General features: G+C 43.2%; 136 protein-coding genes, 4 tRNA genes and 1 riboswitch (1 of these 141 cut by a window edge). Of the genes, 55 read left to right on the top strand and 85 right to left on the bottom strand.

Annotated elements, in window-relative coordinates; genetic code table 11:
* The 12 genes from MLE17_RS04570 to MLE17_RS04625 form a co-directional block, all read right to left on the bottom strand.
* A protein-coding gene (locus MLE17_RS04570) for an alpha-1,2-fucosyltransferase (RefSeq protein WP_243347477.1) crosses the window boundary here: on the bottom strand, nucleotides 1–308 show its 5' portion. It extends 559 nt beyond the left edge of the window; the window shows 308 of its 867 coding nt (coding positions 1–308); it begins with the start codon at nucleotides 306–308; the stop codon falls past the left edge of the window.
* Nucleotides 309–1,376 (bottom strand): LamG domain-containing protein, encoded by a 1,068-nt coding sequence (locus MLE17_RS04575; RefSeq protein WP_243347479.1) that lies wholly within the window; start codon nucleotides 1,374–1,376, stop codon nucleotides 309–311.
* Nucleotides 1,377–1,387: 11 nt separating this feature from the next.
* Complete coding sequence (locus MLE17_RS04580; RefSeq protein ID WP_243347481.1) at nucleotides 1,388–1,906, bottom strand: T9SS type A sorting domain-containing protein; 519 nt, start codon at nucleotides 1,904–1,906, stop codon at nucleotides 1,388–1,390.
* 94 nt (nucleotides 1,907–2,000) lie between these two features.
* Complete coding sequence (locus tag MLE17_RS04585) at nucleotides 2,001–2,681, bottom strand: cytidylyltransferase domain-containing protein (protein ID WP_243347483.1); 681 nt, start codon at nucleotides 2,679–2,681, stop codon at nucleotides 2,001–2,003.
* A gap of 31 nt (nucleotides 2,682–2,712) precedes the next feature.
* Complete coding sequence (locus MLE17_RS04590) at nucleotides 2,713–3,783, bottom strand: nucleotidyltransferase family protein (RefSeq protein ID WP_243347484.1); 1,071 nt, start codon at nucleotides 3,781–3,783, stop codon at nucleotides 2,713–2,715.
* The gene (gene neuC / locus MLE17_RS04595; protein ID WP_243347485.1) at nucleotides 3,773–4,930 is read right to left on the bottom strand and encodes a UDP-N-acetylglucosamine 2-epimerase; all 1,158 of its coding nucleotides are present in this window, start codon (nucleotides 4,928–4,930) and stop codon (nucleotides 3,773–3,775) included. Before neuC ends, MLE17_RS04590 begins: the two co-directional genes overlap by 11 nt.
* Nucleotides 4,927–5,931 (bottom strand): N-acetylneuraminate synthase, encoded by a 1,005-nt coding sequence (gene neuB, locus MLE17_RS04600; protein WP_243347488.1) that lies wholly within the window; start codon nucleotides 5,929–5,931, stop codon nucleotides 4,927–4,929. Before neuB ends, neuC begins: the two co-directional genes overlap by 4 nt.
* Nucleotides 5,928–6,248 (bottom strand): HAD family hydrolase, encoded by a 321-nt coding sequence (locus tag MLE17_RS04605; RefSeq protein ID WP_243347489.1) that lies wholly within the window; start codon nucleotides 6,246–6,248, stop codon nucleotides 5,928–5,930. Before MLE17_RS04605 ends, neuB begins: the two co-directional genes overlap by 4 nt.
* Complete coding sequence (locus MLE17_RS04610) at nucleotides 6,232–7,194, bottom strand: ATP-grasp domain-containing protein (protein ID WP_243347491.1); 963 nt, start codon at nucleotides 7,192–7,194, stop codon at nucleotides 6,232–6,234. The genes MLE17_RS04605 and MLE17_RS04610 overlap by 17 nt, the downstream gene beginning before the upstream one ends.
* On the bottom strand, nucleotides 7,191–8,330 hold the full coding sequence (locus MLE17_RS04615; RefSeq protein ID WP_243347497.1) for a LegC family aminotransferase: 1,140 nt from the start codon (nucleotides 8,328–8,330) through the stop codon (nucleotides 7,191–7,193). The genes MLE17_RS04610 and MLE17_RS04615 overlap by 4 nt, the downstream gene beginning before the upstream one ends.
* A complete protein-coding gene (locus tag MLE17_RS04620; RefSeq protein ID WP_243347499.1) occupies nucleotides 8,323–9,306 on the bottom strand; it encodes an NAD-dependent 4,6-dehydratase LegB in 984 nt (327 codons plus the stop codon). The genes MLE17_RS04615 and MLE17_RS04620 overlap by 8 nt, the downstream gene beginning before the upstream one ends.
* 6 nt (nucleotides 9,307–9,312) lie before the next feature.
* Nucleotides 9,313–10,158 carry a hypothetical protein gene (locus MLE17_RS04625; RefSeq protein ID WP_243347501.1) on the bottom strand — a complete coding sequence of 282 codons (846 nt, stop codon included), beginning with the start codon at nucleotides 10,156–10,158 and terminating at the stop codon, nucleotides 9,313–9,315.
* A 164-nt stretch (nucleotides 10,159–10,322) separates the two neighbouring features.
* Here MLE17_RS04625 and MLE17_RS04630 point away from each other — a divergent pair, with 164 nt between their 5' ends.
* A complete protein-coding gene (locus tag MLE17_RS04630; protein ID WP_243347502.1) occupies nucleotides 10,323–11,597 on the top strand; it encodes a glycosyltransferase family 4 protein in 1,275 nt (424 codons plus the stop codon).
* Nucleotides 11,594–12,352 (top strand): glycosyltransferase family 2 protein, encoded by a 759-nt coding sequence (locus MLE17_RS04635; protein WP_243347504.1) that lies wholly within the window; start codon nucleotides 11,594–11,596, stop codon nucleotides 12,350–12,352. The genes MLE17_RS04630 and MLE17_RS04635 overlap by 4 nt, the downstream gene beginning before the upstream one ends.
* A gap of 97 nt (nucleotides 12,353–12,449) precedes the next feature.
* On the opposite strand, the gene MLE17_RS04640 is transcribed toward MLE17_RS04635, so the two are convergent.
* The 6 genes from MLE17_RS04640 to MLE17_RS04665 all read right to left on the bottom strand — a co-directional run bounded on the left by MLE17_RS04640 (nucleotide 12,450) and on the right by MLE17_RS04665 (nucleotide 18,558).
* Entirely contained in the window at nucleotides 12,450–13,223 is a 774-nt protein-coding gene (locus tag MLE17_RS04640) for a radical SAM protein (RefSeq protein ID WP_243347513.1), read from the bottom strand.
* An 81-nt stretch (nucleotides 13,224–13,304) separates the two neighbouring features.
* Nucleotides 13,305–15,065, bottom strand: coding sequence for a DEAD/DEAH box helicase (locus tag MLE17_RS04645; protein WP_243347514.1), 1,761 nt, complete (start codon nucleotides 15,063–15,065; stop codon nucleotides 13,305–13,307).
* A gap of 29 nt (nucleotides 15,066–15,094) precedes the next feature.
* Nucleotides 15,095–16,162: a tyrosine-protein phosphatase gene (locus tag MLE17_RS04650; RefSeq protein ID WP_243347515.1), complete on the bottom strand. Its 1,068-nt coding sequence runs from the start codon at nucleotides 16,160–16,162 to the stop codon at nucleotides 15,095–15,097.
* A 117-nt stretch (nucleotides 16,163–16,279) separates the two neighbouring features.
* Nucleotides 16,280–17,206 carry a carbohydrate kinase family protein gene (locus tag MLE17_RS04655; protein WP_243347518.1) on the bottom strand — a complete coding sequence of 309 codons (927 nt, stop codon included), beginning with the start codon at nucleotides 17,204–17,206 and terminating at the stop codon, nucleotides 16,280–16,282.
* Nucleotides 17,207–17,325: 119 nt separating this feature from the next.
* A complete protein-coding gene (locus tag MLE17_RS04660) occupies nucleotides 17,326–17,919 on the bottom strand; it encodes an SIS domain-containing protein (RefSeq protein WP_243347519.1) in 594 nt (197 codons plus the stop codon).
* 84 nt (nucleotides 17,920–18,003) lie between these two features.
* A complete protein-coding gene (locus MLE17_RS04665; protein ID WP_243347520.1) occupies nucleotides 18,004–18,558 on the bottom strand; it encodes a hypothetical protein in 555 nt (184 codons plus the stop codon).
* 220 nt (nucleotides 18,559–18,778) lie between these two features.
* Here MLE17_RS04665 and MLE17_RS04670 point away from each other — a divergent pair, with 220 nt between their 5' ends.
* The 9 genes from MLE17_RS04670 to MLE17_RS04710 all read left to right on the top strand — a co-directional run bounded on the left by MLE17_RS04670 (nucleotide 18,779) and on the right by MLE17_RS04710 (nucleotide 26,349).
* Nucleotides 18,779–20,194: a DUF4419 domain-containing protein gene (locus tag MLE17_RS04670; protein WP_243347710.1), complete on the top strand. Its 1,416-nt coding sequence runs from the start codon at nucleotides 18,779–18,781 to the stop codon at nucleotides 20,192–20,194.
* Nucleotides 20,195–20,239: 45 nt separating this feature from the next.
* Complete coding sequence (locus tag MLE17_RS04675) at nucleotides 20,240–20,506, top strand: hypothetical protein (protein ID WP_243347521.1); 267 nt, start codon at nucleotides 20,240–20,242, stop codon at nucleotides 20,504–20,506.
* A gap of 90 nt (nucleotides 20,507–20,596) precedes the next feature.
* Entirely contained in the window at nucleotides 20,597–21,298 is a 702-nt protein-coding gene (locus MLE17_RS04680; protein ID WP_243347523.1) for a hypothetical protein, read from the top strand.
* A gap of 729 nt (nucleotides 21,299–22,027) precedes the next feature.
* The gene (locus tag MLE17_RS04685) at nucleotides 22,028–22,474 is read left to right on the top strand and encodes a putative signal transducing protein (RefSeq protein WP_243347525.1); all 447 of its coding nucleotides are present in this window, start codon (nucleotides 22,028–22,030) and stop codon (nucleotides 22,472–22,474) included.
* Nucleotides 22,475–22,549: 75 nt separating this feature from the next.
* Nucleotides 22,550–23,368: an energy transducer TonB gene (locus MLE17_RS04690; protein ID WP_243347526.1), complete on the top strand. Its 819-nt coding sequence runs from the start codon at nucleotides 22,550–22,552 to the stop codon at nucleotides 23,366–23,368.
* A 147-nt stretch (nucleotides 23,369–23,515) separates the two neighbouring features.
* Nucleotides 23,516–24,334 carry an energy transducer TonB gene (locus tag MLE17_RS04695; RefSeq protein ID WP_243347529.1) on the top strand — a complete coding sequence of 273 codons (819 nt, stop codon included), beginning with the start codon at nucleotides 23,516–23,518 and terminating at the stop codon, nucleotides 24,332–24,334.
* A gap of 137 nt (nucleotides 24,335–24,471) precedes the next feature.
* Nucleotides 24,472–24,756, top strand: a complete 285-nt coding sequence (locus MLE17_RS04700) for a hypothetical protein (RefSeq protein WP_243347530.1) — start codon at nucleotides 24,472–24,474, stop codon at nucleotides 24,754–24,756.
* 9 nt (nucleotides 24,757–24,765) lie between these two features.
* Complete coding sequence (locus MLE17_RS04705) at nucleotides 24,766–25,293, top strand: hypothetical protein (RefSeq protein ID WP_243347532.1); 528 nt, start codon at nucleotides 24,766–24,768, stop codon at nucleotides 25,291–25,293.
* A 48-nt stretch (nucleotides 25,294–25,341) separates the two neighbouring features.
* The gene (locus MLE17_RS04710) at nucleotides 25,342–26,349 is read left to right on the top strand and encodes a YjgN family protein (RefSeq protein ID WP_262920289.1); all 1,008 of its coding nucleotides are present in this window, start codon (nucleotides 25,342–25,344) and stop codon (nucleotides 26,347–26,349) included.
* Nucleotides 26,350–26,589: 240 nt separating this feature from the next.
* On the opposite strand, the gene infB is transcribed toward MLE17_RS04710, so the two are convergent.
* The 5 genes from infB to MLE17_RS04735 all read right to left on the bottom strand — a co-directional run bounded on the left by infB (nucleotide 26,590) and on the right by MLE17_RS04735 (nucleotide 34,364).
* Complete coding sequence (infB, locus tag MLE17_RS04715; RefSeq protein ID WP_243347536.1) at nucleotides 26,590–29,586, bottom strand: translation initiation factor IF-2; 2,997 nt, start codon at nucleotides 29,584–29,586, stop codon at nucleotides 26,590–26,592.
* A 58-nt stretch (nucleotides 29,587–29,644) separates the two neighbouring features.
* Complete coding sequence (nusA, locus tag MLE17_RS04720) at nucleotides 29,645–30,898, bottom strand: transcription termination factor NusA (protein WP_243347537.1); 1,254 nt, start codon at nucleotides 30,896–30,898, stop codon at nucleotides 29,645–29,647.
* Between the two features lies 1 nt (nucleotide 30,899).
* Nucleotides 30,900–31,367 (bottom strand): ribosome assembly cofactor RimP, encoded by a 468-nt coding sequence (gene rimP / locus MLE17_RS04725; RefSeq protein WP_243347538.1) that lies wholly within the window; start codon nucleotides 31,365–31,367, stop codon nucleotides 30,900–30,902.
* 160 nt (nucleotides 31,368–31,527) lie between these two features.
* A complete protein-coding gene (locus tag MLE17_RS04730) occupies nucleotides 31,528–33,549 on the bottom strand; it encodes a helix-hairpin-helix domain-containing protein (RefSeq protein ID WP_243347539.1) in 2,022 nt (673 codons plus the stop codon).
* Nucleotides 33,550–33,557: 8 nt separating this feature from the next.
* Nucleotides 33,558–34,364 carry a hypothetical protein gene (locus tag MLE17_RS04735; protein WP_243347540.1) on the bottom strand — a complete coding sequence of 269 codons (807 nt, stop codon included), beginning with the start codon at nucleotides 34,362–34,364 and terminating at the stop codon, nucleotides 33,558–33,560.
* A 232-nt stretch (nucleotides 34,365–34,596) separates the two neighbouring features.
* On the opposite strand from MLE17_RS04735, the gene MLE17_RS04740 reads away from it, so the two are divergent.
* Entirely contained in the window at nucleotides 34,597–34,872 is a 276-nt protein-coding gene (locus MLE17_RS04740) for a hypothetical protein (protein WP_243347541.1), read from the top strand.
* A 71-nt stretch (nucleotides 34,873–34,943) separates the two neighbouring features.
* On the opposite strand, the gene MLE17_RS04745 is transcribed toward MLE17_RS04740, so the two are convergent.
* Together MLE17_RS04745 and MLE17_RS04750 are read right to left on the bottom strand one after the other, a co-directional pair.
* Nucleotides 34,944–35,540, bottom strand: a complete 597-nt coding sequence (locus MLE17_RS04745; RefSeq protein ID WP_243347542.1) for an aminotransferase class IV — start codon at nucleotides 35,538–35,540, stop codon at nucleotides 34,944–34,946.
* The gene (locus tag MLE17_RS04750; RefSeq protein WP_243347543.1) at nucleotides 35,524–36,501 is read right to left on the bottom strand and encodes an aminodeoxychorismate synthase component I; all 978 of its coding nucleotides are present in this window, start codon (nucleotides 36,499–36,501) and stop codon (nucleotides 35,524–35,526) included. The genes MLE17_RS04745 and MLE17_RS04750 overlap by 17 nt, the downstream gene beginning before the upstream one ends.
* Before the next feature lie 171 nt (nucleotides 36,502–36,672).
* On the opposite strand from MLE17_RS04750, the gene MLE17_RS04755 reads away from it, so the two are divergent.
* Nucleotides 36,673–36,745: transfer RNA gene (locus tag MLE17_RS04755), tRNA-Phe, on the top strand.
* Between the two features lie 120 nt (nucleotides 36,746–36,865).
* Nucleotides 36,866–36,938: transfer RNA gene (locus tag MLE17_RS04760), tRNA-Phe, on the top strand.
* 136 nt (nucleotides 36,939–37,074) lie between these two features.
* Here MLE17_RS04760 and MLE17_RS04765 read toward each other — a convergent pair.
* The 5 genes from MLE17_RS04765 to MLE17_RS04785 all read right to left on the bottom strand — a co-directional run bounded on the left by MLE17_RS04765 (nucleotide 37,075) and on the right by MLE17_RS04785 (nucleotide 43,360).
* A complete protein-coding gene (locus tag MLE17_RS04765) occupies nucleotides 37,075–38,967 on the bottom strand; it encodes a M6 family metalloprotease domain-containing protein (protein ID WP_243347546.1) in 1,893 nt (630 codons plus the stop codon).
* A 232-nt stretch (nucleotides 38,968–39,199) separates the two neighbouring features.
* A complete protein-coding gene (locus MLE17_RS04770) occupies nucleotides 39,200–40,780 on the bottom strand; it encodes a peptide chain release factor 3 (RefSeq protein WP_243347548.1) in 1,581 nt (526 codons plus the stop codon).
* 137 nt (nucleotides 40,781–40,917) lie between these two features.
* On the bottom strand, nucleotides 40,918–41,781 hold the full coding sequence (rfbD, locus tag MLE17_RS04775; protein ID WP_243347549.1) for a dTDP-4-dehydrorhamnose reductase: 864 nt from the start codon (nucleotides 41,779–41,781) through the stop codon (nucleotides 40,918–40,920).
* Nucleotides 41,782–41,855: 74 nt separating this feature from the next.
* On the bottom strand, nucleotides 41,856–42,401 hold the full coding sequence (locus MLE17_RS04780) for a DUF4924 family protein (protein ID WP_243347551.1): 546 nt from the start codon (nucleotides 42,399–42,401) through the stop codon (nucleotides 41,856–41,858).
* Entirely contained in the window at nucleotides 42,398–43,360 is a 963-nt protein-coding gene (locus MLE17_RS04785; protein ID WP_243347553.1) for a Mur ligase domain-containing protein, read from the bottom strand. The genes MLE17_RS04780 and MLE17_RS04785 overlap by 4 nt, the downstream gene beginning before the upstream one ends.
* 162 nt (nucleotides 43,361–43,522) lie before the next feature.
* Here MLE17_RS04785 and MLE17_RS04790 point away from each other — a divergent pair, with 162 nt between their 5' ends.
* Both MLE17_RS04790 and MLE17_RS04795 read left to right on the top strand, forming a co-directional pair.
* Nucleotides 43,523–44,359 carry an MBL fold metallo-hydrolase gene (locus MLE17_RS04790; protein ID WP_243347559.1) on the top strand — a complete coding sequence of 279 codons (837 nt, stop codon included), beginning with the start codon at nucleotides 43,523–43,525 and terminating at the stop codon, nucleotides 44,357–44,359.
* Nucleotides 44,360–44,428: 69 nt separating this feature from the next.
* Nucleotides 44,429–44,740: a T9SS type A sorting domain-containing protein gene (locus tag MLE17_RS04795; protein ID WP_243347560.1), complete on the top strand. Its 312-nt coding sequence runs from the start codon at nucleotides 44,429–44,431 to the stop codon at nucleotides 44,738–44,740.
* 91 nt (nucleotides 44,741–44,831) lie between these two features.
* Here the strand turns inward: MLE17_RS04795 and MLE17_RS04800 are convergent, their stop codons facing one another.
* Together MLE17_RS04800 and yaaA are read right to left on the bottom strand one after the other, a co-directional pair.
* The gene (locus tag MLE17_RS04800; protein ID WP_243347561.1) at nucleotides 44,832–45,278 is read right to left on the bottom strand and encodes an Hsp20/alpha crystallin family protein; all 447 of its coding nucleotides are present in this window, start codon (nucleotides 45,276–45,278) and stop codon (nucleotides 44,832–44,834) included.
* 219 nt (nucleotides 45,279–45,497) lie between these two features.
* On the bottom strand, nucleotides 45,498–46,268 hold the full coding sequence (gene yaaA, locus MLE17_RS04805) for a peroxide stress protein YaaA (RefSeq protein ID WP_243347565.1): 771 nt from the start codon (nucleotides 46,266–46,268) through the stop codon (nucleotides 45,498–45,500).
* Between the two features lie 1,071 nt (nucleotides 46,269–47,339).
* Here yaaA and MLE17_RS04810 point away from each other — a divergent pair.
* A complete protein-coding gene (locus MLE17_RS04810) occupies nucleotides 47,340–48,569 on the top strand; it encodes a M16 family metallopeptidase (protein WP_243347566.1) in 1,230 nt (409 codons plus the stop codon).
* Nucleotides 48,570–48,977: 408 nt separating this feature from the next.
* Here the strand turns inward: MLE17_RS04810 and MLE17_RS04815 are convergent, their stop codons facing one another.
* Nucleotides 48,978–50,066 carry a hypothetical protein gene (locus MLE17_RS04815; protein ID WP_243347567.1) on the bottom strand — a complete coding sequence of 363 codons (1,089 nt, stop codon included), beginning with the start codon at nucleotides 50,064–50,066 and terminating at the stop codon, nucleotides 48,978–48,980.
* Between the two features lie 530 nt (nucleotides 50,067–50,596).
* Here MLE17_RS04815 and MLE17_RS04820 point away from each other — a divergent pair.
* The 7 genes from MLE17_RS04820 to thiL all read left to right on the top strand — a co-directional run bounded on the left by MLE17_RS04820 (nucleotide 50,597) and on the right by thiL (nucleotide 59,084).
* The gene (locus MLE17_RS04820; RefSeq protein ID WP_243347570.1) at nucleotides 50,597–50,959 is read left to right on the top strand and encodes an RNA recognition motif domain-containing protein; all 363 of its coding nucleotides are present in this window, start codon (nucleotides 50,597–50,599) and stop codon (nucleotides 50,957–50,959) included.
* A gap of 161 nt (nucleotides 50,960–51,120) precedes the next feature.
* Complete coding sequence (gene hflX, locus MLE17_RS04825) at nucleotides 51,121–52,344, top strand: GTPase HflX (RefSeq protein ID WP_243347579.1); 1,224 nt, start codon at nucleotides 51,121–51,123, stop codon at nucleotides 52,342–52,344.
* Between the two features lie 74 nt (nucleotides 52,345–52,418).
* Nucleotides 52,419–54,398, top strand: a complete 1,980-nt coding sequence (locus MLE17_RS04830) for a DUF4954 family protein (RefSeq protein WP_243347581.1) — start codon at nucleotides 52,419–52,421, stop codon at nucleotides 54,396–54,398.
* A gap of 11 nt (nucleotides 54,399–54,409) precedes the next feature.
* Nucleotides 54,410–56,161 (top strand): signal peptide peptidase SppA, encoded by a 1,752-nt coding sequence (gene sppA, locus MLE17_RS04835; protein WP_243347583.1) that lies wholly within the window; start codon nucleotides 54,410–54,412, stop codon nucleotides 56,159–56,161.
* 5 nt (nucleotides 56,162–56,166) lie between these two features.
* The gene (lpxK, locus tag MLE17_RS04840) at nucleotides 56,167–57,261 is read left to right on the top strand and encodes a tetraacyldisaccharide 4'-kinase (RefSeq protein ID WP_243347586.1); all 1,095 of its coding nucleotides are present in this window, start codon (nucleotides 56,167–56,169) and stop codon (nucleotides 57,259–57,261) included.
* A complete protein-coding gene (locus tag MLE17_RS04845; RefSeq protein WP_243347587.1) occupies nucleotides 57,233–58,048 on the top strand; it encodes a purine-nucleoside phosphorylase in 816 nt (271 codons plus the stop codon). The genes lpxK and MLE17_RS04845 overlap by 29 nt, the downstream gene beginning before the upstream one ends.
* Nucleotide 58,049: 1 nt before the next feature.
* Entirely contained in the window at nucleotides 58,050–59,084 is a 1,035-nt protein-coding gene (gene thiL / locus MLE17_RS04850; RefSeq protein ID WP_243347589.1) for a thiamine-phosphate kinase, read from the top strand.
* A 122-nt stretch (nucleotides 59,085–59,206) separates the two neighbouring features.
* Here thiL and MLE17_RS04855 read toward each other — a convergent pair whose 3' ends face one another.
* Nucleotides 59,207–59,905: a response regulator transcription factor gene (locus tag MLE17_RS04855; protein WP_243347591.1), complete on the bottom strand. Its 699-nt coding sequence runs from the start codon at nucleotides 59,903–59,905 to the stop codon at nucleotides 59,207–59,209.
* Between the two features lie 82 nt (nucleotides 59,906–59,987).
* Nucleotides 59,988–61,373, bottom strand: coding sequence for a sensor histidine kinase (locus MLE17_RS04860; RefSeq protein ID WP_243347594.1), 1,386 nt, complete (start codon nucleotides 61,371–61,373; stop codon nucleotides 59,988–59,990).
* 634 nt (nucleotides 61,374–62,007) lie between these two features.
* Here MLE17_RS04860 and MLE17_RS18855 point away from each other — a divergent pair.
* The 5 genes from MLE17_RS18855 to MLE17_RS04880 all read left to right on the top strand — a co-directional run bounded on the left by MLE17_RS18855 (nucleotide 62,008) and on the right by MLE17_RS04880 (nucleotide 68,257).
* Nucleotides 62,008–62,136 (top strand): hypothetical protein, encoded by a 129-nt coding sequence (locus MLE17_RS18855; RefSeq protein ID WP_262920287.1) that lies wholly within the window; start codon nucleotides 62,008–62,010, stop codon nucleotides 62,134–62,136.
* 77 nt (nucleotides 62,137–62,213) lie between these two features.
* Nucleotides 62,214–62,948, top strand: a complete 735-nt coding sequence (locus MLE17_RS04865) for a DUF4469 domain-containing protein (RefSeq protein ID WP_243347595.1) — start codon at nucleotides 62,214–62,216, stop codon at nucleotides 62,946–62,948.
* Nucleotides 62,949–63,461: 513 nt separating this feature from the next.
* Entirely contained in the window at nucleotides 63,462–64,400 is a 939-nt protein-coding gene (locus MLE17_RS04870; RefSeq protein ID WP_243347598.1) for a T9SS type A sorting domain-containing protein, read from the top strand.
* A 537-nt stretch (nucleotides 64,401–64,937) separates the two neighbouring features.
* Nucleotides 64,938–66,077: an HlyD family secretion protein gene (locus MLE17_RS04875; RefSeq protein ID WP_243347602.1), complete on the top strand. Its 1,140-nt coding sequence runs from the start codon at nucleotides 64,938–64,940 to the stop codon at nucleotides 66,075–66,077.
* The gene (locus MLE17_RS04880) at nucleotides 66,074–68,257 is read left to right on the top strand and encodes a peptidase domain-containing ABC transporter (RefSeq protein ID WP_243347603.1); all 2,184 of its coding nucleotides are present in this window, start codon (nucleotides 66,074–66,076) and stop codon (nucleotides 68,255–68,257) included. Before MLE17_RS04875 ends, MLE17_RS04880 begins: the two co-directional genes overlap by 4 nt.
* A 172-nt stretch (nucleotides 68,258–68,429) precedes the next feature.
* Here the strand turns inward: MLE17_RS04880 and MLE17_RS04885 are convergent, their stop codons facing one another.
* Nucleotides 68,430–69,506: a mannose-1-phosphate guanylyltransferase gene (locus MLE17_RS04885; protein WP_243347605.1), complete on the bottom strand. Its 1,077-nt coding sequence runs from the start codon at nucleotides 69,504–69,506 to the stop codon at nucleotides 68,430–68,432.
* Between the two features lie 154 nt (nucleotides 69,507–69,660).
* Between MLE17_RS04885 and MLE17_RS04890 the strand changes: the two genes are divergently transcribed.
* Nucleotides 69,661–69,744 (top strand) — tRNA-Leu (locus tag MLE17_RS04890).
* Nucleotides 69,745–69,924: 180 nt separating this feature from the next.
* Here the strand turns inward: MLE17_RS04890 and MLE17_RS04895 are convergent.
* On the bottom strand, nucleotides 69,925–70,404 hold the full coding sequence (locus tag MLE17_RS04895; protein WP_243347606.1) for a nuclear transport factor 2 family protein: 480 nt from the start codon (nucleotides 70,402–70,404) through the stop codon (nucleotides 69,925–69,927).
* 954 nt (nucleotides 70,405–71,358) lie between these two features.
* On the opposite strand from MLE17_RS04895, the gene MLE17_RS04900 reads away from it, so the two are divergent.
* Nucleotides 71,359–74,133 carry an RICIN domain-containing protein gene (locus tag MLE17_RS04900; protein WP_243347608.1) on the top strand — a complete coding sequence of 925 codons (2,775 nt, stop codon included), beginning with the start codon at nucleotides 71,359–71,361 and terminating at the stop codon, nucleotides 74,131–74,133.
* Nucleotides 74,134–74,310: 177 nt separating this feature from the next.
* On the opposite strand, the gene MLE17_RS04905 is transcribed toward MLE17_RS04900, so the two are convergent.
* From MLE17_RS04905 to MLE17_RS04995, 19 genes are all read right to left on the bottom strand, one after another.
* Complete coding sequence (locus MLE17_RS04905) at nucleotides 74,311–74,676, bottom strand: hypothetical protein (protein WP_243347610.1); 366 nt, start codon at nucleotides 74,674–74,676, stop codon at nucleotides 74,311–74,313.
* Between the two features lie 27 nt (nucleotides 74,677–74,703).
* Entirely contained in the window at nucleotides 74,704–75,492 is a 789-nt protein-coding gene (locus tag MLE17_RS04910; RefSeq protein WP_243347612.1) for a hypothetical protein, read from the bottom strand.
* 186 nt (nucleotides 75,493–75,678) lie between these two features.
* The gene (locus MLE17_RS04915; RefSeq protein WP_243347613.1) at nucleotides 75,679–76,014 is read right to left on the bottom strand and encodes a hypothetical protein; all 336 of its coding nucleotides are present in this window, start codon (nucleotides 76,012–76,014) and stop codon (nucleotides 75,679–75,681) included.
* Nucleotides 76,011–76,514 (bottom strand): hypothetical protein, encoded by a 504-nt coding sequence (locus tag MLE17_RS04920; RefSeq protein ID WP_243347616.1) that lies wholly within the window; start codon nucleotides 76,512–76,514, stop codon nucleotides 76,011–76,013. Before MLE17_RS04920 ends, MLE17_RS04915 begins: the two co-directional genes overlap by 4 nt.
* A gap of 837 nt (nucleotides 76,515–77,351) precedes the next feature.
* Nucleotides 77,352–77,651 (bottom strand): hypothetical protein, encoded by a 300-nt coding sequence (locus tag MLE17_RS04925; protein ID WP_243347617.1) that lies wholly within the window; start codon nucleotides 77,649–77,651, stop codon nucleotides 77,352–77,354.
* A 177-nt stretch (nucleotides 77,652–77,828) separates the two neighbouring features.
* The gene (locus MLE17_RS04930; protein ID WP_243347618.1) at nucleotides 77,829–78,293 is read right to left on the bottom strand and encodes a hypothetical protein; all 465 of its coding nucleotides are present in this window, start codon (nucleotides 78,291–78,293) and stop codon (nucleotides 77,829–77,831) included.
* Nucleotides 78,294–78,470: 177 nt separating this feature from the next.
* Nucleotides 78,471–80,411: a sialate O-acetylesterase gene (locus MLE17_RS04935; protein ID WP_243347620.1), complete on the bottom strand. Its 1,941-nt coding sequence runs from the start codon at nucleotides 80,409–80,411 to the stop codon at nucleotides 78,471–78,473.
* Between the two features lie 412 nt (nucleotides 80,412–80,823).
* Nucleotides 80,824–81,639, bottom strand: coding sequence for an SDR family oxidoreductase (locus tag MLE17_RS04940; protein ID WP_243347621.1), 816 nt, complete (start codon nucleotides 81,637–81,639; stop codon nucleotides 80,824–80,826).
* 21 nt (nucleotides 81,640–81,660) lie between these two features.
* Entirely contained in the window at nucleotides 81,661–82,833 is a 1,173-nt protein-coding gene (gene uxuA / locus MLE17_RS04945; protein ID WP_243347622.1) for a mannonate dehydratase, read from the bottom strand.
* Between the two features lie 179 nt (nucleotides 82,834–83,012).
* Nucleotides 83,013–85,130, bottom strand: a complete 2,118-nt coding sequence (locus MLE17_RS04950; RefSeq protein WP_243347623.1) for an alpha-glucuronidase family glycosyl hydrolase — start codon at nucleotides 85,128–85,130, stop codon at nucleotides 83,013–83,015.
* Between the two features lie 17 nt (nucleotides 85,131–85,147).
* On the bottom strand, nucleotides 85,148–86,125 hold the full coding sequence (locus MLE17_RS04955; protein ID WP_243347624.1) for a glycoside hydrolase family 43 protein: 978 nt from the start codon (nucleotides 86,123–86,125) through the stop codon (nucleotides 85,148–85,150).
* 30 nt (nucleotides 86,126–86,155) lie between these two features.
* On the bottom strand, nucleotides 86,156–87,271 hold the full coding sequence (locus tag MLE17_RS04960) for an endo-1,4-beta-xylanase (RefSeq protein ID WP_243347625.1): 1,116 nt from the start codon (nucleotides 87,269–87,271) through the stop codon (nucleotides 86,156–86,158).
* Between the two features lie 28 nt (nucleotides 87,272–87,299).
* On the bottom strand, nucleotides 87,300–88,808 hold the full coding sequence (locus MLE17_RS04965; protein ID WP_243347626.1) for an MFS transporter: 1,509 nt from the start codon (nucleotides 88,806–88,808) through the stop codon (nucleotides 87,300–87,302).
* Between the two features lie 261 nt (nucleotides 88,809–89,069).
* A complete protein-coding gene (locus MLE17_RS04970; RefSeq protein ID WP_243347632.1) occupies nucleotides 89,070–91,031 on the bottom strand; it encodes a RagB/SusD family nutrient uptake outer membrane protein in 1,962 nt (653 codons plus the stop codon).
* 10 nt (nucleotides 91,032–91,041) lie between these two features.
* A complete protein-coding gene (locus MLE17_RS04975; protein ID WP_243347634.1) occupies nucleotides 91,042–94,143 on the bottom strand; it encodes a SusC/RagA family TonB-linked outer membrane protein in 3,102 nt (1,033 codons plus the stop codon).
* A 609-nt stretch (nucleotides 94,144–94,752) separates the two neighbouring features.
* Nucleotides 94,753–98,853, bottom strand: coding sequence for a two-component regulator propeller domain-containing protein (locus MLE17_RS04980; RefSeq protein WP_243347635.1), 4,101 nt, complete (start codon nucleotides 98,851–98,853; stop codon nucleotides 94,753–94,755).
* A gap of 190 nt (nucleotides 98,854–99,043) precedes the next feature.
* Entirely contained in the window at nucleotides 99,044–100,309 is a 1,266-nt protein-coding gene (locus MLE17_RS04985; RefSeq protein ID WP_243347638.1) for an outer membrane beta-barrel protein, read from the bottom strand.
* 82 nt (nucleotides 100,310–100,391) lie between these two features.
* The gene (locus MLE17_RS04990; protein ID WP_243347640.1) at nucleotides 100,392–100,913 is read right to left on the bottom strand and encodes a hypothetical protein; all 522 of its coding nucleotides are present in this window, start codon (nucleotides 100,911–100,913) and stop codon (nucleotides 100,392–100,394) included.
* Between the two features lie 130 nt (nucleotides 100,914–101,043).
* Nucleotides 101,044–101,820 (bottom strand): hypothetical protein, encoded by a 777-nt coding sequence (locus MLE17_RS04995; protein WP_243347641.1) that lies wholly within the window; start codon nucleotides 101,818–101,820, stop codon nucleotides 101,044–101,046.
* A gap of 281 nt (nucleotides 101,821–102,101) precedes the next feature.
* On the opposite strand from MLE17_RS04995, the gene MLE17_RS05000 reads away from it, so the two are divergent.
* A complete protein-coding gene (locus MLE17_RS05000; RefSeq protein WP_243347642.1) occupies nucleotides 102,102–102,461 on the top strand; it encodes a hypothetical protein in 360 nt (119 codons plus the stop codon).
* A 628-nt stretch (nucleotides 102,462–103,089) separates the two neighbouring features.
* Here MLE17_RS05000 and MLE17_RS05005 read toward each other — a convergent pair.
* The 3 genes from MLE17_RS05005 to MLE17_RS05015 all read right to left on the bottom strand — a co-directional run bounded on the left by MLE17_RS05005 (nucleotide 103,090) and on the right by MLE17_RS05015 (nucleotide 109,621).
* Nucleotides 103,090–103,353 carry a hypothetical protein gene (locus tag MLE17_RS05005; RefSeq protein ID WP_243347645.1) on the bottom strand — a complete coding sequence of 88 codons (264 nt, stop codon included), beginning with the start codon at nucleotides 103,351–103,353 and terminating at the stop codon, nucleotides 103,090–103,092.
* Nucleotides 103,354–103,864: 511 nt separating this feature from the next.
* Nucleotides 103,865–107,506, bottom strand: coding sequence for an alpha-L-fucosidase (locus MLE17_RS05010; protein ID WP_243347646.1), 3,642 nt, complete (start codon nucleotides 107,504–107,506; stop codon nucleotides 103,865–103,867).
* A 111-nt stretch (nucleotides 107,507–107,617) separates the two neighbouring features.
* Nucleotides 107,618–109,621 (bottom strand): T9SS type A sorting domain-containing protein, encoded by a 2,004-nt coding sequence (locus tag MLE17_RS05015; protein ID WP_243347647.1) that lies wholly within the window; start codon nucleotides 109,619–109,621, stop codon nucleotides 107,618–107,620.
* A gap of 339 nt (nucleotides 109,622–109,960) precedes the next feature.
* On the opposite strand from MLE17_RS05015, the gene MLE17_RS05020 reads away from it, so the two are divergent.
* Both MLE17_RS05020 and MLE17_RS05025 read left to right on the top strand, forming a co-directional pair.
* Nucleotides 109,961–113,965, top strand: a complete 4,005-nt coding sequence (locus tag MLE17_RS05020) for a two-component regulator propeller domain-containing protein (protein WP_243347648.1) — start codon at nucleotides 109,961–109,963, stop codon at nucleotides 113,963–113,965.
* A gap of 41 nt (nucleotides 113,966–114,006) precedes the next feature.
* Nucleotides 114,007–114,174 carry a hypothetical protein gene (locus MLE17_RS05025; protein WP_243347650.1) on the top strand — a complete coding sequence of 56 codons (168 nt, stop codon included), beginning with the start codon at nucleotides 114,007–114,009 and terminating at the stop codon, nucleotides 114,172–114,174.
* A 126-nt stretch (nucleotides 114,175–114,300) separates the two neighbouring features.
* Here the strand turns inward: MLE17_RS05025 and MLE17_RS05030 are convergent, their stop codons facing one another.
* The 4 genes from MLE17_RS05030 to MLE17_RS05045 form a co-directional block, all read right to left on the bottom strand.
* Entirely contained in the window at nucleotides 114,301–114,879 is a 579-nt protein-coding gene (locus MLE17_RS05030; RefSeq protein ID WP_243347652.1) for a hypothetical protein, read from the bottom strand.
* Nucleotides 114,880–115,451: 572 nt separating this feature from the next.
* Nucleotides 115,452–115,525, bottom strand: a tRNA-Ile gene (locus tag MLE17_RS05035).
* Between the two features lie 94 nt (nucleotides 115,526–115,619).
* Nucleotides 115,620–117,158, bottom strand: a complete 1,539-nt coding sequence (locus MLE17_RS05040; protein WP_243347657.1) for a YifB family Mg chelatase-like AAA ATPase — start codon at nucleotides 117,156–117,158, stop codon at nucleotides 115,620–115,622.
* Between the two features lie 133 nt (nucleotides 117,159–117,291).
* Nucleotides 117,292–118,980, bottom strand: coding sequence for a SulP family inorganic anion transporter (locus MLE17_RS05045; protein WP_243347658.1), 1,689 nt, complete (start codon nucleotides 118,978–118,980; stop codon nucleotides 117,292–117,294).
* Between the two features lie 365 nt (nucleotides 118,981–119,345).
* Here MLE17_RS05045 and MLE17_RS05050 point away from each other — a divergent pair, with 365 nt between their 5' ends.
* The 10 genes from MLE17_RS05050 (at nucleotide 119,346) to rbr (ending at nucleotide 132,828) form a co-directional block, all read left to right on the top strand.
* Complete coding sequence (locus MLE17_RS05050) at nucleotides 119,346–120,167, top strand: T9SS type A sorting domain-containing protein (RefSeq protein ID WP_243347659.1); 822 nt, start codon at nucleotides 119,346–119,348, stop codon at nucleotides 120,165–120,167.
* Nucleotides 120,168–120,405: 238 nt separating this feature from the next.
* Entirely contained in the window at nucleotides 120,406–123,789 is a 3,384-nt protein-coding gene (gene ccsA / locus MLE17_RS05055) for a cytochrome c biogenesis protein (protein WP_243347662.1), read from the top strand.
* 138 nt (nucleotides 123,790–123,927) lie between these two features.
* On the top strand, nucleotides 123,928–124,728 hold the full coding sequence (locus MLE17_RS05060; protein ID WP_243347666.1) for a hypothetical protein: 801 nt from the start codon (nucleotides 123,928–123,930) through the stop codon (nucleotides 124,726–124,728).
* 3 nt (nucleotides 124,729–124,731) lie between these two features.
* Nucleotides 124,732–126,063, top strand: a complete 1,332-nt coding sequence (locus tag MLE17_RS05065) for an NAD(P)-binding domain-containing protein (RefSeq protein ID WP_243347668.1) — start codon at nucleotides 124,732–124,734, stop codon at nucleotides 126,061–126,063.
* Between the two features lie 12 nt (nucleotides 126,064–126,075).
* Nucleotides 126,076–127,680, top strand: a complete 1,605-nt coding sequence (locus MLE17_RS05070) for a cytochrome C (RefSeq protein WP_243347669.1) — start codon at nucleotides 126,076–126,078, stop codon at nucleotides 127,678–127,680.
* Between the two features lie 31 nt (nucleotides 127,681–127,711).
* Nucleotides 127,712–128,713 carry a cytochrome c3 family protein gene (locus MLE17_RS05075; protein ID WP_243347670.1) on the top strand — a complete coding sequence of 334 codons (1,002 nt, stop codon included), beginning with the start codon at nucleotides 127,712–127,714 and terminating at the stop codon, nucleotides 128,711–128,713.
* A 5-nt stretch (nucleotides 128,714–128,718) separates the two neighbouring features.
* The gene (locus MLE17_RS05080) at nucleotides 128,719–130,299 is read left to right on the top strand and encodes a hypothetical protein (RefSeq protein ID WP_243347672.1); all 1,581 of its coding nucleotides are present in this window, start codon (nucleotides 128,719–128,721) and stop codon (nucleotides 130,297–130,299) included.
* A gap of 263 nt (nucleotides 130,300–130,562) precedes the next feature.
* Nucleotides 130,563–131,336 (top strand): T9SS type A sorting domain-containing protein, encoded by a 774-nt coding sequence (locus MLE17_RS05085; protein WP_243347673.1) that lies wholly within the window; start codon nucleotides 130,563–130,565, stop codon nucleotides 131,334–131,336.
* A gap of 20 nt (nucleotides 131,337–131,356) precedes the next feature.
* Nucleotides 131,357–132,124: a DUF2271 domain-containing protein gene (locus MLE17_RS05090; protein ID WP_243347674.1), complete on the top strand. Its 768-nt coding sequence runs from the start codon at nucleotides 131,357–131,359 to the stop codon at nucleotides 132,122–132,124.
* Between the two features lie 125 nt (nucleotides 132,125–132,249).
* The gene (gene rbr / locus MLE17_RS05095) at nucleotides 132,250–132,828 is read left to right on the top strand and encodes a rubrerythrin (RefSeq protein ID WP_243347675.1); all 579 of its coding nucleotides are present in this window, start codon (nucleotides 132,250–132,252) and stop codon (nucleotides 132,826–132,828) included.
* Nucleotides 132,829–133,044: 216 nt separating this feature from the next.
* Here rbr and MLE17_RS05100 read toward each other — a convergent pair whose 3' ends face one another.
* The 3 genes from MLE17_RS05100 to MLE17_RS05110 form a co-directional block, all read right to left on the bottom strand.
* On the bottom strand, nucleotides 133,045–134,295 hold the full coding sequence (locus MLE17_RS05100; protein WP_243347676.1) for a peptidase U32 family protein: 1,251 nt from the start codon (nucleotides 134,293–134,295) through the stop codon (nucleotides 133,045–133,047).
* Nucleotides 134,296–134,584: 289 nt separating this feature from the next.
* Nucleotides 134,585–136,075, bottom strand: coding sequence for a catalase (locus MLE17_RS05105; RefSeq protein WP_243347677.1), 1,491 nt, complete (start codon nucleotides 136,073–136,075; stop codon nucleotides 134,585–134,587).
* Nucleotides 136,076–136,595: 520 nt separating this feature from the next.
* Nucleotides 136,596–136,798: riboswitch (cobalamin riboswitch) on the top strand.
* Between the two features lie 227 nt (nucleotides 136,799–137,025).
* Entirely contained in the window at nucleotides 137,026–137,412 is a 387-nt protein-coding gene (locus MLE17_RS05110; protein WP_243347678.1) for a (deoxy)nucleoside triphosphate pyrophosphohydrolase, read from the bottom strand.
* Between the two features lie 269 nt (nucleotides 137,413–137,681).
* Here MLE17_RS05110 and gnd point away from each other — a divergent pair, with 269 nt between their 5' ends.
* The 3 genes from gnd (at nucleotide 137,682) to pgl (ending at nucleotide 141,575) form a co-directional block, all read left to right on the top strand.
* Nucleotides 137,682–139,148 carry a decarboxylating NADP(+)-dependent phosphogluconate dehydrogenase gene (gene gnd, locus MLE17_RS05115; RefSeq protein ID WP_243347679.1) on the top strand — a complete coding sequence of 489 codons (1,467 nt, stop codon included), beginning with the start codon at nucleotides 137,682–137,684 and terminating at the stop codon, nucleotides 139,146–139,148.
* Between the two features lie 47 nt (nucleotides 139,149–139,195).
* Nucleotides 139,196–140,716 (top strand): glucose-6-phosphate dehydrogenase, encoded by a 1,521-nt coding sequence (zwf, locus tag MLE17_RS05120; protein WP_243347711.1) that lies wholly within the window; start codon nucleotides 139,196–139,198, stop codon nucleotides 140,714–140,716.
* A gap of 142 nt (nucleotides 140,717–140,858) precedes the next feature.
* Nucleotides 140,859–141,575, top strand: a complete 717-nt coding sequence (pgl, locus tag MLE17_RS05125; RefSeq protein WP_243347680.1) for a 6-phosphogluconolactonase — start codon at nucleotides 140,859–140,861, stop codon at nucleotides 141,573–141,575.
* A gap of 74 nt (nucleotides 141,576–141,649) precedes the next feature.
* Here the strand turns inward: pgl and mutS are convergent, their stop codons facing one another.
* Complete coding sequence (gene mutS, locus MLE17_RS05130) at nucleotides 141,650–144,262, bottom strand: DNA mismatch repair protein MutS (RefSeq protein ID WP_243347681.1); 2,613 nt, start codon at nucleotides 144,260–144,262, stop codon at nucleotides 141,650–141,652.
* 314 nt (nucleotides 144,263–144,576) lie between these two features.
* Between mutS and MLE17_RS05135 the strand changes: the two genes are divergently transcribed.
* The 4 genes from MLE17_RS05135 (at nucleotide 144,577) to MLE17_RS05150 (ending at nucleotide 149,510) form a co-directional block, all read left to right on the top strand.
* On the top strand, nucleotides 144,577–145,185 hold the full coding sequence (locus MLE17_RS05135) for a hypothetical protein (protein WP_243347682.1): 609 nt from the start codon (nucleotides 144,577–144,579) through the stop codon (nucleotides 145,183–145,185).
* A 141-nt stretch (nucleotides 145,186–145,326) separates the two neighbouring features.
* Nucleotides 145,327–146,841: a glutamate--tRNA ligase gene (gene gltX / locus MLE17_RS05140; protein ID WP_243347683.1), complete on the top strand. Its 1,515-nt coding sequence runs from the start codon at nucleotides 145,327–145,329 to the stop codon at nucleotides 146,839–146,841.
* A gap of 66 nt (nucleotides 146,842–146,907) precedes the next feature.
* Nucleotides 146,908–148,122, top strand: coding sequence for a 3-deoxy-D-manno-octulosonic acid transferase (locus MLE17_RS05145; protein ID WP_243347684.1), 1,215 nt, complete (start codon nucleotides 146,908–146,910; stop codon nucleotides 148,120–148,122).
* Nucleotides 148,123–148,823: 701 nt separating this feature from the next.
* Entirely contained in the window at nucleotides 148,824–149,510 is a 687-nt protein-coding gene (locus MLE17_RS05150; protein WP_243347685.1) for a hypothetical protein, read from the top strand.
* Nucleotides 149,511–149,612: 102 nt separating this feature from the next.
* Here the strand turns inward: MLE17_RS05150 and MLE17_RS05155 are convergent, their stop codons facing one another.
* The 3 genes from MLE17_RS05155 to MLE17_RS05165 all read right to left on the bottom strand — a co-directional run bounded on the left by MLE17_RS05155 (nucleotide 149,613) and on the right by MLE17_RS05165 (nucleotide 152,408).
* Nucleotides 149,613–150,062, bottom strand: coding sequence for a hypothetical protein (locus MLE17_RS05155; RefSeq protein ID WP_243347686.1), 450 nt, complete (start codon nucleotides 150,060–150,062; stop codon nucleotides 149,613–149,615).
* Nucleotides 150,063–150,069: 7 nt separating this feature from the next.
* Nucleotides 150,070–151,491 (bottom strand): S41 family peptidase, encoded by a 1,422-nt coding sequence (locus MLE17_RS05160; RefSeq protein WP_243347687.1) that lies wholly within the window; start codon nucleotides 151,489–151,491, stop codon nucleotides 150,070–150,072.
* Nucleotides 151,492–151,718: 227 nt separating this feature from the next.
* Nucleotides 151,719–152,408, bottom strand: coding sequence for a hypothetical protein (locus MLE17_RS05165; RefSeq protein ID WP_243347688.1), 690 nt, complete (start codon nucleotides 152,406–152,408; stop codon nucleotides 151,719–151,721).
* 346 nt (nucleotides 152,409–152,754) lie between these two features.
* Between MLE17_RS05165 and MLE17_RS05170 the strand changes: the two genes are divergently transcribed.
* Nucleotides 152,755–153,480 (top strand): MBL fold metallo-hydrolase, encoded by a 726-nt coding sequence (locus MLE17_RS05170; RefSeq protein WP_243347689.1) that lies wholly within the window; start codon nucleotides 152,755–152,757, stop codon nucleotides 153,478–153,480.
* 11 nt (nucleotides 153,481–153,491) lie between these two features.
* Complete coding sequence (locus MLE17_RS05175) at nucleotides 153,492–154,214, top strand: MBL fold metallo-hydrolase (protein ID WP_243347690.1); 723 nt, start codon at nucleotides 153,492–153,494, stop codon at nucleotides 154,212–154,214.
* Nucleotides 154,215–154,305: 91 nt separating this feature from the next.
* On the opposite strand, the gene MLE17_RS05180 is transcribed toward MLE17_RS05175, so the two are convergent.
* Nucleotides 154,306–155,106, bottom strand: coding sequence for a PepSY-like domain-containing protein (locus MLE17_RS05180; RefSeq protein WP_243347691.1), 801 nt, complete (start codon nucleotides 155,104–155,106; stop codon nucleotides 154,306–154,308).
* Nucleotides 155,107–155,475: 369 nt separating this feature from the next.
* On the opposite strand from MLE17_RS05180, the gene MLE17_RS05185 reads away from it, so the two are divergent.
* Together MLE17_RS05185 and MLE17_RS05190 are read left to right on the top strand one after the other, a co-directional pair.
* Nucleotides 155,476–156,816, top strand: a complete 1,341-nt coding sequence (locus MLE17_RS05185; RefSeq protein ID WP_243347692.1) for a DEAD/DEAH box helicase — start codon at nucleotides 155,476–155,478, stop codon at nucleotides 156,814–156,816.
* A 188-nt stretch (nucleotides 156,817–157,004) separates the two neighbouring features.
* Entirely contained in the window at nucleotides 157,005–161,084 is a 4,080-nt protein-coding gene (locus tag MLE17_RS05190; protein WP_243347693.1) for a two-component regulator propeller domain-containing protein, read from the top strand.
* A gap of 542 nt (nucleotides 161,085–161,626) precedes the next feature.
* Here the strand turns inward: MLE17_RS05190 and MLE17_RS05195 are convergent.
* From MLE17_RS05195 to MLE17_RS05260, 14 genes are all read right to left on the bottom strand, one after another.
* Nucleotides 161,627–162,976, bottom strand: a complete 1,350-nt coding sequence (locus MLE17_RS05195; protein WP_243347694.1) for an alpha-L-fucosidase — start codon at nucleotides 162,974–162,976, stop codon at nucleotides 161,627–161,629.
* 585 nt (nucleotides 162,977–163,561) lie between these two features.
* Nucleotides 163,562–165,742, bottom strand: coding sequence for a glycoside hydrolase family 3 C-terminal domain-containing protein (locus MLE17_RS05200; RefSeq protein ID WP_243347695.1), 2,181 nt, complete (start codon nucleotides 165,740–165,742; stop codon nucleotides 163,562–163,564).
* Between the two features lie 174 nt (nucleotides 165,743–165,916).
* Nucleotides 165,917–168,043: a glycoside hydrolase family 3 C-terminal domain-containing protein gene (locus MLE17_RS05205; protein WP_243347696.1), complete on the bottom strand. Its 2,127-nt coding sequence runs from the start codon at nucleotides 168,041–168,043 to the stop codon at nucleotides 165,917–165,919.
* Nucleotides 168,044–168,083: 40 nt separating this feature from the next.
* Nucleotides 168,084–170,435: an alpha-xylosidase gene (locus MLE17_RS05210; RefSeq protein ID WP_243347697.1), complete on the bottom strand. Its 2,352-nt coding sequence runs from the start codon at nucleotides 170,433–170,435 to the stop codon at nucleotides 168,084–168,086.
* Between the two features lie 100 nt (nucleotides 170,436–170,535).
* Nucleotides 170,536–172,953, bottom strand: a complete 2,418-nt coding sequence (galB, locus tag MLE17_RS05215; RefSeq protein WP_243347698.1) for a beta-galactosidase GalB — start codon at nucleotides 172,951–172,953, stop codon at nucleotides 170,536–170,538.
* Nucleotides 172,954–173,120: 167 nt separating this feature from the next.
* The gene (locus MLE17_RS05220; RefSeq protein ID WP_243347699.1) at nucleotides 173,121–174,713 is read right to left on the bottom strand and encodes a GH39 family glycosyl hydrolase; all 1,593 of its coding nucleotides are present in this window, start codon (nucleotides 174,711–174,713) and stop codon (nucleotides 173,121–173,123) included.
* Nucleotides 174,714–174,902: 189 nt separating this feature from the next.
* Nucleotides 174,903–175,727, bottom strand: a complete 825-nt coding sequence (locus tag MLE17_RS05225) for a hypothetical protein (protein WP_243347700.1) — start codon at nucleotides 175,725–175,727, stop codon at nucleotides 174,903–174,905.
* Nucleotides 175,728–175,755: 28 nt separating this feature from the next.
* On the bottom strand, nucleotides 175,756–177,342 hold the full coding sequence (locus MLE17_RS05230; RefSeq protein ID WP_243347701.1) for a RagB/SusD family nutrient uptake outer membrane protein: 1,587 nt from the start codon (nucleotides 177,340–177,342) through the stop codon (nucleotides 175,756–175,758).
* Nucleotides 177,343–177,353: 11 nt separating this feature from the next.
* A complete protein-coding gene (locus MLE17_RS05235) occupies nucleotides 177,354–180,608 on the bottom strand; it encodes a SusC/RagA family TonB-linked outer membrane protein (protein WP_243347702.1) in 3,255 nt (1,084 codons plus the stop codon).
* A gap of 376 nt (nucleotides 180,609–180,984) precedes the next feature.
* The gene (locus MLE17_RS05240) at nucleotides 180,985–183,831 is read right to left on the bottom strand and encodes a TIM-barrel domain-containing protein (protein ID WP_243347703.1); all 2,847 of its coding nucleotides are present in this window, start codon (nucleotides 183,829–183,831) and stop codon (nucleotides 180,985–180,987) included.
* Between the two features lie 567 nt (nucleotides 183,832–184,398).
* A complete protein-coding gene (locus MLE17_RS05245; protein ID WP_243347704.1) occupies nucleotides 184,399–184,728 on the bottom strand; it encodes a hypothetical protein in 330 nt (109 codons plus the stop codon).
* Nucleotides 184,729–185,902: 1,174 nt separating this feature from the next.
* Nucleotides 185,903–187,897 carry an OmpA family protein gene (locus MLE17_RS05250; protein ID WP_243347705.1) on the bottom strand — a complete coding sequence of 665 codons (1,995 nt, stop codon included), beginning with the start codon at nucleotides 187,895–187,897 and terminating at the stop codon, nucleotides 185,903–185,905.
* 26 nt (nucleotides 187,898–187,923) lie between these two features.
* Nucleotides 187,924–188,853 (bottom strand): type IX secretion system membrane protein PorP/SprF, encoded by a 930-nt coding sequence (locus MLE17_RS05255; RefSeq protein WP_243347706.1) that lies wholly within the window; start codon nucleotides 188,851–188,853, stop codon nucleotides 187,924–187,926.
* Between the two features lie 63 nt (nucleotides 188,854–188,916).
* A partial coding sequence (locus MLE17_RS05260) for an Ig-like domain-containing protein (protein WP_243347707.1) occupies nucleotides 188,917–192,096 on the bottom strand: 3,180 nt, incomplete at its 5' end.

A 192,096-nucleotide genomic window follows, 5' to 3' on the forward strand; every position in this document is an offset into this window, starting at 1 on the left:
AAATACTTTTCAGACTGGAAATAACCCGAAATACTCATCTCCGGTTGGTAGGGAATAGGCTCGTAATTGAACTGCTTTTCAGAATAAGTAACTTCCTGCGTAATCCGTTCTTCCCGAACTTCTACTTTTCGAAGTATCGTTTTTTGCAGATTTCTCAATTCTGATAGCGAGGTGCTTAATCCCGGATCGTTTGCTTTGTCGGGCACAGAAACGCAAAAGGCGTCACCTTTGGCTTTTGCCAATGATGCGCCTGCTGCGATTTGAAAAAGATTATTGCCGAGTCGGCCTTTGAGGTGGATGTGGAGCATTTATTTTGTGTACAAATATTTGAGTTCAAATGAAGATAATGCTTTGTTGTAAATCCGAACATCATCTATTGCTCCACTATAAAATCCTCGTTCATTAGAATAACAACCAATGTTTAACGGTACTGAACATTGCTCTACGTCAACCTTGCCGATGTATGTTTCATTGATAAGAACCTTATCTACGTAGATTTTTACTGTTCCAGTACTTTTATTATAAACAGACACCAGATTATGCCACTTATTATCGTAGTATTTAGCCGCAGTGGGGTATTCTGCCAAGACATAACCATCATTTGTATTGAAAACGTATGATCTAATGCCGGCTCCCATTCCGTAACTATTGGCGAGGGCTACCTGAAAAGATCTTTGATATACTGTGCCATTTCTGGACACAAGCATTCCAAGACTTGTTCCATCTTTTACAACATCGGGATCAGATGTTTTGAACCATAATGCAATTGAAAATGAGTTTTGTATATTCAAATTAGGAGCACTTTCTGTAGTGATATAATTGCTAGATCCATTAAATAAATAGGCGCTATTGCTATTGCCGAGTCTGTCGAAGCATAAGGTTGCTCCTTTAACTACACCTGTGTTTAGATTTCCACTTTCATCATTTGCATTTCCATTAAATGGGTAATAGGCTACTAACCCTGTAATATCGGGAGTTAATTCAATATGAAGAGTGTCTTTCCTGTATTTCAGTAGATCTGAGAGGGAATATTGTTTAGTATAACCTACAAATCCCTCTTTTGTGATAGAAAGTGTATAAGTTGTATCCAAAGAAGTGATTGTAATAAGGTTGTCTTGAGAGGTCAGGTTGTTGATGATTCCATTAATACTGACAGATGCAGATGTATGAGCATTTGTTTCAAGATTTTCATCAAATGCAGTAACAGCAATATTTATATTAAATGGAACCGGGCTTGAAAACTTCACACTATCGATGTTGCTTATTGCTATTTTGGAAATGATCCCCGATTTTTGATAAACATACATTGTGTCCTGTGCTTTTCCAAGGCATAATGAAAGTAATATAGCATTAACTATAAGGAATAATTTTCTCATGACTTCAGATTTTATAGTTTTTGGAATTTAGATGTGAGTGAAAGAGTGCCGGAAGATAATATGCAAATATAGGTGCCCAGTGGAAGGGAGGAAAGATTTACCTTAAATTCTGATGTTTGAGAATTGTTCAAACTCTTTGATAGTTTGAGCTTTCCATCGATGGTGTAGATCTCAATCGTAAACGTTTCTGATTGAATGCTGTTTAATTGCACAGTTAATTCATCAATAACGGGATTTGGGTATAAGGAGAGACGAGGATTCTCGCTTTTGATAGAGAGGTAACCAGATGTTTTCTGAATATCTGCAAAATTGATGTATTGGATACTGTTCAGATTATACTTCTCGTTTGCACCTGAGTTTTTACCAATAATTAATTGTCCCTGATCAAATGTGAGTTTGGATATACTAGGCAATGAAGTAGAGGTAAGCGTTCCGTTTTTCTCTTTGACATTCAAAGACTGAGCCTGTAAGCCCTGAATAGAAAGAGAAAGGACAAACAATGAGAATGTACTTGCCAGATTAAGTTTCATAGTATGTTATGTTTAAATCTATGTAAAGATAAAAACAATACACACACTCTAATTAACTACGATTGATTTAATATATGTGTTTAACTTTAATAAACTATTGATTGTTGATAAGGAATTCCGCAAACTTCCAATCCAAAGGGGTGTCAAGGTCAATACCCAATGAACGATCCATAACGTATTTTTTGATTTTAGTGAAGGACGAAAGTGGTTTGCCATGAAGCGAATTTACATTCATCACGTAAATAGCCCCGTTATATTCATACACTGTCGGGCAATCTTGGCGGCAAACATAGTTGCTTTCTTTTGAGCGTCTTAAAAAGCCATTCTCATTTTCTTCAAATAAAGTATAATAAGGATTGGCCGGAGATTCCGACACCGAAACAACCATGTCCAATGAGGATTCGTAAAGCTCAATCGCCTCTCTAACGTGCTGTGCCGTACGGAACGGAGAAGTGGGTTGCAACAGCACAACCGCATCATAATTTATCCCCTGCTGTTTGTAAAAATCAATCGCATGAAGAATCACCTCATAACTTCCACTGGTGTCTGTAGCTAGTTCATCAGGACGTTTAAATGGCACTTTTAAGCCAACGCTTTCCACAACCTTAATGATATCATCATCATCCGTCGTGACACAAATATCTGCATCATCAGCCAATTCCCGAGCCACTTCTACAGAATAGAGAATCAGTGGTTTTCCATTGAGCGGTTTGATATTTTTATGGGGAATCCCTTTAGAGCCTCCACGGGCAGGAATAAGGTAAAGAATCTTCATTGGTGATATTAGGTAATTGAACTGATTGAAATTACTGTTTCAGGTACTTGATAAACTCCCTGGCTTTCGCGTAATCTTCATGTTTACCAATGTCAATCCAATATCCGACTATAGGGAAGGTTGTTACCTTTTTGCCCTGATTAGCCAGCAACTCTATTAAATCGGGTGCGTCAAATGGTCTGTCAACCGGAATAAGGTTGATAACAGAGCGTTTCATCAGGTAGATGCCCGCATTCGAATAGTAGGTATAGGTTGGTTTTTCTTTCAACGAAACTACCCGTTCCCCTTCTACTTCCATCACGGCATAAGGAACGCTTACATTGTAGGGAATGGCGGCTACAGCCATTTCGGCATCTGACTCGATGAAGTGAAGGTAAAATTCCTCAAAGTCAATATTGGTAAATAAATCGGAGTTCATGACCAATACTGTCTCATTTGAATAGTGGTCCAGATGACGAACAGCACCCATTGTTCCCAGTGGTTGGTTTTCCTCAAAATAGGAAATAGAAAGTCCTTTGCTGGCTCCATCTCCGAAATGGTCAACAATTTGTTGCCCTAAATAGCGAATGGTAATACTGATATTTTCGATGCCGAACTGAGCCAACCGGTCTATATTGTGTTCGATAATCGGTTTACAGCCAAGGGGCAATAATGGTTTGGGGACTGTGTCGGTCAGAGGGCTCAGGCGTTGACCGCGTCCGCCCGCCATGATGACGGCATCCACAGGCAAAGCGGAGTGATTATCTTTCAGATTAAATATCTTTTCAATACGCCCTGCATTGTCCAGATAAGGCACCAGTGAGAGTCTTTTATTGCGGGCTCTCTTTATCGCAGAGATGGAGTAATTATCAGCATTGAAAGAAAAAAAGTTACGATGACAAATCCGGGTGACCGGTTCTTCCAAAGAAGCTCCCGCAATCAATCCGCGACGAATATCACCATCGGTTACCGTTCCCAGCAACACCCGGTTTTCATCAATCACCAGAAGCGTGAGAATATCGGAAGAAAGCTCATTGAGTCGCACTAATGCGTCTTTGATCGAAGCCGATTTATCAATCAGGTATTTAGCGTATTTCTCCATCGAATGCGATTTACAGGTCATAAAAATGTTTGATTACAATATCATTCAAATCGGCATTTTTCAATACCTGAAGAATATGTGTTACCGTATCAGGGGTATGATAAGGATTGGTGGTATTAGCAGCCTTTTGTTTAAAATCCTCAGAGAGGGACTGCTGGATTGCAGCTTCAATATCAGTAGTAAGTGGCGCACAATTTATGGTGCTTTCTGCCTGGATGCGTCCTTTCTGACGAATGCCGATATTAACCGTCGGGATTTTAAAACTTGGCACCTCTACTATCCCACTTGATGAATTGCCTATGACCACATCTACCACCTTAAGTGCAGAGAAATATCGCTTCTGTCCTAACGAAGGAATAGAGGTTGACCGGTGTTTGTTCTTCTCTACAAAATCATGAATCATCTGAATCAGAACACGACCGTCAGTATCAGAATTGGGATAGGTAAAGAGACAATTCAGTTCAGGCAGATTATTCAATGCCTGAAGCAGATTGGCAAACTGTTTGGCAGAGTTTGTATTGCAATCCAGAGTTACCGGATGAAAGGTGATTAATGCCGATGGTTGATTCAGTTTTAATCCGACAGAATCTTCCAGCTCTTCCTTTGACATCAACTCCACGTAACGAATGCTATCCACCCCCATTGCGCCCACATTAAATACGGTCGATGGTTGTTCCCCCATCTGGATGACACGTTTGCGGTACTCTTCCGTGGCGGTAAAATGCAGGTGGCTCATCTTGGTAATAGCATTGCGAATGGCATCGTCATATGCACCTTCAGTAATTTCTCCACCTGATATATGTGCTACCGGAATACGATATAATAACGCTGTTGTCACTGCTGCCAGAATTTCGTAGCGGTCACCGAGTACGACAAGCAAATCAGGCTTTAGTTCCTCATAAGCATCGGCGAAACCAATTGTTCCCAGCCCCACCGATTTACAGGTTGCATTTGCTGTATCAGACGAAAGCAGCATTTCCACCTTGCGGTTGATTGTAAATCCGTCAGCCAGAATCTCCTTGTAGGTAGAGCCAAACTCCGGAGAGAGGTGCATGTTGGTAGCTATTACTTGCAATTCCAGGGTTGCATCTTCCTGAATGGCATACATCAGGCGCTTCAGGATTCCGTATTCAGCACGGGTTCCGGTGACAACACAGATTTTTCTCATAGTTCTATCAATTCGTCTTCGGAAAAGTCTCGTTTTGCTTTTTGTCCGATTACTTCGTTCCAACGCATAGGAGAGACACCGTTGCCGGGACGTTTTACAATCAGATTTTCTTCAGTGAAAGTTTCACCGGCTTTAATTTCGCGTGCTGCCAAAATACTTTTCCGGGCCACAATCATATTTTTTCGTTCTGAATCAGTCACATGTTTATTTGCACTTCCAAGGGCAGCTTCAATGTGGCGGATTGAATCTATCATTGCTTTTAGCTCATCCGGTTCAAGAGACGCTTTGTGGTCAGGACCTTCCATCGTATTGTCGAGAGTGAAATGTTTCTCGATTACGATAGCACCTAATGCGACAGCCGCGACAGGAACTTCAATCCCATTAGTATGGTCAGAGTATCCAACTTTGACGTTCAGCTCTTTGCCAATGGTCTGCATGGCACGAAGGTTCACATCGCCATAAGGAGTCGGGTATTCGGTATTGCAATGAAGAATTATGATTTCATCTCGTTTGGCTCCGGCTTCTACCAACACATCGATTGCAGCTGAAATCTCGTCTAGTTCTGACATTCCACAAGACATAATAACGGGTTTGCCAAACTGACCAATCTTTTTCAGATAGGGATAATTGGTAATTTCGCCTGAAGGAATCTTGAAGTAGTCCATATCCAGCTCAGCCAAAACATCAATAGAAACCATGTCAAACGGAGTGGAAAGGAATTTGATTCCAACCTCCTCGCAATAAGCTTTTAATGGTTTGTATTTATCTACGGTCAGGTGAATGGCTCGCGCCATCTCCAGTTGAGACTCGGCTTCATCAGTGGTGTTGAGTTGGTATTCTGCCTTTGGAGCAAATTTCGACATAACCAGTTCAGGAATGGCCGTCTGAAACTTAACGTAATCAGCGCCCGCTTCTTTAGCGGCAACGACCATTTTTTTTGCCAATTCATAATCGCCATTGTGATTGACTCCGGCTTCTGCTATGATAATAACGCGATTCATGATTTCTTTTTTTCAATAAAGTTAGATACAATCTCGTCCCAGTTGTTGTTGAAACGTACAGCACGATCGTCAATCCAAAGGTCTCCCACCGGTTTACCCATCATCAGCTGGTGGTATTTTACCCCGTGTTGCTGCAGCCAGGCTGTAGTCATCTCAAACTCCATCCAGGTACGGGCGGTATATATGATAATGGTGTGTCCCTGATCGTACAGGCGGTTTACATTTTCCACCGACCCGTCTTTGGGTTTGGCGAGACAACGGCTATATGTCCGTTCTTCGGTACAGATTGTTCCGTCTAAATCAATGATTATCTGCATAAAAAATTACTTCTTTGAAATATCTTGTCATCAGGACATTTGATTTCCAATCTGTAATCGGAGTGGCTTTTTGTCCTGAAATCTCTTCTAATAATGTTTTTGTTGTATCGGCTCCAGCTGCAAAACTGGTAATCACAGCACCACCATAGCGGGGATTGATCTCCATGAAATAGGTTTCTCCGGTCTGTCTGTTACGGATAAACTGAATGGTGACAGGGCCTTCCAATGCTCCGGTTTGAAGGAGCTGATGAGCCAGAGATTCTATTTTCTCATCGTGGATGGTTTTGGAACGGACAGCCTCGCCGCCGCTTTGTTCCAGTCTTATCCGTGGAACGATGCTGATAATCTCCTTTTCCTTTGAGACGTAGCAATCAACCGTAAACTCTTCTCCCTTTTCCACATATTGTTGAAGCAGGTAATTATTCAGGTCATATTTGCCGGTAAAGCTCTCAAAGGCTTCTTTGTCCTGAATCACAACAATACCTTTGGAAGCAGAGCCGGTTTTTGGTTTTGCAATCAGAGGAAAAAATAACTCTTTTTCCGGATGACAAGTGCGGGGAATAGGCAGATTGAGTGATTCAAACCATTCCGCAGCCAGACTTTTATCAAACATAATCCGGCAAATATCCAGATTACTTACTGGGATAAATACATCGGGTAGAAGCTCTTTCAGCTCCCTGGCCACAGCGATAGCCGGGTCAACAAATGGAAGTACCAGGTTAATCTGCTTTTCGCGAATGGTTTCCGTTAAATGGGGTATTAACTGGCTATCCTTCCAGCGCAATCCGATGATAATCTCGGCCATAACAGCCAGAGGTACCTCTTTTTCCAGTTCATAAGAGTAAAGGTTGAATTCGTATCCCCGGGCTTCAGCCGAACGCTTCAGGTATTCTGCAAAAGAGACACGTTTTGCTCCTCCGATAAAAAGTACGTTCAATGCTTTCATAAACGGACAGAGCTTGGTATGTTTACGACCCTTTCTTCCAACCAGATGGCATTCTCCAGATTGTCAGTCTGGCAATGGCTAAACATAGGCAGGCGGTTCATTAGTCGCCAGATGGGGCGTGTCATTACTCCGTTGTTATTGGTTTGAGTCAGGAATTTATCACGTTCCTCAGCATTGCCAAGGATAACAGCGTTCAGCCAGTAATTTGAATCAGAGTGTTCCGGTTGTTGCAGGAACTGAATTCCGGCAGCTCCAAAAAAGTAGCTGTATTTTTCCGCCAAATCTTTTTTCTTTTCCAGAAACATTGGCAGGTTTTCCATCTGGGCGCAACCTAATGCTGCATTGAGATTGGGCATGCGGTAGTTGTAACCGATTTCATCGTGTACAAATTCCCAACGGTGAGGTACTTTCGCCTGAGTGGTAAGGTGTTTGGCGTGAAGTCCCGTTTCTATGTCCCTGAAAAGCAACATGCCGCCACCACCAGTCGTAATAGTTTTATTTCCATTAAAACTCAATACACCAATCTCTCCGATAGTTCCGGTGTGTTGGCCTTTATAGAATGATCCCAGACTTTCGGCAGCATCTTCGATCAAAGCCAATCCGTATTCATCACAAATGGCCTTCAGCTCATCCATACGGACTGCATGACCAAAGGTGTGCATCGGTACAACGGCTTTTATTTTCCGCCCGGATATTTTATTGTAGACATGACCCTCTTTCTTTTCGGTTTTAGTAGAGAGAAATTCCTTCAAGGCCTTGGGTGATAGTCCCAGTGTATCGCGGTCAACGTCCAGAAAAACAGGCTCAGCACCACAATAGCTGATCGCATTTGCAGTGGCAATGAAAGTCAAAGGCTGCGTAATCACTTCGTCTCCTGCTTTCACATCTGACAGCACTAATGCCAGATGTAGAGCATTAGTTCCGTTTACGCAGGCTACAGCTTTGGCGCATCCGGTATATTCTTCCACCATTTGTTCGAAACGGTCCACAAATTTGCCGACACTTGACACGAAAGTGGAATCCACACACTCGTTGAGGTATTTCTTTTCGTTGCCAACAAAGCGCGGTTCGTGCAATCCCACAAAATCAGGATTACCGTAAAGCTCTTTGATATATTCGATTACGCGATTATACATTGTAAATATCTGCTTTATATTTTGCCAGATTTTCAGGATTAAGGAACCATTCGAGAGTCTCCTTCAGTCCACTTTCTATATCGTATTTTGGTTCAAATCCGGTTAAGGCTTTGATCTTGGTATTGTCTCCCCATAGGCGGAAAACCTCCGAGTTTTTCGGGCGAAGTCGTTGTGTATCTTCTACGAAAGTAACGTCAGCATTCATCAGTTTTGCTATCAGATGAAGTGTGTCCCGCATTGAAATCTCAAAGTTGCTCGCAATGTTTATCTCTTTGCCTATCGTCTCGTCACATTTAGCCAGTGCAATAAATCCCTGACAGGTGTCTTTGACAAAATTGAAATCGCGGGTCGGACTCAGATCGCCTAATTTGATTTCGCGTTTACCATTGGCAATTTGGGAAATGATTGTCGGGATAATGGCGCGGGCAGACTGGCGCGGACCATACGTGTTAAATGGGCGCACAATCGTAACCGGAAGCTGGAAAGCATTGAAGAAACTCATTGCAATCGCATCTGCCCCGATTTTTGATGCTGAGTAAGGAGATTGCGGCTGTTTGGGGTGTTCTTCGTTTATGGGTACGTATTGAGCCGTACCGTAGACTTCAGATGTCGATGTAACCAGTACCCGACGTACTCCGTTTTCTTTTGCAGCCTGGCAAATATTCAGAGTCCCTTTAATATTGGTGTCAACATAACAGTCGGGAGCCACATATGAGTACGGAATGGCAATTAAGGCTGCCAAATGGAAGATGGTATCCACATCTTTGGCTATCATTTTGCAAAAATGAGGATCACGTACATCTCCAGTTACTACCTCCAGATTGGGATGTTTCAGGCCATTCAGCCAACCCCAGTCGTTAAACGAATTGTAGTAAGCCAAAGCTCTTACACGGCAACCCTCTGCCAGTAATGCTTCCGTCAGATGCGAACCGATAAAGCCATCGGCACCGGTCACCAAAACCAATTTTTCCTGCATATTGAGTTAAATCTTTTTTCTTTCAAAGGCATCGATGAATGAGCCTTCTGTGATATTGTATATTTTCTTGTTTATTGAACGGCTAAAAGCTTCCACAACATGATAGGAACGAAAGGCAACCACCATACTTTCCAGAATTTCATCCAGACGTTTGGTAAAATAGTGACGTTGAGGTTCTTTTTCGTTGGAGTAGAAATGCTTTAAATCTTCATATACACGATTTTCGTCGTCCACAGCCACTTGTCTGGGCCATGAATGGTCGGCGCCTGCGACATATATCGTATTGTATTTCATCCGTAATGCCTGCATGATTGCCGGAATCAGCACATTACGCGGACGGGGCATCCCTAATCCGCTTTTGTAAATGGGATATGCTAACCAGCTGAATCCTTCTACCGGGGTAATGTTTACATAAGCAATCCGGATAAGATTGTTGTTGTCCAGATGTTTTCGCCAATTATTATGCTTCTTCGCTTTTACCGGAAGAAATAGCAATAATGGCCATTTAACCTTAGTGGCCAAATTGGCAAACAGGCGCACACAGTACTCTTCATTGGTAAAAAAAGCGGGGTCGACTGCTACGTAAATATTCGGTTGGATTTGTTCAAAGTAACCGGAGGTAACGGCGAAGTTGACCGCCAGCAGGTCTTTGTTTTGAAGAAAACCGGACTTTTTATTGATCGTGTTCAACAACGAAGGGCCATTTCCCAGAATGACAATTTCAGTGTTTGAAGAAAAATCAGATGGTGGATTTTGCACAGGACGGGAGAACAAAACAACTTTCACCAAACTGAGTGAAGATTGAACGCTTTTATTTGCAAATCCCTGTAATTTATCCCAAAATGAATTCATCTGATTATTAGCCTATATTTCTGCAAAAATAGCCAAAGTTATTCAGGGGAAATACACCCTTTCTCAATTATTTGCGCTTTTGGCCTGACAATTTGCATCAGGAGATACCTGGTTTGTATTATTGTTTTCATTTTCATATTATCTTTGCTTTTAAAAGATTTTAAATGAAACTCCTCCTGATCAATACCTCAGAGCAAAAAGGCGGTGCAGCAGTAGCCTGCAAACGGTTAATGAAAGCGCTTTCCGGAGCTGGCGTGGAAGTAAAAATGCTGGTGCGGGATAAAACAACCGACAATGAGCAGGTGATTTCTGTCAACCGCGGCGGTGCAACTCAAAAGCTTAACTTTCTGCGGTTTGCATGGGAGCGGTTTGTTATCTTCTATTCCAATCATTTCAATAAAGAAAATCTTTTCGCTGTTTCTATAGCCAATACCGGAATTCCAATCACAGACCACCCAGCTGTTAAAGATGCGGATATTCTTCATTTACATTGGATCAATCAGGGGTTTCTCTCCACTTCCGAAATAGAAAAACTGGCTAAACTAGGAAAGCCCATCGTCTGGACTATGCATGATATGTGGCCGGCAACAGCCATTTGCCATCATTCAAGAGAATGCAATAATTACCAGACCGAATGTAAGAATTGCTTTTTCCTGAAAGCGCCCGGCGATAAGGATTTGGCAAATAGTATCTTCAAAAAGAAAAAGAGCGTTTGGGAAAAAGCCGGGATTCATTTCGTAACCTGTAGTCGTTGGCTGGAAAAGCGCACCATTGTAAGCGCCCTGGTGGATAAAACGAAAGTCAGGGCAATCCCCAATCCTCTGGATATCGATTTTTACAAAAATAATGACTGTCGTGCAGCCAGAGAGCGGTTTGGCTTGCCGTTAAATAAAAAGCTTATACTTTACGGTGCGGCCAATGTAACCGATAAACGTAAAGGAATTGACTATTACCTCGATGCGTGCCGGTTGTTATCGCAAAAGTATGCCGAAACATCCGGCGAACTGGAACTTGTTTTTCTGGGTCAGGTGAAAGAGAATATTGACGGGTTATTCCCGTTTCCTATCCATCAGGTCGGCTATCTGAGCGATGATACAGCCATCCGGGATTTGTACAATGCCGTTGACCTTTTTGTGATACCGTCGTTGGAAGAGAATTTGCCGAATACGATCATGGAATCTCTTTCATGCAGCACTCCATGCGTGGGTTTTGAGATCGGCGGCATCCCGGAGATGATTGATCATCAGAAAAATGGTTATCTGGCTAAATATAAATCTGCTGATGATTTAGCCGCAGGAATTCACTGGTGCCTTTGGGAGGCAGATTATGGAAAACTGGCCGATAATGCGCGTCAGAAAGTGATTGATTGTTATTCTGAAGACGCTGTGGCAAAATCATATATTGGACTTTACAACCAAATTTTAACCGATAATAAATGAGACCTCTGTTTTCGATTATAACGGTGACATTCAACGCGGAAGCGTTTGTCGAGAAGACTATCCTGAGTGTATTGGGGCAAACCTATCCCGATATAGAATATATCCTGATTGACGGGGCTTCGACTGATGGAACGATGGAGATCGTGAAGAAATACAAGGATCATCCGCATTTTGTATGGAAAAGTGAACCTGATAATGGCCTGTACGATGCAATGAATAAGGCCATGAAGCTGGCAACCGGTGATTACATTTGGTTTATTAATGCAGGAGACACCTTGCACTCATTAACGACAGTTGAGCAGTTGGCAGAATCGATTCCAGGGAAATTACTCCCGGATGTCATTTATGGAGAAACTGCGATTATAGATGAAACCGGAAAGAAACTCGGAATGCGCAGGTTGAAGACGCCTGAGCGTCTGACCTGGAAAAGTTTCCGGATGGGAATGTTAGTCTGTCATCAATCCTTTATGGTACGACCTAATCTGGCGCCTGAGTTTGACCTGACTTATTCCCGGTCGTCTGATTTTGACTGGTGCGTAAACTGCCTAAAGGGCGCAGATGATATTTACAATTCACACATGATTCTTTCCAACTTCCTGCAAGGAGGGATGTCAACGACACAGCGAAAAGAGTCGTTGAAAGAGCGTTTTCAGATTATGAAAAAGCACTACGGTATTGTTCCCGTTACTTTACTCCATCTCTGGTTTGCTATCCGTTTCTATTTTGCGAAAATGGCCAGGGGGCAGGTGGACTAATTGAGCATTACATAGCTATATAAAAAGAGAAAAGAACAAGGACGCTGAATGAGCAAGTCTTTGTTCTTTTCTCTTTTATTTTTCCTCCACACAAGCATTATCCGGAAACCACCACTGAAAAACCTTCAGCCCGAAGCTTGTCAGCAATATGCTCCATCTCCTTGACTGATACTTTGTGCAATGATTTCTCCGGAGTATCACGATCCAGCGAATAGACCATAATCTGTTTAGGATTGATTTCTTTGATGACTTTGATATAGGCCTTCACCTCTTCTTCGGTAGTGTTATCAACTTCTTGCCCTTTGTGCATTCCGCGCAGGAACATCGTTTGGATAATCAGTTTCCCTTCAAACTTTTTCAACTCTTCCACCAGACTCTTAACCGTAAAGTTTTGTTGTACCGGACGATCAACCAATTTTACAGTCGCGTCAATAGCCGAATCAAGTTTAAGGATGTTGTTGTCGATCTTTTTAAGAGCTTCGAAGACTTCCGGCTTGCGGACTGTAGTCGAATTGGACAAAACGCTGATCTTGGCATTGGGGAAATAGAGGTCGCGAAGTTCAATAGTGTCATCGACCACACCGGCAAATTCTGGATGAAGCGTAGGCTCCCCATTGCCGGCAAAGGTGATAACATCCGGCGCTTCACCGGCTTCCAGCATGGCGCGGAGCTTGATGTTGAGCTCGCGTCTGACCTGCTCCCTTCTGGGTAGGGCACTGCCGCTGCCTTGATCGTTGTAGCCACATTCGCAGTAGATGCAATCGAAGGTGCAGACTTTGCCATCGGTTGGCAAAAGGTTGATTCCTAATGAGACTCCCAGCCTGCGGCTTTTTACCGGGCCGAATATGATTTGGTGAAACAGAAAAGTCATACGCGTATTATTTAAACGGAAAAACGCAAAGATAGAAGTTTTGTTCTTCAGCTCTTTGCGTCTTTACCGTTATTTCGGGAATTAGTATTGTTTTTTCTTGCGGAAACCACCCCCGGGTTTGTCCCCTCCTTTTTTACCTCCTCCAAATGAAGAAGAACGTCCGAAGGAAGATGAGCGGCCACCTTTCTCAAAACCGCCACCGCCTTTACCTTGTGCGATTTCTACGTTGAGTCTGCGACCGTACCAGTCTGCTTTTGAAAGCCCTTTGATGACGTCTCTTGCCTCATCGCTATCTACCTCAAAGAACGAGAAGGCTTTCATCAGGTCAATTTTACCAATCTGTACCCGTCCGCCCACATTGGTATTGATCAGGTCAATCAATTGGTTTGGATAGAGTCCGTCGTTTTTACCAACGTTGATAAACAAACGGGTAAATCCGGCTTCAGCCTGGCGATCACCTTTCAGGCGGTCACCTCTGTCGCCTTTGCGGCGATCTTCACGGACTGATCTTTCTTCCGGAATATCTATTTCACCGGCGTTGCGGTAGTAGTTGATCAGTCGGTTGAATTCGAGAGAAACCACACGTTTCACCAAATCCTCCTTGCTCAGCCAGTCGAGTTTCTTGTTAACAGCAGACATGTAGCCTTCGATTTCCGATTCGTCCACTTCTACTTTTTCCAGCTTGTCAACAAGGTTCATCAGCTGCTTTTCGCAAATCTGATAACCGGTCGGCATGTGAGCCAGTTCGAATTTCTTCTGGATGATGCGTTCAATGTCGCGAAGTTTATGTTTTTCCTTCACGTGGATGATAGCAATCGAGGTACCTGACTTTCCGGCACGACCGGTACGGCCGCTTCGGTGAGTGTAAGTCTCGATGTCATCGGGGAAACCGTAGTTGATTACGTGGGTCAGGTTGTCAACGTCCAGTCCGCGTGCAGCAACGTCGGTCGCAACAAGCAGTTGAAGGTTTTTCACACGGAATTTTTGCATCACATAGTCACGTTGTGCCTGTGAAAGCTCTCCGTGCAATGAGTCGGCATTATATCCGTCCTGGATCAGCATATCTGCAATCTCCTGCGTCTCCTTGCGGGTGCGGCAGAAGATGATTCCATATATATTGGGATAAAAGTCAGCAATACGTTTCAGTGCGAGGTATTTGTCTTTCGCGTGAACGGTAAAGTAAACGTGTTTTACGTTTTTGGAGCCTTCGTTTTTAGAACCCACAGTAATCTCTTTCGGGTTCTTCATGTAGTTTCTCGATATTTTTGCGATTTCAGCAGGCATGGTAGCCGAGAAAAGCAAAGTCTGACGAGTCTCAGGCACATCGGCGAGGATAGCGTTGATGCTGTCGGTAAAGCCCATGTTCAGCATTTCGTCTGCTTCGTCGAGTGTAACGAATTTCACGTTATCGAGTTGAACAGTACCACGGTTCATCAGGTCGAGCAGACGGCCCGGAGTAGCCACAACGATGTGTACGCCTTTCTTGAGGGCACGGATTTGACTGTCGATGCTTGAGCCGCCATAAACGGGAAGCACTTTCAGGTCGTCAATATATTTGGAGAAGTCAGCAAGGTCTCCGGCAATCTGGAGACAAAGCTCACGGGTAGGACATAAAATAAGAGCTTGCGGGCGAACCAGTTTCAGGTCAACCTTTTGAATGATAGGTAAGCCAAATGCCGCTGTTTTACCGGTTCCTGTCTGAGCCAGTGCAACAACGTCTGTATCTTCGTTTAATAAATAGGGGATTACTTCTTCTTGGACAGGCATGGGGTTTTCAAATCCCATATCCTCGATAGCGGAAAGAATTTGCGGGCAAATTCCTAATTCCTGAAATGTCTTCATCTAATTTTTTCCCGCAAAGGTACAAAAAACTAACGGGTTAAGAGAATACGTTGTATTTTTTCCTTTTTTCGTGGAGATAACTTCAGTTTTTTTTGCAAATACTTATCCATGCTTCCGTTTTCCTGTCTGATCTTCTCGAAAGCATATTGTAGGAAATCCTTTTGCGCTGATAATAAAATGGTTAAGGCTTCCTGTCCTTCGGATGGCAGTTGGTCGCCAAACTGCACCTCATTCCGGATATTGATACAGTCATTCGAAAACAGATAGTCCTCGTATATCTCGTCTTCTGGCACTCCCAACGCCTGCATAATCATTGCGGTGACGAAGCCGGTACGGTCGTTTCCGTTGGAGCAATGGATCAACACCGGATAATTTTCCTTCCTGGAAAGATAGTTGAAAAGACGGGTGAACTCTTTATTGTACTGGCTGGCATAGCCTGAAAAGAGATCCTGCATATAGATGACCGCATCGTTGCGCATACACTTGCCTTCGAGCAAACGCTGCTCCATGGTCGGGCAAATGGGGTTCTTCATCGGGAAGCCGATTACGCGGGCGCCTTTAATCTTGTCTGGATTTTTCTGGCGCTCTTCGTCGGTGCGCAGGTCGATGATCGTTTTGATATGAAGATCTTTGAGACGCTCTTCCCCGTTGTCGGAGATGGAGGTAAGACTGCCCGAACGGTACACCTTTCCCCATTTCAGGATACGGTCATCATCGTTGGTATAGCCACCGATGTCACGGAAGTTATAAACGCCGGATACATTGATTTTGCGGTTGGTGACATAGACCTGCTGTTTGTTATCAAACAGCAGCATGAAGTATTTCCGGTTCCCATCGAGTCTGGGAACGAGACTCATACGGTCACTCACGCGGGCGGAAGTGAGGGGCATCGTAAGGTCAAATTCATCAGGGGAATCGGAGGAAAAAATTTGCACTAAGCCCTCTGTCTCCGGAAAAACTTCCCATTTAATAGTATCCTGATGTTTCAGTCCCTCTTCGCATACACACTTAATCTCCAGATTTTGTTTTGTAGCGCAGGAACAGAACAACGTCAGTATGGTATAAAATGATACAGTCTTAAAACCGATGTTAAACATATTCTTCCTAAACTTTGCTGGCCGCTAATTTATTGGGAATAATCGAATTTGATGGGGCTTTTGTTTATGTTAAAACGCCAAATTAAACAGATTTAACCGAGGCAAAGCCCCGATTCGTTATTTAGAAAGGTATTTTTCGGCAAATGTTTTGGAAACATAATTGTCATAGCTGGTGCAGACTTCTGAAGAAAAGTCAATGCCGCATTGCACGATTTTGCTCCACATTTCTTCGGAAAGAGTCGGCAAATCATCGCGTAAGATATTGTATTTGAGCAGGCCGAAAAGAATCCCCGCATTGAAGTTGTCTCCCGCACCGATTGTACTGACCGGAGTGATGGTGGGGACATCAAATTCCTTCACGAAACGTTTCGTTTGCAGGTAGATGCCTTGTGCTCCACGGGTGCAGAGGAAGTTGGGGCAGTAGAATTCAATCTTGCTCTTGTAAATCCGGGCAGCATCGTTCAACTTATAGATGTTTTCGAAGTCTTCATCAGAGCCACGGACGATGTCGGCGTATTCGAGGTTTTCGATTAAAGAAGGTGTGAGCCGGATAGCATCGTGAGCGTGCGTTTTGCGGAAGTTGGGATCATAGTAGATGATCGCTTTACGTTCGCGGGCATAATCGAGGATCTCCGTCATCTTCTCACGGAGGGCCGGATTAAGCGCATAGTATGAGCCGAAAATCAGAATATCATCGGGATTGATGCGGGGCAATACGACATCAAGGCGTTGGCTGGGGTAATCCTTGTAAAACATGTATTCGGCATCGTTGCTATCGGTGAGGAAAGCCAGCGAGATGGGCGACTTGCCATCAGGGAAACAGTCAACGTGCTCGGTGGACATGTTATTCTCCTTCATGAAGCTGAGGATCATACGTCCCACTTTGTCATTGCCCACTTCGCTCACGAAAGCGGTTAGTACGTTTAAGCGGCCAAGTGTGACCAACCCGTTAAAGACAGACCCGCCCGGAACGGCTTTGGTTGGCACTTCGTTTTTAAAGATTAAGTCGAGGATAGTCTCCCCTACGCCGATGATTTTTCTCATAATGAAAGCCCCACCCTACCCCTCCCCAAAAGGGAGGGGATGTGAGTGCAGATTATTAATGTTTGTACTAATTTTTTGATGCCTTGCCGTCCCCCCTCCTTCGGAGAGGCCGGAGGAGGTCACTCTTCCCTCGATACAGCCCCCAGGTAGCCGCCGTGATGACGCTTTGCGTACTCCTGCTTTGAGAAGTTCGTCCTTTGCATCACGTTTACCACGAGTGCATCGCCAATCACCGTCATGACAGTGGTGGATGTGGTAGGCGTTAAGCCCAACGGACAAACCTCGGCGGGCGCTCCGGTAAAGAGACGCACGTCAGCCTCCTCCGCCAGGGGGCTATCAGGATTAGAGGTGATGACAATGAATTGCAGATCAGGATATAACCGTCGCGCCAATATAATCAGCTCCAGTATCTCACGGGTTTTGCCCGAGTTGGAGATAAGCAGCATCAGGTCATTGGGCTGAATAATCCCCAGATCGCCGTGTTGCGCCTCGCTGGGATGTAAAAACACAGCGGGGACGCCCGTAGAGCAAAAGGTGGTCGCAATGTTCATCGCGATTTGGCCTGCTTTACCCATGCCACTGATAACCAGTTTGCCGTGACGATCTTTGGCTTCGATGATAAGCTGAACGGCCTTTTCGTATTCTTCGTTGACGGGGATGTTGCGAATCGCTTCCGCCTCGTGTTGAAGAATCTCCTGAATGGTGTTAATCATAAAATGTAGTGTAGTAGTGGTGTTTGAAAAGGCAAATATAGCGGTTATTTGGGAACGAGAAAAAATGCCGGTTGGGGATTTTTATTATGACCTGGCTTTGAACAGTTTCTTTAAATCGCGACGAACCAGATGATGAGTAATTAAGACCGGCAGATTCACATTGCACAGGTCACGGATTATGGTAAAATAGACAGCGTTATCATCAACAATCAGAACCAATGATTTCATGTGTGACGTGTTAAGTGACTCAAACGCATCAGCTGGCTGATTTAAGATAAGGCAGTCATTTGACTTTCGATAGACCTGATAAGCCCTTTCCTCTGCATAATCAAGCAACATCTGCCGCTTTATTTGTCTTTTGTAAGGAGATTCTATTTTTACCAATGACATTTCAGTTGCTTTTCGATAAATAATATACGCTCCTATTATAGCTAAAAATGGAAATAGAGTCAGATAAAGAAAGAGATCATTGGGATTATCGAAGTCAGCATCGCGCAATGCCAATAATGGTGTTGAGATCAGGACAGCACAGAGATAATAGATAATGACCTGATCAAATCTGTCTGATAGACGCTTTTCAAAAATCAGCTTACCTCTCAGGATACTCTCTTCAATATTGATTTTTGCTATATTTCTCATCGTGATTCGCTTTATATGTTAATGGATAAATTCCGGCATTCTGGTTTTTCCTTCCAAAATTAGGAAATATTCATCCAATATACGCAGAGTCATTTTAATTAATTCGTCAGAAATAAAATTTTCTTTGCAAATATTTGCAGCAATCAAATGAAACACTACATTTGCAATCTGTTAACTACTGTTTATTCAAAGAGATTGTAAATACATTAAATGCACAATGATGAGAACGGTTGTTTTATCCCTCTTGCTCTTTTCTTCAGCAATGCTCTATTCGCAAAAGGGTGTAACCTTCTTCGTGGAAACACTGCAAGCGCCCGGTCATGCATTGATAGGGACAGATTATAACGATGCCTTCAAACGGATGATTCGAAAGGATCTGAATATAAGTGATTATGAACTCCGGACAGGCAATAAAGAGATTGCATATAATATCATCGCACAAAGCAAAAGCAAGGGCGAACTGGTAAACTACGATTACCATTCGTTCTTTCAGGGAATGTATCAGGCATATTCCGATCACCGGCCGTTTGTGCTGTCGCCCGATATGATATGGCTGCTGATCAGTCAGGGATTTGCACAGCATGTAAATATTAATTCAGAAAAACTCCGGCATTATTTCGTATCCTATAACGGGAAGACAACGCTGATTGTGAGAAATGACAGCATTAACCTCAATGACCCGAATAGTCCCTGGGAAAAAGTATTTCCCGAATTTACCAACCAGATAGATGCCGCAATCGGCTCCGACCTCTCCAAAACATTGACTGCGGACTTTTCAACAACCAATATCACTTCGCGGATGGCTTCTCAGATCACCATGATGGAGGCTATGAAATCCTATTTTGAATATGTCGAATTAAGCTTTCGCTGCGGGATTCCCCGGATCACCCTTGAAGGCAAGTCGGAAGACTGGAGGAGGCTTTATACCAAAGCCAATCAATTGCGTAAATATGAGCTCGGCTGGTGGATTGATGAATTGGAGCCTCTATTGCAGGAATTCATCAAAGCATCGGAGGGTAACGTGCCCCAAGCGTTTTGGCAATCCATGTTTAAGTACCATACACCAAAGAGATGTGGGGATCCCACAATCATAGATGGATGGATCGTCAAATTTTTTCCTTATGATAAGGAAGGAAAACGTAATAATCTGAAGGAACTAAAGGGTACGGATAACTTACCCAAGGAGATCGTCAAAGTAGATCTCAAGTATCAGGGTGTAGATGGCGGTAAAGTGGTTGAAGAGGTTCCCCTCGAACTTTGGGCCGGCTTCATAGGATTGCGTCAGGACAAGGATGATTTTACTTTGAAACCCGAGATTGGCTGGATGATCCGCAAGAAAGAAGCCAACGATAATTATCTGAAAGATAAGCTGAGTCAGGATGCTAAAAAGGATTGGGGCGGAATAAATATCCGGGGCAAAAAAGTACCGGAAGAGATTCTCGGTTTGGATTCAATTAAGAGCCTGACTATTTCATTCGTTGATAAGATCGAGATACCGGATGCGATGGGTAAGATAAAGATTACTGAACTCAGACTGTATGGTAATGCTTCAGAACAGGAGATTGAACGAATCTGCAAGCTTTTCCCTGATACACGGTTGTATATCAATGACAAAGGATTTAATAATACAAAATAAGAGATGTAATATTACTTCCGGGAGATAAGCATTTCACTTTAAGAGATGGCCATTTACACTACCGGAATAAACATTTACAAGCTCGGAATGAGCATTTACAAACAAGAGATAAACATTTACAAATCCGGGGAGAGCATTTACAGAACAGAAATGACCATTTACAAAACAGAAATGGACATTGTAAAGTCGGAAATGCAGGATTACAGGAAAGAAATGGACATTTACAACATTGGAATGAACATTGTCGATAAAGAATTAAGCATTTACAACTTCGGAATGGACATTGTCAGGTTGGGAATGACCGTTGTTTGATAAGAAACAGGCATTTCAGGAAGAGAAATGACGATCAAATAATCAGAAACTAATTCATTCACTATTATTTACTCATTAAAAAAGAAAGTTATGGATAGAAGAAGTATTAACCAGCAAGGTATGCAAAAAAAGACCTTCAAATTGCTTGATGAAAACAGGTCTATTTTTAATGACAATCCCATTATTACTGGCGTAGTTGATCGATTGGGAGTGTATAATGATGAAATTGATGCCCTGAATGATGTGCAGACAGGTGGAACAAAAGGTAACACTACCCAGAAGATCATCAACAAGGAAAAGCTCATCACTGCCATCTGTATTGTGAAATCAGGATTACTTGCTTATGCAGCTTCGATAAAAGATCAGAAGATCATTGCAACACTATCTGTTCCTGATGCCAGTCTGGGAAAGATCCGCGAAAGTGATTTCTTGAGTTTTGCCCGAGTAGTTTTGGATCTTGCAAAGAAGAATGCCACTGAATTATTGAAATGGAATACTCAACAGGTGAAGATAGATAATCTGGAATCAGCTATTGATGCCTTTAGTAGAATTATTCCGACCAATCACAATGCTAAGGCTGAAATTACACAGACTTCAGTTGAAATCAAACAAAAATTGAAAGATGCAAAAGCATTATTGGACGATGAACTTGATCTGATGATCGCTCCTTTTGGCGTAGATAATCCTGGTTTTTACGCTCTTTACCTTAAAGCCCGTGAGATTATTGATATTGCAGCGACTCACTCCACCGAAGAGACTCCTGCTACCAATAACAATTCACAGAATAATTAATGAAAGCATCGAGAGTGTCTCATAAGCTCAAACCTAACAGGTTTTGAAAACCTGTTAGGTTTTTCTCTGCTTCAATTTGATTGCAGATAAGACGATTCAAAAGATATTAAGAGAGGCTTTGGTGGTTATTAGGGTTATATTATGTATCCTGGATTTTGGATTCCATTACATCTCCATGAAATAATTCATAGTTAAAATGAAGAACGATAAATATTTCTATGCAGGCTTTGTTCTGCTTATGCTTTTCGATATCATCTTTGAGAAAATACATAGGGACTATTCCATAAAAGTGTTTTTATTGCTTCTAATTCCGGCTTTACTTAATGGATATATTGAAGATAAAACGATCAAACAGATTTTACGATATACAATAACCGTACTGTTAATCATACAGTTCATATTGAATGTGCAATTTGATTATTACAAAATCTAAAGCTGTCTAATTGGAATGAAAAACTATAATTATATCTATCTGGGGTTTTATTTGATCATGGTTTGCCTTACAGTACTTGTGAAATGGCACAATAATTATTTTGGAAATGTAGTAACAGCATTATTATCAATACTATTTCTAGCACAACTCATTGACGACAAAGCGCTCAAAAGGATATTGAATCTTGCTTTGATAATGCTGAATCTTGCAGTCCTGGTATTGCATTTCGGATTCCACTATTTCACCATAGGATAACCTCCTTTTAAAACCAACCAATTACCTCCAAAAACGCAATCATGGAAAACCTCGTCGTACTAACTACTTTCACCCTACCCCATGAAGCCCACATGGCCTGTTCCTATCTCGAATCGGAAGGAATAGAGACTACGCTGCAAGATGAGCTGACTGCACAAATCAATAATTTCTACTCGAATGCCATTGGTGGCGTCAAAGTCCTGGTAAAAGAGAGAGATGCAGAACGGGGAGTTACTTTGCTCATCGAAGGCGGCTTTGTAAAGCCGGATACAGACACAGCTCTAAATGAAATAGAGACTGTAATCCTGACTAAAGACACGAACCAACAAGTTTGTCCTTTCTGCCATTCCGCTAACATCGGCAAAAAGAAAGGAATAAATCTCAAGACAATTTTGGGCTATTTCTTGATCGGAGTGTTTTTCCCTTTCTATAAGAAGACGTATGTTTGTTTCGATTGTGATAAGAAGTGGGTATTTAAGACGGAGTAATAATCAAAAGAATAAAGCATTCGACCTCCCGGTAAGACCTGAGAGAAAAAAGAAAAAATAATAAATCAATTTACAATGACAAAACGAACCTATCTGATTCAGCTCATGCTATTTGTAGCAGCTATTGTGTATGGGCAAGATACCTTATTTTTTGAAGCAAATGGCCTGGAAGTTAAGTCGATGGAACTTGCTTCATATTATAGTGTATTTATGCCGGATACTACATACAGTGGCAACATAGCCAATGTCTCATATTGGAAATCTGGAAAATTAAAATCTTATCAGCCAATGATTCTTCAATTCAAAAATAATCCCAATAAAGACATAATCAATTTATACACCTCTGGTCAGGTTGCATGGAATGATCCATTTATGAAAAACTATATTGAAAAATTAAGAACTGGAATCTATAAAGAGTGGTATGATAACGGACAATTGAAGGTCGAAGCTGTATATGCAATTGACAAATACAATGGGTACTACAACTCTTATTGGCCAAATGGTCAACCCAAAAGGAGAGACACTTATAAAAAGAATAAACTCATTAACGGAACATGCTATAGCAAAGAAGGGGAAAAGATTAAATACTTCCCGCTTGAAGTAATGCCTGAATTTCCGGGAGGGATAGATGCTCTGATGTATTTTCTTAGGCAGAATATCCGATACCCTGTAACAATGCAAGAAAAGAAAATTCAAGGAATGGTTTTGGTTCAGTTTGTTGTTTCAAAAAGCGGAAAACCCGCCAATATAAAAATCGTAAAAGGATTACATCCAGATGGAGATAGGGAAGCAATAAGGGTCGTTTCATTAATGCCGGACTGGACGAGCGGTGTGCAAGATGGCGATCCAGTACCTGTCCTGTTTACTCTGCCGATAAGATTTAATTTAGAATGAACGAGTACCCTACCCCTCGTTTCCCAACGAGGGATCAATGGTAAAACGTTTGCAACGTTGAGAATAAAGTCGCGATGAAATCGCTAAACCAACAACTCCTCGGTAAGACCCGAGAGAAAGAAAGAAATAACGATAAATCAATTTACAATGACAAAACGAATCTATCTGATCCAGCTCATGCTATTCGTAGCGGCTATTGTGTATGGGCAGGACACCCTTTTCTTTGACGGAATGGGAAAGAAAGTGAAATCACTTGACCTGGCTACAATGTATAAAACCTTACAGCCGAACCCGTATGATGTCTATCATCCGGTAGAGATCACCCATTTAAAATCGGGAAGTATCAAAAAGGTAGAACCGCAACTTGTCGAATTCAAAAAGAACACCGACAATCTTGTGATAAAGGCTTTCGAAAACCGAAAGGTGAACATCTTTGATGATTATGTTGCTAAATCTATCAATAAAAAGCTCGATGGAATCTATAAAGAGTGGTATGACAACGGACAACTGAAGAAAGAAGTTGCATATACAGCCGATAAACTCAATGGGTACTACTATTCTTATTGGATAAATGGTCAAATCAAAAGAAGAGATACCTATAAAGAGGATAAACTCGTTGAAGGAAAATGCTTTAATAATGCAGGCGAGGAAATCACGTATTTCCCCACTATAACGATGCCCGATTTTCCGGGTGGAGTAAATGCGATGATGGCTTTTTTGTCGCAAAACATCCGTTATCCGATTGCGATGCAGGAATACGGTGTGAAGGGAGTTGTTATTCTTCAATTTTATGTTGAGAAGGACGGAACTCTGACTAATATTAAAGTATTGCGGAGTCTTCATCCAGATGGAGATGCAGAGTCTAAAAGGGTTGTTTCCTTGATGCCTAAATGGAAGCCAGGGACGCAAGATGGAGAGCCGGTTGCAGTGCAATTTACTTTGCCAATCAAGTATAGCATGAAATAGATAAGGCGTCTTTCCTCTCAGTTTTAGACGAGGATAAGTGGAAAAACAGTTGTAACGTTGAGAATAAAGTCGCGATGAAATCGCTAAACCAATACCTCTCGGTTGGAGCCGTGGGGGAAAAACAAATAACTTTAATCATGAAAAATCCAACTCTCTTCTTCGTAGGGTATGTGATTGCCCTCTTGGTTTCCATCAGCGGAGCAATTATAAAAATCCTGCATTTGTTTGACGGAAGTACCGTGACTGCGCTGGGAATGTTCTTCACCCTTTCATTTATCTTTATCGGAATATTCGAAGTAATCAATAACCGAAGAATTCAACGCGCAGAGAAAACGATGTGGGTGCTTGGCTTTCTGTTTCTCTTCTGGCTGGCGGGGATCCTCTACTACAATCGTTGCAAGGCTATTAAAATCAATCGATAAGCGAATATTATGTTCTACATACTTTGGGTAATCCTCAATATCGGCCTTCTCTTGGATTTTTTGTACCTGCTTTATAAAGCAATCGTGGTTGTCAAACGTGAGATGGGACTTTTGCCGGTCATCTTTTTGATTGTCATTATTGCCGGGCAATGCTCGCACTCTCGTGAGCATGATAAAAACAACAGCCAAACAAATAGTGGAAATAATCAATGTATTTATTCTCACAAAATAAAGCTGAGCCCAATTAATGGTCTTATCGTGGATTGCGCAACAGACTCGACAGGGCAAGTTGACTATAAGAGATCGGCCCTGACTGGCACTTTGGTCGGTGTTGAATGGGAATCAGTGGCTGAGCATTTCAATAACCGGCACTATACGGTAGTCGGCGTTTTGAAATGGAATCTTTGGGGAATTAATATCTGGAGCCAGTTCAAAACATTTGAAGGTGATTTCACCCGAAAAGATCTTATCTGGGATCATACGACGCACTCTGCCTCCTCTTCTTCCAAAGAGGTATCTGTAATAAAACGGCTGTAACGTTGAGATAATATCGCGATACAATTGATTAGCCATCTATCCTTTGGAATGAGCCATGGGGGAAAAGAAGCAAATACAAACAACACATATTTAATCACTAAACAAACCAAACTTATGAAAAACTATTTCAGATTTAATCTCGAAGGTAAAACGCTTTTGCCTGCATGGATCGGAATGATCCTTTTAGTCGTTGTTCCCTACATCGCAATGATTTACCTGACAGGACAAGCAACAGCAAACTATGAAAAACCAACAGCAATGTGGTTGATCGTACCCATATTATTTGTTTCATTTCCGGTATGTAACTTCTACATCATCCGGATCATGATCGAAAGCCTTGAGTATAACGGCGAATCGCTCCGTTCTGATATCACACTAGGCCGGTTCTATGGTATCTATATCAGCGGAATGTTGCTCTCGATTATTACGTTGGGTATCTATTCCCCCTGGTTTATTACCAAAATGCAGAGTTACATTTCTGAAAAGACTTCTTACAAATCACGTGAGTTTATCTTCATGGGTGAGGCGGGTAATCTTTTCGGGATTCTTACATTGACTCTGATCCTTCCGATGATTGCCCTGATCGTATTTGTGATCTTTGCCTTTCCGGAGCATAAAGCCGTTACAACTACCGAAACCATCATTCAGCAGGTTCTGACGTGGGTAATAATGATCCCGTATATCTATTATTTATATAAATGGACCTTCAACTTTAAGCACAATGGCTATCACATTAAGTGGAATACAGAGAACATCCCGGCAATGGGCAAGGTAGCAAAAGAAATACTCCTTTCAATAATTACATTGGGGATCTATTATCCAATGGCGTGGATTCGACTATATGAATACTTTATCCACAAGACAGAATCGAATGTCGTGGACAATCAGCAAATCCGTTTCGGATATGATATTGAGGCCAAAGATGATTATTTGTATTTGTGGAAACAGATATTATTGAGCATCGTCACTTTGGGAATCTATTATCCCTGGGCAATATCTAATGTCGGCAAACGAATATTGGACAAAACCTATATGGAGAAGATTGTAGTCGGATAAGGCGAAAAAACAGCTATCTGAATCATGTACTCTATCCCTCGTTTCCCAACAAGGGGTAAATGGCATAACGCTTTCAACGTTGAGAATAAAGCCACGATAAAATCGCTTTATCAATCACCCATCGGTAGGAACCGAGGGTGATAACAAAACACAAAATCGGCTGCCGGAATAACCGACAGCCGATTTGTTTTTATGGGCAATTCACTTGGGGCGCTGAAGGCCTCCGGTGAATGAGATTTATTACAATGTACGGCTTACTTCTACCTCTTCGTAAGCTTCGATGATGTCGCCCACTTTCAGGTCGTTGTAGTTGTGAATATTCAAACCACACTCATAGCCGAATGCCACCTCTTTCACATCGTCCTTGAAGCGTTTCAATGAACCGAGGTCTCCCGAGTAGATTACGATACCATCGCGGATCAGGCGGATTTTCGAGTTACGTTTGATCTTACCTTCTTTAACCATACATCCGGCAACTGTACCGACTTTGGTGATTTTGAAGGTTTCACGCACTTCGAGCGTAGCAACAGTCTCTTCCACAATATCCGGAGAAAGCATACCTTCCATCGCGGCTTTCACCTCTTCGATGGCTTTGTAGATCACAGAGTACTGACGGATGTCCACACCCTCTTTCTCAGCCAGTCTGCGCGCACTTGCCGACGGACGTACCTGGAAGGCAATGATGATCGCATTTGAAGCGGCTGCCAGAGTGATATCCGATTCGGAAATCTGACCTACTGCTTTGTGGATTACATTTACTTCGATCTCTTCGGTTGAAAGCTTGATCAACGAATCCGACAATGCCTCTACAGAACCATCCACGTCACCTTTCACGATCACGTTAAGCTGCTGGAAGTTTCCGATCGCGATACGGCGGCCGATATCGTCCAGAGTAAGCAGTTTCTGAGTACGGAGTCCTTGCTCGCGCTGCAACTGCTCACGTTTAGTGGCAATTTCGCGGGCTTCCTGCTCTGATTCCAGTACGTGGAAGGTATCACCTGCCTGAGGAGCACCGTTCAGACCAAGGATCAATACCGGTTCAGCAGGTCCTGCCTCTTTCACGCGTTGGTTACGCTCGTTGAACATCGCTTTTACGCGGCCATAATGAGTACCGGCCAACACCACATCACCCATTTTGAGGGTTCCGTTTGAAACCAATACAGTAGCCAGGTAACCACGACCTTTATCCAGTGACGATTCGATGATCGAACCGGTTGCACGTTTATTAGGATTAGCTTTAAGATCCAACATCTCCGCTTCAAGCAACACTTTCTCGAGCAGTTGGTCAATGTTGAGACCTTTTTTCGCGGAAATTTCCTGTGACTGGTATTTACCACCCCAGTCTTCCACGAGGTAGTTCATGTTAGCCAGAGCCTCTTTGATCTTCTCTGGATTTGCACCCTGTTTGTCTATTTTATTGATGGCGAAAATCATCGGTACATTCGCTGCAGAAGCGTGGTTGATCGCCTCAATGGTCTGAGGCATCAGGCCGTCGTCAGCAGCAACGATGATAATCGCAACGTCAGTAACGTTTGCTCCACGGGCACGCATCGCTGTAAAGGCTTCGTGACCAGGAGTATCGAGGAAGGTTATCTTACGACCATCCGGCAGATCCACGTGGTATGCACCGATGTGCTGCGTAATACCTCCGGCCTCACCGGCGATAACGTTTGCCTGGCGGATGTAGTCGAGCAATGAAGTCTTACCGTGGTCAACGTGACCCATCACCGTTACGATTGGTGAACGCGGTTCGAGATCCTCTTCGCGGTCTTCCTCTTCGGCAATAGCCTCTACTACGTCGGCACTTACATATTCTGTTTTGAATCCAAACTCCTCGGCAATAAGGTTGATCAGTTCCGCGTCGAGACGCATGTTGATCGACACCATTTTACCCACGCTCATACAAACGCTGATGACATCCATTACCGAAACATCCATCATGTTTGCCAGGTCATTAACCGTTACGAATTCGGTCAACTTGATTACCTGTTTTTCGAGCATTTCCTGTTCTTCCATCTCACTACGACGGGTAGATACAGCATCCCGTTTTTCACGACGGTATTTTGCTCCTTTTGATTTGGTTTTGGTAGTCAGGCGGGCAAGCGTCTCTTTGATCTGCTTTTGTACATCCTCTTCGCTCACCTCAGCCTTGATTGGTCTTTTGAATTTCGGCTGATGCGGTTGTTTTGCACCCTGCTGCTGTTGTCTGTTATCAGGACGGCTACCACCGGCGTTCGTTTGAGCACCGGTCTTCTCGATGTCCACTTTTTCACGCTTGATGCGGTCGCGTTTTTTCTTCGCGTCTGCTGATGCATTCGCACCCTGACCTTGCTGGGCTCCCTGCTGACTAGGTCTGTTCTGACCTTGTTGCTGGCCCTGTCCCTGAGCACCTGGCGCAGGTTTTTTCAGGTCAACGCGTTGTTTATCTTTGGCTTCACGCTCTTTGCGTTTTTCCTCTTTTGATTTTTTCTTCGGACGGGTAGTCTGGTTCAAAGCACCCAGGTCGATTTTTGTCACCACCTTGATGTTTGATTCAAACTTCGGTTTGTTGAGACGGAAAGGCTCGTCACTGTCATCCGAAGATGCTTCTTCGCTTACAGTCTGGCTATCAGAGTCATCATTATTGTCTGAATCTTCGTCCGGTCCTTCGAAGCTTTCTTCTTCATCGTAGTCTTCTTCGAATACCTCCTCTTCGACTTTCTTTGGTTCTGATTTAGGAGCCTCTTCCACTTTCACCGGTTCAGGTTTTACTTCGATTGCCTGGGGAGCCGGGGCAACCTCTTCTTTCTTCTCCGGTTCAGCTTTTACTACCGGTTGTTCGGCACGAGCAGGCTGAGCAGCAGGCGCTGCCGGTTTCTTGTTCAGGTCATCCAGATTGATTTTACCTACTTCTTTAAATTTAGGCTTAAACTCGTCCGGAACCGAAGTCTTGATTTCAGTCGGTGCTGCCGGTTTCGCCGGAGCAGGTGCCGGAGCGGGTGCTGGTGCCGGAGTCGGCTCTATAGAAACGGTTTCCTTATGTTTCTCCTTGTGGAAACGCTCCTGGATAATTTTTTCAGATTCCTGTTTCAGGCTCTTATCTTTACTAAACTCTTTGACGAGCAGCGCAAACTCATCATCACTGATTTTCGCGTTGGGGTTAGCCTCAACGGTAAATCCTTTTTTATGCAGAAACTCGACAACGGTCTGGATTCCTACGTTTAAGTCTTTGGTTACTTTGTTTAATCTTATCGACATATCTTTGCTCCCTTGGTCGCTTTGTTATGGTTAAAAAATGGTGATTTACATGGCTTCATTAGTCTTCAAATTCAGCCTTAAGGATATTCATCACCTCATCTACGGTATCCTCTTCAAGGTCGGCTTTCTCAATAAGCACTTCTCTCGGAGTTGAAAGTACAGCTTTCGCGGTAGCGCAACCGATGCTTTTCAGGGCATCAATTACCCATACATCGATTTCGTCAGAGAATTCATCCAAATAGATATCTTCTTCTTCGCTCTCTTCGATGTCGCGGTAAACGTCGATGGTGTATTCGGTCAACATCGATGCCAGCTTGATGTTCATACCGCCTTTACCAATCGCCAATGAAACCTCTTCCGGTTTCAGGAACACTTCCGCCTTTTTCTCCTCTTCATTTACACGGATAGAAGAGATTTTAGCAGGACTCAATGCACGCTGGATAAACAGCGAGATGTTGGCAGTGTAGTTAATCACGTCGATATTTTCGTTACGCAACTCGCGCACAATACCGTGAATACGTGAACCTTTCACCCCCACACATGCACCAACCGGGTCGATACGGTCGTCAAACGACTCTACCGCCACTTTGGCTCTTTCGCCCGGGATACGGGCAATTTTCTTAATCAATATCAGTCCGTCGTTGATCTCTGGCACTTCCAGTTCAAACAGACGCTGAAGGAAGAGCGGAGAAGTACGTGACAGAATGATTTTCGGGTTATTGTTTTTGTTTTCAACGCGGGCAATCACAGCACGCACGATTTCGCCTTTGCGGTAGAAGTCTGCCGGAATTTGCTCGGTTTTCGGCAGCAACAGCTCGTTGCCTTCGTCGTCGAGAATGAGCATCTCCTTTTTCCAGGTCTGATAAACTTCGCCACTAGCGATTTGGCCAATCATGTCTTTGTACTTGTTGTACAAAGTGTCTTTTTGCAGCTCCATAATCTTCGAAGCCAGTGTCTGGCGAAGGTTCAGGATAGCACGACGGCCGAAATTCTGGAAAAATACCTCATCAGAAACCTCTTCGCCCACTTCATAGTCAGCGTCGATTTTTTTAGCTTCAGAGAGGGAAATTTGCAGGTTCGAATCTTCGAAATCCTCATCAGATACCACCTCGCGGTTTCTCCAGATTTCAAAGTCTCCTTTGTCGGGGTTGATGATGATATTGTAATTCTCATCGGTGCCAAACATCTTAGCAATCACATTGCGGAATGACTCCTCCAGAACGCTGACCATGGTTGTTCTGTCGATGTTCTTCAAATCTTTGAATTCAGCAAATGTATCAACCATGCTGATAATTTCCTCTTTCTTGGCCATCTTACTTAAATCTGATTAGATATTTACAATGTTTAATTTCTTCGTATTTAAAGCTGAGGTTTGATTCTACCTCTTTTTTGCGCTTCTCGCCTTCGATTTTCACTTTTACCAGAGTAGTTACGGTGAAATTCTCCTCGTTAGCATCTTTCAAAACGCCAGTAAGTTTGCGTCCGTCTTTGGTGAGGACTTCTACTTCGTTACCAATATTCATTTGATACTGGCGTAATACCTTGAACGGCTGCGTAACACCTGCAGAACCCACTTCCAGTTCGTAATCCTCCACCTCGCGGTCGATTCTCGATTCGATGAGACGGGTCAGTTTTACACATTCTTCGATATCGATACCCTCCTCGCTGTCAATCTCAACAACGATGGCGTTGCCCGGACGAACCATCACGTCCACCAAAAAGCTTTCGGACTCCGCCAGCCCCTCTTCTACAATTGCTTTGACTAATTGTTTGTCAATCATTTTACAATCTATACGTTTAAGAATGAAAGAAGGGGGCTACTCGCCCCCTTTCCCTGTCTTCAATTCGACTGCAAAGATAGTAATAATTGGTTTATTTCCAAAACATTCTGTGTTTTTTAGGCGAATTGAGCGTTTTGCACAGCTTCTATTTCTTTGACATTTAAAACTTCCAGCGCAACAAAAGATAAATATCACTTTTCTTATTCCCCTGAATAGCTTCGAGCCCGCTACCAATCACCTCCCGGTCCCGGTAAACCGTTTGTGCAAATTTCAACCAGCAGGAGAGTTTATCATTAAACTCATACCTGAAATTAGCCATCCAGCGATATCCCTTTCCATAAAACGAAGGGAAAGAAAATGCATAAAGCACACTTTTCTCATAGGCGTAAACAGCATTGTTATAGCCACCTGTATCGAAAATCATCAATTGAAAATCACTAGACAAGGGAAGCCCTCCCCACTTCTTGCTTATGCTTTGCGATATAGCAAACCCTTCCCCAGGAGAACTCATCTCCTCTTTGTAACGATTGTAGTCGATGGAGGTTTGCAGCTTCACTGTTTTACCCATTGAGTATTCACACTGCCAACGCAAACGCTGCGTATCGTATTTCTCCGTTTGGTAAAGAATTGTTTCCCCGGGAACATCTTTCTCTTTTTCCTTGTAACGGTATCGCAAACTCATTTGCAGATTATCACTCATCGTGTATTCCACCTGTAACATACCATCAAAACCGGAAGAGGGTTGGCTTACGCCATATTTCAACCAGGGAAAACGAAACAGGTCTGCATAACCTCTCACCAGCCATTTGCTTTTGGGGCGCCATTCCGCACCCCAGTACACACCCTGTTCATTTTGCGTCCGGCTTGACTCGGCAAATGATGCACTGTAATAAGCGTGATACGACTGGGAATAACTTCGTTGAAGAATACTGGCACTAAATCTGGATGAAGCCCTGATTTGCATGCCGTTCAGGGTCGCCAGCGAACCATTGCCACAAATGGCCGTTTCGCCAAGAAAAGACAACCGCCCGATGCGGTATTGATAATCAATACTAAAGTCTGAGTTTTCCTTCCCCCTGAAATCAAAAAAGTTATCTCTTCGGGCTTCCGGAATGACGGGCTTATCGAAAAAGTAGTGCAACGCCGTAACCCCAACCTTAAGTCGCCCGAATCGTCTTTGCCAGTTGGCTCCCAGCAGCGACATGGTAAAAGCATTCCGTTGCTTCAAATCATTTTCGGTATTGAAATAGGAGTCGGATTTCAGGCTGGTCAGCACAGAGTCGTTTAATGTCGCTGCCGCTTTCCTGACGGAGGCAAATGCCGTGATTTGATTTTTCCCCCATTCATAGGTCATGGCAGCGCCTTGTAGGTAGTTGATTTCATCGGTTGAGTAATGACGAGAAATACCCTCAGCCCGGGCGCCAATATTGGTAGCTATAATGCTTTTACTCAGGGCAAAATTAGTATTCATCACCAATCCCTGCCCGAAGTTAAGCTTGTAATGCCCCAATGCCAGACGTTTTAGACTTCCAATATCTTTGAGGAGTAAGTGAAACGAATAAAAACCATCGCGAACCCTCTCTCCGGCGTCTTTTTCGACAAGAAAACCCATTTGCAGTTTATTTCCCGCATTGAAGTCATATTTGACAAACGAATAAGGCGGTAAACCCAGGTATCGATTGATATCTGTAGAGTCTTGCGCTGACCGATAACCCTCTTTTCGGTTGAGATTCGAATCAAAACGAAGATATAGACGACTATTTCCTCTTTGAAAAAGCCTTTTCCAGTCAATCTCTTCTCTCTTCTTTTCCGGTGGCCCCAGATACACGAAAGGCAACAGCCGTTTTATTGTTTCCTGGTCGAGATCTTTCACCAGTTTAAGCTCGTAGATTGATTTCATAGGCCCTGAGATATAGAGGTAGGCCAGGATATTTTCAACTTGCTCATCGCTCAGAAACGGAAGCTGTTCAAGCTGTTCTTTGCGGATTTGATTGATATTAAACGGGTGTTCATGAATATCGGACAACTGTTCATAAAGAGTGTTGATATTTTGTTCATTTTCTGTTGATTCAGCAATCTCCTGAACAAAACCAGCCCAGCCACTATCATCTTTCTCAAGCTCTTGCGAGAATAGAGTAGTTATCAACAGACAGTTGATAAAAGCTATAATCCATCTGTTCATAAACATGTTCAAAACTTATATTGCATGGAAAATAAAGTGTGAAATCCCAATACAGTGTGATACACAGAGGCTAAATCGAACACAAAACGAGAGACCCGGTATCCAATACCGAAAGTCGGGCGATAAGGTCGGCCAATCAACCCAATCCGTAAAGGAATTTCTTTAAGGGGCAAATATTCGCATCCAAGCTTGAATACTACCGGCTCCTCCGTATTCTTCTCGACTTCCGAAACCAGCTTCAGCTCTTTAGCTGCCTGATATTTCACACCAAATCGCAAAGTAAGTGGAGGCGAATAGTCATCACGCTGTGTTTTATACGAGGTTCCGACAAGATTTTCAGCAACAATACCCAGTTGAATCTTCTCTACAGGACTAACCAGCAATCCGACATCAGCAGACAACGCCGATTTAGTTCCTTCATCAGCGGACATATTGTAAGAGAAATAATTAAACCGGACTCCAAACGAAGAACCGGCAAACAAACGCTTTGACAACTGCCCGGCAAACCGCGTCTCCCCGTATTTATCATATCCAAAATTAGAAACAGCAACGCCGGCATCAAGTATGCCATTTCTCCAGACTGCCGTTACGGTTACCTGTGACAACTCTTTTATCCCGTAATCATTTTCATAGTGAATCGCAACATTGCTTTCATCTTGCAGAGAAACACCTCCGGGATTGACTATGGATGCAACCGGAGAGACAACAAACCCCATCGCCACAGTACCAGCATCAACGAGGGATGTATTATTGGACGCAAAGCAGATTTGACCAACCAATAGACCTACTACAATTATTTTTACCCTACCCTTCATTCGTTTCCAAAATTTATTTCTCCAAATATATAAATATTGTACTTATCTAAAAATATATACTGCAATAAATTCACTTTCCGGAAATCAGACAGGAAACATACAAATAAACCTTTGAACAACAGCCCCGCTGTGAATTTACTAAAAATCAAAGATTTAATTCAGGCAAATCGCTATATTTGCAGGCTTAACCCCAGAACCTGGAGAGACAGAAAACCTAAAACCTTATATTCAGATGATGAGAAAAAGAATTTCAACCGCCCTGGCCGCATTCGCCATAGTATCGGTGACTGCATTTGCCCAACAAGACATCCACCCGTTACCCCATAAATTGCAGCGTTACCGGGTTGAGCATGGCGAAACAGTTGTCCTGGTCAGATTAAAAGATGCGAATTGCACTGCTTCCAGAAGTGCATACAAAAAAACACTGGCCCACAAAAAGCAACAGGGCATTATCACAAGCAAACCATTAGCCAAAAACGAAACAAAGGCCTCTTACCAGAGCCTGTAATTGAGATATAAAAACATGAACAGCCGCAGGAGATATCCCCCTGCGGCTGTTCATGTTTATATAAGCGACTATCAGCGAAAGATCCGGCTGATGGGAATTTCAATCGCCTCCTCCAATCCCAGCATAGCATTGATAATGATAACCGACTCTGCCTGGAAAAGTTTATCAACTGTAATATCTTCTTCGACAACAACAAGCTGATCAAGCAGTTGCCTGCGGCGTGTACCTTTCAGCAGGCAATGCGCCGGAGTCGCTAACCTATCCTTATACCGGACCACAACATTAGCATAACTGATATCAGTTACAAAACCATTTTTGATGATAAGAATTTCATCTGCGGTGCCTTTTTGTTTAACCAATTCATTCAAAGCCGTTCGATCTGCCCATTTCAGGTGGTAATCAATATTATCCTCATAGACAAGTTGCAGTGAACCGATTTTTCTGGAAGAATAATGATCAAACCCAACTTCACGAACCTGCGTATCATATATAATCCGCCCTTTCACAATACCCTTCCGGTATTCAGCCGGAATTTCAATTGTTTCAAAATCCACACTGAAGGCTTTCCCAAACAGCTCCATGGTACTATCATCCATGCGCTGCCGGTGATAAGCCGCATTCATCCATTGACCATTAACAATACGAACCGATTCAAGTAAAAGGGACATAGACTTTATCAATTAATTCACGATATTCACTTTCGGCATCACTCTGCGCGGTAATACCACCGCCACTCCTGAAGAGCAAACCGTCGCTAGTTTGCTCAATAAAACGAATCATGACAGCGCTTTCCAGATTTTCGCCATCAAAAACACCGAAGATCCCTGTATAGTAGCCACGCTCATCCAGTTCTGCCTGCCGAATCAGATTCAAAGTGGCATCTTTTGGCGCACCGGAAATAGAACCGGCCGGCAGCATCGAAAAGATAATCTCCCCCAAATGGGAATGATTATCCGCCGGCAAACACCCTGATATTTCAGAACTCACCTGCAATAACGTTTTACCATTCGTTTCTACCCGGTCAATGTACCTGAACTTTGTCACTTCAACCTGATTAGCGACACGACTTAAGTCATTACGAATAAGGTCCACAATCGTATAATGCTCCGCTTTTTCTTTAGCATCATTCAATATCCGGTTTTCAGCATCCGGCAGGGTTGCATCAATCGTCCCTTTCATCGGATAGGAGAAAATTCGCCCGTTTTTTATTTTCACAAAGCACTCAGGAGAAAAACAGACGAATTTACCCGGCATATACAAGCGATACGGCGCATTACTCCGATCGAAAATCTCAGCCAGGGTAAGATTTGTATCAACATACGTCGGGTAGGTTAGGTTTACCAAAAAAGAGTAGCCTCTCAGAATGCCTGTTTTTACAATATCAAATCCCTTTTTGTATCGTTCAAAAGAGATTGGCTGTTTGAGAAAATGAAATGGCTGTTCTGTACATTTATCAGAAGGAAGATTTTCGAAGCCAGGAATACTGTAATAAAATTCTCCCGAAAGATTATTCAGCGGCAGGAAATGACAGTTCTCACCGGAAAAGTCTACGACGAACAAAAAAGGCGTCCTTTCTTGCCCGGCCTCATCCATCTTTTTAATCATTTCTACGCTGTTCATCCGCTTCATTTTCCGACAAAAGTAAGCAAATTCAAAATAACCGGAAATATTTTCATTTCTAAAAAGCCTAATAGCTACACGCTTAGCAACAAAACAGACCTTTTTCACAAAATATTCCAGCCAAACTATTGTGCATTCCGAAGAAAACATCTATCTTTGCAACCGCAAACGAGAAACAACGGTGCCATAGCTCAGTTGGTAGAGCAAAGGACTGAAAATCCTTGTGTCCCCGGTTCGATTCCTGGTGGCACCACTCGTCAAGAGGGAAGATTGAAAGATCTTCCCTCTTTTGTTTTTAAATACTGCGAAGCTGAGCAAAACATTTGGATATATTTGAAAAATGCCTATCTTTGCACTCGCAAACGAGAAACGAGGTACCATAGCTCAGTTGGTAGAGCAAAGGACTGAAAATCCTTGTGTCCCCGGTTCGATTCCTGGTGGTACCACTCGTTAAGAGGGAAGATTGAAAAATCTTCCCTCTTTTTGTTTTCCTATATATTCCTGAAAACCGGAATCAACGCCTTACAAAACAACAAAAAGGCCCTCCGGAGAGAGCCTTTTACACAAACATTAAATTCTAAATCAGAATCCTGCGACGACCTTGTAGGATCTTACTGAGCCATTTTTGATCAGGCGAATGATATAGACTCCATTTGCCCGCACCGGAAAGGTAAGTTGACCGGAAGTGGACGTTTTATCACTAAGCAGCTCTCCAGCAACATTGTAGAGCGAGGCGGAAGCTCCAGTTACAAGACCGTTGAGCCGGATTTCTCCATTTTGACTTATTATTGCGAGATTATCTCCTACTGTCTCTGTAACAGCTGTTGAAATACTTTTAACCCCCTTTCCTACAATAAAACTAATCAGATTGGATGATTCTGTGATTTGGGTAACCGGGGTTGCTGTTGCCACACCTTCCCTGGAAAGCGAATTCGGGATTCCGGAGTCAGTAAAATCGGTTCGTCCGGAAGTCCCCGGAAACGGATCTCCACTTCGTGAAGCATAATTGGCGATACCGTCGGCTTCCAAAAGATCGTAACAGGGGTGACTGGCATACGCATTTCCCAGACCATTATTCCAGTATTTTACAAATGCACTATCACTCAAGTCCACATGTGTAATCACTAATCCATGCCCCGGAATATAACTATCCCAACCTGTCTGTTGGCGATTTTCGAGATAAAACCATTCCGTATCATTTTCACCCGGAGCCGGCTGGGGATTTGTATGGATGTAAAAGGCTTTATTTGAATTCCCTATATGAGACAGTCCTGTTATTGTCGTATCTCCACTTAACCTGATTGATGTGGACCACCCGATGATTTTCCTTTCGAAAATGGAAAGATAAGGAGGCGTATTGGCATTGTTGTTATAGTTTCCTGACGCCATCAGGTTGAATGAGTTTGAATCGAAGAATTGTCCGTTGTCAGCGCCATCAGTATCATAAAGATCCGGCAATCCCAGCACGTGCCCAAATTCATGACAGAAGGTACCGATTCCCTCCATCGTTGTACCGCTGACACCTTTCAACTCAGAAGAACAACTGTAAGAACTCACATATACACCATCGAATAATTTATTCCCGGAAACACCTGACACACTCCATTGGTGAGGCCATATCGTATTGGCAGACGCTCCGTTTGACTCGGCATATCCGGCATAGAAAATGGCGATGTTATCCACCACCTTGTCACCATCATTATCGTAGTTCTTGAAATTAAGCGAGGAATAAGCATTATTAGCGAGTGTACAAGCCTCTAAAACCATCTCCCTCGGATGAAGATCATTTCCTGAGGCATCGTTTCCTCCGTAATAAGCCATATTCTGGGATAAAGTCACCGGACCAACAACATCAAATTGGGGCACCAGATTCCCCATCGAATTTTCAGTATAATAATCTTTTACGCTTCCGGTATAACCGGTAGCACCAGTAGCGGTGTATCCTGTCTGGTTAAGCATGTTGGTAAAATCAGCATTGGTTCTGGAGAACTTAACATCCGCAAAATTGACCAGTATAACCAGGTATCTTTGTGTTGGGACGGTAGCTGAACGCAATCCTGATTCGGGCTGGATCAGATACTGAGTGATTGATGCTCTTTTCAACGTATTGTGAGTGCCAAATACAGAAGTGGAATCTTTTTGTCGCAACCCGGTGGAAATACTCTGCAGGAAATGGCTCTCTGTCGCTTTTCGGTTTTCAGGATTATGAGCACGGATGTATCCTGGTTTCAGCTTCCCCAAAGAATCAATCGCATATTTATAGTAACCATCGCTATCCTGTAAGACGGTATAATTGTCGGTCGTCCGTGAATAGTGCTTCCGCTCATCACCATTCAGCTTTAAAGTGAGTTTTGAGCCATCGGGCTGGGCAATTGTCACCGGCTCCGGGTTTGCAGTAACGGCTAATGCACCAATCGGGTAAAGGAAAATCACAGACAACACAATCGTTATCGTTATGTAGAACGGTTTTATCATAAGGGCAAAGGGTCAAGTGTCCAAATATAGCGATAAATCAATGACTTAACCCGTGATATTACCGTATTTAACTACCCATTACCCTAATGTAAAATTTACTTTTTCAGCTTCTTTAAAACAGGTTTATTGCAAATGCAAAAACGGGCTGTCTCCTCTTGATTGGAAACAGCCCGTTTTTTTGAACTATATATCTTCGTAAAGCTAAATGCTCTTAGTGTCTTAATAGCAAAGCTTAAAATTCTGAAGTAAAGTGGAAGCGAATGTTTTTAAAATCATTCTGCGCCATCATCAGCACGTAGCCTGAATCGGCAAGGAAAACATCGCGCCCCTCTTTATCCACAGCCATAAACTGATACTTGCGTTTCTTGAAGTTTTCCAGTTCAGCCGGATCATCACTTTCGATCCAGCAGGCTTTGTAAAGGTTCAACGGCTCCCAGCGGCATTGCGCTCCATATTCGTTAAGCAGTCGGTACTGGATAACCTCAAACTGAAGCTGACCCACTGTACCGATGATCTTACGACCATTGAATTGGTTGGTAAAGATCTGAGCAACCCCCTCGTCCATCAACTGGTCAATACCTTTGTTGAGCTGTTTAGCCTTCATCGGATCGGCATTGTCGATGTATTTAAACATCTCAGGAGAGAAGCTCGGTAAGCCCTTGAAGTGCAGTTCTTCGCCGCCGGTCAGAGTATCGCCTATCTTAAAGTTACCGGTATCGGGAAGACCGACAATATCACCGGGATAAGCATCGTCCACGATGGATTTCTTTTGCGCCATAAAAGCAGTCGGGCTCGAGAAGCGCATGAGCTTACCGTTGCGTACATGCTTATAGTTTTCGTTACGGCTGAATTTACCGGAACAGATTTTCACGAATGCGATACAGCTGCGGTGGTTCGGGTCCATATTGGCATGGATCTTGAAAATAAAGCCGGTGAATTGCTCTTCTTCTGGTTTTACCTCACGCTCAACGGCATGAATTGGGCGAGGTGATGGTGCAATTTGCACAAAACAGTCTAGCAACTCTTTTACCCCGAAGTTATTCAACGCCGAGCCGAAGAATACCGGCGCCAGTTTACCTTTCAGGTATTCTTCTTTATCAAATTCAGGATAAACGCCTTCGATCAGCTCAATGTCGGAACGCAATTTCTCAGCATCGCTGTCGCCAATATAGTTTTCCAGTTCCGGGCTGTTGATATCTTTGAAATTAACCGATTCGCTTACGATTTGCTTACTTGGAGTATAAAGGTCTAGCTTTTCTTCGTAGATATTGTAAACCCCTTTGAAGCGTTGGCCGATATTGATTGGCCAGCTCAACGGGCGGACAGAGATATTCAGCTCTGCTTCCAGTTCATCCAGCAAGTCAAACGGATCTTTACCCTCGCGGTCGAGCTTATTGACAAAGATCATTACAGGCGTATTGCGCATACGGCAAACTTCCATCAGCTTGCGGGTCTGCGCCTCCACCCCTTTCGCTACGTCCACTGCGATGATTACGCTGTCCACTGCGGTCAAGGTACGGTAAGTATCTTCCGCAAAGTCCTGGTGACCGGGAGTATCGAGGATGTTGATCTTGTAATCGCCGTAGTTGAATCCCATTACCGAAGTGGCTACCGAGATACCGCGCTGTTTCTCAATCTCCATCCAGTCGGAAGTAGCGGTTTTCTTGATTTTATTCGATTTCACCGCGCCGGCCACATGGATTGCGCCCCCGAAAAGCAGTAACTTCTCAGTCAGTGTAGTTTTACCCGCATCAGGGTGGCTGATAATCGCAAAGGTGCGTCTTTTTAGAATCTCTTCCTGTAATTCTGTCATAACTTAGAAGCCCCCGAAATCCCCAGATAGGGGACTTTATAGAGCGAGTTTGTGATTTTCTTTATTGTTTTTGTGAAGCATTCTTACACCCTCCCTTTTGGGGAGGTCCCGATAGCTATCGGGAGGGTGGGGCTTCTTTAAAATAACTTCGCAATACAATCGGTCAGGCTCTCTTCCCAATAAGGAACAGTGATGCCGAAAGTTGTTTTTATTTTTTTCTTGTTTAATACGCTGTAGTGCGGGCGTTTCGCTTTCGTAGGATAGTCTGCTGTTTCTAAAGGAGAAACTTTACACTGGATGCCGACCAGCTTGTGGATTTTTCTGGCAAAATCATACCAGCTACACACTCCTTCATTTGAATAGTGGAATACACCCGGTACAAAACCCTTTTCTTCTGCAAAGACCACCATCTTCATCAATGCTTCTGCCAAATCAGCGGCATAAGTAGGTGTTCCCACCTGATCAAAGATCACGCCCAAAGTGTCGCGCTCTTTGCCTAGTCGCATCATCGTTTTTACGAAGTTATTTCCATAGCTGGAATACAACCAGGCAGTACGCACCACTGCTGAATCAGGACAAGCCGCCATTAATTCCTGTTCACCGGCGAGTTTGGTTTCACCGTAAACAGACTGCGGGCAAACCGGATCGCTCTCCACGTAAGGACGATAGTTCTGCCCGTCAAATACGTAGTCAGTAGAAACGTGAAGCACTTTAGCACCATGAGCAGCGGCTGCTTCTCCCAGATTGCGAACAGCATCCCGGTTGATTTTGGCACAAAATTCTGGCTCATCTTCCGCTTTATCTACGGCTGTATATGCCGCACAATTGATGAGGTAATTGATTCCGTTCGCTGCGATAAAATCAGAAACGGCTTCTTTGTCGCAAATGTCCAATGCATCGACATCTGTAAAAAGAAAAGTGAACTGTGGATATTTGGCCGACAATTCCTGAAGCTCGCTGCCTAACTGACCGTTAGCTCCGGTAACCAATATTTTACTCATTGTATTTTGTTTGTCTTGATATATATTCTTGAATCGAGTTGAGTATAAGTTCATTCCCTCAGTCCTTCACTCCCTCAATCCTTATCTAATTCCCCCGCTCGGTCTTCCTTGTATTTATCCGATAAAAGTCCCAGGAAAGTAGAAATTTGTTTGATAGCCTTCATTGTCTCTTCCGATACTGCCTGTCCTCTCAGACGCAACATCAGCACACCGTACAAAGCTGAAAAACAGGTTTCAATCTCACCGGTCTGGAGCTCTCCTGCACGGGCACGCAGCTCCACGATAAACGGCAATGTCTTATAGTAGGCAGCTACATAAAAAGGCTCTTTATTGGAATGTATAAGTTGAAGGTGCAGGTCGGTCAGGTCAATGATTACGTTCTGGTTAATCTGCAAATGACCGCTTTGCTGTTTATCCTCGCGGCGCATCATGTCGATCAGACTTTCATACCAGTCACGGATCTCTTTTTTAGCCTCTTCCGACTGATCGAATTTATCGATGATTCCGGACTGTATTTTATCTAAATCCAGGCCGTTGGCTCTTATTAGATCTTCAATCTGCCACATGAAAAGCAGATATTCTGCGATATTCTCTTTTTTCTTCTGACGGGCTATGATCATGCCGGGTCTTTTCTTATTTCAACGGAAACAGGTTCCTTGGTAAAATGGGTGCAATACTCAGAAATAGCTGCATAAAAATCTTTATCCTGCATACCCAATTGACGGCATGCCAGGCGAGCGCCATTAAGGTTTTGCAGGAAATATTCATCACAAACCTCGATCGGATAGTGTCCGAAACGGGTTTTAAGCATCAGTTGGCCATCGACATATTCGGTGTCGTGAGCCTTATAGGGCATGCCGGTTATATCGTCGCGCAGCAGGGCGGTAAGATTCTCCAGCGGCATATCTTCTTCGAAGTAGATACATTTCCCATCACGGTCAATGCGCTCAATCAAAGTCTTGAAGCTCTCCAGATAGCTTTCAAAGGCAGGGAAAGATTCGCATTCGTCCCAAATCAGGTTGGTCAGCAATGCAATCTGCGGTTTGTAGAACAGGTGCAGCGGCCGGGGTTCTATGGGTGAAGTACTGAACTCATCACCTTCCAGCAAAGCAATCCGGTTGTCGTAACTCAAATGGATGGAGGAAGAGGTTCCTTTCATTTCATTAAGAGCCACATAATCGAATGCAATCTTGTGCTTTTTCAGGGCAAACATCATCATCGACATGATGCTGCTTTTTCCTTTGCTACCGCTTACCACAAAACGAACCTTATTTTTATTCTGATGATAGATGAATTCCGGAAACGACATCACCAACAGCCCTTTTTCATAAGCACGGGCCAGTTCCGGATTCGATTTATCCAGGTGCATAGCCGGTACAACTACGTCAATACCTTTTACGAGCGTCTCCGTATCCCAATCCATTCGTTCTGGGAGGAGGTCATGCTGAGCCAACAACTTGCGTTGCTCTTCCGGAATGACAATGTCAGAACCGGTTACGTGATACCCCTTTTTCTGGAGGGCCACGGCAAGCTGGCACATCGTGTAATCTCCGATGGAAATAATATGGATACGTTTCATCAAAATCGAATTAATCATCACAACGAATAAGTCCGGACATAGAAACATCCGAAAAAACCCGTCCCAATCAGTTTTACAGCAAAAAACAACACCTTTTTTAACGATCAATAATCTGTGTCACAACAGTTATTGCTAAATTTGGGTGCAAAAATAATACTTATAATGCAGTTAACCCTTATACAGTCCGGTTTTTTTTATTGTACGGGAGGTGCCATGTTCGGAGTTATTCCCCAAAAAATCTGGAGAAAACGTTATCCGGCCTATGGCGAAATGTGTCGACTGAGCACAAATATGCTATACGTAGAGATGGGTAGCAGGAAGATTGTGGTCGATGCAGGTACAGGTGTAAAATATCCGGAGCGTTGTAAAAGTTATGGCTTTGAAAATGTGATAAATCCCGCAGTGGCATTATCCTCACTGGGTGTCCCGTCCGATGAGGTAACTGATGTTATACTTACCCATCTGCATTTTGACCATTGCGGCGGTTGCACCGGCACAGACAAAAACGGAGTCCTGAATGTTACTTTTCCCAAAGCTATCCATTGGGTCAGCCGGAAACAATGGGAACACGCACAAAACCCGACTTTACTGGATGAGGACGCCTACTGGCCGGAGAATGTAAGCCCGTTGGAGGATGCCGGACTGATATGCCTGGTCGAACAAGACAGCGAAATCTACCCCGGTGTAAAACTCGAACTCTACAATGGCCATACCCCCGGACAAATTGTCCCCGTCTTTGAACTCAATGGATTACGATATTGTTTTACTGGTGATGTGATACCTACATCGGCACACCTCTCTACTTTGTGGATCTCGGCATACGATATCTACCCGGTAGATTCGGTTAATGAGAAACTGAGATTATTGAACAATGCCGTGGTTGATAACCGGATACTCATCACATCACATGATACTGAAGCCCTGGCTTTTACCATCCGGAAAATGTCTGATTATTATAAGTTGAAAAACGAAATCGCCATTCGTTTATGTAAAATATAATAAAACGGAACCATAACGGAATCGTTTGAGAAAAATTGCACTACCTTTGCATTATATCGTTTTTTAAGGATGAAAAAGTTATTGATGATAGGAATATTCTGTTGCTCCATTCTGCTGGCAAGCGGAGTGCCGACACAGACGCAACCGGCGAAACCCTCTCCGGATCGCGACAATGTAACTATGGTCATACAGGTAGTGGGGAACAGAATCAGCATTCAAAACGCAGTACCAAACTCTATTGTAGAGATTTACAGTGTATTGGGCGTCAAACTGAAACAATACCGCTTACCTCAGGCCGACGAAGAGTATATAATCGAATTACCGAAAGGCTGTTATATCCTCAAGTCGGACAATATCGTTCGCAAGATTGCCATAAAATAAATATGATCAGACCCTGTTGCTTCGGCAATGGGGTTTTTCTTTGTAAAAAAAGAGCCTGAAGAATTCACTTTCAGGCTCTTTTTGCAAGGGTTTATTTAATCTCAATCACCCGGATGGGGTTCGTTTTGGCTTCTTCACGCTTTGGTATATGAATCGTAAGGATTCCTTTTTCGTATTTCGCTTCGATGTTTTCACTATCAGCTACATTCGGCAGGGTGAATGAGCGACTGAAAGACTGGTAGCTGAATTCACGACGTGTGTATTTGCCCTCTTCTTTAGTCTCTTTCTCATTCTTCTTTTCTGAAGAAATAGTCAATACATTGTGATTCAACTCAATCTTAAAATCTTCCTTGACCATGCCCGGTGCGGCCAGCTCAACATCAAAAGCTGCTTCCGATTCGCGAATATTGACTGATGGCAGCGTAGTATTGGTCAATGAGTAATTCTGGTTAGACCAATCCATCCAATCACGATTGAAGAAGTCGTTAAAGAAACTTGGTAAGTTTGGGAAGAAATCATCCCTCTTAATCAGTGACATAATAACCTCCTATTTTAATGGTTTGACTTAGATTTTGGTGAACCGAAGTTCACTTAACCAATTTCAAATTACGTGCCAAATCCACTTGCTACATAGTTATAACAACAAGGCTCACGGAAAAGCATTCCCAGACATCTGTTTTAAACCTAATTATCCAATATTAAACGGTTTAACTGACAAAACTACAAGGTGCATCTGTAAAAATGACAGCTTTGTTTTTTATCTGACAAACACCCAACGATCCTTTTCCGAGAAGTCTTCAACAAAGGCATACCCCTCCGTATCAAATGCCTTGAGCTGTTCGGGGTCGATCAGGCGGTTTTCGATAATGAAACGAGTCATCATACCCCGTGCTTTTTTCATATAAACGGTGATAGGTTTGGGCTTTCCGTCACGCATCTCTACAAACTCGAAGTCGATAATGCGTGCTTTGACGCTTTTACGATGAATAGCTTTGAAGTATTCATGCGAAGCCAGATTAATCAGTACCGACTCTTCACCGATTTGGGATTTCAGCACTTCATTGAGATTTTTCGTAATCTTATTATCCCAAAACTCATAGAGATTTTCCGCTTTGGCTGTATCGAGTTTAATGCCCATTTCGAGACGGTAAGGTTGAATCAGGTCAAGCGGGCGAAGAACTCCGTAAAGTCCGGACAACATACGCAAATGCCCCTGAGCAAATTGAATATCATCGGGAGCCAGCGTCTTTGCTTTCAATCCGTTATAGACTTCTCCGTTGAAGGCAAACACAGCCTGCTTGGCATTCTCCGGGGTAAAGGGCAAATGCCACTGTTTGTAACGCTCATAATTGAGCGAAGCAATCTCCCGACTGACGGAATAGAGCTTCATCAGGTCAGGAACTTCGATATCGCGTAATCGCTTGATCAATTTCGAAGATTGCTTGAGGTAATCGGGCTGTGTAAAATCAGTAACCGGAGCAGTCGTTTTATAATCGAGATTCTTGGCGGGGGATATGACGATTAGCATAGTTTATAGTTTGGGGAAATAACGGTTAGAGGATTGACTTGGTTCAAAATATCCGAATCTGAATTTTATGAACATAAGAATGTTCAAAATCACTCTTTTTGAGCCGAGCACAAACTTATATTGCAATGGCATGGTCTCAATGAAATCAATGAACCATTATTGAAATAAATGAGAGAGGCACTTTATCACCTATTCATCCATAGTAAATCAAAATTGAATTGCAGTTCTATCTCCAGACTTGAAGTACGTTTCACCTATAGTATCTGAGGATCTTCTCATAACATACTTTATTCTTAAAATCAACCACTTGAAACATCTGATACTGGTATGCTATCCCTGTACAACCTGGCAAACTGGACATAATCTTTAAGAGCCCTTTATTTTGATCAAAAATATAAACTGAAAATTCGTATTCAGGAAAAGTATACTTGTTCGTTTCATATTCTTCATTCTTACACGATATAATCTTGAACTCTTGATGATTTACAAACAATCGTCTATATGAAATAGAATCCCCATCACTCTTCTTAAAAATCAATTTATAGCCCAAATAACGCACAGTACAATAGTCAACATAATAGCATGACACTTTAGGCTTTATCTTTTTAACGTTTGGAGATCTCATCTCTTTAATAGCCAATAAAAACAATCCATTTTTGTTCTTCTGCGCAAACAAAGACGTATTTGTATATACCACAATCAGTACAACATAGATATGCTTCATATATTTAACTTTTAATTACCCAAAGATATGGCTTTCTTTATTCTTCTACTCCCCGTTATGCTGGATACAGAATAGAAAACTTTGAAACCGTAGGACTGGATATATCATTCGGAAACAACCTATCCCGCTTTAAAAATAAGCATTTTATCTGTTTGTCACATTTCTATTGAAAATCAGCGGTTAAAAACCGCTGCACCCACAATATTCAACCCAATCGGAGCCCTGTCCAAGAATCTTGCTTTCGTTACATTATTATCCAACAGTTTTCCTCACGCATGACGGGGGATTGCTTTTCTTGACTGATAGATTTCCCCAAATTACTTACCTTTGCCCTATACATGAATATTATGACAGATCATTATCAGACATATACTTTGGCCAATGGACTGCGGGTGGTACACATGCCGTCCGATTCCCCAGTCGCCTATTGCGGCTATGCCGTGAATGTAGGGACGCGGGATGAAGAACCGCACCAGTTTGGCATGGCGCATTTTGTGGAACATCTGCTTTTTAAGGGGACAGAGAAGCGCCGTTCGGTGCATATACTGAACCGTATGGAGGCGGTCGGCGGAGAACTTAATGCTTACACCTCCAAGGAGGAGACCTTCGTCTATTCGATATTCCTGGAGGAGCATATCGAACGGGCTGTGGAGTTGCTTTCCGACCTGGTGTTTCATTCCACATTTCCCCAAAACGAAATAGAAAAAGAACGGGATGTGATACTCGATGAGATTGGCTCGTATAAGGATAATCCCTCCGAGTTGATTTATGACGAGTTTGAAAACCTACTGTTTGAAGGCCATGAGCTCGGCCATAATATTCTCGGCGACACCGAATCGCTCGAATCATTCACCACTGCCGATGCGTTGGCTTTCGTAGCCAAACATTATGTTCCGTCAAATATGGTTTTCTTCTCGATGGGCAGGACTGATTTTAAGAAGATTATCCGGCTGATAGAGAAGTATGCCTCCTCAGTCCCCTCGTGTGAAATCATTAAGCATCGCAAGACGCCCCTACCGGTCACCAACTGCAAAGCAGTCACCGAAAACCACGATACTCATCAGGCGCATGTGCTGATGGGAAGCAGGGGATACAGCCTGCACGACAAGAATCGTCTGGCCTTGTATATGGTTAATAACATACTGGGTGGCCCGGGTATGAACAGTCGCCTGAACCTTGCCCTGCGCGAACGTCACGGGTATGTCTATTCCGTAGAATCGACCCTAACTTCCTACACCGATACGGGAGTGTTCGCCATCTATTTCGGCTCCGATCCAAAAAACCGGGACAAGTGCATCCGGTTGATTGATAAAGAGCTGGCTTTGTTACGTAATAAAAAGATGACATCTCTTCAATTGAATGCCGCCAAGAAACAGTTGATGGGACAATTGGGCGTATCGGTTGACAACCGTGAGAATCTGGCCCTGGCGGTAGGGAAATCCTTCCTCCATTTTAATAAGTTTGAAAGCCTTGAAGAGGTAAATAAACGTATTGAAGCCTTGACCGCAAAGCAATTGCTGGAAATATCAAATGAAGTATTCGACCCCAAACATTTATATACGCTGATGTTTGAGTAAATCACGGCAGAAACAAAGAAAACCAGAATCCGCAAAGAATAGTGTAGATGCTCATTCTTTGCGGATTCTCTGTTTTAGGATGGCACTTTCATTCCTTAATGCATTCCAAAGGTATTCTAAATGAATATCTAGCCCTCTTATAAGTTGGCTAAAAGAAGAGATTAAACAGACTACTTACAGGGATATTACACCAAAAATAAGTGTAATATCCCTGTTATATCTCTGGTTTATCCCTGTATAATCCCTGTTATATATAGCAATAAGAAAGGGCTGACACTTGACTAACCTATCTATTTCAGAGAAAGAGAAGTTGCATTAGAAATATGCAAAAAAGAATGATTTCTATCGATGGTTAAAGATGCATACTCAATTCTAACCATCGATAAATCTGTGAAAAAACAATCTATTCTACTTTTTACTGCGATAAATATCCCACGCAATCCAGTCCACCACATCGGTTGCAAAATTTACCTGACGCATGGAAGTAAAGAGTGAACTGATATTGTCTATTGCTGCACCTTCAAGATCGGTCAGTGTACTGCTGGTGCCATCATCGAAGGTAATCTTCAGGTCTCGTGTTTTGTGAGTGAATGATGGGTTTGAAGTATCTGTCGTTTTATTGATTACTTCAACTTTTGAATTGGTTTGAAGGACACCTTTGACATAAACTTTGGCACTGTCAAGCGTCTGTCCTTTTCCCAAAGCTCTTACAATCTGCACATCGCCTATGGTCAAAGAGTATGACCGTTCCCGATACCAGGAGGTTGTACTGGTTCTGGTAGCAGTGTATTTTTCTTCATAGAGCATAGTGCCGCCCTTGGAGATAGAGTAGCTTGACACAGCCGTATCTCCGGAAGAAGCGTAACATTTGGTTACATATCCGCTGGGGAAATCAAACTCTGAAAGATAATCGTAGCCGTTTACGTAATTGAGGGTTGACCAGATTTTCAAATTACCGACATCCACATCCTTAATTTTGATACCTGAAGCTAATCGGTAATCATATCCCACGAAGGGCCTGAATTTATACAGGTAGTCCGAGACACTGATTACATAGTTGTTGGTCAATAATGTATCGCTGGGCGAATAGGTAAATAACGTTCTCGGAGATTCTACTTTTTCCTGTGGCAACCTGACAATCATTAATGAGTTTGATGCGGTTTTGGAGAAATAACGCTGACTGGAAATCGGCCCCCATTTTGTAGAAGGGACTTTATAGTCATACACACCGGATATATCTGAAAGTAATATCTGGTTGGTCAGCAAAGAATCCACGGGGGAAGTTGTTGCACTTTTCAATGAGCTATTGTTAGTCAGGACCTGAAAACCGGATGAAGATGTAATTTCACTTAATGCGGAGTTCAGATTTTGAACACCGGCCGTAAGTGATGATTTCAGATTACCTGAATCGGATGAATTCAATACATCTGATTGGGAGCAACTCCACAAAAATGTGCTAAACAATAGCAATACCGGATAAAAGACTTTTGACTTCATAAAAAACATTTTTAAAAGGGTTGTTACATTAATCGTCTGTATAAATACGACCGCAACCTGTCATCAGGATTTCGGTAGGTAAAGATACAAATAGATAAACGGGATTATTTTCATTTTCAGATGTTTAAACGGCTAAATAATCCTAATTTAATTGATCTGCAATCCAATGTTGTGTACTTATAAAAATGGTCACTGTGTAAGATTCCTCCTTCATCAAACCACTCCTGTACCGGAGAGCTTTAATATGACTTCTATCGCCTGCATTTTTAATCCTCCCGGATAATTTCCATTGGTTTGCCCTCAAAAGATGAAGAAGATGCTCAATATATGTTATAAATTCATCTATTACAGATAATTATTCCGTTAAATCAGTCTGTATATGACAAATATGTTTACCTTTACGGCTGTTATTGAAAATAAGCGCGGGCCATTCACTATTCAATCCGTTTCGTTCTGATAGGATTTTTACAATAGGCGTACGTTCTCAGCCTTTCCTTCAATCAAATCAATTAATTTAATCCTATTTTCAAATGAACATTTTTGTTGCAAAACTAAGCTTTGGCGTAAACGACGAAGACTTGAACGAACTTTTTGCAGAGTATGGTGAAGTATCCTCTGCGCGTGTAATCATGGACAAAATGACCGGAAAATCAAAAGGTTTCGGTTTCGTAGAAATGTCTGACGACGAAGCTGCGAAAAAAGCAATCAGCGAACTTGACGGTTGCGAATACGACGGTCGCGTGATCGCTGTATCAGAAGCTCGTCCACGTGAAGAAAGACCAGCCGGCGAACGTCGTGGTGGTGGCTACGGCGGCGGAAACCGTGGTGGCGGTTTTGGCGGTGGCAACCGTGGCGGTGGTTACGGTGGTGGAAGCCGTGGCGGAAGATATTAATCTGACCCTCTTTTAATTCCAAATATAAAGCGTCTTCAGCAATGAGGGCGCTTTTTTTGTGACAGTAAACCTCCAAGGTTTTAAAAACCTTGGAGGTTTGGCATCACAGGCTGACGGCTTTTTGACTATATTTGTATCCTATTTAAGGCATTAGACATTACATGAAGGATTTTATAATCACGAAATCGGAAACCGAGACAGCTGTGCTGGTCGGTCTGATTACCCCTCAACAAAACGAGCAAAAGTCGAACGAGTACCTCGATGAGCTGGCGTTTCTGGCCGAGACGGCAGGGGCGGTTCCGGTGAAGAGCTTTACACAACGTCTCGACTATCCCCACCCTGTGACTTTCGTAGGACAGGGAAAACTACAGGAAATCAAAGATTATGTAGAAGAGAATGAGATCGGTATGGTGCTTTTTGACGACGATCTTTCGCCCAAGCAACTCAAAAACATCGAGAAGATGCTGGAGGTGAAAATTCTCGACCGCACAAGCCTGATCCTGGATATTTTTGCCAAACGTGCACAGACCGCCCATGCCAAAACACAGGTGGAGCTGGCACAATACCAATACCTCCTACCCCGTCTGACCCGACTATGGACTCACCTTGAGCGCCAGCGAGGCGGTATCGGGATGCGTGGTCCGGGCGAGACACAGATCGAGACCGACCGTCGTATTATCCTCGATAAAATTTCAAAGCTGAAAGAGGATCTGAAAGCCATTGACAAACAGAAGGCGACACAGCGTAAAAACCGCGGCAAAATGGTGCGCGTGGCTCTTGTCGGCTACACCAACGTGGGCAAATCCACGATGATGAACATGCTAAGTAAATCGGAGGTGTTTGCCGAAAACAAATTGTTTGCAACACTCGACACAACCGTACGCAAGGTGATCGTGGACAACCTGCCTTTCCTGTTGTCGGATACGGTAGGATTTATCCGCAAGCTGCCGACTCACCTGGTGGAGTCGTTTAAATCGACCCTCGATGAGGTGCGCGAGGCAGACCTGCTACTGCACGTGGTGGACATCTCCCACACAGCCTTCGAGGAACAAATCGAGGTAGTAACGCAAACGCTAAATGAGGTATGCGATGCGCAGGATAAACCGACCATCATCATTTTCAACAAAATAGATGCATACAACCATGTGCAGAAGGATGAGGACGACCTCACTCCCCGCACCCGTGAAAACATCACGCTGGAGGAGCTGCAACAGACCTGGATGGCGAAACTGCATGAAAATTGCATGTTTATCTCTGCCAAAGAGAAACTCAACGTGGATGCCCTGCGCGAGATGCTGTATGCCCGTGTGAAGGAGATTCACGTACAGCGTTATCCGTACAACGATTTTTTGTTCCAGAAATACGATGAAGATTTCGACATATAAGGGATTTTAGGCCAAAAACTTATAGACAAAGAGCAAAGGCTTACGACTTATTACTCACGACTCACGACTTAGCGATGACATTACTCCGCCCCCTATCCTCTTCAGAGATTTCGCAACTCAAAAAACAGGGTTGCTCGGCCACCGACTGGACCAGCATAAAGGTCAGGGAAAGTTTTTCGGCAGAACGTATCGTCAATGTTCAGTTCTCCGGGAAGATAGAACTGGGTAATCCGGAAGGTGAATTTACCCTTGCCGGAGGTATTCCCGCACCGGGCGGAATCTATAATGCCACCCTGCACAACTGCCGCATCGGTAACCAGACACGCATTGCCAACACAACCATCGCCAATTATAACATCGGCAATCACTGCCTGATCGAGCAGGTCGGCGAACTGGTTACAGACGGAGTGAGCTCGTTTGGAAACTGCACTGAGGTGAATGTACTCAACGAAACAGGTGGTCGTGAAGTGGTCATCTACGACGGGCTTTCGGTACAGACAGCTTACCTGCAAGCCTTTTACCGCCATCGTCCAGCTCTTATCAAACAACTCAAATTAATCATTGCCAAATACACCGCACAGGTAACATCGACCACGGGAACTATCGGCGACAACTGCCGCATCGTGCGCTGTGGCTCGTTGAAGAACCTCTGCATCGGTGATTCGGCCTCCATCGAAGGAGCTACGAAGTTGGTCAATGGAACCGTACAAAGTTCTGCCGAACTTCCAGCACACATTGGTGACGGTGTAATGGCTGATCATTTTATCATGGCTAAAGGTGCTTGTATGGAATCGGGAGCCATGGTCAGCCACGCTTTCGTGGGACAGGCGGTACATCTGGCGCGCCAGTTTTCTGCCGTACACTCCCTGTTCTTCAGCTATTCGCAAGGAGAACACGGAGAAGCCTGTGCGGCATTCGCCGGTCCATTCACCGTCACCCATCACAAATCGACGCTGCTTATCGGCAGTTATTACTCGTTTATGAACGCAGGAAGCGGCACTAACCAGAGCAACCACCTATACCGCCTCGGCCCTATCCACCAGGGCATTCTGGAGCGTGGATGCAAAACGGGAAGCGACTCTTACATTATGTGGCCTTCCCGCGTCGGTGCATTTTCTATGATTGTAGGAAAACATACCCGCCACGCTGATACAGCTGATTTGCCTTTCTCCTATTTGGTTGAAAACAAAAAAGAGACTTACCTGATGCCGGGGGCAACATTGGGTAATGTTGGGACTATCCGTGACGCCCAAAAGTGGAAGAAACGGAATACGCTCAGCGACGAAGTCCGCACAGATATTATCAACAGTAATCTTTTCAGCCCGTACACATTAGGCAAAATTCTCCGCGGCTTAGAAATTCTGAAAGAGCTACAAAGCAAACCGTCAGACCTTTATCTCTACAATGGAGTCAGGATAAAAGGATATTCATTGGGCAAAGGAATTGCCTTTTATGAAAATGCCATTCTAAAGCATCTGGGCGACCGGTTGATGAAACGGTTGAGCGATGCACCCTTTTCTTCCATGCAGGAGGTCAAACAAATACTGAAGCCCAACAGCGAAGAAGGATTGGGTGAATGGATCGATATTGCCGGAGCCATCGTGCCTAAAGCAAAAGCAGAAGCCCTGGTCGCAGACATTGAATCAGGAAAGATCAATACTACAGAAAAACTGGATTCTTACTGGAAAGAGCTTGATGCGGCATACGATGTGATGAGCTGGAACTGGCTGATTAACCTGACAGAGCAACATTTGGGTAAAAATGTCGCTGTCTGGACCCGTTCCGATCTGACACAGCTTGTCAACGATAGCCTCGATGCCATTGTAAAATTTGATCAACAGTTACTTGAGGATACCCGCAAAGAGTTCTCTCCGGAGATTCAGACCGGATTCGGTATCGACGGAAACAACAAGGTGAAGGATGCTGACTTTGAAGCTGTTCGTGGCATGTTTGAAAATCACCCGATGGTAAATTGTATCCGCGAACATATTGACATTAAAAGACAAATGGCAGAAACCCTGCGCATTAAACTGGAAGAGATAGGACAATCATAAAAGCATAGACTATGAAACAATTTTTCAAGATGGCGTTTGCCAGCGCTTTGGGCTTCTTTATCACGGCGATTGTGATTATATCGCTGTTCATTTTTGTATTTGCCGTTGCCATTAGCCAAATGGAGAGTACCACCTTCAAAACGAAGCCCAACTCAGTGCTTCACCTCAAGCTGGAGGGGGAAATTGTGGAGCGTTCGAAGGAAAATCCGTTTCAGCAAATCTTCTCCGACTACAAAGTGGGACGACTGGGATTGGATGATATCCTCTCCGCCATCGACAAAGCGGAAAAAGACGATAATATCCGCGGTATTTATCTCGATTTCAAGATTCCCATTGCCGGTATGGCCACAGTGGAAGAGATCCGTAACCGCCTGAAAGAATTTAAGAAAAGCGGGAAGTTCGTTGTCGCTTATGCCGACCAATATGCACAGAAGGACTTTTACCTGGCGACCGTTGCCGATACCATCCTGCTTAATCCGGTGGGTATGATTGACTTCCGCGGAATTGGCGGACAGCCTGTCTTTTTCAAAAAGGCTTTGGATAAACTGGGCATTGAGATGCAGATATTCAAAGTCGGCACATACAAATCGGCAGTTGAGCCATTTATCCAGGAAAAAATGAGCGATGCCAATAAAGCACAAGTAACAGAATACATCTCCGAAATCTGGAATCATTTGCTTAAAGAAATCTCTGTCAGTCGCAAAATACCGGTTGAAAAACTGAATGCTTACGCCAACGAAGGCATGCTGATGCAACCGGCGGAAAAAGATATAAAATACCGTCTGGCTGACAAGTTGATTTACCGGACAGATGTATGGACCTACCTGAAGAAACTCGCTCACTCCGACGCTAAAGAAGAGAAAGGTCTGGTCGAAATCAGCGATATGGTGAAAGCCGAAAGCCAGGAATCCCAATATGAAGACAAGGTTGCCATCGTGTATGCTGCCGGTGGAATTGATGACGGAGACAGCGAAGGCATCAACAGCGAAAAACTTTCCAGGGATCTGATGGATGTCAAAGGTGACTCATCGGTAAAAGCTGTCGTGTTTCGGGTAAATTCACCCGGAGGTAGCGCCTACGGTTCGGAACAAATCTGGCACGTCATCAAAGAGATTCAAAAAGTGAAGCCGGTCGTAGTTTCAATGGGAGACTATGCCGCTTCAGGCGGTTATTATATCTCCTGCCCGGCATCGGCCATAGTCGCTCAACCGACTACACTCACAGGCTCTATCGGCATATTCGGCATGTTCCCCAACGTGGAAAAGCTAACGGAAAAACTGGGACTGACCTTTGACGAAGTCTCCACCAACCGCTTTGCCACCACCCCAAGCATAAACCGTCCGATGCGTGCTGATGAAAAGGCTCTGTTCCAGGGATACATCAATGAGGGATACAAACTGTTTGTAGGCCGTTGTGCAGCCGGACGCAAAGTGAAAACCGAAAAAATAGAAGCTGTGGCCCAGGGACACGTCTGGACCGGAGAAAAAGCGATACAAATCGGGCTGGTTGACAAACTCGGCGGCATTCAGACAGCACTGGAACTGGCCGCTCAAAAAGCGAAACTGAAAAATTACAACGTGGAAAGTTTCCCCAAAAAGAAATCTTTTATGGAAGAGATTTTCAGCGATATGCAAGACGATGCCTCAGATGTGCTGGCTAAATTCTATTTTGGCGAGAACCTGAAATATTATAAAGTGCTGCAGAACCTGCAAAAGCAACAACCTATGCAGGCCCGCCTGCCTTTTTACCTGGATATTGAATAATTGAGATGAAAGAAGAATCACCTAAAATTACCAAATCACTGCTCCCCCTCTCTTTTCTGTTTGGAATAGCGGTGAGTACAAGAAATAAACTGTTTGACTGGGGCATTCTCCCTTCCGAATCATTTGAGGTTCCCGTTATTTGCGTTGGCAACCTGACTGTCGGAGGAACAGGAAAAACACCTCACACCGAATACCTGGTTTCTATTTTAAGCAAAAAGTTTAAGGTTGCGGTGTTGAGTCGCGGCTACAAACGTAAAACCAGCGGTTTCGTACTGGCGGATGACAAAGCCGGTGTACGCGAAATTGGCGACGAACCCTACCAAATCAAAAAGAAGTTTCCTCAGGCCATCGTGGCCGTTTGTGAAAGCCGCCGAGTCGGGATTCATAAGTTATTGGAAATCCATCCCGAGATTGATGTGGTATTGCTTGACGATGCTTTCCAGCACCGTTATGTCAAACCGGGACTGTCCATCCTTCTGATGGACTACAACCGCAAAATCTACGAAGACAAGCTGCTGCCTGCCGGCCGTTTGCGCGAGCCTCTCTGGTCAAAAGAGCGCGCCAATATTATGATTGTGACTAAAAGCCCGTCCACAACAAAGCCGATGGATATTCGTATCATTTCGAAATATCTGACTTTGCGTCCGCACCAACAGCTCTTTTTCTCTTCAATCGATTATGGCAAACTTCACCCGGTATTCCCTGAACGGGGCAACCAGATTCGTGAACTGACTAATATAGACAAGAAAAAAGAGGCCATCTTGCTTGTTACCGGTATTGCCTCAACCAAAAAGCTGATTGCAGATCTGGAGCAATATGCCGAGAATATCGTGGAGCTGAATTTCCCTGACCACCATAACTTTGACAAGAAGGACATTGCGATTATTGAGCAAAAGTTCCATCAGATTCACGGTGACAAGAAAATCATTCTGGTTACAGAAAAAGATGCAGTCCGCCTGCAACAGACACCGATGCTGAGCGAATCATTGAAACAGAATATGTATTACCTCCCGATCGAGGTAACTTTCCTGGATAACAAGACAGAGGAATTCAACACCAAAATCTACGACTATGTTAGAAATAATCGAAGAAAGCGCTAGTTACCTACGGAGCATCATCCGTTCAAAACCGGAAACCGCTATTATTCTCGGCTCTGGTCTGGGCGAACTGGTTGATCATATCGAAGATAAACAAGAAATCTCGTACGAAGAGATTCCCAATTTCCCCGTTTCAACCGTAGAAGGACACAGCGGCAAACTGATACTGGGGAAACTCGGAGGGAAGGAAATCCTGGCCATGCAGGGACGCTTCCACTACTACGAAGGTTACAACATGAAGAAGGTGACTTTCCCGGTGCGGGTGATGAAAGCGTTAGGCATTAAGAATCTCTTTGTGTCCAATGCTGCCGGAGGAATGAATCCAGATTTTGTAGTGGGCGATGTAATGATAATCACCGACCACATCAACCTCTTCCCGGAACATCCGCTGAGAGGTAAAAACTTCAGCGAACTTGGCCCGCGTTTCCCGGATATGAGCGATGCCTATTCGAAGGAATTTATCCGGATGGCGGAAAAGACAGCAGCCGAGAACCACATCCTGATTCAAAAAGGGGTTTACGTGGGCACACAAGGCCCTACCTACGAGACACCCGCCGAATATAAATATTTCCGCGTTACAGGAGGCGATGCCGTGGGAATGTCCACCGTACCGGAAGTGATTGTAGCCCGTCACTGCGGTATGAATGTATTTGCCGTGTCCGTGATTACCGATATGTGGTACGAAGGAAATCCGGTGAAGGTTTCGCACGAAGAGGTCATCGAAGCGGCCAACAGCGCCCAACCGAAGATGACCCTTATCATGACTGAATTATTAAAACAACTGCAATAGAATGGAGAAACAACGAACTGAAATATCCACTTTAGGAGAATTCGGTCTGATCAAGCACCTGACCGAAACCTTTGAACTAAAAAATTCATCCAGCAAAAAAGGCGTTGGTGACGATGCCGCTGTGCTGGAATATACAGATAAACAAATACTCATCACGACCGACCTGCTGCTCGAAGGCATTCACTTCGACCTGACCTATGTGCCGTTGAAGCATTTGGGCTATAAATCGGCGGTGGTAAACTTTTCGGACGTTTACGCCATGAATGGTCGTCCGAAACAATTAACGATCTCTCTCGGTCTCTCAAAGCGCTTTTCGATCGAAGATCTGGAGGAGTTTTATACCGGTCTGAAGCTGGCTTGTGAAGTCTATGGCGTGGATTTGATTGGGGGTGACACATCAGCCTCTATGACCGGACTGACTATCTCCATCACCTGTCTGGGAGAAGGAGAAAAAGAAACAATTGCATACCGCAACGGCGCGAAAGAAAATGACCTCATCTGTGTTTCGGGAGATTTAGGTGCTGCCTACATGGGATTGCAACTTCTGGAACGTGAGAAACACGTACTGAAGGGAACCACCACCGTACAACCTGACTTCTCCGGAAAAGAGTATATCCTCGAACGCCAGCTCAAACCCGAGGCACGTAAAGACATCGTGGATGCTTTGGCCGGTAAGGGTATTGTTCCAACTTCAATGATTGATATATCAGACGGTCTTTCCTCTGAATTGCTGCATATCTGCACCCAGAGCAATGTGGGTTGCCGCATCTACGAAGAGCGAATCCCTATCGATTACCAAACTGCCACCATGGCTGAGGAGTTCAACATGAACCTTGTAACCGCGGCGATGAATGGTGGTGAAGATTACGAACTGCTTTTCACCGTTCCTCTGGAGAAACATGATGATGTTTCGGCCATCGAGGGCATCAGAGTGATCGGCCACGTTACCAATGCCTCGTTAGGTAAATGTATGATTACCCGTGACGGAGGCGAAATAGAACTTAAAGCTCAGGGTTGGAATTCTTTGAGTCACTGATAAGAACCTCTGAATATCTCCGGTTCTGTGATCCGGATCCCTTTCAATATAAAAGCCTGCAGTTCAGTACTATCTGAAATGCAGGCTTTTTATATCAATAAACCTACTTTGATCAACTAATTTTATTGCTCCAGAATGATCAACTTACAACCCACTTTGGGGATAGACTGAATCACAACCTGCGAATCGGAACTGAGTTTCGACCGGAGAGATGATAAAATATTATTTAGTGATGATTCCCTCATAAATCCCTCTTTTTCGCCCCATACAGCGTTTAATATATCATTCCGTTGAACAACCTTCCCCTGCTTATCGACCAATAAGTTCAACACAAGACATTCATTCTTAGGCAAATGAATCGTTTCATGATCAATCGTCAAACAATGCTCGACCGGATTAAACAGGTACTTTCCTATTTTCTTATCCGTTTGCAGACTGTTCGGCTCAATAGCAGGTTGGTTACCCGGTCTTGATAGAAGTGCATTGATCCGAAGGCTTAACTCTCTGATACTGTATGGTTTTTTCAGATAGTCAACATTTCCTATGCCAAATCCCTGCTGCAGGTCTTCATATTGAGTACGGGCTGTCGTAAAGATTATAGGGATGTTGCCGGACTGTCGAACGGTCCTTCCGACTTCGAATCCGTTTAATACGCCCTTTAGATTTACATCTAACAGGATAATATCAGGGGAGAAACGTTCAAAGGCCTTCAATGCCTCTTCTCCTTTATTTAAATGAAGAACTTCAAAACCTTCACTCTCCAGGCCATCAATAAGCATAAATGCCAGATTGGCGTCATCTTCAATTAATAAGACTTTCATCAAATATGGTGTACTTGGTTCGTTAATAAGGGAATACAACAGACAAAGTAAAGACAGACTTCAATATCAATAAACTTTACGATTAGCTTAAAACCGGCATCTGAATCTTGAACTCACTTCCTTTGGCCAGTTCGCTAATTACTTCGATTCGTCCTGCATGTTTTTCTATCACGGTTTTTACGTAGCTCAATCCTATCCCAAATCCGGCAGGAGAACCTTCTACAGTATTAAGCCGGGTATATTTCTGGAAAACACTGCTTATTTTATCCTGGGCAATACCGATACCATTATCTTTGACACACAGGATCAGATCCTTGCCCTTACTCTGCACTGAGATTGTAATATGGACGGAGTCATTCGAATATTTTATGGCATTATCAATCAGGTTGGCAATGCTTTGAGTCAAATGTTCTTTATCGGCGCTGATCATTGTCTTCTCTTCAATATTCTGCACATATATGCTTACACACTTCTCAGCTACAGCCGTAAATTTCTCTTTTAATACCTCTATGACTTCATTCAGGTCAAACTCACTATAGTTTAGCCGAAACATCCCTTCTTCAGCCATCGACAACGTCATAATCATGGCTATTTTCTCTGACATATCCCTCGTAGCCTCTTTGGAGATTGCCAGATAACGTTCCTTCTTCAACTTATTTTCATCAATAGAGGGTCTTGACAGAGCTTCCAAAGCCATCATCAAATGGGCTACCGGTCGTTTCAATTCATGAGCAGTGTGACCGAAAAAGTCATTCTTCATGGCATTCAACTGTTTCTGATAGGCCAGGGTGCGAAATAAGAACCATATACCATAAAGACACAGCAAGGCAAGCAATATTGATCCTGCAAGCAATAATCCCATTCGCTTAATAATGTTGGATAATGGATTGAGGAGTATCAGCTGTAAGGATTGCTGCTGGTCATAGGCCAACGGATGAAGCTTGGATGTGATAACAAACCGGGAATTAATATCTGCATTGAATGTCTTTGTAGAAAATATTCTTTTTCCGGATTGTTTATTATCCAGACATATCGAGAACTCCGGATTGATGTTATGCTTTTCCAGTGTAATGCGTGTGATACTATCGAGAAGTTGCAGATTCAGTGGGATTCTTTTATTCGTGAAATCACTTACCATCGAATTAAACAATCCCATTACATTCTTCTTATCCACATTCATTTTGTCGAAATCATAAACAACGACATCCTTGTCTTTAGACGATGTTGAGACTTTCATCTTCGGTGAACTTCCTTTAAAAGAAAACAAAGACTTAAATCTTAGGCTAACCTCCTTTTCACAAGCTTCATCAAACGCCCTGTTTATCTCTTTTGAAAGCGCATAACGAGTCAGCCGAAAATAATCATACACAACATAAACCTGCAAACCCAACACCAATATCAGACTTAATATTGACAGATAGGTAATGATGCGGGCTTTAGCTGATAGTATGTTTTTGAAAAATATCATGTTTGTGATTTTGATCAAACAATTGATGTTATTCGCGAAATCATCAATTATTTGGTAACGGATTATGGCAAAAGTACAAAAAAAAGTAGGATTTGATGAGTTCAACATTATTTCGACTGAAATTTATTTTGTCAACTCAAACGTTTTTACAATTCTGGACTTCAAGCCTTTATGGTTTGTTGGCTAATAAATAACTTATCAATAACAATGTATATCAAAAAGAGCACACTCTCACTTTAAAAAATTCCATTAGCTATAAGTGACAGTCTTATTAGGCTTTCATAATAATTACCGATAGATACTGGACTTGCTTTGATCTAATGAGTTTTGCTAAAGGAATAGTAAACATAGCTCGGATCTCCTTATCTCAATATCAACTTCTATCTGCAAATCATAACATTACCTCTCATCCAACCCTTTACATTAGTTATTTATTACCTCGAAAATGTCATCCGGAATATTGCTTGTTACCCTCCGGTTTAGCTGGAATCAGAAACCTCAATATCCGGATATCATGAACTATAAATGAGGTATATATGAGATTTATATTAGCAACCCTCACTTCCGAACCCCGTAATATTGCATCATCATCATTTTAAACGAAACCAATTGTCTAATCCTAAATCTTACAACAATGAAAAAAGCTGATAAAAAAAACGCTGCGCAACTTCGTGAATTATCAACTGCAGAACTGAAAAAAGTCAATGGAGGTACTACTTTCTGTATGATAGTAGATGGCAAAAAAATCTACATAACGATATAATTCGCACCTTTTTCAATTCCTTTCTTGGGATAAACAATCTATTAGGAAGGTGTATAGAAACCTAAAACAACCGAATCATGGCTACAACAGATAACAATAGTGTAATCGTAGAGCTTTACGATCTGTCGATTACCGAACGGAAAGATGACCGCTTTGGCCGTGTCGTGACCACAAAATCATTGACCGAGAATGACCTGATTAATATCGCAGTTGCCCGTCGTACCGACCTCAATCCCGTAACACTCAAGGCATCTATGGAGATCCTGAAAGAAATTGCGAAAGAGCAAATTGCAAACGGAGCCTCTGTATCCTTTGGCCTTGGTTATTTTAGCCTTTTGGTAAATGGCGTTTTCATTGGGGATAATGCCAAATGGGACGATACAAAACATAGTTTGTCAGTCCGGGTATCACCCACAGCTGATCTTCGCAGTGCAACAAACTCGGCGACAGTCGATGTGCGGGGAATGGCCGAAACAGGCACTGTGATCAATTCCCTTTTTGATGTTACCTCCAAAGAGGTAAACAGCAGATTAACTCCAAGTAGTGGGGTTCAGTTGGCAGGTAGTAAAATTAAGATCGCAGGAGATAATCCGGCCAATGGCATTAGCCTGATCAATCAGGTCACCCATGAGGTCATCGCGATTCCATCTAGCGCTCTTCTGCTAAATGATCCGTCAAAAATCATTTTCATAGTTCCTCAAACATTGCCCCAGGGAGATTACAAACTGAGTCTCACCACTCAATTCTCTAACTCTGTGCAAACTTTGAAAGAACCCCGAACTTATCTGTTTGACTATCTATTGAACGTCTGAAGACAATATTTGTCAATCGTATAGCCTAATATACGGGCGTCGTATATTAGGCTAAGCAGAAGACGTATATCTGGCTATGCGAATGCAGTATATCCGGCTATGCGTTGATCGCATACGAGGCTATACGATCGATGAATATCCTGATAATACACTTTCGAATAAAATGAATCTATTGAAATAACTATATAAAGAAAGGAAGAAAATGACATAACACAGATCCGAGCTGAAGTAAACTCCAGCGAACAAATACAGTTACAACGTTTTAGCCTAAAGAAATTTTTATATTGAGCCTAAAAACAGTCTGGCTCCAAGAACCACAAATAAACTATAAAAAGAGTCTGCTTTATTCTTTATCCAAAAGCTGATGAAATAAAAACGACCTGATAAAATGGTTATCTGACATAGCCATTTTGTCTTCTCGAAATTCGTTACATGGTGCATTTAAGTTTATGTGCCTTTTTCAATACTCAAATTAGGTCCTTACTATTGTGTAATAACTAAAATTAATTGATTATGAAAGCGACTTTTGAATTGTTTTTAGTGAGAGGATTATTGCGCTTAATAAGTGCAATTGGAAAATGTGCATCGAAGTCTTTTTCTTCGAAATCGGCATCAATGCTAATCTTTTTAGTTGGCACTATGGCTGTCCAGACAGCCGTTGCTGAGGAGCTCGTGAAATCTGTCCGGTTACAGGTTGCAGCAGGAAGTTATACTGATGAACTTTATGTTGGTTTCTTCTCAAGTGCCAGTGACGGGTATGATGCCTATGATTCAGAGAAAATGGATAATGGACCCACTTATCCTGCGATATGGACTTACGCCGATGGTGTCAGACTTGTCATTAATGGGTTATCGCCCTACACCGGGAATAAACAAATCACCGTTGGATTTCAGGCTGGACAAACAGGATCATTTAGTATTAAAGCTACGGAGATTCTGAACTTCGCCCAGGGGACAACGGTTCTTCTGACAGATAACAAAACTGGAATTTCACAGGATTTAGCCCTTAATCCGGTTTATTATTTTATGTCAAATGCCGAAACATCCAATCGCTTTACGTTGACAATATCTACAAAAACAGCTACAGATACTTCTACAACAACGACGACTATAACAACGCCATCTATCCCAGTAGATACAACAACGTCAAATACACCTATCGGGCCGTCAGAAAACAGTTCGGTTCCTACAAATATTGACTCTGTCAATATAGCTTCAAACATACCATTCACAGCAGTGCCCTCAAATGGCGGTTCAATTCTTGTTACACTTAAGGATTTGACTTTAAAAGGAGCATCTATTTCATTATACACTATGTACGGCAAACATATCACTAAGACTGCAGCAAAAGACGTGGAAACGATTGTAGGATCTAACCTCAAGGAAGGAATTTATATTGTGGAGGTCAAATCAAAAAATAATCGTTGGTCCCAGAAAGTTTCCATCAAATAGTGTTTTGTCAGGTATGATATAAAACTGGTTAAGCCGTAAAAATTGAAAGATCTGCTGTCTGTAAATTAGGTTATATGATAAAAATCTTCTCTTAGTTCACTTTAATATACTCCGAAACCATGTTCAACAAGCTCAGAGTTTAATGTGGTAGTAGGAGTATATTTTCAAAGCATTTTGAAGGAACAAAAAGCTTATGTTGAAGTCTGGCTACACCACGGGGTAGATTATCGACTTTTTGAAACAGCTTAAAACATAAGATCCTCATCATTAAAAGCTTTCCGATTAAGATTGAACAAACAAAAGAGTAAAATGAGAAAGCAATAGGATAAGGCTGTGAGATTGGTTACTCGGATGATCAATCGTTTGTAGCCTTATTCCCTTTGCCTGAATAACGAATCATTTAGCAAATACAATTAATATGGCAAGCTTTCTTTCACATACTCAAATCCTGCATAGCCCTAAAAAGTGCGCCCCATTGAATCTCCAGAAGTGGTAATTGAAGATTAGTTTCCGGTTATTGATTTAGACTCTTATCGCATGGAAAATAAAATATTCCCACCTGAGATTATCCAATTCACTGCGGAACATCATTTCGCCAAGAATCATTCCCAAAGCAAAGTTATCTACCTCACATTGGTTATTTCTCTTTTCGCTTTTATCTTTGCCTCCCCATTCATTGCTGTTGATCTTTCTTCCCAAAGTCAGGGCATTATCCGTACGCCTAATGAAAATAACAAGATTCAGGCTGCCGTTTACGGAGAAGTCAGTCAGGTAAACTTCTATGAAAATAAAAACGTCAGAAAGGGAGATACACTGCTAACGATGCGTACTGATAAATTAGATGAACAGATTGTGGCCAATCAGGCAAAGAAAACAGACAACGAACACAACATTTCAGATATAAATCTGCTGTTAACCGGAAAAACACCTTCAGGATACCGTTATCTGGGTGAAGGCAATGAATACATGTCAAAAGCAAAAGAGCTGGAGACTCAAATCCTTTATGCAGAAAAAGAGCTAAAACGGACAGAAAGCCTGTATCGGAAAAATATTGTATCCGAAGAAGAATATCTACAGGTAAAAAATAAATACGAAACAGCTCTGAAGCAAAAGGAATTCTCTCAAAATGAATACCGGATTCGCTGGCAAACGGACAAAAAACGTTTAGAGCTGGAGAATATTGATCTTGCATCAGGAATAAATCAACTTTTTAAAGAGAAAAGAAACTATACAATCATTGCTCCGGCTGAAGGTGCCATTATACAATGCGACGGGGTACAACCCGGTAGTTTTATTACTCCGGGGCAAACTATCGGATATTTATCACAAAGCAACCTACTCATTGCCGAATGCTACATTACCCCTTCAGACATCGGATTCATCCATGTCGGGCAAGAGGTCTCCATCCGTTTCGATGCTTTTAATTACCGGGAATGGGGAATGATCAGAGGGAAAGTGACCGGAATATCCAACGATATTGTAACGATGAATAATCAGCCTGTTTTTAAGGTTAGATGTGAGCTTCAGAAATACCAGCTTACACTGAAAAACGGATATCAGGGAAGAATCAAAAAAGGGATGACTATCACCGGGCAATTCTACCTAACCCAAAGAACACTGGCTCAGCTACTTTTTGACAAAGTGGACAACTGGATGAATCCCAAACTCTCCCAATGATAACACAAATGAATATCAAAATAAAACAACATGATATCACGGATTGCGGAGCAGCCTGTCTGGCTTCAGTCGCCGCTTATTATAAGCTAAAACTACCACTAGCCCGCATCCGTCAGATCGCCGGTACTGATAAGAAGGGAACGAACTTATTCGGATTACTCAAGGCTGCCGAACAAATTGGGTTTCAGGCAAAAGGGGTACAAGGAAATCCGGAATCGTTGTCAACCATCCCTACTCCTGCCATTGCACATGTCATCATTAATCAGAAACTGGAGCATTATATAGTTATTTACTCCGTCGGTAAGAATGTATTAAAATATATGGATCCGGCTGACGGACTGATGCACAAGTCCTCATTCTCAGAATTCGAGAAGATCTGGTCAGGAATTCTATTACTCTTAATACCTGATGAAGACTTTGAGACCGGGAATCAGCGTATATCAAACCTTACTCGTTTTATTCACTTATTAAAACCACACAAGAGTATATTATACCAGGCTATCATTGGAGCTATGGCCTATACTATCATCGGATTGTCTTCAGCAATTTACATTCAAAAGATAACCGATAATGTCATGATCAATGGAAATATTAACCTGCTCAACCTGTTGAGTTGTGCTATGCTGGTTATCCTGGTCGTTCAGCTATTTGTTGGAGCTACAAAAAGCATTTTTATGCTACAAATGGGTCAGAAAATCGACGCACAACTTATTTTGGGCTACTATAAGCATTTGCTTAAGCTCCCCCAGCATTTTTTCGATACAATGAGGGTGGGCGAAATCATTTCCCGGGTAAATGACGCCGTTAAGATCAGGGCTTTTATCAACGAGACAGTTGTGGGGATGGTCGTAAATCTGTTTATAGTCGCCTTTTCATTCCTCCTGATGTTTATTTATTCAGGAAAACTGGCATTAATTATGTCGGCTATTATCCCTTTTTACCTGTTTCTATACTGGCTGACTAATCGCCTTAACAAAAAACAGGAACGCAAACTTATGGAGAACTCTGCGGAGCTTGAGAGCCAGCTGGTGGAATCCATCACTTCAGTAAAGACCATCAAGCAGTTCGGGATTGAGAATTTTGCAAATATCAAAACCGAGATGCGCTTCGTAACATTATTGGATACGGTTTATAAGTCAGGGATGAATTCTGTCTTTTCAACCTTTTCATCTGAATTTCTAACGAGGACTTTTACCATTATTATCCTTTGGGCAGGAACCTATCTGGTATTGGATAAAACTATCACTCCGGGAGAACTGCTCTCTTTCTATGCATTGATCGGATATTTTACCAATCCGATGAGATCTTTGATCGATATGAATAAAAACACGCAGAATGCTATGATTGCTGCTGACCGCCTGTTTGACATTATGGATCTTGAGCGGGAAGAAGAGACCGACAAATCGAATCTTAAACGGGAATATGTGGGAGATATCCGGTTCGAGGATGTATCCTTCAGTTATGGAACCAGAACAGATGTGTTTGATCAGTTTTCATTTACTATTCCAAAAGGGAAGTTAACTGCAATCATCGGAGAAAGCGGCTCGGGTAAAACAACTCTCGCTGCATTACTTCAGAAACTTTATCCGATTAAAAGCGGCAAAATATATATCGGTGATCACAACATTGACTTTTACACTAATAGTAGCCTACGTCAATTAATCAGTAGTGTTCCTCAACAACTGGATCTTTTCTCCGGGAGCATTATCGAGAACATTGCGGTAGGAGAATTTAATCCGGATATCGAGCGAGTCATTAACCTATGCAAGGAACTTGGCATGATCAACTTTATAGAGAAATTGCCAAATGGATTAGCATCGCAGATCGGAGAAAACGGGGCGACGCTATCAGGTGGACAAAGGCAGCGACTGGCTATTGCCAGGGCACTGTACAAAGACCCTGAGATCTTAATATTAGATGAAGCTACTTCAGCTCTCGATTCGGAATCTGAGTTTTACGTCCAAAAGATGGTACAACAAATGGTTCGTGAAGGAAAAACCGTTATTGTAATTGCTCACCGGCTAAGTACAGTCGTGAAAGCCGATAAGATTGCTGTCATGTATGAAGGGTCTATTATAGAAGAAGGTACCCACCGGGAATTATTCAATCTGCAAGGTTCATATTACAAGATGTGGCAAAAGCAAATCCCCAGTGAACTTTTTGATCAAATCTTTGCTTAGTCATCAAGATTAACTATCGACTCAGGATTTTGAATTCCGGTAGATGCTCTTTGAAAGATTAAGAGCCCAACCCAATAAATAAATCTCAGTTTTTAGGACCAGGCTAAAGCCAATATAGAAACGGGGCACCTTTTTCAAGAAGTGCCCCGTTTCTATATTGGTACAAAGTTCCTTATACGTACTCTTCACCCAATTTCATCTGGGTATCTACCACAAACTGACGGATTCTCTGCTCATCATCTTTTTTGCAAATCAGAAGCACATTGTCCGACTCTACGATAATATATCCTTCCAAACCCTGTACTACAGCCAGTTTTCCTTTAGGCAATACAATCATATTCGATTTGGAATCGTAAGTCAGTGATTCGCATTTCAGTGTCACGTTTGCGTCTCCATCTTTGGGTGAGATATCATAAAGTGATCCCCAGGTTCCTAGATCAGACCAACCGAACTCAGCACAAAGCACTGCCACCTCTTCCGCTTTTTCCATAATACCATAGTCAATCGAGATATTGGGACAAGCAGGAAAGTTCAAATCAATAAACTCTTGCTCTTCTGGAGTATTATAGGCGTTATTTCCGGCGGCAAAGATTTCAGCGACATCTGGTAATTGTCTCTCAAATTCGGAAATGATGCTGTTTACATTCCACAAGAAAATACCTGAGTTCCAGAAGAATTCACCGGTTTGCAGGAACACCTTAGCCAGTTCCAGATTTGGTTTCTCGGTAAATGTCTTTACTTTTTTGATATTCCCCTTTACCTCTTCTCCGATCTGAATATATCCATATCCGGTTTCGGGACGGTTAGGAGTCATCCCTAACGTAAGCAGCGTTTTTTTATCCTTTACGAAATTCAATCCGTTTTGAATCGTATTTACAAACTCCTCTTCATTCAGAATCAAATGGTCAGAAGGGGCAACTACAATATTGGCATTCGGATTTTTACTGCGGATATGATATGAAGCCCATGCAATACAGGGAGCTGTATTACGGCGTTGCGGTTCAAACAAAATCTGAGCATCACTCAGTTCCGGCAATTGCTCTTTGATTAATCCCGCATAGCCTTCATTTGTTACGATTATGATGTTCTCTTTGGGCAGAATTTTGGCAAATCGATCATAAGTCATTTGCAGCAGAGAGCGGCCTGTACCAAAGAAGTCCAGAAATTGTTTAGGTAAGTGTGTGCGGCTAAATGGCCAGAAACGGCTTCCTATACCACCGCCCATAATCACACAATAATTGTTTCCCATAGCTTTACGGTAAATTGTTATCAGTAATTAATTTGTCGTCGTAAAGATAGCAGCAAATTTCATCCGAATCATGCTAAAAGGGTCTTTTTTTCAAAAAAAACAGCGTCACCACTTGCAGGTTTAGAAATTAGTCTTACCTTTGCACCGTCTTTAAGCCCAGATGGCGGAATTGGTAGACGCGCTGGTCTCAAACACCAGTGGATTCACTTCCATGCCGGTTCGATCCCGGCTCTGGGTACGGCTTAAAAACACAAAAGAGCTGATAATCAAATTGATTGTCGGCTCTTTTTATTTTCAAGGTGTACTAAATCTTTTGACACTCCCCATACCTGCTTTGCCAAATGCTTCCAAAAGCAGTTTGACATCCTGCCCAAGGAGTTTATCAAGAAACAGCTGAACGGGAAAGGATTCCTACCCGTTAACGCACTCCCGATTGATGGGATTGGATTACTTTCCACCCGTTGTCAGTCTTCTCATAGACAAAAGACCAGAAGAAACTGACATGAAAGGATTGCCCGCCGGTTGGCTCAACATCTGCATCTCCCGATGTAGTCAAAAGCGAAATCCGTTCAGACAGGGCAGTAATCTTCTTATTCTTAATTTCAATACCTTGTTTTGTCCCGACACGCAAGTTGCCTTTTAATACCGAAACCAACGAATCATACTTTGCATAATATATCCCGTTCACAATAGACCCGGCATTGTACCTGTCGTCAACGCCCGTACTTATTTTACCGTAATCCAGATCTTCAGCAGCCTTTACCATCGTAAGGAAAACAGAATCAACCTGCTGCTCTATCGTTGATTTTTGCTGACGAGTCAGCTCCTGAGCTTTTACCTGATTATGGAGTCCTAATAGCAGGACGCCGGCTAAAATAATAGCCAGTGTTGTTTTCATAGGCATTGAGTTATTGATCAAACAAACTTATTTTATCAACGTACAATCCGACTTACCTGTTCGAGACTCCCTCTTGCACGGGTTCTGTTCACCCCTCTTGCGCGAAATTAGCGAAGCGTGCTGGAAATCCAAACAGCTTGTAAATGTATTAAACCCGCTCCCCACAAAAGTACGCACATTTCCAAATCTTTTACCAAATCACACCAATTAAACACAAAAACAGCAAACAATTTTACTACGGCAACAAATCACATTATCATTGGGCGTTAATGGCTTGCAATAATTCCATAGTGCATTATAATGATCATGTAGTGTTATGCTCCCCTATCCGGTTACAACGTAGTGGCTAAAGGGACAGCATAATATTGTGTTTACATTGTCCATTTCCAGTCAAACACTGAACATTATCGGAGCTTCAATGGACATTACAGTCGGAATAATGTACATTGAAGGTCCAATAATGCCTGTGTTTTACCCATATATCCTCTAAAGGGGACTTAAAGAGTGTGCAGGATATTATCAGCAACAGACTCCCGTCACACTCGAAAACAATCGACCCTATATCAAGACGCGATAAATCGCGATCTCTACGAAGCTACACTGAATGTCAGCAAAACAGAGGAAGAGACGCGATTCATCGCGTCTGGGGATATAAGTAAAGACCGATATCCATGTCGTATTCATTTGTAATTCTATTTTTACCTCTATATGATTTGGAATAAGTTGAGAGAAATGTTTGAGCTTTCAAAACAGGCCCAGGATTTCTACCCCTAAATCCCCTCTAAACAATTATTGCACATTTTCTTATCTATATTTGACTAATTTGAGACTTCAAAGTCCTAAAACCCGGCTTATCTTTGTTATACTGATGAATATGAATCAGAAAGGGAGATTTTGCCTGTTTCGGTGACACTACTTCCCATGCCTAAACTATTATTAATCCAAAACTAATCTATGAAGAAAAGGAAACTCTCAGTAATAACGCTTTTGTTGTTGGGGTTAGAATTTGCCACTTTGAACGCACAATCGACCAGCGCAAGTAGCTTCCTGGTTGCCCAGCCGATTCCTGACCGGACAGTTTCATTCAGCGTTGCTGACAGCGGCGTTGCCAAACCACTCACCTGGGGATTGGACCTTGCCTGGCTCAGCGAGACAAACATTCGCCGCGGGATTGCCTTTATGGGAGCAGACCGGGTGGATGTCGTGAGATCGTCCTTCACACCAACAGATTCATTAATCAACGGTGACCTTAAGCCGGCTGAACTCGCCACGCTCAACCAACGATTGACTATCATGGATTTGCTGTCTCCCAAAACGGTCGTGATGCTCAATGACGATAATCCGACTGTATCCTCTTGGTACAATGGCAGACCAGATCACTGGGCACAGCTGATGGATGTGACCACTAAACGCGTTCAGGCACATGGCCGCAGAGTGGTTTCAATCGCGCCGTTTAACGAGCCGGATAATTCTGCGACAGGACAGGGTACCGTAACCGACTTTTACAATATCATTGGTGAGCTGAAAAAGAATCCCCGCTTCGACACTATCCGCATTTGTGGGGGTAATACACTGAATGATGACCAGGCTTTGAACTGGTACAACACATTAAAGTCCAGACTGGACGAAGGAAATACCCACCAGCTTGCAGGGAGTTTTGATAACTATGCCACCTTCTATCAGACGGTGAGAGCAAATGGAGACCAGGCAACCAATGATGAGCTGCACAATGTCATGGAGGCTATGGTGGGCGCTGAATATGGTATGCAAAACGGGATATGGTGGGGTACTGCCGAGTATGCCCGCGGTGAGTTTGTCAAAGCGAGTGACGGCAAACGCCTCGGCTATGCCGAACACCGTCCCAACTGGACAGCAGCATCAGTCTATCGCAACCTGGATGGAAAGATTCAGGCCTTTGGCGGTACATCGGAACGTCAGGCTGCAACGACTACCTATCGCTTTTTATCCAAAGACAGGGATGTGTACTATGATGGCTACGGCCCACAGCGTGAATATACCATGGTGATGCCTGGCGGTACGGCTTACCAAACCGGACAGACCAATGCCGAGAGAGTGGTCAATGTTACCTGGGGCGAAGACATCCAGCCTGTTATTAACGGATCCTATGTCGTAGTAAACCGCAACAGTGGCAAGGTGTTGACTGTACCACTCGGCTACACGACCAATGGCCTTAATCTCAATCAATCGACATTCAATGCAACCTACAAATATCAGCAATGGAATGTAAATCCGGTAGATTCGCGCATTGGTGGTGACTTCAGCTATTTTACCTTTAAGAATGTCAGCACCGCCAAAGTACCTGATGTAATCAACTTTTCGCTGGATAATAATGCTAATGTACAGCAGTGGGATGATACCAAAGGGACTAACCAGCAGTGGTACCTGGAATATGCGGAGGATGGATGGTTTTATATCCGCAACCGCCAGAGTGCAAAATGCCTGATGGTTTCAAATTCCAGCACTTCATCAGGAGCAAGCATCGTACAATGGGATAAGACCGGCGTAACCAGCCAGCAGTGGCGTTTTGTTCCGGTAGGTGCGCCTATCGAATTTGTAGCGCCAGGTGCTCCGGGCAATTTAGTGGCGACTCCGAACGCAGAATCTATCCGTCTGGACTGGACGGCCAGCGGTGATGCGGATGTTGCCGGCTACAACGTTTACCGTGCTGATTCAGCCGGTGGCGCATATAATACCATTGCCCGTAACGTGAAAACAGCCTCTTTCGTTGATAATACCGCCACCACAGGAGGCCCCTATTACTATAAAGTAAAAGCGGTGGATAACTCGCTCAACCGTTCGACTTACTCGAATGAAGTTTCGGCAACTGCCACCGGAAGCAATACCCTGGTAATGCAACTGCCTTTCAACGGGAATACGCAGGACACGACCATCAACCTCAACCACAGCGCGACCTACGGCACGATCTCTTACGTTCAGGGCAAAATGGGTAAAGCTATTTTCCTGAATGGATCCACTGGCTTTGTTCAGCTTCCGGCTACCATGGCCAACCAGAAAGAGCTGACCATTGCTACCTGGGTTTACTGGAGAAGTGGTGCAGGCTGGCAGCGTATCTTTGACTTCGGCAACGACCAGACTCAATACATGTACCTCACCCCGAATAACGGTTCAGGTCAAATGCGATTCGGCATCAAAAACGGAGGAACCGAGCAACAACTGAACACAACCTCAATGTCAGTAGGGAAATGGACTCATGTGGCGATAACATTAAGCACAACCGGCGCCCGCATTTATGTAAATGGCGTACAGGCAGCAGAATCCAGCGCTATCACCATCAGCCCGTTGGACTTCAAACCGGTGCTGAACTACATCGGCCGCAGCCAGTTCTCCGATCCTTTGCTCAATGCTTACATCGACGATTTCAGGGTGTATAACTACGCTTTGTCTGCCAGCGAAGTATCTCAGGTGGTATCGGAAGTTACAAGCGGGGTGAATGATGTCCGCAATAACCGGGAACTCTCTGTATGGCCGGTTCCCGCGAGTGATGTGATCCATGTAAATTATCCTTCGGCAAACGACAATTCAACGCTTTCGGTTTTTGATATAAACGGAAGATTGGTCATAACCAAAGTGATGAATAATACCACCGATACCGAACTGAATGTTTCCAACCTGCCTTCCGGTATCTACACGCTTAAGCTGACCAACAGCGAAGAGACTCAGATGAAGAAACTGATCGTCAGACATTGATAAGTTATTCTTTATAAATGAAAAGCTCCTGCTTTTGCCGTAATGGTAAAGCAGGAGCTTTTTTGTTGGGGGTGGTGGTGTTGCCAGTTGGGAAATTGAACCAATGCTCAATGACCTATAACCAGACAATAATCAACAAGGGGGCGGAATAGTTTCCTACTGCAAACGTTGTCAACTTTATTTCATCATTGATAGACTTCTGTTTATTTGGGGGTCTGACTCTAAGTACATTATATCAAACGAATCTCCGATTTGGATCTTATCATCGTCATCAGAGATCCCTTCATAACTTACGCCTTTTACAGAGAACCGGTAATAAGTATTGACAATACCTCTATATCCGGGAATCCTTTTGTCAAATACAATACCTTTGGTTCCAGTTCCGCTATCTTTCAATCTATTGTAGTCTAATTGATTTACAAATACTACATATACGATTATAGCAAAGACAGTAAAAATCACAGCCATCTTTAATTTATTTGCACCATCAAACAGGTATCTGAGATCTTTTAATCTTATTTTTTGCTGAGTTTTCTTATTCATCTAGTCACTTTAAAACTATTGCATTCTTTATCGTTTAAAATGCGGAATAACCGGGATAACCTCAATACTTTTAAACGGATCTATCAACCTTTGATTGTTGACATAGCAATGTTGAACAATATCGGTGATAATATATCTTTTCAGGTCAGGGTCCTGATCTGAAGATGAATAACTGAAATCATATATTTGACCTGCAATACAAAAAATATAGTTCAACAATAACACCGGCTCACCATGTTTTATCACTGAATACGATGAGAAATAGATCTTTTGTTCTTTGTTTTTGAGTAGAAAATATTTCTGAGACGTCACCTTGAAATTTCTTATTAATTCTGACACACTCATTCTATAATACTGATCCAGACTTAAATGAATGTTACTGGTATCCTGCCTTAAAATGGCGAAGAATTTTGTTTGGGAGATCTTGCTTTTGGGTTTAAAGGTTGCCGTAAGTAATATCTTATTATAGTTTACAATATCCCAATCATCCGGAAGATTTACTACCAGTTTATTCTTCTTATCTTCATAGATCTTCCAGTTTACAATCTTCTTTTCGTTAGAAATAACGTAAGTCCATTTCCCTGTCTTCAATCCTTCGGAGTAATGCCCCTGTGTCAAAAGAGCAGTATCTTTTCCATCAAAGATTTGCCACATGCCATTTTCTTTTCCGTTCTTTACATCACCTGCTACTATGCCTTTATTGGGAACTTTATCCGAGGAGTTGAAGAAGTAATATTTCCGTTTATTCTCTTTGCAAGCTATTCCGGAAAGAATAATTAAAGTCAAACCCAATAATCTTATAACACCTGTCTTCATTGTGTATTCTTTTATTTTATTTTCCCCTAGATATAGAGCTTAACGGAAATCCGGACTCAAAACAGTTTCTGTCTTCAAATTGATATTTCTTCAAGCAGTTATAAACTGCTCTTATTTTAGGTCCAAGTTTTGAAAACTTGAACCAGAAGTTACCTCAATGCTTTCGACATTTTGTAGGGTCTTACATTAATCCGTAGGATTAAGTGGTTTATTGAAATATGGACATGGTTTAAAAAATCTCACGTTAATAGTATCTCCTATTGCTAAAGATTTATCATGAGAATTGCCTGTATATTTCTTCCCATTTATTTCAAATTGGTATGAATATGTATATTCCGGATGTACTCCATGTGAATTCGGTATTATATTTTCTTCGTCAATAATTACCGCCTTAATCAAATCTGCACTATTATCGACAAAGTAATCATTTAGTATTCTATACCCGTATACATAAATTACATTCATCAATATCATAACAGCGAGAATTCTCCAGAATATCTTAGTTATCTTATTTCTATTCATTGTTTATCAGTGTATTGAAAGATATTAAATTTCTCAATAGGGACAGGTTTGTTTAGCTTTTGAACTTTATTTATTGTTTTCTGTGGGTCATAGATTTTGTCCCTGACTTTAATTTCGCTCAAATAGAATTTCTTATTGATAAAGCAAAAATAAAACTCTCTATTGTAATAGTAGTACATATCCCCCCAGGAAACATTTAGCTTAAATCCGGTATTCGTCTCTTCTATTTTATCAACTGAGAAATTTTTCACCTCATCATCAGGAATAGGTAAACGAATAGAAGTCGTCAACTTATTATCTTGTGATAGTTGAATATATTTTCTGTTCGATTTGTCAGAATATACAAGCTGTACCTTACAAATGGCTTTAAAATAAATATCGTTTTTCAACGCGACATTCTTCAAAACATCAACAGCAAATACTGATTGAACAAATCCCAATAACCCCAATACCATTATTGAAACAAATACGCTCTTTTTCTTAAAGTACTTATTTTCCATATCTAATTTATCTTCTTTATTTCAAGATCTCATATGCTTACACAGCTCTACTCTAGCGCGAGAAAGAAGGCTTCATTCTATCATCTATAATACCTAATAATTTTCTCATAACAGAGTTTATTTCTCAAGTCAATCACTTGGATAATCTGATATTTGCATGATAATCCTGTACAACTTGGCAAACTAGACATTATTTTTAGAAGATGTCTCTTCCGATCAAAAATATAAGTTGAGAAATCATATTCAGGAAAAGTGGACTTATTTATTTCGATGTCCTTATTCTTGAATGATATAATCTTAATTCTTTGACTACCTACAAATATTCGCCTATCTGACAGAGAATCACCATTCCATTTCTCAAATTTCAAATCATAGCCCAAATGACGAACTGTGCAGTAATCGACTTCATAGCATGAGACTTTAGGTTTTATTTTTCTCACCTTATGTGATTTCATTTCATTAATAGCCACAACAAATAGATGATCTGTATTCTTATTTTCTTGAGCGACTATGAAAGTATGTATTAATACAACGAAAACGACAATTCCAATATACTTCATATACTTTGAATATGACAATTTAATAACCTACTTTCCCAATCTCATAAATTAGCTCCTCTCTAGCGCGAGTTTAGCGAAGCGTAACTCGTGCTGGAAATCCAAACAGCTTGTAGCTGTTTTAGAATTCGAAGAATTCTCCAATTATACAAGCTATCTGCATGGTTGATTACTTGTATTGTTTTAGTCAGACAGCTACAAGCTGTCTTTGTTTTAGGCACGGGTTACGCTTTCGCTAAACCCGCGCCAAAAGTTACTTTTCAAACTCGCGGGAAAGAGGTTAGTCCCCATAAGCAATCAGTCCACACTGTCGTTTGTCTGCAATGTCAAATAATTGATTTAGTTTTTTCACATCAACGTCATATTGTAACTGTTTTCGCGAAATGTTCTGTCGAATTTGCCTAATTAACGCAGTATCTAACCTGAAGTCTGAATAATAATCAAATCTTCTATCAATAATCCCTTTGTTTTGAAGGTTGTCAAAAGTTTCATCATCAAGTCCTCCTGCAAATTCCAGTTCTGCTTGTTTTGGGGCATTTGGTTTTGCTTGGTCGTCCTTTATAATATAAAAATCTAGCATTGTCTTTTATTTTTAAGTATCCGGTCCTCCACTAGCGCAAGTTTAGCGAAGCGTAACTCGTGCTGGAAAACTAACCCCAATTCAACTAAACAAATATACACAATTCAAACAGAATATCAGGCTAGCCTGTTTCAGGCTGTAATCGTACAATTTACCCATAAAATATGCGTATATTATTCAGTAATCGGTCAATATTCTCTTGTAATTTGCCAATATTCTTCTGTAATCGGCTAATATTCTCTTGTAATCGGCAATTATTTTCATGTAATCGGTCAATATTCTTCTGTAATCGGTCAATATTCTCTTGTAATCGGCAAATATTCTCTTGTAATTTGCCAATATTTTCATGTAATCAGTCAATATTCTTCTGTAATTTGCCAATATTCTTCTGTAATCGGCTAATATTCTCTTGTAATCGGCAATTATTTTCATGTAATCGGTCAATATTCTTCTGTAATCTGCGAATATTCTCTTGTAATCGGCCAATATTCTCTTGTAATCGGCAATTATTTTCATGTAATCGGCCAATATTCTCTTGTAATCGGCAAATATTTTCATGTAATCAGTCAATATTCTTCTGTAATCGGTCAATATTCTCTTGTAATTTGCCAATATTCTCTTGTAATCGGCAATTATTTTCATGTAATCGGCCAATATTCTCTTGTAATCTACCAATGTATCGACTGTAATCTGTCTATATTTTCGTATAACCGGCTATTTTTATTCCCATACGGGCATGAAAAAGGGGCGGATTATTCATCACGCCCCTGTAGTATGAGCATAAACCTAACCGATTTTCAAAACCGGTTAGGTTATATCCTACTTCGCAGTCGTAAACGGCGATGCAGGCAATCCTTCCTTGTTGTATAGGTTCGCTCCTTCGGGATTGTCGGCCCAGGCATAGCGGATAGTCACCGGATTAGGGAGATTTTCATTCCACACGATGACCTTGTTGTTTTCGATTTTGGCTTTTGCCCACACGAACTTGTTGTCGGCTCCGGCGATGGCGAAATAACGGAGCTCTCCTGTCCCTTTAGCCACCAATCCGCTACCGGTATTGTTGAAGGTCAGGATGATTTTATTGCCTTCCACCTTCATGGATTGGTACACCGGACCGGAGGAGACGATTTTCTTATCCCCGTAAGCCACCTTTTGGGCAGCCAGCGCCAGACGCTTGCCTACCTCTTCCTTATTCAGCGGGTGAATGTCGTTCCATTCCCCCAAATCGATGGTCACCGCCATGCCGGTTTTCGTCAGGCTGAGCGTTTGACGTTGCGACTCGCGAAGTTGCGCCCAGTTGCTTTCGGCCGGTTCGCTTTTCGTCTCCATAAAGTTGGCCAACTGCACATAGAGGAACGGGAAATCCCCTTCTCCCCAGTGATTGCGCCAGTCACGAATCATCGTTGGGAAGAGTTCGCGGTACTCTTCCGGCTTGCTTGTATTGGCTTCCCCCTGATACCAGATGACGCCTTTGATGCGGGTTTTGAGCAACGGGGCAATCATCGCGTTGTAGAGTCCGACCGGTTTCCAGCGGATAAAGGTCATGCCGGGTGTCGGCTCCATCGTTGCACCCAACTTGTATTGCCAGTCGCCCTTCAGGTTAATCTTTTGCTCCCCGACCGTCAGCTCGTAAGGTTTATCCAACACAAAACCGCCTTTGCCGGAGTTACTGATAATCCGTACCACAAGGATGTTTTTGCCGGGTTTCAACACATTGGCAGGCACGTTGTACCAGCGAGGAGGATATTGGTAGCTGGTTGTCCCCACAAACGCACCGTTGATACAGACCGAATCGGCATCGACAATGCAGCTCAGGTTGAGTTTCGCCGGTTGAGCCTCCTGTTCGGCTGTCAGCTCTATCTCTTTGCGGAACCACACCACCCCGTTTACCTGACCCAGCGGAGTTTCCGCCCAGTAACCGGGCACTTTCATCGTCGCCCAATCGGTAGTATTCAGGTTCGGATCAAACCAGTTGGCCGAAGGATTCTGATATCCTTCATCTTTCTGCCGCAACAGGCTGTACCAGTCGCGAATCTTCGCCTGTTCCTCCGACTCTATCCGGTTGATAAGCGATTGGTCTTTGAATCGTTGCGCCTCGGTGTAATATTCGGGGAAAGCCTTCAGCGTCTCTTCGCTAATCCACGACTGCGCGGGCGATCCTCCCAGACTGCTGTTGATGATTCCCACCGGCACGTGATATCTGGCATGAATATCTTTGGCAAAGAAATAAGCCGCTGCGGAGAAATCCAGAACATTATCGGGGTTTGCGGCCTTCCATTCGCCTGAAGAGAGATCGGCCTGCGGCGTGTTGAAATCGTACTGCTGTGGCACTGTAAAGAACCGGATGGCCGGATTGGCAGCGTTGGCAATTTCCTTTTCGTAAAGCAGTCTCACTCTTGACATCGGCAGCTCCATATTGGACTGGCCGGAAGCTACCCACACATCGCCTACCCAGATATCTCTCAGGGTTATCTCGTTGACACCCTTTAGCGTCATGGTATATGGACCACCCGCTTTCATTTTGGGAAGCGTTATTGCCCATTTGCCATCCGAGTTGGTCGTGGTCTCGTATTTCTTTTGGTTAAATGCGATTTGCACCTTTTCATTTGGTGAGGCCCATCCCCAGATTTTCAGTTCTGTATTGCGTTGTAACACCATTCCGTTGCCAATCAGCTTTGGTAATCTGATTTGGGCATTGGATATGATGGAGATGCCTAGTAACAGGAGGCAGAGGGTGAAGAGTTTTCGTTGGTTTTTCATTGTCATTTGTTGTTTTTGTTACTAAACCTGACAGGTTTTTTAAAACCTGTCAGGTTTGTCCAATAATAAGGTATTGTCTTTATCGAGAGGCTCTATAGTGCGAGTCCGTATTCAATTTATTGATTGTAGGATACCATCGGGTGTCACGTTTTCAACCGCGATTTTATTCGCTGACAATCAGCGGTTAAAAACCGCTGCACCCATAAAGGTGTGCATTTTATTGAAGGTAGAACGTTTTTGTAGATTGTTTTTATCGCCCCTTTCGCTCATGAAAGCTATGTGCAAACTATCAGAGATTTCTTATCAGTATATCGTAAACGCCTGAATGCCGGACACCAAAAACATTGTATTGGGCCGGCATCCTGACAAGGACTAATACTAAACTAACAGATTTTATTTTGATTGAATGTTATCACACTCCACTATATGCGGAGAAACCGCCATCCACTGGCAAAACAACACCGGTAATAAAGCTGGCCGCCTCACTGCACAGAAACTGGATAGCACCGTTCAGCTCGTTAATATCGCCGAAACGGTTCATCGGTGTTTTAGCCAATACCTTTTTGCTTCGGTCTGTGAGTGAGCCATCCGGATTCAACAATACCGCACGGTTTTGGTCACCGATAAAGAAGCCCGGCGCCAATGCATTTACGCGCACTTTATCTCCATATTTCATGGCAAACTCCATCGCCAGCCACTGGGTGAAGTTGCTGATTCCCGATTTCGCCACCGAATAGCCCGGTACGCGGGTAATCGCGCTGATGGCCGCCATCGAAGACATATTGATGATGCTTCCCTCGCCCTGATCAGCCATTACTTTTCCAAAAACAATGCTTGGGTAAACAGTTCCGTTCAGGTTCAGATTGGTTACTTTCTCCCAATCTGAAATCTTCATATCAAAAATATGCTGATCGGGATTCAACGTTGCTCCGGGCAAGTTACCACCGGCTATATTCAACAGAATATCAATGCGACCCCATTTTTCCACAATCAGTTTGGCGGTATTTTCAAGACTTTCGATATCGAGTACGTTGCCCACGAAACCGATTACATCTCCACCCAGCTCTTTCAACTCGGCAACTCTTGCATCGAGTTGTTCCTGACGCAGGTCAAGCGCTACGACTTTTGCTCCTGCTTTTACAAAACTACGGGCTACACTTCCGCCCAATACACCACCGGCACCGGTGATCACTGCCACTTTGCCTGCAATGCTAAACATTTCGTTCATGATAAGAATTTTATAAGCTCATTATCTTTTTAAATCGTCATTTACTACAGCCATTATGCCTTCCACTTGTGCCAATGCCTGCATACGGCCGTGGAATGAGTAGCCCGGATTGTAGCCCTTATCGGCATCGTCCAGCATCAGGCGACCGTGATCCACACGCATCGGGAGAGTCGGATTCTCTTTTTCGAAAATGCGAATCAGGTCAATCAACCGACCGCGTCCTTCGAGGTGAGAGGATTCGATGAAGTTGCCGTTTTCCATCACGTTTGTACTACGCAGGTGAACGAAATGGGTACGTTTGGCATATTTGGCTGCCAAGGCCGGAACATCATTATGGATTCCCGCACTTAATGAACCCGCACAGAAAGTCAATCCGTTGTGAGGATTATCCACGGCATTCAGTAACCAGTCGATGTCATTCTCGCAGGTCACGATGCGAGGCAATCCCAATACCTGGAAGGGAGGGTCATCGGGGTGTACGCACATATTTACGCCAGATTCTTCACACACCGGCATAATGGCTGCGAGGAAGTAGCGCATATTTTCGCGCAACCGATCGCGGTCAATGCCTTCATATTGCTTTAGCAAACGACGGAAGATAGCCACCGGATTCTGGTCGCCCTCTTTGATATTTCCGTTTACGAATCCCTGAGTCTTCACGATGATGGTATCGACCAAATCGTCTTTCTCTGCTTCGGTGATGACTTTATCGAGTTCGGCAACCTTAGCTAATTCTTCAGCTGTGTAATCCTGTTCTGCTCCTTCGCGCTGCAAAATGCGGGTATCGAAGTATGCAAAACGCACTTTATCGAAATAGAGCGATGATGTACCGTCAGCCCACGGATGCGCCAGGTCGGTGCGAATCCAGTCAATGACCGGCATAAAATTATAGCAAACGGTCTTTACACCGCATTTCCCCAGATTGGCCAGACTTACTTTGTAGTTCTCAATCAGCTGGTCACGTTCCGGGCCGGCATATTTAATCGCTTCGCTGACCGGCAGACTTTCCACTACAGACCAGCGAAGACCAAAGGATTCGATGTAATTTTTCAGGTCTTCAATGGCTTCTACAGTCCAGATTTCGCCATTGGGAATATCGTGCAGGGCAGTTACGATACCTTCCACTCCGATTTGTCTCAGCATCGAAAGCGTAATCTTATCCTTCTTGCCAAACCAACGCCATGTTTTTTCCATAGGTAATATTTTTGTATTGTTTGTTCGATTGTTCTTTTACGGCTTTGTGGTGGGTTTGGGAAAGGACAGAGGCAACTTGCATACCCCTGCCTTTCCGCTACCACACAACCATCACCACTTGACTAGTTATTTAGACAACAGACATGTCCTCACGGACACAAGATTTTTATATTGAAATGTTAGTTATGATGTTTCAGATTCAGCTTAATCTTCATCAGTTCATCCAGATCATGCACCGGACGTTCGATGTCGTAAGGAATCGGACGCTTTGAGAATTGCTGGAAATAGAGCAGACAGGCATCTTTCCACCACACCGCATCGCGCGACTGAATGCGCAGTTTGAATTGTATCTGGCTGAATCGTTCATTATCCACATATTGCTCCATCTGATCCCAGAGAGTCTGGTAATGACGAACCTGTTTTACTCCTGAGTCATATTTATAGCAAAGCTCATTCCACAAGGTATTTCCGCTTTTCATCTTATAGTCCCACGGCACATGATGAAACCAGAGCAGGTACTTCTCCGGGCAGGTGGAAAGGTTATTATATTCTTCCTTTAAAGGAGAATAATATTGTGAAACAGCATTGCTTCCCTGCGTAGTTCGATCAAATCCTAGTCCCACGCTATCTGCCTTGTGGTAATAGCGGGGCAACCAATCCTCACGCGCCCCTGGCACTTCACACCAGGGCTCAGGCCCGTAGTGGTGTTCCCAGGCAAATATGTGATGTAGCCCAAGTGGCATCATGTAGCTGACCACCGTTTCGTGTGAGGTAGTCATTATATCTTTTACCGGATTGACAAAAGCCGGATCTCCGGTAAAAGTCATCTTGATCCATTCGTCGGCAATATCAGATGCGGTGAGATTGTTGTTCCAAGCCATGCGTCCGAATGCGTACCAGTTAGCCTGCGCAAAGGTGTATCCGCACCAGTTGGCATCCTCACCGATATTGGCAACACCGGCAATGGCCGTAACCGGTTGTTTAAACAATGTACCGTCGGTTACTTTGGCAATTGTTGAACCTTTTCCTTTGCAATAAGTATCGCTTTGCAAAAACTCCTGCCACAACGATGCAAGGAAAACCAGGTGATTGGAAAATCCAAGATACTCCTGCGTGATTTGCCATTCGGGCATCAGGGGCGTTTTCTTCATTGCTCCGAAAAGCGGACTAAATGCTTCCCTTGGCTGGAAGTCAATCGGACCGTTTTTCACCTGAATAATCACATTGTCCCTGAACTTGCCATCCAGCGGTTGAAACTCTTTGTAGGCCAATTTTGCCCGTTCGTCTTTTCCCGGGGAATAGACGAACGCCCGCCACATCACGATTCCTTTGTGAGGTTTGAGAGCATCGGCCAGCATATTGGCTCCGTCAGCATGGGTGCGACCATAGTCCTGTGGGCCGGGAAGCCCTTCGGAATTGGCTTTTACCAGAAATCCTCCGAAGTCTGGAATCAGTTTGTAGATCTCATCTGCTTTATCCTTCCACCATTTCCGTACCGCCGGTTTTAACGGATCGGAATCCGGCAAGCCTCCCAGTTTGGCTGGAGAAGAAAAGTTGATGGAGAGATAGACCTTGATATTATAAGGACGCAACGCTCCGGCAATCGCTTTCACCTTTTGAAGATTAGCTGTCGAGAGCATCTCGGGTGAAGCATTTACGTTATTGAGCACCGAACCGTTAATGCCGATTGATGCATTTGCCCTTGCATATTCGGTATATCTGGGCGAAACCATTCCCGGTAGTTCATCCCATTTCCAGATGGAACGACCGGCATAACCACGCTCCACCGTTCCATCCAGATTGTCCCAGTGATTAAGCACACGGACGTTGTAGGACGGCTTTTCAGTAATATTCAGTTCGTCATTTGCCTTGCCGGTTTGGATCAGCCTCAACAGGTGAAATGCACCGTACAAAAGACCCTTATCCGATTCTGAAGCGATAACTGTCAGTTGCTTTCCATCCAGCTGTACCGTTTTGATGATATATCCTTCCGGGCCTGATTGCTTCAGCGAAGTTGACAAGCCCAAACGTGCAATTGTCTTATTCCCGGATGTTGCAAAAAGCAGGCTTTTATTTTCCAACTGAGAAGAGACCTCGGGCAAACGCCCGGTCATGGCTGAAACAGCACGTCGATACTCTTTTACGGCCAACAACGAAGTATCTCCGGTAACTTTTGTAAGTGGCATAGCAGCTACCTTTGTTGCCGCAAAACGCAGCCACAACTGGTGGCCATCTTCAGCAAACGAATTAAGGACCGATATGCAGGCAATAAACCCAATTCCTATACATTTTTTCATTCAGGTAAATTCAAAAATTATTGATTGCCACCTCCTTCAATGGTTTTAATCGTTCCATCTTCGTTATACTCCAGTTCTACCACCTTGATGCTTCGCAACCAGGTCTTACCACCTGATGGCACACTGTCGTGATGGAACAGATACCATTTCCCCTTAAACTCTACAATGGAATGGTGCGTAGTCCAACCGACTACAGGAGTCAGGATAACGCCCTGGTAAGTAAACGGTCCATACGGATTATCGCCCACCGCATAACAGAGTTTATGGGTATCTCCCGTTGAATAGGAGAAATAATATTTACCGTTGTATTTGTGCATCCAGGGGCCTTCAAAGTAGCGACGGTCATTGTCACCGGCTTTCAGGGGTTCGCCTTTTTCATCGATAATCACGACATCACGCGGCTCTTCGGCAAACTCCAGCATATCGTCACTGAGTTTGGCTACGCGAGCATATAACGCCGGTTCATCATCGGCAGGAAATGCTGGATTCTCAATCGCTTTATTGTCCCGGTAACGCTGCAACTGACCGCCCCACAATCCACCGAAGTAGATGTAATAGTTAGTCTCGTTGTCCTCGAGCACAGCCGGGTCAATTGAGAAACTGCCTTTGATAGGGTCGCTTTGCGGAATAAACGGACCTTCCGGTTTATCGCTGACGGCCACGCCAATGCGGAAAATATCGTTCTTGTCTTTTAATGGGAAATAGAGATAGTATTTACCGTTTTTGCAAGCTGCATCAGGCGCCCACAACTGACGTCCGGACCATGGAATATCTTTTACATCCAACGCCACACCATGATCAGTCACTTCGCCATCTATATCCTCCATCGAAAACACGTGGTAATCACGCATATCGAAGTGGTCGCCGTTATCGTTTTCGGGAATGCCCGATTCGATGTCGTGAGAGGGATAAATGTATATCTTTCCGTTGAACACGTGAGCAGAAGGGTCTGCGGTATAGAGATCTTTTACTAAGTAGCGTGGTGTTTTCATCATATAATTGCTTTAGTATTTTTGAGAAATGAATTAACGGGAAGCCTCTTCGATGATGGTTTGCACCACCGCTTTAGGCTGATAGTTGCGGTCAAAGAGCAGCGGATAATCTTTTCGTCCGCGAATAGGCCAGTCATTGCGCCAGGTTTGATGATCGGTAACTCCCCAGAGTGTCACCCGGCTGATCTGATCACTGTGTTTGAGGAAAAGGCGGAAAAACTCTCCCATACGGTTATTCCAGGTTGTCGATACGGAATCGGGCAAACCATTCGCATAAGGATTCATCCCCTTTTCGAAAGCAACCTTTTGAGCGACATCTGCTCCCTGGTAAGGAGAAGGCAATACAGTCATATCCAGTTCCGAGATGGATATTTTGACTCCCAATGCAGCAAAAGCTTCTATACTTTTTTCTTCATCAGCTACCGTTGGGAAATCCATTGAAAAGTGTCCCTGCATACCGATACCATCGACTTTGACTCCCTGCTTCTGAAGATTGCGGATCATTTTCACAACCCCTTCCCTTTTACCGGGCAATGCCATAGAGTAGTCGTTATAAATCAACAGTGCTTTGGGATCTGCTTTCCGTGCAAACTGAAATGCCAACCGAATATAGTCTTCGCCAATTATTTGATAGAATTTGCTTGGTCGGAACGAACCGTCGTCCATAATGGCTTCATTGACCACATCCCAGCTTTTAATCCTGCCTTTATAGCGTTTCATAACCGTGGTGATGTACTTCTTCATGCGTTCTATCAGCACTTTGCGGGAAACATCTTTTCCATTCTTATCCACAAAGAACCACTTTGGTGCCTGCGAATGCCAAATGAGCACGTGCCCGTGAATAGACATGTTGAGCTTCTCCCCGAATGCTATGAAACGATCGGCCTGAGTGAAGTCAAACTTGCCCTCTTCAGGCTGTACCACCTCGCTTTTCATGCAGTTCTCGGCTGTGATGGAATTAAAATGTTGTATCAGAATTTTATCCGAAAGAGAATCTTTACCCGTCACCTGATCATCGTTGATTGCTGCTCCGATCAGGAATTTTCCCTTAAGAGCATCTTTAACTGTTTGTTGGGCAATGCATTTTCCCGGAGTAAATATGATTGTCAGTAGTGCAACCGCCGCAACCAGAGATCGTTTGATTTGCATTTATAATGAGATAAATTATTTTCGTGATTTAATCAATTGTAACGGGTTCAGTCTCCAGTACGGGTTCTGATATCTCTTTATTTTCGCTACTTCTGCGAGCTTTCAGCTCTGCTTCAATCTTCACTTCCATTTTTTTGTCAATCACATAGAAAAAGAGTAACCCTGCTCCAATCAGGAATGGAATGGAAGGAAAAACACTGACAAGCATTTTGGCTCCCTGGGCAACCGACTCCGGTTGTATAATCTCTGCACCGGTTGCAGCCTGTTTGGGAATGTAACCATACAGGCTTAAAATCCACGCCACTAACGCTCCACCAATGGAGAGTCCGGCTTTCAACCCCACCATCATAGCTGAAAAGATGATCGCAGTCGCACGGCGATTAGTCCGCCACTCTGAGTAGTCCGCCACATCGGCAATCATAGCCCAGAGAATCGGAATAGTAACCCCATAGGTAAGCCCATGGAGCATTTGAGATGCGAACATCAGAAAAACGCTCTTCGGAGAGAAAAAGATAAAGTCAAATACGAAGAATGTGGCTACCAGTAAGCCGGTTATATAAACATCGCGTTTGCCATATTTATCTGCAAATCTTTTGGAGAAAGAGATACCAATCATCATGCAAATGATTCCTCCGCCATTGAACAATCCGAATCCTGCTGAAACAGGATCAGTGCCAAAAAAGTTAAGTCCGACACCAGACAGAACTGCAACGACCGGACTGATAAAATCGGTCAGAGCCGCTTTATCCACATAGTTATTGAAATAATAGACGTAAGCCCCGCCTTTCATGGCCAGCGTGATAAACACCAGAATAGTCAGCGTTAGCATAATCAGCCACGGACGGTTACGCGAAAGGTCTGTCAAATCGTCTTTCAGGGATGACTTCTGCTCCGGACTCGGCACTATTCGTTCGCGGGTAGAGAAGAAAGTGATCAACAACATGATCGAACCAATGATGGCCAACCATGACATCACGACCTCAATACCAACGGCTTTGTCGCCCTTACCTGCAAACTGGATAATAGGCAACATGAATACCTGTACGAAAAACTGTGCAAACATAACTGCCACAAAACGGTATGCCGAGATGCTGTTGCGTTGCCCCATATCTCCGGTCAATACCCCACTCAGTGCAGAGTATGGTAGGTTGCTCGATGCGTATAACAACAACAGGAAGGTATAAGTAACGGCCGCATAGATCAATTTACCTTTATAGGAAAAATGCGGTGTGGAAAATGCAAGAAATGCAACCACTCCTAAAGGGACAGCCGTGTAGAGTATCCAGGGTCTGAATTTCCCCCATTTTGAATTGGTTCGGTCGGCCAACACGCCGATAACCGGATTAAATGCAAAGGCAGCCACCAATCCCACTGAGAGCATGACTATCGAGGCATCGGTGTTCTTTAACCCATAAATATCGGTATAAAAATAAGCTAAATAGGTGATCAGAGTCTGGAAAACAAGGTTGGCCGCCAAATCGCCAAGACTGTAACCTACCTTCTCAAAAACTGAGACTTTTTGTGTTGACAAATCCATATAATCGGGTGTTAGTAGAATTTTACTTTTTGTTCTGGAAAACAAACTGTTTATCCTTGAAATACGGCATGACATTGGCCATGCAACAATGAAAGGTCATTGTTTGTAGATAATGTGTGTCGTGAAAAAATTAAGTTCAGAAATGATGTAAGAAATATTTTATCCCTATTGAATCCTGAGATTGTGGCATTTTGCCAATTTGAAAAAAGATAGAATTATAACCCTGACAGGCGATTGGGCCTGTCAGGGTTTTTAATTTAGTTATTTAGTTACAACGTAAGCAGGGTTCTGATAAGCTGCCTTTTCTTCATCCGACATCTCCATTCCATCAAGCTGACCTTGTGGAATAGGACGCAGATAGTATTTTGAATCAATAGTACGGGTGACTGTGATCGGGGTGTGATCACCATACTTATCACCGCATATCTGATAAGTTCCTGCATATTCGGCCCACTTCTGTGTACGCACAAGGTCAAACCAGCGGTATCCTTCGCCGAAATATTCACGGGAACGTTCCGCAAGAATATAATCAACGGTAATTGTGGCAGGTGTAGCCGCAGTCAAAGCAGCACTATTATCTTCTACTTTAGCCACATTTCCATTATTGTTCCAACGCCATTTTCCGGCACGGGCTCTGATCACATTGATCAACTCCCGGGCACTTTGACCTGAGTTTGTGGTTGCACCCTTTACAGCAGCCTCAGCAGCGATAAAATAGAGCTCTGAGAATTTGGCAATGTTGAACGGACGGGTACTTGCTGCATTCGGTTGACCTAAACCTGTTTTGTTATCGGTACGATAAACTCCAAGTTTCCATAATCCTGGATACACAATACGGCTAATGCCATTCGGAGATATTACATAATCAGCTCTTCCCGGCAGGACTCCGGCACCAATATTACTTTTATAAGTTGCATTTGAATAATCAATCGCAGTAGAAGGTTCATTATCCAGGAATGTCAGGATTGCATCACCATTACTTACCGGCAGATTATTTGCGTTATACAAACTCGCAGTTGTGTTTCCTGCTTTACCCCAGTTTCCACGATAAACAGTTGTGAATGTACCATCGTAGCGAGAGTCATTGGTTTTATCCGCAAATGTATTCTTGATAACTCCGATAGTAGGACACATACGGGTCCATGGACGTCCCAGGTGTTGCTCTGCTTCACGTTGTACTGAATTTACCAATGAACTCCATCCTGTATTCGCCGAGCTCTTGATATTCGTATAGTTCCAGGTCATCATCCAGACAGCAAAGTTATCGGCACCGCCGCCACCGCCATAGGTCAAACTTGAACCATTATAAGCTTCGCTTGCCTCTGTATGGTCAGCATAAAGCAGAATCTCGTTATTACGGTCATTTGGACCCAGATTTACATCATAATAGGTTGGTTGTAAACCATATGAGCCTGGCGCATTGATTGCTGCTGTAGCGATGTTGTATGCCTGTTGGAAATACCATGCTGCATTATGTCCGTCCGGATCAGTGCGGTCACACACCGGATAGGTCGGAATGTTGTTCGGATTTTCAAGCCACCAGCCATAAGTCAGGTAAGCTTTTGCCAGATAAAGGCGTGCAACTGTTTTGGTAACACCACCGGTAACACGTCCCGTTGCCGGCAAATCATTTATTGCGGTCAGCAAATCAGGAAAAACTGCTTTGGTATAAACCTGAGGAACGGTGTTACGTACTGAGGTTCTGGATGAGCTTGAGTTAAACTTCAGTTCTCCGGCTCCCAAGTCCAGAGGAACTCCACCAAAAGTCTGAACCAATAGGAAATAATCGAATGCACGAAAGAACCGGGCTTCAGCAACGAGTGAGTTTGAAACTGTTCCAACTGCAGACGCATTTTCAATAATTCCACTGGCGGTATTAATTGCTGGATATGTATTATTCCAAAGAACATCTGAGCGGCTACTCGATGCAGTCAGTGTTCCGGCTCCTGAGAAGTCCATATCCTTGAAGTTCTGGTCTGCACTCTGAGCATAAGTCGCTTCATCAGTTCCGGTAATCAAAGCATTGTAATAGTATCCGTTACCATATATGTAGCGAAGACTGGCATACAATGAAGTTAAACCGCCCATTACACCGGCCTCGGTTTTGAAATATTCAGGAGTGTATTGACTGCGTGGCTTTTCATCCAGTATATCAGTACATCCCATCAGAAACATTGCCATCAGCAATGTTCCCAGCAAAGCTTTATTATATATGCGTTTCATTGTAATCTATTTAAAAAGTTATATTTAGACCCATCAGATAGTTATGAGATTCCGGGGTGTTGTAACCCACAGTAAGCAAGCGCTTCAGGTTCCCTGAATACGCTACAGCAGCAGTGGAGCCATCATTAGCATAGGAGTTGGTTTCCGGGTCCATACCTGATTGTTTGTGATATGGAGAGAACAACACGAATGGATTTTGTACTGTGCAATAGAAACGTACTCTTTCCATACCGACTTTACGGGTTAATTTGGGGTTCAGGTTGTATCCTAAAGTGAAGGTGCGAACTTTCAAATATGAGCCATCAAAATATCCCAATGTAGATCCATATTTCGGGTTATCATTACTTTTTGGAGTATTCGGAGCTGGGAATTTTGCACCTGTATTGCTTTCCGTCCAGTAGTCGATCTTGATTTGGCCTCTACGACCATCCTCAAGATTCAGGTAGCCACTTGTACCATAGAGTGTGCTGTTCAATATACCTCCATGCTGGAATGCGCCTACCACACTCAGGTCAAATCCCTTATAGGCAACACGGGTATTAAAACCACCCTGAAAATCAGGATCGCAATCAATAACCTGTCTGTCTGCTTGCTCATTAATTATTCTTGTCGGAGTACCATCAGCATTATATGTACCGGTATAGAGAACTTTAATCATCCCTTTTTTGCCCTGTGATCCCTCATATAGCTTGGCCTCTTCATCGGTCTGATAAATACCAATTCTTTTATAGTCATAGATTACATTGAGCGGATGGCCTACAAATAACCAGTTATCAATATCTTTATCACGACCGGAATTTAGCTTCACAATCTTATTTTTGTTGGAGTAGAGGTTAACTCCAGCCTCCCAGGTCCAACCATTTACGTTATCTAGGATCACGCCGTTAAGTGAAAGCTCCCAACCATTATTCCGGGTGGATCCCACATTGGCCATAATAGTGTTAACACCAGAAGTCACAGGGAGATTTACCGCCAATAACAAATCTTTCGTATCAGTAGTATAGTACTCAAATGTACCAGATAAACGATGTTTCAGGAATGAAAAGTCAAGACCTGCATTTTTGGTGATAGAATATTCCCATCCCAAATTAGGGTTGGGCAGATCTGTCACATAGTATCCAGTAGCATAAGAAGTACCATAGTTATATGGACGAGTACTTAATTTACCCAGTGTAGCATAAGGAGCTACTGATTGGTTTGATGTTTGTCCGTAACCTAAACGCAGCTTCAGGGCGTCCAGCCAGGTAACATCTTTCATAAAGGATTCCTTATTAATATTCCAACCTAATGATAATGCCGGATAGCTATGCCATTTGTGTCCCGGAGCTAATCGGGAAGAAGCGTCAGTACGAATAGTTGCACTGATCATATAACGATCATCATACGAATACATGACACGTCCCATATATGATATTAGCCCACTCACTGAATATCCACCGGGATTGATAGTAATGTCATCATTGCTACTTGTCGAACTATTAGCCAGGTTGAAATACTGGAAATTATCGCCTGAGATATTTTTTCTGGAGAATGAAGAGCTATTGTATTGTGTCTCTTCTGCCGAATATAGAGCAACTGCGTTTACCCTGTGTTTTTCTGCAAATTCACGATCGTAAGTCAACAAGTTCTCTACAGCCCAGTTGGTAGTGAGTGAATTATTGATAGAAGCTGAGTTTGGAGAATCAGGAGTAGAACTAAAGACTCCAATTCCGGTGTAACTACCACCATTACTTTGACGGTAGTTCGCACCAACGTTTACACGCGCTTTCAGGCCTTCCACTCCCGGAATCTTGAGTTCCCCGTAAGCAGAGTTATAAGAACCATACGCTTTAGTCTTATCTATCCATTTATCACCCAAAGCATTAATACTCTCACGGGTAAGTACCCACTGGTTATCTTTAGGCATAGCAACAACTCTTTTTAGTGTACCATCCTCATTGTACGGATTTACCAATGGAGACATACTTAACACGCCCCCCATTCCGAGGCTGGCTCCGTTTGTAATATTGAAGTTGTTGTTTGTAGTAAATCCTATACGGAATAGTTTCCCAACCTCCTGATCAACAGAAGCTCTTATTGAATAACGGTTGTAATCAGACCCCGGTATTACAGCCTCATCCCGATAATAACCGGCGCCAAACTTATAGCTTCCCCTTTCATTACCACTGGAAACACCCAAGTCATGACTTTGCACCGTACCGGTACGGTAAAACAAATCCTGCCAGTCAGTATTTGCTGAATAAGTATAAGTTCCGTCTGCATTTTTCACATTAGGCTCGTCAGCTCCCGGTGTATTCAGGCCGGCTATCGCACGCAGCGCTGCATATTCAGTAGCATTCATCATCGGATACTTGACTGCATTTTTGAAGCCATAATAGCCACTATAGGTGACCTGCTCCTTCTGACCTTTTGAACCTTTGTTGGTAGTAATCAGAATAACACCATTTGCACCACGGGAACCGTAAATAGCAGTCGCAGAAGCATCCTTCAAAATATCAATACTTTTGATATCATCAGGACTGATATCTGCAATTGTTCCCGAGAAAGGAATACCGTCAAGTACAATCAACGGATCGTTATCTGCGTTTATAGAACGTGTACCACGGATACGAATCTGCATGGTAGCGCCCGGCTTAGTGGATGTTTGTGCCATTTGTACACCGGCTACACGTCCTTGCAATGCCTGTGAGATATTAGATGCCGGCACTTCGCGTATTATATCACCTTTGATTGAGGCTACAGATCCTGTTACAGCTTCTTTTCTTTGATTACCGTATCCGATAACTACGACCTCTTCTAGTTGTTTTTTATTTTCCTGCAAAACAACACTGATTTGCGTTTGACCTTTTACTGAAACAGTTTTGGTATCAAAACCAACAAAAGAAAATGAGATACTGGATTGGCCGGATACTTTGATCTGGAACTTTCCGTCAACTCCTGTGATCGTTCCGTTCTTTGTACCGGTTTCCACAACATTCACACCCGGAAGGGTCTCTCCCTTTTCGTCTTTCACGACTCCTTTAACGGTAATCGTTTGCGCGAAAGCACATATCGGGAAAAATACAAGTAGTAACAATAGGCTCAGCGGCCTGTGTAGAATTGCGTTTTTCATTTTTGATATTTGTTTGTATTAGAAATCAATTAATAGATAGTTAGTCTGCAAGTTTAGATTTTTGGTAGTTTCAATCTGGTCTAGGTAATGGTTACGTTTTTTTTCATAAGCTGGAATTGATTTTAGGGTTAAACATCGAATGACACAAAGCTAATGCCTGAATAAAAAATTGTATTACGCCCGTTACTCAAAAGCTTTTCTGCGTGTTACATGCTTTGCATATTCGTTACATAAAGTTGATTCTGCGTTACAAACCGATGATATCTGGCTATTTTGATTAATTCAAAGATAAAAAAGGAGGATTTTTTGGTACCCTATAATCTCAAAAACGAAGTGCTTGTGATATAAAATCCGGGGATAAATTGACAGAAAATTGAATGGAAAGACAGAGCTCCTGGCTCTGGGATTGTATTCTAATATCAAAACCAACCTGATTTCGTTTAGTCCGGGATTATATATATGATATATCTGCAAAGGTCTTTTCTGGAATAATCGGGGATTTTGCTATTTGGTCTTACATTCTACGATTGATGATAATGCAAAAAACCGCAGATTCAGCGTTCAATATTCTGGCTGAATCTGCGGTTTAGAAGATAAGATGATCAGGAATCAACTCTCATTTTTGTCTCCCCGGTACTTTTCGGCATACTCAGAAGGTGACATACCGTAGAATTCCCGGAAGGAGTTGGAGAAATGCGACAGGTTGGAAAATCCCAACGCATAGGCTATATCGGAGATACTTTGTTTCTGACTCTTCAGAATCTCTCCGGCCTGTTGCAAACGGATCGTGCGAATGAGATCACGGGCTGATTGATTAGTCAGCTCCTTGAGTTTACGGTGCATGTGAACACGGCTCATCCCTGTTCCTACAGCCAGCGTCTCGACGTTCAGCTCCGGATTGGCAATATTGTCATTGATGATCTTCATGATCTTCTCCAGCAGCACCTGATCGTGCGGGCGCAAAACAACCTGCTTGATCAGATTCTTGTTCTGCTCCGCATCCACCGGTTTCAGTTCCAGACGCTCCCGGTTTTCAATCAGGTTGGCCACCTGTTTCTTCAACAACTCAACATTAAAAGGCTTCACCACATAGGCATCGGCACCGGTATCCAGCCCCTCTGCCACATGATCATCTCCCGTTTTTGCCGTCAGCAGAATAATCGGAATGTGGTTAATATTGATATTGGTCTTCAACTTCCTACACAAGGTAATACCATCCATTTCCGGCATCATCACATCGCTGATCACCAGATGAGGTTTTTCTTTCAAAATAAAATCGAGTGCCTCTTTTCCATTACGGCATTCACTTACATGATAATAAACCGAAAGTTCGCGGCTCAGGTAATGGCGGATTTCATCCTCATCGTCCACGACCAGCACCCGATAGTTGGTTCTGGCTTTAGGCAGCTTCTCTTTGCCAAGGGATTGCTTTTCCAGCTCCGTTTCCACACCTTCACGAGCAGATTTAACGGGAAGTTTATGCCCATTCGTTTCTATCTCATTGGCTGCCAGGTGAGCACTTCCTAATGGCAACCAGATGACAAATTCACTCCCCAGCCCTTCTTGCTTATTCCGGGCAAACAGTTCTCCATGAAGCAACTCGATGAGAGATTTTGCCAGATGCAATCCGATACCGGTACCGAAGTTAACCTTCTCCTGCTCGTTGTCAATCTGGTAAAAGCGTTCAAATATCTTATCAATCTTATCAGCATCCAGACCAATCCCTGTATCTGAAACCACAATTTCACAATACTCCCGGAGCGGACCTGACGCACTTTCATTCGCCTCCCGCTGCATGGTAATCGTAATTTCTCCGTTATCCGGTGTAAACTTAAAAGCATTTGCAAGCAAGTTTACCAATACTTTATCAAAACTATTCAGGTCAATCCAGACATTCAGTTGCGGATCACGGTGAACAAATGAAAATTTAATGTTTCGCTTAACAGCCTGATATTCGAAAGTCTGCATCAGGTCATCAATAAATCCCACCAAATCGGCTTCACGCAATTTCACCGTCATCTGACCTTTGTCTATTTTCCGGATATCCATCAACTGGTTAATCAGGCTGAGAATGCGCTGCGAGTTACGGAACATCATCTGGTAAAGCTTCTGATGCTCCGGATCGCTATTTTCCTTAATCAACTTCTCCAGCGGACTCATAATCAGGGTCATCGGCGTACGTATCTCGTGGGAGATATTGATAAAGAACTGCAGCTTAGCCTCACTGATCTGCTCGGCGTGCTCTACACGCATAATCTCCTGCCGGTAGCGAATTTTATTGAGGATATACTGGGCAATTCCCCACATCAAAAGCAGAAAGAGGATAAAATAGATTGTTTTCGCCCACCAGGAGAAGTACCAGGGTGGCGAAATCAGGATGTAAAATACTTTCTCTTCCGACATCGTATCATGGATACAGGCTTTTACCCGCAGTTTGTAACTGCCATAATCAATGTTGGTAAAGTTGATCCGGTTGACGCCTTTCTCGGTCGTCATCCACTGGGAGCTCACCCCCTCCATGAAGTACCGGTAATAGACATGCCGGGAATTACTGAAGTCAAAGGTCGAAAACGCCAGGGCAAACATATTGTCTTTGTAACTTAACCGGATGGTATTGACATCCGAGATAAAGCCATCAATAATCTGGTGTCGTCCCGATTTCTGCCCCTGCACTACCGGTCTGTCCATGATGTAAAGGCCGGTCAGGAAGAGGTGTAGCGGAGTGCGTTTATCTTTTATCTCTTTTGGGGAAAAAGAGGTTACACCACTGATGCCCCCAAAGAACATCTCTCCCGACGGAGCCCTGAAGGCAGCTCCCTTGCTAAACTCATTTCCCTGAAGGCCATCGAAAGCGTAGTGATTGACAAATTTGTTTTGGGAAACGATCAGTTTGGAAATACCACCGTGGGTGCTTATCCAGATGTTTCCAGATTCATCTTCGAGAATACCGCAGATGACATTATCGGCCATTCCGTCTTTGGTCGTATAGAAGCGTGATGTATGTGTTTTCTTATTGAAACAGGCCAACCCTTCCGAAGTACCTACCCAGAGATTTCCCTTTCTGTCTCCGATGATAGAATAAACCGAGTTTCCAGGCAGTGCCTTATTTTCCATATTATAGACGGAAATCTTGCCCTTTCGGGGATCAATGCTGCAAAAACCGTCGTACGTGCCTACCCAGATAATGCCGTCATGATCACACAGAATCGTATTGATCCACTCACTATGCAGGCGGAATGCCTTAGGCGCCGAGTAGGAGTAGTGAGCAGTATAATTCGAAGTAGCCGGATCAAAAACATATACCCCGGCTCCATTGGTGCCTATCCAAAGCCGGTTTTGCGGGTCTCGTGCAATGCAATCAACTTTATTTCGAAATGTATTCGCAGCCTGCCCTTCCAGAGTGTAATCGTAGTAAGTACAGTTTCCGGTATGCTTATCAAACCTGGAAAATCCGTCAAAATAGGAACCCAGCCACAATGTACTGTTATCTCCTTCGACAATAGACATAATGGTACCGGGAACAGACTTCCCATCGTTCAGAGGAGTATAATGGTGCGATGATCCATCGGGGGCAATGCTGTAAAGACCATCATTGTCGGTACCAACCCAGAGGGTATTGTCACGGTCCTTGAGTACCGACATCACGCAACCTGAACCGATTTTATTGCCTGTATAGGATTTATATCCCAGATAGTTAAACTTGTTGGGATTATTCGGGGAGAAGAATACTCCTTTCTGGAAAATGCCGGTCCAGAGATTCCCATCTTTGTCCTGAAGAATGGCATGCACCTTCATTCTCGAGAAATCAAAAGGCGCCCACGGTATCCTGAAATCCTCCAGACATCCCTCCTTCTCGTTGTATATCTTGATCCCGTTTCCGTCGGTTCCTACCAGCAAACGCTTTTGCTTATCCACAAAAAGGCTTTTCACCGGCAAGGCACCAGAGCCAGACTTGTAAGGTACTGCATCAAACTTATTCGTTGCAGGATTAAACCGGAATAACCCTTTGGATAATGTTCCTACAAATATCTCTCCCCGGCAGCTTTCGCAAATAGCCGAAATCTGGTTACTGCCTATCTCTCCGGGACTTTTATACTGGGTAACTTTTCCCGTTTTTGCCGAATAACGGTTCACCCCCCGGTAGTCCGTGGCAATCCAGATATCGCCATGGCTATCCTGATGTATCGCCACGAGGAATTTACTGCTCAACTGAGCAGAAAGCTTCCTATCGGCCTGAACAGGGCCATTTCCCTTCGGAATTCTGACAATGCCGTTACGGGACGTTGCCGCCCATATCTCTCCATCCTGCTTTTCGATAATAGAATAGATCGGCGAATAGACCCGTTGCTTCCCATCATACACGGCAACATCACGAAACGAATCGGTTGCCCGGTCATATTGAAGCAGTCCGTTAATGCACCCCACCCAGAATCGACCTTTGGAGTCTTCATACATCGTGATGACGTAGTTATTCTTCAGGGAAGTGCTGTCTCCGGGTCTGTTTTTGTAAATGGTAAAGCGGACGCCGTCAAACTTATTGAGGCCATCTTCAGTCGCTATCCAGATATAGTTTCGCCGATCCTGGTAAATGGAATTAATCAGGCTGTTTGAAAGGTCTTTGTCCGGAGAATAGAACGTACCGGTCTGTGCATGAACGGTTTGTATCAGGCACAAAAAGATAAGAAGAACCAGGGTTATGCTTCTCTTCATGGTATTCTGTTGTCGTATTAGTCGTAGTCGGGTAACGAATAGCAAATGTAAGAAAAATAAGCAGTTATAAGCCGCGAGACAACAGGTTTTAAATGTATTCGGTGAAACATGGAACGCTCAGAAACTTACTGCATATTATTTAGGTGGTCTAAATCCGACAAGCGGCTTAGAGCCGCTTGTCGCGTTGGTATCAAAATGTGTATCCGACTTGCAATTGTAGATCGGAGCGGAGTCCTTTCAACTGACCTTCTCCGTGCAAATAATTTGCGCCAACGGTTAATAATCTTTTTCCACATTTCATATCTACACCGGTACCTACTGTAATGTAGAATTTCACATCACCGGAAATGTCATTTAACGGCTTAATGTATGTTGTTTCCGGTTTTATCTGATTCCATAGAGGTGTCGAATAATATTCATAATATCCCTTTGAACTCAGGTAAATCATACATCCGGGACCTCCTTTCATAAAAGGAATAAACTTTCTGCTACTGCTGTTAAATGAATACTTCAACAGCACAGGTATTTTCAGTGCTGTAAATTTAATATCTAAATTATAGATATACAGAAGCGGTTCGAGAGGACGTTCCACATTCGATTTATATTCGACAAAATTCAGTGCCGGAGATAACTGAATACAAAATCTGTTTCTTCCGGAGTAATCCGGATAGAAATCTACATTTGCACCGACTTCGTATGTCATTGCCGTCTTAAAATCAAGAGATTTAATCTCATTATAGTCATTGATATACATGTTATATGGGGGAGAAGTCAGGTTTGAGCTGCCTGACGATAAGAAAAAACCATAACCAACGCTATGTCTTTTACCTCTTTTCAGCTTCACACCTGGTCCTTTCCGAGACGGTAAGCTGAGGCTCTGATATACAGCGGCAATGGATATCAGATCTTTTGAGTTACAGGTCATCTTTTCGATCTTTTGAGCCAAAGCAGGCTGGTCATACGTTAAATACTTCAGCTGACCTTTAAACTTTTCGGCTTTAGCAAGTAACCGGCTATCTTCTTCCGCATCACCTGTTAGTCTGGCACGATGGTCAAGTTCGATTACAGACGTATCTTTCATGGCAAAATAGTGATCTTTTGAATCATCCGGGTAATAGAGAATATTTAGTGATCCCTGATATATGTATTCCAAGAATTGAGGAATATGAACTTCCGGAGTCAGGTACATACCGGAGACATAATACTTACCATCGGTGAAACAAAAAGATCTTAGTTGCTGCGGTGTATATATTGTCTTTTTTTGATCTGATTTTGATTTGAACACACAGCTTTTTGCATTTGCTCCTTCTCCTCTGAGGTTAATTAGCCCATAAACTGTATCACCTTGCAAAGTAATTATATACCCCGTTCTGAAATCAGATTGCGCTTTTAATGTCAAAATAAATAACACTGACAATAGCAGCAAGGGGAATCGTTTGTGTATTAGTACTCTCATATATGGTTATTTGTTTTTATCTTGGCTAACGTTGGAACTCTCGTGATCTAAATCCGATATACTCCAGAAAGCTAAAGCTCATCTATCTCACCGGTTTTGAGGTATCGTATCCCAGTTCGTAGTAATGGTTATTGTTGTAACCAAACTCCTGGATTATTTGCAGGCCTATTTTTCGGGTGTGAGCTTCAAACGACCTGGTATTGACTTTATTGATAAAGGTAATAAGTATAGGATATCTCTTTGCCATCTCTGCCCGGGCAAAGTCAAATATATCAACAAGTAAGCCACTTCCCCGGTATTGTTTATCGATACACACAGGGCCATACTGATAGGAGTTATCTACTGAAAGCTTTTGTCCAAGATATTCGAGGTCTGACAAACCTTCAATCATATATGCAAACATTGGCCATGCCGACCAGTATTGCCAGGAAGCCGCCATTACAAAAGCGATAACCTGATCATTTTCTTTGGCAATAAAGAGCCCATTTTCTTCATTGATTAATCGGGTAAGTTGCTCTCTTGTAAAAAGAGTGGTTATAAAACCATCTTTTTTGTCCTCTTCATCGATAGTAGTAATGTGATATTTCTTTTGAAGTTCGAGCACACCATCGATGTCTTCTTTTTTGGCTATTGCACGATTTATAGATACTGCATTCTTCCCCGGTTCTACGTAGCCTGTGATTCACCCCAAAGCCCTTATAAACAGCACGAAGACCTATGTCGTAGCTGTAGCTTTATTGAAATTTTCTAGGATCCGGGGTTGTAAATTTATAATTCAGATCACGTTCTAATCGATTTGTCAATATTTTCCTTCCTCGAAGTTGACTTTCGCATTGAATTTTATCCTGAATACCTTTTTGGTAATTAATAACATCAATTTTTCTGGGATGTAAAGGCGCTACAACATTGTAGGTTTTGCCACTAACATTTTCTTCTATCATTTGATTAATTACAAGGCATATATCATTGTAATGAACATGGTTGACAATTTGATCAAGATCTGATATTTTATACTTACTGAGAACTCTGTCATCTCCCATTAATCCACCCAATCGTAGAATATTCAATTGTGGAAATTTGCTTTTGATTAAATTCTCAACAAAAAGAATATTCTGATCCAGATCATCTTCTTCAAATGTATCTTCTTCAATGTCTGTATCTATTTGTGGATATATCCCTATTGAACTCATTAGAAAAATATGCTTCTTAAAACCACTAATCAATAAGCTCATATTCTCAAAACGATTTTCCAGTTGTTTTATATTCGTTTGTTTTGAAAATGGAACAGTAATGATTATTGCATCAAGATTGTTTATTATACCACAGCCTCTTTGTCCATGCATTATTTCATCATCTGAAAACTTTATGGCAATAGCCTCAAATCCCAGTGAACACAGTTTGCTTTTTTTTATTGCTGACGTGGTCGTTGCATATATTTTATAATCAGAATAGAAGTGAGATGCTATACGAAAGCCTAACCAACCACAACCTATAATACCCATCTTTTTCATACGTCATTATTTATTTTGTTTTGGCTACGTATGGAACTCGCATACGATGTCATACTCTTTGATGAACTTTGGTTCATGCTCGTTTCATATCAAGATTATTTAATCAATTGACTCCAGTTATCCGAAGACTGCAAAACCGCACTCAGCCGTTAGGCGACAAGCACCGCCTTTTGAAAATCAAGGCCTCCTGGCCCTACCTTAGTGTAAAAAACTCCTAACTTTCAGAACGACCACCAAAAATAACCATTCCTTCCCGATTATCCACCTCAAGTCCCTTCATTATGCAGAAAGCTGCTCCAGAGATTGAACTGAAACTACTTTCGTATTTTGCTATCGTATATTTTTGCAAGCCGGGAGGCTTGTTTTTAGCAATGACGAAAACAGAGTTTTCGCCAAATTACCGAACTACGGCCATCATACCTACAGGAAACAGGGAATTCAAATCAGCGGTTAAAAACCGCTGCACCCGGAAAGTCCCACCGGTTGGAGATATTCATCAAATCATCACATACTACGATAGTTCTTCTATTTTCTTTTATCCGGCGCGACAGGATAATGATATTTACCCTGTTTATCATTATCCTGCTATCAGGATTATCTATTCCGCAGCATTTTACTTTTATCCTGCTATCAGGATTTGACTTCCATCACACTTAATCAAAATCTTGCTATCAGGATTTTACTATCATTCACTTTTAATCCATATCCTGGTATCAGGTTTTTGCATTCAGTTGCATTTAACCAAAATCCTGCTATCAGGTTTTAGCAGTCATTCGCATTTGAACAATATCCTGGTATCAGGATTTACAGTCATTTGCATTCTATTAAAATCCTGCTATCAGGATTATACAGTATTTCACTTTTAGACTTATCCTGGCTACCACTATTCGTATCAACCGCAGCAACCATAAAGCCTCAACTGGCTGGATATCTTGCGGCAGCTATAAGAAGAATCCCCTGTTCTGCATAAGTCAAACAACAACCTCAATACGCATAAAAAAGCCGTAACAAGCTATTGAGCAACCAACTATGTCTACATCCCTTTTTATTCCAGGTTCTCCAAATCAGCACACAGCGCCTAGTTCATGTCTTGAGCGCAGCGGGGACTTGGACTCAAAACTATATCAGTTTTCAAACTGAATATTTCTCAAACAGTTACAAACTGCTCTTGTTTTAGGTCCAAGTTTTGAAAACTTGAACCAGGAGTTACCTTCAATGCTTACGACAAGAAGGGGATAGCTAAGCCGTCGCCAAACTACCTAACTGCGATTATTGTACATTACCGGAAACAGGTGGCCTATAAAAACGAAGATTACTACTAATTTCTTTCCAAAGATGCTCATATGCTTCTTCATCCGTCAAGAAATATTCATATGAGCTTCTATCTCCTTTTTCGCTTAAATAGAAAAACTCCCAGAAAGAATGAGCTTTTGTCAAAATTAAAGCATCTGGTTTTAACCCTTTATTTAAAGAGTACCATGTTTCTGGAACATTATTAACCTTCAATTTTTCTTCCAATTCTTCTTTTGTCATAATGAATGTACCATTAAAAAAGTTCATCCCCCCGTCCTGACAAAACCGCAGTCAGCCGTTCAACGACAGAATCCGACAAGCGGCGTGAAGCCGCTGTTCGGTGTGGGCTTCGAGACGCTTCCCGGCAAGCGAACAGCGGCTCTAAGCCGCTTGTCGCGTTGAGCTAAATCAAAACCTTCAGGTCTTAGCCAAGAAATAAACCGTCTGATCCTCCGAACGATCATCAAAAAATAACAAATCCAGTCTGATTAATCCATCTTATCCCTCCCTTTTTCTTCCAAGTTCACCAAATCAGCACACAGCAACTATTTCAAGTTTGTTATTCAAAACAACTGACTTTCGTAGGCTGGTATCTGGTATCGCTGGGGTTTAATAAGAAAAACGTCACAAAAGTCCCCAACTCTTGTGACGTTTTTTAGTGCTATCCGCAAAGCCCATTAAAGTTACAAACAAAGAACGAAATATTGATAGTGAACTAATAAAAAAAGGGAAGGACTAAATGATTCGTTTTTTATGATAATATGACTTTTGTGGCTTTTCTTCCAACAACAACAAGATAAGCTCCACTATCAAGATTAAACTCAATAGACCCTACCACATTGTTTCTGGTTTTTAGTAATTTACCATTAAGGGTATATACTTCTACCTTTCTATTATCTACGCCCTCTATTCTTATCTTATTATTACTTGCGTATATTTTATACGAATTATTTATTTGTACATCATTCAATCCTGTACTTCTGTTGGCATCGACAAAACCTACTGAGAATAAAGAAGAGGTGTGATTATTGAATTTAAGTTTTACATTGTGCAGACCACTTATAGATGCGATAGTTGTTTCCGATTTTTCAGAAAAAGTAGCGCCAGCAGTGGTCAATGCCTGGATATTGGCAAATGGAACTGTGTCAGAATCAAGGAACAGCAAATAACTTGCATCATTGGATAATGTCGCTGAATTTGCAGTGTAAACATAAGCTTTGTTGTATTTATTAGCTCCAAAATCAATAACCCCCAAGTCTAAACTTCCTCCTGATGTTCCTGCCAAATATCCTGAATTGTCAAGTGCGTTCATTGAATATATCCCGGCAGAACTTGGGACTCTGGCAAATTCGCTGAACTTTAATACAAGATCGGTATTTGTAGATGCAGTAATTGCGTTACTTTGATCAAAAGTATCTGAAGCAGACATAACTTTTAGCAGCTCGACCTCGTTTACTCTGAATTCCTGTGTCGAATTTGTAGAAAGATCTGCTATCCAGCCAAGATTTATTGTAGTGGTAGCCGGAAGATCGAATTCAATTCCATATAGATTAGTATCTGCTGCATCAGCTCCTATTTTACGACATGCTATAGAGGTTGATTCCACATCAGACATCGTAGGTACAATTTTAGATGCAAACATATAAGCACTGCTCATTTGATAAAGGGTATTGTAGTTTGCACCAAAGAAATACTTACCTGCAGGCAGCGTTACGCTTTTGTATAACTTAGCATTTTTTGCATCAGTGGTAGAGTTTGCAATGTCATACCAAACACCCATCATTAACGTACTATATCCAGGATATTTGTCAATCCCCTGCTTAGTTCCGCTTCCATCTGTTTGAGGAATGTTTAATGAACTTGTCCAATTTGCAGGTGTTCCAAAACGTTTTGATGAAGCGTCCTTTCGTTGGATATTCGTGTAGTTTTTCAGGTAAGTAGATGAAATATCGTTTCCGGCGTTATCCAACAGGAGTATTTCGTTTACTCTCATACTTCTCGTAGTGGCAGATGCAGCAAGAGTGCATGAAAATCCAATGGAAACCTGTGTTGTAGCAGGTAGCGTAAAAGTGCAACAATTTATCTGCATCGGAGATGCTGTGGACGTCGTACTCATATCATAGTACGCTAAAGCCTCTGTTGGGACTTTGGCAGATTCAGGAACTGTATTTCCGGCAGTGACAGATAAAAAATTCTCTCCTTTCGCATAGCCCCATGATTCATTGATTTTTATTTTTAATTTGTATGTTCCGGCAGGGAGTGTGACGGTTTGATAGATTTTACCATTTGTAATAGCCGGATCAGTAGCATTCCATTTTTGGATACCGATAGACTGGGTTGAATTGTAATTATCGTATCCACCTAAGCCTGATTGATTGAGAATGGCGTTGTTATAAACCCATGGTTCACCCAATAACCCAAAGCGGGAAGTTCCCAGGGTAATAGCATCCGAACGTGAGAAGATTCGTGCATCGGACAGATATTTCTTTGTAATGTTTTGTGAATAAGGATAGTTGATTATACCGCCTGTATTGCGTCCACCTGAGACAAATGAAATAATGGCAGCTTGTAAAATGTCTGCTGCTGCTTTTATTTCTGTTGAGATATTAGACGAATTTGTTAGCTTGGCTTTTGCAATTGCACTTTCGAGGCAGGCAATTGAATCACTATTATATTGTCCCGTACTAGTTCCAACATTCAGTTTGGCAATGCTATCAGTACGTTCCGCTGTTTTTATTAAACTCTGGAAATCTTCGTATGTAAACTGATTAAGTGTAATTTTAAATGCAATTCCTATGTCGGCTGTTGACGGCTTAGTTGTTGGAAGTGTTATTGTAAGGTTATCTGCTGAGCGGGTATAAGCCAACTCACCACCTCCCAACATTTTCAGACTTTTGATACTTTGAGTCAAATATGGAAAATTTGAACCCAAACTTTCCAAGACAGCTTTACCATTTGTAGGCCATCCCATAAGTGTTACATACAAAACGCTATCTCCCTTATGTACATAACGAATGTCTTTTACATCGTATGAGCTACCTTCGTTAAACCCTTGTGCGGTAAGCGAATTAGCTCTTTGTGCTGACGGTCCCTCACCGAATATTACCCAGGGGCGAGTACTGTAAATGCTTTCCTTGTTTACATCCATCCATGCTGTAATTCCCTGCAAAACTGCCGCTTCATTGCTATCATAAGTTCCGTTTCCTTTTAATGGGATATTTAATAATAAGTTTCCGTTTTTGCTGACAATATCTATAAGCATGTGAATAACAGTGCTTGCCGACTTATATGTTGCACCTTTTAAATAATGCCAATCGCCAATGCAGGTACATGTTTGCCAGTGTTTTTTCTGGGGTTTATCAGGGATACCACGCTCCACGTCCCACACCATGCATTCTTTTTCATCTTCAGTGAGTATTTTTCCAAAGATCACATTGTTTACTTTTCCGTTATTGGCATTTGCGCCTTTGTTATAGTAACTTGCTGCAATTTTCAGGCCCACATCGCTCACTGTTGAAGTTGAGCGATTACCGGAGTTATCAACAGCAACAAAAGGTAGCGATGTATCATCGAAGTAAATCAAATCCGGATTGTACTTATTGATCATATCCATCGTACGATTGTAAAATTTATCACAATAGGCTGCTGATGGAATTGAAGCCCCGTTTACCCAGTTCCATTCTGAGTGAATCGTACCTGAACTTGTCCAGCCTGAACTTGGAGTATGGTTTTGAGCGTACAAATCCTGAGGATCAAGACCTGCCCACCATTTTCCTGTACCATCTGCTGCAGTAAGGTTTCCATCATAATTTTGCGAAATTTCATACCATGACCATGCATGAGAAGCATGAATGCTGACACCAAAATACAAGCCTTGCGCTCTGGCTGCTTTTTCCCAACCTGACAATAAATCTTTTTTAGGTCCAATTTTGGCACTATTCCATGGCTGATATTTACTATCCCATAAATCCATATTATCATGATGGTTACCCAAAGCAAAAAAATACTTTGCCCCAGCCGCCTTATATACTTTTACTAAAGTATCCGGATTCCAGCTTTCGGCTTTCCAGCTATTCATCACCTCTTTAAATCCGAGTTTAGGATCAGTACCGTAATTGCTGGTAAACCAGTTGCGCTGCGACCCATCGAAATACATAAAACGTGCAAACCAGTCTCCTAATTCTGGTTGGCATTGAGGGCCCCAGTGTGCCCATATACCAAATTTGGCATCTTCAAACCATTCAGGTGCTGCTGAGTATTGTTTTAATGATTCCCATGTAGGTTGAAATTTTCCGGTTTCCATGGGTTCAATTTCTGTAGCCTTGATTGTTGTTATTCCAAGCAGGAATAATAACATCAGTGCAAGCTTGCTTTTCAAAACAGTTGTTTTCATTGAAGTGTAATTGTTAAGTAAATGAATTGTCCTGGTATTGACGGTCGAATAAGTTTTGAATTACAGAACAGAGGTTGTCAAAAAAACTGACAACCTCTGTTCTTAGTGATACTATTTAATTACTTTGTATGTTTTTGTTTTACCATCGCACGAAACAGAAACCAAATAAGCACCAAAACCCAATGGCGAGTTTATTGTTTTCATATTCTGACCGGCTTCCAAAATTGCTTTTTCATTAGAAAGAAGCATCCCCTGCATATTGTAAACAGAGAACTCAACATTTGATTTCTGTTCAAGACTCATATTGATCATGATTTTATTGTCTTTAACGAAAACTTGCTGATTTGAGATTGTTGTTATTTCATTGACTTTTGTGGTTGACGATATATCATATAACTCCATATTGTCTATATAAGCAATTGTAGCTCTGTTTGATCCGCTACAACTATTGATCCACAGATTCTGATTGTTTGCCAATGTTCCCGTTGTGAATGTAAAGTCTACAGCTTGCCAAACTCCTGCTGTATTTGCAACGATTTGATAATCAGAAGTGGAGTTGTTGATACCACATCCATTCATAGTAAAACTCAATTCTGCGTCAGTTTTTACCATTGCTTTAAAACGATATCTCGAATTAGCACTCACTTTGCCTGTTAATGCGTAGTCTAATGAAGTGCCACAAGAACCATACAGAGCAGCACAACTACTACCGCAATAAACTAAAGTAGTGTCAGTAATAATACTTTTTGATCCCCAGCCTCCGTAAGTTGACAAGCTGTTAAGATATGGATCGGCAATAATGTTTGTCAATGAAGGATACAGACTTGTAAAACCATCTGAATTTTTTCGTATTACTACCCGAACTCTTGCCTTAGCAGTACCACTGGTTAAAGTTATGTACCCACTTGTTGATGATTTACCATCGTATGTAACATTTACAGTTACTCCGGATGATGTAGCAGATAGAGACGATTGATTTACAGTAAAACCACTTGGAGTTGAAATTGTAATTGGATTTGATAAAGAAAAGCCTGATACATTAAACGAGCCGGTAGTTTTAATTTCATCAAATACAAGATAAGATGCTGTTGTAGTTACTGTCGGGTTGGGGTCTGCAGTTTTTGTCAGAACAAGGTCGTCAATATTTAAATTATAGCTTGCCGAAGAATTAGACTTCGCAAAGACGAGGTAGCAAGTGCCATTTGAAGGAGCCACAAAAGTGAATGTTCCTGAAGAAACAGCTTGCGCACTGGTTAAGTTGGCAGGAGGTGTGGTTGTAAATACACTTCCTAATGCATTTGTATAGGAAGCATTTGCAGTTGCTGCAGCAAAGGCTTTTGTTGCTGTTTCACTTGCACCCGATACACTTTGTTTATAATTGAAACTTAATTGATAAGTTGCTCCAGGAATTAAATTGGTTATTTTGTTGCTTATTGAACTGTATGAATTGCTACTTGCTGAGCCAAGGAAATTAAGTAAAAAGCTATTAGCGCCTGTTGATTCGTAACCGGAAGAGGTTTGAATACGCGATTTTGAGTCACCCCCATAAGTTAATCCAAGATCATTAATCCACAGACCAATGGGTGCACCTTCTGAATCCGCATTTTCAAAGCCACCATCAAACAGATTATTTTTAATCAAATCTACTGCTTTGATTAACTTGAATGTACCTCCGGAAAATGTATTGTTTTTATCGCACCAAAGGGGGGTGTCGGTAATTGAGTTATAGCCTATATATCCACTTGAATTGACTTTTAGGCGGATGTTGGATGCAGTAGCTCCGTCAAGAAACCATTGAGAATTTGCACCGTCAATACTGTTTGAATAAGTTGTTGACCATGAATTAGCATACCATTTCCCTAGATAATAGGCGGTGTCATTCTTGATGTAATAGGTGTCTGTCAAACCGGAAACCGGAATGAACTCGAAACGTTGTGTGGCTGATATTTCCGCTTTGTTTACGCTGGGTTGATTGGTCGGAAGACCTCCGATTACCATTCCGGTCCCGGTTGCTACAATGTAGTACTTAGCTCCAGATTCAGGAATAAGATTGGATGCTTTTGTAAGAAAAAAAGAAGTACATAATAGTACCGCACAAATGAAAATCTGCTTCATGATAACTTAATTTAAGGGTAAATAATAGATTGTCTATTTGATTCATTAGGAATCGGAGCAAAAGTATAGTGCACTGAAAAAAAATTGCAGCTCAATCAAATCATTCGTTGTCTCAAATGGCTCAAAATTCCCCGAAAACTGACTCTGCAAACTCAGTTGCAATAACATTATATTGAAATCCCGGAGCAACAACAAACAGCTATATCACTTAATTTCAAGCCAGTATAAATTCAACGCTCATAGTATAGTTATGAAATCTCTTTATAGCAGAGTTTGCCATAGTTTGAATACGTATAAGAATTTGAGTAACTTTGAGTGTATCTAATATTTATATGTTTTATGAAGAAACACATCATTTTATTACTGATATTAATTGTAAACTCACTGCTACCCATTCAAGCACGCATAATTCAAAAAATCAAGATGGAGCAGGGATTGTCAAGCAATTATGTTACAGGAATAGCACAGGATAAACAAGGGATAATGTGGTTTGCAACCATTAGCGGGCTAAACCGTTTTGACGGTAACAGATTTAAGGTATTTAGTAAATCGGGAAGAAATTCATTAAACGGAAATGGATTAAATGTGGTTTTTTCGGATTTAAATAACAATATGATCTGGATTGGCAATTCAAGAACAGGTCTAAATTCATTCAATTGCTTAACGTCTCAATTTACCAGTTATCGAAATAATCCTAAAGATAAAAGCAGTATTTGCAACGATGGTATTACAGATATTACTAATGGTACTGATGCAAATCTTTGGATTGCGACATATAGCGGAGGTGTAGATCGTTTGAATAAGAACACTCAGAAGTTTGAACATTTTGATAAATCGACTGTAAAAGGATTAGTCAGCAATATGTGTTGGAACGTCTGTGATGATCATCAGGGTAATTTATACGTTGCTCACGTCATGGATGGTATGAGCATTATCAATATAAAAGATAAGATTGCCCGGAATTACAGGAATAATCCCAGCGACCCCACCAGTATTCCAGATAATAATGTGTTTGTAGTCTATAAAGATAGCTACAATAACATATGGGTGGGCACCAAAAATGGATTAGCGCTTTTTAATCCAATTGATGAAACGTTTATTGTATTTCGGAGTATTCCGGGCAATAAAAATTCATTATCAAGTAATATCATCAAGTGTATTGATGAAAGTAATGATAAAAAGTTATTTATCGGAACGGAGAATGGGGGAGTGAATATATTAGATTTAAAACAGTTCTTTTTCACAAAATCACTTTCAAAAGTTACATTTGAGCATATAAAAGCAGGTTATGAAGTTGATCAGCTTTCTCATGCAAATATAAATTCTATTTTTCACGACTCTTACGACAATGTATGGATAGCAACTGATGGGGGAATTAATTTTTATGCCAACAACAATCTTCCGTTTCAATCCTACAATTACAATCCGGTTATCAATAATATGAATAGCCTGAGCCATCCGGTTGTTTCAGGACTAACTATTGACAAAAACTCGGCTTTATGGGTTGCCACTTACGGAGGTGGTATCGACGTTTTTCGGAACAATACTAAAATCAATAACTACAATCATTCCAACAATGTTGTGACAGATTTAATTATTTCCACCTTTGCTGATTCTGAGAATAATATCTGGTTTGGAGCTTATGGTGGTAAAATATATCGCTATAGCCTCAAAAACAAGTCTTTCAATAACATGTCAGCCTTGTTCAAATGCAAAAGCACCGAGATAAATTGTTTTCTTGAAGACAAATTTAAAAGAATTTACATTGGAACAAATAACGGCCTTTATATCTATAATTATTCATGCAACCACGTCGAATGGAAATTAGTTCATAATTCAGACAATGTTGCGAATATGGTTCATGCAATTTCGGAAGATGTATACGGCAATATATGGGTAGGTACATTAAAGGGGCAAATCACCATTTTTGATAAATCATTCAGAAAAATCAGATCGATAGGCACTAATAGTACAGCATGTATAAACCAATTCTATTGCGACTCTAAGAAGAGAATGTGGGTTGCTACAGGCGAGAATTTATTGATGTTCAGTAGCTGGAAGAATCAGGAATGTGACACTTTTGATATTAAACAGGAGTTGAAGAATTCATCTGTAAATTCCATCACGGAGGATTCGCACGGGCAGATTTGGCTGGGAACAAATTCGGGTATTTGCTGCCTCAATCCTGAAAATAAATCTTACGTAAATTACGACCATTTTGATGGTATCCCTATGGGTGACTTCAGAGTGGGAGCTGTTGCTAAATCAGATGACGGGGTGATTTATTTTGGTTCAGACAATGGTGTCTGTTATTTTAAGCCCGATGAAATTGCCAAAAGGAGCAAATTCCCAACGGCTTCAATTACAGATTTCAAAGTAATTGGCAATATGAATAGTTTACAGAACCAGGAAGCATTGTATAGTATAATCAATCCGATACAACTACGATATAACCAAAACACTTTTACTGTATTTTTCAATGTGCTTGATTATTCGTACAATAACCGGATTGAATTCAGTTATATGCTGGAAGGGTTTGAGAACGTATGGTATGATGTTCAGAATTCAAAGCAGGTTACTTTTCAAAATCTACCTCCGGGCAATTACACTTTTCATTTGCGCTCACGATATAAAAATCAGCAATGGATCGATGCCACTTCAAACTTATCTATTTCCATTTTACCTCCGTTTTGGCTAGCCTGGTGGGCCAAAGTACTCTACACTATTATCGTTTTATACACAGGATTTTATTTTATTCGATTATACAAACGTCGACTCCAACTGGAAAATTCGTTATACCTCGAAAAACAACATTCTTTACAGCAGCAAAACCTGAATGATGAACGATTTCGCTTTTTTACTAACATAACACATGAGCTAAGAACTCCTCTGACCTTAATCATTGGACCGTTGGAAGATTTTGTAAACGATATGAATTTACATGAGAATTACAAGAAGAAGATTACCATGATTTACAAAAATGCATCCCGCTTGCTCGATCTTGTAAATCAGATTCTTGAATTTCGAAAAACAGAAACTCAAAACAGAAAACTTTGTGTTTTACAGTCGGATCTTTCCAACCAAATACACGAAATAGCATTGAAATACAAAGAATTGAACAGAAATCAGAATGTCCGGATTCAATGTGTTGTAGAAGAAGGGAATTTCGAACTTGTTTATGATCCTGAGGTAATAATGATTATTCTTGATAATCTTATCTCAAATGCACTGAAATACACAAAAAAAGGAAGTGTGAGTATTGGTTTGAGAAACTTAAACGTAGACAATGGTAACTATATTGAAATAGAAATAAAAGATACTGGATGTGGAATTGAGCCTAAGACATTACCACATATCTTTGATCGCTATTTTCAGGCCGACAGCGAATTTCAGGCTGCGGGGTCAGGCATCGGATTGGCTATTGTAAAGAGTCTGGTTAAACTGCATGAAGCGGAGATATATGTAGAAAGCAAACTAAATGAGGGAACGATGTTTCGTGTCAGATTAGCCCGGACTGGATTATACTCTGAAGCATCTCATTTACAGGAAAATGAGCCATATGCTACTGAATCATTTGAAACGAAACCGATATTGCTTATTGTTGAAGATAATCAGGATATACAAGCTTATATAACAGATGTTTTTTCAGACTCTTTTCATGTAATCACAGCCAATAATGGGCAGGAAGGGCTTGAAATAGCTATTGCAAAATCCCCGGATATTATAATAAGTGATATCATGATGCCAGTGATGGATGGTATTGAATTTTGCAGTAAAATCAAAGACGATGTTCAAACAAGCCATATCTCATTTATATTACTTACGGCTAAAGATTCTATTCGGGATAAAACTACAGGATATTCAGTAGGAGCCGATTCGTATATTACCAAGCCTTTTAGTGCTGATCTTTTGAAAAGTAGAGTTTCAAACTTATTGGAATCCAGAAAGAAAATGGCGGCTTCATTTACCAACTCTATTTTGACGAAATCAGAATTGACAAATGAATCAATGAATAGATTAGATAAAGAGTTTATAATCAAACTGACTTCATTTGTAGAGGAGAATATTGAACACGAAGAAATAAATATAGCGACTTTAACAGATGTAGTGTTTATGAGTCGTTCTACATTATACCGTAAAATCAAAACTTTAACAGGTCTTTCAATTAATAAGTTTGTCCTTAAAATCAAGATGCGCAAAGCTGAGGAATTAATCGTTACAGGACAATATACGTTGACTGAAATAATGTCAATGGTAGGAATCAGTAGTTCCAGTTATTTTCGCAAATGTTTTAAAGATGAGTTTAATGTCAATCCTAGTGACTATGCAAAGAAATTAAAATAGAAGATTGTTCCAATGTTTTTTGAAGGTCACATCCATACATAATGCAGAAAGCAACTCCAGAGATTGAACTGAAACTGCTTTTGTATTTTGCTATCGCATATTTTGCAAGTCGGGAGGCTTTTAGCAATGACCTAAGCAGAGCTTTCGCCAAATTAACGAACTACGGCTATCACACCTATAGCGAACAGGGAATTCAAATCAGCGGTTAAAAACCGCTGCACCCGAAAAGTACAGACCGGATGGAATTTTAAACAACTACCTCAACCCCCATAAAAAAAGCCGTAATCAGTTATTGAGAACCAACTACGGCATTATTCCCTGAAAAATAAGAATCATTACTGACTGCTTCCGCTGACGGGAGATTGGACCATCCCTCTCCCAACAACAGGTCTGAACTGATACTCCCACTTGGAAGAAGGATACTTTTTGAAGAATGTCTTCCACAAGACAATTCCGGCTGTTGTGACCAGTACTCCCGCAAAAGCCAGTCCACCACCCAGTATGACAGCCAATGCTTTTATAAACCCTTCCATATCAGCCCAATCCCCTGTAAGGCCTAATCCGGCAATTACAACATACAGGCCAAAAATGGTGAGACTTCCACCACCGGCAGTTAGTACTCCTCCCGACATTTTCGTAAGCAGCGGTCGAACTTTAATAGCTGAAATCTCTTTGATCCCCAATGTATCTTTACCTACAACCAAAAGGCTTATCCCGTCAATTGAATCGGTGTAAACGGATATTTTACCTGCATGCGTTTTCCCTCCATTATCAATGACTTTGACCTTTTTTCCTTCAGGTATAATTACAATCTTGTCGTGGGTTTTGCTTTTCAATACGAGTTGGTTATTCTGGCCGAAACAAATCACAATCAGGCCAAATGTGGCTATCAGAAATAGTAGAATCGTTTTCATGGCGGCGATGATTAAGATTGTAAGACATAAACTGAAAAAACTCCTTACCCCTTTACCTGAATAACAAATCTGGAAATACAATGGTTGTTATCCGGGATTCATTAAGCCCCAAAATTCGCATTCATTCCAACATTACAGAGTTAAAGCCACATGTATTGCTGTGCTTACAGATCCCCTTTAGTCCTGGTCATAATATATCATTAACCTACAATAAGCATACTATAAAGTAAGATATCACAGTAATGTCACAGTACTATCACAGTGGTAACACAGTATTATTACAGTTTTATATAAGACTGTATTATCTATGTAACAACACTATATCTCCAGCACAAAAGCAATATCTGAATTATGCTTAAGCATAAAGGTGACTATCTTAATGATATATCAACGCCCGGGATAATGACTGAGAATGAGATTAGGTTACGATGAAACTATGCGGAGAGAGAAGCGGAAATGCAATGAGAGAAGTTAACATAAATAGTTGCGCTACTGTACGTATGGAGTTTGCCCAAAAACAAAAAAGCGCCCAACTATCTAGAAGATAACTAGGCGCTTACGCTTTCAAATTGTGGTCCCACTTGGGCTTGAACCAAGGACCCCCTGATTATGAGTCAGATGCTCTGACCAACTGAGCTATAGGACCGATTCAAAGGAAAATCCTTCGAAAGTGATGCAAATGTAATGCAAAGAATTTAATCTACAAAACGGTTTTTGCTTTTCCGTGACAAAAAAACGGACTATCCAGCCCAGCCTTCACGGTCAAGATTCCGGTAGTTAATCGCCTCTCCCACGTGATGTGATAAAACCTTCTCGCTACCTTCCAGATCGGCAATAGTACGCGATACCTTCAGGATGCGGTCGTAAGCACGGGCCGAAAGATTGAGGCGGTTCATCGCATTCTTGAGCAGAGCCATACCGGCTTCGTCGGGCAACGCATAGGTATTCAGCAGCTTGGCACTCATTTGTGCATTGCAATAGACTCCTTCAGTCTCTGCAAATCGCTCTTCCTGTATCTTCCGGGCGTTGATTACCCTTTCCCGGATGTGTTCGCTTGGCTCAGCCGGACGACTGTCGGATATTTTCTCAAAGGGAACAGGAACTATTTCGATGTGAATATCAATGCGGTCGAGCAGCGGCCCGGAGATGCGATTCAGATACTTCTGCACCATCCCCTGCCCACAGACACATTCCTTCTCCGGATGGTTGTAGTATCCACAGGGACAGGGATTCATTGAGGCAATCAGCATGACGCTGGCGGGATATTCCACTGCAAAACGGGCTCGCGAAATGCTGATCTTCCGGTCTTCCAGCGGTTGGCGCATCACCTCCAGCACCTGCCTGTTGAACTCAGGAAGCTCGTCCAGGAAGAGCACTCCGTTATGTGCCAACGAAATCTCTCCCGGTTGGGGAAATGAACCTCCACCCACAAGAGCGGCACTTGATATCGTATGGTGGGGTGAACGGAAGGGACGTTGCGAAAGCAAAGATGTATTCTTGGCAATCTTGCCCGCCACGGAGTGTATCTTGGTAGTTTCCAGCGCCTCCTGTAAGGTTAGCGGTGGAAGGATCGAGGGAAAACGTTTAGCCATCATGGACTTTCCCGCCCCGGGAGGTCCGACCATAATTAAATTATGCCCACCCGCTGCAGCCACCTCCAGAGCACGTTTAACACTCTCCTGCCCTTTTACGTCTTCGAAGTCAAGGTCGAATTTCGCCTGGCTGTTGTAGAAATCTTCCCGGGTATTGACTTCAGTAGGCTCCAGTTCCCGATCACCATTGATAAATTCAATCACTTCGCGGATATTCTCTACGCCATAGACCTTGAGGTTATTGACCACAGCAGCTTCACGGGCATTTTGTTTGGGAACAATGAGACCTTCAAACTTGTCTTCACGGGCCTTGATAGCAATAGGCAAAGCTCCTTTGATGGGTTGAAGTGTACCGTCGAGCGAAAGTTCACCCATCATCATGTAGGATTCCAACTTTTCGGAAGAGATACTACCACCTCCTGCCAGAATCCCAATGGCAATGGGTAAATCATAAGCCGAGCCCTCCTTGCGGATATCTGCCGGAGCCATATTCACCACGACCTGCTGCGACGGAAACTTAAAGCCATTGAAACGAAGCGCCGAAACAATGCGTTCATGGCTCTCCTTTACGGCATTATCGGGCAATCCCACGAGAAAGAATTTGATTCCCTGCGAACAATTGACCTCTATGGTGACTACCAGGGCATTGACGCCCTGAACGGCGGCGGCATACGTTTTGACAAGCATATCGGCAGATTTTTACGGTTACATTTACAAACTTATTAATTTATCCAAAACAACAATGCATTTTCCTTTAAAAAGAGAAATAAAAAAGAGCCACAGAAAAATCTGCGGCTCCCGGATATCTGGATAACAATGATTATTTTTTCGCTACAAGCTCTTCGGCTCTGGAAATGGCCACCTGAATACTGGGGCATATATTCTCATCCCCAATCATTTGCGCCACATCCGATTTTTCAAGGACAGCCCTTACGCGCTCGTTTACACCGGAAAGGATGATTTTAATATGCTCCTTTTTCGAGTTTTTAATCAGGATTTCCAGGTTGTGAAGTCCGGTAGAATCAATAAACGGCACCTTACGCATCCGGATAATCCGGGCTTTGGGCTTATCGCCGATTACCATCATTTGCTCGTCGAATTTATTGGCCACACCGAAGAAGAACGGTCCGTCAATTTCATATACCTCAACGCCAGCCGGAATGGTCAGATTTTCAGCCGCTGCGGTAGGAAAATGAGTATCAGAGAGTTTGATTTCATCAGTCAATACCGAAATAGAACTGGTCTCTGAAACCCGGCGCACAAACATGATAATCGCGAGAATCAGACCCACCTCAATGGCAATAGTCAGGTCAAAAATCACCGTCAGGAAGAAGGTGGTCAACAGTACAGAAATATCGGATTTGGTGGTCTTGAGCAGGGAACGGAAGGTACGCCATTCACTCATATTATAAGAGACGATCACCAGGATACCGGCCAGACATGCCATAGGGATATGTTTGGACAGATTTCCCAGGAAGAGCAGAATCAGCAACAGAATCACGGCATGAATAATACCAGAAACCGGCGTTTTACCGCCATTATTGATGTTGGTCATCGTGCGGGCAATAGCACCGGTTGCAGGAATACCTCCGAAAAACGGCACAATCACATTGGCAACTCCCTGACCTATCAACTCGGTATTGGAATCATGTTTCTCGCCGGTCACACCGTCGGCAACTGTTGCTGAAAGCAGTGACTCAATAGCCCCCAGCATGGCAATGGTAAAGGCCGCCGACATCAGCAGGTTGATTTTATCAAAAGAGAGACCGATGCCCTGCGGTTCGGGAATCTGAGCCTTTATCTGGAAACGGTCACCGATGGTTTCGATGCCGGTGACTCCGAATTTATTTTTCAAGAAATAGGCAACAACGGTCAACAGAATAATCGCAACCAACGAACCCGGAATCTTGGGGGAAATCTTAGGGGTAAGAATAATAATCAGAATAGTTAGAATGCTAATCCCGAGCGCCCAGAGACTGGTCGTATCGAAACATCCGGCATAGGCAATCCACTTTTCAATAAATGAACCCGGCACATGCGCCATTTGCAATCCGAAAAGGTCTTTAATCTGGGTGGTGAAGATGGTAAGTGCGATACCGGAGGTGAATCCGACAATGATGGGATAAGGTATAAAGCGAATGATGGTCCCGATTTTGAAAACGCCCATCAGGATAAGCATTACTCCGGCCATAAAGGTGGCAATAGCTAATCCCTGAATACCGAACTTCTCGACAATACCGTAAACAATTACGATAAAGGCGCCGGTGGGACCGCTGACCTGTACTTTACTTCCCCCAAAGGCCGAAACCAGGAACCCGGCCAGGATCGCCGTTATGATTCCCTTTTCAGGGGTTACTCCGGATGCAATACCGAAAGCGATAGCCAGGGGCAAAGCAACAATACCTACAATTATACCGGACATCAAGTCTTTGAAGAACAGCTCTCTGCTGTAGTTTTTCAGGCTTTCGATGATTACCGGTTGGAATGAAATTTCTTTAAGTCTTCTCATAATCATCAAAAATTTGCCGCAAAAGTACGAATAAACAGTTTACCTCTAAAGAGTTAGCTATGATTATCTGTTTAATTGGAATTCTGTCGCCGGATATCTCAACTGATTTCTAAATAAACACAATACTGAACTATTTACAAACCAATGAAATAAGCCTATTTTATAAGTTATCAGACACCCAATGTTAATGATTCATAAAAATACAATGACTTCGTATAATCTGTAACAGGACTGTAATATAAATACAATCATAATGGTTTATATTTGCATTATACCACTAAACTTGTAGCATATCTTGCAACGAGGCTTATTCATCTATTTAGACTTGACTTTCAGAATAAAATAACCCCATAAATCGAAGACCTATGAAAACTAAAATTAGCTTTAAACAAAAACTAACAGCAATAGCCATTGGATCCTTATTCTCCTTATCAGCTATAGCTCAAACAGTGACTTTTAACGTAACAACGGTTTCTCCAAGCGGAAGCAGCTCGACTCCAAATGTTTTTGCCTGCTGGATTACCGATGCCAATGGAACATTTGTCAAAACCATCAACCGACAAGCTGCAACCCGTATCTCTTACCTTTCCAAATGGATTACGTCAACACCAACCAAGAATGTCACAGACGCAACCACCGGAGCTACAATGAGCATTCACAATGCCTTATATACCAACGGGACAAATACGACATCAACGGGGGCCGTTGTTCGCAAACCCTTTGTCTGGAATTGTAAAAACGTATCCGGAACAGTCGTTGCAGATGGAACCTACTACGTCAATGTGGAATTTGCAGAAGAGGCTTCTGGCGAGAAATACGCACAATATGTTTTCACGAAAGGAACAACGTCACAGAATCTGACTTACACCAATGTAAGCTCATATTTTACCAATGCAACCTTACAATATGCCCCACTTTCCTCCGGTGTAGAACTTGTACAAAACGATCTCAACCTACAGGTGAGCTATCTGAAATCCAGCCAGCAGATTCAGGTAAAGCTGGACAATACGAACAACGATAATCTGTATGTTTCGCTGTATAACAGCAGGGGGGCTCTGATTTTCAAAAAAGCAATCACTAACGTAAACAGTACATTTAGCGCTGCGGGATTTCCCAATGGCGTTTACTTTGTGAAAGTCTCAGATGCGACAGGTACTTCAGCGACCAATAAAATACTTGTCTATTAATCCGTTTAGATAAAAAACAACTTCCAGAATTCAAACCTAACAGGTTTTAAAAACCTGTTAGGTTTATTTTGAGCCACACACTGCATTTCATTTATAAATAAGGACAGTTTGCTCTAAAAACAGCATATCGAATATATTTATATTGCTACTTTTACGTTTTACTTCTCACAGTGCTTTTTACTACCATTTAGGTAGGGAAAAAGCTATTTAAAACGGAAATAAAACGTACACCTCCTCTATGAAGAAACTCATCCATATCCTGACCTCCATTCGGGCCAGCATCGTAATGATGGTCATTTTTGCTGTAGCCATCGGCTATGCCACATTTGTCGAAAACAGTCAGGGCACGCCAACTGCCCGTTCGATGGTTTACAATGCCTTATGGGTAGAAGTTCTGCTTACGCTACTGACTATCAATATGGTGATCGTTATCCACCGTACGAAACTGATTCCTAAAAAGAAATGGGGCGTATTGCTTTTCCATGTCGCTTTTATCTGCATTCTGGCCGGTGCAGCTATCACCCGGTTCTTCGGTTATGAAGGTATCATGCACATCCGCCAGGGAGAGACCAGCAATACCATTGCCACTGACAAGACCGTCGTGACCATTAAGGCGGAATATAACGGGCAAAAGGCGGAGAAAAGCACCGAAGTGGATTTCGGAGAGACGAAAGACAACACCTTTAATGAATCGCTACAGGTAGGTGGAAAAAGCATTGAGGTGGAAAATACCCTCTTTGTGCCCAATGCCCGGGAGATGATAGAGGCAGATACTCAGGGCGAGCCGGCTGTATCGCTCTTTATCATGAGTGGCGCCGAGCAAAGTATGGATGTGACGCTTTTCGGCAATGAGAAAAACGACATCGGCGGAGTAACCTTCGGATTTGAAGGCAAGGATTCGGCAGATGTGTTATTTTCCACAAAAGACAATGTGCTCTATTTCAAGTCGAAAGAGACGATTACCAAGACTGGAACCATGGCTTCCGGTATGATTGACCGCAAGAATGCTGTGCCGGTAACTCCGGGAGAATTGTGTCAGGGTGAAGAAAACACAGTTTATCGGGTAGGTAAAATTGTCTTTATGATCAAAGGATTTATGCCGAAAGCGGCCAAAACATTGACCCAGGCCTCTGCTTCGGAAGGAGAGATGAATATGGACGTTGATGCCCTGACTCTCGCGGTCAAAGAGGGTAACAGCACAAAGAAAATCAATGTTTTCAAGGATGAGAGTGACAAACCGATCTCTTCAAGCTGTCTGATTAACGGGGTAAAAGTGAGTGTATCTTATGGCAAAATGTCCCGCATATTGCCATTTAGTCTTACACTCAGGGCTTTTCAGCTTGACCGCTATCCGGGTTCCATGAGCCCCTCCTCCTACGCCAGCGAAATTACGCTGAAAGATACCGAACGCAAGAGTGTGCGTCCTTACCGTATTTTTATGAATAATATATTGAATTACAGAGGATACCGCTTCTTCCAGTCTTCTTACGATGAAGACGAACAGGGGACCATTCTGTCCGTCAACCACGACTATTGGGGAACGTTCGTGACCTACATCGGGTACCTCATGTTGGTGATTGGAATGGGTATGACGCTTTTCAACAAACGGAGCCGCTTTCAGAAGCTAATCCGGATGGCTGACGAGCTGCAACAGAAGCGCAAAGTGATTACGATCCTTGCTCTATTGATAACCGTCTCAACATTTGCTGCAAATAATTCATCTGTTTCAAAAGCGGAGCACCTGAAAGCATTCAGCCGTTTGCTCGTTCAGGACGGAGCAGAGGGTAGGATTGAACCCATCAGCACCTACTCATCGGACATTTTACGCAAAATCTACAAGAAAAACGCGTATAAAGGACAAAGCCCCGAAGAGGTTTTGCTGGGTATGATTACAAACCCTAAAGACTGGAAAAAAGAACCCATCATCAAGGTCAATCACGACCAGTTGGCCAAAGAGTTGGGAGCCAAAGATGGGCATATCTCCTATAATCAGCTTTTTGACACCAAAACCGGAAGCTACAAACTGAGCGGTATCGTCGATAAGGCTTATATCAAAGACCAATCGAAACGCAACACCTACGAAAAAGAGGTGGTCTATCTGGACGAGCGATTCAACATTTGCAGCCAGATATTTGACGGTTCGCTGCTTGCCCTTTTCCCGGAAAAGAGTGCTACGAATGGAAAATGGAGTGCCGCCAAACAGACCGGAATGACCACTTCAGGTTCTGCAAACGGATGTCCCTATTGTGCCAAAAACAAAACCAGTCACGCCGGCACGGGCTCTGACAACGGCATGAAAATGCCTCCCGCAGATGAAGACATACCATCTGACGCTTCCTCCGAAACTGATGGTGGTATGAATCCTCACATTGGTATGGGCAATATGTCTATGCCAGACCCCTCTATGGGAGCATGTACCCGCAATCAAAAAACACCAATGTCAATGTTTGCAAGCCCAACAGCTCCGGCTCCTGAGAATTCTCCGGAAGGACTGTTGGGAACTTACATAAAAGCCGTAAATGGAGCTGCAAAATCCGGAAACTGGAGGGCAGCTTCAGATGCTTTAGCTAAAATAGAGAAGTATCAGCAGCAAAACAGCAGTATCACATTGCCATCAGCTGCACAGGTGAAAACGGAGATTCTCTACAACGAATGGGATCTCTTTAACAACCTGGCCTATATCTATTTTACAGTCGGTGCCATCCTGCTCGGACTTCACCTGCTCAATATCTTCAAATACAGAAAAGGAGTTCAAAAGGTCCTTGACTTTTCCTACTACCCGTTGGTCGCGCTTTTTGTCGTCTATACTGCGGGAATGGGATTGCGCTGGTACATCTCAGGTCACGCCCCGTGGAGTAATGGCTACGAAAGTATGCTTTTTGTAGGTTGGGCGGCAAGCTTATCCGGGCTGCTCTTTGCCCGCAAATCACCGATGGCCTTCTCCGTTACGGCATTGCTCTCAGCGACGGCTCTGATTGTAGCTGCCATGAGCTGGATGAACCCTGAAATCACAAATCTCGTACCGGTTTTGAAATCTTACTGGCTGGTGGTTCACGTAGCAGTTATCACCTCAAGTTACGGCTTCTTTGCGATGGCGATGTTATTAGGTCTGGTGAATATGATTCTGATGATTGCAAAAAAAGAAAACAATCAGGAAAGGTTGAATGACAATATCAAAGAACTTAGTTACATCATTGAAATGGCAATGATTATCGGACTATTTCTGCTGACTATCGGCAACTTCCTGGGCGCCGTCTGGGCCAACGAATCATGGGGACGTTACTGGGGCTGGGATGCCAAGGAGACCTGGGCACTGGTCAGCATCCTGGTATATGCGGTCATTCTGCATGTACGCATGATTCCGGGAGGAAATCATCCCTATATTTTGAGCGCTTTGTCCGTTATCGGATTCGGCACCGTTATTATGACTTTCCTTGGGGTGAACTATTACCTCTCCGGCATGCACTCTTATGGAAAGGGTACTCCACCGCCCATGCCCGATGCGTTATTCATCTTTGCACTGGCGGTCATTGCCATTATCGTACTGGCATTTATGGCGGAAAGGAAGAATAATTTTCTCTTTGCCAGCAGACCCGTTAACGATAAAGAAATCAAGGAATAAACTCCCTGAAACAGCCACAGATTATAAATCTCAAACATTTTGGAGCATTTGCATCTATCATGATTAATGTTTTTATAAATTTGTTGGGGCATTTCAGGATTCTCCTTACAAGTTTGGACATCAAAACTTTCTTACAGCATGAAGCGTTCTACTCACAGGATTCTGTTGACCTTTTACACGATTATTCCCATCGCGATCTTTGTAACGATAGGATATTACGGTTATGCGTTTTACTCCCTTCCCGAAGCGGAACGCGTAAAGCCCTATCCCGACCCGAATATTCTCTATAACCTGTGGAATCCAAGCGGAATATATGGCCACGGATTGGGAATCGTGGGAACGCTACTGATATTGATTGGTCTCTTTTCCTATATGGCACGAAAACACCTGAAAGTTTTCGCCCGTTGGGGTACTTTAAAATACTGGCTCGATTTCCATATCTTCAGCTGCACGCTGGGGGCAATCATGGTGTTATTTCATACGACCTTTAAGTTTGGCGGGATTATTTCCATCGGCTTCTGGAGCATGGCAGCAGTTTGGGTAAGCGGAGTCATCGGACGATTTATCTATATCGCGATTCCCCGTACGATTGAAGGTCGTGAACTCAGTTTGGTTGAACTGGAAGGGATGCAGGACGAAGTGATTCTGGAACTCAAAAACCGGTATCATTTGGAATTCTCGGAACTGGTTAACTTGCATCATTCGGAAGTAAAAGCCTATCTGTCGGAAAAAGGAATCTCGCAAAAAGACATTCGGAAAGTGAAGCGCATGGTTAAAAGCCAGCACTACCTATCCAACCGGATTAGAAGGCTGAACAAGCTAAATAAAATCTTTCACTACTGGCATGTCATTCACCTGCCTTTTGCATTGATTATGCTGGTCATCATGGTCATTCACGTTGCCATCACCCTTTCACTCGGATACTCTTGGATATTCTGAACTATGAATACATTTATCGAACAAATAGCCATTTACGGGTTTACCTTTCTCCTGATTACAGTCATTTTGCTTATCTACATCATCAAGCAAAAACGGGAATCAAAGGAGGTAGAGGACAAAATCGAGATTGCCAAAGAGGAGGGCTGGCACGAACCAGTCACGCTCTATCCGGTGGTTGACCCGAATCGTTGCCTGAAGAGCGGTGCCTGTATCACGGCTTGTCCCGAAAAGGATATTCTCGGCATCCGCAATGGTAAAGCCACGACCATTAATGCCTCTCTTTGTATTGGGCATGGTGCTTGTGTAAAGGCTTGTCCGGTGGGAGCCATTTCCCTCTATATCGGAACGGAGAAAAGAGGGGTGGATATACCCGAACTCTCCGACAATTTTGAGACAAACGTTCCGGGTATCTTCATCTCCGGCGAACTGGGCGGCATGGGATTAATCAAAAATGCGGTGACCCAGGGTGCCGAAGCGGTGGAATACATTTCTCAGATTATTCAAAAAGACTCTCCGGCTGAATACGACCTGATTGTGGTTGGAGCCGGTCCTGCAGGAATCGGCGCTACCCTGAATGCCAAAAAGAACGGCCTGAAAGTGCTGACATTGGAACAAGATACGTTGGGAGGAACCATTGCTACCTTTCCGCGCTCGAAAATCGTGATGACCTCTCCGATGCAGCTTCCGCTTTATGGAAAAGTTAAGCTGGTGGAAACCACGAAACCTGAACTGATGCACTTGTGGGAAACAGCATTGTCCAAAAACAAACTTTCCATTCAGGAAAATATTAAAGTAGAATCTATTCATCCCGAAAACGGCTATTTCAAAATAACCGCCTCTACGGGAGAAACCTATACCACTCAAAAAGTACTGCTGGCGGTTGGTCGTCGGGGTACTCCGCGTAAGCTCGGCATTCCGGGTGAAATGACCGAAAAGGTAGCTTACCGCCTGCTCGAGCCGGAAGATATTCACGGCAAGAAGATTGTCATAGTGGGTGGTGGCGATTCGGCTGTCGAAAGCGCCCTACTGCTTGCTCCCCAAAACCAGGTAACCCTCTGCTACCGTGGTGAGGCATTTTCCCGTATCAAACAGAAAAATGCCCATAAAATTGCCGATGCGATGGCGAAGGGTAGCGTCAATGTTTTATTCAACACGAATCTCGTTTCTATTGACCCACATAGCGTTTCATACAAAATCGGCGAGTCGGATGAAATCCATCAGCTCGAAAACGACAGGGTCTATATATTTGCCGGTGGCGAGCTTCCCGTCCAGTTCCTTAAGAAGATGGGAATAAGCATGTCCACCAAGCACGGAGAAGTGATTTTAAAACATTGATATAAGCTCTTTATGAAGCAAATAAAAATTCTGTTTGCGTTTATTGTGTCATTGGTATTTGCCATCAGCAGTTATGCTCAAATCTCACCGGGAGAGTTGACGAAAGCGCATGCAAATCTTGAAGGAGTCTCCAACTGTACCAAATGTCATACGATAGGGAAAAAAGTCTCCAGCCAGAAATGTCTCGATTGCCACAAAGAAATCAAAGCCGAACAGGTTGCCCATCACGGATTCCATGCCTCGAATGAGGTCATGTCCAAAGAGTGTGCCTTTTGCCACAAGGAACACCACGGCAAAATGGCCAGCATGACCCGTTTCGACCAAAAGAAATTTGACCACAGCAAAACCGGCTTTACACTCAAAGGAGTACATGCCCGCAAAGAGTGCCGCAATTGCCACAAAGCAGAATTTATCTCTGACCCCAAATACAAGAAGAACCCCAATACCTTCATGGGGCTAAACAGCAAGTGTACCACCTGTCACTTCGATTATCACCAGGGTAAGATGTCGGCAAATTGTGCAACCTGTCACGGATTCGAGAGCTTCAAGAAACCGCATATAACCGGCTTTGACCACAATAAAACCCAATATCCACTTTTGGGAAAACACCAGACGGTCAGCTGTGCGGCTTGTCACAAATCCGAAATGCTGAACGGAAAAAAGATTCAACGCTTTACCAGCCTTCCGTTTGAAAACTGTACCCCGTGCCACAAGGATGCTCATGAAAACAAGTTCGGTCAGGACTGCAAACGCTGTCACTCGGAAGAGTCCTGGCATGCCATCAAAGGCATCTCCTCTTTTGACCATGATAAAACTGCATTTAAACTGGTCGGAAAACACCAACAGGTGGATTGCCGTAAATGCCACAAGACGCAGAACATGACCGACCCTATCAAGCACGACCGATGCTCGGATTGTCATACCGACTACCATAAAGGAGAATTTGCCCGTAACGGTGTTTCACCGGACTGTATCGAATGCCACACCAACAACGGTTTTGAGCAGACGAAGTTCTCCATTGAGCGTCACAACAAACTGAAGTTCAAACTGGAAGGTGCACACATGGCAACACCCTGCATGGCCTGTCATAATAAGCAAGGCCACTGGACTTTCAAACAAACTCCTACCCGATGCGTCGATTGCCACGCCAACGTGCATAAAGGATTTATCGACGATAAGTTTATGGCAAATAACGACTGTTCTTCCTGCCACAATGTGCGCAACTGGGCAGCCGTGAAATTTGACCACAACCGCACGCAGTTCCCGTTGGACGGGGCACATGCAAAAACGAACTGCGCAGCCTGTCATTATGCTAAAAATTCGATGGGCGTCAAAGAGCAGAAGTTCAACACGCTTTCAACCGACTGTCAGGCATGCCACAAGGACAACCACCACGACCAGTTTGCCGTAAATGGAAAAACGGATTGTTCCCGTTGCCACGGAACGGACAAGTGGACAGCGTCCAGATTTGAACACAATACCTCCCGCTTCAAACTGGAAGGAAAACACTCCAATGTGAAGTGCGAGCAATGTCACAAAGAAGTATCCGACTCAAAAGGGAATAAATACGTGCAGTACAAGTTCAAAAGTATTGCCTGTGCTACCTGCCACTCCTGATGTATAAACGATTTCCGAAAAAGAATAACGCATGGTGAAGAAGCTAAAGATGCATAGATTTATAAGCCTTACATTCCTTCTCATATGGGGAATGACTCTCTTTGGGCAAATGGCGAAATCGGCAAAATCCCCGCATGGTAAGGGATTGCACATCGAGTGTAGCGAATGTCACGACCCGAATGGCTGGAAAGTACGGGCGATGACCACCTTTAACCATGACAAACGGACTCATTTCCCACTCAAAGGGCAACACAAAATGCTCGATTGCCGGAAATGCCACCCGACACTGCTCTTTAACGAGGCAAAAAGTGATTGTAATTCGTGTCATACCGACGTACACCAACAGACTGTAGGGAACGATTGTCAACGTTGCCACAACACCAGTTCTTGGCTAGTGACTAACATCAAGCAGATTCACCAGCAGAAGGGCTTTGCATTGGTGGGCGCACATGCTGCTGCAGATTGTCGTCGATGTCATAAGTCAGCTTCTCAATTGCAGTTTGAAAATATGCACACCGACTGCTACGCTTGTCATTATCAGGTGTATGAATCATCGAAAATCACAGAACCTAATATTGTTGACCCAAGCTCTGCAAGAACAGGAACCCACCGTGAATTTGGGTTTAATACAGACTGTTATCGTTGCCACAATATGGTGGGAAGAAGTTGGGCTTACAATGGTAAAGGATTTGAACACGGGTTCTTCCCGCTAAAAGGTGGTCATAATATATCATGTGACCAATGCCACGTATTTGGATTTGGGCCTGAGAATAAGCTAGACCCGGACTGCAAATCATGTCACGAAGGAAAACTATACCAAGCCAAACAAGCTTACCCTGCACACAATACCGCATTTGCCAGCCATCAGTGCAGCGAATGTCATACTTATCTCGGATGGAATATTGTGAAATTCAAAAACCATAAAAACTGGCGGGATAAAAGCAAACACAACGGAAAGGGCTGTCTGGAATGCCACGACAACAACGAAACCTGGAAACCGGATTGCAGAAAGTGCCACAACTTTGACTATTAAGAAAGATGAGAATATTCCTTCTAACAACATTAATCTTTGTCACACTATCGCTTTCTGCGGAAGAGTGGTTAACGGGGTCTGTATCTTTTCTCAGTACTCAGAATGTGTATGTGAAATTCGAAAACACCTCCGGAATTGGTGTGGGTGATACATTGTATGTCAACCAAAAAGGGAAACTAACCGCAGCCATGCTGGTCAAAGAATTTTCTTCCATCTCCTGCGTCTGTACACCGCTTAACCAGCTGTCTCTACCGCTGGCTACTCCAGTATTTGCAAGACCCATTCACAAAAAAGGAATAATTGCAGATAATAACGAAGAGAAGGCAAAAGCATCTGTTGACCTCAACAACAAAGCCATCCAATCTCTGAATGCGGATAACCTGATGAAAGGCAACCGACAAAAAATCGACGGACGACTCTCTTTATCTTCCTATTCCGATATTTCGGATTACGGAAATAACTCTCGCTTCCGGTATAATTTTGCTTTGAATGCCAGTCACATCAATAACTCTAGATTCTCCGGAGAAGCGAATATTGCCGTTTCGCACAACAGCAATGACAGCCTGCCGTTTTCTTCAAACATTTCCCATTACCTGAAGATTTACGCCCTGTCGCTCAAATACGATATTGACTCTACCTCAGCCGCTTCATTCGGACGAAAGATTAATGCCAATATTGCCAATCTCGGGGCAATTGACGGATTGCAATATGAGAAATCAGTCGGTCACTTTGCCTACGGAGCTGTTGTGGGTTCTCGCCCTGACTATTACGATTACGGAGTAAATCCCAACCTGTTGGAATTTGGCGCTTATGCCTCGCATTATTACCAAAAAGGCAGAGGAAGGATGCGTTCTACCCTGGGGTTGTTTAATCAGATGAACAGCTTCAATACTGACCGTCGGTTTGGCTATTTCCAACACAGTAACACTTTGCTGAAGAAGGTCGACTTCTTTGGTTCTGTTGAGTTTGACCTGTATAAACTGGATAAAAACCGACAAGCGACCAATACGTTCGACCTGACCAGCACCTATCTGTCATTGCGATACAATCCGTGGCGAAGACTCTCGCTCTCGATGAGCTACGATGCCCGCAAGAATGTCTATTACTACGAGACATTCAAAAACCGGGTGGATAGTACCATCGACAAAGAAACCCGTCAGGGATTGCGGTTCCAGTTTAATTACCGGCCCTTTCGCTTCTTGTCATGGGGCGGTTCTGCCGGGCTAAATACTCCTCATATTTCAAAAAATGCTTCGACTTACCTCAGTTTCCCTGACTTGCCATGGATTCACGCTTCGTTAATGATTAATGCGACTCTGTTAAAAACCCAGTATCTTGATGGGACTATCTATGGAGCATCTTTGTCACGGGATATCATTCCGGGTAAATTATTCGGCCAACTGGAATACCGGTTAGTTGACTACCAGTTCAATAATTCTCCATCGACTCTGCCTCAGAATATCGGGGAATTTTCTCTCAACTGGCAGGTGGCCAAACGGTTGATGTTTTCCGCTGATTATGAGTTTACGAAAGAGAGCGGACCCAATTATCACCGCATCTTCCTGAACCTGACCCAACGATTTTAATCAGACTCAATTCCGATAAAACCCTATGACTGGATTCTGGTCATAGGGTTTCTTATTTAGAAGAATCATACGCCGAATCTATTTATCCTGATTATAAATTAAGAAGGATTTATTCACGCTTCACTCTTGTCATCTAAAAATAGATGAAAAGAACAAACATTTCCCCGAACGAATTGATTATGAGACTATATTTGTATTTATCCAATCACACCGATAGGATATCACCCTAAGAAACATTCAGTAAATAACCCTTTCGCTAGGACATGATAAAAACATTCCCGATAAAGCAAAAATTATATCTGTTCATTCTGATTTTCATCTTTACTTTTCAGTTCAATTTTGCGCAAACCGTAACTTTCAATGTTTCTCCCGTAGCCTATTATTCCGGCTGGGGTGGCGCCACGCTTTTTGCGGCATGGATTACCGACATCAACGGGAATAACCTCAAAACACTGAATTGTCGTGCCAAGACCTACATCGTTTACCTGAGCAACTGGAGGGCCTCCTTCAACGGTGGTGCCGCTGATGCAACAACCGGAGCAACCTACTCTTCCATTCCGATTTACACTGTGACCTGGAACTGTAACTCCCGCGATGGAATGACAGTCCCTAATGGGAACTACTATTTCAATGTGGAATATTCCCAACAAGGCACCAGTAAGTTTGCTAAATACGCTTTTTCTAAAACAGCAGATTCCCAGACCTATTCGTTTCCTAATTCGACCTACTTTACAAACGTCTCTATTACGTATAATTCCCCGACCTCTGCCGTCGCTGGGACATCAGTAGATGTTCCATTTAACTGCTATGTGATACCCGGAGCAAAGAAACTGATAATTGACTACGACCCGGACGAGCATAGACTGGTAAACGTTTCAATCTATGACACGAAAGGAATGTTACTATCAGCGACCGGACTCAATGTGGGATATGGAAATCTGGAGTATAATCTAGCCACCTTACTGAATGGTATTTATATTGTCAAAATCACCGATAAAAAACATCATACCGAATCCCATAAAGTCATTCTCCGATAATCATCCAAAACCAGCATGACATGCCAAATAAGTACACGATATTACGCAGCATTACACTTTCATTTTTCTTCTTATTTCTTAGAATAACGGCTACCGCCCAGACTATTTCCTTTACAGCAACACCGGTAAATTACACGAGCGTCTATGGCGGGAGAACGGTTTTTGCAGCATGGATAACCGATGCAAACGGGACAAACCTCAAAACGCTCGATTGTCACGCCAGCATTTACATCAGCTATCTTTATTACTGGAAAAGTTCATTCAACTGGGGACCGGTAGATGCGACCACCGGAGCTACCTATGTTTCCGTCCCCTCATTTTCCTCTTCCTGGGACATGAAAGGACGTGACGGGAAGGTCATTGCCGATGGCAAATATTATTTCAACGTAGAATATTGTCAGTCCGGGTCAAGCCGCTATACACAGTATGAGTTTACAAAGAGCAGTGGTAGCCGGACTTTTTCTTTTCCAAACTCCGGTTATTTCAACAATGTCTTGGTATCGGTTTCGATGCCTTCAGCTGTGAATTCTACCACGGTTAATGTTCCGTATAACTGTTACGTAGTTCCCGGAGATAAGTTACTGAAAATTGATTTTGACCCTAACGTTCATAATCAAGTCAAAGCGTTTGTTTATGATGCGAAAGGAATGCAGCAACAAGCAACAGGCTTAAATGCCGGCGATGGTCATCTGGAGTTGAATCTTGCCACACTTATCAATGGAGTCTATGTTGTCAAAATCATGGATGAAAAACATTATACCGAAACGCATAAAGTCCTCCTGCATTAAGAATCCTCTTTCACTCCTTATAGAGGTGTGAACTAATGCTCTTTTTCAGCGTTTATTAGTTTGAAAAAGTTATATTTGTATTTCAGAGAAATGCAAATATAAGTAACCTTTTAAATCAGACAATTATGGAAAAGAGTATCAAAGGAACAAAGACCGAGCAGAATCTGCTCAAAGCATTTGCAGGTGAGTCACAGGCTCGCAATCGTTACACCTACTTTGCAAAAGTGGCCAAGAAGGAAGGATACGAACACATTGCTGCTGTTTTTCTTGAAACTGCCGAACAGGAGAAAACCCACGCAAAGAAATTCTTTAAATTCCTCGAGGGCGGAATGGTGGAAATCACCGCTTCTTATCCTGCCGGCATCATCAGCACCACAGCCGAAAACCTTGCTGCCGCTGCTGCCGGTGAAAACGAAGAGTGGACAGAACTCTATCCTGAATTTGCACGTATCGCCGAGGAAGAAGGCTTCAAGAAAGTGGCTACGGCCTTCAAGATGATTGCAAAAGTAGAAGCTGAGCACGAAGCCCGCTACAAAGCCCTGCTTGAACGTGTACTGGCAGAAAAGGTCTTTGAACGCGATGAAGAGATAGAGTGGCAATGCCGCGAATGCGGATACGTACACAAAGGGAAGAAAGCTCCGGAAAATTGCCCGGCCTGCGAACACCCAAAAGCCTATTTCGAACCGAAGAAAACAAATTATTAAGATATTCTACAAAAGCATCCTGATTGAATTGGGATGCTTTTTGCTTTTTCAGCCATTGGTGTCAACTACAGCCAGTCTATTTTAGTTTACGAAATTGCTGACGTTTGTAAAGATATTAGCTCTGCGATATGAAACACACTGATATTGAATCAAAAACAAAAAAGCCCCACCGAAAATAAATCCGGCAGGGCTCTCCATGTATATATTGTAATCTGATTATTTCAAATCTTTAGCATTTACCACCTTAAACAGCTTATCCGAAGGACGGATCTTGTCAGCAAGTTTAATGGAGAAGCGTTCTCCCTTAACCGTCTCTTGTACCGGCTTCAGATCCACGCGAATCTCATCCACGATAGTTGAAACAGCACCGGTAGTCGGTCCGGTAATCAATATCTCATCCCCTACCTTGAGCGACTGTGTTTCCATCAGGAACTCAGCCACACCGATGTTAGAGAAATACTTCATCCCCTTACCAATGTAGATCTTACGTTTGGTAGCAGCCGAACCGTAGTTACCGGTCCATTCTCCCAGACGCTGTCCCAGGTAGTAACCATTCCAAAAGCCTCGATTAAAGACGGTGCTCAGTTTCTCTGTCCATTGGTCAATCTTTTCAGGTGAGAAAGAGCCGTCAATGTAACTGGTGATCGCCTCTTTGTAACATTCCGATACGGCACGTACATACTCAGGACCACGTGCACGACCTTCCAGTTTAAACACCCGCACACCTGCTTCGATCATTTTATCCATGAAATGAATCGTTTTCAGGTCTTTGGGCGACATGATATATTGATTGTCAATATCGAGTTCAATATCCGAGTCTTTGTCTTTTACGGTGTAGCCACGGCGGCAAATCTGCGTGCATGAGCCCCGGTTAGCCGAAGTATTCATCTCATGCAGGCTCAGGTAGCATTTTCCTGAAACAGCCATACACAACGCCCCATGCGAAAACATCTCTATACGGATCAACTCTCCAGACGGGCCGGTGATTTTATCCTGTTGGATGGTCTCGAAGATATGTTTTACCTGATCAAGATTGAGCTCTCGGGCCAATACCGCCACATCGGCAAACTGAGCATAAAAACGTAACGACTCCACGTTTGAGATATTCAGTTGCGTAGATAAATGCACCTCCACGCCGATAGAACGGGCGTAGGTCATTGCAGCCACATCACTCGCAATGATTGCTGACAAATCCGCCTCTTTAGCAGCATCTATAATGCTGCGCATCAGTTGCAGGTCTTCATCATAAATCACAGTGTTGACGGTGAGGTAGCTTTTCAGTCCGTTTTCCTTGCAAATACGGGCAATCTCGTGAAGGTCACTTATCGTAAAGTTATTGGAAGATTTGGCGCGCATGTTCAGTCCTTCAATCCCGAAGTAAATAGAGTCAGCGCCTCCCTGGATGGCTGCCATCAACGAATCGTACGATCCGGCTGGCGCCATTATCTCAAATTCTGATAAATTCATCTGTATATTAGCTGTTTGGACGGGCAAAGTTAGTGAATTTGTACCTATTACAATGTTTGCACACTTTTGACGCATTCTATTTAACCCACGCTTAAGAATGATTAGGGGAAATTTGCACCGAAAAGCATCATACACAAAAAGAGGCACGGACAAACAACGAAATAGTTTCCCGCCGTTTCCCGTGCCATTGAGATAGATTGCCGTCGTAGATTCCGGTATAACCCTCGCGGGCACAGCGGAATACGTTAATCAAAATTGAATATGTAGTTATGAAAAAGAAATCGCTTTTTTACACATTATCCTCAACCTCCTGCTCCGGAATCCGATCCACGGATAGTCCATCAGCAATCTGATACGCAAATTCCTTGTCAACCAGATAAAAATGGCCAAGCTGTCTTTGGATTATCTCTTCACGTTTTGGACCACCGATGTAGCGCATGGTGTCGATAATATTTTTGATCAGAGCCTGACGTTCAGAGTCTTTCAAAACATTAATGTAGAACCACCGGGGTTGGGTATAATGATCGTCGTCATTTTCGTTTCGGTGGAATGTATTGAGAATATTTGATTCAATCGAGTATTGCGCCTCTTTATCGTGATGCTTATGAGTGCTATGACCGTTAAAACTATTAGGTTCATAGTTAATTGAAGAACCTCCATTTCCATTAACCGCCATGACACCATCACGTTGTCCGTTGAAAACAGGGCAAGTAGGCCGGTTAACCGGTATCTGCTGGTAATTCGGGCCCAAACGATAGCGGTTTGCATCAGAGTACATGAATGCCATTCCCTGCAATAAACGATCCGGTGAAAAGCCAATGCCATCAATGACATTATCAGGAGAAAATGCAGCCTGCTCTACATCCGCAAAGTAATTCTCAGGCAATTTGGTGAATTCAAGAATACCGACATCGATCAACGGATATTCGTTGTGAGGCCATACCTTGGTCGGATCAAACGGATTCCAGCGGAATGTTTTAGCCTGGCTTTCATTCATCACCTGAATCTGAAGTTTCCATGTCGGGTAATCATTACTCCGTAAAGCCATAACCAAATCACGTTGCGCCCAGTCCAGATCCCTGCTACGCATATATTCGGCTTCGCTGGCAGAAAAAGTCCTTACACCATGCATTGCTTTCAGGTGGAATTTAACCCACACGTACTCGCCCTGAGCATTTACCATGGAATAAGTATTCACTCCATAGCCATTCACAAAACGGTAACTGTACGGTGTGCCCCGGTCAGTAAAGAGCATCATAATAAGGTGCAACGATTCGGGATTCAGGCTCAGGTAATCCCACATTGAGATTGGACTTTTGAGATTCGTCTGCGGATCCCTCCGAAGCGCATGGATAAGATCGGGAAGCATCTTTGCATCTTTGATATAAGACACAGGAAAACTACTGGTCATCAAGTCCCAGTTACCCTCTTCGGTGTAGAATTTGAAATTCAGGCCGCGAATATCCCGGTCAGTATCAGGGCTGCCCTTTTCACTGTTTGTCATCGAAAAGCGCGCAAACACATGACATTCGGTGCCAATTTTCTCAAAGAGTTTAGCTCGGGTATATTTGGAAATATCATGGGTAACAGTAAATTTGCCATAGGCTCCTGACCCTTTGGCATGTATTACCCGATCAGGAATACGCTCCCGATTAAAATGAGCTAATTTCTCCAAGAGATGATGATCCTGAAGGAGTATCGGACCTCTTGGCCCTACTGTCATACTATCTTCATTTTCATAGATTGGCTTGCCCGCAGAAGTAGTGATTATCTTCTTCATAATGAAATTGGGTTTAGATTTTGGGCAAAAGTAATAGAAATCTTAATCTGCCTTATATTATAAGGTATTATTAATATCCGGACATTGAGAATTGATTTTTTATCTTAAAGAAATGATATGGTTTAGGTCTTGGCTAAGAAGAAAACTTTTTAAAAACGATTCTGTAGTTTCTCTATATCTATAAACATCATAACAAAAGAAAAGTTTTGGCCACTTTCATTTTTTACACGTTTGAAAAAAGACCAACCGCTCATTGAACATCAATAGAAATGCAGAAGAGGATATAAAGCAATACCAGAATCGATCGAAACTTTTCCATTCAGGAAATTCAATCTAATGATCCTCGGAAGAATATTTACCGAACGAAAAAACAACAGCACCTCATCTTACTCATATTTAGCCATATACATTACACAAGATCAGAAATATCCCATTCCATGTTTTCAATAAATAAAGTCCTGACAACACAAAAGGCTCAATAAAAAGATTCACAAATCAAATCATTGAAAAGAAAAATAATTACCTTTGCGACTGTATTGGCTCTGCTGCCCCGGCCGGGGTATGTGGATGAAAAGGGAATCGGGTGAAAATCCCGGACAGTCCCGCTGCTGTAAGCTCAAAGTATCGAATTGAACAAAACCAGGCCACTGTTTCTGCCGCGAAACGGGAAGGCGTTCAAGTTCGGAGTAAGTCAGAAGACCTGCCAATATAGATTACAGTCCTATTGTTTTCGGTGCAAAGACAACGGACAAGACTTTCAACAATTACACAGTTTCATTTTCATAAAACACAACAGGCAGCTCTCAAAAAGCTTTGCCGGAATATATGTATTGCATTTCAGCACAAATGCAATAATGAAGGACTGAATTATCCTATTTGCTATAAATAAAACTGTCTGCCAACAGTTAATTTGAGAACCGGAGGGGCGATAGCTGTGAAGCTGTTGCCTCTTATTTTTTCAACTTCAGATATTGTTCAATGACTAAAACATCGGCCGGTAACCAATCCAGATCACTCAATCCGGTTACATTTAACCATTTAAGCCGAGAATGCTCTTTTAAAATTATCTCATTCGACAATAACGTCACCTCAAAAGGGATTAAACGAATGGATTTTTCACTGTAATGGAATTCCACGGGAGATAACACCCTGAGTATTTCGACCTCAATGTGCAGCTCTTCCTTCAATTCCCGCATGATACAAGTCTCGGCACTCTCTCCTGATTCCACTTTTCCACCGGGAAATTCCCATTTCAGCGGATGCTTCATCCTCTCACTCCGCTGAACGGCAAGAATCAGCCCGTCTCTTATTATTATCGCACAGGTAACATCAATCATACTTTCATATTTTGACGCAAAAGGAACCAAACACTCTGTTGAAAATCACCAACCAGGAAGGTAAAGATATACCTACTTCTAAATTAGTATCTTCAAACTGCCCAAACAGCTCAAAATCCTGTTAAAAAACCCCAATCCATACGGTTTTAGCTAATCTCTTGCCTGCTTTCTTTGTTGTATAACGAAATGCGCCCTGATATGCATCATGACTCATATTTTCAGGGAGAATAAACAAGGATTGAATTAATCATTTAAACTAAAAACAAGATATGGCATTATCAGACATCGGATTAATCGGATTGGCCGTGATGGGCGAAAATCTGGCATTAAACTTCGAAAGCAAAGGGTTTCAGGTATCAGTATATAACCGCACCGTACCCTGTGTGGAAGAAGGCGTGGTAGAACGCTTCATCAACGGACGTGGCGCAGGCAAAAATTTTGTCGGCAAAACCGATATTAAAGAGTTTGTCGAATCACTGGCTACCCCCCGCAAGATATTTATGATGGTTCGTGCGGGTGCTCCCGTGGATGAACTGATTGCACAACTGACACCCCTACTCTCTCCGGGTGACATATTAATCGATGGCGGTAATTCCCATTACCCTGACTCAAACCGTCGGGTAAAAGAGCTGGAAGCCAAAGGGCTGCTTTTCGTGGGAGCCGGAGTTTCCGGAGGTGAAGAGGGCGCTTTGAACGGTCCGTCCATCATGCCCGGTGGTTCGGAAAAAGCCTGGCCGGAAGTGAAAGAACTTTTTCAGGCCATTGCCGCCAAAGCGGAAGATGGAGCCCCATGCTGCGAATGGGTAGGTGACGAAGGTGCCGGCCACTTTGTGAAAATGGTGCACAACGGTATCGAATACGGCGATATGCAACTGATTGCTGATGCTTACCTGTTGCTGAAAAGCCTCGATGGTGTGGATAATGAAAGAACAGCGGAACTTTTCGACCTCTGGAACCGGGGCAAACTCAACAGCTACCTGATTGAAATCACCGCTGAAATCCTCAAACACAAAGATAAAGACGGCAGCTATCTGGTGGATAATATCCTCGATGCAGCCGGACAGAAAGGAACAGGCAAATGGTCGGTAGTATCGTCACTTGACGCAGGAGTACCACTCAACCTGATTGCTTCAGCCGTGTACGAGCGTAATATCTCCGCCCTGAAAGAAGAGCGGGTGAAAGCTGCTGCTGCTTACGAAGAAGACAAAATAGAGCCCGGCATCTACATGGGCAAACTGGCCGATGATGTGCATGATGCACTTTACGCTTCAAAAATAGTCTCTTATGCACAGGGCTTCCGTCTGATGAAGCAGGCAGCCAAAGATTTCGGATGGAAGTTGAATTATGCCCACATTGCCCGTCTGTGGCGCGGAGGCTGTATCATACGATCTGCATTTTTGCAAAAAATCAGCGAAGCATTCGTGAATAACCCGGAGCTTGAGAACCTGTTGCTCGATCCTTATTTCCGTTTCGAAATCGAGCAGGCACTGCCCGGCTGGAGACGTATCGTAGCGGCAGCGGCTGTTAACGGTGTACCCGTACCTGCTATCTCTTCGGCTTTGAATTATTTCCACAGCCTGACTTCAGCAATACTTCCTGCTAATCTTATCCAGGCACAGCGCGATTACTTCGGAGCTCACACCTTCGAGAGAGTAGATGCACCCCGCGGCCAGTTCTTCCATGAAAACTGGACCGGAAAAGGCGGCGATACCCATTCGGGGAATTATAAAGTATAAATGCCTCAGCCATTGGGCTGATTTGAATTTTGAATGATATGGAAAAAATTGAAAACCAGATATTAGTCATCTTCGGCGCTTCGGGCGATTTGACCAAACGCAAACTCATCCCTTCGCTCTTCCAGCTTTACGAAAAAGGGATGCTTCCTAAGAAGTTTGCCATTCTCGGCGTAGCCCGTTCGGCTTATCGGGATGAACAGTACCGCGAACTGCTGAAAGATGCTTTTATCAAATATACCAAACCCGAAGAGGAGGCTATCGTTAAATTCGGGGAATTTCTGAATCTGGTGTATTACCAATCTTTAGAGACTACCAATCCGGAAAGTTATGAGCCGTTTAAACTCCGCTTACAGGAGATGAGTACATCGCTCGAAATTCCGGATAATTATTTATATTACCTCTCCACTCCGCCGACCTTGTATGAGGTTATCCCGAAAGGACTGAAAGCGCAGGGTTTGCATAAAGAATCTGCTTTTACGGGATTCCGCCGCATCATTATCGAAAAGCCTTTCGGCTATGACCTGAAGTCGGCCCAAAAGCTGCACAAGGTACTGAAAGGAGTGTTTCAGGAGAGCCAGATTTACCGCATCGACCACTATCTGGGCAAAGAGACGGTACAGAATATCTTAGTGTTACGCTTCGCAAATGGTATCTTCGAAAACCTCTGGAACCGCAATTTTATTGAGCGTGTAGAGGTGACTGCTATCGAAAACCTGAGCATCGAAGGTCGCGGCGGCTATTACGATAAGGCAGGTGCCCTGCGCGATATGGTGCAGAACCACCTCGCGCAACTTGTTGCCCTGACCGCGATGGAGCCGCCATCCGTCTTTAATGCCGAAAGTTTCCGCAACGAAGTGGTCAAGGTCTATCAGGCCTTCCGCCCGATGAGTGATGTGGATATCCGCAACAACGTGGTGCGCGGACAGTATCTGGCCTCAACTACAGCTAAAGGAGAAAACCGGGGCTATCGCGAGGAAGAGGGGGTTGATGCCCTCTCCCGGACCGAAACCTACCTGGCCATGAAGCTCTATATTGACAACTTCCGCTGGCAGGGAGTACCGTTTTACATTCGTACCGGCAAACAGATGCCAACGAAGGTCTCGGAGATTGTTATCCACTTCAAGCCATTGGCTCACCGCCTGTTTAAATGCGCCGGTTGTGGCTGTAATTCCTGCACCAAACTGATTATCCGCATCCAGCCGGATGAAGGCATTCAGATAAAATTTGGTGTGAAAATACCGGGCTCGGGCTTCAGCGTGCACCAAGCGAGCATGGACTTCAAATACGAGAATGTTCCGAGTTTCTCTTTCATCGACGCCTATAGCCGCCTGCTGCTCGATGGAATGCAGGGTGACTCTACCCTCTTTACCCGTACCGATGCGGTGGAAACCAGCTGGGCTTTTTTTGATTCAGTATTGAAATTATGGGAAAAAGATCCCGAATTTCCTCTCTACGGTTATCCGGCAGGAACCTGGGGACCTAAAGAAGCAGATGCCCTCATCCCCGATTCATACTGGACCAATCCATGCAAGAATCTCACCAATACAGACCTTTATTGCGAACTGTAACGATTTGTATTAACGTGAGCAATATAAATACTGAAGGTCCATATCGAAAGTCTCCCTATAAGCGAGACTTTCGAGTGCTCACCCGCCCCTTTCGCTCATAGAGAAAGGGGGCGGTAACAAAATAAAAACAGGATATTATTCAATGAACAAATATATTTATTTAAACGCGCAGGAAGCATCCCGGGAGCTCACCGTTCAAATGATTCGGTGGATGAATGAAGAACCTCAACGAAACTTCAATATTGCGGTCTCCGGAGGCTCTACACCTGCAACGCTTTTTACCGTCTGGAAAGAAGATTTTGCCGGGCAAATCGACTGGAAACGACTTCACATCTATTGGGTGGATGAGCGTTGCGTAGATCCCCGAAGTCTGGAAAGCAATTATGGCATGACCAAAAATATCCTGTTGGATTACGTTTCGATTCCTGCTGAAAATATCCACCGGATTATCGGTGAAGTCGAGCCTGATTTCGAGGCCAAACGTTACGGGGAAATGGTTATCAGTGCTCTGCCGCAGGAGAATGGACTTCCGCTATTTGACCTTGTGCTACTGGGCATTGGTGATGACGGACATACTGCCTCTATCTTCCCAAACCGATTTGACCTGTTGGTGGACCCCGAAGTGTATGCCGTAGGCTATCACCCTCAGAGCGGACAGGCTCGGGTCACCCTGACCGGACCGGCTATTAAGAATGCGAAACGAATCATCTTTTTCGTCACCGGAGAAAGTAAGGCGTCAGTCATTAGAAGCATTTTCACTAATGATGAATTTGCGCCGAATTACCCATCATTCAAGATTGCTGAAGCGGCTCCTCATGCCGTCTTTTATCTGGATGAAGGGGCAGCAAAGTTGCTCTAATCTTCATCCATAGAAAAACCCGCTCTTGAAATACAATTCAGGAGCGGGTTTTCATTTGCAAATTCTCAAATCAATTATCTTCCCGTAATAATCTTCTTAATCTCGTTCAGCTTATTCAACGCATCCATCGGAGTGAGGTTGTTGATGTCCACGTTTTTAATCTCGTCACGAATTTGGCTAAGCACCGGGTCATCCAGTTGAAAGAAGCTGAGCTGCATCCCTTCGCGGTGGGAGCTGATTTCCTTGGTCGGTTTCGCTATTCCGTTTTTACGGTTGTCGGTTTCGAGTTGCTTGAGGATATCATTGGCACGCTTCACGATGCTTTGGGGCATTCCCGCCATTTTGGCCACGTGAATACCGAAACTGTGCTCGCTGCCACCGGGAACCAGTTTACGGAGGAAGATCACTTTGTTGTCCACCTCTTTCACCGACACGTTGAAGTTCTTGATGCGCTTGAAGCTGCGCTCCATCTCGTTGAGCTCGTGATAGTGGGTCGCGAAGAGAGTCTTAGCACAAGCTTTCGCATGCTCATGGATATACTCCACAATAGCCCAGGCGATAGAGATACCGTCGTAGGTACTGGTCCCGCGTCCCAACTCATCAAACAAAATCAGGCTTCGGCTGGAAATGTTGTTCAGGATATCCGCCGCCTCGTTCATCTCCACCATAAAGGTTGATTCGCCGAGCGAAATGTTATCCGAAGCCCCCACGCGGGTGAATATTTTATCCGTATAGCCGATTTTTGCCGATTCGGCCGGAACAAAACTGCCCACTTGAGCCAGCAATACAATCAATGCTGTCTGACGCAGAAGCGCCGATTTACCCGCCATGTTGGGACCGGTGATGATGATGATTTGGTTCTTATCGCTATCAAGCTTCACATCATTGGCCACGTAAGCCTCGCCCGGAGGCAGTTGTTTTTCAATCACCGGATGGCGTCCCTGGCGGATTTCGATCACTTCAGTCTCGTTGACTTCGGGACGGATGTATTTGTTCTCCTGAGCGGTTTTGGCCATCGAGAGCAAACAGTCGAGACGGGCAATCTGGTTGGCATTCATCTGAATGGCCGGAATATAATCAGCCAGACTCAGCACCAGCTCGTTAAAGAGACGCGTTTCAAGCGAAAGGATTTTCTCCTCAGCCCCCAATATCTTTTCTTCGTAATCTTTCAATTCCTGCGTGATGTATCGCTCGGCGTTGACCAGCGTCTGCTTGCGAATCCAGTCCTCGGGAATTTTATCCTTGTGTGTATTGCGGACTTCAATGTAGTAACCGAATACATTGTTGAAGCTAATCTTCAGGCTCGGGATGCCGGTGCGTTCGCTTTCGCGCTGCTGCACCTGGAGCAGGTAGCTTTTACCCATGTGCGAAATATCGCGTAACTCGTCCAATTCGGCATTTATGCCATGGCGGATAGCACCGCCACGGTTGATTTGTGCGGGCGGATCGTTGTTGACTTCCCGCTCGATGCGCTCGGCAATCAGGGCGCAGGGGTTGAGCTGTTCGCCAATCATCCGCAGGCTCTCGTTGTCAGAAGCCCCGCACATCTCCTTGATGGGGGCAATGGCCTGCAACGCCACTTTGAGCTGCACCACTTCGCGTGGAGAAACGCGTCCCACAGCCACTTTCGATATGATGCGTTCGAGGTCGCCGATCAGAGAAAGTTGTTGTTCGAGGAACTCCTTTACTTCGGGGTCTTTGAAGAAATATTCGACCACATTGAGGCGGTCATTGATTTGCTTAATGTCTTTCAGCGGGAAAATCAGCCAGCGCTTCAGCATACGTGCGCCCATCGGGCTGATGGTGTGGTCTATGATGTTAAGCAGACTCTTACCCCCTTCGTTCATCGTGCCGACCAGCTCCAGACTGCGCACGGTGAACTTATCCAGACGCACGTAACGGTCTTCCTCTATTCTTGATAATGCTGTGATATGCTTGATCTGCAAATGGTGCGTGAGATCAAGGTAGTGCAGGATAGCCCCCGAAGCAATGACTCCGTTCACCAGATGGTGTACTCCGAAGCCTTTCAGGTTTTTGGTCTCGAAGTGTTTCAAGAGACGATCGCGGGCTGCATCTTCGGTAAAAATCCAGTCCTCCAGCTCGAAGGTGAAGAATCGCGTACCGAAAGCTTCTTCAAACTGCTTCTTGCGGCTGCGCTCAAAGAGCACCTCTTTCGGGGCAAAGTTATTGAGCAGTTTGTCAATGTAATCGGGTGTTCCCTCTGCCGTGAGGAATTCTCCGGTAGAAATATCGAGGAAAGCCACACCGCAAACATTTTTAGTAAAATGCACCGCGGCGAGGAAGTTATTTTCTTTGTGGTTGAGTATGTTATCGTTGATGGAAACCCCGGGTGTAACCAGCTCGGTAATGCCGCGCTTCACTAACTTCTTGGTGGCTTTCGGGTCTTCGAGCTGTTCGCAGATGGCCACACGTTTGCCGGCACGGACCAGTTTGGGTAAATAGGTATCGAGGGCATGGTGAGGAAATCCGGCCAGTTCCACGTACTGAGCGGCACCGTTGGCACGGCGGGTCAGGGTAATCCCCAATATCTCCGATGCGGCAACAGCATCGTCCGAAAACGTCTCGTAGAAGTCCCCTACACGGAACAATAATATGGCATCGGGATGTTTGGTTTTGATCTCGATATATTGCTTCATCAACGGGGTTTCGACGATATCTTTTGCCACGGTCTTCGGTTTTTTATAGGGTTAAATGTGAGAAAGGCAAAGATACGAATAATGCAGAAACTTACGAAGTACCTTTCGGGTGTCATGGTTGTTAACCTTGATTATACTGGAATTTAATCAGCGGTTGGAAACCGCTGCACCCGAAAGTTTCTGCTTATAAATGACATATTATTGGGGTATATGAGGTTATTCCCAAAGTCTTACAAGTTAATTTCCTGTATAATAACTGGAAACGGAGGTCTGGCGTGTGAATGGATTATCTTATATTTGTATTTGATTGAATTCCATGCCGTTGTCTTAATACCTTAGAATATATGAGATGCACTCTTAAAGTTCTGTTATTGCTGTTGCCTGTTTTGCTTACGATGTCGGGCTGTCAGAAAAAACATCCGATTCGGACTGTTCGTTTAACTGGATTTACATATACTTATTACAAATATGAACCGGGAGAAAAACCTTCCTTTTATATGGTGTATTATATCGAATTGAGTGATACCGGAGAAGTACGTTTAATGAAAAGAGCTGAATACAAATCACCGATGGAATACTATTCTATTCAAATGAGCGATTCCTTAAAACAAGCCATTATAGCTCTCTGTGCAAATGATTCTCTATTTCGGCCGAGACCTAAAAGAGAAGATGAGGTATATTGCTATGATGGGCCAACCTATCATATACAATATTGCATAGACTCAATAACCCGAACCGCATTATTTATTCCACCTTCCGGCAATTTCGCACAACAAAGACTTGCCAAAATAATGGATAGCATCTTGCAAAATCATGTAATTATCCAAAAGGCTTCTTTTAGTTTAAAAGAGCTGGCATCTAAGATAGACAAGGAATGTAGAAGATTATCACCACCTCTCTTTCCATCTCGTGATACTATTATATTTGTTCCTCCGATAATCAAACCGGAATAAACAGATTTACACCACAAACCTCCAATGTTTTGAAAACCTTGGAGGTTTTTCATCTTTCTTATAAATCCCTTCAATCCATCTATCCCTCAATCCTTTGGAAAAAAATGACTAATTTTGCGGCTCAAATTGTCGCTAAACCGTATGGAAAATCAGAAAGTCAGAGTTCGTTTTGCGCCGAGTCCTACCGGGCCGTTGCACATTGGCGGGGTTCGTACCGCGCTGTATAACTATTTGTTTGCTAAGAAACACGGCGGGGAGCTGATCCTTCGCATCGAAGATACCGATTCGCAACGCTTCGTGCCGGGTGCCGAGGAGTATATTATCGAATCGTTTAACTGGCTGGGCATTACCTTCGATGAGGGTGTGCATGTAGGTGGACCTTGCGCGCCTTACCGTCAATCGGAAAGAAAAGATATTTATAAGAAATACGTGGATCAATTGCTCGATGCGGGACTGGCTTACGTGGCCTTCGATACGCCGCAAGAGTTGGACGCAAAGCGTGCTGAGATCGCAAACTTCCAGTATGATGCCTCTACGCGGGGATTGATGCGTAACTCGCTCACGCTATCGGCTGACGAGGTGAAAACATTAATCGAAGCGGGCAACCAATATGTAGTTCGTATCAAAATCGAACCGGGACAAGACGTGGTGGTGAATGACCTGATCCGCGGCGAAGTGGTGATTAACTCCTCTATTCTTGACGATAAAGTTTTATATAAATCAGCTGACCAACTGCCGACTTACCACATGGCAAACATCGTGGATGACCATTTGATGGAGATTTCGCATGTCATCCGTGGTGAAGAGTGGTTACCATCGGCTCCGCTGCACGTGCTACTGTACCGTTTCCTCGGTTGGGAAGATACGATGCCACGCTTTGCCCACCTCCCTCTCCTGCTTAAGCCTGACGGTAACGGTAAGTTGAGTAAACGTGACGGTGACCGTCTCGGTTTTCCTGTATTCCCGTTAGAGTGGAAAGACCCGAAATCGGGCGACATCTCTTCAGGATACCGCGAGGCGGGATATCTGCCAGACGCGGTGGTGAATTTCTTAGCGTTGCTCGGATGGAATTCCGGTACCGATCAGGAGATTTTCTCGATGCAGGAGCTGATTGACCTCTTCTCTTTGGAGCGTTGCAGCAAAAGTGGGGCGAAATTCGACTTCGAAAAGGGAAAATGGTTCAACCACAAATACATTCAGGCGAAATCAAACGAAGAGATTGCCGCGTTGTTCCAACCGCTTTTGAAAGAGAACGGCGTGGAAGCTGCCGACGATAAAGTAGCTCAGGTAGTTGGACTTGTAAAAGAGCGCGTCAACTTCGTTCAGGAACTTTGGGCGCAATCTTCATTCTTCTTTGAAGCACCCACTACTTACGATGAAAAAACGGTGAAGAAACGTTGGAAAGAGGATACCCCGGCTCAGTTGACCGAACTGATTGAGGTACTGAAAGGCATCGAAGACTTTACACCTCATAACTCGGAAGAGGTAGTAAAAGGCTGGATTGCCGAAAAAGAGTATCACCTCGGTAACATTATGAATGCTTTCCGCCTCGCTATCGTGGGCGAATCGAAAGGTCCGCACATGTTTGACATCATCACCATTATTGGTAAAGAAGAGACGATTGCCCGACTGGAAAAGGCAATTGCTACGATATAATCCTCAGACCTGACAGGTTTTTGAAACCTGTCAGGTCTCTTTCTACTACCACACCACTCACCATCCATGTACAATCAAGCCATTCAACTTTACTTTTCAGGGGTAAAAGCTGCCGCCCGCTTCAATCCAAAAGCCAAATTATTGATAGAGGGACAGAAGCAGGCATTCTCTATCCTTCAGGAAAAGATTGATCCGCAGGCCGATTACCTTTGGTTTCACGCGGCATCGCTGGGGGAATTCGAGCAAGGCCGCCCCATCATCGAGGCAGTTCGTCAGTCGCACCCCAACTACAAGATCCTTTTGACCTTCTATTCTCCATCGGGCTACGAAGTTCGGAAGAACTATACGGGTGCAGATGTGATTTGTTATTTGCCAGCCGATACCCGGGCGAATGTGAAACGATTTCTCGACATCGTGCGTCCAAAGCGGGCATTTTTCATCAAATATGAGTTTTGGGCGAATTACCTCAACGCACTCAAGCAACGAGGCATCGAGACCTATATCATCTCTGCTATCTTCCGTGAAAAGCAGGCTTTTTTCAAACCTTACGGTGGTTGGTACCGCAAGTTGCTGACCTGCTTCAACCATTTGTTTGTGCAGGACGAGCAATCGCGCCAATTGCTGGCATCGGTTGGGGTAACGAACGTGACCGTTTGCGGAGATACCCGCTTCGACCGCGTGGTGGACATCATGAATCTGGCGAAACCGCTTCCGGTGGTAGAGCAGTTTGCAGACCGGTTTACACTCGTGGCGGGCAGCTCCTGGCCCAAAGACGAAGATATTTTCATTGAATATTTCAATAATCACCCGGAGATGAAGCTGATCATTGCCGCCCACGAGATACACGAAGAGCATCTGGCGGGTATCATTGCCAAACTGAAACGCCCTCATGTGCGTTACTCGGCAGCGACGGAGGAGAATATCGCTGCGGCGGATTGCCTCATCATCGACTGCTTCGGACTGCTCTCGTCCATCTATCGCTACGGTCAGGTGGCTTATATCGGCGGGGGATTCGGGGTAGGCATACATAATGTGACCGAGGCTGCGGTATATAGCGTGCCGGTGATCTTTGGCCCCAACTATGATAAGTTTCGCGAGGCACGCGAGCTGATTGCCTGCGAAGGAGGCTTCTCTGTGGCCGGCTACGACGCTTTTGCCGAGTTGATGGACCGTTTCCTCACGGACCATACCTATTTGTCTCTCTCAGGGAAATATGCCGGAGAATACATTCACAAAAATACGGGAGCTAAACAGGCGATTCTGGATTTTGTGAAGTGGTAGTCTTCAGATATAATTGAATGCAAAGGCGCAAAAATGCAAGGAGGTTTGATTCCTTGTGTTTTTGCGCCTTATATTTTCTTTGGAAACAGGTTTATCTGGCTACTGACAATGGGTTACCTTGCAGGTGATAAATGCTTACCTTGCGGGTGACAATTGACTTCCTTTCGGGTGACATATACTTACCTTTCGGGTGACAATTGATTACCTTTCGGGTGACATATACTTACCTTTCGGGTGACAATTGATTACCTTTCGGGTGAGATATGTTTACCTTTCGGGTGACAATTGATTACCTTGCGAGGGAGTTATGGTTACCTTGCGCCTGACAATTGACCACTTGGCTACTGACAATTGGCTACTTGGCGACTGACAATTGACTACTTGGCGGGTGACAATTGGTTACTTGGCGACTGACCATTGACTACTTTTATTGAGTATTTGGGCTACCACAAGGGAGCGCCCCTACGAATGACAACCGATAATTGGTCAATTGGCTTATGTGAATTTTTATTTGTCTGTATCATTTCGAGCATTTATTCTCTCTCATATTTACATTTGCCAGGGTAAATGATGCTATGCATGACAAGACCCGGAATGTTTTCATCATCTTTTACGGGCAGGCGTTTGCTGATTAATCTTAACCGTTGAACGGAACAGCCAACATTCCTGTTTAATTTACATACCACTAAATGCGGCAAACCATGAAAAGCTCATCTTATACGGGGCTAATTATTGCCTTTATCCTGTTACTTGGCTACACAGCACGCGTTCATGCCCTCGACCATGACCTGTTACGGAAAGAGATTAGTCTGCACTTTGGAGCGTTCAGCCCAATTGTTCCGGAGCATTACCCAACCTTTTGCCTGCCTTCCACCCGCGTTGAATTCTCCTATTTCATCTATAACGGATGGGGACTTCGTTCGGGTTTCCGGTTTACCAATTCATTTCCTGGCTGCCGGTCCATCTATTCGGTTCCGCTTCAGGTCTGTTACCGCACCAATTCGTTTACATTTGACCCCAATGAAATGGAGACTGAGAATCTGGGGGAGTCTATGTTCTATTCCTTTATGAGCCTAATGCCCATTAATTTTGAGTTCAACGGGGGCGTGAATATGGGTTACGCCGACACCCGTTCTGTCAGTAGAGACCCTGTAACGCATCTGACTTCGCAAGAATCTTATTATGGAGTCTATCAGAATATATACAACACACTTAATGCCGGTACCCGGATGAATTTCCAGATTTGGCACTTTAACCTGTTCTTTGACTATCAGCTAAACTATTTGCCCACCCGTAACTTCTCCTTTTACAGCAATTATGGTAAGGCAAAGGGATACTCCCCAACGTGGCTTAATGAGCTCTCCGGCGGATTGCAATTGAGGTTCTGAAATGAAATAGCAAAGGCGAACAACCAGTATAGGGAGTTCGCCTTTGTCATTTATCTTATTGCTTCACCCCGTGAATCAGGTCACGGCGTGAAGGGAATGTTACTATTTATATATCCGGTCAAAAACCTTCTTCTGCGGTGCGGTAAGCAACGAACGAATCTTGTTTCGATAAACAGCTTCCTGTCTCATTCGCTTAGACTGCAAACTCCGGATTTCGGCATTTGCAGTGGCAAGGGGCTCGTTTTGCAGGGTCTGAAGCTTTTGATTCAGGACAGAAAGCCTGTTATCGATTTGCTTCAATCCGCGATCCCGGTTCTTTTCAAGAGCAAGTATTTTCCTCTTCTGAGTCGCATTCAGATTTGGCAGTTGTGTCGTTACCGAGTGGTGCTGCTGAAGCAGACTTTTCCTTGCGCTTTCGATGGCATCCTTATGCACATCGTCGTACAATACGGGCTTTTTTGACGGTTGCTCAAGCGGCTTGCCTACCTGTGCGAAGGAGACCTCAGAACCGACCAGCAGAATGCAAATTATCAACGCGTGAATCGTTTTCATATCAATGCTATTTGATGAACCCGTTAATGTTTTGTTTTTTATACAGGAGCCCTCCACCGAACCGCTTGAAGTCAGCACCGTTCTTAAACGGTGTCATTGGCACAACTGCAGAACGCGCTGCAACTTTACTTACACCGGTGATTTGACTGATTGCAGTGGCCAGAAGACCTTCGTTTGTATCACCCAATTGAGTATCCAGATAGTCATATTTATAAGAATCAGGAGCAAAACCATTGGTAAAGTCACTCTGATGGTTAGCATTGAAATACTTCAGGATAATCGGCATAACAGCCCACTTGTTGTTTTTATTTTTATCATCATTGACCAATGTCGAACCCACATTCTTACCGATGGTAGTATCTCCAATCAACACAACAGATGTGAATGGCTTCAATCCATTAATCACCATTTCACTGGCTGAAGCGGTATTTTGACCTGTAAGAACAAAAACACGTTGCAGGTTATTTCCTACGTTCTGCACAGCAGTCTGGTTTATTGTTGTTGCAAAGTAATCCATAAAAGGATTTTCATTTGGGTATTCCTCTTTAAACTTACTGCTATTGAAATATTCTGTGTAATTTGAGTTGTATTCCGTATAAGCAAATGTCTTATTCGAAGTGAGATTCGGTACTATCATACTGGCCAGATTGATTGCCGACGACATCGCTCCCCCACTGTTGTATCGCAGGTCAAGGATGAGTTCGGATATCCCCTGGTTCTTGAATTTGCCAAATGCACTATTCAGCTCCAGATCATATTTCATGGAATTGTCTCCGGGATCATTGGCAAAGAAGTTATAGACCAGATAACCTATTTTCTTATTCGAAACGGTATAAACGGTATCCAGATAGACCGGATCTTCCTGATAGTTGGTTGCTTTGGCTATGGTCTGTGGATTCTGGTTTACAAAGATCCCATTTTGAATATTGGCAAATGTGATATTGACGCTGCCCGATTGATCAAAAAAGGTATTAATCAATGAGGAATAGTTGTCAGTCGTAAGCTGCTGATTGTTGATCTTGCGGAACATACTCCCTCGCTTAATACCGGCTTTTGCAGCAGGAGTCCCTTTTTTCACATAGGAGACAATCCCAATAACATTATTATTGAGGTTATTTTCCAGATACAATCGAAAATCAAACCCAATATCCGACGATGAAATTCCATTTAACTGATTGGCAATCTCATCATAACTTTCAAAAATGTGAGAAAAGCGGTCATTCTTATTCCTTAAGGTCTCAAAATAGGTGGTCGGATTATCGTTTGACGTCTTCAGGGTTGGCAACGAAGTATTCCAATAATACAATTCAGACATCACATCGTAAACCCAACTATTTACATCGGAATTACTAACCACTACATTATCTTCATGCCCCTTACATCCAGTTAGGGCAATAAAAAACATCAATCCATAAAGTAATTTCTTCATGTTGTTACTATATTTTAGTTTATATTCTGCGAATATAAAGCATGTATTTGCAAACAACAAAATATTACGTCTGTTAATTATCATATAATCATAAGAAAACTTTCAAGTCGATTGGGCAAAGGTGATCCAATACAATCTTATCGTAATCGACCATTTATAAAATGAAAAAGCGGTTTTCAGCATATATTTGCCGAAAACCGCTTTGTATGTTAAACCCGAGTGTACTATTAATAAAACTCAGGCAATTGATAAATCACACCAAAAGAAAGAGTAAAGGAAGTATCAAATTTTCTTTTCCCTGCAGACATGCCGTCAAATGACTGGGGCAAAATAGTCGCAGAGAGATCACTAAAAACAGAGAACTGATCAGATACTAAATAGCTAACTACCGTTCCTCCTTTTACTGTACCATAGAAAGCAGAAGGTATCTTAATATATTCAGTCTCTTTAGAGGAAACTTTCGCCAATCCCAAACCTGTATACAAGGACCAGTTCCAGTTGGTTTCATATGCAAAATCATCGTAAAAGCTCAACGGATTAACAAAGAGATCAACATGAGTTTCCAAATAGCGCATATCCTGATAATAACTATGATAATAGTCATGTAAGTTCCAGGTACCATCAGGGTTTTTTCCTATACAATCCCACCCTTTAAGATGAAATCCGTCCAGTTTCATTCGTATACCCCATGTCTGGTTAAACCAATAACCTACCTGCAAATTAAGATTTGGTTGTAGTAGTTTGGATATGCCCCCAGGCACAGATCGATCATTTTCACCCATATAGAGACTTGTACCGGTACCTGCACCTACAAACCAATAGTTTATGCCGTTGTAACGTCTTGCAAACTGCGCATTCAGATCGCTAATATGACAAAAAATAATAACTAGAAATATGACCAGAAATGATTTATTCATATATTAAAATGTTTCATAGAACAAGAAGTAAAATACAATGGATACAGAGAATGGGACCTTATGAATATTCACTATCTTTTTAATGTTAAAAGCATCATCAGAGAAACATAACCCCTTACCTTGACAATCTATTAAAATATTCAACCTGCAAAGCTATAAAATACTTTTAATCAACAACACTTAAGTAAGAAAATCAAAGCACAAAGTCAGCTGATTTAACGAAATCAGACATCTATCAGCCCTGTTATCCGGTAAAGACAATCAAAAAGTTTGCAAAAGGGTGAAAAACAAAACAACCACCCCAACTTTGCTGTTTTAATCCCACAACTGATTAAAAACAAGAATTATGAGAACCATTCTATTCATCACTTTTATTATGTCAATGGGAATATTATCTGCCACGAATTACGAAACCGACACCTTTAAGACAAAAGACGGTCATACGCTTACCATAGAGTTTATCAAACATGGAAGCCTGTCAATAAGTTTCGAAGGCCACATCATCCAGATTGATCCGGCAGGTATGTTTGCTGACTACAACAAGATGCCCAAAGCTGACCTGATCCTGATCACTCACGAACACCCAGATCATTTCGACGCCAAAGCTATCGCTACTCTTGAAAAAACCGGTACAAAAATCATCACCAATGCCTCAACCCGTAAGTTGCTTGGCAAAGGCATCGTTATGAAAAACGGAGGTAAACTGAAACCATTCCCTTACCTTCAATTAGAAGCTGTACCAGCATATAACACAACCACCGGACGGGAAAAGTTCCACCCCAAAGGGCGTGATAACGGCTTTATCCTTACTATCGGCGGACTTCGTATTTATATCGCCGGCGATACCGAGGATATTCCCGAAATGAGTCAACTGAAGAATATCGATATCGCATTTCTACCCGTCAACCAGCCCTATACCATGACGGTCGATCAAGCGGTTAAAGCGGCAAAGATCATTAAACCACGCATACTTTATCCGTATCATTACGGAGAAACCAATGTAAAAGAGATTGCACAGAAACTAAAAAGCGAAGCTCCGAAAATTGAGGTTCGTATCAGACAAATGCAGTAATTAAGATTAACATGACACTAACTTACATATTCCACAGCGGATTCGCCATCACCGGTGAAGGCTACACCGTCATTATCGACTATTTTATGGACGCCCCGGACAATCAAAACCGGATGATCGTGCATGATATTTTGTTGAAGCGGCCCGGAAATATTTATGTATTGAGTACTCATTCGCACCACGACCATTTCAACAAAGAGATCCTGAAATGGAAAGTCATTCGTCCCGAGATCATCTACATTCTTTCCAACGATATCCTGAAAAGGCTAAAAACACCCAAAGATGCTGCTATTTACCTGAAAAAATTGGAAACCTACCAGGATGAAACTATCAAAGTACAAGCCTTTGGCTCGACTGACATCGGTGGGTCATTTTTGATGGAATTAGACGGGAAAAGAATCTTCCACGCCGGCGACCTCAACAACTGGCACTGGAAAGACGAATCTACGAAAGAAGAAATTGAGAGGGCGGAAAGCGATTATTTTACAGAACTAAACCTGCTGGCTGAATCAGTCCCGGAGCTTGATCTGGCTATGTTTCCCGTGGACATCCGGATGGTAACGGATTATATGCTGGGCGCAGAACAGTTTGTCGATCGTATCCCAACAAAAGTATTTTCACCCATGCATTTCGGGGAAGATTATGCAAGTGCCGCTGCTTTTACAAATTATGGCAAAAAGAAAGACGTTCAGGTTATTCGCTGGAGTCATCGGGGAGAAAGCTTCGAATTATAATCCCAACGATATTACAAGACAAACGAATATAATAAAGGCTTCATCGGGCATTTGCCCGATGAAGCCTTTCATCCTAAAGATCAAAACAAACTTATTTCGCACAAACAACCGTTCCATCCGCATTGAAGGTAACGGTTTTATGCGTTTTATCCAATCTCATAAATACCTTGTATTGAATACTTGCATCAGCAAGGGTAAGCTGCTCAATACGATTCATGATTTTGTAAGTTGAATAGTTGGCTGTAACAGCATCAGATACCGCTGTTGGCACACTGGTGTAAAGAGCTCTCACGGCTTTCATCAGGAAAGCATAAGAAGATGCATCAAACACTAGTTTGACAGGCTCCGTATTTGTCTTACAAACCATCACTTCTATTACAGCGCCTGCACACAAAGTATCATTTTCAGCGTGAATTACAGTATAACCGGAATAGTTGGCTGTAATGTAATCATTGATCAGGATCGGTAATGAATCCACGGCAATAGCGGTGGAGCCGTGAATCTTTTTATCACATTTAAGACCATCTTTCCCACCATGATGTTCGATATCGCCATGACCGCCGGGACCTGGTCTAAATCCACCGATAGAATCACGGGAATGTCTGTCAAGGCTATCGACACTCAGACCGGAACATTTATTGTTGGTATATCCTAAAGCCTTACCATTGGCAGTAATGGTGATTTGTTCACCCGTGCTCAAGGTAACAATTGTTCCACTTGACGATGCTGTCATTGCTGTAACAGAAGTCGCAGGATAATTATTAGCAACATAAGCGGTGACCACATTTGATGCTTCGGTTGAAACACCCGATTGAGAAGAAGGAGCTCCGTCCTGACTACAAGAAGTAATAAATGCCGCCAGGGCAATCACTGGAATAAGAAACTTTTTCATTGGAACTAATTTTAAAATGGTTATAGACTATCATTTACGTTTCGCGCTTGTATTCCTTTCATACAAAATACCACTCCGGTAATCTCGCTGTACATTAACTCCCGAGTAGATTTTTATGATTTGGATGAACAAAACAACTCTAAAGAACAAATACATCTAAGGCCTTGAAATGAACTTGTTACGAAGAATAGCCGAATACACTCTGATCTACCCTACTCTAATTCGCCGGTTCTTTTCAAAAAGTATGATTTTTTATCAGAATGAAGTAATGCAAAGGATACAAAGACCGGACTTTAACCTTTAATCTGTATCAAACCACTTGATTTATGGCTAATTAGCACTACCTTTGCACTCCCAAAATATATAAGCATGACATTTTCAGATTTGAATCTCAATACTCCGTTGCGAAACGCGATTGAAGATCTGGGCTTTACCACCCCGACAACTATTCAGGAAAAGGCCTATCCGGCGGTGATGTCGGGGCGCGATGTGATCGGTATTGCCCAGACGGGTACCGGTAAAACCTTTGCCTACCTCCTGCCCTGCCTTAAACAGTGGAAATTCACCAAAGAGCTTCATCCGCAAATACTGATCGTTGTTCCAACCCGTGAATTGGTGGTTCAGGTGGAAGAAGAGGTCAAAAAGCTGACTACCTACATGAACGTAGTAGTGGGCGGTGTGTACGGTGGCGTCAATATGCGCAACCATGTGGAACTGGTAAATGGCGGACTGGATGTTCTTGTTGCCACTCCGGGACGATTACTCGATCTGGTGCTGAACGGCGTATTGAAACTGAAAAATATCAAGCGACTGGTCATTGACGAGGTGGATGAGATGCTGAATCTCGGTTTCCGCCCGCAATTGATCCGCGTGCTGGATTTACTTCCATCTAAACGGCAGAACCTGATGTTCTCTGCCACACTGACCGAAGATGTAGAGGAAATTATTCACGACTTCTTCAACTCTCCGATGTATATTGAGGCGGCTCCAATGGGTACTCCGCTTGAAAACATCGACCAGGTTTGCTACCATTTGCCCAACTTCTATACCAAGATCAATCTCCTGGAAATGCTGCTTTCCGGCGAGGAGTTTACTAAAGTGCTCGTTTTTGCAGGCACTAAAAAACTCGCCGATCAGATTTTTGAGGAATTAGACGCTCAATTCCCGGATGAAATCGGTGTGGTTCACTCCAATAAAGCACAAAACAACCGTTTCAATACGGTAAAAGCGTTCCATGACGGAGAAATCCGCATCCTGATTGCTACCGACCTGGTAGCGCGCGGTATGGATATTTCGGAGGTAAGCCACGTAATCAATTTCGATACCCCGGAAGTACCTGAAAACTACATCCACCGCATCGGACGTACCGGACGTGCCGACAAGAAAGGTAAATCAATCACATTTGTGGTGAAAGCGGAAAAGGATTACAAGCTGGCCATTCAGGAACTGATGAATTACAAGATTCCACGCCTGCCACTGCCTGATGATCTTGAAATCTCTACAGAACTGACTGATGATGAATTACCGAAAGTTCAGATGAAGAATATCCTGGTGAAACTTCCTAAAAAAGAAGAAGCCGGACCAGCTTTCCATGAAAAACTGGAGAAAAACAAAAAAGTCAATAATAAGATTCGTCGCTGTGAGCAGATGAAGATGAAATACGGCAAACCCAAAACCCGAGGTCAAAAGCCGAGAGGAAAAAAGAAATAAGATCTCTGTTTCACAGAGGACAACAGAGGTTTCCATAGAGGGCCACGGAGAATTTTCTCTGTGGCCCTCTGTGCTTTTCTCCGGTTTTCTCTGTAAACTTTCGATAATTGCTTCGAAAACATCCTCCCCTCATTTTTTTGGCTTATTTTCGTAAGCTAGAACCTTATCTCTAACCAGACTACTACGTTATGAAGAACATTTACCATATTCTTTTCTTTGCCATTCTTATATTCCTGTCTTTCGAATCCCATGCTAATGCGTATAAGTTCGGGCATATCGAACTGCGTGACGGCCTTTCCGACAATCAGGTCAATTGCATTATGAAGGACCGCAAAGGGTTTATCTGGCTCGGAACACAGACGGGACTCAACCGATACGACGGTTACCGGTTCAAGTGGTATCAGCACGATTTCAAGGACAAAAACTCGCTGACTGACAATTACGTTTCTTCTATACAGGAAGCACTCGACGGAAAACTCTGGATCACGACCCGACTGGGATTAGTGGTATTCGACCCTGTAACAGAAACCTTTGAGCGAGATATGACCAAAATACTAAAACCGATGGGTGTTAATAAACCCGTCACGCAGGTCTATATCGACCAAAAGAAAAACTACTGGCTCTTTACGGCCAACGAAATACTCTGTTACGACATCAAGCTCAGGAAACTTTTATACTTTCAGCAAAATGCACCGGGCGACCTGAGCCGGGGAGTCATACGAAGCATGTACCATCAAGGTAACCGCTATTGGTTTGTCTTTGACAATGGACTGGTCGAAGTGATGGATGCCAATACCAAACTGGTCGTCAAAAGGGACAATTTTATCACTGCGGACCTGCATGGACGCAAGAATATGCTGTTCTTTATCTATGTCGATTCCGATCAGGACGTATGGGTGTATAGCGATGAAACAGCCGTTTATATGTATAAAAAGAACGAAAACAAATGGCATTACCTAAGCACCATCAGCCCGGATCTTCACCTCAACAACAACGTGATCAAGCAGATTACGGAGGAGCGAAACGGGATTATCTGGATTGGCACTGACCATGGTGGTATAAACATTGTGGACAAAAAAGCCAATACAATCCAATACTTGACCAATATTCCCGATGACCCTCAAAGTATCTCTCAAAACAGCATTCAATACATTTTCCGCGACAATCTGGGGATCATGTGGGTGGGGACTTATAAGAAGGGACTCAACTATTACCACAATAATATTTTCAAGTTTCATCTTGAAGAAGTAGAGCCTTCTAACCCCTTCTCCATTCCATACAATGACGTAAACTGCTTCTACGAGGACAAGGCGGGCAATATCTGGATGGGTTCAAACGGAGGGGGACTGCTTGTCAAGGAGGCTCTTTCAGGTAAATACCGTCAGTACAAAGCCTCCCCAAATGGTCTGGGTTCAAATATTATCGTTTCCGTGCGGGGTGATGCCACGGGGCAAATCTGGGTAGGAACTTTCAGGGGTGGCCTCAACTGCCTGCAAGGAAACCAATTCCGTCAATACCGGCACAACCTCAATGACCCGAACAGCATTTCCAGTAATAATGTGTGGGATATTGCCTTTGATCCGGCAGGAAATATATGGGTGGGAACCATTGGTGGCGGATTGGATATTTTTGATCCGGCTATGAAAAAAATTGCCCATTTAGACGCTAATAACACACACATCAAAGGATGGAACTACGTATCGACATTGACCGCTGATTACCCCTTTATGATAGTGGGCACCTCAGAGGGCGTGTATGCGGTGGATATGCGCACCCGAAAACCCGTCAACCTCTTCCAGTTTGAAGGCACTCAGAAATCGCTGAGCAACACCAATGTCAACTTCGTGTTTAAGGATAGTCGCGGCCTCTATTGGGTGGGTACGCGCGAAGGGCTGAATCTCTATAATATCCGCAATAAACGGTTGCGGGTATTCACCATTGCCGATGGTTTGCCTGACAATGTAATTCAGGCAATGGTGGAAGATCAGGAGCAAAACCTATGGGTATCTACAGTGCGGGGGCTTTCCCACATAATCATTCCCCGCGAAGGATTGAGCGATTCCAACCTCCCGAAGTTTGTCAACTATGATGAAAATGACGGTCTTCAAAATGGACCATTCAACTATAAAGGAGCCTTTCGGACAAGTCATGATGTGATCTACTTTAGCGGAGTCAATGGCATCAACCATTTCCGATTGGAAGACATTAAAGTGAAAGAGTATGATGTTCCCATTGTTTTCACCGATCTTCAGATTTACAATACCAGCATCAAAGCGGGCATTCCCTATAAAGGGAAAGTAATTCTGGATAAAAGCATTACCGAGACAGATAAACTGGTGCTGAATTACAACGATAACTTCTTCTCGATCGAATTTGCCTCCCTCAACTACCGGATGCAGGAGGTAAAACACTATGATTACAAGCTGGAAGGCTTCAATTCGCAGTGGCTGATGACGGACGAAGATGTCCGCAAAGTGACTTATACCAACCTCAGTCCGGGCACTTATACCCTGCTGGTCAAAGCCAATCTCAAACGAGGCGGTTGGGGACAAAGTGCCGCCCGATTGACCATTGTGATCCTGCCTCCCTGGTGGCTTTCGACCTGGGCCTATATCGCTTATATCCTGATGATAATTGCTTCAGTTTGGCTGATCCGTCGCTCCATCATCCGCAAGCATGAGAAAAAACTGGCTTACGAACAAATGAAGATGGAAGCCGAGCATCAGCATAACCTCGATGAGATGAAGCTGCGTTTCTTCACCAACATCAGCCACGAATTCCGGACGCCGCTCACACTGATCCTGACTCCGATTGAGAAAATGGTGAAGACCGCCCGCGACCTCAAGGAGAAGGAGCAACTGGAGATGATCATGCGCAATGCCCGCCAGCTTTTGACTTTGGTCAATCAGGTGCTCGACTTCCGCAAACTAGACATGAACGGACAGCATCTAAACCTCTCACAAGGTGATGTAATCGTATTTGCCAAAGAGATATTCAATTCGTTTACTGACGGATTCTCCAAGAAGAATATCCGGGCAATGTTTGACTCCTCGATTGATGCGCTTTGGGTAAATTTCGACCAGGACAAGCTACAAAAGGTATTGATGAATCTCCTGTCGAATGCCCTGAAGTTTACTCCAGAGAAAGGAGAAATACTAGTGAAAATATCGGCCAACGAAGCCAAAAACGAGGTTGCCATGCTGAAGATCAGCGTCAGTGATACAGGCAAAGGCATTCCGGCTGAGTATCTGGACAAAATCTTCGACCGGTTCTTCCAGGTTCCGCAAAGCGATCTTTCCCAACAGGGAAGCGGAATCGGGCTCCATTTGGTCAAAGAATTTGTGAAGCTGATGGAGGGTGAAATCAGTGTGGAAAGCACCGAAGGCAAAGGTACAACCTTTACTCTCGAACTGCCTTTGAATCTGATTCCGCAAGAGGTGCGTCACCGTATTGAACCTGAAGAGAGTCCCGAAGCTGAATTTGTGACCGAACCGCAAGCCAAAGCGGCCAAAGAAGCTCCTCTGTTGCTTTTGGTCGAAGACAACGACGATTTCCGCCGGTTTATGCGGGATAACCTGCGCGAAAGTTATCGGGTGATCGAGGCTTCCAACGGGAAAAAGGGACTGGAAATGACCATCTCCGAAATACCGGATATGATTGTCAGCGACGTGATGATGCCCGAGATGGATGGTATCGAGATGAGCCGACTGGTGAAAAATGATATCCGCACATCACACATCCCAATCATTCTACTGACTGCCAAATCATCAGAAGAGGCGAAGCTGGAGAGCCTGGAGATTGGCGTGGATGACTACATCACCAAGCCATTTAATCTGGATGCCTTATTATTGAAAATACGGAACCTGACCGAGCATCGTGAAGCCAAACGTCAGATTTTCCAGAAACAGGTGGAGATAGAACCTAGTCAGATCACCATCAATTCACTGGATGAGAAGCTGATTGAGAAGGCGATTAAAATCGTGGAAGAGAATATCTCCAACAGCGAGTTTTCGGTGGAGGAACTGAGCCGTTCATTGGGTATGAGCCGAGTCTATCTTTACAAGAAACTGGTCTCAATCACCGGCAAGACACCTATCGAATTTATCCGTATTATCCGGTTGAAACGGGCCGCCCAACTCCTCGAAAAAAGCCAGCTCTCCATCTCGGAGATTGCCTACGAGGTCGGATTCAACAGTCCGAAGTATTTCAGTAAATATTTCAAGGATGAGTTTGGGGTATTGCCTTCGGCGTATGGGGAGAAAAAATAACCCGACTTTGAGAACCAGATGAATATTTCAGAATATGAGGTCTTTATTCTTTTTGCTAAAGTCGCTGCTTGCTGTTTACGCATTCATTGTAATGTTTTATGCGTCACATTTTTCTTTAGGGTCAACAGAAAGTTGGGAATCATCAATTCGAAATAATTTGTGGGAATTCTTTTTTAGCAGATTACTTTTTACTGTAGTAACAGGGAGTTTATTCCTTCCAATTAGCCTACTATTAAACAGAATGTTTAAAAAATCAGTTCCTTACAAAGGGAAATATCTTTTGCTTGAATTTATTGCGATAGTGATAATTGCATCAGCATTGGTTTCCAAAACAATATTCTGGTATAAGTAATACATCCCGGACAAAGGTCATCCCAAGTCGGACGACCTTTGTCCCAACTGGGACAGCTTCTGTCCTACTTGGGACAGGTCTTGTCCTAACTGGGACGAATGTTGTTCCAGTTGGGACGGAGGGTATCCTAAGTAGGACAAGGTTCGTCCTACTTAGGACAGACTCCGTCCGTGTTGGGACGATCTTCATCCTACTTCGTTTTCACCTTCGGCAATCCGATAACTTCAATCACCACCACCGAATTAATCTTATTCGGTGCCTTTTTAGGCAAGGAGATTCTGATTTGCCCGTTTTTAACGGAGTAATCCAGTATGTTTTGCTGATCATTCATCAGGTAGACCTTTTGAATTGAATTGGTCAGAGTAGGAACCATAAGCACTCCATTTGCAGGCCAGACAAAGAGATGGGCAAAGAGCCTTCCCTCCTTTTTAGTATAAATGCCCCATTTAGGTTCGGTCAGAAACGGACTCCGGGTAGCTCCGCAAAGACTTTCACCGTAAACAGTCATCCATTCACCAATATCCTGTAAAATCGCGGACGATTGCTCCGGGATGGTACCGTCTCCTTTAGGCCCGATATTGAGCAGATAGTTACCATCACGGGAAACCACCTTAACCAATTCCCGAATCAGCATCCTGGCCGATTTGTAGTTATGATCCTTTGCATTATAACCCCAGGATCGGTTCATGGTTTGACAGGTCTCCCACGGACGACCCAACGGTGATCCAGGCACTTCCCGCTCGGGACATTCAAAGTCACCCAAACCAAAACCACGACACACACGCTCATTGACAATCATATCCGGAGCAAGCCTGACCAGATAGTTGTAAAGATCCATTCCATCCACTTTCGTCCACCAACGTTCAGGGGTATAATGATCGGCTTTATATGTCCAGTCGCCATCAAACCAAAACACCGCGGGATGATAGCGGTCAATCAGCTCTTTGAGTTGCGCCTTCATATCGCGGATATAGTCCGTACGGGCCTCTTCCGATTTCATGGTCGAAAAAGCAACTCCGTTTATGCGGCTGATCTCCTGCGAAGGATGTCCCCAGTCGAGAATCGAGTAATAAAGACAAAAACTGATTCCGTTCGCTTCACAAGCATTCTTCAGCTCCATCAGGATATCCCTTTTTCCGAACGACGTAAAGGAGGGCAGGCTGTATATTTTTGTCCCGGAAACATCCCTGAAGCTCTCCACCCGGGTATCCCACATGCTGAATCCTTCGTGGTGTTTTGCCGTGATGACAATGTATTTCATCCCTGCACTCTTTGCCAGACGAACAATCTCATTTGCATCAAACTTCTCCGGATTAAACCGGGCAGAAACCTGCTGTTGGTAATCCTCTTTCGTCCATTTTTCTTTGCTGAAAGCCCATTCGCCATGCCCCAAACAGGAATAACTACCGAAGTGGATAAACATCCCGAAACGGGCATTGTACCACCAGGCCATCTTTGGTGCCATTTCATACTGAGCATTCATGGGCATAATACCTGTTACTGCAAAAATGAAAAGTAGAATAACAGAGACTTTTTGCATATCGCTAAGGTTAGTACATATTTTATTTCTACGTCTTCAACTTCCAATTATTCAATCTGAAGGGAATAGCAGGCAATCCTTCGGAATTGCCCAGTTTGCAGACCGGATTATCTGACCCGACACACCGAACCGCAACGGGATGTAAAAAACCATCGGCGAGTTTAAAATCAGCTCTTTACCCTCTATTTCGTATTTGTCCAATAAAACTTCTGGATTCCAAAAGGGATTATCGAATGAATTATCACATTATAAAGAACAGCAGGATAGTAATGATAGTTCTGTATTTCCGGCAAAGTAGGTACCAGACCTTTCTTATACCGCCACTCCCCTGTCAACGAGACCTTCTCCTATCCATTCGTCAGGTCAATATCTTCTGCCGGAGGATTGAATCCTTCACCACACAACATCGCCATACGAATGGTAATCGTATTTTCACCGCTTGACGATATTCTGAGGAATAATAAAGAATGTGTCTTATTGGTATTCCAGACGTTCCTTCAAATCTCCATCCCATTGAGTAAAATAAGCTTTGTGATGAAGGTAAAAAAAGCCGGACTTTCTAAATCCGGCTTTATCTGTTATGATTTACTTAACTGCAATTTTCAATGTCTGTGAAATATTTCCGGAAGAATTACCCAGTTGCAGGATAAAGTCTCCAGCCTCTACGTTCAAACCTTTCTGGGCTTCATCATAGAATGCCAAATCAGAAACTTTTACGTTCAATTCAACCGTTTTTGATTCACCCGGTTGCAGGAATACCTTATCGAAGGCTTTAAGCTCTTTAGCCGGACGCATCACAGAACAAACCGGGTCACTTACATATAACTGAGGCACCTCAGCACCGTAACGGGAACCTGTATTTTTAACTGTAAACTTCACTTTGATTACATCCTCTTTTCCGTAAGTCGCTTTGTCAGAAGAAAGAGCGCCCAGTTCAAAGTTGGTATAGGAAAGACCGTATCCGAATGGGAACTGAGGAGCTATTTTCTTTGTATCAAACCAACGGTAACCAACCAGAATACCTTCTTCGTAGTTAACATTCAAATCTCTTCCCGGGAAATTACCCAGAGCATGAGCGGGTGATTGCTGTAACGATACCGGCAGAGTAAACGGCATTTTACCGGAAGGGTTTACCTTTCCGCTAAGTACATCGGCAACCGCATTACCGGCTTCCATGCCACCGTACCATGCCCAAAGAATGGACGGAACACGACTCGTGATACCACCCAACTCAAGCGGAGAACCGGCAATAATCACCACCACAGTATTTGGATTGGCTTTCGTCACTTCACGAATCAAAGTCTCTTGTCCGTAAGGCAATCTCATGTGCTGTTTATCAAACGACTCGGTATCGAAATCGTGGTTTAATCCACCGAAAATAATTGCTACATCTGATTTTTTAGCTGCTGCTACTGCTTCATCGATCAGTTTCCAGTCCACTTTATCGGTATTTGACTGACCGGCGTTACTTCCTTCCTTGAAAGATGATTGTTTCTCATAACCCAACGCGTAGTTGATGGTTACGTTTTTGCCGAATTTCTTCTGCATCGCTTCGAGCGGAGTTACTTCGTAGAGCGTCTTGATTTCTGAACTCAGACCACCACCACAATGTTTGCGGGTAGCATTGTCACCGATTACTGCGACAGATTTCAGCTTTGAAAAGTCTAACGGAAGTAAGTGGCCGTTGTTCTGAAGCAATACTGCCGCTTCGGCTGCTGAATTGTATGCTGCTTTCTGATGAGCAGGTGTATTGATTGCTCCTTTTACGCGGGATTTATCGCCCAGCATTTTTGTCTTCATCATAATACGGAGTACATTGGCCACTTTCTCATCAACAACAGATATCGGAACTTTACCCTCCTGTACCGCTTTGATCAACGGATTGGCAAAATACCACTCGTTGTAGTCTTTTTTCTCGGTACCCATTTCGAGATCAAGGCCGGCCAATGCAGCTTTAACAGTACTGTGAGCAGCATCCCAATCCGTCATCAGTACACCTTTAAATCCGAATTCTTTGCGCAGAATATCTCGGTCAAGGTAACTGTTTTCAGTACACCAATCGCCACGAAATTTGTTGTAAGCACCCATAACAGTATATGAACCGCCTTCGATAATTGCCGCTTTGAAACCGGGTAAATAGATTTCACGCAAAGCTCGCTCGCTCATGGTCACATCCACGCTGGTGCGGTGATCTTCCTGATTGTTGGCCAGCCAGTGTTTTACACTTGCGGCAACGTCTTTTGATTGCAGGGCTTTGATGTAAGGAACAGCCATGGCAGAAATCAAAACAGGGTCTTCGCTCATGTACTCGAAGTTACGACCGCACAACGGAGAACGGATGATATTGACACCAGGTCCGAGCAATACATCTTTTTTACGGAAACGAGCCTCTTCTCCAAGCACTATACCGCGTTCATAAGCCAGTTTAGGATTCCAACTCGCAGCCAGAGCAGTCCCCGGAGGGAAACAGGTGGATGAATCATTGGTCCAGCCGGCATAAGCCCAGTCGTGACGGTTAATCTCCGCACGTACTCCATGAGGGCCATCGGATAAAGCCCATTCGGGGATCCCCAAACGTTTTACTCCGGATACGTAGAATTTAGAATTGGCATGTAATAACCCTACTTTCTCCTGTATGGTCATTTTTTTAATTAAGGACTGAATCTTTTGCTCCTGCACATCTTCTTTAGTCAAAGCTTTTTGAGCCTGAGTTGTCCCAATGGTCAATAAAGCCAGAGCAACCAGTTTCAAGAGTTGTTTTTTCATGTTTGAATGATATTGATTTTATATATTATTTCCGTTTTCAAAAGTACTGATATTCGGGAATCTCATCTATACGATATGTATTTAATCGCTACACCGAATGTTATCAGTAATATTATTAGCCCTCAAAAATCAAACGAATAGCGATTTCTTGGAGGTAACCGATTTTTTTTCTATCTATTCAATTTGAATGAATCCCCTTAGGCGAATATCAGCTGACGAAGCACCCGCTTCTATCTCCGGGTTTTCCTTGGGCAGAATAAACTGTCCTGATTCCGAACTCCATCGCATTAAATCTTCACCGTTTAATTCGATGGAAACTGTTTTTGTTTTACCACTTGTCATATTTACCCGTTTGAATCCTTTTAGTCGTCTGACGCCATCGCTGCCTTTGACATAAATCTGAACAACTTCGTCACCATCCCGTTTACCGGTGTTGGTAATATCGAGTGAAACAGTCAGTCTATCGTTATTGCCAACGCTTTGCTTACTTAATCTCAGATTGGAGTAGCTAAATGTGGTGTAACTCAGTCCGAATCCGAACGGATAAAGCGGCGTTTTTTGACTGTACATGTAGGTTCGGCCGTGGCGGATGTCATAATCCATCATTGCAGGCAAATCCTCAATGGATTTGGGCCAGGTATGTACCAATCGTCCGGCCGGATTAACATCACCAAACAGAACATCTGCCACACCGTTCCCCATCTCCTGACTACCATGCGTCACCTGTAGGATAGCGGGCAAATGTTCCTGAGACCAGTTTATTGCAAATGGAAAACTGCTGGTCAGTAACAGGATGGTTTTCGGATTGCTCTGAAAAACTACTTTAGCCAGATCTTCCTGCTCCAGAGTCAGAGCTGAACGATCAACGGCCTCTTTTCCGTCACTCGCTACAGGCGCCTGCTCCCATCCGGCATTTCCGGTAGGATGATTGCCAATACAGACAATTGCCACATCGCTGTTGCGGGCTGCAATCACCGCCGAATCGATCTTATTACTTTTTACAAAGGTGATTTTCACCTGATTTCCCAGGGCATTTTTCAGCCCTTGTAAGATCGAAACCTGATACGAATGCTCTCCACCGTACCAATCCTGCAACACTTTATCGGCGTAAGGCCCGATCAAAGCAATCGAACGGATTCTTTGCTTGTCCAACGGCAGAAGTTCCTGCTCGTTTTTCAGCAAGACGACCGATTCGGACGTTACTTTTCGCACCAAAGCCTTGGTATCGGCTTTTGTCCACGGAGCAATAGTATCCTTTACACCAATACTGCTGTATGGCGAATGATCATCGAGCAATCCTAAACGTATCAACACCCGGAACCGGCCACGGATTACACTATCCAGGTCATTTTCCGAGAGAAGATGTTGACGCAATGCACCTCTTACCGCCTCCTTATAATCATCAAGAAACATGTTGATGCCTGCATGAATACATCCGGCAGCAGCCTCTTGCAATGTCTTATAATAGTGATGATCAGTGACCAGCATTTTAAATGCCCCTCCATCTGTAGCGATGATGCCGTTTTGTCCCCATTCACGGATAGTTATGTTTTTCAAAACGGGATTAACTGCACAGGGAATTCCGTTGTAGGAATTGTAGGCTGCCATGAATGCCCGTGAACCTCCCCGGGTAACACCTTTATAGAAAGGGTACGAATAGTATTCCCGAAAGAGAGTTTCATCGTAATCGGACGACGTGAATGTGCGTCCGTTTTCGTTGCTGTTGGATAGAAAATGTTTCATCAGCGAGGCAGCCATCCAGTAGCGGGGATTATCACCTTGCATACCCTGCACGAAAGCAGTAACCAAGCGCGAAGTGAGAAACGGGTCTTCTCCGTAGCACTCCTCTGTACGCCCCCAGCGGGGATCACGCCCCATATCGGCATTGGGTCCCCAAACGACCAGACCGGCCCGGTAATATTTCGGACTCTGGTAGATGTAACGGGCTTCGTAGGCCTGCTGGGCAGCTACGCGTTTCACTAATGCTTCATCCCATGTCTGTGCCAATCCAATAGCCTGAGGAAACTGTGTAGTGGGAGTCTTCGGTCCATTATTAAATCCCGGTCCTCCCTGTGACAAACCGTGCAACCCTTCACTGTTCCCACTGCCCCGAATACCCAGACGGGGAATAGAAAAGCTGGTGCTTAGACAATTTATCTTTTCATCGATCGTCAGTTGCGCAATCACATTGTCAATACGCTTCTCATCATCCAGCGCCGGATTCTGAAACGGATATTGCCGCTGTGCGAAAGTCACTGCTGACACAAAGAGCCCGAGTATGCAAACAAATGCTCGTTTCATAAATTTATCATTAATCACCGGATGTTTCCGGCTACTTATCTCATTTTACGGTAAACGTTACTTTATTGCCAAAAGGATTGGCTGTAACTGTTTTACCTGAAAGGGTGACAGTTTTCAATATATTCTCCGATGGCAGGCAAACCTTAGCCATTCCATTGCCTGAACCGTATGTAACCAACTCGAGCTTAGACCAGTCCATATCGGCAGTAGATTGTGCCAACGCAATGTGCGGCAATACGGCTCCGTCTCGCACCAGCATAACTACAGGAATTTCGCCCGCTTCAATCGACTGCCAGCCACTCTCGTATTGTTTTCCGGTCTGGTAATCGACCCATTTTCCTTTAGGTAAATAGAGATTGCGACCGGTACTGTTTTTCTCAAAAAGAGGTGCTACCAGAATGTCTGAACCAAACATATACTGATCTTCTACTTGCCAGGCTCCCGGATCATCGGGAAACTCGACAAACAGAGCCCGTAACATCGGTAATCCACGCTCTGAGCAGTCTTTAGCCTGTGCATATACATAAGGCATCAGGCGGTATTTCAGGTTTACACTTTTACGGAAGGCATCGGTAAATTCCGGATTATAGAGCCACGGTTCTTTCGGAGGAGTGCCGTGCGTACGCGAATGAGAGGTCAGCATACCGAAAGGCAACCATCTGCGATAGAGCTCTTCAGGAGTTTGCAATACAAATCCACCTATATCGTGGCTCCAGAAAGAGAATCCGGACAAACCGAGCGACAAACCGCCATGCAGGGTGGAAAGCATGGCTCCGTCAGTATTCGAAGCATCACCACCCCAGTGTACAGGGTACCGCTGACTTCCGGCCCACGCGCTGCGTGCCCAGATGATGTGTTCACCCGATACTTTTTGTGTTACTTCAGCTACCGTCTTGTTATACCTGAGCGGATAGTAGTTGTGTTCGTAGAAACCTGTCTTGCCGGACGCAAAGAGTCCTTTATTGGGTGCCGCTTCGCCAAAATCGACTTTGATCGCTCCTACTCCCATCTCCAGCAATTTGGCTATTTTAGCCTGATACCACTCACGGGTAGCCGGATTGGAAAAGTCGAGAATAGCATCTTCATACGGTGTGGTGCCTTTATCGTTTTTCACACAAAGACCTTTCTCTACTATTTCTTTGAAATACTTATTCTTCGGAATGAAATAGGGCAATTGCCACAAAGAAATGTGGAATCCCTGTTTCTTCAGATCTGTAATCATCTTCTTCGGATCGGAAAAACGAGAGGGTGCAAAATCATAATCGCACTGCCAATCATTTTCAAACCAACCGGTATCAAAGTGGATCACATCTGAAGGAATTTTGTTTTCACGCAATTTAGCTGCCACATCGTAACCCTCTTTCTGCGAGAAGTAGGTAATTCGGCTCATCCACAATCCGAATGACCAGAGTGGTGGCATCGGTGACTTGCCGGTAATATTGGTGTACTCATCCAGAATCTCTTTCGGCTGTCCGAGGAACACAAACAAATCCAACTGATCATCTCCAATCATCAGATCGGTTGATTCGAGAAAAGAGGCTCCGAAATCGCAGGTAATGGGCGAAGTGGTGTGCATAAACATTCCGTAACCGCGGTTACTCATGAAGAACGGGATCGGCTTGTATTGGGTGGCATTTTCTGTACCGTTGGCATCATCCGTCCAAAGCGTAACTTTTTGGCCTCTTTTGTCCATTCGGGTAAATGATTCTCCACATCCGAAGATCTTTTCTCCAGGTTGCAGGGAAAACACGGCTGCTACACTCTGAGAATAATCTGAAGCGCGACGCACAAAAGAGAAGGGAGTATTGGGATGGTAAGTCTCTTCGTTCTCAGAATAGTGACGGGTCTTGGTCAGCAACTTACCATTAGCATCGTAGATGGAGATGCGCCACGGATATTCACTGATCTCAATCGCACCGTAGGCACTCTGATAACGGTAACCGGTTTTGGTACGGCTATATTTCCACGATTGATCCCGGGTGGGTTCTTTTACCAACATCAGAGAAGGATCCTGAGCCGGTTTCGGAGCCGAAGTTGTCTCTAAACGAATACGAAATGATCTTGGTGACACAAACTCGATCTTAAACGGGAGCTCCGGATCCACAGGATAAACATTTTCCGGAAATTCGATCGTTTTGAACGGACGCTGTACAGCCAGCGTATTATTAAAAGCTGTACGAGTGTGATACACGAAACGCTTAAATTTCAGCTTACCGCTTGCATTGGCTCCATCAAACGTTGATAGACTGTCAGCATTGAAATAGACGTTTGTAAAATCCCGGAAATCAGAACTGATATCGACGGGTTCGTTCAGCAGATAGGGCGTTTCGGCTTTGAGAGCCGATCCACCTATCAGCATAGTAGTTAGTAGTGTTAGCAGTGTTTTATTCATAATGATGTGAGTTTATTGAACGCAAAGAGGCAAATTCGCTCCATTAAACCTCCAAGGTTATAAAAACCTTGGAGGTTTGGGTATAGGTTTCGCTTTGGTTTTATTTTGTGGTAATGCTGATTTCTGCAGCCTGCAAACCCTCTGCTTCTGCTTTAAGATTGATTTTACCTCTGTTTTTACAGGATTGAACGACCACCAGACATTTACCGTAGAAGGCTTTTCGTTCGCTGGCTTTAAACGGTTCGTGACTGATTGGGGAACCGTTATCGACTCCCGCTATAATGCCATTTCCATTCAGGGTGAATTTCACCTGATTCTCTGCATACGGAACCAGATTACCCTTTGCATCGAGGATATTCACCGTAACAAAAGAGAGATCTTTGCCATCGGCCTTAATTGCATTACGATCAGCGATGAGTTCGATTCTATCCGGTTTACCCGCCGTTCTTATCTCTTTAGTCAGAACAATCTGCCCTGCTTTACGCGAAACAGCCTTCAGGGTGCCCGATTCAAACGGCACACGCCACATTACGTGCAGGTCCTCCCCTTGTTTACGCTTGGTGCCCAGTGATTTTCCATTCAGGAAGAGTTCAACTTCATCGGCTTTATTGTAGTATGCCATGATATCCACGGTTTGTCCCGGCTGCCAGTTCCAATGAGGGAAAATATGCAAAACCGGTTTTTCAGTCCATTCACTCTGATACATGTAATAGACATCTTTCGGAAAACCAGCCAGGTCAATGATTCCAAAGTAAGAGCTACGCGCCGGCCAACCGTAAGGAGTAGGTTCACCGATGTAATCAAAGCCTGTCCAGACAAAGAAACCGGAAATATAATCCAACTTCTTCACGAGCTTCCAGCTGGTTTCGTGAGTAGAACCCCACGGTGCACACCAGTTGTCATATGATGAGCAGGAATGGTGTTCGGTATCGAACGGTAAATCCCATCTTACAGGCCAGTTACGCACACTATCGGAATTCATTTCGTACCAGCCACGGGTAGCCAGAGCCGATGTCGATTCGGTCACGATAAACTTCTTGCCCGGATGAGTTTTCTGAAAGTCGGGCCACCTCTTATGCTCATAGTTATAGCCGATCATATCGAAAGCGCCTGACTTAATCAGGTTACTGGATGGATCGGGATTATTGTTTGCCGTCACGATGGGACGAGTGGAGTCCAGATTTTTCACAATGCCTACCAGTTCGCGCGAAATATCAACTCCACTTGTATCGCCTTTTGCCTCGCCAAACTGTTCCAGTATTTCATTTCCCACACTCCAGACTATGACAGACGGGTGATTGCGGTCACGCATGACCTGATCGGTCAGGTCCCGGACATGCCACTGCTTAAAATATTGGCTGTAATCGTAAGGGGTTTTCTTTTTCAACCACATATCAAAGGCTTCATCCATTACCAGAAACCCCATACGGTCACAGAGATCCAGCAACTCCGGTGCCGGTGGATTATGCGATGTGCGAATGGCGTTACACCCCATCTCTTTCAGGATCTCCAGCTGACGTTGCAAGGCCCGTGTATTGAGGGCTGCACCCAGGCAACCGAGATCGTGGTGATTGCAAACTCCTTTAATCTTCACTAATTTTCCATTCAGGAAAAAGCCTTTGTTCAAATCAAACTCAATTGTACGGATACCAAAAGAGGTTTCATAGCGATCAATCGACTTCCCTTTAGAGACTATTTCCGTCACCATTTTGTACAATCCCGGTGATTCAATCGACCAAAGCGAGGGTGAAGCAACAATAAGGCTTTGTGTTATTCCGGTTTCATCGTTGGCTTTCATGGTAAAGGGAGTTTCCGAAACAGCAACTTTTCTACCGGATGGATTTACGACACTATTTCTCAAGATCAGATCCACATTGTCGTTGGTTGTATTTGTAAGTGTAGTAGTGACTTTTATATCCGCTTTATTTCCCTTGATTTCGGTTTCGATATGAGTTCCCCATTGCTTCACCTGAACACGATTGGCTATTGTAAGCCAAACATTGCGGTAAATACCCGATCCGGAGTACCAACGTGAATTAGGCTGGTCAGAATTATCCACCCGAACGGCAATCACATTTTTCTTTTTGCCAAAATTGAGATAAGGAGTCAGCTCATAGCGGAATGAAATGTAGCCGTTGGGACGTTTACCCAGATAATTGCCGTTTATCCACACTTCACTGTTGCGATAAACTCCGTCAAAATCGATAAAAACCGATTTCCCTTTAGCCGATACCGGCATTACAAAGCTCTTGCGATACCAACCGATACCACCGGGTAAAGCACCACCACCGGGAGTGGCAGGATTCTTTTCATCAAACTTTCCCTCGATGCTCCAATCATGTGGCAAATCAAGTGTTCGCCAACCGGTGTCATTATAATCATTTCGGGAAGCCTCTTTGGATTCACCAAGACAAAATTTCCAGTTTGAATCAAAATTGAGAATTTCCCTGGGCTGCGACGATGCACACGAAAGCAACGTGGTCACCAGGGATAATGCCAGTAAACAAATCTTTCTCATTGTATATTGTTTGGATTGATTTTTCCTTTGGTTAAGAGTAAAAAGAAGTTGTTTCACAACAACTTCTTTCCTGATTGATCTTGTTAACCTTAAATGTATGTACCCAAAAGGTTTTTGAGACCTTTCACCACTTTTTCACCATCAAATTCTATATGTTCAAAAGGAATTTATCGCTTAGTAAGGTTTAGCAGGAAAACATCGTTTTCCCGCATATTTATTTCTTTAGAGAATGGAGTTCCGGCCTTGATATGAATTATTTCAGTCTCAACCGCATCTCCGTTATTTTTCTTCTTTATCTCTTCTACCTGCTGTCTGGAGAGCTGCTTTGGCCGCCCCATATCGAGATAGGTGGTATAGGCATCATTAGAGCGATATCCCACTTTGAAAATCTCCAGCGTATAGGTTCCTTCCGGAAGGTTGGTCATATTTACCTTCACCTTACCCTTCTCTTTAGCCGGTAAATCACGTATGTAGTAAACCTGATTATTAGTAGAGTCAGGAAGGGTATAAGTGAAATCCCAAAACAACAGTTGAATACCCCCATTGTCATTTTTGCTTGCCCACGAACGTGTATCGGTGTTTTTCAGCTCCGATTTTCCAAGTTTATTCATAAACTGGTAAGCATAAAAAGCCGGTTTTGCAATACCTTGAGTATTGAGCAATCCAAATCCCCCATGGAAAGGAGTAAATCGTGGCCCCGGCTCTTCAAAAATATCGGTGAAAACCCAGTACGACATTGAATTGGCTGCATTGCCAACCTGTTTTACTTTCTCTAAAATATAAGCCGCTTCATGATAGCTATCGTGTAAAGGATCAGCTGGAGTATAAGACGAGCTCCACTCGGTGTAATGCAATTCCAGATTCGGCTTTGTCGAAGAGGCAATCTCTTTGCGCGATTGAAGCACATCGCCACTCACACTCATAGGGTCTTTGCTCAACACTGTGCCACTATTGCCATATTCATCAAGAAATCCCTGGCTCACTCCATACGAATGAGTGCTGATAAAGTCGATTGGCACATTGTTTTTAGTACAATATGCTATCATTTCACTCTCCCATGCAGCACCTGCCGTTCCGGGTCCGCCCACTTTATACTCCGGATTTACGCTTTTGATAGCCTGAGCCGAATACTTGTATAGTTTAAAATACTCCTCTTGTGTCCCAGTCCAGAATCCTGGCGAAAGGTTAGGTTCGTTCCACACTTCAAAATACCAGGTCTTTACCTCCTCTGCGCCGTAACGTTCTGTAAAATGTTGTGTTAAAGCCCGTATCAGTTCTTCCCATTTTTTGTAATCTTTTGGAGGAGTAACATTTCCTTTCCACCAGAAAATCGTTTGATTACCGCTCGCCAGTGCTGAAGGCATAAATCCTAACTCCACAAATGGTTTGATGCCGATGCTCAGCAGGTAATCGTATAAAACATCGACATACTGGAAATTATATTCCGGATTCCCCTTGCTGTCCTCCTTGTAAACTGCCATATCATCGGTCAACAGGCCGTGCATACGGATGTATTTAAAATCACACGCTTTCTTTACATAGGCCAGTTGCTGCTGCCAGTCGGCCCGAAGCCCTTCGTTTGCTCTGCCGGCTCCGACACATTGCTTAAACATAGTATTCATAGGCCCTTTTTCGGCACTATAATCAACATTAATCACCCTATCTGGAACTCCCCTTTTTTTATTCTTTTTACTTTGAGCAAAAGCCGGAGTCATTGCCAACAGGGCTACTGCAACTAAAAAATAACGGTGTAAATTCATGTTTTCTGAGTATATATTAATTGAATTAGTGGTTAAATGCGTGTTTATATAATGGGCCTGGGAAAAAAGCTAAGCGGCTGACTATTTCAATAAAAGATCATACCTATGATTAAAATGAGTAAGAGGCTGATTGAAACTACCGAAGCAGGACAATCAGCCTCATAAAGAATTCAAAACTAATATCTATAATTAATGAGAATCGTAATAATCTTTAGAGATATAATTATATACCAGCCAATTATTAGGATCTTTCTTTGCAATAAGCTGCATATGGTCGGCATCAAGGGTTTTGATGGTCATTCTTGCAAACCAGTTTGCGACTTGCCCACCCTGAGCTTTATCATGCAGAACCTGAGCTCCGTAAGTTATCAACTCTTTTGACCCAGGGAATAACATAAACTTACCGGTTCCAGACAAGTCTGGGAACATTTTATTATCAGCTGTAAAGTTCGCATTCCCTTTCAAATCAAAAGTCATAGTTCCATAATCGCCGGCAGAGACCCCAGCCCATGGAATATCCTTGAAGGCAGGATCCCATTCCCAGCCTGTTCCACCAAAGTAGAAAGGACCAGCAAAGCCTTTACTTACTGCATTTGCATCAATGTCCAACACCCATGTTTTAGATTTGTTAATCCCGCCGGTGAGATCAGTCCACATTTGTCCGCTTACATAAGCCTCGTCAATGGTTGTAACTTCGAAAGTATAAGGCTCTGCTGTAACAATTCCACCCGGGGATTCCACACTGTAAAAAATAGTGTCTTTTCCTGGAAATGGAATAACAATTGTGTCATTCATTCTTAGAGATGTTCCTACAGGAGTTACCCAATATGGCTGTGCATTAGGAGTTAGACTTTTCAGGATAAACTTATTTGGATTTGTAGCATCTTTTGTTACGGTAAACTTTAAATCACTTTTGTTCGCAAGTGCTCCAAGGTCATAAGTGTCGGGAGTACAAGCTGAGAACAGAAGTATCACTCCCAATAAAGAATACAATATTCTAAATATATTTTTCATACAATTTATTTTTAATGATTAACAATTATCACCAACCTTCATTTTGTTTCAGAGTTCCACTCGAAAGAGTAATCTGTTCGTCCGGAATTTGTTGCAGACCTTTTGTAGCTATAATTTGAGCTTTAAATTGTTCTGCTGTAGGTGGTGTACCTCCGTTGTGGAATATTGAAACCGTTGTATTGTTTGCAATCGTTGTAGCAGCAGTTTCTAGTCCTTGACGTAACAAATCCCAATAGCGAATACCTTCTCCTATAAATTCATGTCTACGTTCATCCAGAATAGCCGCTTTTGAAACAGCAACAGATGTTAATCCCGCACGCGTGCGAACCGCATCAAGATAATCTTGTTTTTTTGGACTTCCCAATTCAGCAGCCATTAACAATACATCGGAATAACGGATGACAAAATAATCCTGAGATGGACCCGTCTGAAAATTAGTGAGAAGAGAATTGCCATTTTTATCACATAAAGAACTGTATTTCTTCAAATAATAACCGGTATATTCCTTTTGGTCTTTTTGATTAGTGAAAGCCAAACTTTCTTCGGCTATTGCAATTATTGAAGCAAATTGACGGGAATCTCCTGATGTAAATGAATTATACAATTTCGGATCAACTGTGCAAGCACCCCAACCATACTGATAAGGGTAAACAGATTGTGTGCGAATACCCTCCATTACCAACCAGTGGTTACCGGTACCATTACTCCAGTTATCAGTGGAAGAATATTTGATTGAAAATACAATTTCAGGATTGGCTTCACCGACATAAGTAACATTTTTTGCAGCTGAAGCAGCAGGCCATAAAGTGTTGAAATCGGGAACTAATGAATGACCGCTGTGAGCAATCACATCTTCTACAGCAGCTAATGCAGTTGCAGCAGTTTCTCCACCAATGGTTGTTTGTTGATTTCCACTACCATAATATCCATCATAGAACAAATAAACACGTGCCAGCAACGATTCGGCTGCCCATTTGGTTACCCTGCCACTTGCAACACTATTGTATGGAGCCGCTTTTAAAATATCTGCAGCATAACGCAAGTCGCTCATAATTTGAGCATAAACATCGGCCGGTACAGCCTGAGGAACGTTTTCAACTGTTGGAGTAATTACCAAAGGAATGTTTCCCCAAAGACGAACCATATCAAAATATAAGTACGCACGTATAAATTTAGCTTCCGCCTTTATTTGATTAACAAAAGTTATCGAACTGTCGCCTTTTGCACCATCGACTTGGTTAATCAACACATTGCAACGATAAATCGCCTGATAGTAAGCTTTCCACGAATCATTAAACATAGAGATGTCTGAAGGCGAAACAGTTTTGTTAAATTCGTCTATCATTTGATAACCAGGACCATCTGTAGCGCCGGTAGCGCCAAAACAGTTATCGGAGAATACTTCTGAACCAACCGGAAATGCAACTCCAGAATTGTAAACCAGGTCTAATCCGTTATAGCAGCCTGTTAGCGCAGTAAGCGCATCGTCTGGAGTCTTATAATACGTTGTAATGTCTTTCTTGGGATCTGTGATCTGTGTAGTCAGAAAATCACTACACGAATTGAGCGAAATCATTGCTCCAAGAGCAAGAGTTATCAATTTATATGTTTTCATATTTAACTTGATTAGAATTTAATGTTAACACCTACTAAGAATATTCTAGGACGTGGATATGATCCATTGTCAATACCTTGTCCAAAGGAATATACACCGGTGGCATCCCCTTCTGAATGTCCAACTTCTGGATCCAACCCGCTGTATTTAGTGAATGTAAACAGATTTTGAGCTGCCACATACAATCTGAATTGGCTAAGATTTTTCAATTTAAGGTTTTTTGCAACATCATAACCAAGTGTTACATTCGAAATTCTCAAATAACTGCCATCGTGAACGTATAGATCCGAAAAATCGCTCCAGTTCTTATTGTCAGTCGTTAATCGAGGCGTTGTATTTGAGGTACCTTCACCGTGCCAGCGACTAAGAATATCTGTTGTCCAGTTGCCAAAACGGCTACCACCGTCTCTGTAAGCTTGTGCAATTTTATTTCCGGCAACTCCATTGGCTGTAACGGATAAGTCAAAGCCCTTATAATTACAAGCAACAGTGAAACCAAAAATATGATGTGGATTCGGGTCGCCGATATTTACTTTATCATCGGCTGTAATTTTACCATCACCATTGGTATCGACATATTTCAAATCACCAGGACTAGCACTTGGTTGCAATACTTTACCATTGCTCTTGTAAGATTGTACTTCGGCTTCATTTTGGAATATCCCGGCTGTTTTATAACCCCAGAAATAACCAATGGGTTGACCTTCTTCAGCGCGAAAAACCTCCGGAGCATTAACATACAAACTGTTGCCTCCACCATGTATAATACCTTCTGCATTAGGTATATTATTCACTTTATTTACATTATACGCATAAGATCCGGTGATTGAGTAAGCAAAATCGGCTCCAAGCTTATCATTGTATGACAACTGAAGTTCAACACCCTTATTGGTAACATCTCCACCGTTGATAAATGGATTAACAGGGACACCAACCGTTGCAGGAAGTGGTCTAGCTATCAGCCAGTCTTTGGTTGTTTTGTTATAAACATCCAAGCTTACATTTAATTTACTGTTCAAGAATCTGGCATCCGCACCTATGTTGGTTTGGTATGATGTTTCCCATTTGGTTTTTTCAACCCCGATTGTTCTAGGATAAGCTCCTGGTGTCAAGGTGGTGTTATCATTTCCAAAATTGTACTGTGCATTTTCCAATTGCATCAATGATAAATAGTTGAATTCGGTGATTGCATCGTTACCATTTGACCCCCAACTTGCGCGCAATTTCAAGAAATCCATCGCATCTTTGGTTGATTCCATAAACGATTCGTTGCTAATTACCCATCCTGCCGACAATGAAGGAAAATAACCCCATTGATGTCCTTTGGCAAAATGGGTTGAACCATCAGCACGAAGAACTGCAGAAGCCATGTATGTTTCTTTGTAATTATAGTTGACACGACCAAAGAAAGAAGCTTGTGCATATAAAGCATTAGCGTTACCGCCGGCAGAAATACCGTGCGTAAGCAACTGTCTATTATTAGCAAGTCTTGTTTGATATTGAAGGTCTGTTTCAGTAGCACCTTGTGGATCTTCAACTATAGAACCACTCTGAGAATAGCCAGTGATTTGCGAAGTACTTAAATATCCATGATTAAAATCACCGAAAAGTGTAGTCCCTGTATTTGATCCGTTCATCCACGAACCCTGAGATTTTCTGATAGAAGAACCAGCTAATACATCGAATTTATGCTCATTGATTTTAAATAGGTAGTTTATGGTATTGTCCCAATTATAGGTATAGTTTTGTGAACTTCCTTGGAATATCTTTTCATATTTATTAAAGGCATAAATCGACAAATAATCGTAGACGGGAGTATAACTATGGTTAGCAGATGAATTATAGTTTAAACCAAAAGTACTTTTAATCTTCAAATTTTTAACAGGCTCTAATTCGGCATATACATCCCCAACCAACGTTTGTGATTTTGTATTGTTCTGATTGTTATATTGCATAAGAGCGTATGGATTTGCTTCTGAGTTAAGCCATGGACCTCCATTGTAAACTGTAGATTTCCGACTATCCAGATATTTACCATCCGGACCATACATCGCCAGTAGAGGAGTAGTTGTCAAAGCACTCCTGAATGAAGTGTTATAAATACCACCATCGCTGATGCCGCTCTTATTATTGAATGAGAAAGTCATGTGCTCACCCACCTTCAATGCACCATCATACATTTTATGTTCGGCATTAGAGCGGAAATTGTAGCGTTCGTAGTTCGACAGTTTTGTTCCACCGATGATACCGCCTTGTTGGGTATATGATAAACCTAAAGAGTATTTTGAACTTGCATCGCCACCATTAGCAGCTAAATTATAGTTTTGTGTAGGAACATCTTTTGAAAGCACTTGATCCAACCAATTGGTTCCGTTTCCTAATGCTGCAATCTGAGATTGATTAAAGTAAGGAGACAGACCAGAATTTATTGCCTGTTCGTTTTGCATGGTTGCATATTCCCGTGCATTCAACAATGGAAGTTTCCGTGCAATATTTTGAATGCCATAGTATGCATCGAACGAAACCTGACCTCCTTTCTTAGCTACAGAATCACCACCTTTTGTTGTGATAAGAACAACACCATTAGCTCCGTTTATACCATAAATAGCGCAAGATGCAGCATCTTTCAAAACATCTACAGCAGCAATATCAGAGTTATTCAAATAGGTGATATCACCTGTTATGACACCATCAACAACATAGAGCGGACCTGAATTACCGACTGTACCAACTCCGCGGATGTTAACCTTAATACCACCACCTGGCTGGCCTGATGTAGTTGTGATATTAACACCAGCCATTTGTCCTTGCATTGCTTGCAAAGCATTAGTTGTATTCAGCTTCTGAAGATCTTCACCCTTCACCTGAACAGTAGCTCCAGTCACCAATTTCTTTTTTTGAACACCGTAACCAACTACCACAACTTCATCTATTGTTTTAGCTGATTCTTTCAGAGATATTTTCAGAGAAGATTGATTTCCGACCGAAACAGACTGGGAAATGAAGCCAACATAAGAGACCTGCAGAACGGCATTATCTCCTGCTGTAACATTAAACTTACCATCCAAATCGGTAATAGTACCTTCTTTTGTACCTTTGACCAGCACTGTTGCACCAATCAATGGTTGACCGTCTGTCGCTGAGACTACAACGCCTTTGATTTTCCTACTGTTTTGCGCATTTGCAGCCATAGCCTGTATGCAACTTGCCAGTAGAAAAGCCATCAGGAACGCTACATTTACGAACTCTTTGATCTTTCTTTTCATGTTCTAAGATTTAATTGATTTGTAATTGGGTTAACATATAAAGCGAGTAAAAACATTTAGCTATAAAACAAACTTACCCAGCTATTTTGTTCTGCTCTTTGTTGCAAGCAGCAATAAAGGAGACGGAATGAAAATCATATCGCAAATGTATCTAAATCGACACCTTCCATTAGTGTTGTTTTGTATCAAACAACACCCTTCTATGTTGCATTATATTTCAGTCAAGACAAAATACATCATACTTTATACATCTCTCTAAATCCCTTCTAATAACGAACTAAAGAGAATATAAACATTATGTCCCTACTGATGATGCCGTATAAATTCTATTTACACTCTTGCGAAAGCCTTCTGGGTGATTTAGGAGTGAGTACACTTAAAGCTTCACCTCTATTTTTTCCCCAGAATAGGTTACTGTTTTGGTTATATTTTCCTGTGCATCAATTCCGGTAGCTATGTCCGGTGCAACGAATACCACATTAAATGTGCGTTGCTTCAGCATTCCGTCAAATTCGCCTTTGCGTTGGCCAATTTCGAGCGTACGAGATTTATCGTTATAGCTGAATGGAATCAGTGCATATTTCCCTTTTTCGTAATCATAGTTCTCACCCTGATCTTCGTAAAGCTCGAATGAACCGTTAGCTCCTGCGTAAACATACAAAGTAATCACATCCGCCGGCTTTTGCGAGGTGTATTCAATCTCCGGGCCAAAAGGAACGATCGAACCCGCTTTGACATAGATAGGCATCCGTTCAAACGGGGCATTTGCGATGATGGATTGTCCGCCTGCCTGGTATTTTCCTGAATAGAGATCATACCATCCTGTATTGGCCGGCAGGTAAAGCTGACGTTCGCGGGCTTTGTACTGATAGACAGGATTGACGAGCAATGATGGACCAAACATAAACTGGTCACCGATATTCAACGCCTTCGTATCGTTACCGAAATCCATCGCCAGACCACGCATGATGGTGTAATCGTTGAAATAAACCTTTCCGGCAAGGCTATAGATATAAGGCATCAGTTTGTAACGCAACTTATCATAGTAAAGCATGGACTGATAAGCCGGATTGGATTCAGATGACATGTTGAACATCTCCCTGCGGGGCGTCTGTCCATGTACACGGAATAACGGAGCAAATGTTCCGAACTGGAACCAACGGGTATTCAGCTCGCGCCATTCATTCATATCTTCGCTACCCTCCTGGGCTTTTTCAAAACGTTTCTGTACGGAGAAACCGCCAATATCCATCGTCCAGTAAGGATTTCCTGAAAGGGCGAAGTTGATTCCCGCGCTAATCTGCGCTTTCATATCTTCCCAACAAGTACCGATATCACCACTCCAGGTAGCCGCTGCATAACCCTGAGAACCGGCAAATCCGGAACGGGTCAACAGAAACACCCGTTGGTTAGGACTGACCGAGCGTTGACCTTCGTAAATTGCCTTTGCATTCATCAATGCATAGGTGTTGAAATATTTGGTAGAAGGTCCCAAAGCAGTCGGGTTCATCAGTTGCTTGCGGTATTCCATGCTGGCATTCGACAAGATGTCGGGTTCGGAAGCATCCATCCACCAGGCGTCAATTCCTTTGGAGAACAGGTGTTCGTTCATCTGGTTCCAGAAGAGTTTGCGCGCGCCGGGAGCATAAGCGTCATAGAAAGAACCAATATAGCCCTCACCTATCCAGTCACGAACACTATCCTGCACGGCACGGCGATACATCCAGCCTTTCGCGTCAAACTCTTTATAATGTTCTGTATTGCAGTAGAACTTCGGCCAAACTGATATCATCACCTTGGCATTCATTGCATGGATATCATCCAGCATCTTCTTCGGATCGGTAAAACGGGCGGGGTCAAAATCGTGGCTACCCCATTGGTCAACGCTCCAGTAAGACCAGTCCTGTACAATGTTATCCAACGGAATGTGACGTTTGCGGAATTCGGCCACGGTATTTACTAGTTCGTCCTGCGTTTTGTAACGCTCGAAGCTTTGCCAGAAGCCCATCGCCCATTTCGGCATCACCTGCGCTTTACCGGTCAGGCGACGCATCCCACCAATTACCTCATCTGCATTATTTCCTTTGATAAAGTAGTAGTCGATCTGGTCAGCCATTTCCGAAGCAAGCGACAATTTTTGTTGCTCTGTATCAGAAACGGGGCTCAGAGCTTTCAGGCTGATATAAGATACTCCGCCATCGGGCTGCCATTCTAATTTCACAGGATAGCGCTTACCTTTTTCCAGGCGAAGATTAAATTTGGCAGAATTGGGATTCCAGGCTGTACGCCATTTGTCCATCATCAACTGATTGTTGATCCAGACCCTGGTGTAACCGGCATAATAGGTGATAAAGCGGAAAAGTCCCGTTTCAGACGGCTCGATTTGACCTTCCCACACGATCTTGGCGTTGTTGAAAGGGAATTTCGCGGGGAAATTCTTTACCGTTTCGAGGTTTTCATAGTCGATAGTAGCTTCGCGGCGTTTCACGAAGATTTTAGAAGGATCGGAGTTCACCAGATAAGTTGCGGTTAGCGCACCCTCTTTTCCCTCCTGGTCATATAGTTTAAACTGGTTGAGTTGTGCATAGTCACGGACATCGCCGAATTTGGTCACCGAGTAGTTGTCCCACAGGATTCCGTAGTTCTTATTGGATACCACGAAAGGAATCGAAACCTTCGTATTGTATTGGTAAAGAATTTCGTTTTTACCTTTATAATTGATCTCATCAGCCTGATGCTGTCCCAATCCGTAGAAGGCTTCATCGGCAGGCGACTCAAACACCTGGCGGACGGAATAACCTTTGGTACCTTCCACTTCGATGCTCTTGAAGGACTTGCCGCCTCCTTTATTTTCCTGAAGAATCACCTTACCGTTTTTATCGAAGAATTTCACCTCGCCGGTCAGGCTGTTTACCTGCGCTTTTAAGGTACGGGTAGATAAAGTAATCAGGTTGCCGTTTTCAGCGATTTGAAATGTAGCAGGTTTGATAACCGCTTCGTCACGGATAATCAGGCTCTTTTCGGTAGGAAATTGATTGCCTGGTACCGCACTCACGTGTACAATATTATCATTCACCACTTCCAGGCGCACGCTCTTTGCAGCAGCTTTCGATTTCGGATTAAGGGTTACAATTATTCCTTTCTGAGTAGAAATATAGTTCTTCGCTTCAGACGCATTCAGGACGGCCATAAAGGCGACCACGCAGATCATCAGTTTTTTCATCGGTATGGGATTAAGTTTACATAGGCAAATGTACAGCCTCATCTCTCCGAAGGGGTTATTTAAATGTTTCTGATAGCGGTTCGATTTGATAAATCAGCCGTCAAAATGTTTCCGAAATGGGGTGATTTTGATAACATAAGAAGGTTGAAACAGCAGTTTTCAGGGGTTACATTTGGGATAAACAGCTTATTTCAGCGGATTTGCGGGGTTAACATAAGGGTCTTCTACTGCTACGAAGTAGCTAAATCTCAATAACCGTGGGTGAAGCCCACGGTAGATAAGTTTCGCATTCTGTTCTTCCCTGAAAGGGGTAAATCTATCGGCTTGTTCACCCACTGCGTGGATGCTTATTTTGGTAGAGTAATGTCCGTGGGTTCCACTCACTGGCGTTCGCTCCACCCACGGTTATTCAGATTGCACCCCGTTCGGGGCGATGGGTTATATTGCAGTCAAAGACTGTTCTGATTTCCAGCACAAGTCTCCGCTGTGCTCAAGACTGGCGCTAGACACAGTCGAAATATTGGATTATCTGTCAGTCGCCTGGTATGGAGCATTACCCCACTTTAGTCAGATCCAGTTATTCCTAATCATCCTCAAATAGTAAAATGGCGGATAAAACCCTATAAAGAAAAACAAAAGAAGAAAATGCTCAATATCCTTATCATATTTTGCCCAGATTTTTAGCGAATAAAACCATAAGACTAAAATAGGCAATCCAAGAATCAGATGAATGTACAAAAAAGCATCTCCCAGAAAGAATCTACAAAATCCATTTGATTTTAAAAATGCTGCCATTATAACAACCAAATACAAGATATAAATCAAACAATTTATCAAAGCGCAAACACCCAAAATGCTTCGGATTATTTTATTTCTTCCCTCTTTTAGTTTTTCCATTCGTATTGTTGTTGTTTTTGTTTTGCTTTTACCATCGGGGCGGTATTATATTCCGACCTCGTTTACCCTAGCCTATCAATAACCTCAATAAGCACAAAGCAACCGCAGTAAGCCGTTTGGTAAAATGCTCCACCTTACTCACTAACCAATCAAGGCCTCCGACCTATCCATCAGTGTAATAAACAAAGTCTGTTTTCCAGAACCACCCTCAAAAATAGCAATTCCTTTCCAAAAACAGCAGAAGCCAGACTAAATACCAAGGCAATACAAAGAAACCATCATCCGTCATTAACGGCAAGCCCCGTAATCAAACTTCATGAGAAGCAAATCGCAAGGCTTCCCTATAACATCACAAAACAAATATTAGCCATTCAATCGGATAACAAGCCAATCTCTACATAGCTACTTGGCGCAACCCGAAGCCGCATCGTTGTGGCTACACATCACATCATTAGCCTGACAAAGAGGCTTGTTACTCCTACAAACCACTTTATTATGCCTACAAACCCCTTTATCCGAACTACAAGCCGGCTTGAAGCGACAACATAGTGCTTTGGAGTATCTACACAGTACTTTGTAGCTACAACAGTCATGACTGTTGAAACTTCGAGCCACCTTGTAGCTACTACAAGCTTGCTTGTAGTTCGAAAAGTCATGACTGTTGGAGTAATAAGCTTGCTTGTAGCTCGAATAGTCATGACTGTTCGAGCTTCGAGGTACTACGTAGTTTCAATAGTCATGACTGTTGGAGCTACAAAGCGCTTTGAAGATTGAATAGTCATGACTGTTCGGATAAAAAAGTACTATGTTGGAGCAATAGTCATGACCGTTCGGATAAGATTGTGACTCAATATGACAACATAGCTAAACGTTCCGAAAGTAATCCACTATGAAGATTCAGTGATATGCAGTGTAGTGGCTGCTCTTCGATCAGATATGGTAACGTGGTTTATTATTTTACTAAGAATGAGACTTGTTCCGACTGCGATTAGTAAGGATGTCCGGATATATCAATTTGTTCAGACTACACACAACAAGGTTGAAGCGGATTGCCCTACCGGATGCCCGCTTCCAATTCTTCTTTCAATGCAAAATACCGATCAAACAGGAACAAAAAAAGGGATCGCCCGAATCAGATATTCAGACGATCCCCCGGAAAGAGACAATGACAGTCTTATTTTACTTTCATATCAAAGATAGATCCATGCACCTTCTTTGAGCTATATTCTTTTTTGTGGTTTTGGGTACCATCGGAATAGTCACCCTTTTGTTGTTTTACATTCTCGCCTTTTCCTAATCCCGGAATAAAGACTTCGGTACGACGATTTTCGCGGTGTTCTTCAGGAGTACAATCCACTCCGTCGGCACAACGGTTTAGCAACTGAGATTCGCCGTAACCGATTGCCTTAATCCGTTTTTCGTCAAGACCTTTTGATACCAGGTATTTCTTGACTGATTCGGCACGAAGCTGTGACAGTTTATGGTTATATTCAGCAGACCCGCGGCTATCGGTATGTGAGCCCAGTTCCACTTTGATCTCTGGATTCGTATTCATTAAAACAACCAGTTTGTCCAGCTCGACAGCTGATTCGGGTAGAATGTCCCATTTATCAAAGTCATAATTGATATTGTGTAAAACGAACTTTCGGTCAAGTTCGAGCCAAAGCGTATCAGTCAGGACGGCTTTCTCTTCCTCATTCCGAAGATCCAGATTTTTACCTGAAGCACTATATCCGAATGCCTCGGCCTTTACAGCGCAGGACTCTGTTTCCGGAACACCTCTACTGACTAAACCATTATCAGCCGTAGTCTGATGCGTGTTGTCGCAGAAAGTAACTGCTGCATTCTGAATAGGATGTCCATTCTGTTTATTCAAAACATACAACCGGAGAGACTCGGCTTTAAACTTCTCATTGAACGGTTTCAGCACTGCAAAGGAATATATATCGTCATCACCTTTACCCTCCTGACGATTTGAGGAAAAATAACCACTCTTTAGCTGTGGATCAATAATCAATGCAAAGTCGTCATCTTTACCATTAACCGGCACACCCAGGTTCTTCACTTTTGACCATCTCCCTTTTTCGAAACGGGTTGTAAATATATCCAGGCCACCTAATCCGGCATGACCATTGGAAGAGAAAAACAAGGTTTGATCTGACTCATGGTAGAATGGAAACATCTCATCCCCTTCTGTATTTATCCCTTTACCCAGGTTTTCGGGCTCACCCCATTCTCCGGAAGGTAAACGTTGAATCCGGTACAAGTCAACACCACCGAATCCACCGGGCATATCACTGGCAAAATAGAGTGTTTTGCCGTCTTCGGTCAATGAGGGATGACCAATCGAATATTCCGGACTGTTCAGTTTGAAAGAGATGGGGGCACTCCACTTTTCCCCGCCAAATGTAGAGAAATAGAGCTGGAGGTTTACACTTCCGTCTTTACTTCTGTTGTTGTAATTATCGCGGGTGAAGGCCATAAAACGACCTTTATTACTGAATGAAGCGGGGCCCTCGTGCCACTTCTTGTTGAGCTTTTTGCCGAAGCTTTTCAGCTGAACAAACTGTCCCGAATCGAACTTAGCAACAAACAAATTGAGGTAGGGATTATCATCCCAGTTGTAGAGTCTTTTGGTCAACCGGTTGTTGCTTCTACTGGATGCAAAAACAATGTTTCCATTGAAATAGGCTGGTCCAAAATCAACCTGAGGTCCATTAAAACTGAGGTTACGAACGGTAAAACAGCCCTGATTGGTCAGCATTTTTTCAAAATCCTTTTTGCTTACCTTATAGCTGATTGATCGTTGATCACCAGGATAACTCCGGACAAATTCATCCATCTGTTTATTCGCCTCAGTGTATTTGCCATTTTGCCTCAAAGCCAGAATGTAATTGAAGAGATCTTCTTTTGTTACCCCGGGGGATTGCACAATTTTAGCATACATCTCTTCCGCCTTCAGATAGTTATGCACTTTGCGATAACAATCGGCTAACCGGCGTTGTCCTTCCGTACCCAGACTCTCTATCTGCGTATATTTGTCAATTGCCTTTTGAAATGAAAAGGTATTATAATATGCATCCGCTTTGATTTCTTTGGGCAATTTCTCACCATAAGCCTGCAGAAATACAAGTAGAAGCAGTGTAGTCGTAATTAATTTCGTCTTCATTGGATCTGTATTTTAGGAGAATGAACTTAGAAATACCGGGGTGAACGAATCTTGAATTTTCCGGGGAAAACAAAATCATACCGCAACATAATCTCGTGACTTCCATAATTGTATCGGGTAGTACTATTGACAAATGACCAGTCAAATGAGTATCCCACATGCAGTTGATCCGTCAAATCGAGACCGGCCAAAATACCGGCGGCATCACCGGTCCGGCACATCGCTCCCAAAAGCAGCTTTTCCTGATAAACTACTGATGCTGTGACATCGGCCTGAACAGGAGCCCCATTGGTTACTTTTACAAAGGTGGTCGGTTTCAGATCAAAATTCTCCGAGAGTTTGTACATGCCACCGGCAATGAAGAAATAGTGGCGTTGTTCCTTCGAGATGGTGTAATCTGTAATACCCTGGCTGAAGTTAAAGCTCGACTCGATCAAACGCGGAATAGAAAATCCGGCATAAAAGCGATCCCGGGAATAGTACACACCAAATCCGAAGTTGGGTGACATTTCCCCATTTGCTTTTCCCTGAAATGAGGGGTCTAATTGTTTGTCAAGCTTTAGATTAGCCAGGTCAGTGTACATAGAATTCAATCCCGCTTTCAATCCTAAAGCCAGTTTACTATCCTCTGTCAATTGGAACCGGAACGCATAATCTACATTGATAGAAGTATTATTGGTTGGTCCGATTTTATCATTGATAACAGAGAGTCCCAGGTTTACCTTATCTTCATATACCGGAGCATGAAGGGTTATTGTCTGAGTAACCGGTGCTCCCTTAAAGCCAACCCATTGCGAACGATGCAACATCGTCGCTGTCAATGCATCGCGGCTGCCTGCATAAGCAGGGTTAACCTCTAGTGTATTATACATGTAATGGGTGAACATCGCATCCTGTTGTGAAAATACCGGAAAGATCAAAACGCTCCACAAAAGGACAAATATTATTTGTTTCATAAATATCATAATCTTATTATTTATGACCGGAGAGAAGGCAATTCCCTCCGGTCAGATTTATAATTAGCGATTCAAATAGATGTATCCTTTTTTCACCGGCGATCCGTTTCCAAGATCGAGGATATAGAAGTATGTTCCTACTGGAAGATCCCGACCGCCTACTGCTATCCCAAAATGATTTTCACCATTCCAGGTGTTATCATAGCTTTTCGCTTCAAAGACCTTGTTCCCCCAACGGTTGAAGATCGTCAGTCTGTTGTTCGGATATTTTTCAATTCCAGAGATGACAAAGAGATCATTAAAACCATCAGAGTTGGGAGAAAATCCTTCAGGAATGGAAACATCGACCGGTGCTACCGTGATCGTTACCGTTGCTGTGGAAACATCACCATTAGCGTCCGTGATGGTATAGGTAAATTCAACATCTCCCACAAACTTATCTTTCGGGGTATAGGTAAATGTACCATCAGTGTTAATCACAACCGTACCGAATTGAGGTTCTTCTTTTATCGCCCAAACATTGCCGCCATCAGTACTCGGTGTATCATTGGTCGACAAATTGCCTGTAATTGCAGTTTCTTCAACGGCTGTAAAACGGTCTTCCTCTGCAACCGGCAAATCATTGACGCTGTTCACTGTAATCGAAACCGTTGCCGTTGACTTGTCGCCATTCGCATCGGTAAGCGTGTAAGTGAAGCTGTCAGGGCCATTGTAGTTTGCATCTGGAGTGTAAGTGTAAGTTCCGTTGACATTCACAACCACGGTTCCATGAGCAGGGTTTGTCGCTTTCGCCCAAACATTACCACCGTCACCACTTAAGGTATCATTCACAGAGAGATTTCCATTCAATGCGGTATCTTCATCGGTACTTGCATTATCCGTTATGGCAACCGGCAAATCGTTAACCGGAGTCACTGTTACCGTTACCACCACCGTATGGGTGCCGCCTTTACCATCACTTACTGTTACACTGAAACTGTCCGGTCCATTGTAATTAGCGCTCGGTGTGTAGGTATAAGTACCATCTGCGTTCACAACTACTGTTCCATGGGTTGGGTCGGTCGCTTTACTGAAAGTCAGCGCATCGCCTTCTATGTCTGTCGCGGTTACCGTTCCGTTTTTCGGAGTATCTTCCGGTGTGGTGATTGGGGTTGCAGTTGCTACCGGAGCATCGTTCACCGGAGTAACGGTTACCGTTACTACTACTGTATGGGTACCGCCATTGCCATCACTTACCGTTACACTGAAACTATCCGGGCCATTGTAATTGGCATTCGGGGTGTAGGTATAAGTGCCATCTGCGTTCACTACTACAGTTCCATGGGTCGGGTCGGTCGCTTTACTGAAGGTCAGTGCATCACCGTCAATATCTGTCGCTGTAACCGTTCCATTTTTCGGAGTGTCTTCCGGTGTAGTGATCGGGGTTGCAGTCGCTACCGGAGCATCGTTCACCGGAGTCACGGTGACATCGATCACTACCGTGTGAGTACCACCATTACCATCACTTACCGTTACACTGAAACTATCCGGTCCATTGTAATTGGCATTCGGGGTGTAGGTATAAGTGCCATCTGTGTTTACAACTACAGTTCCATGAGTTGGGTCGGTCGCTTTACTGAAAGTCAGCGCATCGCCGTCGATATCTGTCGCGGTAACTGCTCCGTTTTTCGGGGTATCCTCTGGTGTCGTGATCGGGGTTGCGGTTGCTATAGGAGCATCGTTAACCGGAGTCACCGTTACATTGACCACCACTGTATGAGTACCACCGTTGCCATCATTTACCATGACACTGAAACTATCCGGGCCGTTGTAATTGGCATTCGGGGTGTAGGTATAAGTGCCGTCGGCATTTACAACTACGGTTCCATGAGTTGGGTCGGTCGCTTTACTGAAAGTCAGTGCATCGCCGTCAACGTCTGTCGCGGTAACCGTTCCATTTTTCGGAGTGTCTTCCGGTGTAGTGATCGGGGTTGCAGAGGCGATCGGTGCATCGTTGATCGGAGTCACTGTGACATCGACTACTACTGTATTGGTTCCACCATTTCCATCACTTACCGTGACACTGAAACTATCCGGGCCGTTGTAATTGGCATTCGGGGTGTAGGTATAAGTGCCATCTGTGTTCACAACTACCGTACCATGAGTCGGGTCGGTCGCTTTACTGAAAGTCAGTGCATCGCCGTCAACGTCTGTTGCAGTAACCGTTCCATTAATTGGAGTATCTTCCGGTGTGGTGATTGGGGTTGCGGTTGCGATTGGTGGATCGTTGACCGGAGTCACTGTGACATCGACTACTACTGTATTGGTTCCACCATTTCCATCACTTACTGTTACACTGAAACTATCCGGTCCATTGTAGTTGGCATTCGGGGTGTAGGTATAAGTACCATCGGAATTAACCACCACGGTTCCATGAGTTGGGTCGGTCGCTTTACTGAAAGTCAGTGCATCACCGTCAATATCTGTCGCTGTGACCGTTCCATTTTTCGGAGTGTCTTCCGGTGTCGTGATCGGGGTTGCGGTTGCAACCGGTGCATCGTTGACCGGAGTCACTGTTACATTCACAACTACCGTATTGGTTCCGCCATTACCATCACTTACCGTTACACTGAAACTGTCTGGACCATTGTAATTGGCATTCGGGGTGTAGGTATAGGTTCCATCTGTATTCACTACTATGGTTCCATGAGTTGGGTCGGTCGCTTTACTGAATGTAAGTACATCACCGTCAATATCTGTCGCTGTTACCGTTCCATTAACAGAAGTATCTTCCAATGTTATTACCGGTGTTGCTGTTGCAACCGGTGCATCGTTGACCGGAGTAACAGTTACATTCACAACTACCGTATTGGTTCCACCATTACCATCACTTACCGTTACACTGAAACTGTCAGGGCCATTGTAATTGGCATTCGGGATGTAGGTATAGGTTCCATCTGCATTCACTACTACGGTTCCATGAGTCGGGTCGGTCGCTTTACTGAAAGTCAGTGCATCGCCGTCAACGTCTGTCGCGGTAACCGTTCCATTTTTCGGAGTGTCTTCCGGTGTAGTGATCGGGGTTGCAGAGGCGATCGGTGCATCGTTGATCGGAGTCACTGTGACATCGACTACTACTGTATTGGTTCCACCATTTCCATCACTTACCGTGACACTGAAACTATCCGGGCCGTTGTAATTGGCATTCGGGGTGTAGGTATAAGTGCCATCTGTGTTCACAACTACCGTACCATGAGTCGGGTC

Origin of the sequence: Parabacteroides sp. FAFU027 (genome assembly GCF_022808675.1) — a bacterium.
In the GTDB taxonomy this organism is placed as follows: Bacteria; Bacteroidota; Bacteroidia; order Bacteroidales; family UBA7332; genus CAXXIC01.

What these genes read in the sequence shown, in the direction of transcription:
- MLE17_RS04895 (WP_243347606.1), bottom strand. Translation starts at nt 70,404, where the DNA reads ATGAAAACAACACTGGCTATTATTTTAGCCGGCGTCCTGCTATTAGGA.
- ccsA (WP_243347662.1), top strand. Translation starts at nt 120,406, where the DNA reads ATGAAGAAACTCATCCATATCCTGACCTCCATTCGGGCCAGCATCGTA.
- hflX (WP_243347579.1), top strand. Translation starts at nt 51,121, where the DNA reads ATGAAGGATTTTATAATCACGAAATCGGAAACCGAGACAGCTGTGCTG.
- MLE17_RS04865 (WP_243347595.1), top strand. Translation starts at nt 62,214, where the DNA reads ATGGCTACAACAGATAACAATAGTGTAATCGTAGAGCTTTACGATCTG.
- MLE17_RS05080 (WP_243347672.1), top strand. Translation starts at nt 128,719, where the DNA reads ATGAGAATATTCCTTCTAACAACATTAATCTTTGTCACACTATCGCTT.
- MLE17_RS04940 (WP_243347621.1), bottom strand. Translation starts at nt 81,639, where the DNA reads ATGAACGAAATGTTTAGCATTGCAGGCAAAGTGGCAGTGATCACCGGT.
- MLE17_RS05165 (WP_243347688.1), bottom strand. Translation starts at nt 152,408, where the DNA reads ATGAATAAATCATTTCTGGTCATATTTCTAGTTATTATTTTTTGTCAT.
- MLE17_RS05110 (WP_243347678.1), bottom strand. Translation starts at nt 137,412, where the DNA reads ATGATTGATGTTACCTGTGCGATAATAATAAGAGACGGGCTGATTCTT.
- MLE17_RS05175 (WP_243347690.1), top strand. Translation starts at nt 153,492, where the DNA reads ATGACACTAACTTACATATTCCACAGCGGATTCGCCATCACCGGTGAA.
- MLE17_RS04580 (WP_243347481.1), bottom strand. Translation starts at nt 1,906, where the DNA reads ATGAAACTTAATCTGGCAAGTACATTCTCATTGTTTGTCCTTTCTCTT.
- MLE17_RS05150 (WP_243347685.1), top strand. Translation starts at nt 148,824, where the DNA reads ATGAAAAGCTCATCTTATACGGGGCTAATTATTGCCTTTATCCTGTTA.
- MLE17_RS04965 (WP_243347626.1), bottom strand. Translation starts at nt 88,808, where the DNA reads ATGGATTTGTCAACACAAAAAGTCTCAGTTTTTGAGAAGGTAGGTTAC.
- MLE17_RS04640 (WP_243347513.1), bottom strand. Translation starts at nt 13,223, where the DNA reads ATGACTTTTCTGTTTCACCAAATCATATTCGGCCCGGTAAAAAGCCGC.
- MLE17_RS05170 (WP_243347689.1), top strand. Translation starts at nt 152,755, where the DNA reads ATGAGAACCATTCTATTCATCACTTTTATTATGTCAATGGGAATATTA.
- MLE17_RS04795 (WP_243347560.1), top strand. Translation starts at nt 44,429, where the DNA reads ATGAAAAAGTTATTGATGATAGGAATATTCTGTTGCTCCATTCTGCTG.
- rfbD (WP_243347549.1), bottom strand. Translation starts at nt 41,781, where the DNA reads ATGAGTAAAATATTGGTTACCGGAGCTAACGGTCAGTTAGGCAGCGAG.
- MLE17_RS04910 (WP_243347612.1), bottom strand. Translation starts at nt 75,492, where the DNA reads ATGAAGACAGGTGTTATAAGATTATTGGGTTTGACTTTAATTATTCTT.
- MLE17_RS04885 (WP_243347605.1), bottom strand. Translation starts at nt 69,506, where the DNA reads ATGGGAAACAATTATTGTGTGATTATGGGCGGTGGTATAGGAAGCCGT.
- MLE17_RS05235 (WP_243347702.1), bottom strand. Translation starts at nt 180,608, where the DNA reads ATGAAAAGAAAGATCAAAGAGTTCGTAAATGTAGCGTTCCTGATGGCT.
- MLE17_RS04920 (WP_243347616.1), bottom strand. Translation starts at nt 76,514, where the DNA reads ATGGAAAATAAGTACTTTAAGAAAAAGAGCGTATTTGTTTCAATAATG.
- MLE17_RS05210 (WP_243347697.1), bottom strand. Translation starts at nt 170,435, where the DNA reads ATGAATAAAACACTGCTAACACTACTAACTACTATGCTGATAGGTGGA.
- MLE17_RS04960 (WP_243347625.1), bottom strand. Translation starts at nt 87,271, where the DNA reads ATGCAAATCAAACGATCTCTGGTTGCGGCGGTTGCACTACTGACAATC.
- nusA (WP_243347537.1), bottom strand. Translation starts at nt 30,898, where the DNA reads ATGGCCAAGAAAGAGGAAATTATCAGCATGGTTGATACATTTGCTGAA.
- MLE17_RS04800 (WP_243347561.1), bottom strand. Translation starts at nt 45,278, where the DNA reads ATGTCACTGATTAAGAGGGATGATTTCTTCCCAAACTTACCAAGTTTC.
- MLE17_RS04750 (WP_243347543.1), bottom strand. Translation starts at nt 36,501, where the DNA reads ATGAAGCGGATGAACAGCGTAGAAATGATTAAAAAGATGGATGAGGCC.
- MLE17_RS05160 (WP_243347687.1), bottom strand. Translation starts at nt 151,491, where the DNA reads ATGAAGAAATTACTTTATGGATTGATGTTTTTTATTGCCCTAACTGGA.
- MLE17_RS05145 (WP_243347684.1), top strand. Translation starts at nt 146,908, where the DNA reads ATGTACAATCAAGCCATTCAACTTTACTTTTCAGGGGTAAAAGCTGCC.
- MLE17_RS04790 (WP_243347559.1), top strand. Translation starts at nt 43,523, where the DNA reads ATGCAGTTAACCCTTATACAGTCCGGTTTTTTTTATTGTACGGGAGGT.
- MLE17_RS04585 (WP_243347483.1), bottom strand. Translation starts at nt 2,681, where the DNA reads ATGAAGATTCTTTACCTTATTCCTGCCCGTGGAGGCTCTAAAGGGATT.
- MLE17_RS04695 (WP_243347529.1), top strand. Translation starts at nt 23,516, where the DNA reads ATGACAAAACGAATCTATCTGATCCAGCTCATGCTATTCGTAGCGGCT.
- MLE17_RS04630 (WP_243347502.1), top strand. Translation starts at nt 10,323, where the DNA reads ATGAAACTCCTCCTGATCAATACCTCAGAGCAAAAAGGCGGTGCAGCA.
- MLE17_RS04770 (WP_243347548.1), bottom strand. Translation starts at nt 40,780, where the DNA reads ATGACAGAATTACAGGAAGAGATTCTAAAAAGACGCACCTTTGCGATT.
- pgl (WP_243347680.1), top strand. Translation starts at nt 140,859, where the DNA reads ATGAACAAATATATTTATTTAAACGCGCAGGAAGCATCCCGGGAGCTC.
- MLE17_RS04995 (WP_243347641.1), bottom strand. Translation starts at nt 101,820, where the DNA reads ATGAAAAAGATGGGTATTATAGGTTGTGGTTGGTTAGGCTTTCGTATA.
- MLE17_RS04870 (WP_243347598.1), top strand. Translation starts at nt 63,462, where the DNA reads ATGAAAGCGACTTTTGAATTGTTTTTAGTGAGAGGATTATTGCGCTTA.
- MLE17_RS05015 (WP_243347647.1), bottom strand. Translation starts at nt 109,621, where the DNA reads ATGAAGCAGATTTTCATTTGTGCGGTACTATTATGTACTTCTTTTTTT.
- MLE17_RS05085 (WP_243347673.1), top strand. Translation starts at nt 130,563, where the DNA reads ATGATAAAAACATTCCCGATAAAGCAAAAATTATATCTGTTCATTCTG.
- MLE17_RS04705 (WP_243347532.1), top strand. Translation starts at nt 24,766, where the DNA reads ATGTTCTACATACTTTGGGTAATCCTCAATATCGGCCTTCTCTTGGAT.
- thiL (WP_243347589.1), top strand. Translation starts at nt 58,050, where the DNA reads ATGGAGAAACAACGAACTGAAATATCCACTTTAGGAGAATTCGGTCTG.
- MLE17_RS04875 (WP_243347602.1), top strand. Translation starts at nt 64,938, where the DNA reads ATGGAAAATAAAATATTCCCACCTGAGATTATCCAATTCACTGCGGAA.
- MLE17_RS04985 (WP_243347638.1), bottom strand. Translation starts at nt 100,309, where the DNA reads ATGAGAGTACTAATACACAAACGATTCCCCTTGCTGCTATTGTCAGTG.
- MLE17_RS05245 (WP_243347704.1), bottom strand. Translation starts at nt 184,728, where the DNA reads ATGGAAAAACTAAAAGAGGGAAGAAATAAAATAATCCGAAGCATTTTG.
- MLE17_RS04970 (WP_243347632.1), bottom strand. Translation starts at nt 91,031, where the DNA reads ATGAAACGCATATATAATAAAGCTTTGCTGGGAACATTGCTGATGGCA.
- MLE17_RS04700 (WP_243347530.1), top strand. Translation starts at nt 24,472, where the DNA reads ATGAAAAATCCAACTCTCTTCTTCGTAGGGTATGTGATTGCCCTCTTG.
- MLE17_RS04620 (WP_243347499.1), bottom strand. Translation starts at nt 9,306, where the DNA reads ATGCAGGAAAAATTGGTTTTGGTGACCGGTGCCGATGGCTTTATCGGT.
- MLE17_RS05070 (WP_243347669.1), top strand. Translation starts at nt 126,076, where the DNA reads ATGAAGCAAATAAAAATTCTGTTTGCGTTTATTGTGTCATTGGTATTT.
- MLE17_RS05220 (WP_243347699.1), bottom strand. Translation starts at nt 174,713, where the DNA reads ATGAATTTACACCGTTATTTTTTAGTTGCAGTAGCCCTGTTGGCAATG.
- MLE17_RS05240 (WP_243347703.1), bottom strand. Translation starts at nt 183,831, where the DNA reads ATGAAAAAACTGATGATCTGCGTGGTCGCCTTTATGGCCGTCCTGAAT.
- MLE17_RS04745 (WP_243347542.1), bottom strand. Translation starts at nt 35,540, where the DNA reads ATGTCCCTTTTACTTGAATCGGTTCGTATTGTTAATGGTCAATGGATG.
- MLE17_RS05040 (WP_243347657.1), bottom strand. Translation starts at nt 117,158, where the DNA reads ATGCTTGTCAAAACGTATGCCGCCGCCGTTCAGGGCGTCAATGCCCTG.
- MLE17_RS05005 (WP_243347645.1), bottom strand. Translation starts at nt 103,353, where the DNA reads ATGACAAAAGAAGAATTGGAAGAAAAATTGAAGGTTAATAATGTTCCA.
- MLE17_RS04785 (WP_243347553.1), bottom strand. Translation starts at nt 43,360, where the DNA reads ATGAAACGTATCCATATTATTTCCATCGGAGATTACACGATGTGCCAG.
- MLE17_RS04650 (WP_243347515.1), bottom strand. Translation starts at nt 16,162, where the DNA reads ATGTTTAACATCGGTTTTAAGACTGTATCATTTTATACCATACTGACG.
- MLE17_RS05050 (WP_243347659.1), top strand. Translation starts at nt 119,346, where the DNA reads ATGAAAACTAAAATTAGCTTTAAACAAAAACTAACAGCAATAGCCATT.
- gltX (WP_243347683.1), top strand. Translation starts at nt 145,327, where the DNA reads ATGGAAAATCAGAAAGTCAGAGTTCGTTTTGCGCCGAGTCCTACCGGG.
- MLE17_RS05205 (WP_243347696.1), bottom strand. Translation starts at nt 168,043, where the DNA reads ATGAAACGAGCATTTGTTTGCATACTCGGGCTCTTTGTGTCAGCAGTG.
- MLE17_RS04675 (WP_243347521.1), top strand. Translation starts at nt 20,240, where the DNA reads ATGGCCATTTACACTACCGGAATAAACATTTACAAGCTCGGAATGAGC.
- MLE17_RS04820 (WP_243347570.1), top strand. Translation starts at nt 50,597, where the DNA reads ATGAACATTTTTGTTGCAAAACTAAGCTTTGGCGTAAACGACGAAGAC.
- MLE17_RS04880 (WP_243347603.1), top strand. Translation starts at nt 66,074, where the DNA reads ATGATAACACAAATGAATATCAAAATAAAACAACATGATATCACGGAT.
- MLE17_RS05000 (WP_243347642.1), top strand. Translation starts at nt 102,102, where the DNA reads ATGCAGAAAGCTGCTCCAGAGATTGAACTGAAACTACTTTCGTATTTT.
- MLE17_RS05180 (WP_243347691.1), bottom strand. Translation starts at nt 155,106, where the DNA reads ATGAAAAAGTTTCTTATTCCAGTGATTGCCCTGGCGGCATTTATTACT.
- MLE17_RS04575 (WP_243347479.1), bottom strand. Translation starts at nt 1,376, where the DNA reads ATGAGAAAATTATTCCTTATAGTTAATGCTATATTACTTTCATTATGC.
- MLE17_RS05100 (WP_243347676.1), bottom strand. Translation starts at nt 134,295, where the DNA reads ATGAATTTATCAGAATTTGAGATAATGGCGCCAGCCGGATCGTACGAT.
- MLE17_RS04905 (WP_243347610.1), bottom strand. Translation starts at nt 74,676, where the DNA reads ATGAATAAGAAAACTCAGCAAAAAATAAGATTAAAAGATCTCAGATAC.
- MLE17_RS05250 (WP_243347705.1), bottom strand. Translation starts at nt 187,897, where the DNA reads ATGAAGACGAAATTAATTACGACTACACTGCTTCTACTTGTATTTCTG.
- sppA (WP_243347583.1), top strand. Translation starts at nt 54,410, where the DNA reads ATGAAACAATTTTTCAAGATGGCGTTTGCCAGCGCTTTGGGCTTCTTT.
- MLE17_RS05200 (WP_243347695.1), bottom strand. Translation starts at nt 165,742, where the DNA reads ATGAAAAAACAACTCTTGAAACTGGTTGCTCTGGCTTTATTGACCATT.
- MLE17_RS04735 (WP_243347540.1), bottom strand. Translation starts at nt 34,364, where the DNA reads ATGAAGGGTAGGGTAAAAATAATTGTAGTAGGTCTATTGGTTGGTCAA.
- MLE17_RS05025 (WP_243347650.1), top strand. Translation starts at nt 114,007, where the DNA reads ATGCAGAAAGCAACTCCAGAGATTGAACTGAAACTGCTTTTGTATTTT.
- MLE17_RS05010 (WP_243347646.1), bottom strand. Translation starts at nt 107,506, where the DNA reads ATGAAAACAACTGTTTTGAAAAGCAAGCTTGCACTGATGTTATTATTC.
- infB (WP_243347536.1), bottom strand. Translation starts at nt 29,586, where the DNA reads ATGTCGATAAGATTAAACAAAGTAACCAAAGACTTAAACGTAGGAATC.
- uxuA (WP_243347622.1), bottom strand. Translation starts at nt 82,833, where the DNA reads ATGGAAAAAACATGGCGTTGGTTTGGCAAGAAGGATAAGATTACGCTT.
- galB (WP_243347698.1), bottom strand. Translation starts at nt 172,953, where the DNA reads ATGAGAAAGATTTGTTTACTGGCATTATCCCTGGTGACCACGTTGCTT.
- MLE17_RS04625 (WP_243347501.1), bottom strand. Translation starts at nt 10,158, where the DNA reads ATGAATTCATTTTGGGATAAATTACAGGGATTTGCAAATAAAAGCGTT.
- MLE17_RS04930 (WP_243347618.1), bottom strand. Translation starts at nt 78,293, where the DNA reads ATGAAAATAATTGCCGATTACAAGAGAATATTGGCAAATTACAAGAGA.
- gnd (WP_243347679.1), top strand. Translation starts at nt 137,682, where the DNA reads ATGGCATTATCAGACATCGGATTAATCGGATTGGCCGTGATGGGCGAA.
- MLE17_RS04815 (WP_243347567.1), bottom strand. Translation starts at nt 50,066, where the DNA reads ATGAAGTCAAAAGTCTTTTATCCGGTATTGCTATTGTTTAGCACATTT.
- MLE17_RS05090 (WP_243347674.1), top strand. Translation starts at nt 131,357, where the DNA reads ATGCCAAATAAGTACACGATATTACGCAGCATTACACTTTCATTTTTC.
- neuB (WP_243347488.1), bottom strand. Translation starts at nt 5,931, where the DNA reads ATGAATCGCGTTATTATCATAGCAGAAGCCGGAGTCAATCACAATGGC.
- MLE17_RS04680 (WP_243347523.1), top strand. Translation starts at nt 20,597, where the DNA reads ATGGATAGAAGAAGTATTAACCAGCAAGGTATGCAAAAAAAGACCTTC.
- MLE17_RS05255 (WP_243347706.1), bottom strand. Translation starts at nt 188,853, where the DNA reads ATGAAACAAATAATATTTGTCCTTTTGTGGAGCGTTTTGATCTTTCCG.
- MLE17_RS04740 (WP_243347541.1), top strand. Translation starts at nt 34,597, where the DNA reads ATGATGAGAAAAAGAATTTCAACCGCCCTGGCCGCATTCGCCATAGTA.
- MLE17_RS05155 (WP_243347686.1), bottom strand. Translation starts at nt 150,062, where the DNA reads ATGAAAACGATTCACGCGTTGATAATTTGCATTCTGCTGGTCGGTTCT.
- MLE17_RS05020 (WP_243347648.1), top strand. Translation starts at nt 109,961, where the DNA reads ATGAAGAAACACATCATTTTATTACTGATATTAATTGTAAACTCACTG.
- lpxK (WP_243347586.1), top strand. Translation starts at nt 56,167, where the DNA reads ATGAAAGAAGAATCACCTAAAATTACCAAATCACTGCTCCCCCTCTCT.
- MLE17_RS04855 (WP_243347591.1), bottom strand. Translation starts at nt 59,905, where the DNA reads ATGAAAGTCTTATTAATTGAAGATGACGCCAATCTGGCATTTATGCTT.
- MLE17_RS04605 (WP_243347489.1), bottom strand. Translation starts at nt 6,248, where the DNA reads ATGCAGATAATCATTGATTTAGACGGAACAATCTGTACCGAAGAACGG.
- MLE17_RS05225 (WP_243347700.1), bottom strand. Translation starts at nt 175,727, where the DNA reads ATGAAAAATATATTTAGAATATTGTATTCTTTATTGGGAGTGATACTT.
- MLE17_RS04900 (WP_243347608.1), top strand. Translation starts at nt 71,359, where the DNA reads ATGAAGAAAAGGAAACTCTCAGTAATAACGCTTTTGTTGTTGGGGTTA.
- MLE17_RS04810 (WP_243347566.1), top strand. Translation starts at nt 47,340, where the DNA reads ATGACAGATCATTATCAGACATATACTTTGGCCAATGGACTGCGGGTG.
- MLE17_RS04975 (WP_243347634.1), bottom strand. Translation starts at nt 94,143, where the DNA reads ATGAAAAACGCAATTCTACACAGGCCGCTGAGCCTATTGTTACTACTT.
- MLE17_RS05230 (WP_243347701.1), bottom strand. Translation starts at nt 177,342, where the DNA reads ATGAAAACATATAAATTGATAACTCTTGCTCTTGGAGCAATGATTTCG.
- MLE17_RS05065 (WP_243347668.1), top strand. Translation starts at nt 124,732, where the DNA reads ATGAATACATTTATCGAACAAATAGCCATTTACGGGTTTACCTTTCTC.
- MLE17_RS04980 (WP_243347635.1), bottom strand. Translation starts at nt 98,853, where the DNA reads ATGAAGAGAAGCATAACCCTGGTTCTTCTTATCTTTTTGTGCCTGATA.
- MLE17_RS04690 (WP_243347526.1), top strand. Translation starts at nt 22,550, where the DNA reads ATGACAAAACGAACCTATCTGATTCAGCTCATGCTATTTGTAGCAGCT.
- MLE17_RS04935 (WP_243347620.1), bottom strand. Translation starts at nt 80,411, where the DNA reads ATGAAAAACCAACGAAAACTCTTCACCCTCTGCCTCCTGTTACTAGGC.
- MLE17_RS04590 (WP_243347484.1), bottom strand. Translation starts at nt 3,783, where the DNA reads ATGACCTGTAAATCGCATTCGATGGAGAAATACGCTAAATACCTGATT.
- MLE17_RS05075 (WP_243347670.1), top strand. Translation starts at nt 127,712, where the DNA reads ATGGTGAAGAAGCTAAAGATGCATAGATTTATAAGCCTTACATTCCTT.
- MLE17_RS05185 (WP_243347692.1), top strand. Translation starts at nt 155,476, where the DNA reads ATGACATTTTCAGATTTGAATCTCAATACTCCGTTGCGAAACGCGATT.
- MLE17_RS04665 (WP_243347520.1), bottom strand. Translation starts at nt 18,558, where the DNA reads ATGAGAAATATAGCAAAAATCAATATTGAAGAGAGTATCCTGAGAGGT.
- MLE17_RS04780 (WP_243347551.1), bottom strand. Translation starts at nt 42,401, where the DNA reads ATGATCATAGCCCGTCAGAAGAAAAAAGAGAATATCGCAGAATATCTG.
- MLE17_RS04915 (WP_243347613.1), bottom strand. Translation starts at nt 76,014, where the DNA reads ATGAATAGAAATAAGATAACTAAGATATTCTGGAGAATTCTCGCTGTT.
- MLE17_RS04950 (WP_243347623.1), bottom strand. Translation starts at nt 85,130, where the DNA reads ATGAAAAAATGTATAGGAATTGGGTTTATTGCCTGCATATCGGTCCTT.
- rimP (WP_243347538.1), bottom strand. Translation starts at nt 31,367, where the DNA reads ATGATTGACAAACAATTAGTCAAAGCAATTGTAGAAGAGGGGCTGGCG.
- MLE17_RS04685 (WP_243347525.1), top strand. Translation starts at nt 22,028, where the DNA reads ATGGAAAACCTCGTCGTACTAACTACTTTCACCCTACCCCATGAAGCC.
- MLE17_RS05045 (WP_243347658.1), bottom strand. Translation starts at nt 118,980, where the DNA reads ATGAGAAGACTTAAAGAAATTTCATTCCAACCGGTAATCATCGAAAGC.
- MLE17_RS04845 (WP_243347587.1), top strand. Translation starts at nt 57,233, where the DNA reads ATGTTAGAAATAATCGAAGAAAGCGCTAGTTACCTACGGAGCATCATC.
- MLE17_RS04645 (WP_243347514.1), bottom strand. Translation starts at nt 15,065, where the DNA reads ATGAAGACATTTCAGGAATTAGGAATTTGCCCGCAAATTCTTTCCGCT.
- MLE17_RS04710 (WP_262920289.1), top strand. Translation starts at nt 25,342, where the DNA reads ATGAGCCATGGGGGAAAAGAAGCAAATACAAACAACACATATTTAATC.
- MLE17_RS05060 (WP_243347666.1), top strand. Translation starts at nt 123,928, where the DNA reads ATGAAGCGTTCTACTCACAGGATTCTGTTGACCTTTTACACGATTATT.
- MLE17_RS04860 (WP_243347594.1), bottom strand. Translation starts at nt 61,373, where the DNA reads ATGATATTTTTCAAAAACATACTATCAGCTAAAGCCCGCATCATTACC.
- MLE17_RS04765 (WP_243347546.1), bottom strand. Translation starts at nt 38,967, where the DNA reads ATGATAAAACCGTTCTACATAACGATAACGATTGTGTTGTCTGTGATT.
- yaaA (WP_243347565.1), bottom strand. Translation starts at nt 46,268, where the DNA reads ATGCTAATCGTCATATCCCCCGCCAAGAATCTCGATTATAAAACGACT.
- MLE17_RS04670 (WP_243347710.1), top strand. Translation starts at nt 18,779, where the DNA reads ATGAGAACGGTTGTTTTATCCCTCTTGCTCTTTTCTTCAGCAATGCTC.
- MLE17_RS05105 (WP_243347677.1), bottom strand. Translation starts at nt 136,075, where the DNA reads ATGAAGAAGATAATCACTACTTCTGCGGGCAAGCCAATCTATGAAAAT.
- MLE17_RS04660 (WP_243347519.1), bottom strand. Translation starts at nt 17,919, where the DNA reads ATGATTAACACCATTCAGGAGATTCTTCAACACGAGGCGGAAGCGATT.
- MLE17_RS04955 (WP_243347624.1), bottom strand. Translation starts at nt 86,125, where the DNA reads ATGATGAAAACACCACGCTACTTAGTAAAAGATCTCTATACCGCAGAC.
- MLE17_RS05135 (WP_243347682.1), top strand. Translation starts at nt 144,577, where the DNA reads ATGAGATGCACTCTTAAAGTTCTGTTATTGCTGTTGCCTGTTTTGCTT.
- MLE17_RS04925 (WP_243347617.1), bottom strand. Translation starts at nt 77,651, where the DNA reads ATGCTAGATTTTTATATTATAAAGGACGACCAAGCAAAACCAAATGCC.
- MLE17_RS05190 (WP_243347693.1), top strand. Translation starts at nt 157,005, where the DNA reads ATGAAGAACATTTACCATATTCTTTTCTTTGCCATTCTTATATTCCTG.
- MLE17_RS05030 (WP_243347652.1), bottom strand. Translation starts at nt 114,879, where the DNA reads ATGAAAACGATTCTACTATTTCTGATAGCCACATTTGGCCTGATTGTG.
- MLE17_RS18855 (WP_262920287.1), top strand. Translation starts at nt 62,008, where the DNA reads ATGAAAAAAGCTGATAAAAAAAACGCTGCGCAACTTCGTGAATTATCA.
- MLE17_RS04655 (WP_243347518.1), bottom strand. Translation starts at nt 17,206, where the DNA reads ATGAGAAAAATCATCGGCGTAGGGGAGACTATCCTCGACTTAATCTTT.
- MLE17_RS04730 (WP_243347539.1), bottom strand. Translation starts at nt 33,549, where the DNA reads ATGAACAGATGGATTATAGCTTTTATCAACTGTCTGTTGATAACTACT.
- neuC (WP_243347485.1), bottom strand. Translation starts at nt 4,930, where the DNA reads ATGAGAAAAATCTGTGTTGTCACCGGAACCCGTGCTGAATACGGAATC.
- MLE17_RS05195 (WP_243347694.1), bottom strand. Translation starts at nt 162,976, where the DNA reads ATGCAAAAAGTCTCTGTTATTCTACTTTTCATTTTTGCAGTAACAGGT.
- MLE17_RS04610 (WP_243347491.1), bottom strand. Translation starts at nt 7,194, where the DNA reads ATGAAAGCATTGAACGTACTTTTTATCGGAGGAGCAAAACGTGTCTCT.
- rbr (WP_243347675.1), top strand. Translation starts at nt 132,250, where the DNA reads ATGGAAAAGAGTATCAAAGGAACAAAGACCGAGCAGAATCTGCTCAAA.
- MLE17_RS04615 (WP_243347497.1), bottom strand. Translation starts at nt 8,330, where the DNA reads ATGTATAATCGCGTAATCGAATATATCAAAGAGCTTTACGGTAATCCT.
- MLE17_RS04635 (WP_243347504.1), top strand. Translation starts at nt 11,594, where the DNA reads ATGAGACCTCTGTTTTCGATTATAACGGTGACATTCAACGCGGAAGCG.
- MLE17_RS04830 (WP_243347581.1), top strand. Translation starts at nt 52,419, where the DNA reads ATGACATTACTCCGCCCCCTATCCTCTTCAGAGATTTCGCAACTCAAA.